A 183,495-nucleotide genomic window follows, 5' to 3' on the forward strand; every position below is an offset into this window, starting at 1 on the left:
GTATAAAAAATAAACCCGGCAGGTTTTAAAAACCTGCCGGGTTGTGAGTACTATATATTATAGTATTAGTTTTTATTGACCGCTTTTGCTTTCGCTTCCCAATGCTCCATCAAATTGTCATAATTTACAGGATTAGCTGGTGTTTGATTGAGTAAACGTCCAGATTCAAAAGCACGAACCAGAATTGCTTCTATTAGATAGTCTTCATTTACTTCATATGGTTTATACTCGGTTTTCAGACTTATATCAAACAAATTCGCTGTTGTATTCGACACAAATGCTTTAAAACCGCTTTTTAAAGTCTTAATCAGCTCATAGGTTGTAATCCCCGTTTGACGATGAATCAATTTTACAAGAATCTGACCTTGTTTTCTGGACAGCTTCTTTAACCTGTCTTCAAATTCATTATTAAGATAGTCCTCAACGATCTTAAAATACTTCTTCTTTTCCCGATTACTATTCAAACAAGACATACCTTGATCCTAAAAAACCCAAAGCCACAATTCGAATTCCTCCATCAAGAAACAAACCTCATCCTTCATACATCTGAACACTATTACCATAAAGCACAAATAAAAAAACCATCACAAATGTGATGGTTTTCTTTTGGAGCCGATAGAGGGACTCGAACCCACGACCTGCTGATTACAAATCAGCTGCTCTAGCCAGCTGAGCTACATCGGCCTATTTTCCGGGTGCAAAGATAAAATTGTTTTTTAATATTCCAAAAAAAATTTCACACCACTCTTTATTATTAAAAAACCACCACATTTCTGTGATGGTTTTTGTTGAGCCGATAGAGGGACTCGAACCCACGACCTGCTGATTACAAATCAGCTGCTCTAGCCAGCTGAGCTACATCGGCCTCATTACGGGTGCAAATATAAAGCGGTTTTTCGTTTTACCAAAATAATTTTGCCCTTTTTTATACTTTTTTTTTGCTTACAATTCGTTGATTTTAGCAATCAATTGATTAGCAGTTTCTTCCAATTCAACATTTATTTGTTTGAAGTGCGCTTTTTTATTTTCAACGTTCTTTGCGTTCACTTTTGTGATCAAAGTATCGAAAGCTGTGATCGCTTCATCAACTAAAGCATTCGTTTCTGGAGTAGGATTTCCTGTTGTAGACATTTCAAACAAGTAAACCGCCTCAATAATATCTCCTAATACAAAATTGATGTCTTTCTTTAAATTTTTAACGTTTGCCATTTTTATTATAATTTTAATTTGCGTCTGCAAAAATACACATAATCTTTATATTACACGCTATGAAATGTAAATTTCTAAAATTGAAGCTTTTCCATTCAAAACAAACGATCTTATAGCTGCAGGAATTAATACTGTATCTCCTTTTATATAAGTATGCTTGAAGCCATCATATTCAATTTCAAAACTTCCATCAATACACATATAAACGGTAAATGTTTCACTAGATTTAGAAATTTCAGTATTACTTTCTAATGGAATAAAATTCGTGGTAAAATAAGGACAATCAACTACAACATTTGAAGTGTTTGTTTTTGAATCGTATTCTTTCTGTGTATTAACTTTATTGTAATTAATTGCATCAAGTGCTAAATCTACATGAAGTTCTCTTTTATTTCCTTGCGCATCTACACGATCAAAATCGTATAAACGATAGGTAATATCTGATGTCTGTTGAATCTCTGCAACTACCAAACCAGCACCTATTGCATGAACAGTTCCTGTTTCTAAAAAGAAAACATCTCCTGCTTTTGCTTTTACATTGTCTAAAATAGAAACTAAAGTATTATCTTTTAAATGTTTTAAATATTCCTCTTTACTCGAGTTCTCTTTAAAACCAACAATAATTCTAGAATCAGCATCGGCCTGCATTACATACCACATTTCGGTTTTACCAAATGAATTATGACGCTCTTTTGCTAATTTATCATTTGGATGAACTTGAATCGAAAGATCTTCTCGTGCATCTAAATATTTAAAAAGCAACGGAAATTGTTTACCGAAACGCTCATGAACTTTTGTTCCTAAAAGCTCATTTGGAGTTTCAACAATAAGCTCCATTAATGTTTTCCCTTTTAATTCTCCGTTAGACACAATACTAACATCACCTTCTACTGTAGACAATTCCCAACTTTCACCAGTAATTTTAGACGTAATGGACTTATTTAATATTGTTTTTAATTTTTCGCCTCCCCAAATTCTTTCTTTTAAAATTGGTTCAAATTGCAAAGGGTATAAACTTGATTTCATATTTTTATTTTGAGACTAATAGCTTAAATAAACAACAAACTAAAAGCATTTATTTTTTATAGTACTAACTCTTTAATTATTTCTAATGCTTTTGGAATGTGTTTTGATGCATTTACACTATCAAAAATATAGATAACAACACCATTTCGATCAATAATATAAGTAACACGTCCTGGCAAAAGACCAAACAAGTTGTTACGAACACCAAAAAGATGACGCAGTTTTTTATCTTGATCTGAAAGTAAGATGAAAGGCAGTTGGTGTTTATCTGCAAATTTATGATGTGATTTTACACTGTCACTGCTAATACCAATTACTTCTGCACCTAAAGTTGCAAAATCTTCATATTGATCTCTAAAACTGCAAGCTTCAGTTGTACAACCAGGTGTATTATCTTTTGGATAAAAATAAATCACTAAAGGCTTGCGGCCTAAAACACTCTGGCTTTCAAAAATATCCCCGTGATTATCTTTTGCAGTAAAATTCGGAACTATATCTCCTATTTTTAATGACATTTATTATTCTCCTTTATAAGTTACAAAATTGCGATCTGTTTCATAAAGCACGATTTCTAAATCAAAATCAGGCTGAATTCTTTTTCTAATTTTATTCCATATCACAACAGCAATATTTTCTGCGGTTGGATTCAAATCTTGAAATTCTGGAACATCCAGATTCAGATTTTTGTGATCAAACGGAACTTCTACTTCTTCAAGTATAATATCCGCTAATACTTTCACATCTAAAACAAAACCAGTTTCTGGATCAATTTTACCTGTAACACTTACTGTTAAACCATAATTATGACCATGAAAATTGGGATTATTACATTTTCCAAAAACAGCAGTGTTCTTTTCTAATGTCCAATCTTTCCTATGCAATCGATGTGCAGCATTAAAATGTGCTTTTCTTGATATGGTTACTCTCATTTAGGTTTGGTTAGCTTTGGTTATAATTTGTGATCTTCGAGATAATGATCAAATTCATCAAAAATTATCTTAAACCACACGGTATAAAGTTCAGGCTGTTTTTCAATATCAGCTTTAACATCTTCTATTTTCATCCATTTCCAGTCTTCTACTTCATCTGGATTTATTAAAGGCTCTTCATTATAATACCCAATCATTACATGATCAAGTTCGTGCTCTGTTAAACCGTTATCGAAAGGTGCTTTATATATAAAGTGAAATAATTCTTTCAGCTCCGCTTTAAAACCCATTTCTTCAAACAGCCTTCGACTTCCGGCTTCTATATTGGTTTCACCTTCACGCTGGTGACTGCAGCATGTATTAGTCCAGAGTAATGGAGAATGGTATTTATGATGTGCACGCTGCTGCAGCATCATTTCATTTTTATTATTTAAAATAAAAACTGAAAAAGCTCGATGTAAAACAGCTTTTTCATGAGCTTCTAATTTTGGCATCAAACCAATCTGCTCATCATTTTGGTTAACTAATATTACGTTTTCTTCTGTCATATGGCGCATTAATCAAACAAAAATACGAAAAAAGAAATGGCTTAAAAATCTCAGCAGACATTGTGAAAAGTTTAACTTGCCTCGAATCCATACAAAATACTGACTTACAATACAATGTATATTGCCTTTTCTTTAAAAATCCTTTAAAAATAAGATTTAAAAACTGTATTGCTGAGTTTTACGTAGATAATAAAAAGTTAAAACATACTTAAATATATCTGAATTGTAAAATACACGACATTTGATGGAAAAATGTAGTTGTATCTTTGAAAAGAAACAGAATTAAAGCTTTAAAAAAATGAAAACAAAAAAACAAATTCTTAGTCTTTGCTTTTTAATTCCACTTTTTATTTTACAGGCATGCGGGCAAAATACTAAAAAACAAACTACAAAAACTGTTACTGCTATGGAAAATAAAATCAGCAAACCCGGAAATCCATACTATTCAAATACTGACACAACTAAATTAAATGTGAGTAATGGGGCATGGAAAAAAGTACTTCCTGAAGATGTTTATGCGGTTATGCGCGAAGCTGACACTGAAAGGCCTTTTACTGGAAAATATTGGAATACTGATGAAAAAGGAACTTATTACTGCGCTTCATGTGGAAACAAACTTTTTAGATCTGGTGCAAAATTCGCAAGCAGCTGCGGCTGGCCAAGTTTTTTTGAGCAAGACAACAAAAAAAGTGTGGTATACAAAAATGATAATTCACTTGGAATGGAAAGAATCGAAGCACTTTGCGGTCGCTGCGGAGGACACTTAGGACATTTATTTGATGATGGCCCCGCTCCCACTGGAAAACGTTATTGCATGAATTCGATTGCTCTAGATTTTATTCCTGACAACAAATAAACTGAAAAATGAAAAATACAATTTTAATCTTCCTTTTTGCTCTAACCTTAAACGGATTTTCACAAACTAAAAAAGCTTCGAATCTAGATACTATTACACTTGGCGGAGGATGTTACTGGTGTGTTGAAGCTGTTTACGAAAATCTAGATGGCGTAAAATCTGTTGTTTCTGGGTTTTCTGGTGGAAAAAATGCAAATCCTACTTATGAAGAAGTTTGTACAGGTACAACTGGTCATGCAGAAGTAGTTCAAATTACATTCAACAAAAATGTAACAGACTTAAACGAAATCTTCAAAGTATTTTTTACTGTCCATGATCCAACTACACTAAACAGACAAGGTGCTGATGTTGGAACACAATATAGATCTGTGATTTTTTACAAAAATACTGAGCAGAAAAAAGCGGCTGAATCTATTATTGCCGAATTGAACAAAGCAAAAGTTTACAATAATCCTATTGTAACTAAGATTGAACCTTTCAAAGCTTTTTATAAAGCTGACGATTATCATCAAAATTATTATTCAAACAACAAGAATCAACCCTATTGCAAAATGGTGATTCAGCCTAAACTGGAAAAATTTGAAAAAGTTTTTAAAGACAAACTAAAGAAGAAATAAAAAAAGGGCATAAAAAAGGGGAAATGATTTTTAATTTCCCCTTTTTTATGCCCTTTTAAAACTATTGTTTAGCTACTTTTTTAAATCTCATCATTGGCACATCGCCTTGAATTAAATTTAATTTTCCATCTTTATCAACAGAGTAACTTGTAATTTTTCTCATCTGCTGTAAAAATTGCTGTTCACCGCCGCCTTCACAAAACATCATTGTAGTAGGCCCCGGTTCTCCAAAAGTCAGCGATTTTCCGTTTAAAGTATACGGCGCACTGTAACCATTACATCCATTATTACCAAAAACTTTGGTTTCTTTCTGATCAAAAGTAATTTGTGGCTTTTTATTTGGATACAAACCTTCAAAAGCAATTCTAGGCCCCGAAATATATTCTAATTCCCAAGTTGTATCATAAATATTCGCTGTGCTTTTACTCTCTTTTGATGCCATACATGAAGTAAGTAATAAGGTTAAAACTGAAATGACTGCAAGTGTAAGTTTTTTCATAAAGATGTTTTTTTTAGATTAATATTTTTTTGTTCTCGAAAATCAAAATTCTTCTACAAACAGCACTTTCTCAATATTCATGCCTATTTGCACAGATTGCTAAAAATTCTAAATCTTTAAAATTTTAATTTAAGCATGAAAAATGCACATCAGCAACAAATCCCATTTCAATATAAATCACACTTTTCTGATCTCTAAGTTACATATTTTTATTGAAAATACTACCAATCAATTATTTAACACAAAACATTCTGTTGTGCTTTTTTTATTCTTAATCATTTTAACTACAATTCATCCTCAAAAAAATCTTAATAATCCTTTTATATAGATAACTATTGGGAACGACTGAGAGAAAATAAATCAAAGCCTCAAATATTCTGAGACTTTTTCTTTTGATTTTTTCCGAACTTTACATCCTTAAATAAGTTTAAAATGAAAGCACTTACCTTCTCTACTTTTGGAAATTCAGATGTTTTAGAATATCTTGAAATTCCGAATCCACAATTAAAGAACGATGAAATTCTTGTCGAAATGAAGGCTATCGGATTAAATTTTGCGGATGTTTACAGACGAAAGGGAAATTACCATTTAAAAGGAAATCCGCCTTTTATTGCTGGTTATGAAGGTGCAGGAATTGTTGTTGATTCAAATAATTCAGATTATAAAATAGGAGATCGTGTAGCTTTTGCCGATGTTCCTTTTGCTAATGCTGAATTAGTTTCCGTTAATACAAATCATGTTATTCCTTTGCCAGACGATATTTCTTTTGAAACCGCTGCTGCTGTTTTACTGCAAGGCTTGACTGCACATTATTTAGCAACCGACAGCCATAAAACCACAAAAGGCGAAACTGTTCTAATTCATGCTGCTGCCGGAGGTGTTGGTCAGCTTTTAACACAGATCAGTAAATTGCTGGGTGCGAATGTTATCGGTCTAACCTCATCTGCAGAAAAAGCAAAAACAGCAATTAAACAAGGAGTAGATCATGTTTTACTATATAATGAGAATTGGAAATCAGATCTTTTTAAAATAATCCCAAAAGGTGTCGATGTCGTTTACGACAGTATTGGAAGTACTTTAATGGAAAGTTTTGAAGTTACGAAAGAATGTGGTCAAGTTGTTTTCTTCGGAATGGCGGGTGGAGATCCTGAATTTGTAAATCCAAGAATGTTAATGGACAGCTCTAAAACTTTAACTGGAGGTGATTTGTGGAGTTATTTAAACTCTAAGGAAGAAAGAATAAAAAGAGCCAATCAATTATTTACCTGGATAATCGAAGGAAAAATTACACTTGCTGAGCCAACTTCTTTTAAACTATCAGAAGGTAAATTGGCGCACGATTTCTTAGAAAGCAGAAAAAGCACTGGAAAAATAATTTTGATTCCTTAATTTTTTTTTCGCCACAAATCCATGAATTATTTAAAATAAAATTTGTGAATTCGTGGTGAAAAATATACTTTACAATTGATCAATTTCGATTTTAGTTAATTCTGATAATTCTAAAATTCTATCAACTTCATTTTTGTTGGCAACAAAAAACAGATAACTATCTCCTTTTGTATCGTAACTCATTAACTCTAATTCTTGCTTTGCCAACTCTTTTTGTATATAAGGAAACAAATCGTGACTATAAGTTTCTTCAGGATAATCAAATTTAAAATCTTGATCAATCAAATCAGACACTATGGCTTCAGCTTCTTCTGCATCAAACTTCCAGTCGCTTTGCCAACTGTTTATTCCTTCGAAAAAATCAAACTCATCATCGTAATCATAGTCCTCAACTCCTTCCTCATAAGCTTCAAAAAGAGTCCTTGCTTGATCTTCTAATAATTCGTCTTTCATTTCGCCTCTCGAAATCAATCGTAAAAATTCTTGAAAATGCTCAACCGAAGTACTTTCAGCTATTAGACTTTCTGTTGAAGGTTTTGCTACTGTTGCAGGTATTTCGGCTCCTAAATATTCGCAAATACCCTGCAAAACAATTTCAAAATCTTTAAAACCTATTTTCTGAATTTCATTAGCAGGTTCTTTTATATCGACTGCTTTAAGTTCTAAAAGTCCGCGTGTATAATCATAAAAATAACTGTTATTATACAGTAATTTAAAATCGTTTGTTTCAATGCTGTCTGTACAACAAAAGAAAACAATGAAATTATTTAAAACATGCTTCAAATGTTTTTTCGTTTCTGGAGCAGGTTTCGAGAAAAATTCGATGTGAATGTAGTAATAATTCAATCCTTCCTTTATCTCTTCATCTGAAAGCGGTCCTATATTTACCTTTTTATATACCTCATTTAAAATTTCGTATGCATTATTAAAACCCGCTTTTTTGATTTCTGCTTTTCCCTCATCATGATCAAATGAATCTGGAACAGAATATAAGGTTACAGAAACAGTGTCATGAATTCCTTTCATCTTAAAATTCAATCTGCTGGATTCGTGGTATAAATGAGAATAAACTTCGTATAAAACATCAAAAGAAACAATCGATTTGGGGTCGTTATTTCTATTAAACAAATTAGAGAAAAAACTGCTCATTAAAATTAGGATTTAAAGAATCGAAATAATTACTAAATTAACTATTCAAAACTATGGTTTATTTACTACAAAAAAAATAATCCAATATGTTTTTTCTACCTAAAATATCTTATCAAACCACTTATAAACGAACCTAAAATGCGTTAAAGCAAAAAACATCTATCTCAACATTTTTTATAGCACTAAAAAACAAGCAATTATTTCAATGTTTCGGCAATCATTAAAGCACATTTTTCTCCGTCGATTGCTGCAGAAATAATTCCTCCTGCATAACCTGCTCCTTCGCCACACGGATACAATCCTTTTATTTGCAAATGCTCTAAAGTCTGAGCATCTCGTGGAATTCTGACTGGCGATGAAGTTCTGCTTTCTGGTGCATGTAAAATTGCTTCATTGGTCAAGTAACCTCGCATTGATTTACCAAACTCTTTAAAACCTTCACGCAAAATCTGCGATAAAAATCCCGGAAAAACTTGTCCCATTTCAACTGAAGTAGTTCCTGGAACATATGACGTTTTTGGAATATCCGCAGAAACTTTATTTTGTGTAAAGTCAACCATTCTTTGTGCTGGAACTTTTTGAGTCTGTCCGGCAAGATGCCATGCTTTTTGTTCAATACTTTTTTGAAATTCCATTCCTGCTAGAGCACCAAATTTTGCAAAAGGTTTAAAATCTTCTAACTTCAACTCAATTACAATTCCTGAATTTGCTGTTGCTTGATCTCGTTTCGATGGCGACCATCCATTTGTAACCACTTCGCCCGGACTTGTTGCACAAGGTGCAATTACTCCACCTGGACACATACAAAACGAATACATTCCACGACCGTTTACTTGCTTTACAATCGAATACGGAGCCGGCGGCAAATGTTCACCTCGGTAATCACAGCTGTATTGAATACTATCGATTAATTCCTGTGAATGTTCTGCACGAACTCCTAAAGCAAAAGGTTTTGCTTCGATTAAAATTTTCTTTTTATCTAATAATTCAAAAATATCTCGTGCTGAATGCCCCGTTGCTAATATTAATTTATTAGCTAGAATTTTATCTCCATTTTGGGTTACAATTCCCTCGACTTCATTGTTTTTTACTAAAATATCAGTTACTCGCGTATCAAACAAAACTTGACCACCAAACTCAATGATTTTATTTCGAATATCTTCAATAATTTTCGGCAGTTTATTAGTCCCAATATGCGGATGTGCTTCAATCAAAATATCTTCTGAAGCGCCAAAAGCAACCAGAAGTTCTAAAATCCTTGTAACGTCACCGCGTTTTTTAGATCGCGTATATAATTTGCCGTCAGAGTAGGTTCCTGCTCCGCCTTCTCCAAAACAATAATTTGAATCTTCATTTACTATATGTTCAACATTTATTGCTTTTAAATCACGTCGGCGTCCTCGAACATCTTTTCCTCGTTCCAGTACAATTGGTTTCAAACCCAATTCAATTAATTGTAAAGCGGCAAAAAGCCCTGCTGGACCTGCACCAACAACAATGACTTCTTGTGCAGAAGAAACGTCTTTATATATAGGAAGCTCAATTTTAGTTTCCTGAAAAGGTTCACCCTTTAAATATATGATAACTTTCAAATTGATTTTTATCGCTTTTTGACGCGCATCAATTGAACGTTTTAAAATTGTAATATGCTGAATTTCTTGTGGAGAAACTTTAATTTGTTTAGACAAATAATCTTTAAGCAGCAATTCGTTTGCAGCAATTTCTGGAGTTACCTGAAGTAAAAGTTCTCTTGGCATTGTATCTTATTTATTCTATTAGCTTTTCTTTCTATGAAAAGAAGATGCAAAAGTACTATTTTGAACTGACTTTATATAATTAACCTCAAAGTACGCATCAAATTTTCTCTTCCTAAAATCTTTACTATTTATTTTTAGCCACAGATTATTTGGATTAAAAAGGATTTCTCTTTAGAACAGTTAGACGCACTGCAGTTCTTCTCTACAGAAAAAACTCAGAACCTTAGCATCTCAGAACCTCAGAACCTTTTTTTTCAAAATAGACTTTGTACCTTTGCAACTCTGAACCTTTGCACCTTAAAAAAAATGTCTAGAAAAATAAAACTAATCTGGGATTTTCGCGGCCCCGCTTCTGCAAAAACGGCCGAACATCACGAAATTCATTTAAAAGAATATATCACAATCGAAAAACTTCCTTTAAATATTACGGGATTTAAAATTATAGACGATATGTATGCCATAGCTTTTATGGTGGTAACCGATGAAAATATGATTCCGGTTAGGGATGCTTTGAAACCACATCGGGGAGAGATTTATTCTGAGTAAGATGTAAAATGAAAAATGTGAGATGATCAAAATATATTTAACATCTCACATTTTTCATTTTATATTTAACTTATAACTAGTTAGCTACTTCACTGATAAACTTAATACGCATTAAACGTAATTCATCAATATCATAATCACCGTCGAATTCTTTTAGGGCATCTTCGATTTTGTCTGATTCTGATTCCATGAAATAATCATGAATTTCTTCTTGCTGATCATCATCGAGCATATCATCAACCCAATATTTGATATTCAGTTTTGTACCCGAATATACAATTTGCTCCATTTCTTTAATTAAAGCATCCATCGAAAGTCCTTTTGCAGAAGCAATATCGCTTAAAGGCAATTTTCTGTCAATATTCTGAATAATATATAATTTGTTGGCAGAATTTACTCCGGTAGATTTTACCACTAAATCGTCTGGACGAATAATATCATTATCCTCAACATATCTGCTGATAAGCGTAACAAATTCACCACCGTATTTTTTAGCTTTCCCTTCACCTACTCCGTGAATGTTGTACAATTCAGTTAATGAAATTGGATATTTTAAAGCCATATCTTCAAGCGAAGGATCCTGAAAAACAACAAATGGTGGAACACCTAATTTTTTAGCCACTTTTTTGCGCAGTTCACGCAGCATTCCCATTAAAACTTCATCGGCAGTACCTAATGATTTTGATGACGCAACAATAGCTTCATCATCAGCCTCACTGTATTCATGGTCTTCTGACATCAGGAATGAAACTGGTTTTTTGATAAAATCTAAACCTTGTTTCGTGATTTTTATTACGCCATAAGTTTCAATATCTTTTGACAAATAACCGCTTACTAAAACTTGTCTAAGCAAAGCCATCCAATATTTCTCGTCATGATCTGAACCTGAACCAAAAAAAGACTGCGTATCTGTTTTATGCGCTTTTATAACGGCATTGACACGACCAATTAAAGTGAAGACAATTTCTTTTGACTTATATATATGTTTAGTATCGCGAACAATTTCAAGCAATTTAACCACTTGATCTTTGGCTTCAACTTTATTTTTAGGATTACGAACATTGTCATCCATATCTGCACCTTCACCAGTTTCACTGTCAAATTCTTCTCCGAAATAATGGAGTAAAAATTTACGGCGTGACATTGAGGTTTCTGCATAAGCAACAACTTCCTGCAAAAGGGCAAAACCAATTTCTTGTTCAGCAACTGGCTTACCAGACATAAATTTTTCTAATTTCTCTACATCTTTATAAGAGTAATATGCCAAACAATGTCCCTCGCCGCCGTCACGACCTGCGCGGCCTGTTTCTTGGTAATAACTTTCTAATGATTTTGGAATATCGTGGTGAATTACAAAACGAACATCGGGTTTATCAATTCCCATTCCAAAAGCAATTGTTGCAACAACTACATCAACATCTTCCATCAAAAACATATCTTGATGTTTTGCTCTCGTTTTTGCATCTAAACCTGCATGATAAGGAACAGCACTTATTCCGTTTACTTGTAAAACCTCAGCAATCGATTCTACTTTTTTACGGCTCAAACAGTAAATAATTCCTGATTTACCTTTATGTTGTTTGATAAATCGAATAATATCCGACTCAATATTTTTAGTTTTTGTACGTACTTCGTAATATAAATTAGGTCGGTTAAACGAAGCTTTAAAAGTATTTGCATCCACCATATCCAAGTTCTTCAAGATATCTTCTTGTACCTTTGGTGTGGCAGTAGCGGTAAGTCCAATAATAGGAACTTTACCCAATTGTTTAATTATGTTTCTAAGATTCCGGTATTCTGGTCTAAAATCATGACCCCATTCTGAAATACAATGTGCTTCATCGATAGCAACAAATGAAATGGGTACACTTTGCAGAAAAGTAACATATTCTTCTTTTGTTAAAGATTCTGGAGCTACATACAAGAGTTTAGTCAATCCAGACGAAATGTCTTTTTTAACTTGTGCAATTTCTGTTTTAGTAAGTGAGGAATTCAGTACATGTGCAATTCCGTTTTCTGAAGAAAGGCTTCGAATCGCATCTACCTGATTTTTCATCAAAGCAATTAAAGGAGATACAACAATGGCTGTTCCTTCCTGAATTAAAGCGGGTAATTGATAACAAAGAGACTTTCCTCCGCCAGTAGGCATAATTACAAAAGTATTCTTTTTATCTAAAATACTCGTAATGACTTGCTCTTGCAAGCCTTTAAATTGGCTAAAGCCGAAATACTTCTTTAATTCCTTATGTATTTCAATTTCGTTTGAATTCATTCTTTATTTAAATGGATATTTTTGTATAAATTTGCAACACATAAAGATACAACTTTCTTTTATACATACAAATTTTAAATATTCTGTTTTGATCACAAAAGAAAATATATTGGCGATTGCCAAAAAAACCATACTCTCTGAAAGTGAAGCAATTACAAAGTTAATCGATTTTCTTGATGAAAATTTCTTCGAAGCAACCCAGCGCATATATGAAACTAAAGGTCGTTTAATCGTTACCGGCATAGGAAAAAGCGCCATTATTGCTCAAAAAATGGTTGCTACTTTCAACTCTACCGGAACGCCTTCTATGTTCCTGCATGCTTCAGAGGCAATTCACGGCGATTTAGGAATGATACAAAATGAAGACATCATTATTTGCATTTCAAAAAGCGGCAACAGCCCTGAAATTAAAGTACTAGTACCGTTATTAAAACGCTTCGGAAATACTTTAATCGCAATTACAGGAAATATAACTTCGGCTTTAGCCAAAGGTTCTGATTATGTTTTAAATACTACTGTAGATACTGAGGCCTGCCCTATTAATCTAGCTCCAACAAACAGCACTACTGCACAACTTGTAATGGGAGACGCACTTGCTGTATGCCTTATGGAAATGCGTGATTTTAAACCTGAAGATTTTGCGGTTTATCATCCGGGAGGTGCTTTGGGTAAAAAATTACTGCTTCGCGTAAAAGATATGATTGAGCATTCGTTAAAACCAATGGTAACTCCTGAAACGTCTGTTAAAAAGGTAATTTTTGAAATCTCTGAAAAAAGGCTAGGAGTTACAGCAGTTATTGAAAATGACAAAATCGTAGGCATTATCACTGATGGAGACATTAGAAGAATGCTGAACGACAGAGATTCTATTGCAGATTTGACTGCTAAAGACATTATGTCTAAAAACCCAAAATTAGTATCTTCAGAAACTATGGCTGTTGACGCCTTAAATATTCTAGAAGATTTTTCTATAACACAGCTTATCGTTGCAGACAACGGCGAATACAAAGGAGTACTGCATTTACATGACATTTTAAAAGAAGGAATCGTATAATGGCAAAGAAAAATCTTGGCGAAATGTCATTTTTAGATCATCTTGAAGAACTAAGATGGTTATTAGTTAGAAGTACTTTTGCTATATGTATTATGGCATTTGTTACTTATTTTATTAGTGATTATTTGTTTGATGAAATTATTCTAGGTCCAACAAGACCTACTTTTTTCACTTATCAATGGTTTTGCGACTTATCTCATCAATTAGGATTTGCTGACAGCATTTGTATTACTGAATTGAATTTCATTATTCAGAATACAGAAATGGAAGGACAGGTTAATATTTTTGTATGGATGTGTCTTTTGGCTGGTTTTATTTTAAGTTTTCCTTATATTTTATGTGAAGTTTGGAAATTCATCAGTCCTGCATTGTATGAAAAAGAAAGAAAAAATGCGAAGGTTTTTATATTTACCTCTTCGTTACTTTTCTTTTTAGGAGTAATATTTGGTTATTATGTTGTAATACCAATGTCAGTGAATTTCGTCGCTACTTTCTCTATAAGTAAAATGGTTGTAAATCAGTTTACAATAGAATCTTATATGGGAATGGTAAAAACGAGTATTCTGGCGAGCGGATTGTTTTTTGAACTGCCAATTATCATTTATTTCTTAACTAAATTAGGTTTAGTAACCCCTGATTTTTTAAGAAAATATTGGAAATACGCTGTTGTTATCATTCTAATCGTAGCCGCAATTGTTACTCCGCCAGATGTAGTGAGCCAAACAATTGTAGCTATACCAATGTTAATCATCTACGAAGTAAGTATTCTAATATCTAAAATTGTTTATAAAAATAAATTGAAAGAGAATGTCTGATATTATTCAAGAATTCAACGACTACCGTTCTAAAATGAACGAAAAACTGCTTGCTGATAACAACAAAATTGTAAAGCGAATTTTTAATCTTGACACTAATGCTTATGCGCCAGGAGCTCTTGATGTAAAAACCAAAGAACTTTTAGGATTAGTAGCATCTGCAGTTTTGCGTTGTGATGATTGTGTAAAATATCATCTAGAAACAAGTCATAAAGAAGGCGTTACAAAGGAAGAAATGATGGAAGCGATGGGAATTGCAACTCTTGTTGGAGGAACAATTGTAATCCCGCATTTAAGAAGAGCTTACGAGTTTTGGGAAGCTCTTGAAGAGCAGGGCAATTAGAAAATGAGACAATTAGTCAATTAGATAATTTTCTTGACAATATGTTAATTCATTTATCCTATTGATTTATTTTCCTTTATTTTGCCCATTGGAGATGTAATCATCTCATTATCAAATTGACATATTATCTAATTAAAAAAAATGAAGCTAAGAGCCGATAATTTAATCAAAACGTATAAAGGCCGTAGTGTTGTAAAAGGAATCTCTGTTGAAGTAAATCAAGGAGAAATCGTTGGACTTTTGGGACCAAATGGTGCTGGAAAAACAACTTCTTTTTACATGATCGTAGGATTGGTAAAACCAAACTCAGGAAATATTTATCTTGACGATTTGAACATTACTGATTACCCGATGTACAAACGTGCTCAGCAAGGAATTGGCTATTTGGCACAAGAAGCATCTGTTTTTAGAAAGTTAAGTATTGAAGACAATATCTTGAGTGTTTTGCAGCTGACAAAACTTTCTAAGGAAGAACAATATGCTAAGATGGAGAGCTTAATTGAAGAATTCAGTTTAGAACATATTCGCACGAATCGAGGTGATTTACTTTCTGGAGGTGAGCGTCGTCGTACCGAAATTGCTCGCGCATTAGCAACAGATCCCAAATTTATTTTGCTTGATGAACCTTTCGCTGGAGTTGACCCTGTTGCGGTTGAAGATATTCAGAGAATTGTGGCACAATTAAAGAACAAAAATATCGGAATCTTAATTACTGACCACAACGTTCAGGAAACTTTAGCAATTACCGATAAAACATATTTAATGTTTGAAGGAGGAATCCTAAAAGCAGGAATTCCAGAAGAACTTGTTGAAGACGAAATGGTTCGCCGTGTATATCTTGGACAAAACTTCGAACTTCGTAAAAAGAAATTGGAATTCTAATTTATAGTATTAAGTGTTCAGGTCTTTAGTGATCAGTTCTTAAAAAAGTAATCATTGATCAGTTTTTTTTAAGAACTGATCAATGTCAATCAACTGTAATAAACTGCAGCTGTTCTAAATCACCATTATAAATATTCACATCTACACGATGTTTTATTCCCGGCAGAGAAGCTTTTTCTGTAAACTGCCAAAACAGCCATTCTTCATCAATTTTTTCTCTATAAAAGTTGTAATTGGCGATCCAAAATAAATATTCTCCAAATTCTTCTTTTAAAAAATCTGAGTAATACCGTTCTCCTGAGTAAATGATAGGGCGAACTTGATAATGTGCTTCTACTTTGTTAAGCCAGCGCTTTAATCCTTTTTTTAAACTATCAATAGATTGATTTTTTGGAAGCTTTTCGATATCAAGAACCGGCGGTAAATCGCCTTTTTTCAACTTTACTGTTTTTATAAAAAGATCTGCTTGCTCTATAGAATTTTCATTCGGGCGATAATAGTGATAAGCACCTCGTATGATTTTATTTTTTTTAGCTTCTTCCCAATTGTATTTAAACTGCCTGTCAACTCTGTCATTTCCTGCTGTTGCACGAATAAAAACAAATTGCACAGGGTATTTTTCTTCTAGAATCTCAACCTCATCCCAATCGACAGTTCCTTGAAATTCAGAAACATCAATTCCAATTACCTTTCCTTTATGATTTTCAAGAACTTGAATATTTCTAACGTCTGAAAGGTGTTTATCTACCGCATCTTCTTCTAAAACTTTATCTGACTTAAAACCTAAATAATAAGCCAATCCTGAACGATAATGATAAATTGTTCCAATGAAAATTAATCCTAAAAAACTAAATATAATGAAACGGAATAATTTACTAAAAACAGATCTGGCAGGTTTCGTTTTTCGTGTGTAAGAAGTTCGTCGTGTCGTTTTTCTTGCCATTCGAATAAAACTACTTTTTCAAAAACATATTATTTATGATCGATAATAGCACATAAAAAATAATGATTAAGGGAACCGCTCCAAATTGAAACAATAAAAGTAATACCAAAGAAATAACTAAAAATCCAACTTGCAATGCATTATCTTTAAGATTGAATTTCTTGAATTTTAAAGAAAATAACGGAATTTCGGCATTCAAAATATAGGCACTGCATAAAGTAATTGCAAGCAAAACCCATTGATTACTCAGAATTTCTAACAGCATTAAAGAATCTGAAAATTTAAGAACCAAAGGGAGACTCAAAATAAAAAGAGCATTTGCTGGTGTTGGCAAACCTATAAAAGAATCTGTTTGTCTTGTATCAATATTAAAATTTGCTAAACGGTAGCAAGAGCCTAATGTTACAATAAATCCTAAAAAAGGAATAAACTCGGATCCAATTATATCATGTGGATGTGCACTTTTTACAAACAAAGAATACATTACATATCCTGGAGCAACACCACTGGTTACCATATCTGCAAGTGAATCTAATTGAAGTCCAAGCGGACTCGAAACTTTAAATAATCTGGCAAAAAAACCATCAAAAAAGTCAAAAAAGATTCCTAAACAAACCATATAAAAAGCCATTTCATAATTAGCTTTAGAAATAAAGACAACAGCTATACAACCACAAAAAAGATTAATTAATGTAATTAAATTTGGAATGTGCTTTTTAATATTCATGTTTTATAAATTTTGATAATCTTGGTCAACAAATTTAGCATAATATGTCCATGAAAAACGTGTTTTTACAATTGTTTTTTAATACAAATTAAAGCTTGATCAATATTTCTCGAAACGAAGAAATTAGATGCATAAATTATCATATTTTTGAAAAAAAATAAAAACAGGCTCTCGTCTGCAAAAAAATATCAGTTGAAGAAACTTTTAGCGTTTTTACTATTTTGGAGTTTTACTTCTCAGTATGCACAAACTGTTCGAAAATACTCGAATGAGTTTATGAATATTGGTGTCGATGCGGCGGCGTTAGGAATGTCGAGTGCTGTTACTGCGTCTACAAATGATGTTAATGCGGTTTATTGGAATCCTGCTGGTTTAACGCATCTAGAAGATCATCAGATTTCATTGATGCATGCCAGCTATTTTGCCAATATTGCTCAATATGATTTTATAGGTTATGCAAGCCCAATTGATGATCAAAGTGCTTGGGGAATTTCGATGATTCGTTTTGGTGTTGATGATATTCTTGACACAACACAGTTAATCGATAATCAGGGAAATATTGATTATAATCGAATTCGTTTATTTTCTACGGCTGATTATGGTTTTACTTTTTCTTATGCCAGAAAACTGCCTGTTGACGGGTTCCAATATGGTGTTAACGCAAAAATAATTAGACGAATTATTGGAAAATTTGCAAATTCTTGGGGTTTTGGTTTTGATGTGGGATTGCAATTCGAACGCAATAATTGGAAATTTGGTTTAATGCTTCGCGATATTACTACTACTTATAATGTCTGGAATATTGATGAAGATGAATATGCCAAAATTGCAAATGCTATTCCGGGCGAAAACAATGAATTACCAGAAAGTACTGAAATTACTTTGCCAAAAGCGCAATTAGGAGTTTCTAAAAAATTTGAATTCCATAATGATTACAGTCTTATGGCGGCGGCCAATTTAAATATGCGCTTTGAGCAGACAAATGATATTATTTCATCAAAAATTGTTAGTATTGATCCCGCAATTGGTTTTGAATTTGGCTACACTAATCTGGTTTTTCTAAGAGCCGGTGCTGGAAACTTTCAAAATGTAATGCAATTAGATAATACTGAAAAATTAAATTTTCAGCCTAATATTGGACTGGGTTTCAAATACAAAGGCATTCAGATAGATTATGCTTTAACCGATTTAGGAAATCAAAGCGCAGCTTTATACTCAAATATTTTTTCACTAAAAGTAGATTTAGGTATCTTTAGATAATTTTCTCAAACCGTTCAACTTTTTAAAATTTTAAATCATGAAAAATGTCCTTTTCAAAAAAACACTTTTTAGTTTACTATTATTACTAAGTTTTATTGGTTACAGCCAAAATATTCCTTTATCGAAAGATGCTAAAGTAAGTGTGATTACTTGTGGTTTAGGTAATGAAACCTATTCTTATTTTGGACATACTGCGATTCGGATAGCTGATCCTGCCAACAATATTGATGTTGTTTACAATTTTGGCGCTTTTGATTTTAGAACTCCAAACTTTGTAGCAAAATTTGCGAAAGGTGATTTACAGTATTTTGTAATTACACATTCTTTTTCAGAATTTCTAAACGAATACAATGAGGACAAACGAAGTGTTTTTGAGCAAGAGCTTCTTATTTCTCAAGATTTAAAACAAAAACTTTTTGATAAACTAAATTCTGTTCTATTATCTGAAGAGCGTTATTATACCTACAAGTTCATTGATAAAAATTGTACTTCGATGGTGGTTGATATTATCAACTCAACTTTAAATGGAAATGTTATCGTTAAGAAAGAGGACACAGATAAAACATATCGTTCTATTTTATTCCCTTATTTTAATGGTCATTTTTATGATCAATTAGGAACTAGCATTATTTTTGGAACTAAAGTTGATCAATTGGGAACCAAAATTTTTCTGCCTTTTGAATTAAAAAATAGTTTAGCGAAAACTACTTTTCAAAATCATCCTTTAGCAAAAGAGAGCCAAACTCTTTTGAGTTTTGAAAAAGAAACACCATCCTCATGGTGGAATAATATTTATACTTATATAATTATTTTAGGTTTTGTCGTTTTAGCTCATAACAAAATTGTTGATAAAATCTATTTATTCATTTTGTCTTTAATAGGAGTATTTTTTGTTGTAATGGGCTTTTATTCATTTCACCAAGAACTGGCAATGAATTACAATGTATTGCTGTTTAGTCCGCTATTATTGATTTTAATTCTTTTTTCAATTGCAAAAAACAAAAGATGGACTTACCGATTTGCGATTTTACATTTAATCTTCTTGATTGTTTATGCAATTTTCCTAATCAATAAAGCACATTTTTTAATTGTTTTACCAATGATAATTACAAGTGGTTTTGTGCTGGTTCGAGTTGCGATAAGAAACAAAAAACGCATCCCGATAATAATCTAATTATTGTCCGCGATAAAATAAAACGGTAGTTATAGTTTTGAAAGTGATACTTAAATCTAGAAAAATACTTCGGTGTTTAATATAGTATAAATCATACTGCAGTTTTATCAAACTCTCGTCTATAGATTCTCCATAAGAATAATTAACTTGTGCCCAGCCAGTAAGACCCGGTTTTATAACATGACGCGTTTCATAAAAAGGCATTATTTGAGCGATTTCCTTAACAAAAAAAGGTCTTTCTGGTCTTGGACCAATTACTGCCATATCTCCTTTTATAATATTGATAAACTGCGGCAATTCATCAATCCTTGATTTACGCATAAATTTACCAAATGGAGTTATCCGTTCATCATTTGAAACTGCAAAAACTGTGCTTTGCATTTCTTGAGCCTCAACCATGGTTCTAAATTTGTAAATTTTAAAAACGGTTCCATTTTTTCCTACTCGTTCTTGCGTATAAAACAGACTTCCTTTATTTGCAAAAAAATTGGTCAAAGAAATAAACGGTATAAAAACAATGCAGATTATTAAACCTGCAAATGAAAAAACAAATTCTAAAAGACGGATTAAAGACAAATACAATTTATTGCTATTGCTGCGGCTAAACGGAAAAAAACGATAGAAGTCTCTTGCAATATAATGCAATGGTATTCGCTGTGTTTTACTTTCATAAACCTGTGTATACTCTCTAATACTATTTCCAGATTCTAGTAAATGGAGCAACTGTTGATACAAATCGGTATTGATTCCATCTGTTTTTTGAGATGCAATAACAATTTCAGAGATACTGTGATTCGCGACGAAATCTTCTAGTTCATTTTTCTTAATTTCTTTTACGTAATGAAAACCTGTATTCTCCTCAGAAACAGAATCAGAATTAACGAAACCTACAATTTTATAATGCGGATCGACATTTTCGAGTCCTAAAACCAATTCTTCAACCTGATTTTGACCGCATATCAATACAACATTTTGTGAAAAACGATGAGACGCTAAAAAGAAGGCATAAAAAAAGCGCCACAGTAATACGGTAATTAATATTGTGAAATAAAAGATTAAGATAACCAGTCGCTGTTTTGAAAGTTCAGGCGATAAAATCGGCGTGAGAATATAAGTTAAAACTGTAATTGAGACCGCTCGAATAACATTTTTAAATATTTGAAACGGATTACTCGCCACCTGCAAATTATAAATCTCAAAGACTACTCCAAAAACAGAGAGATAAGTGATAAGAATTATGGGATGATAGAAGGACTTTTTTTGAAAAGCAAGATAATTACAATCAAAAATGTTGTTTAATAAATATAAAGCTGTCAAAACAAAAAAGATATCAAAAACAAAAAGTAATACTTTTCGTTCTGAAATTTCAAAGTGCATTTTTTTATTTGAGGGCATTTACTTTTTAGCAGATTTAAAAACTTTACTTCGAAGCAAATGTACCGCAAAAACATAAACTTTATCTTACAAATGTGTTGTTTTTTCTGGAAGTTTTATTTGTACAAATAAAAGTGTTAAAGCATATATAAATGCAGGAGCTGCTGTTCGCATGGCCGCATGATTTATTGTAAGAAACCAAAAAATAAAAAAAGACAAAAAATACAGATGTTGTCGATTGTTGACATATAATACAAACGGAGTAATAAGTAGTATCAAAAGTCCAAATATGCCAAATACACCATGTTCGCTTAGCATTCTTGTTATTTCGTTATGAGAAGCAACTTCTTGTCCTAATGAATCTTTTCGCAATTCTTTTCCCATTCCTGCTCCTACTCCAGTAATGGGGTTGTCAAAAAACATTTTAAGATCTGCACTCATAACTGCTTCTCTCCCACCAAATCGATCTGTTTTCTGTCTTCCTTTAGCATCTTGATTAGCATATCTTTTTTCGATTAATCCGCTGGTTTGCGAAATAGTATATCCCCAAATACCTATTCCTAAAAGGCAGGCCAAAATTACAACTAAACCAACTTTAGCTTTTCCAAGAGAATTCGAGATGTAATAAATTACAACCATAAGACAGACAATCATGGCAATTCCAGTAATAACACCACCTCTCGAAAAGGTAACAATTGCTCGATAGCTTACCAAAATCAGAAGAATTCCATTTAAAATAATTTTCTTTTTTGATTTTGAAAACAAAAGCAATTGAGCGAAAAAGACAAACATTCCTAATCCTAAAATAGTAGAAACCTGATTAGGGCCAAATCCGCCTGAAGTTTCAAAATTAGATTGTGTACCTGTAACAACATCTTTTATGTTTGGATTATACAAAAAAAGATAAACTACTGTTGAAATAATAGGAAGTCCCATTACTAAAATAATATTCTGCAGATCTGTAAACAAAACTTTTCTTTTATACATGTAGATTGAAGAAACTGCCAAACAAACCGGTCCTGATAAATTAAATACTAAAGCTTTTTTAATATCTATATTAAAATCGGCTGTATTTACAGAAACGAAAATCCCAGGTAATAACAACAACAAATAAAAGAAATAAACAAACGATTTAGTTGAAACAGTACTATAAAACATACCTGTTAACATAAAAAAAACAACCAGCGTTTTCACATACTCATTACTGAAATTACCTCCTGTCATTCGCAAAAAAACTTCAACGCCTATTAAGTAAGCACTTACATAAAGAACTTCGTTATTCTTATTCTTACTTCGAAAAATAACAAAGAGACCAACAACTGGAATTAAAAGAGCATAAAGCATTGACAAAAAAGGCAGCACAAAAACCATCAATGCAATTATAACATGGACTAAAATAAGATAAGAAAATGAGATTCTTTTCATTAATTTAATTTTTATAAAACTGTATTACTTTTTTGATTACAGCTGATTTTGAATATTTCTTTACAGCTGATTTCGAAAAATTTACTACTAATGTAGTTCTCAATGCTTCATCGTTAGTTAGTAATTTTAACTGATCCTTTAATTCTAAATAGTTTAACGGGTCAAATAACAATCCGTTAAAACCATTTTCAATAATTTGCGAACAATATCCAATATTTGAAGAAAGAACCGCCAATTTTTCTGATGCGTACTCTAATAAAGTTATTGGGAATCCTTCGTTTGTCGAAGCCAAAACTCCAACTGAAGATTGTGATAATATATATTTGATATCGTTCCTCTCTCCGTACAAATGAATATAGCTTTCTAATGAATTAAATCTTATAAACTCCTTTAAACAAACTGAATAAGAGTCGAAATAATCTTTTCCAATTAAATGTAAAGTCCATCCTGATTCCTGTAATCTTAAATCCTGAAAAGCTTTAAGCATCAGAATGTGATTTTTGGGTTCTTTTAAATTTGCTAGAAAAACTATTCGTCTGCCTAAAATTCCTTTTAGTTTTGTTGTTTGTAAATTATCTTTTGTATCTAAGATGAAATTTGGAATGAAAAAAACGTTTTTACAAAACATATTTTTTTTGCTCCAATCTTCTAATTGCTGGCTTGCTGCAAAAATCGAAGCAAAAAAGAAAGAACAAAAAATCAATGTTTTATTCTTACTCTTCGATTCAGCAGCTCTATTTCCAAAATGATCGTGCCAGAAAATCTTAGTTCTGGGCAATGTCAATTTTACTAAAACTGCTGTAAAAAAAGAAGTACTGTGCGCATGAATAATTTCAATTCTATTATTTAATATGTACCTTCTTAACTTTAAAACAGCTTTAATATCAAGTTTGCTCTTTTTGTTTAGAAACAAATACGAAACATTTTCATCTATCTGATCAAATAATTGTCCTTCTTTTCGAGTTACAATTAACCCCGAAAAAGTCACTTCTTTTGATAAAGCATTGGCATAATTCACGGCCATTCTTTCGGCACCTCCTATTTGCAGTGAATCTACAATTTGTACAATTCTCATTTCGCAAGTACCTTTTTAAGTTCTGTTTCGAAGATTTCAATTGTATAATACTGTGACCAATCAGCAGCTCTCTTACTAATTTTCAGAAAAAGTTTTTCATCTAAAAAATCAATTATTTGATTCCGATCTTTCTCTAAATTCATATTCAATACAATTCCTCTTTTCCCATAATTAAGCATAAATGGAACACAAGAAACTTTTGTTGCAATAGGTATACAGCCCCAAAACATTCCCTCTGCAATAGCTTTTGGCCATCCTTCACTCTTTGAAGGTAAAATAACAAAATGGCTTTTTTGATAGGCTTTTTTTAATGTTTCTTTATCTTGGTTACCATGAAGAAAAATACTTTTTTGTAGTTGATGTGCTGCAATATAATTTTCTAAAGATTTTCTTTCAATACCTTCTCCGTACAAATTTAAAACAGCTTTCTTTCCTTTTTTCACAAGCTGCTCAATCAACTTAACAGCATATATAGGATTTTTGCCTTCTACTAAACTGCCAACAAATACAAACTCAATTGTTTGATCCAAACTCTTTTTTGTGATCAATTCTTTTTCAGACTCGGAATAAGTTGCGGTAAAAAATGGTCTTATATTTTTAGATTGATTTTCCCAATCTCCGTAAACCAAAACCTGCATATTCCTGCTCAAAAAAGTATTAACTAAAATATGCTTTTGTAAACGGTATGTCCAAGGCTGTTTACTTTGAGGATCCCAATTCCCTGCATACTTTATCGACTTTATTTTATTTGGAAAAAACATTTGAACAAAACAGCCCAATAATCCAACATTCCCAGGACATCGCAAATGTATATGATCAGCATCTTTCATCGCCCAAAACAGCTGCCAAAGGATAAATGGAATTTTGAAAATAGATAAAAAACTGTTTTTTAAACTAGTAAAGCTAAAGTTAGAAACGCTCCTAAAATCAATCTTGCTATGTTGATAAGCACTGTCAATTTTTGTTATCCTGTTTTTTTTCAGTGGAGCCAAAATAATAACCTCATCAACATATTTCAACCAAGCATTCATTTCTCTCACATAAGGTGCATAGCCAAAATACTCATTCCCTTTTTGAATATGATTAACATTTGTAATTATTAGAAACTTCATTTTAGATCTGCTTTTATCCTTATTTTCGAAGAGCTCGGTTTTATAACTCGTACATAAAAAACAAAAAGCTTTATAAAGTTAATCCTGTAGTTCTTTAAAAAAACTAATAGTACGAGTTACTATATCATCAACTTTATACTTTTGAAGCACAAGCTCTCTAGCCTTTTTTCCTATTTCATTTGCTCTTGGTGCATTAGAAAGAAACCATATAATTTTTTCAGCAATATCTGCCGGATTGTATGGATCACACAACAAACCTGTTTTATAATCTTCAATAGTTTCAGGTCCTGAGCCATATTTTGTAAAAACTACCACTTTTTCCATTGCCATTGCTTCAGGCGCAACAAGACCTTGAGTTTCTATATGAGATGGAAAAACACAAACCGCAGCTTTGGAATATGCTTTTGGAATATCTTCAAAAGGAATCGCTCCATGAAAATGAATATGACTTGCCAATTGTCCTAATTGAGGCAGTTCCTTTTTTTTAAGCATCTGTATGTAAGAGCTTCCGTCTGGAAAAAACCAATCTCTTCCATAAATTTCTAATGAAGCATTAGGAAACTTTTTATTTACTAACGGAAAAGCCTGAATCAACTGTCGGATTCCTTTTTTCTCGCAAACCGTCCCAACAAAAACAATTCTGTTATCTAATCTATTTTCAATTATAGGTTTAAAAAAATCTGTATCAATAGGGTTACTTAAATAGACTAGTGGTTTGTTATTGTAACTCAAATACTTTTCGGTATGATTTTTTACATAATAGGAAACTGCAATAAATGCATCACTTTTTTTGAAAGATTTTTTTTCCTGAAACCCTTTCCATTTATCAATTTTTCTTTTCTCACTTTCTGAAAAAAAATGATGACCACCGTGCAGACGTATCACATATTTGACATCTGGCAGTTTATTTATAAAAGCGAGACCAAGCTCAGATGATTCAACAATTTGTATTGGATTTCTTTGATGGATTTCTTTGATTTTATTATTAATCAATTTAGAGTTTAAATACCACGTAAAGCCTTTTACTGTTTTTTTCTTTAATCTATAAATTTCTACACCCTCAACAATTTCAGTTTCTTCTTTTGCAATGTAATTTATCCCAACAACTGACACTTTTATTCCTTGTTTCACCAATGCTGGCGCCACTGTTCTAACAAAACTTCCTATTCCTCCATGTGGGAAACCTTGTTTCGGAAATTCGTTTGTTATGAAACAAATATGCATCTTAAACTGCAATCAACTTTTGTCTTATGTTATTTGATGCGTTTTTATAATCACCAAGTATTTTCACTTTCCATTCTTCCATAGCGGCATTTTGACTTGTTTCTAAAGCTATTTTTTTTGAAATTTCTTCTTTGCTGTTCAACCAAATAACCGTTTTTTGATTTGGCATACTCTTAAAATGCTGAAACTGATAGATTGTCTTTACGGACCAATTTTCTTCTTTTTTATTTTGCTGATCATAATTAATGAAGATGCAAGGTTTGTTAAACATCCAAAAATCAAATGCCATTGTTGAACCGACATTTACAACTATATCAGAATAAAAAGCTGTACTAACAAGCAGTTTTACATCTTCGAGAGATGGATAAACAGCATTCCATTCTTTTGATTTACTAAAATACCATAATGGCGAAACTTCTTTTATTACATCTTTAAATTCATCTACAACCTCATCAAATCTTCCTGAAAAATCGACTGGACATCTTCTAAATAGTATTTGATATTGATGTTGTAAATTTGCTTTAATAATTTCTTGAACAAGATCTTTTAAATAACTCGGATCATCTGGAGATGTTTTTAGGTCATCTCCTGAAAAGCATATTATTTTCTTATTCGGATCTAAATTATATCTTTTATAAAAGATCTCTTTTTCAATTATATTTTCTGCTTTTTGATAAAACTCAAACTGAGGTGTTCCCGTGATACAAATCTTATCCGCAGAAATTTCAGGATAGTATGTGTGCTGTTCATTTTTCATATAATCTGACCAAACTAAGTAATTATCGGCTCTTAAAGCTAAACGGGCTTTGGGCAGATTATCCCAAGAATAAATCACGGTTGTTGTCGAAATTCCTAAATCTGATGCCGCGGCAAATATTGTTGCTGCTTTTAAAGCTCTTTGATGGGAACAGAAAACAGCACTAGGCCGCTCTTTTTTTAGAATTGTTTTTACCTCATCGTAAAAAGGATTTTGACGAAGGGCATTCTGATATCTTTGTTCTAATTTTAAAATGCTGGTATACTTTTTAAAAAAAGGAACAATGCATTCAATTATTTTGTAGAAAATCTTTTTAGAAAATGTCTTTTGATTCCAATTCCAGTTGCTTAACAAAGTTGGATTCTTCACCTGTCCCTGATTGTAATACAATCTAGACAAACAAATTAGTTCCCTTAGAAATTTTTCCTTTACAGACTCTTTATAATCAGGAATTACAATTTCACTTTCTATTGCAGCATGTTGCTTAATTGCTATTATGGTCTCTGAATCAAAATTATGAAACAGAATCAATTCTTCATTTGTATTCGTAAATGTGTTTGAATAAAGATAATTTCTAATTCCTACTCCATCAGGAAAGAGTAATAAAATTTTATTCTTCTTCATTCAAGAACCTTACTTATTAAAAAAGTCTTTTAAAATTCTAGCCGTAAAAATTTTAGCACCTTCATCTGTCATATGTCCGCAAGATGAGAAATACTTGTTTTCGATCACTATGTTCTCGTAATTATGAATCTCGGGATATGCTTTTTTAACTTTTTCAAAATAATTCATTCCCACCACGTTTTCGCACATTGGTGTCATTACTGCAATAAAATCGATATTGTTTGCTTTGCAGATATTTTTAATTTCTTCGTAATATTTATTATGAGGAAGCGGATTTAAATTGACAATATTATTTTTCATATTGCCATTTTTATGTTTTTCTAATGGATAATATCCTAGGTTGTCTAATGCATTTGTTTTTTCATTTTTCATGATTTTACAAACTTCTCTAAAACCTATTTTACTATCAAATTTTATAAATCTATAAAATGGGATATAATAGAGCTCATTAAAATTTTCCTGAGATTTAAACTGATTTTTTATGACTTCTGAATTATGAATGTAAGGTAAAAACTTTGCAGAAACTCCATCAGATTCTTTGTCGTTTGACAAATTTAAATCGGCTTCGAGAATAATATTTTTAATTTTGTATTTTCTTTCAATCATTAATTTCAGCATTAATGAAGCTTCAAATAAATGTCCACCGCTCATACCGTAATTAAAAGTTTTTAATCCTTTGTCTTCAAACATTTGCGAAACAAAATGATTGTTTGCTCTTGAGGAACCTAGAATAACTACGTCGTAATTTTGAGGTTTGGAATTTACAACAGTTTCAATTTTTCCACGATTTTTTGATTGAAAAAAAACTGCTGTATAAAGTCCGTCTAAAACAACTGCTATTAAAGCTGTTATTAGAATAATTTTAGCGGTATAAGTTAAAAAACGTTTCATTAAAATTGAAAATATATAAATTCTTTATAATCAGAAAAAGTTCCAAAAGCAAGTATTGCTGTAATAGCCAATGCAATTTTAAGCATGCTATTTCTTCCTGAAAGAGGTTCGATTTTAGAACGGCTATTCCACTCTACTGCAACAAACAATCCTATTAAGAATATTAATTCGTAATTGTATCTTTCATTGTCTAAATATTGAAAACTAAAATCTTGATTTAAAACTAATCTTTTCAGGTACAACAAAGCATCTGATATGGTTCTTGCTCTAAAAAATACCCAAGCGATACACGTAATTATAAACGTTGATAAAATACTTAGAATTACTTTTACGGAGTCTAAATCTCTTTTTAAAACTATTGTTTCGATATTGTTTCTGTTGCTTTTTGCCAGAAGCAGCGGCAAAAAATAAACAGCATTTATGAATCCCCAAGCTATATAAGTCCAATTTGCTCCGTGCCAAAATCCGCTGACGATAAAAATTATAAACGTATTTCTAATTTTCATCCAAAGTCCGCCTTTACTTCCTCCTAATGGGATATATAAATAATCTCGAAACCATGACGACAGCGATATGTGCCATCTTCTCCAGAACTCAGCAATATCTCTAGAAAAATAAGGGTAATTGAAATTTCGCAACAAATCGATTCCAAACAATTTTGAAACACCTAATGCAATATCTGAATAACCTGAGAAATCTCCATAAATTTGAAATGCAAAATAAACGGCTCCCAATATCAATGAAAAAGAATTCATCGTTGAATAATTATCGAAAATGGCATTAGCATAAGTTGCACAAGTATCGGCAATAACTACTTTTTTTACTAATCCCCAAATAATTTGACAAACTCCATCTTTTGCAGTTTGAAAATTAAACTCTCGTTTTACTTTTACTTGCGGAAGTAAATGCGTAGCTCTCTCAATTGGACCGGCAACCAACAACGGAAAATAACTTACAAACAAGGAGTAATCTACAAAATTGTATTCGGCTTTAATTCGTTTATAATAAATATCTATTACATAAGACAGCCCATGAAAAGTGTAAAATGAAATCCCAACTGGAAGTATCACATTTAATAAAATTGGACTTGCTTTAAATCCTGCTGTACTTAATAAATCTGCAAAAGAGGCTGCGAAAAAGTTATAATATTTAAAGATTCCCAAAAATCCAAGATTAACAATAATACTTAACCAAAACCAAAATTTCCTGCTTTTTTCTGATTTCCCTTTTTCAATTTGAATTCCAGTATAATAATCTAAGAAAGTCGAAAAAACTAATAAGAATAAAAACCTCCAATCCCAACAGGAGTAGAAATAATAACTAGCAATAATTAATACAAAATTTTGGGTACTTTTGTTTTTATTAAAAACGAACCAATACAATAAAAATACTATTGGTAAAAAAACAGCAAAAGCTATGGAGTTGAAAAACATAAGTGCTTAAAAGTGGAAATTAATAACGAAACATATTTAAATATCTCTAAATTGTTTTTGATGATTGAGCGGACAAATATCCGATTTCTGCAGACAACTAAGAAATAATTTGGTAATATTTCTGTATAGACTCATTGAGATGTAAATCAATACATCTTTTTAAATAAAAATGCAGCGTAATCAAAATCCTCTTGGGTATCAATATCAACATTCGCGAACGTATGGTTTACTTCGTATGGTAATGCATCTTTTGAAATAATTATATCTTCAAAAATTAATTTTGCTTTCGTGATATACAGTAATCCATTTTCAAAAAAAAGAGGCTCCAAATCTTGGCTCCTTTGTCCGATTTTATAATTAAAGGGAATAAATTTATTATCGACTATTTTTCCAAACTTTTTATGATTACCCGAAACCGTAAATAAACTATCATACCGCTCTCTTTCATATGTCCTAAAAGCATCTTTCAATAAATTTTCTGGTCTTAAAGGATTTGTAGGCTGCAATAAAACAACATTCTCAACATCAACATTTATTGTCTCTAAAACATGCTTCAATGCAGTTACGGTTGGTTCTAAATCTCCTGATAGTGATTCTGGTCTATCTATAACTTTTGCTCCAAATTGTAATGCAATTTCTTTTGTTTCTACATCATTAGTCGAAACATAAATTTCATCAATTATTTCACTATTAGCTTGTGCATACAAAATACTATGCACCAGTAAAGGAATACCGCCAATTAGTTTTATGTTTTTTTGATACAGTCTTTTAGAACCTCCTCGTGCTGGAATTATGGCAATTGTCTTCACTCTAGGGCATGCTGTTTTTAGCTTTGGTTATAAGTTCATTCATTCTAGCATTCCATTTTTCTGAAGAATACAATTCTGAAGAAAATTCAGGAAGCTCAAATTTTCCATCTAAAAAATCATTTATTGCATCGACCCATTCTGAAACAAAATCTGGATTTTGGATGAGTCTTCCCAGCTTTCCATATTGCAAAACTTCTGGAACTCCTCCCATTGCAGAGGCAATGCAATAATTACCGCAGTGCAAAGCCTCAATTAAACTTAGGCCAAAACCCTCTTGGCATAACGTTGGAAAAAGATAACAATCTGACGCTTGATAATATTCAGGAAGATCATAGTTTGGAATTTTACCCAAGAATTTCACCCCATCTATATCTTCTTGAGATTCGCATCCAATAACTATTAGAACTATATTTTTTTCTGTTTTATATATCTTTTTCCATGCTTCTAAAACAATGTGCAATCCTTTTTTTGGTCTATCTTGAGAACACCATACAAAGGCTTTTTTATCATCAAACCCATATTTTTGTTTTAGTTCTTGCTTTTTTAAAATCGAAACTTTTTTAAATTTATTAGTATCGATGCCATTATAAAGTATAGAAAAATGGCTGGGAAGAGTAATAATTGATTTTTTATGCTGTTTGTAACTATCATTTGTTAATACGACCAATTCATTTATCAATTCGTAAAAATTTGATTTTGAATTTAGCTGACCATACGGGGAGAAACCATGATAAAAGAACTGAATGTAACAATTCTTTGAAACTCCTTTTGAAACAAGATACTCTTTAAGTGATTTAACCATTCCGTAATTATCAACAATTTGAATTATATAGTTTTCTTTTGGTACTATTATCTTGTTTAACGCTTTTAAATATTCAATGTTTTTTTTCTTAAAAATTTTATTTTGAATGCCGCTCCAAAATGTTGCTTGTACAAAACTATATTTTACTCCCTCAAACAGATCTTCCGGCTTAGGGCAAACTATATAATCTATTTCATGATTTTTCTCTAAGTAATTATTATAGAGGGTTGTCCAACTTCCAATTTTTGAAAAAGGCAGCGACACTTGCGAAAGTAAAATCACTTTTGCCATTAAACTTTTCTCATTAATCGTTTCGACATTTTTGTACTACATTATATAATTATTTGTCTTTAATTCTAATATCAAATCTTTTCAGATGTACTAAACGAAAACCTTTTTTGGTTAAAATAATTACTGTAATTCCAACATAAAGTCTTACTGTGTCATAATCGCTAAGTTTTACATTCTTTAAGTTTTCTAAAATGGATTTGAAATTTTTTATGCTTTTATTAAATTTCACCAGCAATCTTATCTCGTAAAAAAAATGCAATTTCCTGTATAGTATATATTTCTTAAGCTTCTTTATTTTATCTTCTTCTATATTACATTCATTGGAGTTTAAAACTTTATAAACTTTTTGAAAATAATCAAATTGTGATTGTAAACTGATTGGATTAGTTGATGCTTCGGAATCGATACTTTTATGTCCTCTTCGCACAAAAAACAATACGTCTTCAATATAGCAAAACCTCACATTTTCGGTCAATCTTCTAAAGTTAAAATCAGTTTCCTGAGCATTTGACAAAGTCTCATCAAAGAGTTCTTTATTATTTAGTACTTCTCTTCTCCAAAGTGAAGATGGTGTTAAAAAATAAAGCTCACCTATTATAAAATGAAATAAGGCATTTCTTTCGTAAATCATTTGAGGGATAAAATCCTCATTAGCATCGTAAATTATTTTTGTGAATATTTTCGAAAACGCGGCACAAAATCCTAATTCCTTATTTTTATCTAAAACATCAACTTGTTTTTCAAGAAAATCAGGATGCATAATATCGTCGCTGTCAAACCATTTTATGTACATTCCGTTAGATAATTCGAAACCAAAGTTCCTGCAGGCATTTGCACCTTTTATTCGATCTATTGGTCTTTGATGATATTGAAAACGCTTATCTTTATCTATGTAGCCAGCGATCAAACTAGCTGTTTCATCAGTACTTCCATCATCAATAATAAGGCATTCCCAGTTTGTATAAATTTGGTTTACTATACTGTTTAACGTTTCCGCTATTAAATCTGCTCGATTAAAGGTTGGAATGATTATAGAAACTAATTTATTGGGCATTTGATCAAAAAATAAAAAGAGCGCATTTTATAACTTTCATGTATTTCTTAACAATCTTTGTAAAGTGGCATGCAACCGATTTTATAAACTTCAAATAATTTATAAAGGAATTATAATTGAAGTAGAGCCAACTTATTTTTAAGAAATAAACGATTTGCTTTTTTTCATTTATATAACAATTCGAGATTTTGGAAACTAAAATTTGTTTTTGCTTTTTTGAAAAACAATTTGTTCTTCTCGTCAAAAGAAAATAATAAAATGCAAACTTTGCTTTGTTCTTTATTCTTTCTTTTGTTACATCACCGGAAATACTCAGAGATGAAAACCTCACAAAAATTACTGCTTTATTAATGCAGTATACATTCTTAAATTCAGAAAACTCCAAAACGGCCATATCGTCGCTGTACCATGCTAATGGATAATCTCTAAAACCAATTTCGAAAACCTTTTCTTTCTTAAAAATATATTCACTTAATGAACTGCGAGTTCTATTTGTTATTTTTCTAATCAAGAAATCGGCTGATTTTTCTATTTCTGGATGTGTATATACATCCGAAATGGTTTCATTTCGCTCATTGATTAATTGTGTCGAGTACCTTATAACATTAATCTCTTCATCGATTTGAGGCAGACTTTTATAGAACTGTGCAACAGTATTATTACTCAAAACATCATCATCGCCCAAAATCATGATCCATTCTTCATTTCCTGACAAATCAATACAGCGCCGCCACTGTTTTGTTAATGACTTACTTCCTAAATTTTCATTAAAACGATAATAGTTAACATCAAACTTATCCTGATATTTTTCTATTATTTTTTTTGGACACTCAGGACTCGCATCATCTCCGATATAAACTCTAAATCGCTTATCTGATTGATTAATTAGTGATTGAATTGTTTCCTCAAAATAAGCTGATTTGTAAAACGGAATTATAATAGCCAGCATTTATTTCCTAATTAGTCTTTTTATACCGGCTTTAAAAATGGTTTTATTTGATAATGATTGCGGAACTTGAACGTTATTAATCTCAAATTTTGCTATTAAATCGTCAATGGAATTTGACGGCATAAATTCTAACACATTCCATACTTCTGGTACTATGGGGTGAATATCTTGAAACTCTTTGTAATTAGAACTATTTAAGCCTTTCCAAAACTGAAAATATATTTCAGTATCAAAATCATCTCTATGTCCCCAATTTTTAATTTTTAAATGAATTTGTTCTTCGCTTCTAGCCCAAGATTGATGGATTACTTTAATATTCGAAAAATGATTTTTGATTTTATTATTACTTCTTGTACGCGTATTTACGGTCTGATTTGTTATAAACGGAAATTTCTCTTCATTATCAATATACAAATAACCATTCGGCAATTCTCGAAACAAAGTAATCAGCTTTCCTTGAAAACAAATTGGTGTAAGTTTAGGAAACAAATTCAGATACCAATATTTATTTAAATATTTTGCCGTCTTTTTAAAATCATAAATGTATTCATCAACATCCAACTGAATTTTCCAACCTTTCCCTAATTTCTTCAGCACCATATTTCGTTCTCTTGATTCGCATTCCGTCGGAGTCAAATCTGGCAAATAAAATTGATCAAAATAAAGTTGAATTATATTTTTCTTATCAAAAAGTTTAACTTCATCAAAAAATGAATCTGGTATTTTAAATGTATTTCCACTCCATGTTTTACTTTCACTATCAATTGCTAAAACAATTTTATCGACATCATCATACAATTGTTTAATAGAAGTAAGCAATAGATCATAATCATAAGATACCAAATAACTTACACTAATCATTCTCTGTAACTTTTGAGTTCCACTTTGTGGGTAAATACATTTTCGAATGTTTAGGCAGCAGTTTTGTCCTTTTTGTGAAATCGCTTTGTTCTAAATAAAATCCCACTAAGTTTTTAATGGTATAAAAAGTATCAACCTGACCAGTTCCAATCCAAAGATTGATGGTATAAAAACCAGGAACAAATAACAAATGATCCGTATTAACACAAATCGCAATTTCCTGCCCCTTTTCTAACTTCTCAAATAGCAATCCATCATCTTCATTTGTAATATGGGTAACTAACTCTTGATTTGTATTTAAAACATCCATCGCAATAGATAAATCTGTAACACGATCTAAAACCTTAAAGTTCATTTCAAATTCTAATTTATCCCCCAATTCAATAATCTGACCTTGCAAAATTGGAATACTATTACGTGTGGCTTTAAAGTAATTAAATTCAATCCTATTCAAACGAGATTTATGAATACACTCTGACAAGAGTTCTTCTGTTGTTATTTTAGAATAAAAATCTATGCTTTCGCTAATTTCACCTTCAAAAACAACCTTTCCATGTTCCAAAACAATTCCTCTCGTGCATAAACGCTGCACGGCAGCCATATTATGGCTTACAAATAAAACTGTTCTGCCTTCACCTTTTGCAATATCTTGCATCTTACCGATTGCTTTTTTCTGAAACTCTGCATCTCCAACGGCTAATACCTCATCAACAACCAAAATTTCTGGCTCTAAAAAGGCTGCTACAGCAAATGCCAAACGAACATTCATTCCAGAACTGTATCTTTTTACAGGAGTATCTATGTAACGTTCGCAGCCTGAAAATTCAATAATTTCATCAAGTTTTGAAATGATCTCTTTTTTGGTCATTCCCAGAATAGCGCCATTTAAAAAAATGTTTTCTCTTCCTGTCAATTCTCCATTAAATCCGGTACCAACTTCTAGTAATGAAGCAATACGTCCTCGAGACTTTATTCTACCGGTAGTTGGGGCAGTAACTTTTGATAATATTTTAAGAAGTGTCGATTTTCCTGCACCATTCTTACCAATAATGGCTAAAACTTCACCGCGCTTAACTTCAAAATTTATATTTTGTAAGGCCCACACATAATCTGAAGTTCCTTTAATAGAACGATCATTTGTCTCTCCTATTTTTAAATAAGGATCCTCCTTTCCTCTTATCTTATACCACCAGCGATTTAAATCATGGCTTATGGTTCCGGTACCAACTTGCCCTAAACGGTATTGTTTAGAAATCTTTTCGACCTTTAAAATAATGTCTTTCAATTTTAGAATAAACTAGATATAAAAAATATCGAACTCTTTTTAAACTGTATCTATAAAACTTTTCTCGGTTCTATTAAAAGTTAAAAGACCAATAAAAAAAATAATGATCACAACAGAAACGGTATAAACTAATCCTAAAACAGAAACTTCCCCCACATTTAAAAGAATGTATCTTGAAGTCTCTATTATATATGCCAGCGGATTATATTCAACAATCCATCCGTATTTTGGCAGCTTATTTTTCACCAATTCCATTGGATACATTACAGCTGACAAATACATTAATAATTGGATTCCGAAACTTACCAAATAACTAAAATCTCGATATTTAGTAATCATTGAAGAAATCAACATTCCTAATCCAAGCCCTAAAATCCCCATGGTGATAATTAAAAAAGGGAAAAACACTGCAAAGCCATTTAAAATTAAATTCACACCTTTTAAATAATAGAATATGTAAAATGCAATAAAAATTAAAAATTGGATTCCGAATTTAATTAAGTTAGAAATCACAATTGATAATGGAGTAATAATTCTTGGAAAATAAACTTTTCCAAAAACATTCGCATTTGCTTTAAAAGTATCAGAAGTTCCATTCAAGCAAGCCGTAAAATAATTCCAAACCGTAATTCCTGTCAAATTAAATAAAAAAGGCGGTACAGATCCCGTACTGATTCCTGCTACATTATTAAAAATAATAGTAAAAGTAAGTGATGTAAATAATGGTTGTATCAAATACCAAAGCGGCCCCAAAACAGTCTGCTTATAAACTGTTATTATGTCTCTTTTTACAAAAAGAAACAATAGGTCTCTATATTGCCAAATTTCTTTCAGATTTAATGATAGAAATTTGCTCTTTGGTTTTATAACAAACAACCAATCCTCTTGCTCATTTTCATTGTCCATTATCAGAAATATTTAACAATGGAAAAAGGCGCTAAAAAAGCACCTTTTTTCTTACAAATTATATTTGCAGATAACATCTTATAGTTTATCCATATTATTTATCCAAAACTTCAAAAGTTGAATTCATACTCTTAAATTCAGGAACAATCTTTTTCATCTTTGCGACAATATCGTCATTGTCATAAAAATCAGCAATTCCAATTAACTCATCGATATCAATATGTAAGTTTTCGTATTCATCTTGTATTTCTTGAGCAATCATAATTTTATTATGATAAGTTGGCAGCGTTTTAGAAGTATCATTCAATAACTCTTCGTATAATTTTTCGCCTGGTCTTAAACCTACTATTTTTATTTTAATTTCTTTATCAGGGATAAAACCTGCAAGCTTAATCATTTTTCTAGCTAAATCAATAATTTTGACAGGTTTTCCCATATCAAAAATATAAATTTCTCCACCATTACCCATTGCTCCAGCCTCTAATACTAACTGACAAGCCTCTGGAATGGTCATGAAATATCTAATAATATCTTGATGTGTAATTGTGACCGGCCCCCCCTCTGCAATTTGTTTAGTAAACAATGGTACTACAGATCCATTAGAACCTAAAACATTACCAAAACGGGTAGTAATAAACTTTGTTACCCCTGGGATATTTTCACTTTGATTTTTTAAGAATAAAGACTGCACGTATTTCTCAGCAATACGCTTACTTGCTCCCATAACGTTACTAGGATTGACAGCTTTATCTGTAGAAACCATGACAAATTTTTTGACATGATATTTACATGATAAATCAGCTAGATTCTTAGTTCCTTTTATGTTAGTTAAAATAGCTTGCGAAGGATTATCTTCCATTAACGGCACATGTTTGTATGCTGCCGCATGAAAAACAACATGTGGATTATGGTTTTTAAATACCTTTTCTAATGCTTTTTTACTTTTTACATCGGCAATTACGGCAATTATTTTTGTCTCAGAATTCATTGCTAATGTCTCCAAGCATAAGTTATGAAGTGGTGTTTCAGCATGATCCAAAACAATCACAGCCTTTGGATTAAAACCTAGAACTTGTCTCACAATCTCACTTCCTATTGAACCAGCGGCTCCAGTAATAAGAATCGTTTTATCTTTTAATTGCTTAGAAATTGATTTACTGTCTAAAACAATTGGTTTTCGTTCCAGTAAATCTTCAATCTGAATATTTTTTACTTTTTGCGAAATCTCTTTTTGATTCTCCCAATCTGAAATTAATGGAACGGTATAAACTCTATAATTAAACTCCAAACATTGATCAACAATGATTAACTGTTCTTCTTTAGACAAACTTTTATCTGCAATAATTACACCTTCAGCAGCTACAGAACGCATTAAAGCAGGTAATTTTTTACGTAATATTAAAATCGGAAGATCTAACATTCGTTTAGATGCATTCTGATTATTTTTATCAACGAAACCTACTATTTTAAATCTAGAAGGAGTTTCAAACTTCAAAGCATTGGCAACAGAGATTGCATTTGCATCTGTACCATAAATTACTGTTCGAATAAGCTTAGAGTTTGTCTTTTCTGAAAAGTACATTTCAAAAGTTTGTTTTACGATTACTCGATACAAAAACAAACTACAAAATGATAAAACCAAATTGATAAAGAGAGCAGTATTCAAAAAAGCCTTATGTCCGGTATACAATTCAAAAACTAAATTGAAAAATAAAAAGAATACTAAAACTGACATTTGAGAAAACAACAATTTTATAGCATCTATAAAAGAGGAATGTCTAATAATACCTGAGTAGGTCCTAAACAACCAAAAGAAAAATATATTTACTACTAGTAAACTAGCAACAAAATATGATTGATGTGATGTAATAATATACCCTAATCCCGTTCCCTCAAAAAGCATATAGGTAAAGGTGAAAGAAAAAATTAGTACCATTATATCAATGGCAATAATAATCCAGCGAGGCAAATAACTAAGGCTATTAATATTTGCTCTTAAATTCCTTGGTGAAAAAGAATTATACAATATAGAGGCTATTTTTGTTGGTTGATCTGTCTCCAATTTGGTCTTGTTTCGTTCTGTAAACTTTGTATATCTTACAAAAATACAAATTAAAGAGTTTAAAAATTTATTTCTGCAATAAATTAAACTTTAACTCCTTTTTTCTTTTGTTTCAAAAATTCTATTAAATAGGATCCGTACCCCGATTTCACTAAAGGTAATGCTAATTCCTCAAGTTGAGCATCATCAATAAATCCTTGTCGCCAAGCAATTTCCTCAATACACCCCACCTTTAAACCCTGTCTTTCTTCAAGTACTTGAACAAATTGCCCTGCCTGCATTAAACTATTAAAAGTTCCAGTATCTAGCCAAGCTGTACCTCTGCTTAATATTCCAACTTTTAACTTTCCTTTTTCAAGATAGACTTTATTAACATCTGTGATCTCATATTCACCACGAGCGCTAGGTTTAATATTTTTAGCTATTTCTACAACTGAATTGTCATAAAAGTATAACCCTGGAACTGCATAATTGGATTTTGGTTCTAAAGGTTTTTCTTCAATTGAAATGGCCTTTTTATTTTCGTCAAATTCAACAACACCATATCTTTCTGGATCTGCAACATGATAAGCAAAAACAACACCTCCATCTGGATCAGCGTTATCTTTAAGCAATTGCTGCATATTTGTTCCAAAGAAAATATTATCTCCAAGTACTAAAGCCACCTTATCTTTACCAATAAATTCCTCACCAATGACAAAAGCTTGTGCTAACCCATTTGGGTCTGGTTGTTCTGCATAACTAAACTTACAACCAATTGAACTACCATCTCCTAAAAGCTTTTTAAAATGTGGCAAGTCATGAGGCGTAGATATAATCAAAATCTCATTTATTCCTGCCATCATCAGAGTTGACAATGGATAATAAATCATAGGTTTATCGTAAACAGGCATTAATTGTTTGCTTACAGCTAATGTTAATGGGTGCAATCTTGTACCAGAACCTCCAGCTAATATAATTCCTTTCATCTTTTGCGATTTTAGATTTTAGATTTTAGATTTTAAATCCCTAAACAGGAATTCTAGAATCTAAAACTACACATCATATTCTTTATTTATACAAACATTTTTTTTAGACTCTCTTTGTAATTTGGAATGTCTAAATTATAAAGAGTTTTTATTTTTTCTTTATTCAACAATGAAAAACTTGGTCGTTTTGCTGGAGTTGGATAAGATGACGATGGAATTCCTCCTACTTTACAGTTATAACTGCCAAGTTCTTTAATACTTACTGCAAATTCATACCAGCTAATCTCACCTTCATTCGAATAATTGTAAATTCCAGGAATCCATTTAGAGGCTTCTATTATATCAATCATCGTCTGTGCTAAATCTGCAGCGTAAGTTGGTGAACCAATTTGGTCATTTACAACATTGATCTCATCTCTTTCCTGCATTAATCGTTGCATCGTTTTTACAAAGTTACTGCCAAACTTGCTGTAAACCCAAGAGGTTCTGATAATAATTGAATCTGGGTTTTCCTTCAAACATGCAATTTCTCCTTCTAACTTACTTTCTCCATAAACATTTATCGGGTTTGTTTTTACCTCTTCATCTAAAGCAATTGAAGAAGTTCCATCAAATACATAATCTGTTGAAACATGAATTAATTTGGCATCATTTTCTTTTGCATATTTTGCAATTAACCCTACTGCTAAATGATTTACGGTAAAAGCTAAATCTTTCTCCGATTCAGCTTTATCAACTGCTGTATAAGCACCGCAATTAAATATAATATTAGGCTTGATTTCTTTTATTTGAAATTCAAGCAATTCTAAATTATCTAATGTTACTTGCGTTCTATCTGCAAATATCCAGTCATACTGAGGATAAGAAGAAGATAAGACCGAGAGTTCAGATCCTAATTGTCCTGTTGCACCTGTTACTAGAATTTTTTTCATTAAAATAAGCTATTACAATTTTCAATAAAAGGAAGTACTTGATCTTTTTCAGAAACAATTGCATTTTTTAAGTCCATTCCCCAATCAATATTTAAAGATGTATCATCAAATTTAATTCCACCCTCAGAAGCCTTGTTATAAAACTGATCGCACTTGTACATAACTGAAGCCGTTTCACTAATAACTGAAAAACCGTGTGCAAATCCTTGTGGAACTAATAACTGTTTTTTGTTTTCAGATGACAATAAAATACTAAATGCCTTTCCATAAGTAGGTGAATCTTTTCTCAAATCTACTGCTACGTCGATAATTTCTCCTTCCAAAACACGAACTAATTTTGTTTGAGCATAAGGAGGATTTTGATAATGTAACCCACGTAAAGTTCCTTTTTTTGAAAAGGATTGATTGTCCTGAACAAACTCAATGTTAATTCCTAATTCTTTAAATTTAGTTTGGCTATACGATTCAAAAAAGTATCCTCTTTCGTCTCCAAATACTGTTGGTTCTACAACTACCAAGTCTTTTATAAATGTTTCTTCGATTTTCATTTTTTATTTTATACTCATTTAAAGAAATTAATGATAACTTCTTTTATTCTGCTTTTATGTTTTTCAGTTAAATTCGATCCTGATGGTAGGCATAGTCCTTTTTCGAACAATTCTTCTGAAATTTTACCACCATAATATGGATAATTTTCAAAAAATGGCTGTAGGTGCATCGGTTTCCATAATGGCCGACTTTCTATGTTAGCCTCATCAAAAGCAAGCATTAAACTTTCTCTTTTTTCTTTTGTCTTTAACAATATTGTATTAAGCCAATAATTAGAAAAAAAGTTGTCATTTGGATTATTAAAGAGTCGAGCATTTTTAATGTCTTTAAAAATTTCTTTATAGAATAAATGATTATCCCGTCTAAGATGAATATTCTTTTCTAAGATTTTAATTTGCCCAAGGCCAATTCCTGCACAAATATTACTCATTCTATAATTATAGCCTATTTCACTGTGCTGATAGTGTGCAGCTGAATCTTTTGATTGAGTTGCATAAAAAATAGCTTTTTCTTTTATGTTTTTTGAACTCGAGATTAATGCTCCTCCACTTGATGTAGTAATAATTTTATTTCCGCTGAAAGATAAAATACCAAAAGTTCCAAAACTACCGCATTTTTTTCCCTTATAACTGCTCCCAAGAGCTTCAGCGCTATCTTCTATAATTGGTATTCCGTATTTATCAGCAACTGAATGAACCTCATCTATTTTATAAGGCATTCCATATAAATGTACTGCTATTATTGCTTTTGGCTTTTTTCCTTTTTTAATTCGATCTTTTATAGCCATTTCAAGATTTTCTGGACAGATATTCCAAGTATCTATTTCACTATCTACAAATATCGGATAAGCATTTTGATATAAAACTGGATTTGCCGAAGCTACAAAAGTCATACTTTGACAAATTACCTCATCTCCAGTTTTAACGCCTAATAAAATTAATGCTAGATGTATGGCAGACGTTCCTGAATTTGATGCTGTAACAAAATTTTTGTTTTTAAAATAATCTTGAAGTTCGTCCTCAAACTCATCGACATTGGGGCCACCTGAAGTGATCCAATTTGATTCGAAAGCATTTTTGATATATTGTTGTTCAAAACCGCTTTGTACTCCCAAAGATAAATAAATTCTAGAGTTATTCATTTAAAAACTAAGAATTTGAAGAATAGCAAACACCATCATGCATTTACACTTAATCCTTTTTTGTTTATCAAATAAAATTTTGAAGAATAAATACAAATCAAAGGCAGAATTACAATTAAGAATATTACCGTATCTTGAACTTTTTGATAAAGAATAATAACTAAACAAGAAATACCTAACTGCGTTAATGCATAAAAAAGAGCTACTAATCTATGTTGTATTTTAAATTCATTACTTAATACTTGATATAAATGTAATCTATGCGCTTCAAAGATATTCTGTTTCAAATAAAGCCTGTGCAAGATTGTACAAACCGCATCAACGCCATATACGGCCAAAAACAACAACCATATTAAAGATTCTGTTACAAGAATTAACTTTAAAACTAAATAGATTATCCAAAATGCTATGGCAATACTTCCAACATCACCAGCAAAACATTTTGCTTTTTTTCTATAATTAAAAAACAAAAAAATTAAACTTGCCACCATTGCATATTTTATAAAAGTTCCATCAGTAAAAAGTTGGATTTTTGTATTTACATATAACAATGACAACATGACTGACAAAGTATAAAGTCCAGTAATTCCATTAATACCATCCATAAAATTATATGCATTTATCAATCCAATGGCAATAATATAAACAATTATAATACCCCAAATCGGCATTGTATTGAATAAATTCATGTCATAAAAAATCAAAGCAATTGAAAGAAAATGAATTGAAATTCGGATTTTATTTGACAAACTCTGAATATCATCCCAAAAACTCACCAAGCTAACTAAAGTAATTCCTATAAAGAAAAAATAATTATTTTGAACATGCTGAACGAAATAAAGTAAAGCTGAAAACCAAAAAATGATTCCGCCACCCCTTAAGGTTATTTCTGTATGTGAGCTTCTTAAATTAGGTTTATCAATAATATTAAACCGATCTGCTACTTTAAAATAAAGCAACATTATAATCATTAAAACAACTCCTAAAATTGTATATTCCATCATTTAATTATAAAACTTTTTATTGTTCGCTCCAATCCATATTGTGCAGTGTGTGGCAACTTTTCAATTCCTAAAGCTGTTTTTATTTTTTTATTTGAGACTTCATAATTTTCTGTCAATTTTTGGATTGTTTCTGAATTCAAAGGAAATCTCGTAATATCTCCCATTTTAGCGATACCAATAATGATTGACTTAGGAACTGCAATCAAACGATTTTTCCTAGTCAAAACTGTTGATATAATTTGTACTACTTCGTTTGTAGACAAAACCTCATCATCGGCACAATTATATACTCCCGAAGGAATCATTTTATTTTCAATCAAATTCTTGATCAAGAAGCAAAGATTCTCAATACTTAAAAATGAACGTTGATTTTGGAAGGCGGCCAATGGCCAAGGCAATCCTTTTGCAACTAATTGATATAACAAGTTTAAATTACCTTTATTCTCAGGGCCATGAATCATACAGGGTCTTAGTATATAAACTCGTTTTCCTTCAGGCAATTCTTTTTCTAATATATATTCTTCTGCTTGTCGCTTAGCTATGCCATAGTGTGTCTTAGGACTTGAAATTACATCTTCTGTTAGGATTCCATCAACTTTATCAGCAACCGCTTTTACAGTACTCATAAAAATAAATACGGTTGCATTCGACTGTAGAAAAGCATCAAACAATTGTTTTGTCAATTCATAATTTGCCTCATAATAGTCACTTGGTTTCGAAACTTTTTTCAAATCATGGGCTTTCCCTGCAAGATGAATAATAGCATCTGCATTGAATTCAATTTTTTGATTATGCACATAACGAACACTTAATTGCTCAATTTCATATGAACTTAAATATTTTTTTAGATTCGTACCAACGAAACCCGTTAATCCCGTTATTGCAATTTTTGGCATTAGTTTTTTAATATAAGTTCTAAATTATCTATACATTTTGTCATTGTAAAATTCTCTTCAAAATACTTAAATCCATTTTGTCCAAGAATACTGCGTTGTTCTTCACTTAACTCATACAATTTGACAATTTCTTTTGCCAATCCTTCGGAATTTCCAGCGTTTGTAGAAAATCCGCAATTAGCTTCAGCGATTAATTCAGCACCTTCACCATTTAGAATACCTAAAATTGGTTTTTGGGTACATAAATATGCCTGTAATTTTGCAGGCACTGTTAAATTAAATATTAATTCATCTTTAAGAGAAACTAATAATACGTCAGATTTGGTAAAAAAAGTTTTCATTGCTTCTATTGGAAATCTTCCCAAAAAATGGACTGTTTGACTTAAATTATTTGTAATTACAAAATCTTCTAGTTCCTGTTTACTTCTTCCATCACCAACAAAGACAAAATGAATATCTAATTTTTCTTTAAGAATCAAGGCTGCCTTTACTATAGAATAAACATCTTGTGCTACTCCTATATTTCCGGCAAAAAGAATTTTAAAGCCTTGAGGCAACTTAGGAATCGGATAGTTAAGATCCCCCTTCAAGATAGAATCTTCAGCCCAATTAGGAAAATAAACTAACTTGTTTTCATAATTTCCTTTTGTAATGATCGATTCCCTAAATCCTTTCGAACTAATTAAAATTTTATCTGAATTATTATAAATGTACTTTACCATTCCTGTAAAAAAAGATAGCACAGTTTTATTTTTGACCCCTCCCGCTGATGTAAGGCTTTCTGGCCACAAATCTAAAACCCAGAAATATATTGGATTTTTTTGAATTTTCTTTATAACAATAGCTGGAAAACCTTGAGTTATTGGAGATGGTTCATGTACTAGAACTGCATCAAATTTATCTTGAAAGGCAAGAAATAAAGCTCTAATTGAAGCAAAGAATGCCCAACTGAAATAATTTAACAAAAGTCTTATCCCTCCACCTTTTCCTCTTGGAATCAATAAAGCTCTGATGACTTTTACACCATTAATGGTCTCGCGTCGCTTCTTAAAAAAACCATAACCGTTAAAAAATTTCCCTTCGGGATAATTTGGAAGTCCTGTTAAAACAGTAACCTCATGACCTCTTTTAACTAATTCAAAGGCAATATCATTACTTTTAAAATTTTCAGGAAAAAAATATTGAGTAACTAAAAGTATCTTCATTTTATAATTCTCTCCAAACTACACGTTTTATATAATCCGTATAACTCAAAATAATCCGAACCATTTTTTCGGAAACATTTGGCATTGAATAATCAGCTACAAATCTAAAATTTCTTTCTTTTCCTATTTTTTGATATTGAAGCTGTACTAATCCTTGCATAATTCTTTCTGGACTTAAACCAACCATCATTACAGAAGTTTCTTCCATTGCTTCTGGTCTTTCATGGGCATCTCTAATATTAAGGGCTCTAAAATTCAATACTGATGACTCTTCTGATATTGTTCCTGAATCTGAAAGAACTGCAAAAGATTTCATTTGTAAAGCATTATAGTCATTAAAACCAAGCGGTTTTAAAAACTGAACGTTTTTATGCATTTGAACATTCTTTTTCTCAATCATATTTCTAGTCCTTGGATGCGTACTTACAATGATTGGAAAATCGTATTTTTCAGCGATAAAATTCAAGCTATCCATTAAACCCCGAAAATTTTTCTCACTATTTATATTTTCTTCTCTATGAGAGGAAACTACAAAAAACTTGCCTTCCTCTAGTCCTAATCTCTGTAAAACATCTGAAGATTGAATAGATGGCAAATAATGATTTAGAACTTCAAACATAGGCGAACCTGTTTTAACAATTCTATCTGCAGGCAAACCTTCTCTCAACAAATATTCTCTAGCGATATCACTATAAGTCAAATTCATATCTGAAATATGGTCAACAATTTTTCTATTCGTTTCTTCGGGAACTCGCTGATCAAAACAACGATTTCCAGCTTCCATGTGAAAAATCGGAATATGTCTTTTTTTTGCTGGAATTGCACAAAGACAGCTATTTGTATCTCCTAAAACTAAAAAAGCATCAGGGTTTTCTGTTTCTAATAAAGGATCAATTTTTATAAGTATCTGGCCTACAGTCTCTGTTGCTGTTGCTCCTGCAGCATTAAGAAAAAAATCAGGTTTACGTATTCCTAAATCATCAAAAAATATTTGATTTAGTTCATAATCATAATTTTGACCTGTGTGAACAATTATATGTTCAATTGCCTCTGAATTATCTAAAGCTGCCATAACTCTTGAAAGCCTTATAATTTCTGGTCTCGTACCGACCACAGTCATCACTTTTAATCTTGATTTCATTATATCTTTATCTAGGATATTATTATTTTTTAATTATACGTTTTCAAAATAAGTATCAGGATCATTTGGATCATAAAATTCATTTATCCAAAAATTGGTATATAATACTTCTTCTCCAATATTTTTAATATTATGAGTATACCAAATTGGTATATCTACGTATGATGGTTCATTTCCGTCAAGATAAAAATCTAAAACTTCATCTGTACCAATTCTACGTAATTGAATTAGTGCTTTTCCTTTAATAACAGCGAACCTTTCAATTTTTCTGGTATGATAATGATTCCCTCGAGTAATACCAGGCACTGTAGTTGAAAATGAAACTTGTCCGCCAACTCCTAATCGAATAATTTCTACGAACGACCCTCTAGGATCTGTATGCTCAACAAATTTCACAGGGAAATGGTTTTTAATATCCATGTAGCAACGAAATGTGTTGAATAGATTCAACTCAAACAAAGTCTCTATATCTGGAATAATCCCTTTATCTTGATATTCTGCTTTGTATTTTTCTAACAGAGCTAAAATTTGTGATACCTTACATTCTGAGGTATGCTGTACTAAAATTTCCGCCTTCCCTTTCTTGCTTCGGATTTCTGAAATAATTGCATTTACTAATTCTCCAACATAGATCAATTTTAGATCGCCATCGATATCAATAACTGGTTTATCATTGTGCGAAAGTTTATGGCAAAAAGTAGCAACCACAGAGTTGTAATTTGGCTGACCAAAAGGTCCAAAAACATTTGGAATAATCATTCCTGTAAATTGTCCTTCTGAGTTATTTGACCAATCGATCATTAATTCTCTGCCTTCTTTTTTAGATTTACCGTAAAGATTATCCCTTTCCTCTTGTGTTGATGAAGAAAAAAGTACATGAGATTTACTATTTGTTGTTTTAAGCGATTGAACTAATTTTTGAACTAATCCTAGATTAGTGTCATAAATCACTTGAGGATCACTATGACGATTCATCGCTGCCAAATGTATTATAACATCACATTCTGCAACAAATGCGTTCAATTTATTGTTATCATCAAAATATTCCTTTTGAAACTCAATTCGTGTAAACTCTTCTGGGAAAAGACCAATCGTATTATATAAATGTGTTCCAACAAATCCTGCCTGCCCAGTAATACCAACTTTTAACATTATTTGATTTTAAATTTTAAAATAATCAATATCATATCGATATTCATCTTTAATTTCTCCGAGTAAATAATCTGCCATGACGAGTAATTTAGAATTTAATTCTAAAGATTGAATACTGCTTACATATCCTTGCGGAATATGAAGTACATTTAATTTTTCAGAATCAATTAAATATGTAAAAACCTCTAAATTTAGAGATGGCTTTTTCCAGTTGTCAATTTTAATTAGTTGGATTTTAAATTTTCCACTGACAACAGAAAACCATCTTTGTTCTATTTGATGTCCTTGCCAACCTCTAATAAATTCTGGACTCTCATTTTCTATAATATAAATCCTTTTGATTAACGACGCATCAAAATCATTATTATACAATAAAGTCCCTCGTTGATCAGAATGACAATTTCCATTAATTAATTTTGCTTCCATTGTCTAGCCAGGCATTTGAGTAACATCTTCACCAAAAACTTCTTTTCTGATAAGTGGTAGTGTTGACAAAAGCTTTTTCATTCCTTCAACTCCTTGCTGTTCTGTATTGTGCGAATGATAATCTTCAATTAGAGAAACATCTTCCTCTCCTTCAGAAAAATATTGCGCATAATTCAAATCGCGATTATCAGCAGGAATACGATAAAAATCTCCCATATCCTCGGCTTTTACCATCTCTTCGCGTGTACATAAAGTTTCATACAATTTTTCGCCATGTCGAGTTCCAATAATTTTTACTTCATTATTGGTATTACACAGCTCTTTTAGTGCTTGAGCTAGGTCTCCAATTGTTCCTGCTGGTGCTTTGTTTACAAATAAATCACCGGGATTACCATTTTCAAAAGCAAACAAAACTAATTCTACAGCTTCATCTAATGACATTAAAAAACGTGTCATATTAGGGTCTGTAATAGTTATTGGATTATTCTCTTTTATTTGTTTTAAAAATAAAGGAATCACTGACCCTCTTGAAGCCATTACATTTCCATATCTTGTTAAACAAACTGTTGTGTCTGTTAAATTTCTAGAAGCGGCAACTGCAACTTTTTCCATTAATGCTTTTGAAATTCCCATTGCATTAATTGGATATGCCGCTTTATCAGTACTTAAACAAATTACTTTTTTTACTTTATTGACTCCTGCCGCATCAATAACATTTTGCGTTCCAAAAACATTTGTTTTTGTTGCTTCTAGTGGAAAGAACTCACAAGATGGAACCTGCTTTAAAGCCGCAGCGTGAAATACATAATCTACGCCTCTCATAGCACGTTCAACACTACTATAATCACGAACATCACCAATATAAAACTTTAGCTTGTCATTTTTTAATTGATTTCGCATATCATCCTGTTTCTTCTCGTCACGAGAAAAAATTCTGATTTCTTTAAAATGATCAGTATGTAAAAAACGATTTAATACTGCATGCCCAAAAGAGCCCGTTCCTCCTGTTATAAGAAGAATTTTATTTTGTATTTTCATTATTGGTTTATTTTGAAAATCTTATTTTTTTCTAATTGAGTTGGATAATTAATCAAAACCGCTTTATATGGTCCTTTAAAGACAAATAAACTTCCAGCAGCGACTCCAATAACACCATGTCTATCAATAATTTTTTCAATATCATTTAAAGACCCAGCTCCACCTAAAACAGTCATAGGCAGGGTTATTTTTTCTCTTACCTTATCTATTAAATCTAAGTCATATCCTTTCATTTGTCCGTCTTTATCAATAGAATTGATTACGATTTCACCTGCACCCAATTTCTGCGCTTCTTCTGCAAATTTAAAAGGATTGATTCCTGTACTTTTTTTTCCATTATGAGTATAGACCTCATAACCTCCTAATAACTTCTTTTTAACATCTAACACAACAATGACGCTTTGTGCTCCTACACGATCAGATATCTCTTTAATTAAATTCGGATTTTGCAAGACTGCTGAACTTAACGCTATTTTTTCGATACCAAGACTAAATATACGTTGAGCCTGCTCTACTGTTTTTACACCACCTCCATAACACAAAGGCATCATAGATTGACTAGCTAATCTCTCTATAAGACTATAATTAGGCTCTTTACCTAATACTGTTGCATCAATATCAAAAACAGCTAACTCATCAACAGCTTTTTCATTAAAAATTTTCACTGCATTAATAGGATCTCCAACATATTTAGGATTCTTAAAATTTACAGTTTTCACTAATCCGTTCTCATGAACCAAAAGGCTTGGAATTATTCTAGGTCTCAGCATGTTTAGAGTTTTGCAAAATTATGTAGTAATGTTTCACCATAGTGATGGCTTTTTTCTGGGTGAAATTGAATTCCATAGACATTTTCATGATGGGCCGCACAAGCAAATTCTCCACCATATTCTGAGATTGCCAAGACATCACCAGAGTTATTACATTCAAAATAATAAGAATGTAAAAAATAAAACAGAGCATCTTTTTCTAACCCCTCAAACAAAGGATTTGAAATTACTGGATATACATCATTCCAGCCCATATGTGGTAATCTGGTAACTTGTTTTATTTTAGTTTCATCAAATTTCTTTACAGATGCATCAATCCATCCTAAGCCACCTAATATGCCTTCATCACTTGAATGTGCCATCATTTGCATCCCTACACAAATACCTATGACTGGTATTTTTTTCACCATTACTAATTCATCTAATTTTTCGCGCATCCCAGATTTTATTAGTTCTGACATAGCATGATCAAAATGACCTACTCCTGGCAAAATTATTTTTTTTGCACCATCTAAATCGGCTGCAGTTCTAGCAATTTTAGTCGAAATATTGACTCTTTTATAAACGTTTACAAAAGCATTAATATTTCCTACTCCATAATCAATAATTGTTATCATCTAAATAATCGTTTTTCAAGTCCTAATTTTTGCATCATCTTTGCACCAAAACCTATTATTTTTATTTTATTTTTATAATCATGAAAAGTTTTATTTTCTCCTTCAAAAATTTCTTTTAACTCCTGAACAGTCAAATCTAATTTATCTGCAACATATTCAAATTCTTTTTGTAAAAACTCTTCACTCAACTCTGGTCTAGAAACTCTATCTAAAGCTTCTTCTCTTGCCATTTGCCCAGTAAGAATTAAACTTGAAAAATGAGCTCGTCTTTTTTGAAAACCAAATTTACGTGGCAACCAATAATCTTCATAAAAACGAGTAAATCTCGATTCATGATGTTTATGTTGAAAAGGTTCCCAACCATATTTCTCCATCAATAATTTTTCTGCATCGGCTTTAATATAAGGAACAAGATTTAACGGTTTAAAAACTTTCATTCTCAATATATATCTGTAATAAAGTTTATAGCTTAAGATATCTACCAGTGGAAAAGTCTTAAGAGTGCGTTTACCAAACTTAGAATGTATATCTTTTACCAGCATCGTATCAATTCCTGGAAACCCGCCCCATTCTTCTGGCTCTCTACAACATTCTGTAGAAAAATTTCCGCCTGTCAAAACATATTTTATTTTATTTTTTTTTGCGAATTTATATAATCCGGAAAAAAAGGCATAATCCTGAGGTAAATCCTGATCTGCAATTTGTGATTTAAGAAACGCAACCTGAAGATCTTTCATTTCTTCCCAGTTAATAACATCTGTATATAAATCTAGACCAAGACCATTACATAATTTTTCAATGTTACCAACTGCTTTATCAGTATTCCAGCCTGCATCAACATGAAACAACAGAGGTCGCAAGCCCATAATCTCTTTTGCTACATAGGCAACATAAGAACTATCTAAGCCTCCGCTCAATCCAATAATGCAATCAAAATCTTTTCCTTTTCCTTCTTTCTTTATTTTCTCTGCAACTTGCATCAATTCAGCATATCCTTTTTCATCTGTATGCCAGTTAGGAAGGATAATATTTTGAAAATTATGATAATAGTCCGATATTCCATTTTCATCAAAAATGATGTTAGGATCTGATGTATCCATAATAGTCTTTGTACAAATTTGGTAGGCTCTATTGTTTTTCATTCTAACTATTTTTTTAATATTTCTTCATAAAGTTTGTAGTAATCCATAAACTTTATTTTTTTGTCAAAGTTTTTAATTGAATGTTCTCTACATTTATTTTCATAAAAATCTTTCCCATTACTTTTTATTTTTTCTATAGCTTTCACTAATCCATTAACATCTCCTTTATCAATAACAATACCTGTGCCCTCATTTACAGACTCTACACTGCCACCTGTTTTATAGGTAATAACTGGTGTGCCGCATGCCATAGACTCTAAATTTGTTGTAGGATATGTATCTTCAAAAGTAGGATTAACAAAAACATCAGCGGCAGAATATAAGTCTGCAAGCTGTCCTGCATTTTCAGTTCTTTCAATCCCGATAATAGTTTTTGGTAATTTGCTGATTTGAATACTCGAAAGACCAACTAAAACAATTGTGTAAAGGTTATTATTAATTAACTCAGACAGTTTAACGAATTCATCTAATCCTTTTCTTTTTTCCCATGTGCTTGCTACTCCAAGAATGACAAATTTATCCTTGATAGGATAAAGGTTATTTACAGCATCTCTTGAGTTTTTAATATAAAAGGTATTCAAGTCTATACCATTTTGAATAACTTGACAAGAATGATCCATAAGAAATGAGTCCTTAACTTTTTCTGCCAGCCAATATGAAACAGGAACTATCGTTAAATCATTCAACGAATTAAATATTCTTTTTTTATCTCTATAATTTTTTCTTGAGCGATCAAAAACTAAACTTTTAGGATATTCCTTTTTTTGTTCACAATGATGACATTCTGTTTTCCATTTCTCACAGCCAACAAAATCGAAATACGCACAATGTCCTGTAAAAGACCAGCAATCATGAAAAGTCCAAACTACTGGAGTACTTTTCTCTTTTAGATAATTAAATAATATTTCGATATTAATAAAATAACCATGTAAATGATGTAAATGAATAATATCTGGATTTATTTTCTCAATTGTATTTACTAAATCTCTAGTTGCAGATTTAGAACTAAAACAGTGATTATCAAAAATTCTCGTTTCCAATCCGTGTTCATACAAATCGAATTTATTTCCAATTTTTATTAATTCAGATTTACTTGGATTATTATTTCTTGCATATGTGATATAGCTGGACCAGCCTTTTTCTATGACTGTTTCTCCAATTTGCTCTGCAATTTTTCCAACAGAACCACTATTGACTTCAATACTTATTTGTAAAAGTTTAGGCATGTTTATTATTTAAGCTTTATATACTTTTACTGTTTTTACTTTGAGAGCAAGATAGCTTTCATTTTTTTATCCTCTTTGAAATATTCTAAAGCAAAAGATCCTTCGTGCAATATTGTTAAATCATTACAATATGTTAATAGTCTCTGGATAAGAATTTCTGCCGGAAGATAATTCTCGACTACATAATCAAATAATTCAAAAAAATCTTTGTCAATTCCCATTTGAGGATGCGGTTTCAAAACTTTTATACAATCTTTATAGTTTGATTCCAATTCTGCATTAACATTTATGTTTATATGATAATTCGTCATATATAATAAAACTTTTTTATCCTTAAAAACAGTAAAATCAATTTTATCAAACAATATTGCGATTTCTTTTAAGGAAAACATATGATCTGATATTGGTTTACTAAAGCTTTTAATTTCTTTTCCTTTTTGAGTCCCTATTTTTTTTAGAAACATTTCTGGTTGATACAAATACATCCCTTTAGTTTTAGAGTGTCCTCCAACCCAATTTTTCAAACCTAAAATATCTGAAACCAACCATTTAATTCTGTCTTTTATTGAGTTTTTATTTCTAATAAAATTATATGAAGCATATCCTTCCTCATAAGTATAGACATCAATTGCTTTTAATCTATTAAGATAAAAAGACAATATGACTCCAAAATCAGAATCAATATAAACTTTAGAATATGTATTCTTGTTTTTAATAATATAGTCTAAAGCTTTGTAATTATCCTTATAAATCTGTACATCATTCCAATTATCAGAATATTCTCTTACAAGGTTAGTGAATTTTTCAGCATCATAAAAATTATCTATAATAAAACAATCTTTCGTCTGTAAATCTTCAATATTTGAAGCATTTATGTATTGAAAAGGCTTTGATATAATAAATGCACTTTTTTTCATTTCAATCATTTTGAACTTAGCAAATTAATGTAAACTATATTGTTAGCTTCCATTTTTATAGAACATTTCTCTTGTTTCGTATTCATCATTTAATGGGTAAAAACTATACGGAAAATATCTGTTATAATTATATTCTGAAATTCTATCATCAATTGTAAACAGCCATGCGATAGGTCCAAATGTAAAATAAAATATAAGCATCAGCAAAACATTCATCTTAACAACTCTAAGTTCAAATAGATCAGCAATTTTAAAAATAGAATTCGTAAGATGAACAATATAAAAAACAATTAAATAGTTCAAAAGCCTATCAACTACTGGAATTACCATGCTTACTACTCCTAATAACAAAAAGAGTTTAGTTACAGGAGTAAATTCAGATTTACTTTTTAAAATAAATTTGTCAAATGCAAGAACAGTAATTGGCAATACTACATTTTTTAATAAAACCACCACCGAAACACCTATTTCATCTCTCCCAAAATAAACTCCTAGTTTGTATAACATTCTTTCATTTAACGATAACATAGGTAGCACGTTGAGAACAATTTCATTTATATTTCTTCCCAGAATAAAAATCCCGCCCCCAATTAATACAATTGGGATCCAGTTTTTTATCTGCATAATTCTTATCAATAAAGGGATAAAAAACACAAAAGATGCCGAAGAATGAATAAAAAACACAATAATGGAGATCGTATAGTATTTCAACCATTTTTTATCTCTTAAGCTTTTATATGAAAACAAAAAAACTGCTACAGCTAAAGATTCTCTAAGAGTTTCAAAATTAAAAAAAAGATAAAACGATAAAAAATAAATAGTTATACATGTAAACGGTTTTGTCGAATATTTATATATGAAATAGAATATGCAGGAGTTAATAATAATCGCATGAACTAAATGCAGATACATAAAATTATCGCTCATTGTTCTAAATATTGAAGAAAAAAAGATCCATAAGGGATCAGATTTAGATTCTGCAAAATCAAACGTTGATAATTCAAATAAATTTGGCTCATAAACAAAATCTTCAGAATATCTCATTGCATCAATACCCACTCGATAACTTAGGCCTGCAGTCAAAACAAGCAGCATAAGGATAAAAGTGATTGCATATATTTTACCGATCCCGAAAATTCCAATATCATATAAATAGATAAAGAAAAATAAGACCGCTATAATAAAAAAATATATCATTGTAAAATTACTTCTTAAGCCTTTTTAATTAATGATATTATAAAATTTTTATCTCTCCAAAATATCGCAAGAATAAACCCAATTACTAAAATAATCTTCACAACTATTTGTAAGTAAAAGTCATCTATTAAATAAATAAAAAAAACAGGACTGTTAAATAAAACATACAAGAGTAAAGGCATTATTAATTTGATAATTGGAGTGCTGTAACATTTAATAATAAATCTAGATGCTATCCAGGCAAAGATTGCCATAGACAAATAAGATATAACAAAAGAAATAGCTGCACCTACTTCTCCAAATTTTGGAATTACAAAAATATTTAAAACAACATTAACAATTCCGGCCGTTATTACTACTAATGACGAATAAAATGTTTTGTGTACAAAAGAAAAATTTCTCATGTAAACATATGCAAACTGATGAAATACAAATCCATATACAAATATTGGTATTAAGTAAAGTGAAGAAGTAAATGACTTACTTGCCAGAACTAAACCGATTTCATTACCAAAGGTCGAAATTCCCATCGCCGCAATTAAAGTTATTGCAAATATTCTCTTAATATCAGAATCATGACCTTTATAATCTTTCGAATTCATGTATTCAAAATAATAAGGTGCCCAAGCCTGATGAGTAACTGTTGTAACAATACCAACTAAACCGCTAATTGTTAAAGCTAAGCTATAAAAACCAGCCTGACTTATACTTAAAGAAGTTCCTATTGCTATTTTCCCAAATTGTTCTATTATCACTCCACTTAAGGCATATGGTATTAACGGAACAGAAAATTTTAAAATATATCTTAAATATTTTTTATCAAAAATTAATGTGAAATATTTCAGAATTCCTTTTATCCAAATAAAAATCATAATAATTCCTGCGGAGATTAATCCTAAAACCTGCGCCAAATATTTATCATCTTTAAAAAGATATATGAGTATAATTGCTAAAGTGAAACCGATATACGCTCTAAGCAATGATGAAATTGCAATTCGCTTACTTTGTCTAAGCACAGTATATATTTGTTCATAAGTTAAACCTATGATATTGATAAGCGTGTAAGGAATCAATAAATAAACAAGTATCAAATTTAGTCCTGTTAATCTTGAAATCCATCCTGATAAAGATAGCAGAATTAAACTATTTAAAATAAAAACGATAGTTGCAATAATTGAAGATGTTCCTACAAACTTTTTAAAGTCCTCATCATCATGTTTGTCAAAATAATATCTACTAACAGCTTGATCACAGCATAAAGTCAGTAAACTGCTCAAAATGCCCGAAACTCCTAAAAAGACATTTACAATTCCAAAATCATTTGTTGTCAGCAAACGTGTATATACCGGTATTGAGATAAAAGCTAAGGCTTTTGTTGCTAAATTAGCAACGAGATAATTAGCCCCATGCCTCAAAATTTCTTTAAAGTCTGCCAATTTTTTTATTTTTTATATAAATAATCATACTTCTGTATAATTAATTTAATCTTGTCCCAGTGTTCCTTTCCTTTCAAATCAGCTGGAAAGCCTGATACTTCTTTAAGTTCTTTATATCTATAATTTCTTAAGAAAGAAGCTACTCCAATTTCTTTTAAAAATTCTTTAATATAATATTTCGTTTTACCTTTTATCGTGAAAAAATCAGGATAAATCTGCTTTACGTAAATACTAACAGATTCGATAACAATATCATTAGCTACGTTAGTATTCAGATTTTCCTTTGATGCTAGAGTTTTACTTAAAAGATCTAAATAATTTAAATACTCTTTCTTGTATTTCTTTTTCTTTATTATAACAGGAATTGTATCTGTATGAGAAGCCGCAGAATCTTCGATATTTTCACGAGCCGAATAAAAAGAAGGTATTATGATATGCTTACCATCAATGGCGGTATAGGATGAGATATAGGATTCTAAAAGGCATAAATTTTTAATAACAGAAGATCCATCTACAATAACTGATGAAACCACTTCGCTAAAAGACGATTTTCTAAAAACAGAGTAGTAGTACTGAAAATAATTACCTTGAAGAGTAAGCAACCTTTGCGACGGCAATTCATTATTAAGATCAATATCCATTGTATTTTTATATCTTACCGAACATGAAATACTATCTTCTAAAGGCGTAAAATCTGTATAAATACCCTGACCTGAATTATATTCTTTATGAATCTCTAAATAAGAAATAATATCTTCTATTGCTTGTGGCACTAAAAAATCGTCATTTGCACACATTACTACATATGGTGTATCTATAAGGGGAAGAATTTTGTATAACTTATCTGCTAAACCAACTTTAGGATAAAACTTATAAATTATTTTGTCATAAAATTCATCTAGATACTTAAATTCAACATTTGAAGAATCCGCAACAATTATTTTTAAGTTAAAACTTAAAAAATAATCCAAAAGACGTTTAAGATGATCAGGTCTGTTATGCTCTGGGATAATTACTGTATACCTTTCGTTCATGTTCAAAGCTATTGAATAATGGTATTAAATATTTCAGCTGAAATGGCGGTATGCTCTTTTAGATTTAACATTCTATCATTACGATCAGCAAGAAAAGCTTCTACTTGCAAATATAATCCCGGTTTAAATTGCACATCATAAGAATCATCTAATTTATACTCAATAACCGCTATAGTATCCTTTTCTTGAACACTAATACCCTCCATAGGTTTCAAGTAAATTCTTCTCTTTTCAGTAAGCAATTCCACTGCCCATCTTCCAGCACTTTCCCAATTAGATAAATAACTGAATAACACGCCTTTTTCTGTTATTCCCGCTCCGGTAAAATTAGTTTTAGAATGCCATTTTAAAACTCCCGATTTAGAATACGCTTGCCATTGGATCGGTTTTCCGGCTAAGTAAAAAGCAAGATCAACAACGTGCGTAGAATTTGCAAAAAACCAATTTTCTTTAACACCTGGAGCTTTTGTCAATGGTTCAATTTTATGTGCCCATTCCGTAAATTCAAAATGCATTGTTTGCAAACCACCGTCTTCTTCAATCATTTTTTGAGCTTCAATAACCGAAGCATAAAATCTTCTATTATAAGCGACAAAAACTTTTTCAGAGTAGACGGATAATTTTTCTTTATTTTCAATCAATTCCTCAATGCTAATCGCTGCTGGCTTTTCTATCAAAACTTTTTCAACTCCAGCTTGTAGTACGGAAAGTAAAGAAGACATTAATCCTTCTGTTCCAGTAGCGACTATTGCATAAGTATTATCCTCTACACTACTGGTTTCCAAGTATTTTTGAAGACCACCTACAAATGGTTTTATACCTGTTCCTTCTTCAAATCTTTTGGCGGATTCTTGACCTCTTCCCACCACTTGAAAAGAAAAATTTTGGGCAATTAATACTTTAGCATAATCTAGAGCCATTGGCCCAGTTCCCACTAATAAAATGTTCTTTTTCATTATGTGATTGGTAAAACTTTAGTCTGCAATCCTGCAATTTTATTATACTTTTCTAACATTGCCGTAATAAATAACTCATGAGTATGTCTGGCTTCTTCAAATAAAGGCAATGAACAAACATTGTTTTCAAATAATTCTTTTGCAATATTAGCAGTTAATTCACTTTGATATTGAATATTAAAATCACTAATATTTAGTTTAAAAGAATTATTTGCATCTAATTTGTGGATTTGTGGGCTTCCTCCTTCTTGAACAAAAAAACGTTCTTCGCTACTAAACATGCTAACTGTTATAGGATTTACATTTCCTTTAAAAGATGTAATAGTAAAAATTGATTTATCTTCTAAGAATCCAGTTAGAGTACCTGTGAATTCAACAAATCCTTTTCTAGGGCTCTCAATCAAATAATCATCGATTGCGTCAACGTTTATTTCTTTAATTTTTTTTCCTGAAATATAGACTAATAGATCTAAAAAATGTAAAGCATTACATCCTAGACCCCAATTTCCTCCAACTACATTATACACTCTTGATTCGCTAAATTGAATAGTTTCTTTTAAATTATTGTAAGACCTAGACATTCTGCGAGGATGATTCACATATGTAATTGTGTCATATTTATTTAATAATACACCGACTCTTTCATATGCCTCCAGATCTTGGAAAAGCACTTTTTCTAACACTAAAAAACCAACCTTAGATCTTTTTAGCAACTCATTAATAATCAATTCTCTTGCATTAGCACTTGTGGCTATTATAACTAAATCAAAAAACTCAGGTAAGCTATCCCAAGACTGGGTATAAGTTAAAATATGTTTGTGATTTATTTCTTCTTCTCTTTCTTGAGCTATTTTAAGGGAATCAGATGACGTATCTAAGACAAAAATTTCTAATTGTTCTTGGTATTTAACTAATCCTTGTAAATGTCTACTTCCTAATTGACCAGCACCAATTATTAAGCATTTTTTTATATTGCTGTCCATCCTCCGTCTATTATTAAATTTTGACCTGTAATATATTTTGAATCATCAGAAAGTAAAAAGGCCACTGTTGGGGCTATATCTTCTGGTGTACCTAGTCTTCTCATGGGAACTTTTTTGCAATAATTGTTTACAAAAACTTCATTCTGATTATCAAATATACCTCCCGGAGAAACTGTATTTACTCTTACTTGCTGTGGTCCAAAGTATGATGCTACATATCTTGTAAAATTAACAAGCGCTCCCTTTATTGCAGAATATGCAGCTGGCATTGTCATTGTTGTACCTTCATAAACACTGAAATCTGCACCAACTACACCATAAATTGAAGCCATATTAATTATACTTCCTGTTTTTTGACTTGCCATTTCTGAAGCAACTTTTTGGGTTAAATAAAAATAGCTATTTAACTGCCAATCCACATTTTGCTTCCATGACTCAAAAACAATGTCTTCAAATTTATTTCCCCAATCTTTTGTTCTTGGATAGGCATTATTTACAAGTCCATCAATTTTATTATACTTTATTAAAACTATTTCTAGTGCCTTATCAATGGAAGAAGAATCAGTTATATCACAATACACATTAGACAAATCTTCATTTGTTTCATGATTTATTTCAAAGTTGATACAAAACGCTCCTTCAGAAATTAGTCGACTTATAATCGCTTTTCCCAAAAGACCATTGCCTCCTGTAACTATAATTATTTTATTTTCTAATCTATTATTCATCTTTTAAGATAATCTTTAATATTTCTATCGATTCTTTAAGAGAGTTCATTGGATGCAAATTATTTCTCAAACAGTTTATAAAATAATCTAATTGAAAACTATAAGTATTTTTAACCTCAAAATCAGGAGCTTCAAAAACTATATTATTCTCATCATTTAAAATTCGATTATTTATTAAATCTGCTTCTAAAATTTTATTATCACAAACAACTTCAATTATTCTTTTGGGTTTAATTCTATAGTAATTCAATATAACATTTGCTGTAAAAGTATCATACTCTAAAACATAATTTGCATAATCAATTGCATCAATATTTAAACTTGAGACATTTCTTAAAGTTGATTTGCTTTTATTAGGAATTCCAAATAACCAACCAGTGTAATCAAGTTCATGAAATAAATCTAAATGAACACCTCCACCCATTGCTGCATTTGCACTATATACATTTCTAAAATTTACATTAGGTCTCCAATCTGGTAAATATGACCCACAATAAATATTTACTTCATTAATTTTTAAATTCGCATCACTTAATTTGTTTTTTAAATACTCAATACAAGGATGAAATCTTAAATTACAAGCCACATAGGTAACAATTTGTTTATTCTCAATTAACTCAATTAATTTATCAGCACCTTTCAAAGTATGTAATGCAGGTTTTTCAATAAATAAAGGAATATTTAATCTTGCTAGTTTTTCAATAAATTCAAAATGTAAATTAGTTGGATTAGAAATAATAGCAAAATCAAAAGCAATTTCTAAGTTTTCAAGACCATAAATGTTTTCAATTCCTTCTTCAATCTCTGAATTTAAATTTGATCGTAATGCATAAATATTAAGATTTTTTATATTCAAATTTTGTAGAGCACTGATATGCTTTCTAGCAATTGAACCTAAACCAATAATCAGTATTTTCATAATTCAAAATCAAGTTTCTTATTTTGAAGTAGATATTCCATAAATAAAAAATCAACTGGATGATCTAAATCGAAACATATATGATTCATTTCATAAATTAACGATTTATCTGTAATTGCACTTTTTATTTCTTTGTCAAAAAAAGATCTTCTATACCAATAAAATGATGCATTTAATTCGTATACTTTCGGAGCAGATTGACGAGTCATTACACTTCCATCAGGATTAGTTTTAACTAGTGAATAAAAGCCTTCTGCATTTTTTTCAACCATATTAAAGTAAGGACTTCTTGCAGCCGGATTTACAGAAAATAAATTTAGTGCTTCAGGATTTTCAAGAATAATATTTAATGCATTCTCAATATCCTCAAAAGTTCGAAGAGGAGAAGTAACATCAAGATCTAAAATAAAATCATATTTATTATTTGCAATAGATTCTTCATAAAGCAATAAATCTCTTATTGTATCTATTTTTCCTGCAGTATCAGTTGCTAAATAATCAGGTCGTGAATAATCGGTATTTAAACCAAATGACTTCGCTTTTTCTTTTATAGCTTCGTCATCTGTAGATAAAGCTACTTTCACATCAAATTTCTCTTTTATTTTTTTTGTTAAGTCAATTGAATACCCGATTAATGACTTACCATTAATATCTTTTATATTTTTACCTGGAATTCCTTTAGATCCGCCTCTGGCACAAATAGTTATTAATATTTTCATTTTAAAATTTTATGTTGTGAATATCAATGTGAGCTTTTTCAAAATCTTCGTGTTTTCCAACATCTAACCAATAACCTGAAAAAGGGAAAGAAATAACTTTTAGATTTTTACTAATTAGCTTTTCCATCAAATCTGTTGCATTAAAAAATGTTTCCTTTGGAATGAAGTCTAACATTTTCTTTTTAATCAAATATATTCCACCATTCGAATAATAGGTATAAGTCGGTTTTTCTTTAAAACTTTTCACTTCACCTTTAACTGTTTCTAAAACAGCATATGGTATATTGACTTGATATGGAATAGTTAAAACAGCTAAATCAGCATCTTGTTTGATAAATTCAAGAAAAAATTGCTCATAATCTATATTGGTCAACAAATCTGAATTTGTAACAAGAATATAATCGTGCTCAAAATTTTTAATTTGGGATACTGCTCCAATGGTACCTAAAGGTTCGTTTTCCCAAACATATTCAATTTTGACATTTTTGTTTTCACCTTTTCCAAAATGCTGCTCAATTTGTTCACCTAAATATTTTACAGAAACCCAAAAATCATCAATTCCAAACAAAGCTAATCTATCCAGATTATGTTCCATGATTGGCTTTTCACCAACTTTTAAAAGCGGTTTAGGAACGGTATCTGTTAGAGGTTGAAGTCTTTGCCCTCTTCCACCAGCCATAATAACAGCATCTATAGGAAGATAAGACCTAATTTTTCTAAAATTGATAACATTTACAACTTTACGCTTTTCATCAACAACCGGTACAATTCTAAAATCACCTTCGCGATATTCTATAATTTTTTTAAGATTATTTTCTCCTTTGACAATATATCTTGGATTATCTTGAATAATCTCATCAACATTACATTCGATTGTAAATCCTTTAAGTAAGCCTCGTCTAACATCTCCATCTGTTAATGCTCCTATCAACTTATCTTCGTTATCAACAACAAAAAGTATGGCATCTTGAGACAATTCATTGAACTTAAGTAAAGCTTGCTTTATTTTACTTCCTGAAAGAATTAAATGGTCTTTATAAATTCTCATGAAAATTGTTTAATGATTTTAATTATGTTATCTGCTGCATCTAGTTTAAAATAAATATTTTCGCCTATGTAAACGCCAGATTCTAAGGCTTTGTTGACAGAAGAAACGATCGCTTTTTCTTCAAATTCACAATTTATAATATTTTTGCTTTGAGCTCTTCCTTTTTGTCTGTCTCCAACATTAACAACATACTTTTCAAATGAAGCAGCTTCTAGAATTCCACTTGAAGTATTTCCTAATAATAATGCCGAATAATACATCGCTGAAAAGTAATTTATCTTACCAAAATTTTCAATTAGCAAAATTCTATCCGGAACCTCTAATTTTAATTTTTCGATAGCTTCTCTGTAAATCGATCCTTGTGTGTCAGCATTTGGCATTGTAATTACAATAAATCTATCTTTTGAAATATTCTTCAGAGATTTTTTCATCTCTTCAGCGTACCGAAAATTATCTTGCGAAGACATCGTTTCAGGATGGAAAGTAACTAGCACGAATTCTTCATCTGGTATTCCAAATTTCTCAAAAAAAGTTTGTCTTTCTATTGGAACAAAACTTTTAATATCATTTAAGCTTAAAGATCCTATCGTGAAAACATTTTGTGGAAAATCTAAAAGGTTACAAACTTTATCAGCAAATATATCTGTTGCCGTAAGATGAAGGGTTGAAGCCAAAGTAATTTGATGACGGTAAATGTTATCAATAGCTCCTAAAGTTGTTTCTCCTCCATGCAGGTGTGCGAATTTAACTCCAAAGGGAATTCCTGACTGAACAGCAGCACTCATTTCAAAACGATCTCCCAAACAAAATACTAAATCATATTTATGATTCTGCCAAAAATCTGCGAATTTTAAAACAGTTAGCCCATAAGAGGAAGCAATCGATTCTTCGCTATCGTTAGAAATTAAAGATGATATTGTATGAATGCAATTATAACTGTCTTTTTCTATATCTTTTAGCGTATAACCATGACTTCTGGATAAATGAGTTCCAAAGGCAATAATTTCCAGCTCAAAAAAAACATCGTTTTTAATCTTATTAAGCAAAGGAAGATATATACCGTAATCAGCACGTGAACTTGTTAAAACACCTAGTTTCATTGAATATCACAAAATAAAAGTTTATCAAATTCAGTCTTATCTGTATTCAGTTTTTTTCCAATCACTTTTTCCCATTCCATTGGAGAAATACCATCTCCTGGTCGCAATGGTATAAGATCATCATCAGTTAAAATATGTCCTTTTTGTAGATTCTTAGTTAAGTGAATGCTTTTTCTTGCAATAGCAATATTTTTTGTTTCACTTTCGCTTGGAGCTTTTTCCCCATCTCCACTTACAGCCAATTCAATATTGCGAATTGCCAAAACCATCTCTTTCAATTCATTTGGCTCTAAAGATGCAACATGGTCTGGTCCTGGTAAAGTTTTATCAAGAGTAAAGTGCTTTTCTATAATTTTTGCTCCTAAAGCAACAGCGGCAACAGGCACTTCAATACCTAGAGTATGATCTGAATATCCTATTGGAGTCTGAAATTTTTCTTTAATTGAAAGCATTGCTTTAAGATTAACATCTTTCATCGGAGTTGGATATTCTGTATTACAATGCAAAATTGAAATCATATCCTTCGATAGTCCAAATTTTACCAGTACTTCCAAGGCTTTTTCAATATCATTTTCCGAGCACATTCCTGTTGACATAATAACTGGCTTTTTACATAAAGCTACAGCTTTTAAGTAAGGATAGTTGCTTATTTCTCCGCTTGGTATTTTAAAAAATGTAAGACCTAAATCATTTAAATAGTTCACTCCCTCAACATCAAATGCTGTAGAGAAAAAATTAATATTTCTTTCTGAGCAATAAGACATTAATTCTAAATGATTCTCGTGACTTAACTCCAAATTCTTCAACATTGTGTACTGAGAATCATCACCATCATTAATATTTACACTTTGATACGTAGCTTTTTTTGCAGATTTACTTACAAGATTATCCGCTTTAAAAGTTTGAAATTTCACATAATCAACGCCAGCTTCTACAGCAGCATCTATTAATTTTTTTGCTATTTCTATATCTCCGTTATGATTTACTCCAGCTTCAGCTATAATAATTACTTTGTTCATTTTTTAAATTATTCTTCCAGGATTACCTACAACTTTTTTTCCATCTGGAATGTTAGTAATAATGACAGAACCTGCACCAATTATTACATCCTTCCCAATATTAACGCCTTGCTTCACAACTGAATTTGCTCCCACAAAACTTCTTTCACCAATTGTAACATTTCCGGCTAAAACCGCTCCGGGAGCAACATGCACTGCATCCCCCAAAATGCATTCATGTTCGATAATACATCCTGTATTCAAAATTACATTTTTACCGATTCTAGCGAGAGAATTAACAGTTACATTTTTATTAATAAAAGTACCTGATCCAATTGAAACATTACTGGAAATATTTGCTGTCTTATCAATAATAGTTTGAACAACTTTCCCTTTTTCTTCAATTAAGTTTGAAATATTTTGTCGTAGTTTATTGTCACCTATACCTATTACGAAAGGAATTTCTCTAGACCATCCGATAAAATTTGATTCTTTTTCAAATCCCAAATAAGTTAAATTGTAAGGATTTACATTTGCTTTTACTTTATCTGAATATCCAATAATATTTATACCGTCATTCAAAATAGTATCCGCAACAACATAAGCATGTCCTGAATATCCAACAAGAATCACTTCCTTATCTGACACTGCTCGGTATATTTACAATTCTTTCTTCTAAAAACTCTGCGTTGATTTGTTTATCTCTTTGACAACCATTGTACATTGGTAGACGATACATTAACTGCCAAATAGGTCTGGTCATCACTTTATTGTCATTTGTAGCTTTCAAAAACAAATCACGATCGGTCTTATTTTCTAATTCTAAACACATTAACCAATAATTAGCTTTTGTATCTGGAGTTTCTGTTCTAAATTTCATACCATTGCCTGAAAAGAAAGATTCATACTCCTTTGCTAATTTTCTCTTGTTATCAAGAAAATTAGTCAATTGTTCTAACTGCGCACATGCAAGAGCGGCATTCAAATTAGGCATTCTAAAATTATATCCCATCTCATCATGAACATATTCGTAAGCATGTGGAATCTTTGCCGTTGTTGTTAAATACTTTCCTTTTTCACCTAATTTAAAATCATTTGTAACGATAGCGCCACCACCACCACATGTAACGATTTTATTTCCATTAAATGAAAAAGCACCAAGCTTTCCAAAACTTCCTGTTGGTTTTCCTTTATATTCACTACCTAATGATTCGGCAGCATCTTCAAGAATTGGTATTTTCCAAGCATTACAAATTAGTAACAACTCTTCTAAATGCACAGGAAATCCAAATGTGTGCATTGGAAGACAGGCACTAATTTTTTTTCCTGTCTTTTTATTGTAACAGCCATCTTCACGTAAATCGCCAAATTCTTCCAAAAAAAGAGAAACTGCTTTTGGCGATAATCCCATTGTATCTAAATCTACATCTAAAAAAACTGGGGTTGCATTTTGATAAGCTATAGCATTTGCTGTAGCAACAAAAGTTAAAGCTTGTGTTAACACCTCATCTCCTCCCTTTACACCTATCAAACGCAAAGCAACCTGAATAGCGGCAGTACCATTTACTACTGCTACCGCTTTTTCTGTTTGAGTTATATTTTGCATTGTTTCTTCAAATTGATCAACATATGCACCTACCGAAGAAACAAAAGTACTATCAATTGTTTCTAATAGGTATTTTTTTTCATTACCGCCAAAACGAGGAACATGAAGTGGTATAAAATCATTAGTTTTATATTGTTCTTTTATAAAAACTATAGTACTATTAATGGCGTTCATAATTACATTTTTGAATCTAAATACTTACCCGTTTCTTTATGTCCAAAATTAGGAATCATTAAATGAAATAAATCAACAATTTCTTCCTTTTTCCATGTTTTGTTAAATTTCATCTTCGCTATTTTTTCTGAAAAATTTTCCAATTTGTCTTGTTCGAAATTAGCCTCATTTTTAATAACACCTAAATTTTCAAAACGTTCCTTATCTAAAGTTTCATTCTCTGTAAAAAATTCCTCAAAATCTTTTTCTCCGGTGGTGTCACTTGCTGTAAATAGACATGGCCATTTTTTCTGCTTAATCAAATCTTCAACATTGTTTCTTGCCTCTTCTTCATTCTCACATAAATGAGGTTCATAACCCATTTCAGCTAGATATCTTATAGCAATATCTGCAAAAGTGATCAAATGCAAGCTCTCACTTAATTTAGGAAAGAAAACATCTCTATTTTCTCCAAAAATACACGACATTAAACATAATTCTCCCGATTCTTTTGGCGTGACGAAATATCTTTTAATATCATTTGGAGCCACAATTGGTTGTTTTTTTATAATTCTCTGGTTAAAACCATGCAATAGTGACCCATCTGAAAAAGCAACATTTGCAAAACGAGCTGTTGAGATCTTAATTTGCTCGCTTTTACGCATTAAATACATTTCCATAATTCGCTTCGAAGCCCCCATCATGTTTACAGGATTCGCTGCTTTATCAGTTGAAACGCAAAAATATTTTTTTGTTCCATTGTCAATTGATTGTTGCAATGTTTTTTCTGTATTAAAAACATTAACATCAATCATTCTCATTAAGGTAAAAGGATCTTTTTCGCTACGAACATGTTTTAGTGCGGAAAGATTTAAAACATAATCAAATTGACCATCAGATTTAATAAAGGCATCATATTCGATTGAACCAATGTCTAAAGCAAAAGTTTGAAAATCACCATCAATATAACCGTAAGAACTACGAAGGTCCCTAACTAATTCTACCATATTGTTTTCGCTGATGTCAACAACATGCAGTTTTGCAGGATTCCGTTTAAATATCTCTTTAGTTACGGCTTGTCCTATTGAGCCAGCACCACCAATAACAAGAAAGGAACATTTACTGACAATTTCTGATAATTGTTTTTCGTAAGCCGAGATATCTTTACCAAATATTTCTTCCTGCCTACCTATTAATTTAAGAATATTCATTTATATTTTATTAAATATTATTTATAGAAAAGCTTAATGAAATATTAATTTAAACAATCGCTTAACTATTAATATAAATACTACTAAAAATCCTGCGATAAAACCTCCTATCACTATTCCTTTTGCTTTCCCTAAACGCTCTTTATATAATGGCAAAATAGGTCTATCAATAACTTGTATTAGTGGAGTTTCTCTACGCAAAGTAACTTTTGCTAATTCAGATTGTTTTACTAATTCTGTAAGAATCGCAGTATTTGCCTGAACATCAACTTGCCTTCTAGCCGAAGGAGCTCGACGTACATTTAAAGCCGGATTTAAATTAAACGTATTATCGTTGGCCACCGCAACTCCAGTTATAGCTCCATTTAGCTCACCTCTAACAGAATCAACTTGACGCTCTAAGATTGCCATATTCAATCTAGCTTTTTTGCTTTTTGTTTCAACATAAAATTCACCAACTTGTCTGGCCAATGCTTCACAAAAAAATTTAGCGAATAATTCATTAGTTGAAGAAACATCCATTGTGATGATCGATACTTTTTTATCTTTTTGAGAAACTAACAAATCCTCTTTAGACAAATTCTTATACATCATTCCCATAATGCTATCCTGATCTCTTGTAAAACTTTTACGATCAACATTAGGCAAAAATTTAATAGATTTAAATCTAGGTTTATCATTCCATTTTTTTCTCCACTTATTATTTTGAATATACATTTCAGCCAGGGAGATTACTTTTCCATCTACTATAACTGATGTTAATAATGTTTTTTCTACCATTGATCTGGACTTAAATAGTTCAGTCAGGTTGGAAGCTGTAAAAATACCGCCACCGCCAGCGCCTAAATCTAAACCAAAAGAACTTGCCAAACCTAATGCTCCACCCAAACCTCCACCTCCTTTTTCATCTTCTAATGCAAATGTTAATGTAGCTGTATAAACTGGCTTCTTAATAAATGAATATGTCAAACCTAAACATGCTCCAATTACTCCAGCTAAAACAATAACCATCCACTTAGAAAACAAATATGAATGCCATTCCTTAACTTTTTGTATTAACTCTTTTAACGAAATTTCATCGTTCTCAATAGCTTTCTTTTCCATCAAAAATTTATTTAAAAGCAGTAACAATTAACAATGCCAAGCTAGAGATTACACTACCAATACCTACCCATTCTCCAGTTGACATCTTTTTGGTTTCAGGTTTTTCAGGAACTACAATTTGAGAATCAGGCTCAACTTTCGGATAAGATCTAAAAAACAAAAAAGAACTAGTTACCGCTGCCTTACCATTAGGATAAATTATATATGCTTTTTTCTTCCAACCTTTATTATCCACACCTCCAACTGAATTCAAATAGTACTTAAATCCTTTCCCACTTCTATATGGAATCTCAGAAGTTAGCAATACATTTCCAGTAACTTTAACACCCTCATTATAAACTGCAACCTCAATTTCATCACCAGGAAATAAAGTTACATTTGAATAATGGTTTTTATCTTTTACTATTTTCTCCCAATTTACAGGAATTGTAGCATATTTTAACTCATCTCTAAGCTTTTTAGATAATTTTGAATTAAGTGTATCTTTCCCTTTTGTATTTAATTCTTTTCCATCTTCAGTAAATTGTTTCTTGTCCAGATTTAAATTAATACTTTCTAATTGCTCAATCTGTTCTATTTTGATAGGTCTTTTAATTTTCATTCCATCCAAATTAGCAATAGAGGTTAGCCCCCCCGCTCTCATTACTACATTATAAACGGTTTCTTTTTTATTGGCTAAAACATACTTTCCTGGATATGTAACAGCACCACTCACTTTGACCATTTCTGGTTTTTCATACACTGCCATTTTACGTATGTTAATCACGTCAAATGGCTTCAAAACAAAATTTTTAACCTGTTCGTTATTGTCAGCCGTAATTTCGAGTTCTACTAATTCAATTCTTTTTGGATCAGCATCGTCTATAACATCTGACTTTACCATTCTTGCAATCTCCACTCTCTTAGAAGCAGAACCAGTCAATCCGCCTACCTGAACTACTAAATCGTTTAAAGTTAAATTATCAAAATAATCGTATTTTCCAGGATTTTTCACCTCTCCGTCAATAGTTACTTTATACTCTTCTCTAAAATCTAAAATAGAATAAACTGTAACAATATCTTCTCTTTTTAATTCAATATCTGCATTTAAATTCCCTGATAAAGCCATACTCAAATCTACATTTACTATTTCTGTAGTTAAATCTGTTTTTAAACGGATAATTCTTGCTCTTTTTGTATATGCATCCTCCTTTAACCCCTCTGCTCTCGTAACAAGATCTGAAATTCGCATTCCTTCCGTATATGAATAATAATCTGGCCTAAAAACAGCTCCTTCAATTTTAATACGATTTTCAAATCGATTTAATATTTTGGTCACTTTAAAAACATCTCCAGATTGTGGAACATAAGAACTATATTCACTTTCATTGATATCATGAACTTTAAACTCTTTACCAGTTTTCTGAAGCACATTTACTGAGGCTGTATAAGCAAATTCATTAAAACCAGATGCAAAGTTTAATAAATCTATGAATTTCTCTCCCTTTTTCATTTCAAAAATTCCAGGTCTTTTTACTTCTCCTTCAACCGTTACTCTTTGACTATAAGCAGGAATTCGAATAACATCGTTGTCTTTCAGATTAACATTATCTGACTGATCACCTTTTACTAAAAACTTATAAATATCAACATTTTTATAAACTCTATTATTTCGGATTAATTCTATATTTCTGTAACTGCCATTTTTACCAGGGCCTCCTGCTAAATGCAATGCATTATAAACAGAAGCGAGAGAAGAAATAGAATAATTCCCAGGCTGTTTTCCGCCCACTATTGTTACTTTAATAGTTCTTATATCACTTAAACTAACACTAACCTGAGATTGTCCAGATCTAACTGTACTATAAACTTTTGCAATTGAAGCTTTTATTTTTTGAGACGCAGCTTCTATTGACATTCCAGCTACTGCTATTTGTCCAACATTTTGAATTGTAATTTTACCTTCAAAATTTACCGGAACAGTATCATCAAATTGTTGAACACCATATACACTAACTTCCAATTTATCTCCTGGCCCCAATACATAATTTATAGGTGTTGCCATTTTCAAATCAGGTTCAAAATTTAAAGTGGGATTATCAAATAACTCGGATCCAAAAATCAGAGCGTTTAATGAATCTTTTACTTTATCATTTTTAATTTTTTCTTGTTTCCTTCCAAACTCAGAGTCCTTATCTTCTGCTTTTGTTTTGTTGTCTTTATTCTTATCTTTCGAAGCGTCTTTCGAATTTTTCTTTTCAAATTCAGCAAGTTTTGCTCTCAACTTGTTAAATTCAATCTGACTCATCCCTTTTGATAAAGCCATAGATTCTACCTGATCAATTGTCGCATTATTACTCTTTAGCTGTGCACTAATTTTAGCCAAATCATCATCTGACAAATAATCCACTTTTACTGTACTCAAATCCTTTGACTTAAGAATATCCTGTGCATTTGTATTAAAAGATACGAGCAAAGTAAAAAACAAAATAAGAACGTATATTATCTTTTTCATATTTAAATTATATTTTAACCATTTGGTTTAAAAGAAAAAATTATTCATTATCTAAGAATATTGTTTTTGATAATACTCTTTGTAAGAACCTGAAGTGACATTTTGTAACCATTCTTCATTATTCAAATACCAATTGATGGTTCTTTCCAATCCTTCTTCAAAAGTAACGGAAGGTTTCCATCCTAACTCTCTATTAATTTTTGAAGCATCAATGGCGTAACGTAGATCATGACCTGGTCTATCTTTTACATAAGTAATTAACCTTTGGGAAGTACCTTCATTTCTTCCTAACTTTTGATCCATTATTTGACAAAGCAGTTTCACCAAATCAATGTTTTTCCACTCATTAAAACCCCCAATATTATAAGTTTCATGATTTTTTCCTTTATGAAAAATTAAATCAATTGCGATAGCATGATCTTCAACAAATAACCAATCACGAGTATAATTCCCATCTCCATAAACTGGTAATGGTTTATTATTGATAATATTATTGATAAAAAGTGGAATTAATTTTTCTGGAAAATGATAAGAACCATAATTATTGGAACAATTGGTTAAAACATAAGGCAAACCATAGGTTTCTCCGTATGCTCTTACAAAATGATCAGAGCTTGCTTTTGATGCTGAATACGGAGAATTGGGATCATAAGGAGTTGTTTCCGTAAAAAGACCTTCAGCCCCAAGCGAGCCATAAACTTCGTCTGTACTAATATGATAAAAACGTTTATCATCAAAATTGCTTTTCCATTGCTTTTTTGCCGCGTTGAGCAAATTCATTGTACCAATTACGTTTGTTTTTACAAATGCTAAAGGATCTTCGATAGAACGGTCAACATGTGATTCGGCTGCTAAATGCAAAATGCCATCAAAATTATGTACAGTAAAAAGTTCATTTATAAAATTCTCATCAACAATATCACCTTTTACAAAATGATAATTAGGTTGATTTTCAACATCTTTAATATTCTCAAGATTTCCAGCATAAGTTAAAGCATCCAAATTAAAAATTTGATATTCTGGATATTTAGTTACAAAACGTCTTACTACATGAGAACCAATAAAACCAGCACCGCCAGTTATAAGAATTTTTTTCATTTTATTTAATTTAATAAATCTGAATTTTGTCTTTCTAATTCATTGTATATATCCTTAACATCTTGCGAATTTTCCTTCTGTAAAATTAGATTCGCTGTATCAGTATGCACAAATATAGTATTCCTCAATCCCAAAAAAGTTGTATGAGTATTACATCCAATAGTCATATTTCCATTAGCATCGATTGGATGTCCTTTTAAAACAAGATATTCATAAACAGATTCAAATGACCCCAAATCTGACCATGAAAAAGAGGCTGGAACTACTTTAATTTTTTTACTTCGTTCCATTACCGCATAATCAATACTTATAGATGGAATTTGCATTGATAGATCTAAATCTAAAAAACCTTCTTTGTTGGAATCCCAAGCAGCTTTGGATCTTTCATACACTTCAGGCTGAAATTGCTTCAATTCTTCCAAAAGAACTCCTGCTTTAAAACAGAACATACCGCTATTCCATAAGAAATTACCACGTGCAATAAATTCTTTCGCAGTTCTTTCATTTGGTTTTTCACGAAAAGAAATTACTTTATCTCCTTTTGATTCTATATAACCGTATCCTGTTTCTGGTTTTGTTGGAATAATTCCAAACGTAACAATAAAACCTTCTTGCGCTTTTAAAATGGCTTCGCTTATCGCTTTATTATAATCCTCCATTTGATCAATAATATGATCCGAAGGTGTTACGATTAATATATCATCTGAATTTGATGCAAATGCTGCAAATGCAATAGCAGCAGCAGTATTTCGCGGTGTCGCCTCTACTATATTAAGATATGTTGTTTTGGTCTTGTCCATAACCCTACCACTCAAATGATGGTTATCAACATTCCCAACCACCATCACTTTATCTGCTAAATGACTGTTACGATCGACTGTCATTTCAAATAGAGATTTATTTTCAAAAATTTCTAAATATTGTTTGGGCTGACTTTTTCGAGACAGCGGCCATAATCGGCTTCCTACTCCTCCAGTTAATATTACATGCGTTATGGACATTCCTTTTGTAAATTATATTTTTTTCAATTGCTTTTCAGCAACTTCTTTTCTAAGATTACTACTTGAAAATCGGTGATCTCTCCCATTAAAATACAACGTTATCCCTTTTTGTTCACAATACGCACGTCCTGTGAAATTTTTATCACGATACTCATCACCTATAATACGAACATCAATCTTAAACGAACGTAAAATATCTTCCAAATCCTGCTCCGATGCATAAGGCACAATTTCATCAACAAACTTACAGCCTTTTAACTGTATGTATCGTTCCACTACAGTTTGAGAAGGACTATTTTTTTCAGGACGATCCAATGTTGGGTCCGTTTGCAAGCCTACAATTAAGTAATCACATTCTCTTTTTGCTTCTTCTAACATTTTAATATGTCCTGCATGTAGTAAATCAAATGCACTAAAAGTTATTCCTACTTTCATAATTTTAAATTATAGTCTATTATCTGCTAATATTCCTAATACTCCTTTTACATCATATATTAAACTATTATCCTTTTGTAATTCTGAGAAATTTAATTCTAAAAATGCAGCATGTGCGACACCTAAAACAATAGCATCAAATTTCTCTGTCGGCAAAGAATCTATAGTTTCTAATTTATATTCTTTCTCGACCTCTTCAACATTAGCTAAAGGGTCGAAAATTGTAACTACTATCCCGTATTCTTTTAATGCCTTTACAACATCAACAATCTTTGTGTTCCGAACATCAGGACAATTTTCTTTAAACGTAATTCCAAGCATTAAGAGGCTTGCCCCGTTAACAGAAATACCTTTTTTTATCATTAACTTCACAATTTGTGAAGCAACATATTCTCCCATACTGTCATTTAAACGTCGTCCTGCCAAAATTATTTCAGGATGATATCCAAATTCTTGTGCTCTTTGCGCTAAATAATAAGGATCTACACCAATACAGTGCCCTCCAACAAGTCCTGGTTTAAATGGTAAAAAATTCCATTTTGTTGCTGCTGCTGCCAATACTTCTTGTGTATCAATATTCATTAAATTGAATATTTTGGCTAATTCATTAACAAATGCAATATTTATATCTCTTTGAGAATTTTCGATAACTTTAGCTGCTTCTGCAACTTTAATGGTTGGGGCTAAATGAGTACCTGCTGTGATTACAGATTTGTAAAGAGAATCAACTTTCAAGCCTATTTCAGGAGTTGAGCCAGAAGTTACTTTTAAAATTTTTTCAACAGTATGTTCTTTATCGCCTGGATTAATTCTTTCTGGCGAATATCCTGCGAAGAAATCTTCATTAAATTTTAATCCTGAAACTCTTTCTAAAACCGGAACACATTGTTCTTCTGTAACACCCGGATAAACTGTCGACTCGTAGATTACGATATCTCCCTTTTTTAATACTTTGCCAACCGACTCGCTTGACTTATATAAGGGTGTTAAATCTGGACGATTGTTTTTATCGACTGGAGTAGGAACTGTAACAATGAAATAATTACAATTTGAAATATCCTTGAGTGAGTCTGTGCAGAATAGACCAATTTCATCAGCAGGTTTATCTAACAGTACTTTTTTTAAAGTATCAACATCAACTTCTAAAGTTGAATCAATTCCAGAGTTTAAACTTTCGACCCTTGATTTGTTTATATCAAACCCAACAACTGAGTATTTTGTAGCAAATAGTCTAGCCAATGGCAAGCCAACATAACCTAAACCTATAACAGCTATCTTTATGTTTTCTTCCAATTCTACTCCTTTTTTATAAGTTTCATTCATCACAAATCACGGCTTCGCCTCTCTGAACCACATAGTTTTGGCACAGATACTCTAATTTCATTTTCGGCAAATATAAGATAATAAGTCAATTTATTCAATACGGTTTCCCGTAATACTAATAAATCTGACAAATAAAAAACCACACCACTTTTCAAATACCTACAAATCAACCTGTAAGAAATCCTATTTCAAAAAAAGCAGAAGATAAAACTTCATTTTTGAAGTTTCAACTCCCGCTTTTCAGTATTTGATTGCTTAATTTATAACCTGTTCTACTTGTACTTAATCTTCAATACACAACCTAAAGATTCAAGAACCAAAATATAATGGGTATTGGATACTTCCTGAACTATTGCACTTTGATTGCTAAAAGCCCCTGATTCTAACTTTATACGATCTCCAACTTGAATTGAACTTACGGAAACTTCAGCAATATTAGAAGCCTTAAGACTATCCTTAATGCTTTTAATTTCCTCATCCCTAACAATAGCCGGTTTACCCAGCCAAAACAAATACCTGACTACTCCTGCAATTTGAAAAACAGAATTGCGATCACCTTCTTTTAATTGTACAAAAACATACGAATTAAAAAGCGGCACTTCAATTTTCTTCTTTCTATCTGACCATTGTTTTACTTGAGTAATTATAGGACAATAACACTCAATTCCAATTTGAGTAAGCTTTTCTGCTACTTTTTTCTCCCACCTAGGTTTTGTATATACTACGTACCAATTCATATTTTTTCTTTAAACTGAAACAAAATATTCAAAACCAACATTTATATTCATTTTCTTTTATTCTTACTTCAATTCCAATATTCAATTAAGAACCAATTCCTTTATAAATAAATCCGATTGCTTCTAATTCTTTTGCGTTTAGTATATTCCTACCATCAAAAACAAAAGCAGGTTTATGCATAGAATCATAAATTCTCTGCCAATTGTAAGCTGTAAATTCATCCCATTCGGTTAAAACCGCAATAGCATGTGCTCCATTACAAGCGTCGTAAGCGTCATCAAAAACAGTTAAAGCAGTATTATTTTCTTCTGCAGTTCTTGTTTCTAGATAATTTAAATCACTCAACATTTTACTTTGTGAGACTTTAGGATCAAAAACCGAAATTTTGGCTTGCTCATTAATTAAGTCATCTGCCACATAAATAGCCGCAGATTCACGAGTATCATTGGTATCTTTCTTGAATGCCCAGCCTAAAAATGCAATTTTCTTGTCTGCAACTGTATTGTATAGTGTTTGAACAATTTTATTTGAAAACCTTCTTTTTTGATGATCATTCATAATAATAACCTGTTCCCAGTAATCTGCCACTTCATTTAGACCATATGATTTTGCGATATACACTAAGTTCAAAATATCTTTTTGAAAACAAGAACCTCCAAAACCAACTGATGCTTTAAGAAATTTTGATCCAATTCGGCTGTCCATACCAATTGCTCTTGCAACTTCATTAACATCTGCGCCTGTTTTTTCACATAGCTCTGACATTGCATTTATTGACGAAATACGTTGTGCCAAAAATGCATTTGCTGTTAATTTAGATAATTCTGATGACCAAACATTTGTCGTTAAAATCTTGTCTTTACTTACCCAATTTGCATAAACATCGACAAGGGCATTAATAGCTGCTTGACCTTCTGCCGTCGTATCTCCTCCAATTAAAATTCGATCTGGATTTAATAAATCTGTAACAGCGGTTCCCTCCGCTAAAAACTCAGGATTTGACAATATTTGAAACTGAACTCCATTTCCTGTATTATCTAAAATACTTTTTATTGCTTCAGCTGTTCGAACTGGTAAAGTAGATTTTTCTACAACTATTTTATTCTGTTTAGCCACTTTTGCAATTTGTCTGGCGCATAATTCAATATATTTTAAATCTGCCGCCATTCCTTTACCTTTACCGTAGGTTTTAGTTGGTGTATTTACAGATATAAAAATAACCTGAGCTTCATCAATTGCTTTTTCAACTTCTGTTGAAAAGAAAAGATTTCTTCCTCTAGCTTCAGCAACAATTGCCGAAAGCCCTGGTTCATAAATTGGAATATTATCTGTATTTGGATCATTCCAATCTTTAATTCTTTGTTCGTTCAAATCAACAACTGTAACTTGAATATGTGGACATTTTTGTGCAATTACAGCCATTGTAGGCCCTCCTACATATCCAGCACCAATGCAGCAAATTTTCGTAACTTCCATTTACTATTTTATTTTCTATATTTTATTTTAAATTATTCCAATACCAGCTTACTGCTTCTTTTAATCCTTGTTGCAAAGAGAATTTCGGATTATATCCTAATATGGTTTTTGCTTTTTCTATACTGGCTAATGAATGAGGTATATCACCCACTCTATTAACTCCGTATACAATTTCAACATCAGCAATCTTAGCATCAAACTCAGATAAATATTCTTTTAAATACTTAACCAAATCATTCAATGTATTACGATCTCCAAAAGCAGTATTATAAACTGTATTTAAAGCCTTTTCATCCTGAGTCGTCATAGCCAATTCATTCATCTGAATTACATTATCAATATAGGTAAAATCTCGTGAATAATTACCATCACCATTAATTACTGGACTATCATAATGCATTAACTGGGTCACAAATTTAGGTATAACAGCCGCATAAGCACCATTTGGATCTTGTTTTCTTCCAAAAACATTAAAATAACGCAATCCTATAGTTTCTAAACCATATGTTTTACTAAAAATTTCTGCATATAACTCGTTTACATATTTAGTGATTGCATACGGAGATAATGGCTTCCCAATGACATCTTCAACTTTTGGAAGCCCGTCAGAGTCTCCATATGTAGAAGAGCTTGCCGCATAAATAAAACGTTTTACTTTTGCATCACGAGAAGCAACTAACATATTTAAGAACCCTGAAACATTTACATCATTTGTTGTAATTGGATCATTTATAGATCTTGGAACAGAACCTAGTGCTGCTTGATGCAAAACATAATCAACCCCAGCAACCGCTAAGTTACAATCTGCAATATTTCTAATATCTCCTTCGATTAATCTGAAGTTTGGATTCTCTACAAAATCTTTTAGATTATGACGATGACCTGTTGAAAAATTATCCAAACAAACCACCTTATGTCCCAATCCTAAAAAATACTCAGATAAATTTGAGCCAATAAAACCCGCTCCACCAGTTATTAAAATTGTATTTTGACTTGAAGTTTTCATACGTATAATTATTTTTTCTTGATTTTATTAGAAATTGCACTCAAAATTCCATTCTTCTTCTCTTCGTTATGATATTCATTAGAATAAGCGCCATAGCCGTAACCATATCCATATGTTGAACCATATTTAGCCTTGTTTTCATAGCTGTTCAAAATAATACTGGCGTTACTTATCTCTCCTCTTTCGATTCTATTATTCAGCAACGTAATCATATCTTTTTTAGTATAGTTTTGTCTGACAATATACAAAGTAACATCAGCATATTGAACCAATTCTAGAGCATCTGACACCAAACCAACAGGAGGCGTGTCCAGAATAATGTAATCGTACTTTTGTTTTAATTCATTTATTAATTCTGCCATAGAATCATTTAAAATCAACTCAGAAGGATTTGGAGGAACAGGTCCTGAAAGAATTACATCTAAATTTGTGATTTGCGTTTTATTTACAATTTCATCTAGTGTATTTTGTTTTATTAAATAACTTACTACACCCACCTGATTATTGCCTAAATTAAATTCATCGGCCAATTTTGGCTTTCTTAAATCCAAACCAACAATAACAGTTTTCTTTTCGCTTAATGCAAATACTGTAGCAATATTTATCGAACAAAATGTTTTTCCTTCACCGCTTATCGACGAAGTAACCATGAGTGTTTTCGAACCACTTACTTGTTGTCTTTTATACAAAAACTGTAATGAGGAACGAATTCCTCTGAAAGCTTCTGATAGAGCAGATTTTGGTTTATCAAAAACCGCTAGATTTACAGCATCTTTATTAACTCCTATAATCCCAATTATCGGAATAGTTGTCAATTTAGTAATATCTTCAATATTTTGGATAGAATTATTCAAAAAGAAAATTCCTAACACAAATAATAAAGGAATCAAAATACCTAAAAACAATGCTAATACATAATTTACAGAAGTTTTTGGACCAATTAATCCTTCGCCAATATCTTTTGCCGGGTCAATAAAATGAATATCTGATAAATTTGATGCTTTTACAATTTCTGCTTCATTTCTTTTTTGAAGAAATTCAGTATAAATATTATTATTTAAATCGTATTTTCTTTTAATCTTTAACAATTCCTGCTGCTCTTCTGGAAGTCGTTTCACCGTACTTTCGGCCTGACCAATTTTCGCATTTAACAACGATAAGTCATTTAATAATAAAGCTTTTGCTGATGAAATATTTTCCAGTAAAACACTTTTTACCGCCTGTATTTGACTGTCAAAATCTTTAAAAATCTTATCACTTTTTACTGCATATGCCATTTCTGAACGTTGCGTCGAAAGCATAATAAGCTTTGATATATTAGTAACAATATTTGGGTCTTCAATTCCGGCTACAGATGGAGCTGGAAGTTTAGAGTAATCAACACTATTATTCAAATATGTTTTTAAAGAATTATAATACGATATTTTTCTGGTAACTTGGTCTTTTTCAACATCAAAATCTCTCATTTTATCCGAAACCTTTGTCCCGCCGTCTTCAATATTATAAATATTTTTATCTTTTCTGAAAGATTTTAGTTCATTACCTGTTTCCTTTAATTGGAGCTCCATTGCAACAAGTGTACTATCAATAAAAGCTATCGTATTGTTAGCAAATTGATTTTTACCATCGAGCTGCATTTTAATCAGCATTTTCACTGTCGAATTTAAATACTCAACCATTCTGGCTTTATTTGCACCCTGCATTCCTAAGGTTAATATAGAGCCGCCGCCTTTATCACTATCAATGCTTATTCTTTTATAATTTGATACCGTACCATCAAAGTCATTAAACTTTACAAAATATTCTTTCTCTTTATAAAAACCTGGGCTGTCTTTAATTTGTAATTTCCAATTTAAAAAAGGCAAAGCTACCAGTTCTCCAACTTTATATTTTTTTACAAATGCAACTGGCTCTACAGAAACATTTCTGTACGAATTACTAGAGTATCTAATTAATGAAATTGAGTTGTTTTCAAAAGGAATTTCAATTTGATATTCGGTATCGCTCAAAAATTTAATTCCTATTAAAGTATTTGCAAGCTGTTCTTTCGTCTTATCAATATCCACATAAAAAGGAACTGCTCCGTAAGAATCTATTAAATTGTATTTTCCTTGTTCTAAATAGTCAATATAAAACTGCAGCTTATCAACAACCTGTTCATTATGCGATCTTGACAGCAGGACTGTCGAAATTCCATTTACCTGATCTGAAATACCTCCCCAATTAAACACCAAACTCGTATTTGAGGTAAAAAAAGGATTTCTTTCTTCCTTTACAGATATCATTGTCTCTAATCCGTATATTTTTTCTTTTCGAATATTAACCTGATATGCAATTATGAAAGCAATTATTAAACTAGCTAGAAACCATTTCCAATAACTTGCAATTTTTAATACAAAATCTTTAAAATCAAAACTTGTATGATTCTCAAAAATGGAAAAATCTTTTATATCTAACATCTACCGAATTAAGCTTTAATTTTTTATAATTAAATATACCGTAGTTGCCAATGACAACAAAGTAATAATGGTTCCTATAGACTGTATACCTGTTTGACCGGTTCCCCAAGATTTTTGTTTTAGCGGCTTGACATATATGTAATCGTTTGGCTGTAAATAATAGTAAGGCGACTTCATTACGTTTTTATCTGTTAAATCAATATCATTCATCTCTACACCAGTTGGAGTCTGACGAATAACGGTTACTGATTTTCTATTTCCAACGGTTGTAATATCTCCTGAATTAGCAATAGCTTCCATAATATTTACATGATCCTGAAACAACGTTTTTGTTCCCGTGCTGCTCACTTCACCATTTATAGTATATCTAAAACCTGCTAATTTTACAGTTACAAAAATATTTGCTCCGCTTTTAAAATATTCTTCAAGCAATTGTTTTTCAATTTTAATACGAACTTCTTCTAGAGTATAACCTATTACATTAATTTCTCCCAATATAGGCATTCGAATATTTCCATGATCATCAACCGTAAAACCATCAAAATATAATGATGACTCAGATTTTACAGCATCCCCATTATTATCAGTTGTATTAAAAATCGACACCAGTTTAGGGTCTATTGCTTTTATGTTAATTTTTAATATATCATTTACTTGCAGTCGGTAAGGTTTTGATTGTACAACTGCAATCTTACTTTGTTCAATTGATGTATTTTTATCTTGCAGATAAGTAAGATCTTTCACAGGAATACAAGAAATAAATAACACATTCAACATTAACAATATATAAAAGAACTTTCTTGTCATTATTGTTTTTTCAACAAAAGTATAACTTTCCCTTTAGCTCCACTAAATAATTAACAAGAATTATCTTAAATATTTTTAAACGTTTTTTCAAACGGAACGCGATGCAAAATACTTCTGCCTAGTGTAATCTCATCGGCATATTCCAGTTCATCTCCAACCGATATTCCTCTTGCAATTGTAGACAAAACGATTTCCGACTCGGCAATTTGTTTATAAATATAAAAATTCGTTGTATCTCCTTCCATCGTAGAACTCAATGCAAAAATAATTTCGGCTACTTTTCCTGCTTTTACTTTTTCAACTAAACTAGAAATATTCAACTGACTAGGACCAACTCCTTCAATTGGAGAAATTTTACCTCCTAGCACATGATAAATCCCTTTGTATTGACCCGTATTTTCAATAGCCATAACGTCGCGAATATCTTCGACTACACAAATTGTTTGGTGGTTTCTCAGTTGATTTGCACAAATTTCACAAACTTTTGTATCTGAAATATTATGACAACTTTCGCAAAATTTAATATCCTCACGCATGTTTAGCAAAGCCTGCGACAAAAATCCTGTCTGTTCTTTAGGCTGTTTTAATAAATGAAGCACCAATCGCAATGCCGTACGCTTACCTATTCCAGGTAATTGCGACATTTCATTGACTGCTTTTTCTATTAATTTTGATGAAAATTCCATAATGACAAAAATAATGGTTTAGTAATCCTTGAGAAAACTAAATTTGATATTTATCGACTATTTTATTGCTTCAATATGACTCATACAATCGAGACAAATAATATTTCTAAGATGATCTGAGTAAAGCTCAAAAGACAAAAAAGACATTCTGAACAACCCGCTAAACTCCAGAAAAACTAATATTGATTTGTTGCCAATAAAACTAATGTACAAGCAACTTCTGCCTTTATATTGTTTAATTCTAACAATTGATACAATTCAGGGTTTTCGGTTCCAGGATTAAAAACTACTCTTTTCGGCTGCGCTTCAATAATATAATTATAATAATCGCGCTGGCGAGCAGGATTTAAATAAAGTGTAACTGTATCTATATTCTTAACAGGTATTGCTTTAGTATAAATTTTCACACCCGCAACTTCGCCTGTATTTTGACCAATTGCTAAAACGGTATGTCCTTTTTGAACGAGCATATTTATCGCTTTAAAAGCGTAACGTTCTGGTTTTGTAGTTGCTCCCAGAACTAATGTTTTTTTGTTTTTCATTGATTTTTAAATATGCCACAAAAGTAATTAAAAAGAACGAGGTTCGCTTTATGATATTGATTTAGAATTACTACTATTAAAAACAATATCATAAAGTTAATATGTTTTAAAATACTAAATTTTGATTATTTTTACTTCACTAACCCACACTATATGGATTTATTCATTTATTTATTTGCCGCTCTTTTTTCTGTATTAAACCCAATTGGTACTGTCCCTATTTTTGTTGGACTAACACAGCATGATTCTCAAGAGGAACGTTCTCGAATTTCGTTATGGACTGCTATAAATGTTTTTATCATTTTAATTGTTTCCTTTTTTATTGGTCAATATGTCTTAAGCTTTTTTGGAATCAGCATTGATGCACTTCGGATTGCTGGAGGCATTGTGATTGTAAACTCGGGATTTTCATTACTTTCTGGAAAAATTAATAAAAAACGAGGAATCAACAAAAAAGTTGAAACCGACGCCCAACAAAGAAACGATGTCGCTCTTACTCCATTAGCAATCCCAATGCTTGCCGGCCCAGGTTCTATCTCATTATTGATTGCATTTTATCAAGAGCATCATGAAATGACCGAAATTATCATTTCTTGTCTAGCGATTCTAGCAATTGCTGTTGCCATTTTTTTAATTTTAAAAAGCGCACATTATTTAGCTCGAATCCTTGGTGCATCTGGAATTGTAGCGATATCCAGAATTGTAGGTTTTATAGTTATCTCAATCGGAATTCAATACATTGTCAGCTCCATAATAAACATTGTAAAAGGAAATTTGATGTAAATTTTCATTCTAAAACATTATAAAAAAAGGGATAAAACAATTTCTGTTTTTATCCCTTTTTTTGAACTTTAAAATACTTTTATTCTCTTGGCAGAAAAACTTCAGCCATCATACATCTTGCACTTCCACCACCGCAAGCTTCGATAGTATCTAAACTAGAACTTAAAATCTCAGCATGCTTTTCTAATTGTTCAATTTGCTTTGGAGTTAAACTTTGATGCGCCGAAGCACTCATCACAATATATCTCTTGTCGTTTGTACCTCTAACTTCCAACATATTGCCAGCGAAATTATTTACTTGGGCTTCTGTAATTAAAATAACTTCCTTTTTATCAGCTTTCAAGTTTTCAAGAACCATTTTACGTTCTTTTTTATCATCAATAGAATCTGCGCAAATTACAGCAAAGGTTTCTCCTAAACACATCATCACATTAGTGTGATAAATCAATTTTCGCTCACCGTCTACGGTCTGAAAGGCTTCAAAAATTACTGGAGCATAATCAAAATCTTCACAAAACTCAATAAACAATTCTTCATCAGCTCTAGGCGATAAAGCACAATATGCTTTAGCATTGGCACGATCTAAAAGTAAACTTCCTGTTCCTTCTAAGAAATAACCATCATCTTCTGCAGAAGTATAATCCATTATATTAGAAATCTCAAATCCCTTTTCTTCAAGAGTATCCAAAATATCTTCACGACGCTCCTGGCGACGATTTTCAGCAAACATAGGGTAAAGTGCTACGTCACCATTTTCATGAAATGAAACCCAGTTGTTTGGAAAAATACTATCTGGCGTATCTGTTTCTAAAGTATCCTCTATAACCGTAACATCGACTCCTACATTTCTAAGCTTTTCTACAAAAGTATCAAATTCTTGCTGTGCTTTTGCATTTACTGTACTTGGCAAAAGTCCATCTAATACTTTTTGGTAATAATTATTTACAGCAGTTTGTTCATTCATTCTGAACGCAACCGGCCGAATCATTACAATTGCATTTGTTGTTTGTTTCATTTTTATATTTTTTTTTGCTTCGGGTTTCAAGCTTTAGAGAACGTGAAACTTTAAACTTTAAACAATTACTTAGTCTCTAATTAAGGGAAGTGTTGAACATCTCAAAAGTCCTTCTTGTTTTGCAATTTCAGCATAAGGTATTTCTTCAACAATAAATCCGTTTGATCGAAGCCAATTATTTAATCGAGTGAAATTTTTCTCAGAAACTACTACATTTTCATCTAGCGAAAACACATTCGAAAACATATTGTACATTTCGTTTCTTTCAATATGAAATAAATTTTCTTTTCCAAAAAGATTTACTAAATAAGTATAATCAGCCTCTTCACGAAAACCTCTCTTGTAAATAATTCCTTTATCTTTTCCAACAGGTTGAAAACAGCAATCTAAATGTAATGCGTTGTCACGTGCTTCTAATTTTGATTTCACCAAATCAAATTCTTTGACAATTTTATTAGGAAACAATTCTTTAATAAAGTTTACACCGTGCATATTGGTTCTAGCAGTAATGTAGTCTTTATAATCACTTCCTTTATAAGTTCCAATAAAAATATGATCATTCCATAACATAACGTCACCACCTTCAATATGAACTTCTTCGGGCGGGCGAACTACTTTTAATGGATCTATTTGATCAATTATGTATTGAATAGCATCTAATTCACGCTCTCTATCAGGTAAAATATTTGATTTAACAAAAGTATCATCAATCACAAAACCAATGTCTCTCGCAAAAATCTGATTGTAATTTTCAATCATTTCTGGTCGATAAACTTTTACATCGTACTTTTGAAAAACAGCATTAAAAGCTTCCATTTCAGCAACCATATCTTTTTCAACTGGATATGTCCCTGCCTTAATATGTTCCAATGATTTAGGATCATAGGCTTCATCTAAAGTTGGAGTTGGCCCATTATGAACCGCAGAACCCAAAACTACGGCACGCAGTCTTGAAGTTTCGTTCTTTATATTTAATTGCAACATAATTCTATTATATTTTATAACAAAGATAAAAAAAGCTTTACAGTTAAGTAAAGCTTTAGTTTTTTTATTTATTAGACTTGAAGTCTCTTAAAGGGTGTCCAGTATAAATTTGTCTAGGCCTTCCAATTGGTTCTTTGTTTTCACGCATTTCTTTCCATTGTGCGATCCATCCTGGTAATCTTCCAATTGCAAACATTACTGTAAACATATCTGTAGGAATTCCTAATGCTCTGTAAATAATTCCAGAATAGAAATCTACATTTGGATATAAGTTTCTTGATTTGAAGTATTCATCTTCAAGAGCAGCTGCCTCTAATTTTTTAGCAATTTCAAGAATTGGATCTTCAACACCTAAAGTTTCTAAAACTTCTTTAGCTGCTTTTTTAATGATTCTTGCTCTTGGATCAAAGTTTTTATAAACTCTATGACCAAATCCCATTAAACGGAAAGGGTCATTTTTATCTTTTGCTTTAGCTAAGAATTTATCTGTGTCACCACCATCTTTATTAATTTCTTCTAACATTTCAAGCACTGCTTGATTTGCACCACCATGAAGCGGCCCCCATAATGCAGAAACTCCTGCAGATATTGAAGCAAATAATCCTGCATGAGATGAACCTACCATTCTTACAGTTGAAGTAGAACAGTTTTGCTCGTGATCTGCGTGAAGAATAAACAACTTATCTAATGCATCAACTACAACAGGATTTGCTGAATAAGGTCCTGTAGGCAATTTAAACATTAATTGCATAAAGTTTTCTACATAACCCTGTGTATTATCATAATAATTCAATGGGTAACCCATCGATTTTCTATAAGTCCAAGTAGCAATTACAAGAAATTTACCCATTGTTTTGCAAATCGCCTCGTACATTTCTTTCTCATTCTCAACGTTTACTGCTTTTGGATTAAATGCTGTTAAAGCACTTGTCAAAGCAGATAAAACTCCCATTGGATGAGCTGTTTTTGGGAAACCATCAATGATATTTTTCATTTCTTCGTTTACCAAAGTATGTTTTTTGATACCATTTTCAAACTGCTCCAATTGTTGAGCAGTTGGTAATTCGCCAAAAATCAAAAGATAAGAAACCTCTAAAAAATTAGCTTTTTCAGCTAAGTCTTCGATTGAATATCCTCTGTAACGCAAAATCCCTAATTCTCCATCCAAGAAAGTGATTTCACTTGTACAAGATCCAGAGTTTTTATAACCTGGGTCAATTGTAATAACACCAGTTAAATCACGTAATTTGTTAATATCGATAGCAGATTCATTTTCGCTTCCAGTAATTACAGGAAGTTCAATTTTCTTACCATCTACTTCTAATGTAGCTATTTTTGACATAATATAATCGGAAATAATTCTTTAAAATAATAATTTATCAAATCTAAGGAATTTAAGACTAATTAAAAAAAGAATCCTGCTATGAATTTGTTAAAACTCCAAAAAAAAACCATTCGAACAAACGAATGGTTTAATCTTAACATATAACTCTTACAATTATTTAATCTTGAAAGCGTTTAAGCCAGGGAAATAAGCAGTACTTCCTAATTCTTCCTCAATTCTTAATAATTGGTTGTATTTTGCCATACGATCTGAACGAGAAGCTGAACCTGTTTTAATTTGACCACAGTTTAAAGCAACAGCTAAATCTGCAATTGTATTATCTTCAGTTTCTCCTGAACGGTGAGACATTACTGAAGTATAACCTGCATTTTTAGCCATGTTTACAGCAGCAATCGTTTCTGTCAAAGTTCCAATTTGGTTTACTTTTACAAGGATTGAATTTGCAATTCCTTTTTCAATACCTGTAGACAAACGAGCAACGTTTGTAACAAATAAATCATCACCTACTAATTGTACTTTATCTCCAATTTTTTCAGTTAAATATTTCCATCCATTCCAGTCATCTTCATACATACCATCTTCAATAGAAATAATTGGATATTTAGCAGCAAGTTCAGCTAAATAATCAGCTTGCTCCTCAGAAGTTCTGATTTTTCCAGTTTCTCCTTCAAATTTAGTATAATCGTATTTACCGTTTACATAAAATTCAGAAGCAGCACAGTCAAGAGCGATCATAATTTCGTCTCCGAAAGTATATCCCGCTTTTTCAACAGCAAGTTTGATAGTATCTAATGCATCTTCTGTACCTCCAGCTAAGTTTGGCGCAAAACCACCTTCATCACCAACAGCTGTACTTAAACCTCTATCGTGTAAAACTTTTTTCAAGCTGTGGAAAATTTCAGTTCCCATTTGCATAGCATGTGTAAAAGAAGTTGCTTTTACAGGGAAAATCATAAATTCTTGAAATGCGATAGGCGCATCAGAGTGAGAACCACCATTGATAATGTTCATCATTGGAACTGGTAACGTATTTGCAGAAACACCACCTACGTATCTGTATAATGGCAATCCAAGTTCATTAGCAGCGGCTTTTGCAGCAGCCAAAGAAACACCCAAAATAGCATTAGCTCCTAATTTAGATTTGTTTGGAGTACCATCTAAATCAATCATTAATTGGTCAATTGTGTTTTGCTCGAAAACAGAAGTTCCAACTAATTCTTCAGCAATAACAGTATTTACATTATTCACTGCATTCAAAACTCCTTTTCCAAGATAAGCTTTACCTCCATCACGTAATTCAACAGCTTCGTGCTCTCCAGTTGAAGCTCCAGATGGAACCGCAGCTCTACCTAAAACTCCATTTTCAGTTACTACATCAACTTCAATAGTAGGATTACCTCTAGAATCAAGAATTTGTCTTGCGTGAACTTTAATTATAATACTCATTATTTTTATTTTTTTATTAATAAATTATATTTTTTTTTCGAAATTATAAAAATATTTAATACTTAAAACGGATTTAAAATAATAAACAGCTTTATTTATTAACTACATCGTTTTAGACGAAGCTAATTCTATATTCTCTACAAATTGATCGAACAAATAAGATGAATCATGTGGTCCAGGACTAGCTTCTGGATGATATTGTACTGAGAAACAATTTTTATTTTTCATTCTCATACCCGCAACAGTTCCATCATTTAAATGTAAATGAGTTATTTCTAAATCAGGATGATTATCTAATTGCTCTTTATTGACAGCAAAACCATGATTTTGAGAAGTAATTTCTCCTTTACCCGTAATAACATTTTTTACAGGATGATTAATTCCACGATGCCCGTTAAACATTTTATAAGTCTCAACGCCATTTGCCAAAGCAATAACTTGATGACCTAAACAAATTCCAAATAAAGGTTTATCGTTTGCAAGAATCTTCTTAGCAACTTCGATCGCTCCAAAAAGTGGGTCTGGATCTCCAGGTCCGTTTGATAAGAAATATCCATCAGGGTTAAATGATGCTAAATCCTCATAAGTAGAATTATATGGAAAAACTTTTATATAACAGTCTCTCTTAGCAAGATTTCTTAAAATGTTCTTTTTGATACCTAAATCTAAAGCCGAAACTTTATACTTAGCACTTTCCTCTCCAAAATAATAAGGTTCAGTTGTTGACACTTTAGAAGCCAACTCTAATCCTTCCATATTTGGAACACCAGCTAATTCTTTCTTCAAGTCTTCTATAGAAGTTCCATCAGTACAAATAACAGCATTCATAGCACCATTATCACGAATATAACTAACAAGAGCTCTAGTATCTACATCAGAAATACATATCAAGTTTTGTTTAGCGAAATAATCTTCTAAACTCTCAGAAGCTCTTTCTCTTGAAAAGTTAAAGCTAAAGTTTTTACAAACTAAACCAGCTATTTTAATGCTTTCAGACTCTATCTCTAAATCATTTACACCATAATTACCAATATGTGCATTAGTAGCCACCATTATCTGACCAAAATAGGAAGGATCTGTAAAGATTTCTTGGTATCCAGTCATTCCAGTATTAAAACATACTTCCCCGAAAGTTTTACCGCTTATACCGATAGATTTTCCATGAAAAATAGTTCCGTCACTAAGTAATAAAATGGCGCTTTGTCGTGTTGTGTATTTCATTCTTTAATTTGTATTGTTTTTAATCGTATTATGAAACCTTTAAAGTTTCACCTGTAATTAGATATTTTGCAAATTTACTTCTTTAAAAGAGTGCTGCCAAGATTTTTTAAAAATTTCATTAATAAAAATAAAACCAAGACATTTAAAAAAGTTAAATTTTAATTTCCTCTAAAAAAATCAAAAAAAAAGGATAAACTAAAAATTAGTTTATCCTTGATTTCTATAGAATCATTACTTTCATAATTATTCAGAAGCTTCAGTAGTCGTTTCTGTTTCAGCAGCAGGAGCTTCTGGAGTAGTCTCCTCAGCTTTTTTAGCTTTACCACCACGACGGCTTTTTGCTTTTTTAACTTCTTTTTTACCACCATTGTAAAGTTCATTGAAATCTACAAGTTCGATCATTGCCATATCAGCATTATCTCCCAAACGATTTCCAACTTTAATGATACGAGTGTATCCACCTGGACGGTCACCAACTTTAGCAGCTACGTCTCTGAACAAGTCAGTTACAGCATATTTGCTACGTAAGTAAGCAAAAACAATACGACGATTGTGAGTCGTATCTTCTTTTGATTTAGTGATTAAAGGCTCAACAAATTGTTTAAGCGCTTTAGCCTTAGCAACAGTAGTGTTAATACGTTTGTGCTCAATAAGAGAACAAGCCATATTAGCCAACATAGCTTTTCTATGTCCAGTCTGTCTGCTTAAGTGGTTGAATTTTTTTCCGTGTCTCATGACGTGTTTTTTTTATCTTCATCTTGCTACAATCCACTATGGAGAGCAAAATATGAAGTAAATTATTCTTTATCTAATTTGTATTTAGCTAAGTCCATTCCGAAAGTTAAATTTTTAACTGCAACAAGTTCATCAAGTTCAGTTAAAGATTTTTTACCAAAATTACGGAATTTCATTAGGTCATTTTTATTGAACGATACTAAATCACCAAGTGTATCAACTTCAGCCGCTTTCAAGCAATTTAATGCTCTCACAGATAAATCCATATCAACAAGCTTAGTTTTAAGCAATTGTCTCATATGCAATGACTCTTCATCATACGATTCTGTTTGTGCAATTTCGTCAGCCTCAAGTGTAATTCTTTCGTCAGAAAACAACATGAAATGGTGAATTAAAACTTTTGCAGCTTCAGTAAGAGCATCTTTAGGATTAATAGATCCATCAGTTTTAATTTCAAAAACCAATTTTTCGTAATCTGTTTTTTGCTCTACACGGAAGTTTTCAATTGCATACTTTACATTTTTTACCGGAGTAAAAATAGAGTCAGTAAAAATTGTTCCAATTGCAGCATTCTGTTTTTTGTTCTCCTCAGCAGGAACGTATCCTCTACCTTTTTCGATCGTTAAATCGAAGTTCAATTTGATTTTAGAATCTAAATTACAGATAACAAGGTCTGGATTCAAAACTTGGAAACCTGAAATAAATTTTTGAAAATCACCTGCTGTCAATTGATCTTTACCAGAAACAGAAATAGTAACTGATTCATTATCGATATCTTCGATCTGACGTTTGAAACGTACTTGTTTTAGATTAAGGATAATTTCGGTAACATCTTCAACAACACCTGAAATAGTAGAAAACTCATGATCTACACCTTCGATACGAACAGATGTAATTGCATAACCTTCTAATGCTGAAAGCAAAACTCTTCTAAGTGCATTACCAACTGTCAATCCATAACCAGGTTCCAAAGGTCTAAATTCGAATTTACCTTCAAAATCGGTTGAATCGATCATGATAACTTTATCGGGCTTTTGAAAATTAAATATTGCCATAAATTTCGACTAAGTCAATTATTATTTGTTGTACAACTCTACGATTAATTGTTCTTTAATGTTTTCTGGAATTTGAAGTCTTGCAGGTACAGAAACAAAAGTTCCTTCTTTAAGATCATTGTTCCAAGTAATCCATTCATAAACATGACTTGAATTTGATAAAGAACGTTCGATAGCTTCTAAAGATTTAGATTTTTCACGAACTGCAACTTTATCACCAGGCTTAAGGTGGTAAGAAGGAATATTTACAACCTCACCATTAACAGTAATGTGTCTGTGAGATACTATTTGACGAGCACCTCTTCTAGATGGAGCAATTCCCATTCTAAAAACAACATTATCTAATCTTGCTTCACATAATTGTAATAAAACCTCACCAGTTACACCTTTAGTTGCTGATGCTTTTTCGAATAAATTTCTGAATTGTTTTTCTAAAATTCCGTAAGAATATTTAGCTTTTTGCTTCTCCATTAACTGAACAGCATACTCAGATTTTTTTCCTCTTTTTTTAGCCATCCCGTGTTGTCCAGGTGGGTAATTTCTTTTTTCGAAAGATTTATCATCTCCGAAGATTGCTTCGCCAAACTTACGAGCGATTCTTGTACTAGGACCAGTATATCTTGCCATTTTAAATTGTTTAAGATTGAGATTATGAATTCAGGTCTTATCCTTCGATAATCTATATTCAATCTAGGTTATACTATAATTTTTGAGTATTAAACTCTACGTCTTTTAGGAGGACGACATCCGTTGTGAGGCATTGGAGTAACATCGATAATCTCAGTAACTTCAATTCCACCGTTATGAATAGAACGAATAGCAGACTCACGTCCGTTTCCTGGTCCTTTTACATAAACTTTTACTTTTTTAAGTCCAGCCTCAAGAGCTACTTTACTACAATCTTCTGCTGCCATTTGAGCTGCGTACGGAGTATTCTTTTTAGAACCTCTGAAACCCATTTTTCCAGCTGAAGACCAAGCAATAACTTCACCTTTCTTATTTGTCAAAGAAATAATAATATTGTTAAAAGTAGAAGAAACATGAGCTTCACCCGTTGATTCAACGATAACTTTACGTTTTTTTGCAGTTGCTTTAGCCATATTACTTATTATTTAGTTGCTTTTTTCTTGTTAGCAACAGTTTTTCTTTTTCCTTTTCTAGTTCTAGAGTTGTTTTTAGTTCTTTGACCTCTTAATGGAAGACCAGATCTATGACGAATTCCTCTATAACAACCAATATCCATTAAACGTTTGATGTTCAAAGAAACTTCAGAACGTAATTCTCCTTCAATTTTGAATGCTCCAACAGCTTCACGAATTGCTCCGATCTCGTCATCATTCCAATCTTGAACTTTTTTATCTTGGCTAACTTGAGCTTTTTCTAAAATCTCAATAGCTCTACTTTTTCCTAATCCGAAAATATAGGTAAGTGCAATAACACCTCTTTTGTTTTTTGGGATATCTACCCCTGCTATTCTTGCCATAATTATCCTTGTCTTTGTTTAAATCTAGGATTCTTTTTGTTTATTACGTACAATCTCCCTTTTCTACGCACGATAATGCACTCGGCACTTCTCTTTTTTACTGATGCTCTAACTTTCATAGTGAATATCCTTTAATATCGATAAGTAATTCTTGCTTTTGACAAATCGTAAGGACTCATTTCTAGTTTCACTTTATCACCAGGTAATAACTTGATATAATGCATTCGCATTTTTCCAGAAATATGAGCAATTACAATATGTCCATTTTCTAACTCCACACGGAACATCGCATTTGATAATGCTTCAATGATTGATCCGTCTTGTTCTATTGCTGATTGTTTTGCCATAAATATATTAAGCTACTGCTTTTCTATTTTTACCAGTCTTCATTAAACCATCATAATGCTTGTTTAACAAGTATGAATTGATTTGTTGAATAGTATCTATTGCAACTCCAACCATAATTATTAATGAGGTACCTCCAAAAAACATTGCCCAAGATTGTTGTACATCCATAATACTTACAACAATAGCTGGGAACACAGCAATCAAAGCAAGGAATAAAGATCCTGGGAAAGTTATTAAAGACATCACTTTATCAAGAAATTCAGAAGTTTCAGCTCCTGGGCGTACACCCGGAATAAAACCACCGCTTCTCTTTAAATCATCAGCCATCTTGTTAGTAGGTACGGTAATCGCAGTATAAAAGAATGTAAATACAATAATTAAAGTTGCAAAAACAAAATTATACCAAAAACCAAACATATTACTAAATGCACCAACAATTGATTGTGATGTATCTGATTTAGACAATCCAGCTACAGCTGCAGGGATAAACATAATTGCCTGAGCAAAAATGATTGGCATAACTCCAGAAGCATTAAGCTTTAAAGGAATCCATTGTCTATTACCTCCTGCTAAATCTTGCTCATAATCACCAGTTGTTGTACGACGAGCGTATTGAACTGGGATTCTACGTACTGCCATTGTAAGCAATACACAAGAAATGATTACCAATAGCCACACAATAATTTCAATAACTAACAACATTGGACCTCCATTGTTATTGGTAACTCTCGTTGTAAACTCTTGTATAAAAGCTTGTGGTAAACGAGCTAGAATACCAACCATAATTAATAATGAAATTCCATTTCCAATACCTTTATCTGTAATTTTCTCACCAAGCCACATAGCAAAGATAGTACCAGTTACTAAGATGATAACAGACGAGAACAAAAATTCAGGAGAATTAAAGCCTAGTAGAAATGCACTACTAGGCAATGTTCTGTATAAATTATAGATATAAGTTGGACCTTGAACCAGTGTAATAGCTATAGTCAACCAACGAGTGATTTGATTAATCTTTTTTCTACCACTTTCTCCATCGTTCTGAAGTTTTTGCAAATATGGAATCGCAATTCCCATTAACTGAACAACAATAGATGCAGAAATATAAGGCATAATACCTAAAGCAAAAACTGAAGCTTTAGAGAAAGCACCTCCTGTAAACATGTCTAGGATAGATCCTAAACCATTTTTAGTTTGTCCCGCTAAACCTGTTAATTGAGTTGCGTCAATTCCAGGAAGCGTAACGTGTGCACCAAAACGATATACTAAAAGCAACCCTAATGTAATTAAGATTCTGTTTTTCAGTTCTTCGATTTTCCAAACATTACTTATTGATTCAATAAATTTCTTCATCTTAATAGATAAGTTATATAGTTACAGCTTCTCCACCAGCAGCTTCAATAGCAGCTTTTGCAGTAGCAGTAAATTTGTGGGCAGTTACTTTTAATTTTGCTTTCAATTCTCCTCTACCTAAAATCTTAACGATCTCATTTTTGGTAGCTAGACGATTTGCTACGAAGTCTGTCATAGAAACAGAATCAGTAATCACACCATTGTCTACTAATAATTGAAGAGTATCTAAATTAACACCTTCGTATTCTTTACGATTGATGTTTGTGAAACCAAACTTAGGCACACGTCTTTGAAGCGGCATTTGCCCTCCTTCAAAACCAATCTTTTTAGAATAACCAGAACGAGATTTTGCTCCTTTGTGACCTCTTGCAGCAGTGCCACCTTTTCCAGAACCTTCTCCTCTACCTAATCTTTTATTTTGATTGTGTGTAGATCCTTCAGCAGGTTGTAAGTTACTTAAATTCATAACAGTATTTGTTATTTAGCTTCTTCTACAGAAACTAAGTGTTTAACTTTGTTTATCATCCCAAGGATAGCAGGATTTGACTCATGCTCCACAACTTGTCCCATTTTACGTAGACCTAAAGCTTCTAAACCTCTCTTTTGAGAAAGAGGACAGTTGATCTTGCTTCTTACTTGTTTTACTAATAATTTAGCCATAATTTCCTTGATTAACCTTTAAAAACTTTTTCTAAAGAAACTCCTCTTTGTTTTGCAACAGTATGAGCGCTTCTCATTTGTAATAAAGCATCAAAAGTTGCTTTAACTACGTTATGCGGATTTGATGATCCTTGAGATTTTGATAATACGTCGTGAATACCTACTGATTCAAGAACTGAACGAACAGCTCCACCAGCAATAACTCCTGTACCATGAGAAGCAGGAATTAAGAATACACGTGCACCACCAAATTTTCCTTTTTGTTCGTGAGGAACAGATTGTCCATTCAAAGGAATTTTTACTAAATTTTTCTTAGCATCTTCTACTGCTTTCGCAATTGCTTCAGAAACGTCTTTAGATTTTCCTAATCCATGACCAACTACTCCATTTTCATCACCTACAACTACAATAGCAGAAAAACCGAAAGCTCTACCACCTTTTGTAACTTTAGTAACACGATTAACACTTACCAGACGATCTTTAAGTTCAAGACCACTTGGTTTTACCAATTCTACATTTTTGTATTTAGACATAATATATTAGAATTTAAGTCCAGCCGCTCTTGCGCCTTCTGCTAATGATTTAATACGACCGTGATATAAATATCCACCTCTGTCAAAAGTGATGGTTTCAATCCCAGCTTTTAACGCTTTCTCTGCAACTAATTTTCCAACAGCAGCAGCGATTTCAACGTTAGTACCTTTTCCTATTTCTTTTTCTCTTGAAGATGCAGCTAATATAGTAACTCCATTTACATCATCAATAAGTTGAGCGTAAATTTCTTTATTACTTCTAAATACAGATAGTCTTGGGTTAGCAGCAGTACCACTAATCGATTTTCTAATTCTGAATCTAATTCTCTGTCTTCTATCAGATTTTGTTAATGACATAATCTTATTTTTTAAGCTGATTTACCTGCTTTTCTTCTTAATACTTCACCCACAAATTTAACACCTTTTCCTTTGTATGGCTCTGGCTTACGGAAACCTCTGATTTTCGCAGCAACTTGACCTAAAAGTTGTTTATCAAATGATGTTAATTTTACGATTGGGTTCTTACCTTTTTCAGATATTGTCTCTAAAGCTACTTCTGGAGCAATTTCTAAAACAATATTGTGAGAATATCCAAGAGCTAAATCTAATTTTTGACCTTGGTTTGAAGCTCTATAACCAACTCCAACTAATTCTAGTTCTTTAGTAAAACCTTCAGATACACCAACAATCATGTTATTGATCAATGATCTGTATAATCCGTGTTTTGCTCTTTGGTCTTTATGATCAGATGATCTTTCAACTGAAACTTGATCACCTTCAACTTTAACAGTCACGTCCGAAAACTCCTGAGTTAGTTGACCTTTTTTTCCTTTTACTGTAATAATACCGTCTTTAACTTCAACAGTTACACCAGCAGGGATTACAATTGGGCTTTTACCTATTCTTGACATCTTATCTAGTGTTTAAAATTAGTATACGTAACAAATTACTTCACCACCTACATTTAACTGCTTAGCTTGTTTTCCAGTCATCAAACCTTTTGATGTAGAAACAATAGCAATTCCTAACCCATTAAGGATTCTAGGTAATTTGGCAGCACCAGCATACTTACGTAAACCTGGTTTACTAATTCTTTGGATATCTTTGATTACAGGCTCTTTAGTATCTTTATCATACTTTAAAGCAATTTTGATAGAACCTTGAACAGTGTTCGTTTCAAATTTGTAACTCAAGATATAACCTTGATCAAATAAGATCTTAGTTATTTCTTTTTTAAGATTAGAAGCTGGAATTTCAACAACTTTGTGGTTTGCAGCCACAGCGTTACGAACTCTAGTCAAATAATCTGCAATAGGATCTGTATACATATGTATTTGATTGCGATTATGGTTTTCGGGAGACACCCGTCTCCCGAACCTTTAATCAATTAAAAATTATTTTTCGGTTTGCAAAAGTAATAACTTATTGCGAGATTACCAAGACGCTTTTTTAACTCCAGGAATTAACCCATTGTTAGCCATCTCACGGAAAGTTACACGTGAAATACCAAATTGACGGATATAACCTCTTGGTCTACCTGTTAATTTACAACGATTGTGCAAACGAACTGGTGAAGCATTTTTAGGTAATTTTTGTAAGCCTTCATAATCTCCAGCTTCTAATAAAGCTTTTCTTTTTTCAGCGTACTTAGCTACCGTTTTCTCTCTTTTCACCTCACGGGCTTTCATTGATTCTTTAGCCATGTCTTAATTCTTTTTAAAAGGTAATCCTAATTCAGCCAATAATGACTTTGCTTCCTTGTCTGTTTTTGCAGTAGTAACAAATGTAATATCCATTCCTGAGATTTTGTTTACTTTGTCAATATCAATTTCAGGGAAAATGATTTGCTCCAAAACTCCAAGATTGTAGTTACCTCTTCCGTCGAAACCAGTAGCTTTGATACCACTAAAATCTCTAACGCGTGGTAAAGCAGAAGTAATAAGTCTATCTAAAAACTCATACATTCTTTCACCACGTAAAGTTACTTTTGCTCCAATAGGCATCCCTTTTCTCAATTTGAATGACGCAACGTCTTTCTTTGAAATTGTAGATACTGCTTTTTGTCCAGTGATCTTTGTTAACTCATCAACTGCATAGTCAATAAGTTTTTTATCAGATACAGCTGCACCAACTCCACGGCTCAAAACGATTTTTTCAAGTTTAGGAACTTGCATTACGTTTGTATATCCGAACTCTTCTTTAAGAGCAGAGATTACTCTACTCTTATATTCTTCTTTTAGTCTAGGTGTATATGCCATTACTATAGTACTTGATTAGATTTTTTTGAAAATCTTACTTTCTTATCTCCTTCTACTCTAATACCAACTCTAGTTGTTTCCTTAGTTTTAGGATCAATTAGAGAAATGTTAGAAATTTGAATAGAAGCTTCTTTCTTAACGATACCACCTTGAGGGTTTTTAGCACTTGGTTTTGTATGTTTTGAAACCATGTTTACACCTTCAACTATCGCTTTATTTTTCTCACGGTAAACACGTAAAACTTTACCTTCAGCACCTTTATGGTCTCCAGCAATAACTCTTACGATATCTCCTGATTTTATTTTTAGCTTTATCATCTTAAAACGAATTAAAGCACTTCTGGTGCTAATGATACAATTTTCATGAATTGTTTTTCACGAAGTTCTCTTGCTACCGGACCAAAAACACGAGTTCCTCTCATTTCCCCTGCAGCATTCAAAAGAACACATGCATTGTCATCGAAACGGATATAAGAACCATCAGCTCTTCTCACTTCTTTTTTGGTACGCACAACAACTGCAGTTGAAACAGCTCCTTTTTTCACGTTACCGTTTGGAGTTGCATCTTTAATAGATACTACAATCTTGTCACCAACAGAGGCATACCTTCTTTTGGTACCTCCTAAAACACGGATAGTTAAAACTTCTTTTGCTCCCGTGTTATCTGCTACTTTTAGTCTTGATTCCTGTTGTACCATAATTATTTAGCTCTTTCTAAGATTTCAACTAATCTCCAACATTTTGTTTTACTTAAAGGACGCGTTTCGCTAATTCTTACAGTATCTCCAATGTTACAGTCGTTTGTTTCGTCGTGTGCAACATATTTCTTAGTTTTCAACACGAACTTACCGTATAATGGGTGTTTTACTTTTCTTACTTCAGCAATAACAATAGATTTATCCATTTTATTTGAAGTAACAACACCTATTCTTTCTTTTCTTAAATTTCTTTTTTCTTCCATCTTTCAGCAGAATACAATTATTGTAACTCTCTTTTAGTTAACTCTGTAGCCAATCTTGCAACTGTTCTTCTAACGCTTCTAATTTGAAGTGGGTTAGCAATTGGAGAAATAGCGTGAGCCATTTTTAGGTCAGCATATACTTTCTTAGTTTGACTAAGTTTTTCTTGCAACTCCGCTGCAGAAAGATCTTTTATTTCTGATTGTTTCATAATAAATATTAATTATGCTTCGAAATCTCTAGCAACGACGAACTTAGTTTTAACTGGAAGTTTTTGGGCTGCAAGACGTAACGCCTCTTTTGCAACTGACAATGGAACTCCTCCAACTTCAAACATAATTCTTCCTGGTTTAACAACAGCAGCCCAATACTCAACTGCTCCTTTACCTTTACCCATACGTACTTCAAGAGGTTTCTTAGTGATAGGTTTGTCTGGAAATATTTTAATCCATAATTGTCCTTCTCTCTTCATGTAACGAGTTGCAGCGATACGTGCAGCTTCGATTTGACGAGAAGTTAAGAACATTCCATCTTCATGTACAGATTTAATACCAAACATTCCATTAGAAAGTTCATGCCCTCTTTGAGAGTTACCTTTCATCTTACCTTTTTGTACCTTACGGTATTTTGTTCTTTTAGGCTGTAACATTTTTCTTTAGTTTAAAAATTTACTTTCTTTTACGAGCGTCTGGTTTACCACCTTTGTTAAAAGGTTTTCTATCTCCTCTTGGAGAATCTCCACCTTTACCACCACCAGTTCCAGATTGTTTTTTATCCATTCCTGCAAGTGGAGAAAGATCTCTCTTTCCGTAAACCTCACCTTTCATGATCCATACTTTGATACCCATTCTACCGTAAGTAGTATGAGCTTCAGCCAAAGCATAATCAATGTCAGCTCTGAAAGTTGATAGAGGAATTCTACCTTCTTTGAAACCTTCTGAACGCGCCATCTCAGCACCATTCAAACGACCAGAAATCAAAACTTTGATACCTTCAGCGTTCATACGCATAGAAGCAGCAATAGCCATTTTGATTGCACGTCTGTAAGAAATACGGCTTTCGATTTGACGAGCGATGCTTGTCGCCACAAGATAAGCATCTAACTCAGGTCTTTTGATTTCAAAGATGTTAATTTGAACCTCTTTGTCAGTAACTTTCTTAAGTTCTTCTTTTAACTTGTCTACCTCTTGTCCACCTTTTCCGATAATAATACCAGGTCTAGCAGTAGTGATAGTAACGGTTACAAGCTTCAAAGTTCTCTCGATGATTACTTTTGATACACTAGCTTTTGATAAACGAGCATGGATATACTTTCTGATTTTATGATCTTCGGCTAATTTATCACCGTAATCATTTCCACCATACCAGTTTGAGTCCCATCCTCTGATGATACCAAGTCTATTTCCAATTGGATTTGTCTTTTGTCCCATGCTGCTTAAGAATTGCTTTGTGTGTTATTGATAGCTCCAAGCACGATTGTTACGTGATTAGAACGTTTTCTGATTCTGTGTGCACGACCTTGTGGAGCTGGACGAAGTCTTTTCAACATCATTCCACCATCTACTCTGATCTCTTTAACAAATAATCCAGCTTCTTCTAAATTACCTTCACTATTTTTTTGCTCCCAGTTGTTGATTGCAGATAATAATAGTTTTTCTAATTTTCTTGAAGCTTCTTTAGAACTGAATCTTAAAATGTTAAGTGCTCTTTCTACCTTCTGACCTCTTACCAAGTCCGCTACTAAGCGCATTTTTCTAGGTGAAGTAGGGCAGTTATTCAATTTTGCGAAAGCAATAGACTTATTAGCCTCTTTTCTCGCATCTGCTGCTTCTCTTTTACGAACTCCCATTGCTTCTTATTTTTTACCTTTATTTTTTGCTCCAGCATGACCTCTAAAAGATCTAGTTGGTGAAAACTCTCCTAATTTGTGACCTACCATGTTTTCTGTTACGTAAACTGGTACAAATTGACGACCGTTATGAACTGCGATAGTTTGTCCAACGAAATCTGGAGTAATCATTGAAGCTCTAGACCAAGTCTTAACAACTGCATTTTTACCACTTTCTACGTTTTCTTGAACTTTCTTGTCTAATTTATAATGAACGAAAGGTCCTTTTTTTAATGAACGTGCCATATCTTATTATTTCTTTCTACGTTCTACGATATACTTGTTACTCGGGTTTTTCTTAGAACGAGTTCTGTAACCTTTAGCTGGCAATCCGTTTCTTGAACGTGGGTGCCCTCCAGAAGAACGTCCTTCACCACCTCCCATAGGGTGATCAACTGGGTTCATCGCTACTGGTCTAGTTCTAGGTCTTCTTCCTAACCATCTTGTTCTACCTGCTTTTCCAGATACAACTAATTGGTGATCAGAATTAGAAACAGCTCCAATTGTAGCCGAACAAGTTAACAAGATTAATCTTGTTTCACCAGATGGCATTTTAATTGTTGCATATTTCCCGTCTCTTGCCATTAACTGAGCAAAAGTTCCAGCTGAACGAGCGATAACCGCTCCTTGTCCTGGACGTAACTCAATACAAGATATAACAGTTCCAAGAGGAATTCTGCTTAAAGGTAATGTATTACCAATTTCTGGTTGAGATTCTGGACCAGAAACTAATTTCTGACCAACTTTCAATCCGTTTTGAGCAATTACATAAGTTTTCTCTCCATCAGCATAAGCTAATAAAGCGATAAATGCAGTACGATTTGGATCGTATTCGATTGATTTCACTGTAGCTGGAATTCCATCTTTAGTTCTTTTGAAATCAATAATACGATATCTCTGCTTGTGACCACCACCCGTATAACGCATGGTCATCTTTCCTTGACTATTTCTACCTCCAGAGTTTTTTATCGGCGCTATCAAAGAGCGTTCCGGCTTATCAGTTGTAATGGCGTCATAACCATTCACAACTCTAAATCGCTGACCTGGGGTAATAGGTTTTAATTTTCTTACTGACATTTTTCTATCTTAGATATTGTTGTAAAAATCAATTGTTTCTCCTTCTTGTACTTGAACAATTGCTTTTTTAATTGCATTTGTCTTTCCACTGATTAAACCACTTTTAGTGTATTTAGTAGATCTATCTGGTCTCACATTCATTGTGTTAACAGAAACGATAGTTACTCCATAAGCAGCTTCAACAGCTTTCTTAATCTGAACTTTGTTTGCTTTTTTGTCAACAACGAATCCAAAGCGGTTTAGAACTTCACTTTCTTTGGTTACTTTTTCAGTTACTATAGGTCTAATTATGATACTCATACTCCTATTATTTACTTAAATTTTCTTCAATTAACTCCAAAGAACCTTCTAAAAGCACCAAATTATTAGTGTTTAATATTGCGTAAGTGCTTAACTCTGAGCTAGTTACGACATTAGAAGCCTTTAAATTGCGTGACGACAAATATACATTTTTATTTGACTCTCCCAACACAAATAGAGATTTTTTATTTTCTAACCCTAAAGCTTTCAAAACGTTAATGAAATTTTTAGTGTTTGGCGCTTCAAAATTAAAGTCTTCAAGAACGATAATATTCGACTCTTTTGCTTTGATTGAGAAAGCTGATTTTCTTGCCAATCTTTTTAAGCCTTTATTCAATTTAAATGAATAACTTCTTGGTCTTGGTCCGAAAATTGTTCCACCACCTTTAAACAATGGATTTTTAATACTTCCCGCACGAGCAGTACCAGTTCCTTTTTGTTTTTTAATCTTACGTGTACTACCAGTTACTTCAGCTCTTTCTTTAGCCTTGTGAGTACCTTGTCTTTGATTAGCAAGATATTGCTTAACATCAAGATATACAGCGTGATTGTTTGGTTCAATTGCGAATACTGAATCAGAAAGTTGAACTTTTCTACCAGTATCTTTTCCGTTGAAATCTAATACTTTTACTTCCATTACTTCTGAATGATTACATAAGAGTTTTTGTGACCAGGAATACACCCTTTAACAACAAGTAGATTCTTTTCAGCAACTACTTTTAAAACTCTAAGGTTTTGAACTTTTACATTATCTCCTCCCATTCTTCCAGCCATACGCATTCCTTTGAATACTCTAGATGGATAAGAAGAAGCTCCCACAGAACCTGGCGCTCTTAAACGGTTGTGCTGACCATGAGTAGCTTGTCCAACACCACCAAAACCGTGACGCTTAACAACACCCTGGAAACCTTTACCTTTAGACACACCTTGTACATCTACAAATTCTCCTTCTTCAAAAATAGAAACATCAATAAGATCTCCTAATTTTTGTTCAGTTGCAAAATCTTGGAATTCAACGACTTTTTTCTTAGCAACAGTTCCAGCTTTTTTAAAGTGCCCTAAAGCAGCTTTAGTAGAATGTTTCTCGTTTTTGTCATCGAAACCTAGTTGCAACGCTTCGTACCCGTCAACACCTTTGGTTCTGACTTGGGTAACAACACATGGACCAGCTTCGATTACTGTACAAGGAATGTTTTTCCCGTTTTCGTCGAAAATACTAGTCATGCCGATTTTCTTACCAATTAACCCAGACATAAATATTAATTATTAATTACTAAAATTCCCTTCAATTTGAAAATAACAGAAATTTCCAAACAGGGAGTGCAAAAGTAGACATTAAAATTGAATATACCAAACAGTTACAAAAATTAAATCGCTCATTATCAAAATTCAAGGATCTAACTCATTAAAAACAGACTATATTTCAACAAAAAAATACACCCCAAAACACAAAAACAAAATAAAGTTATCAACAAAAACAGACCAAACAATCAAAGAAAAAACACCGACAAGTACCTAAACAAAAGACCTTTCAATAAAAAACACAACATTAAATCAAAAATCAAACAACAAAAATTCAATGAGAAATTAAAGAAAAACAGCAACAAAAAAAGCGAGACATTTCTGTCTCGCTTTTTATATAGAAAATATAATAAAATTATACTTTTATTTCTACTTCAACACCACTTGGCAATTCAAGTTTCATTAAAGCATCAATAGTTTTAGATGAAGATGAATAAATATCAATCAATCTCTTGTATGACATTACTTCAAATTGCTCTCTCGCTTTTTTGTTAACGTGCGGAGAACGTAATACAGTGAAAAGTTTTTTGTGAGTTGGTAACGGAATTGGACCTGTTACAACTGCCCCAGTAGTTTTTACTGTTTTCACGATCTTTTCAGCAGATTTATCTACCAACATGTGATCGTAAGATTTTAGTTTTATTCTGATTTTTTGACTCATTTTCTTAAAATTAAGCGTTACCTTTTGCTTTTTTGATTACCTCTTCTGAAATATTAGAAGGTGTTTCTGCATAGTGAGAAAACTCCATTGTTGAAGTAGCTCTACCAGAAGATAAAGTTCTTAACGTAGTTACGTATCCGAACATTTCTGACAAAGGCACATCAGCCTTAATAGTTTTAGCACCATTTCTATCACCCATATCATTAACCTGACCTCTACGACGGTTCAAATCACCTACGATATCACCCATATTTTCTTCTGGAGTAATAACCTCGATTTTCATGATTGGCTCAAGAATAACAGCTCCAGCAGCACGTCCTGATTCTTTATAACCCATTCTTGCAGCTAATTCAAAAGATAATGCATCAGAATCCACAGGGTGGAAAGATCCATCAGTTAAAGTTACTTTTAAACTATCCACAGCATATCCTGCTAACGGACCAGTTTTCATAGCTTCTCTAAATCCTTTTTCAACAGCAGGGATATATTCTTTAGGAACGTTACCACCTTTTACAGCATTGATAAATTGTAATCCAACTGGAACTTTACCATCAACTTCATCAGCAGGCTCAATTGTAAATACGATATCACCGAATTTACCACGACCTCCAGATTGTTTCTTGTAAGTCTCTCTATGCGTTGCAGATCTTGTAAACGCTTCTTTATATTCAACTTGAGGCTCACCTTGGTTTACTTCAACTTTAAATTCACGTTTCATACGATCTACTAAGATATCTAAGTGAAGCTCACCCATACCTGAGATAATAGTCTGCCCAGAAGCCTCATCAGTTCTAACTGTAAATGTAGGATCTTCTTCAGCTAATTTAGCTAAAGCCATACCCATTTTATCAACATCAGCTTTTGTTTTTGGCTCAATAGCAATACCAATTACAGGATCCGGGAATTTCATAGATTCCAAGATAATTGGATTCTTTTCATCACAAAGAGTATCTCCTGTTTTAATATCTTTAAATCCAACAGCAGCACCAATATCACCAGCCTCAATAAATTCGATTGGATTTTGTTTATTAGCGTGCATTTGGTAAATACGAGAAATTCTTTCTTTATTACCAGAACGCGTATTTAAAACGTAAGAACCAGCATCTAAACGTCCAGAATAAGCACGGAAGAAAGCTAAACGACCAACGAATGGATCAGTAGCAATTTTAAATGCTAAAGCAGCAAATGGCTCCTTAACATCTGGCTTACGCAAGATTTTAGTTTGATCTTCTTCTAATAAATCAGCATCATCAGGGTGAATTCCTTCAATACCTTCTTTATCTAACGGAGATGGTAAATATTTACAAACCGCATCCAACATAAATTGAACACCTTTGTTTTTGAAAGACGAACCAGCAAGCATTGGAATAATTGCCATATCAATAGTAGCAGCTCTTAATGCATTGTTGATTTCTTCCTCTGTAATAGAGTTTTCATCTTCCATATATTTATCCAAAAGATTCTCATCATAAGTAGCGATCTCTTCGATAAGAATTGAACGATAATGCTTAACATCATCAATCATATCTGCAGGAATATCAACGATATCAAAAGTAGCTCCTTGAGTTTCATCATGCCATACAATAGCTTGATTCTTAACTAAATCAACAATACCTTTAAAATCAGCCTCATCACCAATAGGCAAAGTAATTGCAACCGCATTCGATTTCAACATATCTTTTACCTGTCCACAAACTGCTAAAAAGTTAGCACCTTGACGGTCCATTTTATTCACGAATCCCATACGAGGAACTCTATATTGATCAGCAAGTCTCCAGTTTGTTTCTGATTGTGGCTCAACACCATCAACTGCACTAAACAAGAAAACTAAACCATCTAATACACGTAAAGAACGGTTTACCTCTACAGTAAAGTCAACGTGTCCAGGAGTATCAATAATATTAAAGTGGTATGGTAATGATTCTGGAAGAACCTTACCTTGCTCAGTTGGAAAATTCCAAGTACAAGTTGTAGCCGCAGAAGTAATTGTAATACCTCTTTCTTGCTCTTGTGCCATCCAGTCCATTGTCGCCGCACCATCGTGCACCTCACCAAGTTTGTGTGACTTTCCAGTATAAAAAAGAATACGCTCTGTTGTTGTTGTTTTACCAGCATCAATGTGAGCAGCAATCCCAATATTTCTTGTATATTTTAAATCTCTAGCCATTTCTTACGAATTAAAATCTAAAGTGAGAGAATGCTTTGTTAGCCTCTGCCATTTTGTGAGTATCCATTCTTTTCTTAACCGCAGCACCTTCTTCTTTAGCAGCAGCTAAACATTCTGACGCTAAACGTTGTGCCATAGATTTTTCATTTCTTCTTCTAGAATAAAGTATTAACCACTTCATTGCCATAGAAATTTTTCTATCTGGACGAATCTGCATTGGAATTTGAAATGTAGCTCCACCAACTCTACGACTACGTACTTCTACGTGAGGCATAACGTTTGTTAAAGCATCTTTCCAAATCTCTAATGAAGTTTTCTCATCATTTTGCTTTTTAGATTCAATGATATCAATTGCATCATAAAATACTTTAAAAGCTGTAGATTTCTTACCATCCCACATTAAGTTGTTCACAAAACGCGTTACTAATTGGTCGTTAAACCTCGGATCTGGTAAAAGTGGTCTTTTCTTTGCCGCTCTTTTTCTCATGTCTTTTTCTTAAAAGTTTTTAAATTACTTTTTTGCTTCTTTTGGGCGTTTAGCACCGTACTTAGATCTTCTTTGCGTTCTTCCTGCAACTCCTGACGTGTCAAGCGCTCCACGAACGATATGATATCTAACACCTGGTAAATCTTTTACCCTTCCGCCTCTAACTAATACTATCGAGTGCTCTTGTAGATTGTGTCCTTCTCCAGGAATGTAAGCATTCACCTCATTACCATTTGTCAAACGTACACGCGCAACTTTACGCATTGCAGAGTTTGGTTTTTTTGGTGTAGTAGTGTAAACACGCGTACAAACCCCTCTTCTTTGAGGACAAGAATCTAAAGCAACCGATTTACTCTTCTTAGTTATCTGAGTTCTTCCTGTTCTTACTAATTGTTGAATTGTTGGCATAATTAATACTAAAAATTATTTATGTATATTAAATTCCCGCTTTTTACGGGGTTGCAAATGTATAAAATATTTTTCACTATACAAACGTTAATTCATTAATTTTCAACAACATTATTTATCACTATGTTTTTACGAACAAACATTAGATATTTGTAACGCATTTAATCAACACAAAACAACACTTGAAACAATTTATATTTATATTTTTCTTCAGCCTAAGTTTCTCTTGTTATGCCCAAAACTTTCACTTAACTATTAACGGATCAAATCCTGCCGAAACCCAAACGATAGATTCAACAAATTATTCAAAAACCCACAAAAACACAAATTCCCTTCTTAATGAAATAAGAATCACATCACAAAAGCTATCAAAAAAAGGATACATAGACAACCAAACATCAACCACCACCAAAATAAACGACAGCACTTATCATGCTTTAATAATCCTAAAAAAGCAAATCACCAGCATACACCTGAACACAAAATCGATTAATTCCATTTTCGATTTACAAACAAAAAAAAACGACAGCATAATCATTCCATATAATGAAATAGAAATCTATTTAAACAAAATAATACTTGATGCCGAAAAACAAGGTTACGCACTAAACAAACTTAAACTTGAAAATATCCGAAGAAAAAACCAAACAATATACTCTGACTTAAAATTCGAATCAGAAAAAAAACGCGTCATAAACTCGATCATTATAAAATATCAAAACACCACTAAAACAGATTACTTTCCAAAAGGGCATCTAAAACAACTAAACAAAAAATACACGCACAAAACCTTCAATCAAGAGACATTAAAAGAACTTTATACCGACATTAACAACTTTGAGTTCCTTAACCAAACAAAATATCCTGAAATTCTATTCACAAGCGACTCTACAAAAATTTACACCTATATAGAAAAAAGAAAAGCAAACACTTTTGACGGCTACATAGGCTTCTCTAATGAAGAAAACAAAAAACCAAGACTCAACGGATATCTCGACATTACGTTATTAAACACATTACACTCAGGCGAACAATTTTCGCTGTACTGGAAAAGCGACGGCAACCAACAGCAATCCTTTAACACAAAAATTGAAATACCATACATCTTCCAAAGCTCTCTTGGAATAAAAGCACAATTAAACATATTCAAACAAGACAGCACTTTTCAAAACACCAAAACGTCGATTGATCTTGGCTATTATTTAAAATACAATTCCAAAATCTATCTAGGCTACCAAGCCACAGAATCAAGCGATATCCAAAACACAAACAACTCAATAATTAGTGACTATAAAAATTCTTTTACAACACTAACCTTCGATTACAAAGAAAACAACAATAGTACCGATCTTTTTTACAAAAAAACAAACATCTACTCCGCAATTGGTTTTGGAAAAAGAAACACTTCCAACTCAGCAACACCAACAAAAACAACTCCGCAACTACTCCTCAATCTAAATCTATCTTACAACTTTGAACTTAACAAGAAAAACTACCTCTACACCAACCTTCAAAGTCAGTACCTAAAAAGCAAAAACTATATAACAAACGAACTATTTCGATTTGGCGGACTAAAATCAATTCGCGGATTTGCCGAAAACAGCCTTCAAGGCAATAACATCAATTTACTCCTCACAGAATACCGATATCTGACAAGCCAAAACTTATACATACACAGCATATTTGATTGCGGCCTATATCAAGACAAAACTACTACAGTAAATCCAAAAAAATTCAACACACTATTTTCCGCCGGTCTTGGACTAGGACTATTAACAAAAAACGGAATCCTAAAAATCACAATAGCAAACGGAAGCATAAACAAACCAGAAATCAAACTATACAACAGCATGCTAAACATAAACTACAATGTTAAATTCTAAGAGTCACCACTACATTAAAAACCAACAAAAAACTTAACCATTATTTTACATTACAAAAAAGAAATAATCAACACAAAACAACAAGCACCCCTTTTTTTTATCGCTTTACAAATAGCTTAACATACGACGATCTAGCGATTATCACAATTTTAACAAAAAGCAACACAGCTAACAAACTCTTTTTTAAGATAAAAGTTATAAAAAAAACAATTAAAAAACCCTCTTGAATAAATTTAACATTTCCAGCATTGTCAATATTTTTAATTATTCTCAATTTTAACACAAAAAAATATGGATTTGTAATTTTAGAGCGCTTTTTACGAATAAAACAACAATATACACTCTCAAAATTATAATTTAACTAAAAAAAAAGCTCCTTATATTAGGTAGATTAACAAATTATTAAGATTTTTGTCGAACTAATTCAAAATATTTAAAAATGAAACTAAAGTTCAATGGATTCTTAGTACTTTTATTAGTACTAGTTGCGCAACTTTCTTTTGCGCAAGAAAGAGCTGTCTCTGGAACAGTTTCCGACAATGCAGGAATGCCTTTACCAGGTGTTAGTGTATTAGTTAAAGGAACTAAGACAGGAACGCAAACAGACTTTGATGGTAAATTTTCGATCAAAGCTTCTTCAAGCCAAGTTTTGGTATTTAGCTACATCGGGATGAAATCTCAAGAAGTAGCTGCAAGTTCAACTTCGATTAACATCAAATTAAAAGATGACTCAGTAGAACTTGAAGGTGTAGTTGTAACTGCATTAGGGATTAAAAGATCTGAAAAAACACTTGGATACGCAGTATCAAAAGTAAGTGCAGATGAAATCACAAGATCAGGTGAACAAAACGTTCTTCAGGCTTTAGCTGGAAAAGCAGCTGGGGTTCAAGTTATCGGAACTGGAGGTACTCCTGGAGCATCAAGTAAAATTATCATTAGAGGTGTAAACACAATTACTGGTACTTCTGACCCTCTAATCGTTGTTGATGGTGTGCCAATTGACAATACTACAAGCCAAACAACTGCTGGAGATAATCCTTTTAACGCTAACTTATCTGGTATCAACAACTCAAACAGAGCATTAGATATCAATCCAGATGACGTAGAAAGCGTATCTGTCCTTAAAGGACCTGCTGCTGCTGCATTATACGGAGAAAGAGCTGGTAATGGTGTAATCCTTTATACAACTAAAAAAGGTAGAGCAGGAAGAGGTTTAGGAATTGATTTTTCTACTTCGTTAGCAATTGACAAAGTAAGTCAATTACCAGCTAGACAAGGTAAGTATGTACAAGGAACTAGCGCTACTGCAACTTCAATACCAACAAACACACCACAAAGCTGGGGGCCTGCGGCATCTGCTTTAGGCGTACCAATGTATGATAACGTTGGAAACTTCTTTCAAGAAGGATTAACTTACACGAACAACATCTCTTTTTACGGAGGAGACAACAAAGCTACTTATAGAGCTTCTTACGGAAACACTACACAAACTGGTATGGTTCCTGAAACAGGATTGAAAAGAAATACCTTAAGACTTGTTGGAGATTTAAAGCTTAGCGATAAATGGAAAACTGGAGGTAGTTTACAATACACACGTACGACAAATACGCTGGCTCAAAATGGTAGTAACGTTTCTGGAGTTATGTTAAGTTTATTACGTTCAGTAGGAAACTATGATTTAAGAAACTACATGGATGCTGAAGGAAATAACAAAAACTATTTCGCATCTTATGACAACCCATACTTTACAGTAAACGAAAATCCAGCAACAAGTGATGTTAATCGTGTTTTTGGAAATATGTTCTTAACTTACACACCTGCTGAATGGTTATCTTTAACTGCAAAAGGTGGTGTTGACGCTTACTCTGATTACCGTAAACAAATTTTTGCAATCTCATCTAATGGTGACAACCTTGCAGGTATAGGAGAAGTAGCATTTAATAACATCAACAACAAACAATTTTACGCTGACTTCATCGCTAGTGGTTTAATTCCATTACAAACAGAATGGTTAAAAATCAACTATACTGCAGGTCTTAACTTACGCTCAAGCCAGAACACTGATGTATTCTCAAGAGGTAAAGAACTTGCTGTAAGAGGGCTTTATAACTTATCAAACGCTACTCAATTATACGCTTCAAACTATGAAGAAAAGATAATGTCAAGAGCGGTTTTTGGACAATTAGAATTTGACATTAAAAACCAACTTTTCATAACAGGATCTGTTAGACAAGAATGGTCATCTACTTACGGAACAAACGCTAACAGCGCTATTTTCCCTGCAGCATCTGCATCATGGGTTATAACAAGCTCTTTTGATTTACCAGAGGCAATTAATTTTGCAAAACTTACATATGGTTACGGTGAAGTAGGTATTGCTCCTGGCCCTTACAGAACACGTTCTCTTTACACTCAACCATTTATGACTGACGGTTTTACAGATGGTCTAAGTTTTCCTTACAATGGAATCAACGGTATGACAGTTTCTGAAGGTTTAGGAAACCAAGATTTAAAGCCTGAAAGAGTATTAGGTCATGAGGTAGGTTTAAGTACTAAATTCTTAAACAACCGTTTATCATTTGACGTAAATGCATACTACAAAACATCTAAGGATTTATTAATCACTTTACCTTTACCAGCATCAAGCGGTTTCCAATCAGTTTACCAAAATGCTGCTGAGTTAGTTAATAAAGGATTAGAAATTGAATTAGGATATGATATTTTCAGCAAAAGCAATCCTTTCCAATGGAACATCAATGCAAACTGGGCTAAAAACCAAAATGAAGTAACTGACATTTCAGGAAGCTTAAGCGAAATTCAAATTGAGGCAGCTTTTGGATCAATTGGATACTACGCTGTTAAAGGTCAACCATTAGGAAGCTTCTACGGAACTAAATGGGCACGTGATGCAAACGGAAACAAACTTATCGGAAACGACGGTCTAGCTATTATTGATGGAGAAACTGGTAACTTAGGAAACTCTGCTCCAAAATGGACAGGAGGTTTAAGAAACACTTTCACATACAAAAGAGTAACTTTATCAGGTTTACTAGACTTCAGACACGGTGGTGTTGTTTACAACGGTACATTGGCAAGACTTCATAACTTTGGTGTGTCTGAGGCATCTGCAGACAGAGAGCGCACATACATTATTGATGGTGTTAAAGCTGACGGTTCTAAAAATGACATTGCTATTACAGCTAAAAACTACTACCAAAAATACTTAGGTGATGGTGGTGGAGCTGCTGAAGAAGCTGTTACAGACGTTAACTGGATCAGATTACGTGACGTGACTTTAAGCTATGACTTTGATGTAAAAAGATTTACAGCAATCAATTCAGCTCAAATATCATTTACTGGAAGAAACTTATGGTTAAACACAAACTATGAAGGTGTAGATCCTGAAACAAGTTTAACTGGTGCTGGTTCAAGAATCAACGGATTAGATTACTTTAACAATCCTGGAAGCAAGTCATTTATCATGACTCTTAAAGTCGGCTTTTAAATTTAAAACAAATAAAAATGAAAAAATATATAAAAAGTATAATTCTTACAGCTGTTGGTGCTAGTTTACTAACCAGCTGCCAGACAGAATTAGACACCTTTAATGAAAACCCAAACAACCCTACAACAACTACACCAACTTTATTGTTGTCTGCTATGGAAGTTTCGACCTTTTCAACACACACAAGTGGTCTAATCAGAACTTCGAATATTTTTGACCAACACCTGGCTGGTACTAGCGTTGGACAATTAGGAGATATTCAACGTTATATTCTTAGTGAACAAGACGTAAACAATGAATGGAACACAGTTTATGGAACTACGTTAATTAGTGGTCACATTTTATCTCGTGATTTTGCTGATAAATTCCCGTACTATAATGGTATTGGGCAAGTATTAACAGCCTTGAACCTAGGATATGCAACAGATGTTTGGGGAGATGTTCCTTACGATGAAGCTTTTAGAGCTGAAGAAGGAAACAGAGCTCCAAAATACAATACACAGCAAGAAATCTATCAACGATTACAAACAATTCTTGATGAAGCTATTGTAAACCTAAAAAAACCTGCTGCAAGCAATGAATCTAGACCAGGAGCTGATGATTTTATTTTTGCAGGGAACACAGCAAAATGGATCAAAGTTGCTTACGTATTGAAAGCAAGATATGCATTAAGATTAACGCAAGTTGATACAGGTGCGGCTCAAAAAGCATTAGATTATATTACTGCTGCTGGAATGACTGCAAATACTGATGATGCTAATGCAATTTTCTTTGCAACTGCAAACGCACTAAATCAATGGTATGCTTTCGATAACAGCCGTGCTAATTACCTTAAAACTGGAAAATACTTTGTTGATGGTTTAGCTGCTGATCCAAGACTACCTTTCGCTATTGCAAAAGATGACAATGGAAACTATACTGGTAACGCTGCAAATGATTTAGACACAACTTCATCTTCATATATTGGTTTAGCTTATGCTGATGAAGACTCTCCTGTAGGAATGGTGACTTATGCAGAAGCTAAATTTATCGAAGCTGAAGCTAAATTCAGATTAGGACAAAATGCTCAACCAGCTTTAGAAGCTGCAATTGCCGCATCAGTTTTAAAAGTTACAAAAACTCCAGCAACTCCTGCTTTCTTAGCTTCTGTAGCTACTACAGTAACTTTAGCAAACATTATTCAACAAAAGTATAATGCACTTTTCTTGACTATGGAGCCATATAATGATTACAGAAGAACAGGATTTCCTGCATTGGTTCCAAACCAATCATCAAATACTAAAACTATTCCTGTAAGATTCCCAACTCCATCGGATGAAAGAAATTACAACCCAAATGCAACTGTTGTTAGTAATGTAACAACTAAATTATGGTGGGATAAAGACTAATTTATTTCAACAAGCATATACACTAAACCACTCTGTTCATTCAGAGTGGTTTTTTTATATAAACAATATACCTATATTTGTCCTATGGAAAAAGAACATCAAATATTTGGCATTAGAGCCATTATAGAAGCAATACAAGCAGGCCAGGAAGTAGATAAAGTATTTATTCAAAAAGATATTTCCGGCGAACTAATGAAAGATTTAATGAAGGTAATGAAACGTGCCAACATTAATTTCTCTTATGTCCCTATTGAAAAACTAAACCGACTAACCCCAAACAATCACCAAGGTGCCGTAGCAACTATTTCACCTATTGGATTTATAGACATAGAACACCTTGTAGAATCAACAGTTGCTTCGGGTTCTAAACCATTATTTTTAATACTGGATCAAATCTCAGATGCCAGAAATTTTGGCGCTATTATTAGAACAGCTGAATGTACAGGTGTAAACGGAATTATAGTACAAAAAGCTGGTTCTGCTCCCGTAAATGGCGATACTGTTAAAACATCGGCCGGTGCCGTTTTTAATGTTCCTATCTGCAAAGTAGAACATATTAAAGATGCAATATTCTATCTTCAGGGGTCAGGAATCAAAACTGTGGCTGCAACTGAAAAAACAGATCAAAATATTTATGATTTATCATTAGATGAGCCTGTAGCAATCATCATGGGATCTGAAGACAGAGGAATCAACCCATCTGTACTTAAGATTGTTGATGAAAAAGCAAAATTACCAATGTTTGGATCAATAGGATCACTAAATGTATCTGTTGCCTGCGGTGCTTTTTTATATGAAGCCGTTCGCCAAAGAAGCTAAAAAAAATTTGAAAATAGGGTGGCAACTTAATACAATATTGAATGTCTTTAAAACCTGTTTATAAAATAATATTTAACAAACTCAGCTTAATTGTTGCAGTATTCCTAACTGCAACAATTAACTATGGACAAACCACAAAATACAATCAATTTTGGGGCGAAGTTCAATTTAACAGAGCGCTCAGTGAAAAGTGGTCTACGGAACTAAACATTGGCACAAGTTATAGCAGCACAGAATCTTCTCCCAATATATTTGACCAAAACACACAAAGATCTCTTCGAGGGTGGGCGCATTATTACCTTTCACCACGCTGGAAACTATCTTCATTTGTTGCATTTTACAACAACAAAGATGTACCAGAAATAGGTCAATTTCAATCACCTGAATGGAGATTTGCTCTACAGGGTATTTATTACTTTCATAAAACCGGCTATACTCTCAGTACACGTTTAAGAACTGAGCTTCGTCATATGAAAAATCAAGATGATACTTTTGAAAATGTGTTACGATATAGACAACAAATTAAATATATCAAACCAATAAACAGCAAAGTTTTACGCGAAGGTGTCGTATATGCAATTGCATCCGATGAGATTTTTTTAAAATCAGGCACAAAAGTAACTGGACAAAGTTTCTTTGACAGAAACAGATTAAATATTGGAGCCGGATACCTATTTACAGAAGACACACAAATTGAACTAACTTATGCTAATGAATACCTGCCAAGAAACGACAATAATCAAATTGTAAATGCAGTATCATTAACCTTAACATTCAACAACCTTCTAAAAAATATAAATAAAAAGTTTTTACATAAGTCTGAGGCTCCACACGAAGATTAACCTCACTTCTCCTCTTTTTTCAAAAAGCATGCAAGTTGTTTCATGATTGCATCTTTATGAAGTTTAAAATTATAATCTCGAACAAATTCAGTTCCCTTCATATTGATTGCTGCTACAACAGCTTCAAATTTAGAAAATGCCTCCAAATCTTTATTGTCTATTAGATATAAAACCTGCATAATCGAATCATTCTCTAAATACTGCGTGTCGAAATGAGTCAGCTTATACTCTTTATGATCTGCCAGCTGAATAACTAAATCATCCTTAATTTTTTTTCCCTCTTTTTTTAACGGAAAAGGAGTCGGCTGAAGCGCCACCAAATAACTCTCTTTATCAGTAACAATATTAATTTTTAGAGATTTAGACTTCGTTGTATAAAAAACTGCCGGATCAAAATAATACACCATAGATCCATCGGCCAGCACCTTATTTTTAATATCACACTGTGCATAAAAATTAGAACTGCAAAACAGCACAACCAAAATAGCAAATAATACTTTTCTCATAATCTCAAATTAATAAATGCACTAAACAAAAATAACTAATTTTTACGAAAATTAATTATCACTTTCCTGATTATCTGCTGATTCCGTTTTAGTTACAACATAATACACATCAGTATCTGAATGAAAATAAGATTGAATCTCATCCATACCATCTTCATCCTTTTCAATATTTACAAAATTTCCATTCTCATCAAAATGTTTCATAAACGGATCTTCAAGAGGATTAAAATCTGGTTTCTGCCATTCATAAACAATAGGTTTCGAATATTCAGGTGCTTTATAAAATAAACTAAGTGCAAATCCGGTTAAAAGACCTGCCAAATGACCTTCCCAGGAAACCTTGACATCAACATCAGGAAAAACATACCAAATCATTCCTCCATAAAGCAGAATCACCGACAAGGAAAGTGCAACCAACCGATAATATTTTGTTTGAATTCCTTTAAAGAAAATAAAACTTACCAAAACATAAATTAAACCGCTTGCACCGATATGAAAATTTTCGCGACCTATAATCCATGTAATTAATCCCGAAAATAAAATACCATAACCAATAACAGGAATGGTTTGCTTGGGATAAAAATATTGTAATGCAGCCAACAAAACCAAAAGAGGAATTGAATTATTATATAAATGCTCTAAATTTTCATGAATAAATGGACTAAACAAAACGCCCTGTAATCCATAAAAATCTCGTGGGTAAATCCCATTCTTATAAAAATCGAAATCAAATCTAATCTGAACCCAATAAACAATCCACAACAAAAGGACAAAAATTACCGGAAGGCCAATAACAGCATTAGAAAACTTAAAGTGGTTATCATTCATCTATGTCAAATTATAGTCTAATAATTTACATCAAAAAACTATCCAGTTACAATTTACTGATAATTTGTCAGTCAGCAAAAACTTCTTAAAACTTACTTCCTACTAAGTTCCGAACCTCTAAATAATAAAAATACATTTGAAAATAGTAATTTTACAAAATGGAAGCACCGTTAGCCGAGCGTATTCGCCCACAGAAACTAGAAGATTACATTAGTCAGAGCCACTTAGTAGGTCCTAATGGTTCATTAACACAACAAATTTCTAAAGGAATAATTCCCTCTTTGATTTTATGGGGACCTCCGGGAACTGGTAAAACTACTTTAGCGCAAATTATAGCTCAAGAATCAAAACGTCCGTTTTATATCCTAAGCGCTATTAATTCTGGCGTAAAAGACATTCGTGATGTAATTGAGAAAGCGAAGCAAAGCGGCGGCTTATTTACAGCCAAAAACCCCATCTTGTTTATCGATGAGATTCATAGATTTAGTAAATCTCAGCAAGACTCTCTTTTAGCTGCTGTTGAAAGAGGCTGGATTACTTTGGTTGGCGCGACCACCGAAAATCCAAGTTTTGAAGTTATACCTGCATTACTGTCACGTTGTCAAGTTTATATTCTTAATGCCTTTACAAAATCAGATTTAGAAGCACTATTACACCGCGCACTAAAAAGTGACAAATACTTAGCGTCAAAAAACATTGTATTAAAAGAAACAGAAGCATTATTACGTCTTTCTGGTGGTGACGGTCGAAAATTATTAAACATTTTCGAACTTGTAATCAATGCCGCAGCCACCGAAGAAGTTATTATTACAAATGACCGTGTATTTGAGTTAGTTCAACAAAATACGGTTCTCTACGACAAAAGTGGAGAACAACATTATGATATTGTTTCTGCCTTTATAAAATCAATTCGAGGAAGCGATCCTAATGGAGCTGTTTACTGGCTGGCAAGAATGATTGAAGGAGGTGAAGATGTAAAATTTATTGCGCGAAGAATGCTGATTCTATCAAGTGAAGACATTGGAAATGCAAATCCAACGGCGTTTATTATGGCAAACAACACCTTTCAGGCAGTAACTACAATTGGATATCCTGAAAGCCGAATAATTCTTAGTCAATGTGCTATTTATCTCGCTACTTCTCCAAAGAGTAATGCCTCTTATATGGCAATAGGAAACGCACAGCAATTGGTAAAACAAACAGGAGACTTACCTGTTCCTATTCATCTGCGAAATGCTCCAACCAAACTTATGAAAGAGTTAGGCTATGGTGACGATTATAAATATTCACACGATTATGCAAATAACTTTGCTGAACAAGAATTCCTGCCTGATGCCATAAAACAAACGGTTCTTTATAATCCAGGAAACAATTCAAGAGAGAATAGCAACCGTGAATTCTTAAAGAACCGTTGGAAAGATAAATATGGTTATTAAACCATAATTTATTTAAAATTTTACTGAAACTTTTTCACAAACTAATTTGTCGTTTTGATAATACTCAAAATACCATTGATTATCTTTTGCATTTAAACTTCCTTGAACACCATTTTTAATTGCAATAAACGAATCTGGGCGTGACGTTTTTAAAAGTTTCATGACAACTTTTGGAGTTTTGTCTATTAACTGATATCCGTTTTCCATTGGCTGTGCGTACAATAAATTAGGATCAGAAACATCTGCAGTTGGTGTTGCAGCAATTTGAACAGCGGGAACTAAAGCTGTTGCAGCTACAACTGTTTGTGCTTTGTTAGAAACAGGCGCCGCTGATTTACCGCTATATTTATAGTGCAAAGCATTAACAGATATAAAAGCATCTTCTAAACTTTCCTTATATGCCAATTCATAGTCTTTCTCTTTGCTTCTTCCTGTTTCAGATGTGTAAATTACTTTTCCGTAACAATCTTTAAACTCAATAAAAAGTTTAGTTACTAAAAATGCATTATCTCTTTTTACATCAATATACAAAAGATCACATCGATCACTAAAACCAGCCGGAATTTCTTCGTTTACATAAAAAGCCTGAAAGCCCGCTTTAACTAAATTCGTTTTAGTCATTGTAGCTAATCGATACTGATTATCTGTTTTAATAAAATCATATTTAAGCGGTATAATAACAGCCTTATAATCGTTAATCGATTGCGAAAATCCAAGGACTGAACAAAGAAGCAAAGTCAACAAAACTTTTAGTTTCATAATTATAAATATTTTTTAAGTTCTAATAAATGATTAATTTGTTTATATTTTTCAGGTATTTCAATGTTTTTAACATTAAAAAAAATAGCATCTAGACCAGCGTTCAATGCACCATTTACATCAGCATCAAAATCATCCCCAATCATTATACTTTTATCCTTTGATGTTTGTGCCAAATTGACTGCATAATCAAAGATAATACTATTTGGTTTTTTAACACCAGCTGATTCTGAATTTGTAACAGTAGCAAAGTAACCGCCTAAGGCTGCATTATTAATCTTTCTATCTTGTACGTTTGCAAAACCATTTGTTATGATATGAAGCTTATACTTTGGTTTTAGATATTCTAGAACCTCAATAGTTCCATCAAAAAGATGATTATTATCTGGCAAAAATGCTATATAATCATTAGCAATCTGATTAATATTATCGTCAGAAATTGTATAATCTAGCGCTTCAAAAGAAAGCTTCAATCTATTGTAACGTAATTCTTGATGTGTAATTTTATCCTCTTGATATAATTTCCAACAAGCCTGATTAATAGGAGCATATTTTTCAATAAAATCTTCGACTCTAACTTCAGAATACTTCTCGCTAAAAATTCGGTCAAAAGCCATTTCTGAGTTTTTATCAAAATCCCAAAGCGTATGATCTAAGTCAAAAAAAATGTCTGTAATAGTGGTATTCATAAATTAAAATATTCCTTCATCTACAAAACTATAATATTTTGTTTCAGTAATAATCAAATGGTCTAAAATTTTAACATCTAAAATCGCTCCAGCAGTTTTTATTCGTCGCGTTATATCTTTATCAGCATCACTTGGGATCAGATTACCCGAAGGATGATTATGACACAAAATCAAGCCGGTAGCTCTATTTTCTAATGCCAGTCTAAAAACTAATCGAGTATCGACAATTGTTCCAGAAATCCCGCCTTTACTTAATTGTGTTTTAGAAATTACTTTATTTGAATTATTCAGAAAAAGCACCCAAAACTCCTCGTGAGGTAATTCTCCAATAATAGGCCGCATAATTTCGAAAGCAATTTTACTTGATGTAATCTTTTTTAACTCAACAGTATCCTCTGCCCTGCGCCTGCGTCCTAACTCTAAAGCCGCAATAATAGTAATCGCTTTTGCCTCTCCAATACCACGAAAGTTTATTAATTGAGAAATATCCAACTTTCCTAATGAATTAAGATTGTCAACACTTGCTAAAATACGTTTACTCAAAGCAACCGCTGATTCATTACGACTTCCAGAACCAATTAAAATGGCCAACAACTCAGCATCACTCAAAGCATCTTTCCCTTTCAGCATTAATTTTTCACGCGGCTTATCATCATCTGACCAATCTTTAATAGGAAAATGATTTGATTTCATAAAAAGCATTATTTATCAATTAACTGAAAAACTAAATCAACTTATTTTTCAGGAGGACGAATATATTAAAAAATAAGAAAAATCATTCATAAAAATTTATTCTATTTATTTATTGCTTATTTTTAAATCGCTGTAAATTAAATCAACTTTTTGAAAATGAAATCATTTTATATCACCATAATCTTATTTGCGTTTTTATCATGCAACCAAAAGCAAACAGGCTCCTTAACATCTGAAAACTCACAAGAAACAGCGAAAACTTTTGATCAAAGATTATCAAGTGCAGCACTATCTATCATCGATTCATCAATAGACTATGATCCCGCCTATTTTGCAATTCAATATCCAAATGGAGATATTCCTGCAGACAAAGGAGTTTGCACTGATGTGGTAATACGTTCGTATAGAAAATTAGGAATTGATCTTCAGAAAGAAGTGCACGAAGATATGATCGAAAATTTTAAACTATATCCCAATTTAAAAAGATGGGGAATGACTAAAACAGATACTAATATTGATCATAGAAGAGTGCCCAACCTTGAAGTATTTTTTGAAAGAAAAGGAACAAAACTGCCTGTAACTCAAAATCCTTCAGATTACAAAACAGGAGAAATTGTAACATGGATGATCAATAATAAATTGCCTCATATTGGAATCATAACCAATAAAAAATCAAAAGACGGGGAACGAAATTTAATCGTTCACAATGTTGGCGGCGGACAAGTTCTAGAAGATTGTTTATTTGAATATAAAATTGTGGGACATTATAAATTTCAATTAGAAAATTAGATAATTTGTCCATTTGATAATTAAAAGTTAAATTCAAAAAAAATGCCGATTGTTTTACAATCGGCAAAATATCTCATTATCAAATTGACTAATTCTTTAATTAATCAACCCTTTTACTTCATCAAAATTCAAACCTCCGTAATTCCCAGAGCTCATTAATAAAAGTGCAGAATTATCAAGATTTAAGTTAAATAAATACTCTTTAAATTCAGCTGGATTAGTATAAATAATTAAATCTTTTCTATTAAACGAAGTTGCAATCTGCTCGTAAGTCACTTCTTCTAATTGTTTAATTTTTACCGCATCTGGCGAATAAAATACAACTGCAACATCTGCATATTCTAAAGCGCCTTCATACTCTTTTAAAAATTCAGCATTTAAACTACTGTATGTATGTAATTCTAAGCAAGCAACCAAAGTTCTGTTTGGGTATTGTTCTTTTACAGCTTTTGTCGTCGCAGCCACTTTACTTGGCGAATGTGCAAAATCTTTATAAGCCACTTTTCCTTTTCCTTCTGCAATTTTTTCTAAACGTTTAGAAGCGCCTTTAAAACTTGCAATTGCTTCGTAGAAATCAGCTTCGTCAACACCCATATTTTGGCAGATCCATTTTGCTCCAGCCAAATTATTTAAATTGTGTGCTCCAAAAACTTCAATTGGCATATCGCCTTCTGGTGTTTTTAAAAGCGTTACGCCATCAGCAACAGAATATTCTGGAGTATTGTACGCTATTTTACGAATTGGATTCGTCGCCGCTTCTGAAACTCTTTTTACTTCAGGATCATTTTCGTTATATACTAAAATCCCGCCATTTGTAATCTTCGAAATAAAAATCTCAAACTGTTCAACATAGTTTTCATATGTTGGAAAAACATTAATATGATCCCAGGCAATTCCAGAAATTAAAGCAATATTTGGCTGATATAAATGAAACTTCGGACGACGATCTATTGGAGAAGACAAATACTCATCTCCTTCTAAAACCATAAAATCATTCTCTTCAGTTAAATGAACCATAGTATCAAAACCTTCTAACTGTGCTCCTACCATATAGTCAACTTCAATATTATGATAATGCATTACATGCAAAATCATCGAAGTAATTGTCGTTTTTCCGTGTGAACCACCAATAACAACACGAGTTTTGTTTTTAGACTGCTCGTATAAAAATTCAGGATACGAATAAATTTTCAACCCTAATTCCTGCGCTTTTAACAATTCAGGGTTATCCGCTTTTGCGTGCATTCCTAAAATGATGGCATCAATATCAGAAGTTATTTTCTCAGGAAACCAGCCCATTTCTGCAGGAAGAATTCCTTTTTTTTCTAATCTCGATTTTGAAGGTTCAAAAATAGCATCGTCACTTCCTGTAACCTGATATCCTTTATTATGTAATGCCAATGCAAGATTATGCATAGCGCTCCCGCCAATAGCGATGAAATGTGTTTTCATTTAAAATGTTTAATCGTTAAACTGTTTCATTGGTTAATCGAAATAGCAAGTAACTAATAAAACTCAATTATTATTCTTCAAAAATAAGGAAATATAGATTGTATAATTTGGTTTTGAAGATAAATTGCTAATTTGTGCGAAAATTATCTTTAAATAATTTGACTCCTTAACAAGCTTAATCGAAATTTGAGCATTTATTGATTAAAACGCCTCCATGAAAAACATATTATTTGTATTCTTACTGGTCTCCTCTATTCTTTTTGCACAACAAAATGATAAAAAATGGGATAAGGTTATTGCTTACGAAAACGAAGGCAAAATTAAATCGGCAAATGAAATTGTTCTCAAAATATACAATAAAGCCATTTCGGATCAAGATGAAGCAGAAATAATAAAATGTTTTTTTTATCAATCTAAATATCTGCAAGTCATTGATGAAAATGCACAAACAAAGATTTTAAATAATCTAAAAATAGATATTAATCGCGTTTCAATACCATCAAAAGCAATTTTGAATTTGGTTTATGCAAAATGCCTGACTGATTATTATGCAAGAAATGAATATCAAATCAAAAAAAGGACAAATATTGCAACCTTAAATGAAGACTTCCTGACATGGACTGAAAAAAACTTTACAGATCAAATTAAGTCATCATTACAACAAACATTAGAAAGCGAATCGATTTTAAAAAGTACTTCTTTAACAAAATACGAATCGATTTTTGACTATTCGACTTTTGAAAAATTCAAAACACAGAATTTATATGAATATTTACTAAAGGAAAACATCACGCTGCATTCTCAAAAAGTTCGTCAATGGGAAATTAAAAAAAAGGAATTTGATTCGTACAAAAAACAGCTTCTAGGAAAATCGTCTGATTTTCTTGCGTTAAATTTAGATTTTGTAACCAATGAAAATTTGCGTTCACTTTTAAATTTATATCAAAAACAGGAAAAATCCAATCCAAACATTGACAATCAATTAGAAAGATTATTGTATTGCAAAACTAATTTAGTTGATTCTATTGAAGATTATACTCGTGCACTAATCACCCTTCAAAAAAGCACAAATGACGAAACTTCAATTCAAAAAATTCAACTAATAAGAGCGATACTTTTATCTCAGCAAGCCTCAAAAGGAACTCATCCTGATTATAACATCAAAGCTACTGTTGTACTCGATAGCATTTTAAACAAAAACAATAATACAAATGCATACCAATCAGCAATACAACAAAAACAATTTATCACTTCAAAAAGTATAACCGCTGAACTTAAAAAGAATAGTTACAGCGACGAAAACACAAGAGCTTTTATTCAATACAAAAATGTTGATCATTTAAAGGTTTCATTTTATAAGATTACTCAAAATCGTATAAATGAGTTTAGAAATTCTCCTCTTGATAAAGATAGCCTTGTAAATGTGATAATTGAGAAACAAAAAGCAATAAAATCTTCTGATTATCAACTTATAAACAAAAAGGATTTTTTTCAATATTCGACAGAAGTTCTCTTGCCACAACTGAAAACAGGAAATTATTTGGTCTATTTTGAAAGCGATTCTGACTCAAAAGAAACTAAAGCCTTTGCTTACGAAACCATTACAATTTCGAATATTGGACTTTTGGCGTCGCAAAAGGACAAAACAGAAAGTTTTCAGGTTTTGGACAGAAAAACAGGAAAGCCTTTAGAAAATGTATCTATCAAACTTTTAAATCAGACTATTAAAACTGACAAAAATGGTTTTGCTTCGCACGATAAAGAAAACAACAATTATAACTACGAACCTCTTTTACTGACAACAGAAAACGATACTATTTTAATCGTTAAAAATTATATTCGTTACAATCACGATTACATAAAAGATGTTGAATACAGAGGCAAAGGAAAAGTCGAATTTTATTTAGACAGAGCTATTTATCGTCCAGGGCAAACCATTTTTTACAAAGGAATTGCAATCCAAAAAAAACAAAATAAAACAAATGTTGTAGCTAAAACATCATTCCAAATTAGTATCCGAAATGCGAACTATGAAACATTGAAAGAATTTCAAATTACAACAAACGAGTTCGGTTCTTTCTCCGGCGAATTTGTTTTGCCCAAAACAGGACTTACCGGCACTTATAGCATTATTTCCAGAGAACCTGCAGAGGCAGAAAAAGATATTGTTTATAATAAAGCTAAAGAAGAACACCCGTTTTGGGATAATGTTGATTTTGATAATTCTGAAATCAGCTTTAGAGTCGAAGAATATAAGCGCCCTAAATTTGAAATCCTTTTTGAGCCGAAGAAAAAAACATTCCAAATCAACCAAACTATTAAAGTTGATGGAACTGCAAAAGCATTTGCAGGCAGTTCAATTTCAGATGCAAAAGTTACGTATACAGTAACAAGATATACTAGTTATTTTAGAAACTATTACGGGCAAGAAGAGAATGAAGTTGTAGCAACTGGAGAAACCAAAACTGATGCTTCGGGCAAATTTGTAATTGATTTCATTGCATTACCTTCAAAAAATGCTATTAAAGAACAATTACCGGTTTTCAATTATGTTGTAAAATCATCGGTTACGGATATTAATGGCGAAACTCATGAAGCGCAAACAACTGTAAAGGTAGGTTATCATGATTTGATGCTTAATCTTATCGCTCCCAATAGAATTGAAACCAAAACTAAAAACGAAGTTGAAATTTGGTCCACTAATTTAAATGGTGAATTTTTAACTGCCAAAGGCGAAATTAAAATTTACTTCGTTAGTCCTTTTTCAAACAAATTTAAAGCAAGAATTTTTCCAATACCAGATATTGAATCAATTTCAGATCAGGAATTCGAAAAATTATTCCCCTACGAAAACAACCAAAAACCAATAAGCAAAGAAACTGAAACATTAATCTATTCTAAAAACATCGATTCTTCAAAAGATAAAAAACTGGCATTAGATTTTATTTCTAATTATAAGTCAGGAAATTACAGAATTGTATTTTCAGCAAAAGACAGTTTTAATAATGTTATAGAAACCTCTAAAGATATTGTCCTTTTTCAGAGTACTGACAAACTAAATCCTGGCACCTTAATTACAGCAAATCAAATAAATGATGATGCTAAAAAAGATGGCTTTGCGCTAATAAAACTTACTTCAATTGTTCCTGAACTTTATATCACAGTTAGCGGAAACTATGAAAGTAAAATGTTTTTTCAGAAAATCTATCATTTAGAAAACCACGAAGTCACAATCAAAGTTCCTGTGAAAAATGAATTTGACAAATCTTTAAAAATAGGTTTCGAGAGTGTTTTTGAAAATGAAAGTTTTAGCAATGAAATAGAGGTTGCTTTAAAAATAAAAGAACCAAAACTTGACTTTAATGTAGAAACTTTTAGAAGCAAAATACAACCCGGAAGCAGCGAGAATTGGTCTTTTAAATTGAATGCTATAAATACAAAATCTGAGGCAGAAGTTTTAGCTTCAATGTATGACAGTTCATTAGATCAATTTACTAAAAGAGACTGGGAAACGTTAGGCTTTTACGACTATAATTACAATGTAGTTAACTCTAAATCTCCTTTAGGGTTCGAAAAAACTTATATTAACGTTCGAAACTTAAATTCAATCTCAAATCGACTTAATTTTAAAACTGAAACTACCAAATTGATGTGGTTTGGATTTGATTTTAATAACAAAACCAGCAATGCTTATTTACAAAGAGAATATCAAAAACAAATTAATAAAAAATATAAAAAACCAATAAACGCAAAAAACATTTCAGGAGTTGTTAAAGATCTGTCTAACTTATCACTTCCCGGAGTTTCAATTGCTGTAAAAGGTACTCCAAGATCGACCACTACAGATTATGATGGTTTTTACGAAATTGAAGCAGCGCCAAATGAAGAACTTGTTTTTACTTACATTGGTTTTAAAGAACAGTTGATTAAAGTTTCAAAAAATAAAATTATCGACATTACTCTAACTCCAGAAGAAAGCAGTTTAAGCGAAGTTGTGGTTGTTGGCTATGGAATTCAAAAAAAGAAAAGCTCACTGGGGTACTCAACAAAATCTGTTGCGACTGAAAGTGTTCAGGTCGAAGAAGACAATAATGTATATAATACAGCAGGAATCGAAGATTCTTTAGAAACTAGAGTTGCCGGTATTAAAATTAGAGGAATTGGGTCTATTACAGGAAAAAACCCAATATATGTTGTTGATGGGCAAATTGTCGCCGATATAGACAACATAAATCCTAAAGATATACTTTCTATTGATGTGTTAAAAGATGAAAAAGCAACGGCTCTTTACGGAAGCAAGGGCGCAAATGGAGTTGTAATTGTCACAACAAAAGCCGCTCTAGAAGCCTTAACCCAAGTAAAAGCCAGAAAAAATCTATCAGAAACAGCTTTTTTCTTTCCGAATTTAAGAACCGATTCTAAAGGAAAAGTAAGCTTAAATTTTACTTCACCCGAAGCTTTAACAGCGTGGAAACTTCGCTTAATGGCGCATAATAAAAATGTCGTAACAGGTTATTTAGAAAAAAGTGTTGTGACTCAAAAAGAATTGATGGTTTTACCGAATTTCCCTCGCTTTTTTAGAGAAAAAGATACGATCGTTATTTCGGCAAAAATCTCAAATATTACGGATCAAGCCAAAACAGGAATTGCCATTTTACAGTTTTTCGATGCTACAACAATGCAGCCAATTGACAGTAAAATGCTCAATACAAAAAACGTTAAAAATTTTACCATTGAGCCTTTCGGAAACACAACAGCAACTTGGACAATTTCTATTCCAGAAGGTTTGCAAGGCGTTCAATATAAAATTTTGGCTAAATCTGCTAATTTTTCAGATGGAGAAGAAAACATACTTCCGGTTTCGACCAATAATATGTTGGTTACTGAAAGTATCCCAATTTGGGTTCGTGAAAATTCTACTAAAGAATATAAGTTTGAGAATTTAAAAAACAATAATTCTACGACTTTGAAAAATCATCAATTTACGTTAGAATACACTTCGAATCCGACTTGGATTGCGATACAGTCTTTGCCATATTTAATGGAATATGAACATGAATGTGCCGAGCAAACTTTTGCGCGTTTTTATGCCAATGCTTTAGCTTCAGAAATCATTTCAAATAATCCGAAGGTTGCAGCTGTTTTTGAAAATTGGAGAAAAAATAGAACACCAATCTCTAAACTAGAAGAAAACGAAGAACTAAAGTCAACCCTTCTTGCCGAAACACCTTGGCTGAATGATGCTCAAACCGAAGATCAAAAGAAAAAAAATCTGGCTCTTTTATTTGATCTAGAAAAAATGAAAACTTCGCAAGAAGCTGTTTTCGAAAAATTAAAACAAAAACAAAAAACATCTGGCGCATTTGCTTGGTTTGAAGGAAGTGACGAAAACGAATATATTACAAGACATATTCTAGCCGGTTTAGGACATTTGTCTAAATTAAGTAAAAGTAATGCTGATAAAATCGAACAAATCTCTAAAACGGGAATTCCTTTTTTAGATTCTAAATTTTTAGAAAGTTATAAAAGAAGAACCAAAAACTTAAAAACAACTGATAAACTAATTTGGATTAATCCATATTCTGATTTGCATTATCTGTATACAAGAAGTTTTTATCTAGATAAATATCCTCTTTCAGATACTTTGAAAAAGGCAGTCAAACTTTATTTGGAAACCGCTAAAAACGATTGGTTAAATTATTCTATTTACGAGAAAGGATTAACTGCATTAACTTTAAATCGTTTTGAAGAAAAAGAAACCGCTAAAAAAATCATTGAAAGTTTAAAAGAAACAGCATCAAACAACGAAGATTGGGGAATGTACTGGATTTCTAATAAATCGGGCTGGTATTGGCATCAGGCTCCAATAGAAACTCAGGCTTTATTAATAGAGGCTTTCGCTGAAGTGAGTAACGACAAAAAATCTGTCGACGCAATGAAAGTATGGCTGTTAAAAAACAAACAAACTAAAAACTGGCCAACAACTAAATCGACAACCGAAGCTGTTTATGCTTTGTTAACGCAAGGTTCTGACTGGCTTTCTATAAAAGACGATACAGTTATAAAATTAGGAGACGAAAAAATCATAACTAAAAAACTGGCAGAAAATGAAAAAGAAGCCGAAACGGGTTACATTAAATTAAACTGGAAAGTCGAAGAAGTTAAAAAAGAAATGGCGTCAATAAACATTCAAAACAAATCTAAAGTCCCAGGATTTGGAGGTGTTTACTGGCAATATTTTGAAGATTTGGATAAAATTAAAGACAATTCAGGATCTGTTCTATCAGTTTCGAAAGAAATGTTTTTAAAGAAAAGCACATTAAAAGGAGATCAATTAGAAAAAATCACTTCAAAAAATCCTTTAAAAATTGGAGATTTAGTTACCGTTCGATTAATCATTACGTCAAAGGAAGACACAGAATATATTCATTTAAAAGACATGCGCGCTTCTTGCTTTGAACCTGTAAATGTACTTTCTAAATATCAATACAAAGATCGCTTAGGATATTACACAAGCACAAAAGATGCCGCGACGCATTTCTTTTTTGATCGAATCGATAAAGGAACTTATGTTTTGGAATATGATATAAGAGTAAATAACAGCGGAGAATTCTCAAACGGAATTACAACGATTCAAAGTATGTATGCTCCAGAATTTGCAAGCCATACAAAAGGAATTCGCGTAAAAGTTCAATAAGTATTCGAACTAAATGAAGTTTGTCAGTCTGAGCGAAGTTGAAGACCCGTTCCAATTGGCTAGCCTTCGACTTCGCTCAGGATGACAACCTTTTAAAATAAAAAACCGATAGCTTTAAAAACTATCGGGTTTATTTTTTACAACTAAATTGAGATTATTTCACAATCGTCAATTCATCAATAATGTTTTTAGCTCCAGCGTATTTATCAATAATCCAAAGTACATAACGAATATCAACATTGATAGTTCTTTGTAATTTCGAATCGAAAATAACGTCTCCAGCCATAGCTTCGATGTTTCCGTCAAAAGCAATTCCAATTAATTCACCTTTTCCGTTAAGAACTGGCGAACCAGAGTTTCCTCCTGTAATATCATTATCCGTCAAAAAGTTTACTGGCATGTAACCTGCTTTATCAGCATATTGTCCAAAATCTTTTTTCTTGTTTAACTCTAACAAACGAGCTGGTAAATCAAATTCTTGATCTCCTGCTTTGTACTTTTTTACCATACTTTCCATTGTAGTATAGTTGTTGATTTTAGCATCGTTACGAGGATCTGCAGGTAAAGCACGAACTTTTCCGTAAGTCAATCTCAAAGTAGAGTTTGCATCAGGATATTGAATCGCATTTAATTTCGATTCTCTTAAACCTTCAACTAATTTACGGAAAGCAATTGCAAAACCATCATCAGCCTTAGCTTGATCGTCTGTTTTAGCACGATATTTTGTCAATAAATCATTAGAAATAATATACAAAGGATCATGTACAATTGCTAATGGTTTTGGATTAGCCATAAATGCCAATACTTTTTCTTTAGTTGTAAAATAACTGATTTCAGTTGCTTTTGCAACATCATTAGTAAAGTCTCCGTTATTTTCAGATTTCATTTTAGCTATTTGTGGCGCTAAACCATATCCAACAGCTTTAGAAGAATATAAATTCAATTGAGCTGCTAACACATCTTTTTCTAATGGAGCATAAAATTCGCCATAAATGTTATCAATCATTGCATTGATCTTAGGCAGCATTTCAGCTTTTTTTGCATCATTTTCATTATAATATGCAATTAAAGCATTTCCTAAATTAGCTGGCCCAGTTGCATAACTTGAAGTACGCAAAAGTTGTGTCAGATAATTATCATGAGTCGCTTTTAAATTTGTTTCTCTGTAATAATCATTGATAGTAGGAATTACGTTTTCATACTTTTCTTTGTTAGCAGGTTTTGTTGCCCACTCATAGAACTTATCTTCCTGTTCTGTTTTTGCCGCTACAGTTCCCGCTTTTGTTAAAGCATCAATCATACCTTGACGGTTTTTCCAATAGTTGGCAGTAGAAGCATATTTAGACGCGTATTGCAAACGAACTGTTGCATCTTTGTCCATATACTTTTTCATCACATCCATTCCAGTTTTAGCACCTTCAACCCATGCAGGATAAGCAAACTTAATATTTTGCTCGATTCCGCCAGCCGGCATCCAACGGTTTGTACGTCCAGGATAACCTAAAATCATAGCAAAATCATTCTCTTTTACACCTTTAATACTTACAGGTAAATAATGTTTTGGTTGTAATGGCACATTGTCTTTAGAATATGCAGCAGGATTACCGTTTTTATCAGCGTAAACTCTAAACATAGAGAAATCTCCTGTTTGACGAGGCCATTCCCAGTTGTCTGTATCCCCACCAAATTTACCAACACTTTCTGGCGGTGTACCAACTAAACGAACATCTGTATAATCTTGGTAAACGAAATAGTAATATTCATTTCCTTGAAAGAAAGGACGAACAGAAACAGTATATTTTCCGCCTTCGTTATTTTCCTTTTCAATCAAAGCGATTTCTTGCTGAATAATTTTGTTTCTTTCAGCTTCAGTCATTTGATCATTTACTTTTGATAAGATCCTTTTTGAAACATCGTCCATACGAACAAAGAAACGAACGTACAATGATTTTGGTTTCAATTCGGCACTTCTTTGCTTTGCCCAAAATCCATTTTTTAAATGATTTTGTTCTGCAGTCGAAAGTTCTGCAATCGCACTATATCCACAGTGGTGATTGGTAAGTACTAAACCGCTGTTTGAAACGATTTCAGCTGTACAACCTCCATTAAATTGTACAATAGCATCTTTTAAACTATGGTGATTAATGCTGTAAATTTCTTCGGCTGTTAATTGCAAGCCCATTTTTTCCATATCTCTATGGTTCAATCTTTCGATAAACATCAAAAACCACATTCCCTCATCAGCTCTTACAGGAAAAGCCATTAGGCACATGGTCAAGAATAAAACTACTTTTTTCATGTTATTTTGTTTAAGTTCTGCGAATATAATTCATTTCGACAATTATTTCATCCTAAAGAATACCAAAATTGAACATGACATCAATTTTGCACTCATTTATTACGAATTTAACATTATAAAAACAAAAAGGCGTTCTATTTCTAGAACGCCTTTTTTACTATAAAATAATAAATTACTCATTAAGCATTTTCCAAAGTTTATCCTTTAAATCAGTTAAACCTTGTTGTGCAACAGATGAAATAAACATATAAGGAACGTCTTTAAAAGATACATCTAATTCTGCTTTTAATTCAGCCTTAAGTTCATCATCCAGCATATCACATTTTGAAATTACTAAAAGACGTTCTTTATCTAACATTTCAGGATTGTATTTTGTTAATTCATTTACCAAAATATCATATTCTGCTTTAATGTCCGGCGTATCAACTGGAACTAAAAACAGCAATGTCGAATTACGCTCAATGTGACGCAAGAAATAATGTCCAAGACCTTTACCTTCAGCAGCACCTTCAATAATTCCAGGAATATCCGCAATTACAAAAGATTGAAAATCTCTGTAAGCCACAATTCCTAAATTCGGTTTTAAAGTTGTAAAAGGGTAATCGGCAATTTTTGGTTTAGCCGAAGTCAAAACAGACAACAATGTTGATTTTCCAGCATTAGGAAAACCAACTAAACCAACATCAGCCAAAACTTTAAGTTCTAGAATAACATCCATCTCAACACCTGGTAAACCCGGTTGAGCATATCTTGGTGTTTGATTAGTAGAACTTCTAAAATGCCAGTTTCCTAAACCACCTTTTCCTCCTTTAGAAAGAATTCTTTTTTCTCCGTGTTCAGTAACTTCAAAAAGAGTTTCTCCAGTTTCTTTGTCTTTTACAACAGTCCCTAACGGCACTTCGATAAATTTATCTTCACCATCTGCTCCTGTACTGCGATCTCCTCCACCATCTCCACCGTGTCCAGCTTTAATATGACGCGCAAACTTTAAATGAAAAAGTGTCCAAAGACCTTTATTCCCAACTAAATATACATGTCCGCCACGGCCTCCATCACCACCGTCAGGACCTCCTTTTTCAATAAATTTCTCTCTATGTAAATGCGTAGATCCCTTTCCTCCCTTTCCGGAAGAAACATATATCTTAACGTAATCTACAAAATTCCCTTCTGTCATTTTTTCTTTGTTTATGTGTAGTTTCAAGTTTCAGGTTTCAAGTTTCAGGTTCATTGCGCTACGCCAACTTGAAACTTTAAACTTTAAACATGAAACAAATTCTCTTTACTCTTTAAGCGTTTTTACAAGCACTTTATCAATCTTTACCCCATCCATATCGATAACCTCTAAGACAAATTTCTGCCAAATCAGTTTCTCTCCTTCTTTTGGAATATGAGAAAGCTCAGTCATAATCATCCCGCTTACCGTATTTACTTCGTAATCATTTGTTAACTCATCCAATTCAAAATAAGTTAAAAAGTCATGCAATGAATAATGTCCGTCAACCAGCCATGAACCATCTTCTCTCTCTATAAGCTGAAACTCATCTTTATAAAACTCTGATGCATCACCAACTAAAGCTTCCAAAATATCATTCAAAGTAATCAATCCTTGAAAAACTCCGTATTCATCTGAAACTAAAGCGTAGTGAACTCCTGTCTTTTTAAAATTCTCTAATGCTTTGTAAGCAGTAGTTTGCTCCATTAAATATGGCGCATCTGTCATTATAGCTCGCAAATCGAAATTATCCTTTTCAATATTGGCAAAAATATTTTTCAAAGTAACAACTCCAGCAATATCATCATAATTCTCATTGTACACTGGATAAACAGCATGTAAATCCTGAACTACCAACTCTTTAACTTTGATTTTATCTGCATTCAATGGCAGCATATCAACAGATTTTCGGTGTGTCATTAAAGAACTTACTTTTCTGTCTCCAATATGAAAAACACGCTCCACAATATCTTGTTCAATCTCCTGAACTTCTCCAACCTCTGTTCCTTCTTTTATAATTGCCTTAATTTCTTCTTCCGTAACTTTTCCGTCAGCCGTTGGTTTTATCTGTAAAACATTCAGTAAAAAATCAGTAGACGTTGTTAAGAGCCAAATAAAAGGTGCCGTTATAATAGAAACTATTTTCATTGGCATCGCAACCATTTTTGCAATCGCCTCTGGATAATTTAATCCAATACGTTTTGGCAATAACTCCCCCAAAACAAGAGAGAAAAAAGTTAAAACAACAACTACAATTCCAACTGCTATAGAATGAGCATAAGGTTTTAAAACTTCAAATCCGCTTACAAATACTTCTACGTCCATTGTGATTTTATCACCGCTGTAAATACCCGTCAAAATTCCAATTAAGGTAATTCCGATTTGTACCGTTGATAAAAACTTATTTGGAGAATTAGCCAGATCCAGCGCAATTTTGGCACTATTGTTCCCTTTTTTCGCTGCCGTTTCCAGTCTGTTTTTTCTAGCCGAAATCAATGCAATTTCTGACATCGAGAAAACTCCGTTTAATAGTATTAGAAAAAATATTATTAGTATTTCCAATGTTTAGTAGATTCGTTACTTGTTTGGTTATTTAAATTTTACTGTAATCTTAGTATTCTTTTAGCTCGAAGCTAAAAAAACTAATTTTTCCCGCCAGAAAACAATCGACTCCCAAAGCGTCGGGAGAAGCTCGTTTTATGAAAAAGAAAAATAGTTTTTTTAGTGTCCCAATCGCTGTCGGGATAAATCGTCAGCTAGTCCCAAAATTTCGGAAAGCTTCTACAAATTATCTATAACTGACGTTAAGCGCTCTGTAATTTCTTCAATAGTTCCAATACCATTTACGGCGTGGAATTTATTTTGTTCTTTATAATAACCAATTAATGGAGCTGTTTTTTCATTGTACTCCTGATATCTTACACGAATTTTTTCTTCGTCCTGATCATCTGCTCTTCCGCTTGTTTTTCCTCTTTCAAGTAAACGTGCTACCAAAATCTCATCGTCAGCCTCTAAAGCAATTGTCGCCGTTACGCTTGAGCCAATTGTTGGTAAAAATTTATCTAAAGCCTCAGCTTGATCAATTGTTCTTGGGTAACCGTCGAACAAAAATCCTGCTGTATTAGGATGTTTGTTTACTTCATCTATTAACATTGCAGTAGTTACTTCGCAAGGAACTAATTCTCCATTGTCCATAAATACTCTTGCTTTTTTACCTAGGTCTGTATCATTTTTTAAATTAAAACGAAAAATATCTCCAGTCGAAAGATGTGTTAAATTGTATTTTTCTTTTAAAAATTCTGCCTGAGTTCCTTTTCCTGCTCCCGGCTTTCCAAATAAAACAATGTTAATCATAATACGTGTGAGTTGTGTGACTTCTTAATTTTCGAAGAAGTTTAAAATGAATATATAGTTGTGTGTCTTTAAAATTATTCTGCTAATTTGTAAACTTCGCCAAGATTTCGTCCTAAACCATCATAGTCCAATCCGTAACCTACAATAAATTTATTCGGAATTCTGATTCCGATATAATCTATTTTTATATCTTTTTTATAAGCTTCTGGCTTAAAGAACAAAGTTGCCACTTTAAAATGTTTTACATTTTGTGCTTTAAACAAATGTTTTAATTCTTCCAGAGTATTTCCTGTATCGATAATATCCTCAATAACAACAACACTTCTGCCAGTCAAATCCTGATTGATTCCGATTAATTCTTTAACCGAATTTGTTGTTTCAGTTCCCTCATAAGAAGCCATTTTAATGAACGAAACCTCGCAAGGTTTTTTATATTTTTTCAAAAAATCGGCTACCACCATAAAAGCGCCATTCAAAACTCCAATAAAAATTGGAGTATCATCTCCAAAATCATCTTCTACCTGCGCAGCTAATTTAGTCAAAGCAAAATCAATTTCTTTAGCCGAAATAAACGGAACAAATTGTTTATCGTGAAGTTGTATCATTATTTTTAAATTTAAAATAATGGACAAAGATACAGATTTCGAATTTGAGAACCGAAAATTGAGCCTAAATTTGTATTTTTAAATCAAATTCAAAAAAATGCTTTCCGAACTGCAAGAAAAACTGGATTATGTTACGGCTCATAGAGAAAATCGCTTAAAGTGCGCTCAGTTCATTCTTGAAAGTCCTCAATTTTTTAACGAATTAGTTTCTATTTGTTTTACACCCGAAGACAAAAACAATCACAAAGCCTGTTGGATTCTAGAATTTGTGTCTTATGAAGAGCTGCTTTGGCTTCAACCTCATCTTGATTTTTTCTGTTCAAATTTAAAAGTCCTTAAAGATGAAAGTTCCATTCGGCCAATTGCAAAAGTGACACAGCTTTTGGTAAAATCACATTATAAAAAAGATGAAAACAGCATTCTTATGTCCGAAGAAAATCTGCAGGATTGTATAGAAGCAAGTTTCGACTGGCTGATAAATGATGTAAAAGTAGCTGCAAAAGCATATTCAATACGAACTTTATATGTTCTGGGAAATCATTACGACTGGATTCATCCCGAACTTCAAATTATTTTAAACAAAGATTACGGAGATCATTCCGCAGCTTACAAAGCTGTTGCTCGAGAAGTTTTAAAAAAAATTGAATAGTTTTTTTAGCCACAGATTAAAAAGATTAAATAGATTTTCCGTTTCTATCTTTTTGCCATGACCCGTGTGATATTGAACAGGCGAAGTAATTACACCAATTTCTGCGAATTTTTATTTAACTCAATTTCCAAAATTAATTAGTGAAAATTCGTGTAATTCGTGGTGAAAAAAATCATTCTAATCTTTTTAATCTGTGGCAAAAAACTAAATTTTGGCTAAAAAAAGATTAAAAGGTATCTTTGCAAAAACACAACACAAAATGAATTATTTTTCTTCTGATTTTAAATTAGGAATCTTAGGCGGAGGACAATTAGGCAAAATGCTTTTGTTTGACACCAGAAAATTTGACATACAAACTTACATTCTTGATCCAAGCGACGAAGCGCCGAGTAAAATTGCCTGCAACAAATTCTTTCAAGGCGATTTAATGGATTATGAAACCGTTTACAACTTCGGAAAACAAGTCGATGTTCTTACTTTTGAAATCGAATTAGTCAATCTTGAAGCATTGACACAATTAGAGAATGAAGGTTTAAAAATTTATCCTTCGCCAAAAACTCTAAAAGGAATTCAGAATAAAGGCGTTCAAAAAGAATTTTACGCTAAAAATAATATCCCAACTGCCCCATTTGAAAGATTTGAAAATCTTGAAAATCTAAAATCTAAAATCAGCAATCTGCAATTACCGTTTGTATGGAAATGTACTGAATTTGGTTACGACGGAAATGGTGTAAAAGTTATTCGTCAGGTTTCTGATTTAGATAATCTTCCAAATGTCGAATGTATTGCAGAAACTATGGTTCCGTTTAAAAATGAATTGGCGGTAATTGTGGTAAGAAATCCATCAGGAGAAATAAAAACCTATCCGGTTGTAGAAATGGAATTTCATCCAGAAGCAAACCAAGTTGAATACGTAATCTGCCCAGCAAGAATTGATGATAAAGTAGCCGAAAAAGCAAGAGCAATTGCTTTGAATGTGTCTAAAAACTTCAACCACGTTGGACTTTTGGCTGTTGAGATGTTCCAGACTCAAGATGACGAAATTTTGGTTAATGAAGTTGCTCCGCGTCCACATAATTCTGGGCATTATTCAATCGAAGCAAGTTATACTTCACAATTCGAAAATCATTTACGTGCTATTTTAGATCTTCCGCTAGGAAACACAGATAGCAAAGTTGCCGGAATTATGGTAAATCTAGTAGGCGCCGAAGGATTTTCTGGAGATGTTGTTTACGAAAACATCGAAACCATTTTAGGATGGGATGGCGTTACCCCGCACATTTACGGTAAAAAACAAACACGTCCGTTCAGAAAAATGGGTCACGTTACTATTGTAAATGAAGATATGGCGGAAGCAAGACGAATTGCAGAGGAAGTTAAGAACACTATTAAAGTGATCAGTGGTCAATAATTTTTAGTGGTCAGTTTTTAGTTGCAATTGCAGTTGACAAACTTAAAGCAAAAATAAACGAATTTATCAGTTTTAATGGATCTTGTAGAAATAGTAATAAATCTTTTGAATTTAGACGACAAATCAAATTTGTTTAAAATTCATTTTGAAAAATTTACAGATAAATATGAATACACGGGAGAAAGAATCAAAAGTTTTATTCTATTTATAATTCTTGTTCTATCTTTCTTAGCATTAATAATTTTCGTTTTATTTCTGATTTATACAATTCTGCTTAAATTAAGATCATAAACCAACAAAATAAAAATAGTTTTCAGTTTCCAACAACTTGAAACTTTAAACCTGAAACAAAACAAAAAACATGAGCAAAGTAGCTATTATAATGGGAAGCATCTCAGACATGCCAGTTATGCAGGATGCAATCGATATATTAAAACAATTTAATGTTGAAGTTGAAGTTGATATCGTTTCGGCACACAGAACACCGGAAAAATTGTTCGATTTCAGTAAAAACGCACATACTCGCGGAATTTCTGTAATTATTGCCGGCGCAGGCGGTGCAGCACATTTACCTGGAATGGTAGCTTCAATGTCGCCGCTTCCTGTAATTGGAGTTCCTGTAAAATCAAGCAATTCGATTGATGGATGGGATTCAGTTTTATCGATTCTGCAAATGCCGGGCGGAGTTCCTGTTGCAACTGTAGCTTTAAACGGAGCAAAGAATGCAGGAATCTTAGCCGCACAAATCATCGGAAGTCACGATAAAAAAGTTTTAGACACTATTATTTCTTATAAAGAAGAATTGAAAGCTGCGGTTAATAAAGCAGCTGAAGGTCTTAATAAATAAATTTAGTAATCAGTGGTCAGTTTTTTAGTGTTTAGTTCTCATAAAGACAACTACTGAATACTAAAAAACTGACCACTGACTACTTTAAAAAAACTCTACTTATGAGCGTATTAACACAATATTTCAATACCAAACATAATACCGCACCTTTTTCGCAAATTAAAATCGAAGATTATGTTCCCGCGTTCAACGAAGGAATTGCTTTAGCTAAAGCCGAAATTGATGCAATCGTAAACAATCCAGATGCGCCGACTTTTGAAAATACTGTTGTTGCTATGGACTTTTCGGGTGACATTTTAGATCGTCTTTCTAGTATTTTCTTCAACTTAAATTCGGCTGAAACGAATGACGAAATGCAAAAAATTGCACAAGAAGTTTCGCCTTTATTATCTGAATTTGGAAATGACATTACGCTAAATGCAGCTTTATTTGCTAAAATAAAAACCGTTTACGATCAAAAAGAAAGTTTGAATCTAAACCCAGAGCAAATAACTCTTTTAGACAAAAAATACAAAAGCTTTTCTAGAAACGGAGCCAATTTGCCTGAAGACAAGAAAGACCAATTGAGAGAAATTGACAAAGAATTATCAAAATTGAGTTTACAATTTGGCGAAAATGTTTTGGCAGAAACGAATGCTTTTGAATTACATTTAACAGATGAAAAAGATTTATCTGGTTTACCGGAAGGAACAATTGAAGCAGCAAGATTATTAGCCAAAAATCAAGAAAAAGAAGGCTGGATTTTCACATTAGATCACCCAAGTTATGTTCCATTTTTAACTTATGCTGACAATCGTGAATTGCGTAAAAAAATGGCAATTGCGTTTGGAGCAAAAGCATTTCAAAATAACGAATTCGACAATCAGGAAAATGTTTTAAAAATTGCTAAACTGCGTTTTGAAAGAGCTAATTTACTAGGTTACAAAACGCACGCACATTTTGTTCTAGAAGAAAGAATGGCCGAAAGTCCAGAGAAAGTTTTTTCTTTTTTAAATGATTTATTGGCAAAAGCAAAACCGGCAGCTCAAAAAGAATTTGCTGAATTAACTGCTTTTGCAAAAGAATTAGACGGAATCGAACAACTTGAAAAATGGGACGGTGCGTATTATTCTGAAAAATTAAAACAACAGCTTTTTAATTTAGACGATGAAAAACTGAAACCTTATTTTCAATTAGAAAAAGTTTTAGACGGTGCTTTTACAGTTGCCAAAAAATTATACGGTTTAACTTTTACGGAAGTTTTTGATATCGATAAATACCACGAAGAAGTTACAACTTACGAAGTAAAAGATGCCGAAAACAATTTGGTTTCTATTTTCTACGCTGATTTCTTCCCAAGAAAAGGAAAAAGAAATGGTGCGTGGATGACTTCATTCAAATCGCAATATGTAAAAGACGGCGTAAACGAAAGACCGCATATTTCGAACGTTTGCAACTTTACAAAACCAACAGAAACAAAACCTTCATTATTAACTTTTAATGAAGTCACAACTTTATTCCACGAGTTCGGTCACGGTTTACACGGAATGCTGGCTGATACGGTTTACCCAAGTTTATCAGGAACTTCTGTTTACTGGGATTTTGTAGAATTACCAAGTCAGATTATGGAAAACTGGTGTTACGAGCCGGAAGCTTTGGCTTTGTTCGCAAATCATTATGAAACGGGAGAAATTATTCCGATTGAATATGTGCAGAAAATCAAAGAAAGTGCCAGTTTCCAAGAAGGTTTGGCAACATTGCGCCAATTAAGTTTTGGATTGTTAGATATGGCTTGGCACGGGCAAGACCCAACTAATATTACTGACTTAAAAGCTTTCGAAACGGAACAATTTGCAAATACACAATTGTATCCAGATGTAAAAGAAAATGCTATGAGTACGGCGTTTTCTCATATTTTTCAGGGCGGATATTCTTCTGGATATTACAGCTACAAATGGGCAGAAGTTTTAGATGCTGATGCTTTTGAATATTTCCAAGAAAAAGGAATTTTCAACGAAGAAGTAGCTAAGAAATTCAAAGACAATGTCCTTTCAAAAGGAGGAACAGAACATCCGATGACTTTATACAAACGTTTTAGAGGGCAAGAACCAAAACCTGAAGCTTTATTAAAAAGAGCAGGATTGTTATAAAGCTCCTAAGTTGCTAAGCTTCTTAGAGAATTAAATTTTGAAACCGAAGTAGAAATACTTCGGTTTTTTATTTGGTTTTACTTTAAGTATCTTCGTGTTTTTAAATCTTAATCTTACAAATACAAGCCGTGAAAAAATATTTTAAAATAGCACTTTATCTTGCAGTTATTGGACTAATAGCAATTATCTCTGTAAATTATTACGTAAAATCTTCAACCAGAAAAAATATTTATTATTCGATTAAAAGGTTTCCTAAAAATGATGTTGGAATTATTTTTGGCGCAGGAATTAATGGAGATCAGCCAAGCAAATATTTAAAAGATCGTTTAGACGCAGGAATTATGCTTTGGAAAGCCAAGCGTATTAATAAAATTTTACTTTCTGGAGACAATGGCCGTGACGAATATGACGAATTAACGGTTATGAAAAACTACTGTTTTAATCACGGAGTTGACACAACAAAAATATTTATTGATTATGCCGGTTTCGATACGTATTCTACAATGTATCGCGCCAAACACATTTTCAAAATCAAAAAAGCAACTTTAATTTCGCAGGAATATCATTTGAATCGTGCGATTTACATCGGACAAAAACTAGGAATTAAATCAGTTGGATATTCTGCGAACAAAGGAGAATATTTAGGGTATAAATATGTGACATTTAGAGAATATGGTTCAATTTTCAAATCCTTTTTTGATGTTTTCAGAAATAGAGAACCTCGTTTTTTAGGCGGAGAAATTAATATTAACGGAGAATCTAATTATTCGAAAGAAGATAAACGATAAAGAAAACCCGAAACATTTCTGTTTCGGGTTTTCAGTTATAAATTTTAAAGACAAAGAGCAGAAATCTTGTTTCTTTGCTCTTTTATCTATTTCTAAATCTTTACTCTTTCTCCAAAACTCTCTTTGCTAATTTCCCAACCGTCAGTCCTTGAACAACAATTGAAAACAATACCACGATATAAGTTATTTCAAGTAAAAGGTTTTTATATTCTCCTTCAGGCATAGAAAGGACTAAAGCGATAGAAACTCCGCCTCGAATTCCTCCCCAAACTAAAACTATCAGAGAACCTTTGTTGTAAGCCGATCTGATTCCGAAGAACTTAAATATATCAAAGAATTTCCAAGGCAGAACTATCGCTGTTAATCTTGAAAAAAGCACTATAAAAATAGCCACAAAACCAGTCAGCAATTGTTTGTTTAAATCTGGCAGCAATAACAATTCAAAACCAATAAATAAAAACAAAATAGCATTCAGGATTTCATCAATAAGCTCCCAAAACTTCTCCAAATAATCTTTGGTTTCTTCGCTCATTGCGACTTTTTTACCGTAATTACCAATAATTAATCCCGCAACTACCATTGCCAAAGGACTTGAAACGTGTAAACTTTGCGCAATCAAAAAACCTCCCATTACGATAGAAAGCGTAATCAAAACCGAAACTTTATAATCATCAATCCTCTTCATAACCTTAGATGCAGTAAATCCGAAAACTGCTCCTAATAAAAGTCCGCCTATTCCTTCTTTAATAAATAACCATGAAATTGAGCCAAAAGTAGCATCAAATGTAGGATCAGTTGCCATTTTTAAAACTACAGCAAACATTACCACCGCAACACCATCGTTAAACAATGATTCTCCAACAATTTTAGTCTCTATCCTTTTAGGCACTTTAGCTTCTTTTAAAACTCCCAAAACCACAATTGGATCTGTAGGAGAGATTAAAGTCCCAAAAACTAAACAAAATATGTACGGAATATTTATTCCTAAAAATGGCGCTATGTAATAAAGCAGTGTAGAAATAATTAATGCTGATAAAACTACACTCACTGTAGAATAAATCATAATAGGAACTTTTTGTTCTTTCAGATCTGACATGTTTACGTGAAGTGCACCCGCAAACAACAGAAAATTCAACATCGCTCCCATTAGGATTTCGTTGAAATCAAATTCCTTTATTAATTCAAAAAAATGCTTTGTTGTAGCAGGAAAATAAGAATCTCCTAAAAGGCGAATTCCAACCGAAACTAACATGGCAATAATCATGATTCCGATCGTTCCCGGAAGTTTTAAAAATCTTAAATTTAAATAGGCGAAGAAAGAAGCTAGTACGATAAGTACTGAAAAAGTGTAGTATAATTCCATAAATATGATTTTTACAAAAATAGCTGTATCATTATTTAATCAAAAATTTCAAGGCTTGAATTAACATAACTTTACAATTCGTTAAATAACTTTCAATTATTTTTGAAAGTTTAAAAACTTTTGTTTACATTTGAGTCATGGAATTCAAAGAAGCAAAAAATAAGTTTGTACAAACCTGGGGAGCATTAGGTTCTCAATGGGGAATTAATAAAACGATGGCACAAATCCACGCTTTATTAATGGTTTCGAACGAACCTGTTTCTATGGAAGACATTATGGAAGAATTGCAAATTTCTAGAGGAAATGCCAGCATGAACCTTAGAGGTTTAATGGATTGGGGAATTGTCTATAAAGAATACAAAGCCGGCGAAAGAAAAGAATTTTTCACTGCAGAAAAAGATTTAGACGAATTAGCAGTAAAAATTTCCAGAGAAAGAAGCAAAAGAGAAATCAAACCTACTCTTAAAATCTTAAAAGAAGTTTCGACAATTGAAGCAAAAGATTCTGAAGAAGAAAAACACTTTGTTGATCAAACTTCTAAATTGTACGATTTCGTTTTAAAAGCAGACAACATGTTAGACAAAATGACTGAATTTAATGATAACTGGTTGGGAAAATTGGTTATAAAAATGATGAAGTAAAAAAATTTAATCGAAACTTTCATTTTTTTCTGAAAGTTTAAAAAAATCAATAACTATGAAAACTATTAATTATATCAATTCTTTTCTTGTTGGAATACCAGCAGTCATTTTTCTATTGGCTTTCTTAAAAATTATTGATTTAACAGTGTTCGGTTTATTGTTCATAATAGCTACGGGATTATTTCAAGTTGTCGTGAGCGGGTATATGTTATTTAACGAACCTCAAAATAAATACCTTCAATTGTACATCATAGGAGTTGTTTTCTATTTTGTTATGATTTGCATAAATCCAATTTCATCTCATGATTTTAAAACGTATTTCGAAATCGGAACACCAATTATACTGGCATTTTATCTTTCAATATTAATCTATAAAAAAGCAAACAAATGAACTTCTTAAAAGCAGAATGGAAAAACTTAGCTCTTTTCAATTATGAGGTTGATGCTCAAATACTAGAAAAATATCTTCCCGCAGGAACTGAGATTGATATTTGGAACGACAAATGTTATGTAAGCTTAGTGGGGTTTATGTTTAAAAACACGAAAGTTCTAGGATTTAAAATTCCCTTTCACATCAATTTCGAAGAAGTGAATTTGAGATTCTATGTAAAAAGATTTGAAAATGGCGAATGGAAACGTGGTGTAGTTTTTATTAAAGAAATTGTTCCTAAAAAAGCGATCACTTTTATTGCCAATACGTTGTATCAGGAACATTACGAAACTCAAAAAATGAGACATAAAATTATTGAAGATGAAAACACCAATACTTTTATTTATGAATGGAAAAGCGACAAAAAATGGAATACAATTCAAATAGAAACTAAAAAGAATCCAATAGAAATTGAGATTGATTCTGAAGCAGAATTCATTACAGAACATTACTTCGGTTACACAAAAATCAATACTAAAACCACTTTTGAATATGAGGTTCAACATCCAAGATGGGAACAATTTGAAGTTTTAGATCATAATATTGAAATTGATTTTAAAAAAACTTATGGAAGTGATTTTGGATTTCTTCAAAACATAAAACCATCATCAATTTTCTTAGCCAAAGGATCAAAAATTACTGTTATGAATAAAAGAAAATTAGAATCAGTAGATGTTTTATAAAAAATGACATAATAGTTTCTCGACTAATAATTTTTAAATCGGCAATTATGAACTTTAATATTACAGGGTATTTTATTTACCTCAGCATTACGATTTTCATTATCCTAAAAGTGGGGAAAATCTGTTATAAAAACGGAAATGTTTTTGTTTTAGAGCTAATTCCAAACCATGCCGACATTTGTCAAAAAATCAATCAGATTTTGCTTTTAGGATATTACCTTTTAAATATTGGGTATTGTGCCATGACGCTAATTTCTTGGAAGAAAATTACATCATCAACTCAATTAATAGAAATTATTGGCATAAAAACAGCCGTTATCATATTTATCATATCGGCTTTACATTATCTCAACATTATAATTCTAACGAAGTACATTCATAAATTAATCAAATAACAACTAAATTCAAATATCATGGAAACTACAAAAATCTTAATCGGTTACGGAATTTATTTACCAGTTGCTTTATTTCTTACCTATTATGTTTCTAAAACTCTTTTCAAAAACGGAAAAATCTTTATGCTGGATATATTTAAAGGTCGTGAAGATATTGCGCAGGCAACCAACAAGCTTTTTGAAACTGGTTTTTATCTTTTAAATATTGGTTTTGCATTAATGATTTTAAAATTGCAATTGTACAGCAACAGTTATCAAGAATTAATTGAAAATTTAAGTTATAAAATCGGCGGATTTTCTATTTACCTTGGCATCATGTTATTCTTCAATTTATATTTCTTTTTTAGAGGAAAAAGAAAAGCAAAAGAAGCTCAAAGAGAAGAAAGATTGGTTTTTAAAGCTTAAAATAGTTTGCCACGAATCACACGAATTTTCACGAATTAATTCTCAAAATGCCTTTATTCATTTTTAAATTCGTGAAAATTCGTGTGATTCGTGGCTATAAAAAAAAACTCAAATGAAAAAACTCATAATTGCAGCTGGAACAGGTTTTCTTGGACAAGTTTTAGTCAATCATTTCAAAAATAAATTTGAAGAAATTGTAATTCTAACCCGGGGAAAATCGCAGACACTTGACGGAATAAAATATGTAAACTGGAATGCCAGAACTTTTTCAGGTTGGGAAAGCGAATTAGAAAATGCAGCAGTTTTAATTAATCTTGCTGGAAAATCGGTTGATTGCCGTTATACAAAAGAAAATAAAAAAGAAATTCTTTTATCAAGAATTGAAAGTACCAAAATATTAAACAAAGCCGTTTTAAACTGTAAAAACCCGCCAAAACATTGGCTTAATTCATCAACGGCAACTATTTATCGTTTTTCTCTTGACAAACAAATGAATGAAGTTGACGGCGAAATTGGAAATGATTTTTCTATAAATGTGGCGCTTTCTTGGGAAAAAGCATTCTTTAAAACTGAAACGCCAAAGACGATGAAAACAGCTTTGAGAACTTCAATTGTTTTAGGAAAAAATGGAGGTGCTTTAATTCCGTTAAAAAATTTGGCAAAAACTGGTTTTGGAGGAAAACAGGGAAAGGGAAATCAATTTGTAAGCTGGATTCATGAAGACGATTTTGCCAATGCCGCTGCGTTCATTGTTGAAAAAGAAATTTCTGGAATTATAAATATCGTTTCTCCAGAGCCAATTCGAAATGCACTATTTATGCAAAAATTGAGAAAAGCAGTTGGCTTTCCTTTTGGAATTCCATTGAATAAATTCTTTCTTGAAATTGGAGCATTTTTTATTCAAACAGAACCCGAGTTAATTTTGAAAAGTAGAAACGTAATTCCGAAACGTCTTTTAGAAAATGGATTTCGATTTAAGTTTGGGAATATTGATGATACTTTTCGAGATTTATTGCACTAAAGCGCACTCATTTTTGTCATCTCGACGAAGGAGAGATAACAAAAATGCAAAAAAATATTCTACATTAAATGACAACAATAAACCTAACAACAAAAATAAAAGCTCCAAAACAAATCGTTTTTGATGTCTCACGAAATATCGATGTGCATCAACAATCGGCAAGTGCATCAAAAGAAAAAGCAATTGCCGGCGTAACAACTGGATTAATAAACCTAAATGAAACCGTAACTTGGCGAGGCAGACATTTTGGCTTTTATCTCACACACAAAAGCAGGATTCCGACAATGAATTTCTACGATTATTTTGTGGATGAAATGGAAGAAGGTAATTTCAAGTTTTTTAAACATGAACATTTTTTTGAAGAAGAAAACGGCATTACAATCATGACAGATAAACTACAATATGAAACGCCGTTTGGAATTTTAGGAAAACTATTCGATTTTTTACTTCTTAAAAAGCATCTTATTAATTTTCTTTTGGAACGAAATAAAGTTTTAAAAGAAGTTTCAGAAAAATCTATTTAAAATAAATTTCCTACTTTTAGATAAAATAAATCTTAAAGAGAACAAAAAAAAATTAAAATATGAAATTAAAAATTATACTATCAACCCTCCTATTTACTTTTTCTTTTATAGGATTTGCGCAAAGCAACTGCAAAGATTTAAAAGGATGCGAAAGAAAATTATGTGAATTAAACATAAAATTAGCTGCAGCTAAAAAAGCTGGAAATCAAAATCAGATTAAAGGAGTTCAAGATGCAATCTCTCAAACCAAGAAAAATTGCACCACCAAAACAGTCAATAATGATCTTGACAAAAAAGTAAAAGAAAAACAGCAAAAAGTTAATGAAAGAACTGCTGATTTAAATGAAGCCATAAAAGACAAAGAAAGCAAAGAAAAGATCGACAAGAAAAGAAAAAAATTAAATGAAGCTAAGGCTGAATTGAATAAGGCTTTAGCCGAACAAAAAACTAAATAAACTAAATCCAATCAAAACCGATGCTGCTGCTTCGGTTTTTTTTATAGAAAAATCACCATCAGCCACCAAAAAATCGGCACGCTTTCGACCCAAAAAGAGGTATAATATTTGGAACGATTTGGATTGGCAAAAACAATAAACATCATCAAAGTAATTACCATTACCAAGCTAATGAAAAGATCATGAACATTAAATGTTGAAATAAGAAGCTCCAAAGAACAAAATGGCACTAAAAGAAGTAACCCTAAATATTTTGTCCATTTCACTCCAATAGTCTGCGGTACAGTTTGAAGATGCGGATCATCATTTGCCAGATCAATTATTTCGAAAACCAAAATCAAAACAAAAACTAAAATAAAACGCTGTATACATTTTATAAAGAAGTCTGTTGTAAACGAAATTCCGGCATTAATTAGCGGCAAAACCAAAGTCGCGCCAACCCAGCAAAGCGCTACAATATAAATTTTTACTCCTGCCCAATTTCGAGCGTTTTTTCTGTTTGGAAAAAAAGGCAAAGTATAAAGCGCGGTTATCGCAAAAATCCCTACCGAAACAATTTGTGTAATTCGCTGTAAATGGAAAAAATAATAGCCTACTAAAACCACCGAAATGAGACTCAAAAAAGCAATAATCTTTAATTGATTTCCAATTGGATTTTTCTTTACTCGAACCAAAGCATCATATTTTACGAAATTATATCCTACAATTGTTCCAAAAAAAACAAAAAGCGCCATCGGCTCATCATATTGAATATGAAACACATGAAACGTTATTCGTACAAGTGCATAACATGACAAAGCCACATGAATACTGCTATTCAGGTAAAAATCTAGGAAGCGTTTTGATACTATCATACCTCAAATCTAATATTTTATTAACAAACCAAGTCTTTGATTAGAAATTTGATAAAAAATGAAGTTAAAAATACCTATTAAATTATTAATAATACTTAATTTTGCGCGACAAAAAAACAACACATTTACTTTTAAATGTGATTCGTACAGCAAAATGGTGCACGAACACATCAATTAAAAACATTAGATAGCTACATGAAAACAGATGCTTTTGCTTTAAGACACATTGGTCCAAGAGAAACCGATCTTCAGCATATGCTGAAAACAATTGGAGTTGACTCAATTGAGCAACTTGTTTACGAAACCCTTCCGGACGATATTCGTTTAAAAGCACCTTTGAATTTAGATCCTGCAATGACAGAATATGAATTTGCAAATCATATTCAGGAATTAGGAAAGAAAAATAAAGTATTCAAATCGTATATCGGTTTGGGTTATCACCCAACTATTGTTCCGGCACCGATTCAGAGAAATATTTTCGAAAACCCAGGATGGTATACTGCCTATACACCCTATCAGGCAGAAATTGCACAAGGTCGTCTTGAAGCAATTTTAAATTTCCAAACTACTGTAATCGAATTAACAGGAATGGAAATTGCAAACGCTTCTTTACTTGATGAAGGAACTGCTGCTGCTGAAGCTATGGCGTTATTATTTGACGTTCGTACTCGTGATCAAAAGAAAAACAATACAAATAAATTCTTCGTTTCTGAAGAAATCTTACCACAGACTTTATCAGTACTTCAAACTCGTTCAACTCCAATTGGAATTGAATTAGTTGTTGGAAACCACGAAACGTTTGATTTTTCAAATGAATTTTTCGGAGCTATTTTACAATACCCTGGAAAATATGGTCAGGTAAACGATTACAGTGCTTTTGTTGCTAAAGCAAAAGAAAACGAAATTAAAGTTGCCTTTGCTGCTGATATTTTATCACTTGCTGCTTTAACTTCTCCAGGAGAAATGGGAGCTGCAGTTGTTGTTGGAACTACACAACGTTTTGGGGTACCAATGGGTTACGGTGGTCCTCACGCTGCATTTTTTGCAACTAAAGACGAATACAAACGATCTATGCCGGGTCGTATCATTGGAGTTTCTGTTGATACAAACGGAAATCGTGCTTTACGTATGGCTTTAGGAACTCGTGAGCAGCACATTAAACGTGAAAAAGCGACTTCTAACATCTGTACAGCTCAGGTTTTACTAGCGGTTATGGCTGGAATGTACGCAGTTTACCACGGACCAGAAGGGTTAAAATACATTGCAAACAAAGTTCACGCATCGGCAGTTACTACTGCTGAAGCTTTAAATAAATTAGGAGTTTACCAAACGAACACGGCTTACTTTGATACTATTTCTGTGAAGGCAGATGCTCAAAAAGTAAAAGCTGTAGCAGAGAAAAACGAAGTAAACTTCTTCTATCCTGATGCTGATACGATTTCTATTTCGTTCAACGAAACAACTTCAATTGCCGACATCAACCAAATTATTGCCATTTTTGCTGAAGCTTTAGGAAAAGAAACTATTACAGTTTCTAAATTAACTGAAGCTAGTCAATTACCTGCTTCATTAGAAAGAACATCTTCTTTCTTAACACATGATGTATTCAACAATCATCATTCAGAAAGTCAGTTAATGCGTTACATCAAAAAATTAGAGCGTAAAGATTTATCATTGAATCACTCGATGATTTCATTAGGTTCTTGTACAATGAAATTAAACGCAGCTTCTGAAATGTTGCCTCTTTCAATGCCAAACTGGAACAGCATTCACCCGTTTGCACCAGTAGAGCAAGCTGAAGGTTACATCACAATGCTTAAAAAATTAGAGCAGCAACTAAATGTAATTACAGGTTTTGCTGGAACAACATTACAGCCAAACTCTGGAGCACAGGGAGAATATGCAGGATTGATGGCTATTCGTGCTTACCATATGTCAAGAAACGAAGGGCACCGTAATGTATGTTTAATTCCTTCATCGGCTCACGGAACAAATCCTGCTTCTGCGGCTATGGCTGGAATGAAAATTATCGTTACTAAAACTACACCAGAAGGAAATATTGATGTAGAAGATTTAAGAGAAAAAGCGATTGAACATAAAGATGATTTATCTTGTTTAATGGTAACGTATCCTTCTACTCACGGAGTTTACGAATCTTCGATCATTGAAATCACAAAATTAATCCACGAAAACGGCGGATTAGTATATATGGATGGTGCTAATATGAATGCTCAGGTTGGTTTAACTAACCCAGCTACAATTGGTGCTGACGTTTGCCACTTAAACTTACACAAAACATTCGCTATTCCTCACGGCGGCGGCGGACCTGGAGTTGGACCAATTTGTGTGAACGAAAAATTAGTTCCGTTCTTACCAACAAACCCAATCTTAAAAGTGGGCGGTGAACAAGCGATTACAGCTATTTCATCTGCACCTTACGGATCTGCTTTAGTATGTTTAATTTCTTACGGCTACATCACAATGATGGGGGCTGACGGATTAAAAAGCGCTACTGAACATGCGATCTTGAATGCTAACTATATGAAAGCTCGTTTCGAAGGACACTACCCAATTCTTTATACAGGAGAATGTGGTAGAGCGGCTCACGAAATGATTTTAGATTGTCGTTCATTTAAAGAAAACGGAATCGAAGTTGGTGATATCGCAAAACGTTTGATGGATTACGGTTTCCACGCTCCTACGGTTTCTTTCCCAGTAGCAGGAACTTTAATGATTGAACCAACTGAATCTGAAGATTTGGCAGAACTAGATCGTTTTTGTGATGCTCTTATCTCAATTAGAAAAGAAATTGAAGTTGCAACAGCTGATGACAAAAACAATGTATTGAAAAATGCACCTCACACATTGGCAATGTTAACTACAGACAATTGGGATTTCCCTTATACTAGAGAAAAAGCGGCTTACCCATTAGAGTATATTGCTGACAATAAATTCTGGCCATCTGTTCGTCGCGTTGACGATGCTTATGGCGACAGAAATTTAGTTTGCAGCTGTGCTCCTATTGAAGCTTACATGGAAAACTAATCATAGCTTATTTCATAAAACAAACCCGATAACATCATAGTTATCGGGTTTTATTTTTTTATAACATTCTTAAAAAATTTGTTAGTTTTTATAACACTTTAAAATATTGAGATAAAATAAAAATAGATTCCAAAATCGATCTCAAACGTTTGAAATCTCTGTAAAATTAAAAAATCATTAAAAAATAATCAATATATCACTCAAAAAACAATTATTCCACAATTATATGCATGCATAGTATTTTTTATGATAGTTATCATGATTTTATTTATACTTTAGCAATAAATTTATCGGATAATTAAAGGAAAAATGAAAATAAAAATAATTGGCATCGGGAGTTATATTCCTAATTTAGAAGTAAAAAACACAGACTTTGACAAGCATATTTTTTTGAATGAAGATGGAACTCCTTTTGGTTACCCGAATGAAGTCGTTATTAAAAAATTTAAAGGTATTACGGGAATCGAAAATCGCCGTTATGCCGAAAAAAATCATACTGCTTCAGACTTAGCCTTTTTTGCAGCTGAAAAAGCAATTGCAAATGCAGGAATCGATGCTGAAACTTTAGATTATATCATTTTCGCTCATAATTTTGGTGATGTAAAATCAGGCACTTCACAATCTGATATTTTACCAAGTTTAGCAACACGTGTTAAGCATAAATTAGGCATTAAAAACCCTAAATGTGTTGCTTACGATATTCTTTTTGGGTGTCCTGGCTGGATTGAAGGAGTACTTCAAGCGAATGCTTTTATCAAATCTGGAATGGCAAAAAGAGTTTTAGTAATTGGAGCAGAAACTCTTTCAAGAGTTGTCGATGATCACGATCGTGATTCGATGATTTATTCTGATGGAGCTGGTGCTTCAATCTTAGAAGCTTCAACAGACGAAGCTGGACTTTTATCTTATGAAAGCGCTACTTTTGCCAATGACGAAGCTAACTTCCTTTACTTCGGAAAATCATATAATCCTGATTTAGATCCAGATATTAAGTACATTAAAATGTACGGACGCAAAATTTACGAATTTGCTTTAAGCAACGTTCCTTGTGCAATGAAAAGCTGTTTAGACAAAAGCGGCATTTCAATTGATGAAGTAAAGAAAATCCTGATTCATCAGGCAAATGAAAAAATGGACGAGGCAATTATCGAACGTTTTTATAAACTATACGACAAAACTGCTCCTAAAGACATTATGCCAATGAGTATTCATGATTTAGGAAACAGCAGTGTTGCAACGGTTCCTACTTTATACGATTTAATTCTTCAAGGAAAAATCGAAAATCATACTATTAATAAAGGCGATGTTGTAATTTTTGCTTCAGTTGGAGCAGGAATGAACGTTAATGCTTTTGTATACAGATATTAGTATTCCGTTTACACTCGCAGTAATTAATTTTCAGACTCAAAACTGTAACTGAACACTGCAAAACTAAAAAAAGTCCGCACTATAAGATGCGGACTTTTTTAGTATATTTGCGCCTTTGTTGTTTAAAACATATATAATGTACGAAAAAACATTTCCGAATAAAAGATTCAAACTTACCTTAGAGTTTTTACAAAAACACGTTAACACATCAGAAACCATTTTTGATTTTGGTGTGCCAAATCCATTTTCTAAAATAATGGAAGAGAATGGTTATACTGTAAAAAACACAAAAGGCGAAGATTTAGACAACGATCAGACGGCGCTAAAAACTGAAGAATACACTGTTTTTACTGCTTTTGAAATTTTCGAACATTTACTAAATCCATACACAATTCTAGAAAACGTAAAATGCGACAAATTGTTAATTTCAATTCCGTTACGTTTATGGTTTTCTCCAGCATATCGTTCTAAAACTGATATGTGGGACAGACATTATCACGAATTTGAAGATTGGCAGTTAGACTGGCTTTTAGAAAAAACAGGATGGAAAATAACAGACCGTCTGCAATTTACACATCCGGTAAAAAAGTTTGGATTTAGACCATTGTTAAGATATTTCACTCCAAGATATTATATTGTTGCAGCGGAAAAAATTAAATAAATTCCAAAACTAAAATTCCAAATTCCAATTGAACCCGCTTTGATTGGAATTTGGTATTTAAGGAATTGGCATTTAAAATTGAAAATTTATGAAATACTACATCGTCATTCCCGCACATAATGAACAGGATTTAATTGGCTTAACTTTACAATCTTTAATTTCCCAAACTGTTTTACCCTCAAAAATTGTGGTTGTAAACGACAATTCTACAGATAAAACAGAAGAAGTTGTATTAAGTTTTGCAAAGGAAAATCCGTATATTTCTGTTGTAAATAAAACTTCAGATGCGATTCATTTGCCAGGAAGCAAAGTAATTCAAGCGTTTCAAAAAGGTTTTGAAACTTTGGATTCAAATTATGATATTATTGTAAAAATAGACGGCGATTTAATCTTCCCTCCAAATTATTTTGAAACTGTAATCAAACATTTTGAAGCTGATCCTAAAATAGGAATGGCGGGCGGATTTTGCTATATCGATAAAAATGGCGAATGGGTTTTAGAAAACTTAACCGACAAAGATCATATTCGCGGTGCATTAAAAGCATATCGCAAGGAAACTTATCAGCAAATTGGAGGTTTAAAACCTGCAATGGGCTGGGACACGGTTGACGAATTATTGTGTAAATATTACGATTGGAAAATTATTACCGACGAATCTTTACATGTAAAACACTTAAAACCAACTGGTGCAAACTACAACAAAACTGCTCGTTATAAACAAGGAGAAGCTTTTTATACTTTAGGTTATGGTTTTTGGATCACAGCAATCGCATCAGCAAAATTGGCTATGATGAAGAAAAAGCCGTTTCTCTTTTTAGATTATATCAGAGGATTCTGGAAAGCCAAAAGTGCCAAAACTCCTTTATTAGTCACCCCTGAACAAGCTAAATTTATTAGAAATTATCGTTTTCAAAAAATGAAACAGAAGCTTTTTTAATCTTAAAAAAAATTAAAAACTGCAAACTGAAACGGTAAACTGTAAACTAATCCTTAATTTAGCCAATATTTGTAAAACTTATGATGCTAATTCGTTATATATCTCAAATAGGAAGATATTTTTTAATGCTGAAAGAAATTTTTAATAAACAGACCAAATGGCCTGTTATGAAAAAATTAATTTTCAAAGAAATCGATGATTTAATAATAGACTCTCTAGGTATCGTTTGCTTTATCTCATTTTTTATCGGTGGAGTTGTTGCCATTCAAACGGCATTGAACTTAACTAATCCTTTAATTCCAAAATATTTAATTGGTTTTGCAACTCGTCAATCTGTGATTTTGGAGTTTGCGCCAACTTTTATCTCGGTAATTATGGCCGGAAAAATGGGGTCTTACATTACTTCAAGTATTGGAACAATGCGTGTTACAGAACAAATTGATGCGTTAGAAGTTATGGGAGTTAATTCATTAAACTATCTAGTTTTTCCAAAAATAGTAGCTTTATTAATGTACCCTTTTGTAATTGGAATTAGTATGTTTTTAGGAATTTTTGGCGGATGGCTTGCTTGCGCATATGGCGGTTTTTCAACAAGTCAAGACTTTATTCAAGGGGCTCAAATGGAATTTATTCCGTTTCATATTACATATGCTTTTATTAAAACTTTAATTTTTGCAATGCTATTGGCTACAATTCCATCTTTTCACGGATATTATATGAAAGGCGGCGCATTAGAAGTTGGTAAAGCAAGTACAGTATCATTTGTTTGGACATCTGTTTGTATTATTCTTTTTAATTATATATTAACTCAATTATTATTAGGATAATGATCGAAGTAAAAAACATAGAAAAATCATTTGGTGATAGTAAAGTTTTAAAAGGCGTTTCGACGGTTTTTGAAACTGGAAAGACAAACTTGATTATCGGACAAAGTGGTTCTGGAAAAACTGTTTTATTAAAAACTTTACTAGGAATTCATACACCAGATTCAGGCGCAATTGAGTTTGATGGACGTGTTTATTCTGAATTAAATCCAGATGAAAAAAGGGAACTAAGAACTGAAATTGGAATGGTTTTTCAAGGAAGCGCCTTATTTGACTCGATGACTGTTGAGGAAAACGTTGCTTTCCCTCTAAAAATGTTCACCAACAATAACAAAGCGCAAATCCAAGAACGTGTTGATTTTGTTTTAGAAAGAGTAAACTTAGTCGATGCTCATAAAAAATTACCTTCTGAGATTTCTGGAGGAATGCAGAAACGTGTAGCTATTGCTCGTGCGATCGTAAATAATCCAAAATATTTGTTTTGTGATGAACCCAATTCAGGTTTAGATCCAAATACCTCAACTTTGATTGATAATTTGATTAAGGAAATTACGGAGGAGTATAATATTACGACTGTAATTAATACGCACGACATGAACTCGGTAATGGAAATTGGCGAGAATATTGTTTTCTTAAAAAAAGGATTAAAAGCGTGGCAGGGAACTAAAGAAGAGATTTTTAGAACAGACAATAAAGATATTGTCAAATTTGTTTACTCTTCTAACCTGTTTAAAAAAGTAAGAGAAGCTTATTTAAAAGGCTAAAAAAGCTTTACAATATCAAAATATAAAATCCCAAATTCCTAGCTGTTTAAAATTGGAATTTGGGATTTCTCTTTTTATTTAAATTATTAATCTATCAGCTCTACTTCTGCATTTGGATTAAAAAGATAAGTCTTTCCAGAGCTTATTTCTATACATTCAAATCGTTTGGTTCTAACAGCAAGTTTCTTAAAGATTTTACCATTTTTTATTCGAAAAACGCTTCCGTACGGGATTTCGAAAACATAATTTTTATCACTTGCAGAATCATATTGCTTTAAAGCCAAAGACAAAGTAGTATCTGTATCACTGCTTGCTGACGGATTTTTAAAATGTCTGGCTAATAACGGCAGTAATTGGCTTGGAAATATTTCTGGTCTTATAAATGGAACCATCGTTCTTTGAAAGGTGTATTTCCATTCGTTGCCGTGTGGTTTTATATTTCTTCCAAATTTTTCGAATGCGACCAAATGCGAAATCTCATGAATTAAGGTAATCAAAAACCTGTATTTATTTAAACTTGCATTAACCGTGATTTCGTGTTTGCCACTAGGTCCGCGCCTGTAATCTCCATGCCTCGTTTGACGTTCATTTACAATTTTCAAATGAACCTGATTGGATACAATCAAATCAAAAACAGGCTTTACAGCGTGCTCTGGAATATATTTTGCTAAAGTTTCGCTCAATTTAGGTTAAATGTTATTTGTTAAACGTCAAAAGTTCATTTCTATTTGAATCTGGAATTTAACTATTGAAATTTTCTTATGGATTAGTTGATGAAACCTCCAATACCTTTCCGTTAAAATACTTATTTCCGTTGAGTGTAAAATCATAAATGTATGTCGCCATTCCTTCGGCAGAAATTGGCGCTTGATACCCTGGAAAAGCTTCATTGAGCATTTCTGTTTGAACAGAACCTAAAGCCAGCACATTAAATGAAATACCGTGTTCTTTATATTCTTCAGCCAGCAATTCGCTTAAAGTAATTACAGCTCCTTTACTAGAACTATACGCTGCCAAACCAGCAAACTTAAGACTTCCTCTCACTCCGCCAATTGAACTGATGGTTACAACATGGCTTCCTTTTTGCAAATAAGGCAGACAAACTCTTGTAAGGTTTGCAACTGCAAAAACATTTACTTTATAAATACTTTCAAAATCGGCTTGAGTAGTTTCTGCAAAAGGCTTCAATAATAAAGCTCCTGCGTTATGAACTAAGGCATCGACTTTTTTCCATGTCGAAGAAATAAAATGCTCTACTTCCTGCAAAGCAGTTTCATCTGCTAAGTCGATTGATAAGCAAGTTACATTTTGATGTTCTAAAAGTGTTTTTGGTATTTTTCTAGAAATAGCTAAAACCTGATTTCCAGCATTTGCAAACTGCAAAGCCAGTTCATAACCAATTCCTCTACTCGTTCCTGTAACAATAATATTTTTCATAAAGCAAAAATAAACAAATACAATAGAAAGAAAGACTATTTATTCATTGTAATTTCTTCAGTTGGAGTAACTGCAATTTTTGTAACAGCAGGCAAAAACTCTTGAATAAATGAAGTAATATGAGGAATATCCATTACTTTGAACTCATCAGAAACGTGGTGATAAAACTCAAAATTTTCAAAATCAAAAGTACTTATAGATTGGCATGGTTTCTTGAAAGCTTCATAAAACGAGTAGTTATCTGATCTATAGAATAATTCGTATTCCGCTTCTTTTGGCAGGAATCCAATTGTTTTTTTACCAGTATATTGATTGATTTTCTCCGCCATATTCGATTTATCAAAACCGGTAACATAAGCCAAATAATCACGTTTCATAGGAACTCCAATCATTTCTATATTTAATTGTGTATAAAGATTAAAATTTTGCTTCTTCAGTTTTTGAACTAAACTTTTTGAACCCAGCAATCCTTTTTCTTCTCCGGCAAAAAACACAATTAAAATGCTTCGTTTATTTGATTTTGTTTCTGCAAAATATTTAGCCATTTGCGCGACAGCAGTTACACCAGAAGCATCATCGTTTGCGCCATTATTTATAACATCTGCTTGTTGTTTTTTCTCTATTCCAATATGATCGTAATGCGCACTTAGAACAACATATTCATTTTTTAAAGTTGGATCTGTTCCTTCAAGAACGCCGACAATATTAAAAGCTGGAGATTTAAAATTTGTTAATGTATCTCGGTATGTTTTAAAATAAGGTTTAACATTGTTCTTCTTTAAGAAATCCTCTAAAAAAACAGCTGCTTTTTCGATTCCTTTTGTCCCAGTTTCACGTCCTTCCAGTTCATCTGAAGAAAGATATTCTAAAAAATTCGAAACTTCATTTTGATTGACTTTATAGGTAACTTCAATAGGTTTAGAAGTTGACTTTGATTTTTTTTCGCTTACTGCAGTAGGGTTTGTTTTACAGGCAAAAAAAACAAATGGCAAAAGAAAGTAGAGTTTTTTCATAAATGATGATTTAGATTTTTATAAACAGCTGGTTAAAATACATTTTTGTTTCTGCAATATAATACTATTTTAACTTTTTTCTATTGCAATCTACTAGCTATTACTTTAATTGAATAAGCAATAAAAAAGGTTTTAAACAATTATATTTTAGAGATATCCTGAATAACAATTTCTTTTCTGTTATAATTCAATAAATTATTAGATTCCATTTCATTCAATAATTGTGTGGCCGTCTGTCTAGAAGTACAAATGATTTGTGCAATATCATTTTGTGTCAGATAATTTTCGATCGTAACAACATTCCCGTTTTTACTGCCTTCTTGTTCTGCCCAGTTTTTTAGAAACTGATACAATCTTGTTTTAGCATCTTTAGAAATTAAATTGGCGTAGCTGTTTTTTATTCGTTTCATTTTCAAGCCTACGAATTTTGTATACGAAAGTGCCAGCGTGGGATTTTTAAGTAATAAATCCTCAAAGTCAGACATTAAAAAACTGCAAATCGTCACATCGTCTGAAAGGACTTTTGCATATTCTTCATTTTTATTATCTGTTTCTAAAGTCAATTCACCAAACAAATCCCCTTTCTGGATAATATCTTTTATCGTTTCATTGCCTTCATCATCAACTGCAACAATTTTAATATTGCCTTTTTTAAGTAAAAATATACGCGGCAGATCTGAAGTCGAGAAATAGATAATTTCGCCTTTTGATGCTTTTTTAAAACCAGTAATAATGCACAACTGTTTGATTTGAGCATAACTCAAAGTTCGAAACAGTTTATGATCTCGCAAATACCAATACTTTAAATCTTCGTACATAAAAAACTTTCTTTTAGTAAAGATAACCAATTAAAAAAAGAAAACCCTTTCAGACCAAAAAGCCTGAAAGGGTTTTACTGAAAATATTATAAAGCTATTATCCTGCGATAACTGATCTTGAAATTACAATTTTCTGAATTTCAGAAGTTCCTTCATAAATTTGAGTAATTTTTGCATCACGCATAAAACGTTCGACATGGTATTCTTTTACATAACCATTTCCACCGTGAATTTGAACAGCTTCAACCGCAGTATCCATTGCAACCTGTGAAGCAAATAATTTTGCCATTGCACCGCTTACATCATAGTTTTTATGTTGGTCTTTATCCCAAGCCGCTTTCATACATAAATGACGTGCAGCTTCGATATTAACTGCCATATCTGCTAATTTGAAAGCAATTGCCTGATGATTGCAAATTTCTGTTCCAAAAGCTTTACGCTCTTTAGAATATTTTAAAGCTAATTCGTAAGCTCCAGAAGCAATACCTAATGCTTGAGAAGCAATACCAATACGTCCTCCTGCAAGTGTTTTCATTGCAAATTTAAATCCGAAACCATCTTCTCCAATTCTATTTTCTTTTGGAACTTTTACATCACTAAACATTAAAGAGTGTGTATCTGAACCTCGAATTCCCATTTTTTGTTCTTTTGGTCCAATTGAGAAACCTGGCATATCTTTAGTCATAATCAAAGCATTTATTCCTTTGTGCTTTAATTCTGGGTGCGTTTGAGCAATAACTAAATATACAGATGCCGTATTTCCGTTTGTAATCCAGTTTTTTGTTCCGTTTACCAAATAATGGTCTCCCATATCAACAGCTGTAGTTTTTTGCGAAGTTGCATCACTTCCTGCTTCTGGTTCACTTAAACAAAAAGCACCATGAATTTGACCTGAAGCCAAACCCGGCAAATATTTTTGTTTTTGTTCTTCTGTTCCAAATTCTTGTAATCCCCAGCAAACTAAAGAATTATTTACCGACATTACTACAGAAGCTGAAGCATCAACTTTCGAAATTTCTTCCATTGCAAGTACGTACGAAATCGCATCAAGTCCGCTTCCGCCATATTTAGGATCAACCATCATTCCCATGAATCCAAGTTCACCCATTTTCTTAACTTGTTCAGTTGGAAAAATTTGTTTTTCATCACGTTCAATAACTCCTGGTAACAATTCATTCTGAGCGAAATCTCTTGCTGCTTGCTGAATCATTAAATGTTCTTCGGTAAGATTAAAATCCATAGTTTTTTTAATTATTGTTTTTTTACCATCAAATGACAATGCACTGTGGCTGGTTTGTTTTTTTGTTTTTCTTGAAGTCCTTTTTTACACAAAAAGGCTTTCAAAGATAAATTTTAAATGTGAAATTTACAATGCGCGCATATAAAATTGAGAGATCGGCAATATTTACGATAACGTTTTCGTTAATATTTAGCTTTTTCGACCAAGTAACAATAATCATGCAGCTTTTTTTCTAAATTTTAAGATTAAAAATGCATATAAAAAATAAGAGAATTTAAATTCTAAGCACAATTCTTACTCTAAAAAAGACCTATTACTTATAAAACACGCAAATCCACGTAAAATTAGTCCTACTAATTTGATTTCTAAAACAATACGCAAAAAATATCAGAAAAAAAGATCTTAATAGAACGTAAAATTTTGACAAATTAACATTATTTTTGCTCAAAAAATATATAATTGATAGAATATGAAAAAGATTTTACTATTGCTTACACTCCTTTTAAGTCTGCAATTTTCTACAGTTTCGGCACAAACTCAATTAGAAGTAAATGGTGTTACTGTTCCAAGAAAAATAGAATTTCAAAGCAAATCCTTGCAGCTTAATGGTGCCGGCGGAAGATCAAAAATGTGGTTGGAAGTTTATGTGCAGGCTTTGTACTTATCGCAATTAAGCCAAGATCCGCAATTTATTATTGATAGTGATACTGAAATGGCTATTAGAATTGAAATTACCTCTTCGATGGTTTCTTCTAATAAATTAACAAAAGCAATGAATACTGGATTCGAAAAATCTGCTGGAAGTAATCTTGAGCAGTTACGTCCTCGAATTGAGCAGTTTAAAACATACTTAAGTGATGCTATTACAGAGAAAGATGTATTCATTTTATTTTATAATCCGCTTGACCAAACTATCAATGTTTATAAAAACGAAGTTTTAAAAGGAAAAATTCAAGGATTTGATTTCAAAAAAGCACTATTTGGCATTTGGCTTTCAGACAAGCCGGTTGACGAAACTTTAAAAAAGCATCTATTAGGAATATAATTCTTAATTCTTTACCATATTCGAAAGCCGAAAACCTTATAGTTTTCGGCTTTCTTTTTTGTTTTAATAAATTTGAAGCAAAATACATTATTCGCATTATTCTATTTTATACTTTTACGCAAACTAAACATATCTCAACAAAATGAAAGATTTATTACAGCAATTTGAAAATAAAGCACCTGAAATTGTTTTTAACTGGAAAGATTCTGAAACAGAAGCTGAAGGATGGACCGTGATTAACTCACTGCGAGGCGGAGCTGCCGGCGGAGGAACTAGAATGAGAAAAGACTTAGACATGAACGAAGTTTTATCATTGGCAAAAACAATGGAGGTTAAATTCTCTGTTTCTGGTCCAGCAATTGGAGGTGCAAAATCTGGAATAAACTTTGATCCAAATGACCCTCGCAAAAAGGGAGTTTTACAACGTTGGTATAAAGCAGTTTCTCCATTATTAAAAAGTTATTATGGAACTGGAGGCGATTTAAATGTTGATGAAATTCATGAAGTGATTCCAATGACAGAAGAATGTGGTGTTTGGCATCCGCAAGAAGGCGTTTTCAATGGTCATTTTAAACCAACAGAAGCAGATAAAATTAATAGAATCGGGCAATTACGTCAAGGCGTTATTAAGGTTATCGAAAATCCAAAATTCTCGCCAGACGTAACTAGAAAATATACTGTTGCGGATATGATTACTGGTTTTGGCGTTGCTGAAGCTGTTCGTCATTTTTATGCAACTTATGGAGGAGAAATAAAAGGTAAAAAAGCAATTGTACAAGGTTTTGGAAATGTTGGTTCTGCAGCTGCTTTTTATTTAGCCGAAATGGGTGCTAAAGTAATTGGAATTATTGATCGCGATGGCGGACTAATCAAAGAAGATGGTTTTTCTTTTGAAGAAATCAGAACTTTGTTTTTAAATAAAGACGGAAACAAATTAGTTGCCGATAATATGATTCCGTTTGAGGAAATCAACTCTAAAATCTGGACAATAGGCGCTGAAATTTTTACACCTTGCGCCGCTTCAAGATTAGTTACTCAAAATCAAATTGACAATTTAATTGCAAACGGATTAGAAGTAATCTCTTGCGGGGCGAATGTTCCTTTTGCCGACAAAGAAATTTTCTTCGGATCGATTATGGAAGAAGTGGATCATAAAGTAAGTTTAATTCCAGACTTTATATCAAACTGTGGTATGGCAAGAGTGTTTGCTTATTTCATGGAGAAAAAAGTTCAAATGACAGATGAGGCTATCTTTAACGACACTTCTGAAACTATAAAAAATGCGATTGTAAAAGCTCACGCTTTAAATTCATCAAAAACAAATATTAGTGCAACGGCTTTTGAAATTGCATTGAAACAATTGGTGTAATTAATTTTATACTTTATTTATAAGCGGGCTAAATTAGTTTTTAGCTCGTTTTTTATTTAGATATAACCATAAAGTTCGCAAAGTTTTCTCTCATTTTATGTCATTTCGACGAAGGAGAAATCACACTAGAAGCTCGACAAAGATTGGAGATTCTGTTGTATTTTTACGAGTGTGATTTCTCCTTTGTCGAAATGACAAACAGTACGGTTTTAAACAATGTTTAAAAAATATTTATATTCCGTTGATAAAACCTTAGCTCCCGATCGCTATCGGGATTGCATTTAAATTCTCTCTTTCATTCTAAACAATTTTTACTACTTTTAAACGTTTTTAAAATTATACATTTCAAAATTCAGAATTAAAATGAGTTTCACTATTTCTTCAGATCAAAAGAAATCCTTACTCTTCACGACAGCTATATATGCGGTAATTTTAATATTACTGTTTTTCATACGTTTTTGGCCTCCATACAATCCAGATAATAACGTTGCTCTTGCCAGCGGCGGAGGTGGCGGAGGTGTAACTGTTAACTTTGGCGACAGCGATTTAGGCTCTGGCGCTAATTACAAAAGTGAAGTTCTTGAGGTAAAAAATAACGTAAAACAGGCTCCTGCAAAAGCGGCTCCTGATGAAGCTATTATGACTCAAGAAAACACAGCAGCTGATGAAACTGATGTTGTAATACCAACAAAAGAGAAACCTAAAAAAAATACTCCTGTTGTAAAGCCTGAGGCAAAACCAGCGCCTGAAAAACCAAAAGTTTCAAATTCTACAAATGATGCTTTATCAAGTATTTTGAAAGGATCAAACAAAGGCGGCGACGGTGATGATAAAGTTGCAGGAAACAAAGGAAAAGCAGGTGGAAGTTTGAGTTCTAATGGATATTACGGAACTGGAGGTTCTGGCGGAGGAACTGGAGGCGGTAACGGAACTGGAAACGGTATAGGAACCGGAAGTGGTTACGGAGCAGGAAGCGGCGGTGGTTCTGGCGGCGGATCAGGTTATTCTCTTGGAAACAGAAAAGCCTTATCTAAACCTGCACCAAAATACACTTGTAATGAAGAAGGCAAAGTTGTTGTTGAAGTAAGTGTTGATCAAAATGGTAAAACAATAAGCGCAACTGCAGGAATTAAAGGCACAACGAATACAGCGAAATGTTTACTTGATCAAGCACGAATTGCAGCAATAAATACCAAATGGGAATCTGATAATGATGCACCTGTAAAGCAGGTTGGAAAAATCATTTATAATTTCAATTTGAATTAAAACTCGAATTGCACTAATTTACACGAATAACTTTTATATAAAAAAGGCTTTCTGAAATCACCAGAAAGCCTTTTTTTTTGTCTAGTTTGTCATTTCGACGAAGGAGAAATCACACTAGAAACTCAACAAAGATTGGAGATTCTGTTGTATATTTACTAGTGTGATTTCTCCCTTTCAGTCGAAATGACAAAACTGCTTATAACATTCTACTTCGGACTTGTAGCAATTACAAACTTCAAATTGTTCTTTACTCCTATTTGCAAAACATCAACTAAATCTTGAACCTGCAAATTAAAAGGGATACGAACTACAACAGTTTGCTCCTTGTCTGCTCCTATTTTTGTCATTAAACTTGTTTCTAGATTTTCAAAGTCTACGGGTTCTTTGTCGATGTAGAACTTTTTATCTTCGGTAACGGATAAACTTATTAATTGTTTATTTGTTTTTTCATTTGCCTTGGCTTTTGGCAAAGTCATCTTGATAACATTAGGGTTTGCAAGTGTTGAAATGATTAAGAAAAACAACAGCAGGAAAAACATAATATCACTCAGCGATGAAGTGGCAACCTCAGCATGAAATCTTCTTTTTCTCTTAATAGACATACCTTATGCTCTTTGAATTATGTTTACAAATTCTAATATTTGTTTTTGAATTTTTAAGGCAAAATCATCAATTTTTCCATTCAATAAATGATAAGCACTATAGGCAATAATTCCAACAATTAATCCTGATCCCGAACTGATCATTTTTTCGTATAAACCTCCAGAAATGTTTCCAATACTAATGTTTTCAGTTACTGAGATGCTGTAGAAAATTTTAATAACTCCCGAAATTGTTCCAATAAACCCAAGTGTCGGCGCAATACCTGCAATAAGTCCAAGGTGACCTAAACGGCGCTCCATTTCACCAATTTCAATATCGGCAGCACGATCCATATTTGATTCTATTTCGGCAATTGGTCTTCCAATAACCAGAACTCCCTCTTTCAAAATGTTTCCTGCAGCGGTATTACTTCTTTCTACAATTGTTCTAGCCAATTCGATATTTCCTGCATTCAATTTATCACCAACATCCTGCATTAATCGGCTATCAATTTTTGAAGCTTTACTGATATACATATAACGCTCAAAAATGATGTAAATAGTATAAAATAATAAAAGCGCGATTGGAATTAGGAAGAAACCTCCTTTTAAGATAAAACCTAAAACAGAAATTTCGGTATTTGGAGCAATTTTTTCGATAACTACGTTAGATGCGTTTGCAATGGTATCTGTTTGTAATTGAATGAGGCTAAACATATTTTAATTCTTGTTTTTAATAATTAATTCTAAAAAATATTTCAATTTTGCACTAAAGATAATTTTCATTGTAATATTAAACTAAAAAAAACGAAAATTATTTCAATCACCAACTATTTTATCCAAATAAAATGAACTATCAAGAGACTACAAACTGGATGTTTAATCAATTACCAATGTATCAGCTTCAAGGTGCTTCGGCATACAAAGAAGATCTCACAAACATCAAATTACTGGCAGCGCATCTTGGTAATCCCGAAACGCAGTTAAAGTGTATACATGTTGCTGGAACAAACGGAAAGGGGTCAACATCGCATATGCTGGCTTCGGTTTTGCATGAAGCTGGATATAATGTTGGTTTGTATACTTCGCCGCATTTAAAAGATTTTAGAGAACGTATTAAAATTAACGGTCGAGAAATTTCAGAAAATTTTGTGTGTGAGTTTATCGAAAAGCATAAAAGTTTCTTTGAAGCCAATGATATGAGTTTCTTCGAAATGTCTGTTGGTTTAGCTTTTGACTATTTTGCATCCGAAAAAGTTGACATTGCTATTATTGAAGTCGGTCTGGGCGGAAGACTTGATGCAACTAATATTATTACTCCTTTAGTTTCTGTAATTACAAATATAGGTTTAGATCACACTCAGTTTTTAGGAAATACACTTGAGGCAATTGCTGGTGAAAAAGCTGGCATTATAAAAACAAATGTTCCTGTTGTCGTTGGTGAATATACTGTTGAAACACAGCCGGTTTTTTTAGCTAAAGCCGAAGAAAAAAAAGCACCTATTTACTTTGCGTCTGATTTAATCAGCGAAGTATTTCCGTCTGACTTAATTGGAGATTATCAGTTTCACAATAAAAAAACGGTACAGCAGACTATTAAAATTATAAATGAAACTACTGATTTTAAAGTTTCAGATGAAAGTATAAAATCTGGTTTGTTGAATGTGGTCAAAAATACGGCATTGCAAGGAAGATGGCAGCAGCTTGGCGAGAATCCAAAAATTATTTGCGACACGGCACATAACAAACATGGATTAACGGTTGTAATGAACCAGATTAAAAAAGAAACCTTTGAAAATTTACATATTGTTCTAGGCGTTGTAAATGATAAAGATCTAGATTCTATTTTACCGCTTTTTCCTCAAAATGCACATTATTATTTCTGCAGTCCAAATTCTTCAAGAGGATTGAGTACCGAAATTTTGCAGAACGAAGCAAAAAAGCATAAATTAATTGGAGAAAAATACGATTCTGTTGAAAGCGCTTTCGCGGAAGCGAAGAATAATGCTTCGAAAAATGATTTTATTTACGTTGGCGGAAGCACTTTTGTTGTTGCCGAACTGCCTTTGGGTTAAAATATACTTTTGATCTACCAAAAACTTTAAAAAAATCATTTTAATAACAAATTCATAAACAGACAGATATAAATTATTTTAAAAAAAGTTTTATTTTTTCTTCAAAATCCTTTGCAGAACTCGAAAACTAGCGTATATTTGCACTCGCAATCACAAACGATAGCAACCTAGTAAAATAGGGCGATTAGCTCAGCTGGTTCAGAGCACCTCGTTTACACCGAGGGGGTCGGGGGTTCGAACCCCTCATCGCCCACCAAGAAACTCCTTAAGAAATTAAGGAGTTTTTTTTTTTTTGATATACTTTCACAATTTGCTTATCAATATTTCACCATCAATCATTACTTTGCAATTTCTCACATACTTTTTCAAGAAGCTTTTTAGTCTGTTTGAAATATTTCATTTTATCATCAATCTCTTTTATTTTAGACTGAAAAAGTTCAAGTGTTTCAGGTTTCGAATCAGTGCTTTCAAACCAAGTGGTTAGTATTTTTTTTATTTCTGCTAATGTAAAGCCGACTTCTCTTGCTTCTATGATGATTTCTAAACGCTCAACAACATTATCGTCGTAATTTTTGTAATTATTAGATTTTACTTCTTCATTAGTCAATCCCTTGATCATTCCGAGATTTTCATAATATCGAATAGTATGAATTGATAGTCCAGTTTTTTTTGATAATTCGTTTATAAGCATAGCTTTATTTTTTTTAAATAAAAAACAATAAAGTATAGAGTATAGTCTATACTTTATTGTTGTAAATATACTAATTATTTTTGCTTTCCAAAGTTTTTAAAATACAAAAAAATAAGTCATAAATCAATTTTACTACGTGAGAACACAGATGTGTAGTATACAATAATTACAAAATATTGTTCAAAAAAAACCTCCTTAAAAAATTAAGGAGGTTTTTTAAATTTTCATTTCCCTAAAACTCAATTTGTTTTAAGAGGAATCAAAAAAATTATTTTGCCAGCAGTTTTTTAATTTCGGCAGCAATGTTATCTAAATTGTCGGGAGTATTTCCTGTTGACATAAATCTTAAAACCCCATCTTGATCTAATAAAAAGTTTTTCGGGATTGAACCTTTTGCAAACTCATTCCATATTTTCCCATTTGAATCAATTCCATAATTAAAATCGATTCCATCTTTTCTTAGTTTAGTTACTTTTTTCGAAACAACTTCTTGAGATTCTCCACTTGAAATTGCTAAAAATACAAAATCAGTGTTTTTATTGGGCTCAATAATTTTTGATGGTATATCATAAAACTCCATTAAACAAGGCGCACACCAAGTTGCCCAAAAATTCACAAGAACTACTTTTCCTTTTAAATCAGAAAGTTTTACTTCTTTACCGTCTATTAATTTTAAGGTAAAGTCCTTTGCTTTCTCATTTAGTTTTAAAATGTACTCGTCTTCTTTTACCAATTTTTGGCTTTTTTCAGACTGAGCGGCAGTTTTTTTATCGTTCTCAATTTTTTCTTGCTCGCTGAAAATCTCAATCAAAATTATAAACTCTTTATCTCCTATTTTATCTCCAAACTTTTTGACCAGCTCATTTCTTTCGCTTTCAGAAACTCCTTTAACCATAGATTTAACATAACCATCGGCACCGTATTTCTCAACATCTGCCATTGTACCAATCTCATTGTTGATTATCAATACATATTCGGGCTTTTTTGTCACTTTATCCTGCCCGTAAAAAGATTGAGTAATTATTATAAAAACAAAGAAGAATAGTTTTTTCATATTTTGATTGGTAGCTAGGATTATTATTGTTTTTTATAAACAGCAAACACATAGTCCTGAAGCTTCAAGACTATGTGTTTAAAAATTACTTTTGGCTAATATAAGAAATATCTTCGTTCGTAATAATTTAAAATTCAAGCTGATAAACAATATCTCGAAACGACTATTTCCCTGTATTAGTTAATTCAACTTTAGCGCTAAGATTATCTCTTGTTAAGGTTACAGAACTTACTTTTCCATCGCTGAAACCAAATTTCAACAAGTTTGGATAATCAATAATTCTAAAATATCCATTTTTAAGATATACCAACTCATTATCATTTTTTCCTTTAAAATGATCCAATAACATTGATTCAACATAAAGACGATTGTTTTTTTCTACAATTTTTGTTTCTACACCTTGCGCGTAAAGGAAATCATCATAAGTCCCAACTAGTTTTTCTTTTAAACCTGATGGCATTTCCTGAACCTCTTCGTTAGATGTCTTTTTATCCCAGCCCATTACTCTTAAAAGTGTTCTTTGAGTATTTCCCATTACAGGAAAACGATTCTTTTTTTCGCCATTGGTTAAAAATGTAAAGCCATTTCCATCTGTCATCGTTGCAAAAACACTTCCTCCAACTCCTGTATTTGAACCGTTACACATAAACCAATCATAATTATTGTAACCAAAGGATTTTTGCCATCCGTAACTCCATCCGCCAACAGCATCTTTTAAAGCAGTTACTTCTGTTACTTTTTGAGCAACATTATAAGAAATCACTTTGTTGTTTTTATTGCGCAAAGCATTTTGCATCTCAAGAGCAATTATAGCTAAATCGGTTGGTGTAGACCACATTCCTGACGGCCCAACTTGCGGTGTAATTGGCAAACCTGTTCTAATAACCTTTTCATTTTCATCGTGCACAAGCGCTACATTTGTTGGAAACCCTTTTTCATTAGGCTGAATCATTGTAGTATTTTTTAATCCAAGAGGCTTGAAAATATATGTTGCAGCAAGTTCACTGATCGGTTTTTTAAAAGTATCTTCTAAAGCCATTTGAACAATTACATAACCGCCGCCACTGTAAGCCCAATCTGTTCCTGGTGCAAACAAAAATTCAATTTCTTTATCATATCTTGGAATTTTTCCTAAAAGACTTTCTTTTATTGTTGGAATTGTATCGCCTTCATAGTGATCTGCAAATCCGCTTTGACTTGTGCCAGCGGTATGATTTAGAAATTGTTTCCATGTTGGTCTATTATTTTCGATAAACTTACTTTTTGGTAAATGCCAACGTTTTAAATAACCATCAATTGGATCGTCCAACTTAATTAAACCTTTTTCTTCAAGAATAAAACAAAGAAGCGCTGTAATTGGTTTTGAAATTGAAGCTGTAGAAAAAGCAGTGTTTTGATCTATTTTTTCTTTTGAATCTATCGATTTTACACCAAATTGGTTTGAGTACACAATCTTGTAGTTTTCGAAAACAACAAGACTAAATCCCGCAAGTTTATATTTTTCTAATTGTGGATCAATATTTAAACTGTCTGTTAGAAAACTATAATCTTTACTTTTTGCAATTGCTTTTTTGTTTGTTTGAGCACTTGCGACTGTTACTATAAGAAGTAATAAATAAATAATGTTTTTCATGGTATCGTGATTTTTAAGGTTAGAAATTTATTTCGGTACAAAGATGTGGGAGAAATTAAACCTATGCGACCGAATAAAACTATTCGAACGCATTTGTCAACAATAATAAGTACGAGTAATTACAAAGCCTTAAAAAACAACACATTGAAACAACAAACAAATACACTTTTGATAGATCCTTTTTTTTATTCGAACTAAAAAAACCTGCAGTTTATAAAAATTCGAACCCAAATATTATTTACACAACAGATAAAATTGTTTGAATTATGCTAAACCGAAAAGATAGAACCAAGAAAGGAAAATACAATTTATTCTACTTTCCTATTTACTTATAAGTACATCCGATAAAGCAAAAGATAATTGGAATACGGATTTATCAAAACATAAAAAACTCCTTAATTTCTTAAGGAGTTTTTGCGTTGTGTTTTAAAGATTATGTCTGTTACAAATTTGTATTATTAGGTTTCATATCTTTCAAGATTGCGTCATAAATATTATTCAAAAGAGTTTGTCTCATTTTTGAGTTTCTATAATCTAACAGTATTATGATTCCCCAATTTTTAGCTCTGTCATAACATATTATTGAAGATTGTCCCATTGAGTCTCCTGATTTCATATAAAGTGTGTTTTTATCATCTGTCATAATACTTACACCCAATCCTAATTCTCTCTTTTGATCTTTATAAAATATTTTTTCAGTAACAATAGCTGCTTTACCTACTTTAGTTTCTTTGTTTAAAACAGCTTTTAAATAGGTAACCATATCAGAAGCATTCGATTTTACTAATCCTGCAGGAGCAGTAATGTTCCAATTAAAAAACTCTTGAATACCTCCGTCTGGATTGTGAGCAACTGTACGGTTTTTAACATTGAAATCCTTAGTTAAAGTATTGGTCATTTTTAATGGTTTTATCATTTTGCTTGTGATAATTTCATCGTAACTTTTATTATATACTTTCTCTAATATCTGTCCAAGCAAAGTATATCCAATTGTAGAATAGCGATATTTACCATAATCTTTTAATTCAGAACAGTTATTTACAATTGCAGCCAATGACTCTTTAGTTACACTACTCACAGGCTGCTGTGGATTTAGCTCAATTAATTTTCCAAAGTCAATATCTGGCAGACCTGATTGATGAGAAGCTAAATCTGAAATTCTAATTTTATTTTTAAGATTACTTTGCAGTACATATTCTTTTGGAAGATAGCTGTCTATATAATCTTCCAATTTCAATTTTTTCTCAATAGCGGCTTGTGCTATTAAATTTGAAGTTAAAATTTTAGTAATTGATGCTATTTCAAATATGGAGTTCTTGTCAATTTTAGTTTGACTCTCTGCATTCAAATTTCCGTATGCGGTATAATATTCTTCATTGTTCAGAACAAAGCCTACACTAATACCTACATTGGGATTTTTTTGGTGATTATCTTTTATTATCGAATCTATTCTTTGAGAAATTCCTTGTCCAAAAGAAAAGTTAGTTACTAATAAAAGTGCTGCTAAAAGTTTTACTGAAGTTTTCATCGTATCGTATTTTTATGGTTATAAATTTATTTCGATACAAACTTGCGAAAGAAACTTATGAGACGCGACCGAATAAAACTACTCGTACGCATTTGTTTAAAAAAACGCGTACGAATAATTACAAAACCATGAATTACAACGCCTTGCGAAAATCAGTAGGAGTAAAACCGGTATGCTTTTTAAAAGCAGTATTGAAAGAAGATTTTGAATTAAACCCCACTTCGTACAAAATTTCTAAAATGGTTACTTTACTTTTTGCAACATCTTTTAAAATATTCTTTGCATTTTCGATACGATAGGCATTAATAAAATCATAAAAATGCTGTTCTAATTTATGATTAATTAAAAGCGATAAATCTCGTACCGGAATTTGAGTATCATTTGAAACATCTTGTATTGTCAAAGAAGGATTAAGAAACGGCTTTTCTTCATTCATATACTGCTGCAATTTCAATAACTCTTCACTATATACTTTTTCAGTTACTACTGTAGCTGTATTAATTTTTTCTTCAGAAACAATATCTTTTACCAATTTTAATTTTGAATCAATATTCCTGAATAAATCTGGATTATTTAAAGCTTTAAATAAATACCAGCAAATAATAAAAGGCTGCATTACCATAATTCCAGCTTTTATCCATTCGGAGATATCTGGATATTCAGAAAACTTAAAAATATTTTTTACAATAGCAACTACATACAAGATTGAAAGAAGGGTTGCAAACTGAAATAACCAATTATAGGAATTAATATGGGTGCCGGCATTATTTTCGAGATACAGTTTTTTGGCTCTTTTTAATAACATAAAAATGGCCGCAAAATAAACAATGATCTGAACATGAATTAAAACATGAATAAACTGCAATTCGATCATGCTTTTACGATTTATTATAAAATCCAATTTAGAAGCATCATCTACAGCATAGAAGCGTGGCACCAAAACAGCATTTACAATTAAAAACGGAATTGCATGCATCAGATATTTGGGCTTTAGTTTAAAATCAGAATAAGAAACTGATAATACATATAAGTAAAAAACCGGGATTTGAAGAAAAGCAATTGAAGATCTGAATATTCCCAAATTTGAAGGTCTGTCGAACATTAATCCGAACAAAGGCTCACTTGAGTCGATTGCATTTATTAATAGAAAAACAGCAAAAAGAATATTGCTTGTTTTGTCTTTTGTTTTAACTGTGAGCAGAAAAAATATTAGCAATAATGAAATGAACAAAGTAATTATGGTTGCAACAATTAATAAATTAATCTTATCCATTTTTGTTTTTTAGTGGTATTATTGTTTATAATTATAACCTGCTTATTTAGATCTGCCTCCAAAAGTTAGTACATTTTTCTGACTGTACTTCAATGATAAGCTTGCTCTTTTTCAAAGCGAATATATGAAATATTTTCACTTTTTATCATTTCCTTTTTCTTGAAAAAGAAATAATTTCTTACTGTTATATTATTCTTTTTTCTTAAAATCAAGCAAAAAAAACAAAACTCTGAAATCCTGCGTTTTACACTCTTTACTACTATTTTACTGATTTAAAAAGAGTTTCAAGCGTAGATTTTTTCTGATTCACTAGTATCAATTGACTTTTATCGTTTAAGAAAATCATATTTATAAACTCCTTGTCTGGATTAAATTTGTATTTTTTTAACTCTGCAAAATTTCTTTGCACCAACTTTAACTTCTCGGTACTATTTTTCGAAACAATTATAACCTTAGTAAGCGGTGTTTTTTTCATTTTGTCAATACTTGCTTCTGTTAATTCAGAATCAAATTCGGTTCTTGAACGATAACGAAACATTTTTCTTATTGCATTTACGTCTTCTTCATTTTCAGAAATTACATATCTATAAGCCATAATATTATCAAGCTCATTTATCCAATTCGGGAAGTTAGTCTCATACTGCTTGATATAATTATCTATAAAACTTCTGTCAATTCCTTTCTTCTCATTAATGTATTCTGTAACCAATGGATAAATTTGTTTTGCCATAAGGCTGATATATTTTCTATTATACCAATCTCCATCATCAATTTTCCCGTCTAATTGTTCATAAACATATCCATTTCCTAATGCCGTTGCCAAAACTTCATTCATCAGCTGATAAGCATAATTACTGCACTTTGATTTATTTTCTTTAAAGTAAGAATCTATATTTTTTTTTACTTCGAGCGATTCTTCGTCATAAATGATATGATACGTTTCGTGCAGCATAACACTAAATAAATCTTTGTATGAATCTAAATCAGTCTGCACGGCACTAATAAAGTTATTGCAAAACGCCTGCGCAGTAAATCCTTTAGAGTTAGGCAGCGGATAAAAAGCTATTTCAAATGGAATTGAAGTGTCCCAGCTGGAATTATAAAATGTAAGCCCGGTTTGAAAATACTTTTCCATGTCATGTTCATTCGAATATTTTGTAATTTCTACAATTTGTTTTTCGAATTTCTCTTTGTTTGGATTATAAATCAGCTCGTTGTAAATAGGTGTAAACTCTGAAATACTTTCTGCCAAATCATTCAATGTTTTATTAGGAATGAAACCGATAGAACGTATTTTGAAATCTTTTAAATTATCAGTTTCAATCAAGTTCTTTTTCAGTATATCTTCTGTCTGCATCGACTTTTTTAAACCATAAGGATAATCCTCAAATGGAAAACTATAGTAAATATTTAAAAGGTCAAATTTTGAAGCTATACTTTTGTATTTCTCCGTATAATATTTTGATTTTTGAAATTCTGTTTTAAAAACATTCTCTGGAGAATTCTCAGAAAGATTTTGTAAAAAAACAAAAACAGCCAATTGTTCTGAATATTTAATTTTAAAAACTGCCTTTTGACCAAATGCTAAAGTTGTCAAAAGTAAAAACAAGAGCCAAAGTTTATTTTTCATACAATTCTATTAGGGTTTAAAATAATTTGTGGAATTATGTATTAAATTCTATTTGTTAAAAATCAAGCTAAAGAGTTTACTCAAAATACATCTTTTTAAATCCTTAATGAGCCTCGAAATCCTCTCGCAGCATAATACGAATCTGCTCCGTTATGATATACAAAAACGGTATTATAACGAAAATCTGAAAAAACAGCGCCGCCAAGTTTTCTAATATCCGCAGGCGTTTTGATCCAGCTTGAAGTTTTAGTATCAAACTTACCCAGTTTTTGCAGCTCTTTATATTCTTGTTCATTCAAAATTTGAATTCCCATTTCATCTGCCATATTTATGGCACTGTCTTTAGGTTTGTGTTCTTTTCTTTTTTCAAGTGCTTCATGATCGTAACAAATACTTCGACGTCCTTTTGGGCTTTCTGGCGAACAGTCATAAAAAACATATTCGCCCGTTTTCGAATCATAACCTACAACATCCGGCTCACCTTCTGTCCTTTCCATTTCATCAAGCGACCATAATTTCTCTGGATTTGCTTTTAGTTTTGCTTCGACATTACTCCAATCAATACCTTGATGTCTATTCAAATTTTTCAAAAAACGAGTTTCCAAAACCTTAAGCAGTTCTTCGGTTCCTTCTGGCGATAGTTTATTAACAGTATTCATGATCTTGTATTTTTTGTTTTGAAAATTCCCTTAAATAAATTAATCTTTCAGTCCTTTCCCTTCTAAAATCTGAGGAATATTTTTCTCGACTCTCGATTCTCTGGTTTTAGATTGTTTGGGCTGTGAGAAATGCAATAAATAGGCTCTTTGTCTTCCTGGTGTTAAGGCTTGAAATGCTTTTTTTAGATTAGGCATTTCATCTAACTTCTTTTGAAATTCTGCCGAAACCTCAAAATCGGTTGTCTCTTTCAATTCGACTTTCAAACCCGCTTTTTCAATTTCGATTGCCTGATAAATGTAGGTTTTCAAAATCGTCTTTTGATCAATTATTTCTTTAAGATTCGTAAATCTAATTTGACGCGCTGCCTGTACATTCTCAGATTGCTGAATTAAAATACCATTAGTATCTTTTAATAAAGCGCCTTTAAAAAACAAAAAAGCACAATACTCTTTAAACTCATGTATTAAAACAATATTGCTTTTTCCTAAAGTATAACAGGCAGTTCCCCACTTTAATTCTTCTGTAAGCTGACAATCGAGCGCAATTTCTCTCAGTAGTTCCAATTCCTTTTGCCACTTTTCGACTTTATCAAAATAAAAATCAACTTTAGGATTCTCGTTGCCTTTTGTCATGAAATTTCACTTTAGATTAGTACCGTTTTGTGCTATATACTTTTGCTAATTTAGAAAAAATCCTATTAAAGAAATATGTGGTTCAATTATTTTTAAACGAATAAGTAATTAAATTTCAACAAAGTATTATTCAACCAAACAAATCTCAAAAACAGTTTTTCCGTTTTCGTTTTTATTTGCAATATAGCCGCCGTGTGCTTCAACAATATTTTTAGATAATGTTAAACCAATTCCTGCACCTTCAGTTCTGGTTGTAAAAAAAGGCAGGAATATTTTGTTTTCGATTTCCTTTTCTACTCCAGTTCCAGTATCAATTACTCTAATAAAAGTTCTGTTTTCTTTGGCTTCAGCCGAAATTATAATTTGTTTTTCATTACTGTTTTTTAAAGCATGAATCGAATTTGTGAGCAAATTAATTAATACTTGTTCCATTTGATGCGCATCAACATTAATCCAGTATTTAAACGAAATTGTATTTACTATATTTATTTGCTGCTCAACAAATAACGGATTCATAATTTGAATGCAATTATCAATTAAATACTGCAGTTCTGTTTTCTCTTTTTTGGGAGAAGGCAGCATGGCGAGTTTTCGATAACCTTCGACAAATTTTTGCAAATGGTCGCTTCGTCTCAGCATAGTTTCAACACTATTCTTTACATCTTCTAAATCTTCTGCTGACAGTGAATCTTGATCGACTAAATCTTGTAAGTTTTGACAAATAGATCGAATTGGCGTTATCGAATTTAAAAGTTCATGCGAAATGACTTTCATTAAATTTACCCACGCTTCTTTTTCTTTTTTCTCGACAACGTTCTGAATCGAATCGAGGAGTACAATACAATAATCACGTTCAAAAATTTCAGTTCGCGAAGCCTGTAAAACAAATGTCTGCTGATTTTGTTCGTTTACTCTAATTTCTATTGACGTTTTTATTTCCTGAAAATCATCCTTTTCAATGATTTCACATAAAGCAGGAAGCTGGTTTTTAAGATATTTCCATCTTGAAACTTTTGGAACATTAAAATAGGAGGAAAAATAATCGTTCATTAAAAAAACATTCCACTCCTTTTCTTGTTTTTGCAGAATAACGATTCCAGTTTCAATATTATTTAGAATCGAACGATAAATAATATCTTTTGAATCCTGTTCATTTTGTCTGTTCTTCATCGTATCATACAATTGAAACAGTTCGGTATAACTTTTATCAACTTTATGTTTGGTAAAATCTGACGTGAAATCATTTTGCAAAATCGATGAAATGGTTTTGTCATAAAGCAAAATAAAATTGCGGACATAAAAGTACATTTCACGAACTATCAGGAAAACAATAAAAAGCCCAAAAATACCCGTAAACAACAATCCTATTTTAAAAAAATAAATAGAAAATTCGATTCCAATGACAATTAAAATCAATCGGAAAAACAGCAATTTATAAGTTTGAAAAGTTTTAAACATATTAACTAATATTGATATTATACTTCTCTAAACGTCGGTACAACGAACCTCTTGACAATCCCAATTCATCAGCAGTTTTACTAATATTATTGCCATTTTTAAAAAGTGCTTTTTCTATTGCCGTTTTTTCTACTGAAGAAAGCTGAATGTCATCTGCGCTTTCATCATAAGGCGTTATAATTTCTAAATCTAAATCAGAAACAGAAATGAGATTGTTTTCGCAAAGAATTACTGCACGTTCAATTTTATTCTCCATTTCACGAATATTTCCATTCCAAGCATGTTTTTCAATTTGTTCCAAAACTTTTTTATCAAAAGTAATTTCACCTCTTCCATACTTTTCTGCCATTTTTTCCAAAAGATACTCGGCCAAAGGAATTTTATCTTCATTTCGTTCTCTTAACGGAGGCAGTACAATTTCCATTGTATTGATTCGATAGTATAAATCTTCTCTGAAATTTTTATCAGCAGCTTCTAATTTTAAATTTAAATTGGTTGCTGTTATAATTCGAACATTTAGAGGCCTGGCTTTTGTTTCCCCCAATCTTGTCACGGTTTTAGTTTGAATAACCTGCAATAATTTTGATTGCAGATGCAAAGGCACATTTCCTATTTCATCTAAAAAAATAGTTCCGTTTTGCGCCATCTCAAAACGTCCCGGCGTATCGATTTTGGCATCTGTAAAAGCACCTTTTGCATAACCAAACAATTCACTTTCAAAAATATTTGAGTTCAACGAACCTAAATCAACCGCAATAAAAGGATTGTTTTTTCTTTCTGATTTAGTGTAAATATGATGTGCGAGAACAAATTTTCCAGTTCCGTTTTCGCCTAGAATCAAAACATTAGCATCTGTTTTTGCCACTTTATCGGCTAATAAATAGGCCTTTTTTATAATTTCTGAGGTTCCTATGAAAAAGTCATTTTCAATTACCTCCGTTTTTTGTTTTTTCTGATCTTTTCTAGATTTATCAACGGCTTGTTTTACAGACTCTAATAGTTTTTTATTTTCCCAAGGTTTTAAAATATAATCAAAAGCTCCCGATTTTAATCCTTCAACAGCAGTTTCGACTTTACCAAAAGCAGTCATTAAAATCACAACTGTTTTTGGAGAAAGTGTTTTTATCTCTTTTAAAAGATACAAGCCTTCTCTTCCATCTTCAAATCCAATTCTGTAATTCATGTCGAGTAAAACAACATCAATACTTTTTTCTGATAATAATTCGACAATATTTTTTGGATTATTGAGTGTATAAATCTCTTCAAAGTACTTTTTTAAGTACACTTTTGATGCAAAAAGAATGTCTTCCTGATCGTCGATGATTAATATGGAAGCGTTTGTTTTTTTCATTTTTGTTCGGTTTTGGACGAAAGCTGTCCATTTGTGGACAGTTTAATTGGTATTGAAAAAATAAAAACGTAAAAATAAAGCAGTTACAGATTTTAAATTTTTGGCACGAAAATCACATTTAGACTAATAAATCATCAAATATGAGAATCTTTTTTGCTGGTAAAAGTAACAAAAATAGACATTTATCAATTATATTGTAAACATCTTAATTTTTGAACTGTTTCTTTTACTTCGGCACTAAAAATAATCATCAAACATCAATCTTTAAAACAGCATTTATGATCAGTATTACAAAACTTTCAAAAATTTTTAGAACTGAAGAAGTAGAAACAAAAGCATTAAGCGAAATTTCCTTAACAATCAATGAAGGTGACTTTGTTTCGATTATGGGGCCTTCTGGAAGTGGAAAATCTACATTATTAAATATCATTGGATTATTAGACAGCGCCTCCGATGGAAGCTATAAATTACTGGATCGAGAAATGATTGGCACTAATGAAAAAGTAAAAACGAAAGTTCGAAAAGAAAACATTGGTTTTATTTTTCAGAATTTTAATTTAATTGATGAATTATCAGTTTATGATAATATTGAACTTCCGTTGCTTTACAATAAATTGCATTCTTTTGAAAGAAAGAAAAAAGTAGAAGATATTGCAGCCATCTTAGGCATTTCACATCGTTTAAAACATTTTCCGCAACAGCTGTCAGGCGGTCAGCAGCAGCGTGTTGCCGTAGCAAGAGCTTTGATTAATGATCCTAAAATTATTCTTGCCGATGAACCAACTGGAAATCTAGACAGTAAAAACGGAAATGAGGTAATGGAATTGCTAACTGATCTTCATGCAAGCGGGGCAACAATTTTAATGGTAACGCATTCTGATTATGACGCTTCGTTTTCGCAAAAAACAATTTTAATGAAAGACGGAATCATTCTTTCAGAAAAATTAAATCATAAAAATGTTGATGTTTTCGCAACAACTTTAAACAACTAAGATCATGCTAAAAAACTGGATTAACATATTTGTATATCACATCAAAAACAACAAAGTTTTTACGGCTTTGAATGTGTTGGGTTTAAGCATTGGAATCGCGGGATTAATTTTTGCAATTTTATATTGGAACGACGAACAGAGTTATGATCAATGGAACCCTAATAAAGACAATGTCTTTTTGGTAGCAAATCAAATGGATCCTACTACATATTGGGCTGCAAGTTCTGCTCCGATAGGATCTACAATAAAAAATACAAATCCTGAGGTCGAATCCTATTGTTATGTAAACGGAAATTACGAGAATGAAATCATTCATTATGAAGGTAAAAAAATACAATCTGACAAAATTCTTGTGGCACAAAAAAACTTTTTTGACTATTTCCCCTATCAATTTATAGAAGGAAATGCAAAAACAGGTTTACCTGATGGCAACAGCATTTGTTTATCTGAAGATTTGGCTGTGCAGCTTTTTGGAAACAAAAGTGCATTTGGCAAAAAAATAATTTTACAAGATCAGGTTTTGGTTGTTAGAGGTGTTTATAAACTAGACAAAAAGTCCATTTTCAATCCTTCTTGTGTAGTCAATTTTATGGATTTAAGAGTAAAAAACACCATTCAGCAATGGGGAAATTTTCAGTTTATTCTTTTATTAAAACTAAAAAATCCAACTGATACTGGTTTAGTTACCAAAAGTCTGGCTAAAGTTTATTACGATAACATGACGGTGCCTCAAGCCAAGTTTCAAGGTATGGTTCCAGAAGAGTTTATTAAAAAATTTGGACAAGTTAAACCTCATTTAGAATCTTTAGCTTCTATTCGTTTGCATACCAAAACTGGCGGACTTATAGAAACCAACGGGAATTATCAGCTTTTATTAATCTTTGTTGGTTTATCAATTTTAATCTTGATATTATCTATTGTAAATTACATTAATTCTGCTACTGCAAATGCTGTAAAAAGAGCAAAAGAAATTGGTGTCCGAAAAGTTATTGGAGCTTCTAAATCGAATATAATACAACAGTTTATTTTTGAAACGGCTATAATTTTATTGTTCTCCATTTTAATATCTCTTGTAATTGTCGAACTTTCAATTCCTTATTACAATGCTTTCTTAGAAAAAAACCTGGTATTGCAAGGCGGACAATTCTATCTGCAATTAGCTGTTATTTTTGTTGTAACTGTAATCGTAGCTGGAATATTTCCTGCAATTTATGTTTCAAATTTTGAAGTTTTAAAAGTCTTAAGAGGCAATTTTATTCGAAGTAAAAGCGGTGTCTGGCTTCGCAACGGAATGTTGATATTTCAATTTGCCGTAGCAGCTTTCTTTATTATTGGGTCTTATATTGTATATCAGCAAATTGATTATATGAATTCTAAAGATTTAGGTTTTAACGGAAACCAGATTATTGACATCTCTTATCGAAACATTTATGGCGAAAAAATTACAGATAAAAATCAATTTAGCAAATACAATAATATCAAAAACCAATTGCTTCGTATAAAAGGCGTAAAACAAGTTGCAGGCGGTGGCTTTGTTATGGGAAGAGGTGCTAAATCTGTAATTTCATATCATTATAAAGACATAAATATAGACGGGAGTAATATTCCTATTGATTTTGGACTTCTTGAAATGATGAAAATAAAAATAGTTAAAGGGCGCTATTTAAATCCCGCATATTCTCAGGATACCATTAATTCGATGTTAATTAATGAAACCGCTTTAAAATTATTAAACGAGAAAGATCCTATTGGTAAAAAAATAAACTGGGATGGAAAAGAAGCTATTATCGTGGGAGTTGTAAAAGATTTTAATATTGGACATCCTGGCGAAGCAGTACCTCCAATGTCAATATTTCATTTTAAAAGTATATCATGGTTTAGCGGCCTTTTGAACAATATTTATATAACAGCAGATCCTAAAACTATGCAGCAGACTATTGCTGATATAGAAAGTTTATGGTTAAAGAAAGTTGATACAGAATATCCTTTTATATATGATTTTGTAGATAAGGAATACAAAAGATCCTATAGCGGTTACGTAAAACAAAAGAATCTTTTTTCGTTACTAAACGTGATTGTCATTGTAATTGCTCTTATTGGTTTATTTGCACTGGCTTCTTACTCCATAGAAAGACGTATGAAAGAAATCGCTATTCGAAAAACGCTTGGCGCCGAAACGAATGTTTTATTAAAGGAACTTTGCAAACAATATATTCTTTTTAGTATTATAGGATTTATGATTGCATTATTTCCCGCTTACTATCTATTAAACAAATGGTTAGAAAATTTTGCTTATAGAGTTTCTATTTCTATTTCTCCGTTTTTAATTGGTTTTACCATTTTACTACTGCTCACTCTCGCAGTAGTACTTTCGAGAGCTTATCAGGCTACCAAAGTTGATGTTTTACGATATTTAAAATACGAATAAAATTATACTAATTTTTAATTAATGACTATCTGTCACAAAAAACTCCTTAATTCCTTAAGGAGTTTTTTAGTTATAACAATTCTAAAATTTACTATATGAAGACATTTAATCCTCTCCTTTGCAATCCCACTCTTTAATTTTCTTATAAAAACAAGAATCAAATTTAGTTCTACACTTTTAGCAAACCTTCTACAGCAATTAAGCTAACTTCCTTTGAAAGGAAAAATAAGTCTTTTACTTAAACAAGGAACTAGAATTCCATTCTAATCATATAAAAGTGCATTCAGCAATAAAACAAAAGCGCCTGCATAACATTTTCAGACGAGGATAATCTTTCCATTAAAAGAATAAAAAAACAGCTTCAAAACAGTTAAAACTAAAAGCTGTCTCTCCAATAAAGCACTTTAAGAGTTTCTTTAGTGACAATCTATCTGTTCTCTCCTTTTCTTTTATTGCACGAAAACAAAAATCCTTAACTCATTCGGATTAAAAAAACTTTCTTTTCACTCTTATTATAAACAAGCTGAAGCTATAAACAACTGTTTTAACCGCTGGAATATAGTGTAATCCTAATTATCTATACTCGACAGTTTCAACGCTTTGAACACGGTGCATGTAGAGATTAAGCTTAATTTTCTAAAAGATTATAAAACAAAAAAATCCTCATCAAATGAATGATGAGGATTCTTAAAAGAAAGGCGACGACATACTCTCCCACAAAATTGCAGTACCATCTGCGCAGGCGGGCTTAACTACTCTGTTCGGGATGGGAAGAGGTGAGCCCCGCCGCAATAACCACCTTAAGGTTGTTAGT

At 32.2% G+C, this 183,495-nt stretch carries 181 protein-coding genes, 3 tRNA genes, 1 rRNA gene and 1 pseudogene; 45 read left to right on the forward strand and 141 right to left on the reverse strand.

Annotated features, from left to right (window positions below; translation table 11 throughout):
• Positions 1-65: 65 nt before the first annotated feature.
• The 8 genes and pseudogenes from ACHRVL_RS21240 to idi all read right to left on the reverse strand — a co-directional run.
• Positions 66-482: pseudogene (locus ACHRVL_RS21240) on the reverse strand (DUF4294 domain-containing protein); the annotation flags it as partial.
• 125 nt (positions 483-607) lie between these two features.
• Positions 608-684, reverse strand: a tRNA-Thr gene (locus ACHRVL_RS21245).
• A gap of 107 nt (positions 685-791) precedes the next feature.
• A tRNA-Thr gene (locus ACHRVL_RS21250) sits at positions 792-865 on the reverse strand.
• Positions 866-942: 77 nt separating this feature from the next.
• Positions 943-1,209, reverse strand: a complete 267-nt coding sequence (locus tag ACHRVL_RS21255) for a hypothetical protein (RefSeq protein WP_068843886.1) — start codon at positions 1,207-1,209, stop codon at positions 943-945.
• A gap of 57 nt (positions 1,210-1,266) precedes the next feature.
• Positions 1,267-2,235: a type I phosphomannose isomerase catalytic subunit gene (locus tag ACHRVL_RS21260; RefSeq protein WP_395415322.1), complete on the reverse strand. Its 969-nt coding sequence runs from the start codon at positions 2,233-2,235 to the stop codon at positions 1,267-1,269.
• A 56-nt stretch (positions 2,236-2,291) separates the two neighbouring features.
• Entirely contained in the window at positions 2,292-2,750 is a 459-nt protein-coding gene (locus tag ACHRVL_RS21265; RefSeq protein ID WP_089055252.1) for a peroxiredoxin, read from the reverse strand.
• A gap of 3 nt (positions 2,751-2,753) precedes the next feature.
• The gene (locus ACHRVL_RS21270; protein WP_129026224.1) at positions 2,754-3,164 is read right to left on the reverse strand and encodes a 6-carboxytetrahydropterin synthase; all 411 of its coding nucleotides are present in this window, start codon (positions 3,162-3,164) and stop codon (positions 2,754-2,756) included.
• 20 nt (positions 3,165-3,184) lie between these two features.
• The gene (gene idi / locus ACHRVL_RS21275; RefSeq protein WP_089055254.1) at positions 3,185-3,712 is read right to left on the reverse strand and encodes an isopentenyl-diphosphate Delta-isomerase; all 528 of its coding nucleotides are present in this window, start codon (positions 3,710-3,712) and stop codon (positions 3,185-3,187) included.
• A gap of 298 nt (positions 3,713-4,010) precedes the next feature.
• Here idi and msrB point away from each other — a divergent pair, with 298 nt between their 5' ends.
• Positions 4,011-4,568: a peptide-methionine (R)-S-oxide reductase MsrB gene (gene msrB / locus ACHRVL_RS21280; protein WP_395415323.1), complete on the forward strand. Its 558-nt coding sequence runs from the start codon at positions 4,011-4,013 to the stop codon at positions 4,566-4,568.
• An 8-nt stretch (positions 4,569-4,576) separates the two neighbouring features.
• Complete coding sequence (gene msrA / locus ACHRVL_RS21285) at positions 4,577-5,185, forward strand: peptide-methionine (S)-S-oxide reductase MsrA (protein ID WP_395415324.1); 609 nt, start codon at positions 4,577-4,579, stop codon at positions 5,183-5,185.
• 61 nt (positions 5,186-5,246) lie between these two features.
• Here msrA and ACHRVL_RS21290 read toward each other — a convergent pair whose 3' ends face one another.
• Positions 5,247-5,684, reverse strand: a complete 438-nt coding sequence (locus ACHRVL_RS21290; RefSeq protein WP_395415325.1) for an META domain-containing protein — start codon at positions 5,682-5,684, stop codon at positions 5,247-5,249.
• 432 nt (positions 5,685-6,116) lie between these two features.
• Here ACHRVL_RS21290 and ACHRVL_RS21295 point away from each other — a divergent pair, with 432 nt between their 5' ends.
• On the forward strand, positions 6,117-7,073 hold the full coding sequence (locus tag ACHRVL_RS21295; RefSeq protein WP_395415326.1) for a quinone oxidoreductase family protein: 957 nt from the start codon (positions 6,117-6,119) through the stop codon (positions 7,071-7,073).
• Between the two features lie 69 nt (positions 7,074-7,142).
• Here the strand turns inward: ACHRVL_RS21295 and ACHRVL_RS21300 are convergent, their stop codons facing one another.
• Together ACHRVL_RS21300 and ACHRVL_RS21305 are read right to left on the reverse strand one after the other, a co-directional pair.
• A complete protein-coding gene (locus ACHRVL_RS21300) occupies positions 7,143-8,222 on the reverse strand; it encodes a hypothetical protein (protein ID WP_395415327.1) in 1,080 nt (359 codons plus the stop codon).
• Between the two features lie 197 nt (positions 8,223-8,419).
• Complete coding sequence (locus tag ACHRVL_RS21305; RefSeq protein ID WP_395415328.1) at positions 8,420-9,979, reverse strand: NAD(P)/FAD-dependent oxidoreductase; 1,560 nt, start codon at positions 9,977-9,979, stop codon at positions 8,420-8,422.
• 306 nt (positions 9,980-10,285) lie between these two features.
• On the opposite strand from ACHRVL_RS21305, the gene ACHRVL_RS21310 reads away from it, so the two are divergent.
• On the forward strand, positions 10,286-10,525 hold the full coding sequence (locus tag ACHRVL_RS21310; RefSeq protein ID WP_395415329.1) for a hypothetical protein: 240 nt from the start codon (positions 10,286-10,288) through the stop codon (positions 10,523-10,525).
• Positions 10,526-10,601: 76 nt separating this feature from the next.
• Here the strand turns inward: ACHRVL_RS21310 and recQ are convergent, their stop codons facing one another.
• Positions 10,602-12,797, reverse strand: coding sequence for a DNA helicase RecQ (gene recQ / locus ACHRVL_RS21315; RefSeq protein WP_395415330.1), 2,196 nt, complete (start codon positions 12,795-12,797; stop codon positions 10,602-10,604).
• A gap of 88 nt (positions 12,798-12,885) precedes the next feature.
• Between recQ and ACHRVL_RS21320 the strand changes: the two genes are divergently transcribed.
• The 4 genes from ACHRVL_RS21320 (at position 12,886) to lptB (ending at position 15,891) form a co-directional block, all read left to right on the forward strand.
• Positions 12,886-13,851, forward strand: coding sequence for an SIS domain-containing protein (locus tag ACHRVL_RS21320; RefSeq protein ID WP_164975037.1), 966 nt, complete (start codon positions 12,886-12,888; stop codon positions 13,849-13,851).
• Complete coding sequence (gene tatC / locus ACHRVL_RS21325; protein ID WP_395415331.1) at positions 13,851-14,666, forward strand: twin-arginine translocase subunit TatC; 816 nt, start codon at positions 13,851-13,853, stop codon at positions 14,664-14,666. The genes ACHRVL_RS21320 and tatC overlap by 1 nt, the downstream gene beginning before the upstream one ends.
• On the forward strand, positions 14,659-15,009 hold the full coding sequence (locus ACHRVL_RS21330) for a carboxymuconolactone decarboxylase family protein (protein WP_257682795.1): 351 nt from the start codon (positions 14,659-14,661) through the stop codon (positions 15,007-15,009). The genes tatC and ACHRVL_RS21330 overlap by 8 nt, the downstream gene beginning before the upstream one ends.
• Positions 15,010-15,150: 141 nt before the next feature.
• Positions 15,151-15,891 carry an LPS export ABC transporter ATP-binding protein gene (gene lptB / locus ACHRVL_RS21335; RefSeq protein ID WP_089055265.1) on the forward strand — a complete coding sequence of 247 codons (741 nt, stop codon included), beginning with the start codon at positions 15,151-15,153 and terminating at the stop codon, positions 15,889-15,891.
• A gap of 85 nt (positions 15,892-15,976) precedes the next feature.
• Here the strand turns inward: lptB and ACHRVL_RS21340 are convergent, their stop codons facing one another.
• Together ACHRVL_RS21340 and ACHRVL_RS21345 are read right to left on the reverse strand one after the other, a co-directional pair.
• Positions 15,977-16,834 (reverse strand): glycoside hydrolase family 25 protein, encoded by an 858-nt coding sequence (locus ACHRVL_RS21340; protein ID WP_257682796.1) that lies wholly within the window; start codon positions 16,832-16,834, stop codon positions 15,977-15,979.
• Positions 16,835-16,844: 10 nt separating this feature from the next.
• Entirely contained in the window at positions 16,845-17,561 is a 717-nt protein-coding gene (locus ACHRVL_RS21345) for a phosphatidylcholine/phosphatidylserine synthase (protein ID WP_257682797.1), read from the reverse strand.
• Between the two features lie 276 nt (positions 17,562-17,837).
• On the opposite strand from ACHRVL_RS21345, the gene ACHRVL_RS21350 reads away from it, so the two are divergent.
• Together ACHRVL_RS21350 and ACHRVL_RS21355 are read left to right on the forward strand one after the other, a co-directional pair.
• Entirely contained in the window at positions 17,838-18,821 is a 984-nt protein-coding gene (locus tag ACHRVL_RS21350) for a PorV/PorQ family protein (protein ID WP_257683968.1), read from the forward strand.
• 37 nt (positions 18,822-18,858) lie between these two features.
• Positions 18,859-19,995 (forward strand): DUF4105 domain-containing protein, encoded by a 1,137-nt coding sequence (locus tag ACHRVL_RS21355; RefSeq protein WP_257682798.1) that lies wholly within the window; start codon positions 18,859-18,861, stop codon positions 19,993-19,995.
• On the opposite strand, the gene ACHRVL_RS21360 is transcribed toward ACHRVL_RS21355, so the two are convergent.
• The 59 genes from ACHRVL_RS21360 to ACHRVL_RS21650 all read right to left on the reverse strand — a co-directional run bounded on the left by ACHRVL_RS21360 (position 19,996) and on the right by ACHRVL_RS21650 (position 83,310).
• Entirely contained in the window at positions 19,996-21,390 is a 1,395-nt protein-coding gene (locus ACHRVL_RS21360; RefSeq protein ID WP_257682799.1) for a sugar transferase, read from the reverse strand.
• 66 nt (positions 21,391-21,456) lie between these two features.
• Positions 21,457-22,794, reverse strand: coding sequence for an O-antigen ligase family protein (locus ACHRVL_RS21365; protein WP_395415332.1), 1,338 nt, complete (start codon positions 22,792-22,794; stop codon positions 21,457-21,459).
• Between the two features lie 4 nt (positions 22,795-22,798).
• Entirely contained in the window at positions 22,799-23,869 is a 1,071-nt protein-coding gene (locus tag ACHRVL_RS21370; protein ID WP_395415333.1) for a glycosyltransferase family 4 protein, read from the reverse strand.
• Positions 23,866-24,888 carry a glycosyltransferase gene (locus ACHRVL_RS21375; RefSeq protein WP_395415334.1) on the reverse strand — a complete coding sequence of 341 codons (1,023 nt, stop codon included), beginning with the start codon at positions 24,886-24,888 and terminating at the stop codon, positions 23,866-23,868. The genes ACHRVL_RS21370 and ACHRVL_RS21375 overlap by 4 nt, the downstream gene beginning before the upstream one ends.
• A 171-nt stretch (positions 24,889-25,059) precedes the next feature.
• Positions 25,060-26,205, reverse strand: coding sequence for a glycosyltransferase family 4 protein (locus tag ACHRVL_RS21380; RefSeq protein WP_395415335.1), 1,146 nt, complete (start codon positions 26,203-26,205; stop codon positions 25,060-25,062).
• Between the two features lies 1 nt (position 26,206).
• Positions 26,207-27,586 carry a CDP-glycerol glycerophosphotransferase family protein gene (locus ACHRVL_RS21385; protein WP_395415336.1) on the reverse strand — a complete coding sequence of 460 codons (1,380 nt, stop codon included), beginning with the start codon at positions 27,584-27,586 and terminating at the stop codon, positions 26,207-26,209.
• 9 nt (positions 27,587-27,595) lie between these two features.
• Positions 27,596-28,477, reverse strand: coding sequence for a hypothetical protein (locus ACHRVL_RS21390; RefSeq protein WP_395415337.1), 882 nt, complete (start codon positions 28,475-28,477; stop codon positions 27,596-27,598).
• Positions 28,477-29,910, reverse strand: coding sequence for an MBOAT family O-acyltransferase (locus ACHRVL_RS21395; protein ID WP_395415338.1), 1,434 nt, complete (start codon positions 29,908-29,910; stop codon positions 28,477-28,479). Before ACHRVL_RS21395 ends, ACHRVL_RS21390 begins: the two co-directional genes overlap by 1 nt.
• Positions 29,911-30,056: 146 nt before the next feature.
• Positions 30,057-30,719 carry a cytidylyltransferase domain-containing protein gene (locus tag ACHRVL_RS21400; protein ID WP_395415339.1) on the reverse strand — a complete coding sequence of 221 codons (663 nt, stop codon included), beginning with the start codon at positions 30,717-30,719 and terminating at the stop codon, positions 30,057-30,059.
• 1 nt (position 30,720) lies between these two features.
• The gene (locus ACHRVL_RS21405; RefSeq protein ID WP_395415340.1) at positions 30,721-31,812 is read right to left on the reverse strand and encodes a glycosyltransferase family 4 protein; all 1,092 of its coding nucleotides are present in this window, start codon (positions 31,810-31,812) and stop codon (positions 30,721-30,723) included.
• A gap of 49 nt (positions 31,813-31,861) precedes the next feature.
• A complete protein-coding gene (locus ACHRVL_RS21410) occupies positions 31,862-32,866 on the reverse strand; it encodes a glycosyltransferase family 2 protein (RefSeq protein WP_395415341.1) in 1,005 nt (334 codons plus the stop codon).
• 4 nt (positions 32,867-32,870) lie between these two features.
• A complete protein-coding gene (locus ACHRVL_RS21415) occupies positions 32,871-33,815 on the reverse strand; it encodes a glycosyltransferase family 2 protein (protein WP_395415342.1) in 945 nt (314 codons plus the stop codon).
• Positions 33,816-34,676 carry a hypothetical protein gene (locus ACHRVL_RS21420; protein WP_395415343.1) on the reverse strand — a complete coding sequence of 287 codons (861 nt, stop codon included), beginning with the start codon at positions 34,674-34,676 and terminating at the stop codon, positions 33,816-33,818.
• Positions 34,669-35,961, reverse strand: coding sequence for a polysaccharide ABC transporter ATP-binding protein (locus ACHRVL_RS21425; RefSeq protein WP_395415344.1), 1,293 nt, complete (start codon positions 35,959-35,961; stop codon positions 34,669-34,671). The genes ACHRVL_RS21420 and ACHRVL_RS21425 overlap by 8 nt, the downstream gene beginning before the upstream one ends.
• Positions 35,962-36,000: 39 nt before the next feature.
• Complete coding sequence (locus tag ACHRVL_RS21430; RefSeq protein WP_395415345.1) at positions 36,001-36,867, reverse strand: ABC transporter permease; 867 nt, start codon at positions 36,865-36,867, stop codon at positions 36,001-36,003.
• A gap of 94 nt (positions 36,868-36,961) precedes the next feature.
• On the reverse strand, positions 36,962-38,929 hold the full coding sequence (locus ACHRVL_RS21435; RefSeq protein ID WP_395415346.1) for a polysaccharide biosynthesis protein: 1,968 nt from the start codon (positions 38,927-38,929) through the stop codon (positions 36,962-36,964).
• Between the two features lie 83 nt (positions 38,930-39,012).
• Positions 39,013-39,897 (reverse strand): glucose-1-phosphate thymidylyltransferase RfbA, encoded by an 885-nt coding sequence (gene rfbA / locus ACHRVL_RS21440; protein WP_395415347.1) that lies wholly within the window; start codon positions 39,895-39,897, stop codon positions 39,013-39,015.
• A gap of 86 nt (positions 39,898-39,983) precedes the next feature.
• On the reverse strand, positions 39,984-40,829 hold the full coding sequence (rfbD, locus tag ACHRVL_RS21445) for a dTDP-4-dehydrorhamnose reductase (protein WP_395415348.1): 846 nt from the start codon (positions 40,827-40,829) through the stop codon (positions 39,984-39,986).
• Complete coding sequence (gene rfbC, locus ACHRVL_RS21450) at positions 40,829-41,377, reverse strand: dTDP-4-dehydrorhamnose 3,5-epimerase (protein WP_395415349.1); 549 nt, start codon at positions 41,375-41,377, stop codon at positions 40,829-40,831. Before rfbC ends, rfbD begins: the two co-directional genes overlap by 1 nt.
• A gap of 14 nt (positions 41,378-41,391) precedes the next feature.
• On the reverse strand, positions 41,392-42,519 hold the full coding sequence (locus ACHRVL_RS21455; RefSeq protein WP_395415350.1) for a DegT/DnrJ/EryC1/StrS family aminotransferase: 1,128 nt from the start codon (positions 42,517-42,519) through the stop codon (positions 41,392-41,394).
• 35 nt (positions 42,520-42,554) lie between these two features.
• Positions 42,555-43,523 (reverse strand): glycosyltransferase family 4 protein, encoded by a 969-nt coding sequence (locus tag ACHRVL_RS21460; RefSeq protein ID WP_395415351.1) that lies wholly within the window; start codon positions 43,521-43,523, stop codon positions 42,555-42,557.
• On the reverse strand, positions 43,520-44,419 hold the full coding sequence (locus tag ACHRVL_RS21465) for an NAD-dependent epimerase/dehydratase family protein (protein WP_395415352.1): 900 nt from the start codon (positions 44,417-44,419) through the stop codon (positions 43,520-43,522). The genes ACHRVL_RS21460 and ACHRVL_RS21465 overlap by 4 nt, the downstream gene beginning before the upstream one ends.
• On the reverse strand, positions 44,419-45,624 hold the full coding sequence (locus tag ACHRVL_RS21470) for a glycosyltransferase family 4 protein (RefSeq protein ID WP_395415353.1): 1,206 nt from the start codon (positions 45,622-45,624) through the stop codon (positions 44,419-44,421). Before ACHRVL_RS21470 ends, ACHRVL_RS21465 begins: the two co-directional genes overlap by 1 nt.
• A gap of 1 nt (position 45,625) precedes the next feature.
• On the reverse strand, positions 45,626-46,765 hold the full coding sequence (gene wecB / locus ACHRVL_RS21475) for a non-hydrolyzing UDP-N-acetylglucosamine 2-epimerase (RefSeq protein WP_395415354.1): 1,140 nt from the start codon (positions 46,763-46,765) through the stop codon (positions 45,626-45,628).
• A 33-nt stretch (positions 46,766-46,798) separates the two neighbouring features.
• Complete coding sequence (locus tag ACHRVL_RS21480) at positions 46,799-47,917, reverse strand: NAD-dependent epimerase/dehydratase family protein (protein WP_395415355.1); 1,119 nt, start codon at positions 47,915-47,917, stop codon at positions 46,799-46,801.
• Positions 47,918-47,926: 9 nt separating this feature from the next.
• Complete coding sequence (locus ACHRVL_RS21485; protein ID WP_395415356.1) at positions 47,927-48,343, reverse strand: WxcM-like domain-containing protein; 417 nt, start codon at positions 48,341-48,343, stop codon at positions 47,927-47,929.
• A gap of 3 nt (positions 48,344-48,346) precedes the next feature.
• The gene (locus tag ACHRVL_RS21490) at positions 48,347-49,381 is read right to left on the reverse strand and encodes a polysaccharide biosynthesis protein (protein WP_395415357.1); all 1,035 of its coding nucleotides are present in this window, start codon (positions 49,379-49,381) and stop codon (positions 48,347-48,349) included.
• Entirely contained in the window at positions 49,381-50,151 is a 771-nt protein-coding gene (locus tag ACHRVL_RS21495) for an AglZ/HisF2 family acetamidino modification protein (protein WP_395415358.1), read from the reverse strand. The genes ACHRVL_RS21490 and ACHRVL_RS21495 overlap by 1 nt, the downstream gene beginning before the upstream one ends.
• Before the next feature lie 2 nt (positions 50,152-50,153).
• The gene (gene hisH / locus ACHRVL_RS21500; RefSeq protein ID WP_395415359.1) at positions 50,154-50,768 is read right to left on the reverse strand and encodes an imidazole glycerol phosphate synthase subunit HisH; all 615 of its coding nucleotides are present in this window, start codon (positions 50,766-50,768) and stop codon (positions 50,154-50,156) included.
• Positions 50,765-51,910, reverse strand: a complete 1,146-nt coding sequence (locus ACHRVL_RS21505; RefSeq protein WP_395415360.1) for an N-acetyl sugar amidotransferase — start codon at positions 51,908-51,910, stop codon at positions 50,765-50,767. Before ACHRVL_RS21505 ends, hisH begins: the two co-directional genes overlap by 4 nt.
• Before the next feature lie 5 nt (positions 51,911-51,915).
• On the reverse strand, positions 51,916-53,136 hold the full coding sequence (locus tag ACHRVL_RS21510) for a glycosyltransferase (RefSeq protein ID WP_395415361.1): 1,221 nt from the start codon (positions 53,134-53,136) through the stop codon (positions 51,916-51,918).
• 35 nt (positions 53,137-53,171) lie between these two features.
• On the reverse strand, positions 53,172-54,053 hold the full coding sequence (locus ACHRVL_RS21515; protein WP_395415362.1) for a hypothetical protein: 882 nt from the start codon (positions 54,051-54,053) through the stop codon (positions 53,172-53,174).
• A gap of 42 nt (positions 54,054-54,095) precedes the next feature.
• Entirely contained in the window at positions 54,096-55,250 is a 1,155-nt protein-coding gene (locus ACHRVL_RS21520; protein ID WP_395415363.1) for an EpsG family protein, read from the reverse strand.
• A gap of 14 nt (positions 55,251-55,264) precedes the next feature.
• Positions 55,265-56,686, reverse strand: coding sequence for an oligosaccharide flippase family protein (locus ACHRVL_RS21525; protein WP_395415364.1), 1,422 nt, complete (start codon positions 56,684-56,686; stop codon positions 55,265-55,267).
• 5 nt (positions 56,687-56,691) lie between these two features.
• Positions 56,692-57,720, reverse strand: a complete 1,029-nt coding sequence (locus ACHRVL_RS21530; RefSeq protein WP_395415365.1) for a TIGR00180 family glycosyltransferase — start codon at positions 57,718-57,720, stop codon at positions 56,692-56,694.
• Positions 57,721-57,728: 8 nt separating this feature from the next.
• Complete coding sequence (locus ACHRVL_RS21535; protein ID WP_395415366.1) at positions 57,729-58,676, reverse strand: Gfo/Idh/MocA family oxidoreductase; 948 nt, start codon at positions 58,674-58,676, stop codon at positions 57,729-57,731.
• Complete coding sequence (locus ACHRVL_RS21540; RefSeq protein ID WP_395415367.1) at positions 58,676-59,659, reverse strand: Gfo/Idh/MocA family oxidoreductase; 984 nt, start codon at positions 59,657-59,659, stop codon at positions 58,676-58,678. Before ACHRVL_RS21540 ends, ACHRVL_RS21535 begins: the two co-directional genes overlap by 1 nt.
• Complete coding sequence (locus ACHRVL_RS21545) at positions 59,644-60,387, reverse strand: oxidoreductase (RefSeq protein WP_395415368.1); 744 nt, start codon at positions 60,385-60,387, stop codon at positions 59,644-59,646. The genes ACHRVL_RS21540 and ACHRVL_RS21545 overlap by 16 nt, the downstream gene beginning before the upstream one ends.
• Positions 60,380-61,306 (reverse strand): Gfo/Idh/MocA family protein, encoded by a 927-nt coding sequence (locus ACHRVL_RS21550; protein WP_395415369.1) that lies wholly within the window; start codon positions 61,304-61,306, stop codon positions 60,380-60,382. The genes ACHRVL_RS21545 and ACHRVL_RS21550 overlap by 8 nt, the downstream gene beginning before the upstream one ends.
• Complete coding sequence (locus ACHRVL_RS21555; protein WP_395415370.1) at positions 61,303-62,025, reverse strand: cytidylyltransferase domain-containing protein; 723 nt, start codon at positions 62,023-62,025, stop codon at positions 61,303-61,305. The genes ACHRVL_RS21550 and ACHRVL_RS21555 overlap by 4 nt, the downstream gene beginning before the upstream one ends.
• Before the next feature lies 1 nt (position 62,026).
• Entirely contained in the window at positions 62,027-63,073 is a 1,047-nt protein-coding gene (locus tag ACHRVL_RS21560) for a nucleotidyltransferase family protein (protein ID WP_395415371.1), read from the reverse strand.
• Entirely contained in the window at positions 63,070-64,173 is a 1,104-nt protein-coding gene (neuC, locus tag ACHRVL_RS21565; protein WP_395415372.1) for a UDP-N-acetylglucosamine 2-epimerase, read from the reverse strand. The genes ACHRVL_RS21560 and neuC overlap by 4 nt, the downstream gene beginning before the upstream one ends.
• On the reverse strand, positions 64,170-65,192 hold the full coding sequence (gene neuB, locus ACHRVL_RS21570; protein ID WP_395415373.1) for an N-acetylneuraminate synthase: 1,023 nt from the start codon (positions 65,190-65,192) through the stop codon (positions 64,170-64,172). Before neuB ends, neuC begins: the two co-directional genes overlap by 4 nt.
• A gap of 3 nt (positions 65,193-65,195) precedes the next feature.
• Entirely contained in the window at positions 65,196-65,819 is a 624-nt protein-coding gene (locus ACHRVL_RS21575; protein WP_395415374.1) for an acetyltransferase, read from the reverse strand.
• Positions 65,809-66,951, reverse strand: a complete 1,143-nt coding sequence (locus tag ACHRVL_RS21580; RefSeq protein ID WP_395415375.1) for a LegC family aminotransferase — start codon at positions 66,949-66,951, stop codon at positions 65,809-65,811. Before ACHRVL_RS21580 ends, ACHRVL_RS21575 begins: the two co-directional genes overlap by 11 nt.
• Before the next feature lie 2 nt (positions 66,952-66,953).
• A complete protein-coding gene (locus ACHRVL_RS21585; RefSeq protein ID WP_395415376.1) occupies positions 66,954-68,141 on the reverse strand; it encodes a UDP-N-acetylglucosamine 4,6-dehydratase in 1,188 nt (395 codons plus the stop codon).
• 33 nt (positions 68,142-68,174) lie between these two features.
• A complete protein-coding gene (locus tag ACHRVL_RS21590; RefSeq protein ID WP_395415377.1) occupies positions 68,175-69,245 on the reverse strand; it encodes a Wzz/FepE/Etk N-terminal domain-containing protein in 1,071 nt (356 codons plus the stop codon).
• A 7-nt stretch (positions 69,246-69,252) separates the two neighbouring features.
• Entirely contained in the window at positions 69,253-71,739 is a 2,487-nt protein-coding gene (locus tag ACHRVL_RS21595) for an SLBB domain-containing protein (protein ID WP_395415378.1), read from the reverse strand.
• A 51-nt stretch (positions 71,740-71,790) separates the two neighbouring features.
• Positions 71,791-72,837: a dTDP-glucose 4,6-dehydratase gene (gene rfbB / locus ACHRVL_RS21600; RefSeq protein ID WP_395415379.1), complete on the reverse strand. Its 1,047-nt coding sequence runs from the start codon at positions 72,835-72,837 to the stop codon at positions 71,791-71,793.
• A gap of 5 nt (positions 72,838-72,842) precedes the next feature.
• Positions 72,843-73,838 carry a mannose-1-phosphate guanylyltransferase gene (locus ACHRVL_RS21605; RefSeq protein WP_395415380.1) on the reverse strand — a complete coding sequence of 332 codons (996 nt, stop codon included), beginning with the start codon at positions 73,836-73,838 and terminating at the stop codon, positions 72,843-72,845.
• Between the two features lie 12 nt (positions 73,839-73,850).
• A complete protein-coding gene (locus tag ACHRVL_RS21610) occupies positions 73,851-74,273 on the reverse strand; it encodes an adenylyltransferase/cytidyltransferase family protein (protein ID WP_129023607.1) in 423 nt (140 codons plus the stop codon).
• 9 nt (positions 74,274-74,282) lie between these two features.
• Positions 74,283-75,596 (reverse strand): nucleotide sugar dehydrogenase, encoded by a 1,314-nt coding sequence (locus ACHRVL_RS21615; RefSeq protein ID WP_395415381.1) that lies wholly within the window; start codon positions 75,594-75,596, stop codon positions 74,283-74,285.
• Between the two features lie 272 nt (positions 75,597-75,868).
• A complete protein-coding gene (locus ACHRVL_RS21620) occupies positions 75,869-76,333 on the reverse strand; it encodes a UpxY family transcription antiterminator (protein ID WP_395415382.1) in 465 nt (154 codons plus the stop codon).
• A gap of 85 nt (positions 76,334-76,418) precedes the next feature.
• Positions 76,419-77,810, reverse strand: coding sequence for a UDP-glucose 6-dehydrogenase (locus ACHRVL_RS21625; RefSeq protein ID WP_395415383.1), 1,392 nt, complete (start codon positions 77,808-77,810; stop codon positions 76,419-76,421).
• A gap of 22 nt (positions 77,811-77,832) precedes the next feature.
• Positions 77,833-78,816, reverse strand: a complete 984-nt coding sequence (locus ACHRVL_RS21630) for an SDR family oxidoreductase (protein WP_395415384.1) — start codon at positions 78,814-78,816, stop codon at positions 77,833-77,835.
• Positions 78,817-78,824: 8 nt separating this feature from the next.
• Positions 78,825-81,275: a polysaccharide biosynthesis tyrosine autokinase gene (locus ACHRVL_RS21635; protein WP_395415385.1), complete on the reverse strand. Its 2,451-nt coding sequence runs from the start codon at positions 81,273-81,275 to the stop codon at positions 78,825-78,827.
• A 15-nt stretch (positions 81,276-81,290) separates the two neighbouring features.
• Positions 81,291-82,082 (reverse strand): polysaccharide biosynthesis/export family protein, encoded by a 792-nt coding sequence (locus ACHRVL_RS21640; protein ID WP_395415386.1) that lies wholly within the window; start codon positions 82,080-82,082, stop codon positions 81,291-81,293.
• A gap of 65 nt (positions 82,083-82,147) precedes the next feature.
• The gene (gene recR, locus ACHRVL_RS21645; RefSeq protein ID WP_395415387.1) at positions 82,148-82,768 is read right to left on the reverse strand and encodes a recombination mediator RecR; all 621 of its coding nucleotides are present in this window, start codon (positions 82,766-82,768) and stop codon (positions 82,148-82,150) included.
• 176 nt (positions 82,769-82,944) lie between these two features.
• Entirely contained in the window at positions 82,945-83,310 is a 366-nt protein-coding gene (locus tag ACHRVL_RS21650) for a CoA-binding protein (RefSeq protein ID WP_089055315.1), read from the reverse strand.
• 153 nt (positions 83,311-83,463) lie between these two features.
• Between ACHRVL_RS21650 and ACHRVL_RS21655 the strand changes: the two genes are divergently transcribed.
• Positions 83,464-84,093 (forward strand): MarC family NAAT transporter, encoded by a 630-nt coding sequence (locus tag ACHRVL_RS21655; RefSeq protein WP_089055316.1) that lies wholly within the window; start codon positions 83,464-83,466, stop codon positions 84,091-84,093.
• A 79-nt stretch (positions 84,094-84,172) separates the two neighbouring features.
• Here the strand turns inward: ACHRVL_RS21655 and ctlX are convergent, their stop codons facing one another.
• The 37 genes from ctlX to rpsL all read right to left on the reverse strand — a co-directional run bounded on the left by ctlX (position 84,173) and on the right by rpsL (position 107,777).
• Positions 84,173-85,108, reverse strand: a complete 936-nt coding sequence (gene ctlX / locus ACHRVL_RS21660; protein WP_395415388.1) for a citrulline utilization hydrolase CtlX — start codon at positions 85,106-85,108, stop codon at positions 84,173-84,175.
• A 69-nt stretch (positions 85,109-85,177) separates the two neighbouring features.
• Positions 85,178-86,092: a dimethylarginine dimethylaminohydrolase family protein gene (locus ACHRVL_RS21665; RefSeq protein ID WP_395415389.1), complete on the reverse strand. Its 915-nt coding sequence runs from the start codon at positions 86,090-86,092 to the stop codon at positions 85,178-85,180.
• Positions 86,093-86,156: 64 nt separating this feature from the next.
• On the reverse strand, positions 86,157-87,434 hold the full coding sequence (locus ACHRVL_RS21670) for a citrate synthase (RefSeq protein WP_089055319.1): 1,278 nt from the start codon (positions 87,432-87,434) through the stop codon (positions 86,157-86,159).
• A 156-nt stretch (positions 87,435-87,590) separates the two neighbouring features.
• Positions 87,591-88,883 carry a phosphopyruvate hydratase gene (gene eno, locus ACHRVL_RS21675; RefSeq protein WP_089058807.1) on the reverse strand — a complete coding sequence of 431 codons (1,293 nt, stop codon included), beginning with the start codon at positions 88,881-88,883 and terminating at the stop codon, positions 87,591-87,593.
• A 102-nt stretch (positions 88,884-88,985) separates the two neighbouring features.
• On the reverse strand, positions 88,986-90,104 hold the full coding sequence (carA, locus tag ACHRVL_RS21680) for a glutamine-hydrolyzing carbamoyl-phosphate synthase small subunit (protein ID WP_257682845.1): 1,119 nt from the start codon (positions 90,102-90,104) through the stop codon (positions 88,986-88,988).
• A 243-nt stretch (positions 90,105-90,347) separates the two neighbouring features.
• A complete protein-coding gene (rplQ, locus tag ACHRVL_RS21685; protein ID WP_257682846.1) occupies positions 90,348-90,839 on the reverse strand; it encodes a 50S ribosomal protein L17 in 492 nt (163 codons plus the stop codon).
• 62 nt (positions 90,840-90,901) lie between these two features.
• Entirely contained in the window at positions 90,902-91,894 is a 993-nt protein-coding gene (locus ACHRVL_RS21690; protein ID WP_008464329.1) for a DNA-directed RNA polymerase subunit alpha, read from the reverse strand.
• A 21-nt stretch (positions 91,895-91,915) separates the two neighbouring features.
• Entirely contained in the window at positions 91,916-92,521 is a 606-nt protein-coding gene (gene rpsD / locus ACHRVL_RS21695; protein WP_029272055.1) for a 30S ribosomal protein S4, read from the reverse strand.
• A gap of 89 nt (positions 92,522-92,610) precedes the next feature.
• Positions 92,611-92,994, reverse strand: a complete 384-nt coding sequence (rpsK, locus tag ACHRVL_RS21700) for a 30S ribosomal protein S11 (protein ID WP_053470832.1) — start codon at positions 92,992-92,994, stop codon at positions 92,611-92,613.
• 8 nt (positions 92,995-93,002) lie between these two features.
• Positions 93,003-93,377: a 30S ribosomal protein S13 gene (gene rpsM / locus ACHRVL_RS21705; protein WP_089055322.1), complete on the reverse strand. Its 375-nt coding sequence runs from the start codon at positions 93,375-93,377 to the stop codon at positions 93,003-93,005.
• Between the two features lie 2 nt (positions 93,378-93,379).
• Positions 93,380-93,496 carry a type B 50S ribosomal protein L36 gene (gene ykgO, locus ACHRVL_RS21710; RefSeq protein ID WP_002987490.1) on the reverse strand — a complete coding sequence of 39 codons (117 nt, stop codon included), beginning with the start codon at positions 93,494-93,496 and terminating at the stop codon, positions 93,380-93,382.
• A 12-nt stretch (positions 93,497-93,508) separates the two neighbouring features.
• Positions 93,509-93,724 (reverse strand): translation initiation factor IF-1, encoded by a 216-nt coding sequence (gene infA, locus ACHRVL_RS21715; RefSeq protein WP_007136545.1) that lies wholly within the window; start codon positions 93,722-93,724, stop codon positions 93,509-93,511.
• Between the two features lie 7 nt (positions 93,725-93,731).
• Complete coding sequence (gene secY / locus ACHRVL_RS21720) at positions 93,732-95,078, reverse strand: preprotein translocase subunit SecY (protein WP_089055323.1); 1,347 nt, start codon at positions 95,076-95,078, stop codon at positions 93,732-93,734.
• Positions 95,079-95,091: 13 nt separating this feature from the next.
• Positions 95,092-95,544 carry a 50S ribosomal protein L15 gene (rplO, locus tag ACHRVL_RS21725; RefSeq protein ID WP_026982954.1) on the reverse strand — a complete coding sequence of 151 codons (453 nt, stop codon included), beginning with the start codon at positions 95,542-95,544 and terminating at the stop codon, positions 95,092-95,094.
• 11 nt (positions 95,545-95,555) lie between these two features.
• Positions 95,556-95,738 (reverse strand): 50S ribosomal protein L30, encoded by a 183-nt coding sequence (rpmD, locus tag ACHRVL_RS21730; RefSeq protein WP_056068811.1) that lies wholly within the window; start codon positions 95,736-95,738, stop codon positions 95,556-95,558.
• Between the two features lie 11 nt (positions 95,739-95,749).
• The gene (gene rpsE, locus ACHRVL_RS21735) at positions 95,750-96,274 is read right to left on the reverse strand and encodes a 30S ribosomal protein S5 (protein WP_085950926.1); all 525 of its coding nucleotides are present in this window, start codon (positions 96,272-96,274) and stop codon (positions 95,750-95,752) included.
• Between the two features lie 3 nt (positions 96,275-96,277).
• Entirely contained in the window at positions 96,278-96,628 is a 351-nt protein-coding gene (rplR, locus tag ACHRVL_RS21740; RefSeq protein WP_068843789.1) for a 50S ribosomal protein L18, read from the reverse strand.
• 11 nt (positions 96,629-96,639) lie between these two features.
• Positions 96,640-97,182 (reverse strand): 50S ribosomal protein L6, encoded by a 543-nt coding sequence (gene rplF / locus ACHRVL_RS21745; RefSeq protein WP_129023596.1) that lies wholly within the window; start codon positions 97,180-97,182, stop codon positions 96,640-96,642.
• A gap of 18 nt (positions 97,183-97,200) precedes the next feature.
• Positions 97,201-97,599: a 30S ribosomal protein S8 gene (rpsH, locus tag ACHRVL_RS21750; protein ID WP_029272051.1), complete on the reverse strand. Its 399-nt coding sequence runs from the start codon at positions 97,597-97,599 to the stop codon at positions 97,201-97,203.
• 105 nt (positions 97,600-97,704) lie between these two features.
• Positions 97,705-97,974, reverse strand: coding sequence for a 30S ribosomal protein S14 (gene rpsN, locus ACHRVL_RS21755; protein ID WP_031456037.1), 270 nt, complete (start codon positions 97,972-97,974; stop codon positions 97,705-97,707).
• Between the two features lie 3 nt (positions 97,975-97,977).
• Entirely contained in the window at positions 97,978-98,529 is a 552-nt protein-coding gene (gene rplE, locus ACHRVL_RS21760; protein WP_017495015.1) for a 50S ribosomal protein L5, read from the reverse strand.
• 2 nt (positions 98,530-98,531) lie between these two features.
• Entirely contained in the window at positions 98,532-98,846 is a 315-nt protein-coding gene (gene rplX, locus ACHRVL_RS21765) for a 50S ribosomal protein L24 (protein WP_007803650.1), read from the reverse strand.
• A gap of 11 nt (positions 98,847-98,857) precedes the next feature.
• Positions 98,858-99,226, reverse strand: coding sequence for a 50S ribosomal protein L14 (gene rplN / locus ACHRVL_RS21770; RefSeq protein ID WP_007803649.1), 369 nt, complete (start codon positions 99,224-99,226; stop codon positions 98,858-98,860).
• Positions 99,227-99,228: 2 nt separating this feature from the next.
• Complete coding sequence (gene rpsQ, locus ACHRVL_RS21775; RefSeq protein WP_007803646.1) at positions 99,229-99,489, reverse strand: 30S ribosomal protein S17; 261 nt, start codon at positions 99,487-99,489, stop codon at positions 99,229-99,231.
• A 17-nt stretch (positions 99,490-99,506) separates the two neighbouring features.
• The gene (gene rpmC / locus ACHRVL_RS21780; protein WP_008464297.1) at positions 99,507-99,698 is read right to left on the reverse strand and encodes a 50S ribosomal protein L29; all 192 of its coding nucleotides are present in this window, start codon (positions 99,696-99,698) and stop codon (positions 99,507-99,509) included.
• Between the two features lie 12 nt (positions 99,699-99,710).
• Positions 99,711-100,136 (reverse strand): 50S ribosomal protein L16, encoded by a 426-nt coding sequence (gene rplP, locus ACHRVL_RS21785; protein WP_017495016.1) that lies wholly within the window; start codon positions 100,134-100,136, stop codon positions 99,711-99,713.
• A gap of 19 nt (positions 100,137-100,155) precedes the next feature.
• On the reverse strand, positions 100,156-100,917 hold the full coding sequence (rpsC, locus tag ACHRVL_RS21790) for a 30S ribosomal protein S3 (protein ID WP_007803635.1): 762 nt from the start codon (positions 100,915-100,917) through the stop codon (positions 100,156-100,158).
• Positions 100,918-100,922: 5 nt separating this feature from the next.
• Positions 100,923-101,336: a 50S ribosomal protein L22 gene (rplV, locus tag ACHRVL_RS21795; protein ID WP_395415390.1), complete on the reverse strand. Its 414-nt coding sequence runs from the start codon at positions 101,334-101,336 to the stop codon at positions 100,923-100,925.
• Between the two features lie 6 nt (positions 101,337-101,342).
• Complete coding sequence (gene rpsS / locus ACHRVL_RS21800) at positions 101,343-101,621, reverse strand: 30S ribosomal protein S19 (protein ID WP_008464288.1); 279 nt, start codon at positions 101,619-101,621, stop codon at positions 101,343-101,345.
• A 6-nt stretch (positions 101,622-101,627) separates the two neighbouring features.
• Positions 101,628-102,452: a 50S ribosomal protein L2 gene (rplB, locus tag ACHRVL_RS21805; RefSeq protein ID WP_035650459.1), complete on the reverse strand. Its 825-nt coding sequence runs from the start codon at positions 102,450-102,452 to the stop codon at positions 101,628-101,630.
• A 9-nt stretch (positions 102,453-102,461) separates the two neighbouring features.
• Complete coding sequence (rplW, locus tag ACHRVL_RS21810) at positions 102,462-102,752, reverse strand: 50S ribosomal protein L23 (protein ID WP_012022489.1); 291 nt, start codon at positions 102,750-102,752, stop codon at positions 102,462-102,464.
• A gap of 7 nt (positions 102,753-102,759) precedes the next feature.
• Positions 102,760-103,389 (reverse strand): 50S ribosomal protein L4, encoded by a 630-nt coding sequence (gene rplD, locus ACHRVL_RS21815; RefSeq protein WP_089055327.1) that lies wholly within the window; start codon positions 103,387-103,389, stop codon positions 102,760-102,762.
• Positions 103,389-104,006 carry a 50S ribosomal protein L3 gene (rplC, locus tag ACHRVL_RS21820; protein WP_057124294.1) on the reverse strand — a complete coding sequence of 206 codons (618 nt, stop codon included), beginning with the start codon at positions 104,004-104,006 and terminating at the stop codon, positions 103,389-103,391. Before rplC ends, rplD begins: the two co-directional genes overlap by 1 nt.
• Positions 104,007-104,409: 403 nt before the next feature.
• Positions 104,410-104,715, reverse strand: a complete 306-nt coding sequence (gene rpsJ, locus ACHRVL_RS21825) for a 30S ribosomal protein S10 (RefSeq protein ID WP_007803605.1) — start codon at positions 104,713-104,715, stop codon at positions 104,410-104,412.
• Positions 104,716-104,725: 10 nt separating this feature from the next.
• Positions 104,726-106,882: an elongation factor G gene (gene fusA, locus ACHRVL_RS21830; RefSeq protein WP_089055328.1), complete on the reverse strand. Its 2,157-nt coding sequence runs from the start codon at positions 106,880-106,882 to the stop codon at positions 104,726-104,728.
• A gap of 10 nt (positions 106,883-106,892) precedes the next feature.
• Positions 106,893-107,369 (reverse strand): 30S ribosomal protein S7, encoded by a 477-nt coding sequence (gene rpsG, locus ACHRVL_RS21835; protein ID WP_017495022.1) that lies wholly within the window; start codon positions 107,367-107,369, stop codon positions 106,893-106,895.
• Between the two features lie 24 nt (positions 107,370-107,393).
• Positions 107,394-107,777, reverse strand: coding sequence for a 30S ribosomal protein S12 (rpsL, locus tag ACHRVL_RS21840; RefSeq protein WP_007136570.1), 384 nt, complete (start codon positions 107,775-107,777; stop codon positions 107,394-107,396).
• Between the two features lie 182 nt (positions 107,778-107,959).
• On the opposite strand from rpsL, the gene ACHRVL_RS21845 reads away from it, so the two are divergent.
• The 5 genes from ACHRVL_RS21845 to ACHRVL_RS21865 all read left to right on the forward strand — a co-directional run bounded on the left by ACHRVL_RS21845 (position 107,960) and on the right by ACHRVL_RS21865 (position 116,214).
• On the forward strand, positions 107,960-109,660 hold the full coding sequence (locus ACHRVL_RS21845) for a hypothetical protein (RefSeq protein WP_395415391.1): 1,701 nt from the start codon (positions 107,960-107,962) through the stop codon (positions 109,658-109,660).
• A gap of 439 nt (positions 109,661-110,099) precedes the next feature.
• Complete coding sequence (locus ACHRVL_RS21850) at positions 110,100-113,165, forward strand: SusC/RagA family TonB-linked outer membrane protein (RefSeq protein ID WP_395415392.1); 3,066 nt, start codon at positions 110,100-110,102, stop codon at positions 113,163-113,165.
• A gap of 17 nt (positions 113,166-113,182) precedes the next feature.
• Positions 113,183-114,553, forward strand: coding sequence for a SusD/RagB family nutrient-binding outer membrane lipoprotein (locus ACHRVL_RS21855; RefSeq protein WP_395415393.1), 1,371 nt, complete (start codon positions 113,183-113,185; stop codon positions 114,551-114,553).
• Between the two features lie 84 nt (positions 114,554-114,637).
• The gene (rlmB, locus tag ACHRVL_RS21860) at positions 114,638-115,372 is read left to right on the forward strand and encodes a 23S rRNA (guanosine(2251)-2'-O)-methyltransferase RlmB (protein WP_395415394.1); all 735 of its coding nucleotides are present in this window, start codon (positions 114,638-114,640) and stop codon (positions 115,370-115,372) included.
• Positions 115,373-115,413: 41 nt separating this feature from the next.
• Positions 115,414-116,214, forward strand: coding sequence for a DUF2490 domain-containing protein (locus ACHRVL_RS21865; RefSeq protein WP_395415395.1), 801 nt, complete (start codon positions 115,414-115,416; stop codon positions 116,212-116,214).
• A gap of 2 nt (positions 116,215-116,216) precedes the next feature.
• On the opposite strand, the gene ACHRVL_RS21870 is transcribed toward ACHRVL_RS21865, so the two are convergent.
• The gene (locus ACHRVL_RS21870; protein ID WP_395415396.1) at positions 116,217-116,720 is read right to left on the reverse strand and encodes a hypothetical protein; all 504 of its coding nucleotides are present in this window, start codon (positions 116,718-116,720) and stop codon (positions 116,217-116,219) included.
• A 51-nt stretch (positions 116,721-116,771) separates the two neighbouring features.
• A complete protein-coding gene (locus ACHRVL_RS21875) occupies positions 116,772-117,548 on the reverse strand; it encodes a rhomboid family intramembrane serine protease (protein WP_395415397.1) in 777 nt (258 codons plus the stop codon).
• 158 nt (positions 117,549-117,706) lie between these two features.
• Here ACHRVL_RS21875 and ACHRVL_RS21880 point away from each other — a divergent pair, with 158 nt between their 5' ends.
• A complete protein-coding gene (locus tag ACHRVL_RS21880; RefSeq protein ID WP_395415398.1) occupies positions 117,707-118,984 on the forward strand; it encodes a replication-associated recombination protein A in 1,278 nt (425 codons plus the stop codon).
• A 12-nt stretch (positions 118,985-118,996) separates the two neighbouring features.
• Here ACHRVL_RS21880 and ACHRVL_RS21885 read toward each other — a convergent pair whose 3' ends face one another.
• From ACHRVL_RS21885 to radC, 3 genes are read right to left on the reverse strand one after another with little or no spacing between them, the layout of a single operon-like run.
• Positions 118,997-119,743 carry a hypothetical protein gene (locus ACHRVL_RS21885; protein WP_395415399.1) on the reverse strand — a complete coding sequence of 249 codons (747 nt, stop codon included), beginning with the start codon at positions 119,741-119,743 and terminating at the stop codon, positions 118,997-118,999.
• A 2-nt stretch (positions 119,744-119,745) separates the two neighbouring features.
• The gene (locus tag ACHRVL_RS21890) at positions 119,746-120,432 is read right to left on the reverse strand and encodes a YjjG family noncanonical pyrimidine nucleotidase (protein ID WP_395415400.1); all 687 of its coding nucleotides are present in this window, start codon (positions 120,430-120,432) and stop codon (positions 119,746-119,748) included.
• 3 nt (positions 120,433-120,435) lie between these two features.
• Positions 120,436-121,125, reverse strand: coding sequence for a DNA repair protein RadC (radC, locus tag ACHRVL_RS21895; RefSeq protein WP_129054155.1), 690 nt, complete (start codon positions 121,123-121,125; stop codon positions 120,436-120,438).
• Positions 121,126-121,281: 156 nt separating this feature from the next.
• Between radC and ACHRVL_RS21900 the strand changes: the two genes are divergently transcribed.
• Positions 121,282-121,914, forward strand: coding sequence for a DUF1287 domain-containing protein (locus tag ACHRVL_RS21900; RefSeq protein WP_395415401.1), 633 nt, complete (start codon positions 121,282-121,284; stop codon positions 121,912-121,914).
• A gap of 96 nt (positions 121,915-122,010) precedes the next feature.
• Here the strand turns inward: ACHRVL_RS21900 and murC are convergent, their stop codons facing one another.
• Positions 122,011-123,366 carry a UDP-N-acetylmuramate--L-alanine ligase gene (murC, locus tag ACHRVL_RS21905; RefSeq protein WP_395415402.1) on the reverse strand — a complete coding sequence of 452 codons (1,356 nt, stop codon included), beginning with the start codon at positions 123,364-123,366 and terminating at the stop codon, positions 122,011-122,013.
• 214 nt (positions 123,367-123,580) lie between these two features.
• Between murC and ACHRVL_RS21910 the strand changes: the two genes are divergently transcribed.
• Entirely contained in the window at positions 123,581-130,063 is a 6,483-nt protein-coding gene (locus ACHRVL_RS21910; RefSeq protein WP_395415403.1) for a carboxypeptidase-like regulatory domain-containing protein, read from the forward strand.
• Between the two features lie 154 nt (positions 130,064-130,217).
• On the opposite strand, the gene ACHRVL_RS21915 is transcribed toward ACHRVL_RS21910, so the two are convergent.
• The 5 genes from ACHRVL_RS21915 to hpt form a co-directional block, all read right to left on the reverse strand.
• Complete coding sequence (locus tag ACHRVL_RS21915; RefSeq protein ID WP_395415404.1) at positions 130,218-132,362, reverse strand: S46 family peptidase; 2,145 nt, start codon at positions 132,360-132,362, stop codon at positions 130,218-130,220.
• Positions 132,363-132,534: 172 nt separating this feature from the next.
• A complete protein-coding gene (obgE, locus tag ACHRVL_RS21920; protein ID WP_089055342.1) occupies positions 132,535-133,536 on the reverse strand; it encodes a GTPase ObgE in 1,002 nt (333 codons plus the stop codon).
• Positions 133,537-133,641: 105 nt separating this feature from the next.
• Complete coding sequence (locus ACHRVL_RS21925) at positions 133,642-134,916, reverse strand: hemolysin family protein (RefSeq protein ID WP_089055343.1); 1,275 nt, start codon at positions 134,914-134,916, stop codon at positions 133,642-133,644.
• Between the two features lie 219 nt (positions 134,917-135,135).
• Entirely contained in the window at positions 135,136-135,708 is a 573-nt protein-coding gene (locus tag ACHRVL_RS21930) for an adenylate kinase (RefSeq protein ID WP_089055344.1), read from the reverse strand.
• Between the two features lie 74 nt (positions 135,709-135,782).
• Positions 135,783-136,313 (reverse strand): hypoxanthine phosphoribosyltransferase, encoded by a 531-nt coding sequence (hpt, locus tag ACHRVL_RS21935; protein WP_089055345.1) that lies wholly within the window; start codon positions 136,311-136,313, stop codon positions 135,783-135,785.
• Between the two features lie 97 nt (positions 136,314-136,410).
• Here hpt and ACHRVL_RS21940 point away from each other — a divergent pair, with 97 nt between their 5' ends.
• The 5 genes from ACHRVL_RS21940 (at position 136,411) to ACHRVL_RS21960 (ending at position 142,137) form a co-directional block, all read left to right on the forward strand.
• Positions 136,411-136,962 (forward strand): hypothetical protein, encoded by a 552-nt coding sequence (locus tag ACHRVL_RS21940; protein ID WP_089055346.1) that lies wholly within the window; start codon positions 136,411-136,413, stop codon positions 136,960-136,962.
• A 259-nt stretch (positions 136,963-137,221) separates the two neighbouring features.
• Entirely contained in the window at positions 137,222-138,373 is a 1,152-nt protein-coding gene (locus ACHRVL_RS21945; protein ID WP_395415405.1) for a 5-(carboxyamino)imidazole ribonucleotide synthase, read from the forward strand.
• A gap of 361 nt (positions 138,374-138,734) precedes the next feature.
• Positions 138,735-139,220 carry a 5-(carboxyamino)imidazole ribonucleotide mutase gene (purE, locus tag ACHRVL_RS21950; protein ID WP_068843754.1) on the forward strand — a complete coding sequence of 162 codons (486 nt, stop codon included), beginning with the start codon at positions 138,735-138,737 and terminating at the stop codon, positions 139,218-139,220.
• 101 nt (positions 139,221-139,321) lie between these two features.
• The gene (locus ACHRVL_RS21955; RefSeq protein WP_395415406.1) at positions 139,322-141,349 is read left to right on the forward strand and encodes a M3 family metallopeptidase; all 2,028 of its coding nucleotides are present in this window, start codon (positions 139,322-139,324) and stop codon (positions 141,347-141,349) included.
• A 128-nt stretch (positions 141,350-141,477) separates the two neighbouring features.
• Positions 141,478-142,137: a vancomycin high temperature exclusion protein gene (locus ACHRVL_RS21960; protein ID WP_395415407.1), complete on the forward strand. Its 660-nt coding sequence runs from the start codon at positions 141,478-141,480 to the stop codon at positions 142,135-142,137.
• Between the two features lie 100 nt (positions 142,138-142,237).
• Here the strand turns inward: ACHRVL_RS21960 and ACHRVL_RS21965 are convergent, their stop codons facing one another.
• A complete protein-coding gene (locus ACHRVL_RS21965) occupies positions 142,238-143,500 on the reverse strand; it encodes a cation:proton antiporter (RefSeq protein ID WP_395415408.1) in 1,263 nt (420 codons plus the stop codon).
• Positions 143,501-143,637: 137 nt separating this feature from the next.
• Between ACHRVL_RS21965 and ACHRVL_RS21970 the strand changes: the two genes are divergently transcribed.
• From ACHRVL_RS21970 to ACHRVL_RS22005, 8 genes are all read left to right on the forward strand, one after another.
• Positions 143,638-144,141 carry a GbsR/MarR family transcriptional regulator gene (locus tag ACHRVL_RS21970; protein WP_395415409.1) on the forward strand — a complete coding sequence of 168 codons (504 nt, stop codon included), beginning with the start codon at positions 143,638-143,640 and terminating at the stop codon, positions 144,139-144,141.
• A gap of 55 nt (positions 144,142-144,196) precedes the next feature.
• Positions 144,197-144,532 (forward strand): hypothetical protein, encoded by a 336-nt coding sequence (locus ACHRVL_RS21975; RefSeq protein WP_395415410.1) that lies wholly within the window; start codon positions 144,197-144,199, stop codon positions 144,530-144,532.
• A complete protein-coding gene (locus ACHRVL_RS21980) occupies positions 144,529-145,254 on the forward strand; it encodes a YqjF family protein (protein WP_395415411.1) in 726 nt (241 codons plus the stop codon). Before ACHRVL_RS21975 ends, ACHRVL_RS21980 begins: the two co-directional genes overlap by 4 nt.
• Positions 145,255-145,301: 47 nt before the next feature.
• Positions 145,302-145,649: a hypothetical protein gene (locus tag ACHRVL_RS21985; RefSeq protein WP_395415412.1), complete on the forward strand. Its 348-nt coding sequence runs from the start codon at positions 145,302-145,304 to the stop codon at positions 145,647-145,649.
• Positions 145,650-145,667: 18 nt separating this feature from the next.
• Complete coding sequence (locus tag ACHRVL_RS21990) at positions 145,668-146,054, forward strand: hypothetical protein (RefSeq protein ID WP_089055356.1); 387 nt, start codon at positions 145,668-145,670, stop codon at positions 146,052-146,054.
• A gap of 112 nt (positions 146,055-146,166) precedes the next feature.
• The gene (locus ACHRVL_RS21995) at positions 146,167-147,075 is read left to right on the forward strand and encodes a TIGR01777 family oxidoreductase (RefSeq protein ID WP_395415413.1); all 909 of its coding nucleotides are present in this window, start codon (positions 146,167-146,169) and stop codon (positions 147,073-147,075) included.
• Positions 147,076-147,143: 68 nt separating this feature from the next.
• The gene (locus tag ACHRVL_RS22000; RefSeq protein ID WP_395415414.1) at positions 147,144-147,599 is read left to right on the forward strand and encodes a cell division protein; all 456 of its coding nucleotides are present in this window, start codon (positions 147,144-147,146) and stop codon (positions 147,597-147,599) included.
• Positions 147,600-147,658: 59 nt separating this feature from the next.
• A complete protein-coding gene (locus tag ACHRVL_RS22005) occupies positions 147,659-148,054 on the forward strand; it encodes a DUF1090 family protein (protein WP_129054183.1) in 396 nt (131 codons plus the stop codon).
• A gap of 41 nt (positions 148,055-148,095) precedes the next feature.
• On the opposite strand, the gene ACHRVL_RS22010 is transcribed toward ACHRVL_RS22005, so the two are convergent.
• Positions 148,096-148,908, reverse strand: coding sequence for a hypothetical protein (locus ACHRVL_RS22010; RefSeq protein WP_395415415.1), 813 nt, complete (start codon positions 148,906-148,908; stop codon positions 148,096-148,098).
• 195 nt (positions 148,909-149,103) lie between these two features.
• On the opposite strand from ACHRVL_RS22010, the gene gcvP reads away from it, so the two are divergent.
• The 6 genes from gcvP to ACHRVL_RS22040 all read left to right on the forward strand — a co-directional run bounded on the left by gcvP (position 149,104) and on the right by ACHRVL_RS22040 (position 156,507).
• Positions 149,104-151,953: an aminomethyl-transferring glycine dehydrogenase gene (gene gcvP / locus ACHRVL_RS22015; RefSeq protein WP_395415416.1), complete on the forward strand. Its 2,850-nt coding sequence runs from the start codon at positions 149,104-149,106 to the stop codon at positions 151,951-151,953.
• A gap of 309 nt (positions 151,954-152,262) precedes the next feature.
• Entirely contained in the window at positions 152,263-153,321 is a 1,059-nt protein-coding gene (locus tag ACHRVL_RS22020) for a 3-oxoacyl-ACP synthase III family protein (protein WP_089055361.1), read from the forward strand.
• Positions 153,322-153,457: 136 nt separating this feature from the next.
• The gene (locus ACHRVL_RS22025) at positions 153,458-153,982 is read left to right on the forward strand and encodes a methyltransferase (protein ID WP_395415417.1); all 525 of its coding nucleotides are present in this window, start codon (positions 153,458-153,460) and stop codon (positions 153,980-153,982) included.
• A gap of 88 nt (positions 153,983-154,070) precedes the next feature.
• Entirely contained in the window at positions 154,071-154,919 is an 849-nt protein-coding gene (locus ACHRVL_RS22030; protein WP_395415418.1) for a glycosyltransferase, read from the forward strand.
• An 80-nt stretch (positions 154,920-154,999) separates the two neighbouring features.
• On the forward strand, positions 155,000-155,746 hold the full coding sequence (locus ACHRVL_RS22035; protein WP_055091648.1) for an ABC transporter permease: 747 nt from the start codon (positions 155,000-155,002) through the stop codon (positions 155,744-155,746).
• On the forward strand, positions 155,746-156,507 hold the full coding sequence (locus tag ACHRVL_RS22040) for an ABC transporter ATP-binding protein (protein WP_089055364.1): 762 nt from the start codon (positions 155,746-155,748) through the stop codon (positions 156,505-156,507). The genes ACHRVL_RS22035 and ACHRVL_RS22040 overlap by 1 nt, the downstream gene beginning before the upstream one ends.
• An 86-nt stretch (positions 156,508-156,593) precedes the next feature.
• Here ACHRVL_RS22040 and ACHRVL_RS22045 read toward each other — a convergent pair whose 3' ends face one another.
• From ACHRVL_RS22045 to ACHRVL_RS22065, 5 genes are all read right to left on the reverse strand, one after another.
• Positions 156,594-157,190 (reverse strand): SprT-like domain-containing protein, encoded by a 597-nt coding sequence (locus tag ACHRVL_RS22045; protein WP_089055365.1) that lies wholly within the window; start codon positions 157,188-157,190, stop codon positions 156,594-156,596.
• Between the two features lie 76 nt (positions 157,191-157,266).
• Positions 157,267-157,944, reverse strand: a complete 678-nt coding sequence (locus tag ACHRVL_RS22050) for an SDR family NAD(P)-dependent oxidoreductase (RefSeq protein ID WP_395415419.1) — start codon at positions 157,942-157,944, stop codon at positions 157,267-157,269.
• A gap of 35 nt (positions 157,945-157,979) precedes the next feature.
• Complete coding sequence (locus ACHRVL_RS22055) at positions 157,980-158,957, reverse strand: M20/M25/M40 family metallo-hydrolase (RefSeq protein ID WP_395415420.1); 978 nt, start codon at positions 158,955-158,957, stop codon at positions 157,980-157,982.
• Between the two features lie 140 nt (positions 158,958-159,097).
• The gene (locus tag ACHRVL_RS22060; RefSeq protein WP_395415421.1) at positions 159,098-159,775 is read right to left on the reverse strand and encodes a Crp/Fnr family transcriptional regulator; all 678 of its coding nucleotides are present in this window, start codon (positions 159,773-159,775) and stop codon (positions 159,098-159,100) included.
• A 97-nt stretch (positions 159,776-159,872) separates the two neighbouring features.
• Positions 159,873-161,015: an acyl-CoA dehydrogenase gene (locus ACHRVL_RS22065; RefSeq protein WP_129025187.1), complete on the reverse strand. Its 1,143-nt coding sequence runs from the start codon at positions 161,013-161,015 to the stop codon at positions 159,873-159,875.
• A gap of 469 nt (positions 161,016-161,484) precedes the next feature.
• Between ACHRVL_RS22065 and ACHRVL_RS22070 the strand changes: the two genes are divergently transcribed.
• The 3 genes from ACHRVL_RS22070 (at position 161,485) to ACHRVL_RS22080 (ending at position 164,695) form a co-directional block, all read left to right on the forward strand.
• Positions 161,485-162,060, forward strand: coding sequence for a chalcone isomerase family protein (locus ACHRVL_RS22070; protein WP_089055376.1), 576 nt, complete (start codon positions 161,485-161,487; stop codon positions 162,058-162,060).
• Positions 162,061-162,202: 142 nt separating this feature from the next.
• Positions 162,203-163,429 carry a Glu/Leu/Phe/Val dehydrogenase dimerization domain-containing protein gene (locus tag ACHRVL_RS22075; protein ID WP_395415422.1) on the forward strand — a complete coding sequence of 409 codons (1,227 nt, stop codon included), beginning with the start codon at positions 162,203-162,205 and terminating at the stop codon, positions 163,427-163,429.
• Between the two features lie 363 nt (positions 163,430-163,792).
• Complete coding sequence (locus tag ACHRVL_RS22080) at positions 163,793-164,695, forward strand: energy transducer TonB (RefSeq protein ID WP_395415423.1); 903 nt, start codon at positions 163,793-163,795, stop codon at positions 164,693-164,695.
• Between the two features lie 206 nt (positions 164,696-164,901).
• On the opposite strand, the gene ACHRVL_RS22085 is transcribed toward ACHRVL_RS22080, so the two are convergent.
• Together ACHRVL_RS22085 and ACHRVL_RS22090 are read right to left on the reverse strand one after the other, a co-directional pair.
• Positions 164,902-165,297: a biopolymer transporter ExbD gene (locus tag ACHRVL_RS22085; protein WP_089055379.1), complete on the reverse strand. Its 396-nt coding sequence runs from the start codon at positions 165,295-165,297 to the stop codon at positions 164,902-164,904.
• Between the two features lie 3 nt (positions 165,298-165,300).
• Positions 165,301-165,993, reverse strand: coding sequence for a MotA/TolQ/ExbB proton channel family protein (locus ACHRVL_RS22090; RefSeq protein WP_089055380.1), 693 nt, complete (start codon positions 165,991-165,993; stop codon positions 165,301-165,303).
• Between the two features lie 131 nt (positions 165,994-166,124).
• Here ACHRVL_RS22090 and ACHRVL_RS22095 point away from each other — a divergent pair, with 131 nt between their 5' ends.
• Entirely contained in the window at positions 166,125-167,351 is a 1,227-nt protein-coding gene (locus tag ACHRVL_RS22095; RefSeq protein ID WP_395415424.1) for a bifunctional folylpolyglutamate synthase/dihydrofolate synthase, read from the forward strand.
• A 178-nt stretch (positions 167,352-167,529) separates the two neighbouring features.
• Positions 167,530-167,607 (forward strand) — tRNA-Val (locus ACHRVL_RS22100).
• Positions 167,608-167,682: 75 nt separating this feature from the next.
• Here ACHRVL_RS22100 and ACHRVL_RS22105 read toward each other — a convergent pair.
• From ACHRVL_RS22105 to ACHRVL_RS22150, 10 genes are all read right to left on the reverse strand, one after another.
• Positions 167,683-168,042 carry a MerR family transcriptional regulator gene (locus tag ACHRVL_RS22105; protein ID WP_089055402.1) on the reverse strand — a complete coding sequence of 120 codons (360 nt, stop codon included), beginning with the start codon at positions 168,040-168,042 and terminating at the stop codon, positions 167,683-167,685.
• Between the two features lie 268 nt (positions 168,043-168,310).
• Complete coding sequence (locus ACHRVL_RS22110) at positions 168,311-169,096, reverse strand: TlpA family protein disulfide reductase (protein ID WP_395415425.1); 786 nt, start codon at positions 169,094-169,096, stop codon at positions 168,311-168,313.
• A 163-nt stretch (positions 169,097-169,259) separates the two neighbouring features.
• Complete coding sequence (locus tag ACHRVL_RS22115; protein ID WP_395415426.1) at positions 169,260-170,729, reverse strand: serine hydrolase domain-containing protein; 1,470 nt, start codon at positions 170,727-170,729, stop codon at positions 169,260-169,262.
• 442 nt (positions 170,730-171,171) lie between these two features.
• Positions 171,172-172,257 carry a serine hydrolase domain-containing protein gene (locus tag ACHRVL_RS22120; RefSeq protein WP_395415427.1) on the reverse strand — a complete coding sequence of 362 codons (1,086 nt, stop codon included), beginning with the start codon at positions 172,255-172,257 and terminating at the stop codon, positions 171,172-171,174.
• Between the two features lie 133 nt (positions 172,258-172,390).
• Positions 172,391-173,530, reverse strand: a complete 1,140-nt coding sequence (locus ACHRVL_RS22125; protein WP_395415428.1) for a helix-turn-helix domain-containing protein — start codon at positions 173,528-173,530, stop codon at positions 172,391-172,393.
• A 259-nt stretch (positions 173,531-173,789) separates the two neighbouring features.
• Positions 173,790-175,160 carry a hypothetical protein gene (locus tag ACHRVL_RS22130; RefSeq protein WP_395415429.1) on the reverse strand — a complete coding sequence of 457 codons (1,371 nt, stop codon included), beginning with the start codon at positions 175,158-175,160 and terminating at the stop codon, positions 173,790-173,792.
• A 95-nt stretch (positions 175,161-175,255) separates the two neighbouring features.
• Positions 175,256-175,819, reverse strand: a complete 564-nt coding sequence (locus ACHRVL_RS22135) for a DUF4256 domain-containing protein (RefSeq protein ID WP_395415430.1) — start codon at positions 175,817-175,819, stop codon at positions 175,256-175,258.
• Positions 175,820-175,858: 39 nt separating this feature from the next.
• Entirely contained in the window at positions 175,859-176,452 is a 594-nt protein-coding gene (locus ACHRVL_RS22140; RefSeq protein ID WP_395415431.1) for a YdeI family protein, read from the reverse strand.
• Positions 176,453-176,578: 126 nt separating this feature from the next.
• Positions 176,579-177,910: a sensor histidine kinase gene (locus ACHRVL_RS22145; protein WP_395415432.1), complete on the reverse strand. Its 1,332-nt coding sequence runs from the start codon at positions 177,908-177,910 to the stop codon at positions 176,579-176,581.
• 1 nt (position 177,911) lies between these two features.
• Complete coding sequence (locus tag ACHRVL_RS22150) at positions 177,912-179,261, reverse strand: sigma-54-dependent transcriptional regulator (protein WP_395415433.1); 1,350 nt, start codon at positions 179,259-179,261, stop codon at positions 177,912-177,914.
• A gap of 278 nt (positions 179,262-179,539) precedes the next feature.
• On the opposite strand from ACHRVL_RS22150, the gene ACHRVL_RS22155 reads away from it, so the two are divergent.
• Together ACHRVL_RS22155 and ACHRVL_RS22160 are read left to right on the forward strand one after the other, a co-directional pair.
• On the forward strand, positions 179,540-180,253 hold the full coding sequence (locus ACHRVL_RS22155; RefSeq protein ID WP_395415434.1) for an ABC transporter ATP-binding protein: 714 nt from the start codon (positions 179,540-179,542) through the stop codon (positions 180,251-180,253).
• A gap of 4 nt (positions 180,254-180,257) precedes the next feature.
• Positions 180,258-182,681, forward strand: a complete 2,424-nt coding sequence (locus tag ACHRVL_RS22160; protein WP_395415435.1) for an ABC transporter permease — start codon at positions 180,258-180,260, stop codon at positions 182,679-182,681.
• 693 nt (positions 182,682-183,374) lie between these two features.
• Here ACHRVL_RS22160 and rrf read toward each other — a convergent pair.
• Positions 183,375-183,484: ribosomal RNA gene (gene rrf, locus ACHRVL_RS22165) — 5S ribosomal RNA — on the reverse strand.
• Positions 183,485-183,495 lie beyond the last annotated feature (11 nt).

The organism is Flavobacterium sp. FlaQc-28 (genome assembly GCF_044007415.1).
GTDB lineage: Bacteria > Bacteroidota > Bacteroidia > Flavobacteriales > Flavobacteriaceae > Flavobacterium.

Excerpts from the sequence above, each read along its gene's own strand:
- msrB (WP_395415323.1), top strand. The coding sequence starts at position 4,011 with ATGAAAACAAAAAAACAAATTCTTAGTCTTTGCTTTTTAATTCCACTT.
- fusA (WP_089055328.1), bottom strand. The coding sequence starts at position 106,882 with ATGGCTAGAGATTTAAAATATACAAGAAATATTGGGATTGCTGCTCAC.
- ACHRVL_RS21595 (WP_395415378.1), bottom strand. The coding sequence starts at position 71,739 with ATGAAAAAGATAATATACGTTCTTATTTTGTTTTTTACTTTGCTCGTA.
- ACHRVL_RS21530 (WP_395415365.1), bottom strand. The coding sequence starts at position 57,720 with ATGAACGAAAGGTATACAGTAATTATCCCAGAGCATAACAGACCTGAT.
- ACHRVL_RS21550 (WP_395415369.1), bottom strand. The coding sequence starts at position 61,306 with ATGAAAATACTGATTATTGGTTTAGGTTCAATTGCTAGAAAGCATATC.
- ACHRVL_RS21615 (WP_395415381.1), bottom strand. The coding sequence starts at position 75,596 with ATGAATGAAACTTATAAAAAAGGAGTAGAATTGGAAGAAAACATAAAG.
- rpsQ (WP_007803646.1), bottom strand. The coding sequence starts at position 99,489 with ATGGAAGAAAAAAGAAATTTAAGAAAAGAAAGAATAGGTGTTGTTACT.
- rpsJ (WP_007803605.1), bottom strand. The coding sequence starts at position 104,715 with ATGAGTCAAAAAATCAGAATAAAACTAAAATCTTACGATCACATGTTG.
- rplW (WP_012022489.1), bottom strand. The coding sequence starts at position 102,752 with ATGAGTATCATAATTAGACCTATAGTAACTGAAAAAGTAACCAAAGAA.
- rplE (WP_017495015.1), bottom strand. The coding sequence starts at position 98,529 with ATGGCATATACACCTAGACTAAAAGAAGAATATAAGAGTAGAGTAATC.
- ACHRVL_RS21910 (WP_395415403.1), top strand. The coding sequence starts at position 123,581 with ATGAAAAACATATTATTTGTATTCTTACTGGTCTCCTCTATTCTTTTT.
- ACHRVL_RS21270 (WP_129026224.1), bottom strand. The coding sequence starts at position 3,164 with ATGAGAGTAACCATATCAAGAAAAGCACATTTTAATGCTGCACATCGA.
- ACHRVL_RS21380 (WP_395415335.1), bottom strand. The coding sequence starts at position 26,205 with ATGCATATTTGTTTCATAACAAACGAATTTCCGAAACAAGGTTTCCCA.
- ACHRVL_RS22000 (WP_395415414.1), top strand. The coding sequence starts at position 147,144 with ATGACAACAATAAACCTAACAACAAAAATAAAAGCTCCAAAACAAATC.
- recR (WP_395415387.1), bottom strand. The coding sequence starts at position 82,768 with ATGGAATTTTCATCAAAATTAATAGAAAAAGCAGTCAATGAAATGTCG.
- rpsM (WP_089055322.1), bottom strand. The coding sequence starts at position 93,377 with ATGGCAAGAATAGCAGGGGTAGATATCCCAAAAAACAAAAGAGGTGTT.
- ACHRVL_RS21975 (WP_395415410.1), top strand. The coding sequence starts at position 144,197 with ATGAAAACTATTAATTATATCAATTCTTTTCTTGTTGGAATACCAGCA.
- ACHRVL_RS21580 (WP_395415375.1), bottom strand. The coding sequence starts at position 66,951 with ATGAACGCCATTAATAGTACTATAGTTTTTATAAAAGAACAATATAAA.
- ACHRVL_RS21410 (WP_395415341.1), bottom strand. The coding sequence starts at position 32,866 with ATGCCCAATAAATTAGTTTCTATAATCATTCCAACCTTTAATCGAGCA.
- purE (WP_068843754.1), top strand. The coding sequence starts at position 138,735 with ATGAGCAAAGTAGCTATTATAATGGGAAGCATCTCAGACATGCCAGTT.
- ACHRVL_RS22075 (WP_395415422.1), top strand. The coding sequence starts at position 162,203 with ATGAAAGATTTATTACAGCAATTTGAAAATAAAGCACCTGAAATTGTT.
- ACHRVL_RS22160 (WP_395415435.1), top strand. The coding sequence starts at position 180,258 with ATGCTAAAAAACTGGATTAACATATTTGTATATCACATCAAAAACAAC.
- obgE (WP_089055342.1), bottom strand. The coding sequence starts at position 133,536 with ATGACAGAAGGGAATTTTGTAGATTACGTTAAGATATATGTTTCTTCC.
- ACHRVL_RS21965 (WP_395415408.1), bottom strand. The coding sequence starts at position 143,500 with ATGGAATTATACTACACTTTTTCAGTACTTATCGTACTAGCTTCTTTC.
- ACHRVL_RS21930 (WP_089055344.1), bottom strand. The coding sequence starts at position 135,708 with ATGATTAACATTGTTTTATTTGGAAAGCCGGGAGCAGGAAAAGGAACT.
- rplX (WP_007803650.1), bottom strand. The coding sequence starts at position 98,846 with ATGATAAAGCTAAAAATAAAATCAGGAGATATCGTAAGAGTTATTGCT.
- ACHRVL_RS22035 (WP_055091648.1), top strand. The coding sequence starts at position 155,000 with ATGATGCTAATTCGTTATATATCTCAAATAGGAAGATATTTTTTAATG.
- neuB (WP_395415373.1), bottom strand. The coding sequence starts at position 65,192 with ATGAACAAAGTAATTATTATAGCTGAAGCTGGAGTAAATCATAACGGA.
- ACHRVL_RS21310 (WP_395415329.1), top strand. The coding sequence starts at position 10,286 with ATGTCTAGAAAAATAAAACTAATCTGGGATTTTCGCGGCCCCGCTTCT.
- ACHRVL_RS21625 (WP_395415383.1), bottom strand. The coding sequence starts at position 77,810 with ATGGAAGTTACGAAAATTTGCTGCATTGGTGCTGGATATGTAGGAGGG.
- ACHRVL_RS21630 (WP_395415384.1), bottom strand. The coding sequence starts at position 78,816 with ATGAAAACTTCAAGTCAAAATACAATTTTAATAACTGGTGGAGCGGGT.
- hpt (WP_089055345.1), bottom strand. The coding sequence starts at position 136,313 with ATGATACAACTTCACGATAAACAATTTGTTCCGTTTATTTCGGCTAAA.
- ACHRVL_RS21865 (WP_395415395.1), top strand. The coding sequence starts at position 115,414 with ATGTCTTTAAAACCTGTTTATAAAATAATATTTAACAAACTCAGCTTA.
- ACHRVL_RS21260 (WP_395415322.1), bottom strand. The coding sequence starts at position 2,235 with ATGAAATCAAGTTTATACCCTTTGCAATTTGAACCAATTTTAAAAGAA.
- ACHRVL_RS21330 (WP_257682795.1), top strand. The coding sequence starts at position 14,659 with ATGTCTGATATTATTCAAGAATTCAACGACTACCGTTCTAAAATGAAC.
- ACHRVL_RS21915 (WP_395415404.1), bottom strand. The coding sequence starts at position 132,362 with ATGAAAAAAGTAGTTTTATTCTTGACCATGTGCCTAATGGCTTTTCCT.
- ACHRVL_RS21490 (WP_395415357.1), bottom strand. The coding sequence starts at position 49,381 with ATGAAAATACAAAATAAAATTCTTCTTATAACAGGAGGAACGGGCTCT.
- ACHRVL_RS21365 (WP_395415332.1), bottom strand. The coding sequence starts at position 22,794 with ATGAAAAGAATCTCATTTTCTTATCTTATTTTAGTCCATGTTATAATT.
- ACHRVL_RS21875 (WP_395415397.1), bottom strand. The coding sequence starts at position 117,548 with ATGAATGATAACCACTTTAAGTTTTCTAATGCTGTTATTGGCCTTCCG.
- ACHRVL_RS21890 (WP_395415400.1), bottom strand. The coding sequence starts at position 120,432 with ATGAATACCACTATTACAGACATTTTTTTTGACTTAGATCATACGCTT.
- ACHRVL_RS21970 (WP_395415409.1), top strand. The coding sequence starts at position 143,638 with ATGGAATTCAAAGAAGCAAAAAATAAGTTTGTACAAACCTGGGGAGCA.
- ACHRVL_RS22085 (WP_089055379.1), bottom strand. The coding sequence starts at position 165,297 with ATGTCTATTAAGAGAAAAAGAAGATTTCATGCTGAGGTTGCCACTTCA.
- rplN (WP_007803649.1), bottom strand. The coding sequence starts at position 99,226 with ATGGTACAACAGGAATCAAGACTAAAAGTAGCAGATAACACGGGAGCA.
- ACHRVL_RS21505 (WP_395415360.1), bottom strand. The coding sequence starts at position 51,910 with ATGAAAAACAATAGAGCCTACCAAATTTGTACAAAGACTATTATGGAT.
- ACHRVL_RS21990 (WP_089055356.1), top strand. The coding sequence starts at position 145,668 with ATGGAAACTACAAAAATCTTAATCGGTTACGGAATTTATTTACCAGTT.
- rplB (WP_035650459.1), bottom strand. The coding sequence starts at position 102,452 with ATGTCAGTAAGAAAATTAAAACCTATTACCCCAGGTCAGCGATTTAGA.
- rfbC (WP_395415349.1), bottom strand. The coding sequence starts at position 41,377 with ATGAAAATCGAAGAAACATTTATAAAAGACTTGGTAGTTGTAGAACCA.
- ACHRVL_RS21850 (WP_395415392.1), top strand. The coding sequence starts at position 110,100 with ATGAAACTAAAGTTCAATGGATTCTTAGTACTTTTATTAGTACTAGTT.
- ACHRVL_RS21460 (WP_395415351.1), bottom strand. The coding sequence starts at position 43,523 with ATGATGGAATATACAATTTTAGGAGTTGTTTTAATGATTATAATGTTG.
- ACHRVL_RS21465 (WP_395415352.1), bottom strand. The coding sequence starts at position 44,419 with ATGCCAAAAATTGCAATAACGGGATTAACGGGTTTCGTTGGTACGAAT.
- ACHRVL_RS21940 (WP_089055346.1), top strand. The coding sequence starts at position 136,411 with ATGCTTTCCGAACTGCAAGAAAAACTGGATTATGTTACGGCTCATAGA.
- ACHRVL_RS21370 (WP_395415333.1), bottom strand. The coding sequence starts at position 23,869 with ATGAGAATTGTACAAATTGTAGATTCACTGCAAATAGGAGGTGCCGAA.
- rplF (WP_129023596.1), bottom strand. The coding sequence starts at position 97,182 with ATGTCAAGAATAGGTAAAAGCCCAATTGTAATCCCTGCTGGTGTAACT.
- ACHRVL_RS21455 (WP_395415350.1), bottom strand. The coding sequence starts at position 42,519 with ATGAATAACTCTAGAATTTATTTATCTTTGGGAGTACAAAGCGGTTTT.
- ACHRVL_RS21480 (WP_395415355.1), bottom strand. The coding sequence starts at position 47,917 with ATGTTAAAAGTTGGTATTACTGGGCAGGCAGGATTTGTTGGAACACAT.
- ctlX (WP_395415388.1), bottom strand. The coding sequence starts at position 85,108 with ATGAAACAAACAACAAATGCAATTGTAATGATTCGGCCGGTTGCGTTC.
- ykgO (WP_002987490.1), bottom strand. The coding sequence starts at position 93,496 with ATGAAAGTTAGAGCATCAGTAAAAAAGAGAAGTGCCGAGTGCATTATC.
- ACHRVL_RS21640 (WP_395415386.1), bottom strand. The coding sequence starts at position 82,082 with ATGACAAGAAAGTTCTTTTATATATTGTTAATGTTGAATGTGTTATTT.
- ACHRVL_RS21415 (WP_395415342.1), bottom strand. The coding sequence starts at position 33,815 with ATGCTGGCTATTATAATTCCGTTTTACAAATCAGCTTATTTTGAGGAA.
- murC (WP_395415402.1), bottom strand. The coding sequence starts at position 123,366 with ATGAAAACACATTTCATCGCTATTGGCGGGAGCGCTATGCATAATCTT.
- rpsH (WP_029272051.1), bottom strand. The coding sequence starts at position 97,599 with ATGTATACAGATCCTATTGCAGATTATTTGACTAGAGTTCGTAACGCT.
- ACHRVL_RS21300 (WP_395415327.1), bottom strand. The coding sequence starts at position 8,222 with ATGAGCAGTTTTTTCTCTAATTTGTTTAATAGAAATAACGACCCCAAA.
- rplP (WP_017495016.1), bottom strand. The coding sequence starts at position 100,136 with ATGTTACAGCCTAAAAGAACAAAATACCGTAAGGTACAAAAAGGTAAG.
- ACHRVL_RS21340 (WP_257682796.1), bottom strand. The coding sequence starts at position 16,834 with ATGGCAAGAAAAACGACACGACGAACTTCTTACACACGAAAAACGAAA.
- rplR (WP_068843789.1), bottom strand. The coding sequence starts at position 96,628 with ATGTCATTAACAAAATCTGATAGAAGACAGAGAATTAGATTCAGAATT.
- ACHRVL_RS22095 (WP_395415424.1), top strand. The coding sequence starts at position 166,125 with ATGAACTATCAAGAGACTACAAACTGGATGTTTAATCAATTACCAATG.
- ACHRVL_RS22050 (WP_395415419.1), bottom strand. The coding sequence starts at position 157,944 with ATGAAAAATATTATTGTTACAGGAACGAGTAGAGGAATTGGTTATGAA.
- ACHRVL_RS21555 (WP_395415370.1), bottom strand. The coding sequence starts at position 62,025 with ATGAAAATATTAATAACTATTTGTGCCAGAGGCGGATCTAAAGGAATT.
- ACHRVL_RS22055 (WP_395415420.1), bottom strand. The coding sequence starts at position 158,957 with ATGAAAAAACTCTACTTTCTTTTGCCATTTGTTTTTTTTGCCTGTAAA.
- ACHRVL_RS21635 (WP_395415385.1), bottom strand. The coding sequence starts at position 81,275 with ATGTTAGATATAAAAGATTTTTCCATTTTTGAGAATCATACAAGTTTT.
- ACHRVL_RS21995 (WP_395415413.1), top strand. The coding sequence starts at position 146,167 with ATGAAAAAACTCATAATTGCAGCTGGAACAGGTTTTCTTGGACAAGTT.
- msrA (WP_395415324.1), top strand. The coding sequence starts at position 4,577 with ATGAAAAATACAATTTTAATCTTCCTTTTTGCTCTAACCTTAAACGGA.
- tatC (WP_395415331.1), top strand. The coding sequence starts at position 13,851 with ATGGCAAAGAAAAATCTTGGCGAAATGTCATTTTTAGATCATCTTGAA.
- recQ (WP_395415330.1), bottom strand. The coding sequence starts at position 12,797 with ATGAATTCAAACGAAATTGAAATACATAAGGAATTAAAGAAGTATTTC.
- ACHRVL_RS21385 (WP_395415336.1), bottom strand. The coding sequence starts at position 27,586 with ATGAAGAAGAATAAAATTTTATTACTCTTTCCTGATGGAGTAGGAATT.
- ACHRVL_RS21295 (WP_395415326.1), top strand. The coding sequence starts at position 6,117 with ATGAAAGCACTTACCTTCTCTACTTTTGGAAATTCAGATGTTTTAGAA.
- ACHRVL_RS21665 (WP_395415389.1), bottom strand. The coding sequence starts at position 86,092 with ATGTTGCAATTAAATATAAAGAACGAAACTTCAAGACTGCGTGCCGTA.
- ACHRVL_RS21690 (WP_008464329.1), bottom strand. The coding sequence starts at position 91,894 with ATGGCAATATTTAATTTTCAAAAGCCCGATAAAGTTATCATGATCGAT.
- ACHRVL_RS22070 (WP_089055376.1), top strand. The coding sequence starts at position 161,485 with ATGAAAAAGATTTTACTATTGCTTACACTCCTTTTAAGTCTGCAATTT.
- rpmC (WP_008464297.1), bottom strand. The coding sequence starts at position 99,698 with ATGAAACAATCAGAAATAAAAGATCTTTCTGCAGCGGAGTTGCAAGAA.
- ACHRVL_RS21605 (WP_395415380.1), bottom strand. The coding sequence starts at position 73,838 with ATGTCCATAACGCATGTAATATTAACTGGAGGAGTAGGAAGCCGATTA.
- ACHRVL_RS22130 (WP_395415429.1), bottom strand. The coding sequence starts at position 175,160 with ATGAAAAATAAACTTTGGCTCTTGTTTTTACTTTTGACAACTTTAGCA.
- ACHRVL_RS21390 (WP_395415337.1), bottom strand. The coding sequence starts at position 28,477 with ATGAAACGTTTTTTAACTTATACCGCTAAAATTATTCTAATAACAGCT.
- ACHRVL_RS21885 (WP_395415399.1), bottom strand. The coding sequence starts at position 119,743 with ATGAAACTAAAAGTTTTGTTGACTTTGCTTCTTTGTTCAGTCCTTGGA.
- radC (WP_129054155.1), bottom strand. The coding sequence starts at position 121,125 with ATGAAATCAAATCATTTTCCTATTAAAGATTGGTCAGATGATGATAAG.
- ACHRVL_RS21290 (WP_395415325.1), bottom strand. The coding sequence starts at position 5,684 with ATGAAAAAACTTACACTTGCAGTCATTTCAGTTTTAACCTTATTACTT.
- hisH (WP_395415359.1), bottom strand. The coding sequence starts at position 50,768 with ATGATAACAATTATTGATTATGGAGTAGGAAATATTAATGCTTTTGTA.
- rfbA (WP_395415347.1), bottom strand. The coding sequence starts at position 39,897 with ATGAAAGGAATTATATTAGCTGGAGGTTCTGGTACAAGATTGCACCCA.
- lptB (WP_089055265.1), top strand. The coding sequence starts at position 15,151 with ATGAAGCTAAGAGCCGATAATTTAATCAAAACGTATAAAGGCCGTAGT.
- ACHRVL_RS22060 (WP_395415421.1), bottom strand. The coding sequence starts at position 159,775 with ATGTACGAAGATTTAAAGTATTGGTATTTGCGAGATCATAAACTGTTT.
- rfbD (WP_395415348.1), bottom strand. The coding sequence starts at position 40,829 with ATGAAAAAAATTCTAGTAACAGGTGCAACAGGACAATTAGGATCTGAA.
- ACHRVL_RS21655 (WP_089055316.1), top strand. The coding sequence starts at position 83,464 with ATGGATTTATTCATTTATTTATTTGCCGCTCTTTTTTCTGTATTAAAC.
- ACHRVL_RS22145 (WP_395415432.1), bottom strand. The coding sequence starts at position 177,910 with ATGTTTAAAACTTTTCAAACTTATAAATTGCTGTTTTTCCGATTGATT.
- ACHRVL_RS21395 (WP_395415338.1), bottom strand. The coding sequence starts at position 29,910 with ATGTTTTTCAACTCCATAGCTTTTGCTGTTTTTTTACCAATAGTATTT.
- rplD (WP_089055327.1), bottom strand. The coding sequence starts at position 103,389 with ATGGAAGTAAAAGTATTAGATTTCAACGGAAAAGATACTGGTAGAAAA.
- ACHRVL_RS22090 (WP_089055380.1), bottom strand. The coding sequence starts at position 165,993 with ATGTTTAGCCTCATTCAATTACAAACAGATACCATTGCAAACGCATCT.
- rlmB (WP_395415394.1), top strand. The coding sequence starts at position 114,638 with ATGGAAAAAGAACATCAAATATTTGGCATTAGAGCCATTATAGAAGCA.
- carA (WP_257682845.1), bottom strand. The coding sequence starts at position 90,104 with ATGAAATACACAACACGACAAAGCGCCATTTTATTACTTAGTGACGGA.
- infA (WP_007136545.1), bottom strand. The coding sequence starts at position 93,724 with ATGGCAAAACAATCAGCAATAGAACAAGACGGATCAATCATTGAAGCA.
- ACHRVL_RS22135 (WP_395415430.1), bottom strand. The coding sequence starts at position 175,819 with ATGAATACTGTTAATAAACTATCGCCAGAAGGAACCGAAGAACTGCTT.
- ACHRVL_RS21350 (WP_257683968.1), top strand. The coding sequence starts at position 17,838 with ATGAATATTGGTGTCGATGCGGCGGCGTTAGGAATGTCGAGTGCTGTT.
- ACHRVL_RS21980 (WP_395415411.1), top strand. The coding sequence starts at position 144,529 with ATGAACTTCTTAAAAGCAGAATGGAAAAACTTAGCTCTTTTCAATTAT.
- ACHRVL_RS21520 (WP_395415363.1), bottom strand. The coding sequence starts at position 55,250 with ATGATATATTTTTTTATTATAGCGGTCTTATTTTTCTTTATCTATTTA.
- ACHRVL_RS22030 (WP_395415418.1), top strand. The coding sequence starts at position 154,071 with ATGAAATACTACATCGTCATTCCCGCACATAATGAACAGGATTTAATT.
- ACHRVL_RS22155 (WP_395415434.1), top strand. The coding sequence starts at position 179,540 with ATGATCAGTATTACAAAACTTTCAAAAATTTTTAGAACTGAAGAAGTA.
- ACHRVL_RS21345 (WP_257682797.1), bottom strand. The coding sequence starts at position 17,561 with ATGAATATTAAAAAGCACATTCCAAATTTAATTACATTAATTAATCTT.
- ACHRVL_RS21620 (WP_395415382.1), bottom strand. The coding sequence starts at position 76,333 with ATGAATTGGTACGTAGTATATACAAAACCTAGGTGGGAGAAAAAAGTA.
- rpsL (WP_007136570.1), bottom strand. The coding sequence starts at position 107,777 with ATGCCAACAATTCAACAATTAGTAAGAACAGGAAGAACTCAGATAACT.
- ACHRVL_RS22025 (WP_395415417.1), top strand. The coding sequence starts at position 153,458 with ATGTACGAAAAAACATTTCCGAATAAAAGATTCAAACTTACCTTAGAG.
- neuC (WP_395415372.1), bottom strand. The coding sequence starts at position 64,173 with ATGAAACTAGGTGTTTTAACAAGTTCACGTGCTGATTACGGTATATAT.
- ACHRVL_RS21590 (WP_395415377.1), bottom strand. The coding sequence starts at position 69,245 with ATGGAAAAGAAAGCTATTGAGAACGATGAAATTTCGTTAAAAGAGTTA.
- ACHRVL_RS21420 (WP_395415343.1), bottom strand. The coding sequence starts at position 34,676 with ATGATTAGTGTAAGTTATTTGGTATCTTATGATTATGATCTATTGCTT.
- ACHRVL_RS21515 (WP_395415362.1), bottom strand. The coding sequence starts at position 54,053 with ATGAAAAAAAGTGCATTTATTATATCAAAGCCTTTTCAATACATAAAT.
- rplO (WP_026982954.1), bottom strand. The coding sequence starts at position 95,544 with ATGAATTTAAGTAACTTACAACCTGCTGAAGGATCTACACACAATCAA.
- ACHRVL_RS21430 (WP_395415345.1), bottom strand. The coding sequence starts at position 36,867 with ATGGACAATGAAAATGAGCAAGAGGATTGGTTGTTTGTTATAAAACCA.
- ACHRVL_RS21610 (WP_129023607.1), bottom strand. The coding sequence starts at position 74,273 with ATGAAAGTAGGAATAACTTTTAGTGCATTTGATTTACTACATGCAGGA.
- rplQ (WP_257682846.1), bottom strand. The coding sequence starts at position 90,839 with ATGAGACACGGAAAAAAATTCAACCACTTAAGCAGACAGACTGGACAT.
- rpmD (WP_056068811.1), bottom strand. The coding sequence starts at position 95,738 with ATGGCTAAATTATTAGTAAAACAAGTAAGAAGCAAGATCAACTGTCCT.
- ACHRVL_RS21485 (WP_395415356.1), bottom strand. The coding sequence starts at position 48,343 with ATGGAAGCAAAATTAATTAATGGAAATTGTCATTCTGATCAACGAGGG.
- ACHRVL_RS21650 (WP_089055315.1), bottom strand. The coding sequence starts at position 83,310 with ATGAAAAACAAAAAAACATTAGTTCTGGGAGCAACTACAAAACCAGAA.
- ACHRVL_RS22040 (WP_089055364.1), top strand. The coding sequence starts at position 155,746 with ATGATCGAAGTAAAAAACATAGAAAAATCATTTGGTGATAGTAAAGTT.
- ACHRVL_RS21540 (WP_395415367.1), bottom strand. The coding sequence starts at position 59,659 with ATGGACAGCAATATAAAAAAATGCTTAATAATTGGTGCTGGTCAATTA.
- ACHRVL_RS21855 (WP_395415393.1), top strand. The coding sequence starts at position 113,183 with ATGAAAAAATATATAAAAAGTATAATTCTTACAGCTGTTGGTGCTAGT.
- ACHRVL_RS21880 (WP_395415398.1), top strand. The coding sequence starts at position 117,707 with ATGGAAGCACCGTTAGCCGAGCGTATTCGCCCACAGAAACTAGAAGAT.
- ACHRVL_RS22115 (WP_395415426.1), bottom strand. The coding sequence starts at position 170,729 with ATGAAAAACATTATTTATTTATTACTTCTTATAGTAACAGTCGCAAGT.
- ACHRVL_RS21585 (WP_395415376.1), bottom strand. The coding sequence starts at position 68,141 with ATGAATATTCTTAAATTAATAGGTAGGCAGGAAGAAATATTTGGTAAA.
- rplV (WP_395415390.1), bottom strand. The coding sequence starts at position 101,336 with ATGGGAGTTCGTAAAAGAGAAGCAGCAGATGCGAGAAAAGAGGCTAAT.
- ACHRVL_RS22020 (WP_089055361.1), top strand. The coding sequence starts at position 152,263 with ATGAAAATAAAAATAATTGGCATCGGGAGTTATATTCCTAATTTAGAA.
- ACHRVL_RS21405 (WP_395415340.1), bottom strand. The coding sequence starts at position 31,812 with ATGGCAAAAGTGATTTTACTTTCGCAAGTGTCGCTGCCTTTTTCAAAA.
- ACHRVL_RS21985 (WP_395415412.1), top strand. The coding sequence starts at position 145,302 with ATGAACTTTAATATTACAGGGTATTTTATTTACCTCAGCATTACGATT.
- ACHRVL_RS21495 (WP_395415358.1), bottom strand. The coding sequence starts at position 50,151 with ATGCTGAGACCTAGAATAATTCCAAGCCTTTTGGTTCATGAGAACGGA.
- rpsS (WP_008464288.1), bottom strand. The coding sequence starts at position 101,621 with ATGGCACGTTCATTAAAAAAAGGACCTTTCGTTCATTATAAATTAGAC.
- ACHRVL_RS21470 (WP_395415353.1), bottom strand. The coding sequence starts at position 45,624 with ATGAAGATACTTTTAGTTACTCAATATTTTTTTCCTGAAAATTTTAAA.
- ACHRVL_RS21265 (WP_089055252.1), bottom strand. The coding sequence starts at position 2,750 with ATGTCATTAAAAATAGGAGATATAGTTCCGAATTTTACTGCAAAAGAT.
- rpsD (WP_029272055.1), bottom strand. The coding sequence starts at position 92,521 with ATGGCAAGATATACTGGTCCTAGTACAAGAATCGCTCGTAAGTTTGGC.
- secY (WP_089055323.1), bottom strand. The coding sequence starts at position 95,078 with ATGAAGAAATTTATTGAATCAATAAGTAATGTTTGGAAAATCGAAGAA.
- ACHRVL_RS22010 (WP_395415415.1), bottom strand. The coding sequence starts at position 148,908 with ATGATAGTATCAAAACGCTTCCTAGATTTTTACCTGAATAGCAGTATT.
- ACHRVL_RS22065 (WP_129025187.1), bottom strand. The coding sequence starts at position 161,015 with ATGGATTTTAATCTTACCGAAGAACATTTAATGATTCAGCAAGCAGCA.
- ACHRVL_RS21535 (WP_395415366.1), bottom strand. The coding sequence starts at position 58,676 with ATGAAAAAGAACATTTTATTAGTGGGAACTGGGCCAATGGCTCTAGAT.
- ACHRVL_RS22005 (WP_129054183.1), top strand. The coding sequence starts at position 147,659 with ATGAAATTAAAAATTATACTATCAACCCTCCTATTTACTTTTTCTTTT.
- ACHRVL_RS21510 (WP_395415361.1), bottom strand. The coding sequence starts at position 53,136 with ATGCCTAAACTTTTACAAATAAGTATTGAAGTCAATAGTGGTTCTGTT.
- idi (WP_089055254.1), bottom strand. The coding sequence starts at position 3,712 with ATGACAGAAGAAAACGTAATATTAGTTAACCAAAATGATGAGCAGATT.
- ACHRVL_RS22120 (WP_395415427.1), bottom strand. The coding sequence starts at position 172,257 with ATGAAAACTTCAGTAAAACTTTTAGCAGCACTTTTATTAGTAACTAAC.
- ACHRVL_RS21955 (WP_395415406.1), top strand. The coding sequence starts at position 139,322 with ATGAGCGTATTAACACAATATTTCAATACCAAACATAATACCGCACCT.
- ACHRVL_RS21670 (WP_089055319.1), bottom strand. The coding sequence starts at position 87,434 with ATGTCAAAAATAGCTACATTAGAAGTAGATGGTAAGAAAATTGAACTT.
- ACHRVL_RS22105 (WP_089055402.1), bottom strand. The coding sequence starts at position 168,042 with ATGCTTATAAACGAATTATCAAAAAAAACTGGACTATCAATTCATACT.
- ACHRVL_RS22140 (WP_395415431.1), bottom strand. The coding sequence starts at position 176,452 with ATGACAAAAGGCAACGAGAATCCTAAAGTTGATTTTTATTTTGATAAA.
- ACHRVL_RS21870 (WP_395415396.1), bottom strand. The coding sequence starts at position 116,720 with ATGAGAAAAGTATTATTTGCTATTTTGGTTGTGCTGTTTTGCAGTTCT.
- wecB (WP_395415354.1), bottom strand. The coding sequence starts at position 46,765 with ATGAAATCAAGATTAAAAGTGATGACTGTGGTCGGTACGAGACCAGAA.
- rfbB (WP_395415379.1), bottom strand. The coding sequence starts at position 72,837 with ATGAAAAAAATTCTTATAACTGGCGGTGCTGGTTTTATTGGTTCTCAT.
- ACHRVL_RS22125 (WP_395415428.1), bottom strand. The coding sequence starts at position 173,530 with ATGGATAAGATTAATTTATTAATTGTTGCAACCATAATTACTTTGTTC.
- ACHRVL_RS21255 (WP_068843886.1), bottom strand. The coding sequence starts at position 1,209 with ATGGCAAACGTTAAAAATTTAAAGAAAGACATCAATTTTGTATTAGGA.
- ACHRVL_RS21945 (WP_395415405.1), top strand. The coding sequence starts at position 137,222 with ATGAATTATTTTTCTTCTGATTTTAAATTAGGAATCTTAGGCGGAGGA.
- gcvP (WP_395415416.1), top strand. The coding sequence starts at position 149,104 with ATGAAAACAGATGCTTTTGCTTTAAGACACATTGGTCCAAGAGAAACC.
- ACHRVL_RS22080 (WP_395415423.1), top strand. The coding sequence starts at position 163,793 with ATGAGTTTCACTATTTCTTCAGATCAAAAGAAATCCTTACTCTTCACG.
- ACHRVL_RS21900 (WP_395415401.1), top strand. The coding sequence starts at position 121,282 with ATGAAATCATTTTATATCACCATAATCTTATTTGCGTTTTTATCATGC.
- ACHRVL_RS22150 (WP_395415433.1), bottom strand. The coding sequence starts at position 179,261 with ATGAAAAAAACAAACGCTTCCATATTAATCATCGACGATCAGGAAGAC.
- ACHRVL_RS21360 (WP_257682799.1), bottom strand. The coding sequence starts at position 21,390 with ATGCCCTCAAATAAAAAAATGCACTTTGAAATTTCAGAACGAAAAGTA.
- rplC (WP_057124294.1), bottom strand. The coding sequence starts at position 104,006 with ATGTCTGGGTTAATTGGTAAGAAAATCGGCATGACTAGTATTTTCGAC.
- ACHRVL_RS21355 (WP_257682798.1), top strand. The coding sequence starts at position 18,859 with ATGAAAAATGTCCTTTTCAAAAAAACACTTTTTAGTTTACTATTATTA.
- rpsK (WP_053470832.1), bottom strand. The coding sequence starts at position 92,994 with ATGGCTAAAGCAACTGCAAAAAAACGTAAAGTTATCGTTGAATCAACG.
- rpsG (WP_017495022.1), bottom strand. The coding sequence starts at position 107,369 with ATGAGAAAAAGAGCGGCAAAGAAAAGACCACTTTTACCAGATCCGAGG.
- rpsC (WP_007803635.1), bottom strand. The coding sequence starts at position 100,917 with ATGGGACAAAAGACAAATCCAATTGGAAATAGACTTGGTATCATCAGA.
- ACHRVL_RS22110 (WP_395415425.1), bottom strand. The coding sequence starts at position 169,096 with ATGAAAAAACTATTCTTCTTTGTTTTTATAATAATTACTCAATCTTTT.
- ACHRVL_RS21305 (WP_395415328.1), bottom strand. The coding sequence starts at position 9,979 with ATGCCAAGAGAACTTTTACTTCAGGTAACTCCAGAAATTGCTGCAAAC.
- rpsN (WP_031456037.1), bottom strand. The coding sequence starts at position 97,974 with ATGGCTAAAGAATCAATGAAAGCCCGTGAGGTGAAAAGAGAGAAAACG.
- eno (WP_089058807.1), bottom strand. The coding sequence starts at position 88,883 with ATGAGTATTATAATTAAAGTTCACGCAAGACAAATTCTTGATTCTAGA.
- ACHRVL_RS21545 (WP_395415368.1), bottom strand. The coding sequence starts at position 60,387 with ATGAATAATAGATTAGAAAATAAAATAATTATAGTTACAGGAGGCAAT.
- ACHRVL_RS21560 (WP_395415371.1), bottom strand. The coding sequence starts at position 63,073 with ATGAGAATTTATAAAGACCATTTAATTCTTTCAGGAAGTAAAATAAAG.